213 protein-coding genes and 2 pseudogenes (2 of these 215 cut by a window edge) are annotated in these 228,102 nt (G+C 70.0%); 118 read left to right on the top strand and 97 right to left on the bottom strand.

The window, feature by feature from the left end:
- The 6 genes in view from M3Q35_RS47235 to M3Q35_RS47260 are tightly spaced (at most 14 nt apart) and all read left to right on the top strand, a layout consistent with a single transcriptional unit that may run on beyond the window.
- Positions 1–1,299 carry the 3' portion of a class I adenylate-forming enzyme family protein gene (locus M3Q35_RS47235; protein WP_273939170.1) on the top strand. It extends 93 nt beyond the left edge of the window, so the window shows 1,299 of its 1,392 coding nt (coding positions 94–1,392); its start codon lies off the left edge, out of view; it ends in the stop codon at positions 1,297–1,299.
- A gap of 14 nt (positions 1,300–1,313) precedes the next feature.
- Positions 1,314–1,592, top strand: a complete 279-nt coding sequence (locus M3Q35_RS47240; protein WP_273939171.1) for an acyl carrier protein — start codon at positions 1,314–1,316, stop codon at positions 1,590–1,592.
- Entirely contained in the window at positions 1,589–1,834 is a 246-nt protein-coding gene (locus tag M3Q35_RS47245) for a phosphopantetheine-binding protein (protein WP_273939174.1), read from the top strand. Before M3Q35_RS47240 ends, M3Q35_RS47245 begins: the two co-directional genes overlap by 4 nt.
- Positions 1,831–2,949, top strand: a complete 1,119-nt coding sequence (locus M3Q35_RS47250) for a beta-ketoacyl-[acyl-carrier-protein] synthase family protein (protein ID WP_273939175.1) — start codon at positions 1,831–1,833, stop codon at positions 2,947–2,949. The genes M3Q35_RS47245 and M3Q35_RS47250 overlap by 4 nt, the downstream gene beginning before the upstream one ends.
- Entirely contained in the window at positions 2,946–3,446 is a 501-nt protein-coding gene (locus tag M3Q35_RS47255) for a hypothetical protein (RefSeq protein WP_273939177.1), read from the top strand. Before M3Q35_RS47250 ends, M3Q35_RS47255 begins: the two co-directional genes overlap by 4 nt.
- Positions 3,443–5,107, top strand: coding sequence for a class I adenylate-forming enzyme family protein (locus M3Q35_RS47260; RefSeq protein ID WP_273939178.1), 1,665 nt, complete (start codon positions 3,443–3,445; stop codon positions 5,105–5,107). The genes M3Q35_RS47255 and M3Q35_RS47260 overlap by 4 nt, the downstream gene beginning before the upstream one ends.
- Before the next feature lie 75 nt (positions 5,108–5,182).
- On the opposite strand, the gene M3Q35_RS47265 is transcribed toward M3Q35_RS47260, so the two are convergent.
- Positions 5,183–5,428, bottom strand: a complete 246-nt coding sequence (locus tag M3Q35_RS47265; RefSeq protein ID WP_273939180.1) for a hypothetical protein — start codon at positions 5,426–5,428, stop codon at positions 5,183–5,185.
- Between the two features lie 170 nt (positions 5,429–5,598).
- Between M3Q35_RS47265 and M3Q35_RS47270 the strand changes: the two genes are divergently transcribed.
- From M3Q35_RS47270 to M3Q35_RS47285, 4 genes are all read left to right on the top strand, one after another.
- A complete protein-coding gene (locus M3Q35_RS47270; RefSeq protein ID WP_273939181.1) occupies positions 5,599–6,537 on the top strand; it encodes an NAD-dependent epimerase/dehydratase family protein in 939 nt (312 codons plus the stop codon).
- The gene (locus M3Q35_RS47275; protein WP_273939182.1) at positions 6,534–8,402 is read left to right on the top strand and encodes an FAD/NAD(P)-binding protein; all 1,869 of its coding nucleotides are present in this window, start codon (positions 6,534–6,536) and stop codon (positions 8,400–8,402) included. The genes M3Q35_RS47270 and M3Q35_RS47275 overlap by 4 nt, the downstream gene beginning before the upstream one ends.
- Positions 8,399–9,739 carry a 3-carboxy-cis,cis-muconate cycloisomerase gene (gene pcaB, locus M3Q35_RS47280; protein WP_273939183.1) on the top strand — a complete coding sequence of 447 codons (1,341 nt, stop codon included), beginning with the start codon at positions 8,399–8,401 and terminating at the stop codon, positions 9,737–9,739. Before M3Q35_RS47275 ends, pcaB begins: the two co-directional genes overlap by 4 nt.
- 131 nt (positions 9,740–9,870) lie before the next feature.
- On the top strand, positions 9,871–13,911 hold the full coding sequence (locus M3Q35_RS47285) for a carboxypeptidase regulatory-like domain-containing protein (protein ID WP_273939184.1): 4,041 nt from the start codon (positions 9,871–9,873) through the stop codon (positions 13,909–13,911).
- A gap of 48 nt (positions 13,912–13,959) precedes the next feature.
- Here the strand turns inward: M3Q35_RS47285 and M3Q35_RS47290 are convergent, their stop codons facing one another.
- Together M3Q35_RS47290 and M3Q35_RS47295 are read right to left on the bottom strand one after the other, a co-directional pair.
- The gene (locus tag M3Q35_RS47290; RefSeq protein ID WP_273939185.1) at positions 13,960–14,760 is read right to left on the bottom strand and encodes a lysozyme; all 801 of its coding nucleotides are present in this window, start codon (positions 14,758–14,760) and stop codon (positions 13,960–13,962) included.
- A gap of 548 nt (positions 14,761–15,308) precedes the next feature.
- Positions 15,309–19,301: a discoidin domain-containing protein gene (locus M3Q35_RS47295; RefSeq protein ID WP_273939186.1), complete on the bottom strand. Its 3,993-nt coding sequence runs from the start codon at positions 19,299–19,301 to the stop codon at positions 15,309–15,311.
- A 208-nt stretch (positions 19,302–19,509) separates the two neighbouring features.
- Between M3Q35_RS47295 and M3Q35_RS47300 the strand changes: the two genes are divergently transcribed.
- Positions 19,510–20,406 carry a patatin-like phospholipase family protein gene (locus tag M3Q35_RS47300; RefSeq protein ID WP_273939187.1) on the top strand — a complete coding sequence of 299 codons (897 nt, stop codon included), beginning with the start codon at positions 19,510–19,512 and terminating at the stop codon, positions 20,404–20,406.
- Between the two features lie 4 nt (positions 20,407–20,410).
- On the opposite strand, the gene M3Q35_RS47305 is transcribed toward M3Q35_RS47300, so the two are convergent.
- Both M3Q35_RS47305 and M3Q35_RS47310 read right to left on the bottom strand, forming a co-directional pair.
- Positions 20,411–21,244, bottom strand: coding sequence for an alkaline phosphatase family protein (locus tag M3Q35_RS47305; protein WP_273939188.1), 834 nt, complete (start codon positions 21,242–21,244; stop codon positions 20,411–20,413).
- Positions 21,245–22,321: 1,077 nt separating this feature from the next.
- Positions 22,322–24,151 (bottom strand): AfsR/SARP family transcriptional regulator, encoded by a 1,830-nt coding sequence (locus tag M3Q35_RS47310; RefSeq protein WP_273939189.1) that lies wholly within the window; start codon positions 24,149–24,151, stop codon positions 22,322–22,324.
- 151 nt (positions 24,152–24,302) lie between these two features.
- On the opposite strand from M3Q35_RS47310, the gene M3Q35_RS47315 reads away from it, so the two are divergent.
- Positions 24,303–24,866 carry a hypothetical protein gene (locus M3Q35_RS47315; protein WP_273939190.1) on the top strand — a complete coding sequence of 188 codons (564 nt, stop codon included), beginning with the start codon at positions 24,303–24,305 and terminating at the stop codon, positions 24,864–24,866.
- A 46-nt stretch (positions 24,867–24,912) separates the two neighbouring features.
- On the opposite strand, the gene M3Q35_RS47320 is transcribed toward M3Q35_RS47315, so the two are convergent.
- Genes M3Q35_RS47320 through M3Q35_RS47330 form a run of 3 tightly spaced genes read right to left on the bottom strand, consistent with a single transcriptional unit; the run spans position 24,913 to position 28,926 of the window.
- Positions 24,913–26,736: an ArnT family glycosyltransferase gene (locus M3Q35_RS47320; RefSeq protein ID WP_273939191.1), complete on the bottom strand. Its 1,824-nt coding sequence runs from the start codon at positions 26,734–26,736 to the stop codon at positions 24,913–24,915.
- Positions 26,737–26,777: 41 nt separating this feature from the next.
- Positions 26,778–28,223, bottom strand: a complete 1,446-nt coding sequence (locus M3Q35_RS47325; RefSeq protein WP_273939192.1) for a sensor histidine kinase — start codon at positions 28,221–28,223, stop codon at positions 26,778–26,780.
- On the bottom strand, positions 28,201–28,926 hold the full coding sequence (locus M3Q35_RS47330) for a response regulator transcription factor (RefSeq protein WP_273939193.1): 726 nt from the start codon (positions 28,924–28,926) through the stop codon (positions 28,201–28,203). Before M3Q35_RS47330 ends, M3Q35_RS47325 begins: the two co-directional genes overlap by 23 nt.
- 148 nt (positions 28,927–29,074) lie before the next feature.
- Between M3Q35_RS47330 and M3Q35_RS47335 the strand changes: the two genes are divergently transcribed.
- Positions 29,075–29,659 (top strand): hypothetical protein, encoded by a 585-nt coding sequence (locus M3Q35_RS47335; RefSeq protein ID WP_273939194.1) that lies wholly within the window; start codon positions 29,075–29,077, stop codon positions 29,657–29,659.
- 170 nt (positions 29,660–29,829) lie between these two features.
- Here M3Q35_RS47335 and M3Q35_RS47340 read toward each other — a convergent pair whose 3' ends face one another.
- Positions 29,830–31,320, bottom strand: a complete 1,491-nt coding sequence (locus tag M3Q35_RS47340) for a DUF7405 family protein (protein ID WP_273939195.1) — start codon at positions 31,318–31,320, stop codon at positions 29,830–29,832.
- Between the two features lie 259 nt (positions 31,321–31,579).
- Between M3Q35_RS47340 and M3Q35_RS47345 the strand changes: the two genes are divergently transcribed.
- The 4 genes from M3Q35_RS47345 to M3Q35_RS47360 all read left to right on the top strand — a co-directional run bounded on the left by M3Q35_RS47345 (position 31,580) and on the right by M3Q35_RS47360 (position 35,271).
- Positions 31,580–32,164 carry a maleylpyruvate isomerase mycothiol-dependent enzyme family protein gene (locus M3Q35_RS47345; protein WP_273939196.1) on the top strand — a complete coding sequence of 195 codons (585 nt, stop codon included), beginning with the start codon at positions 31,580–31,582 and terminating at the stop codon, positions 32,162–32,164.
- 96 nt (positions 32,165–32,260) lie between these two features.
- Positions 32,261–33,469 carry an FGGY family carbohydrate kinase gene (locus M3Q35_RS47350; protein ID WP_273939198.1) on the top strand — a complete coding sequence of 403 codons (1,209 nt, stop codon included), beginning with the start codon at positions 32,261–32,263 and terminating at the stop codon, positions 33,467–33,469.
- A 53-nt stretch (positions 33,470–33,522) separates the two neighbouring features.
- Positions 33,523–34,008 carry a GtrA family protein gene (locus M3Q35_RS47355; protein ID WP_273939199.1) on the top strand — a complete coding sequence of 162 codons (486 nt, stop codon included), beginning with the start codon at positions 33,523–33,525 and terminating at the stop codon, positions 34,006–34,008.
- 78 nt (positions 34,009–34,086) lie between these two features.
- Entirely contained in the window at positions 34,087–35,271 is a 1,185-nt protein-coding gene (locus M3Q35_RS47360) for an alginate lyase family protein (protein WP_273939200.1), read from the top strand.
- A gap of 190 nt (positions 35,272–35,461) precedes the next feature.
- On the opposite strand, the gene M3Q35_RS47365 is transcribed toward M3Q35_RS47360, so the two are convergent.
- Positions 35,462–35,980, bottom strand: coding sequence for a hypothetical protein (locus tag M3Q35_RS47365; RefSeq protein ID WP_273939201.1), 519 nt, complete (start codon positions 35,978–35,980; stop codon positions 35,462–35,464).
- Positions 35,981–36,095: 115 nt separating this feature from the next.
- On the opposite strand from M3Q35_RS47365, the gene M3Q35_RS47370 reads away from it, so the two are divergent.
- Together M3Q35_RS47370 and M3Q35_RS47375 are read left to right on the top strand one after the other, a co-directional pair.
- The gene (locus M3Q35_RS47370; RefSeq protein WP_273939202.1) at positions 36,096–36,845 is read left to right on the top strand and encodes a class I SAM-dependent methyltransferase; all 750 of its coding nucleotides are present in this window, start codon (positions 36,096–36,098) and stop codon (positions 36,843–36,845) included.
- Positions 36,846–36,880: 35 nt separating this feature from the next.
- The gene (locus M3Q35_RS47375) at positions 36,881–37,759 is read left to right on the top strand and encodes a DUF4037 domain-containing protein (RefSeq protein ID WP_273939203.1); all 879 of its coding nucleotides are present in this window, start codon (positions 36,881–36,883) and stop codon (positions 37,757–37,759) included.
- On the opposite strand, the gene M3Q35_RS47380 is transcribed toward M3Q35_RS47375, so the two are convergent.
- The 4 genes from M3Q35_RS47380 to M3Q35_RS47395 all read right to left on the bottom strand — a co-directional run bounded on the left by M3Q35_RS47380 (position 37,756) and on the right by M3Q35_RS47395 (position 40,469).
- Positions 37,756–38,640, bottom strand: a complete 885-nt coding sequence (locus M3Q35_RS47380; protein ID WP_273939204.1) for a DUF2339 domain-containing protein — start codon at positions 38,638–38,640, stop codon at positions 37,756–37,758. The genes M3Q35_RS47375 and M3Q35_RS47380 overlap by 4 nt on opposite strands.
- Entirely contained in the window at positions 38,637–39,542 is a 906-nt protein-coding gene (locus M3Q35_RS47385) for a sensor histidine kinase (protein ID WP_273939206.1), read from the bottom strand. Before M3Q35_RS47385 ends, M3Q35_RS47380 begins: the two co-directional genes overlap by 4 nt.
- A 21-nt stretch (positions 39,543–39,563) precedes the next feature.
- Complete coding sequence (locus tag M3Q35_RS47390; protein ID WP_273939207.1) at positions 39,564–39,965, bottom strand: DUF6292 family protein; 402 nt, start codon at positions 39,963–39,965, stop codon at positions 39,564–39,566.
- 75 nt (positions 39,966–40,040) lie between these two features.
- The gene (locus tag M3Q35_RS47395; RefSeq protein WP_273939208.1) at positions 40,041–40,469 is read right to left on the bottom strand and encodes an ATP-binding protein; all 429 of its coding nucleotides are present in this window, start codon (positions 40,467–40,469) and stop codon (positions 40,041–40,043) included.
- A 121-nt stretch (positions 40,470–40,590) separates the two neighbouring features.
- On the opposite strand from M3Q35_RS47395, the gene M3Q35_RS47400 reads away from it, so the two are divergent.
- A complete protein-coding gene (locus M3Q35_RS47400; protein ID WP_273939209.1) occupies positions 40,591–40,857 on the top strand; it encodes a DUF3040 domain-containing protein in 267 nt (88 codons plus the stop codon).
- On the opposite strand, the gene M3Q35_RS47405 is transcribed toward M3Q35_RS47400, so the two are convergent.
- Complete coding sequence (locus M3Q35_RS47405; protein WP_273939210.1) at positions 40,854–41,291, bottom strand: YdeI/OmpD-associated family protein; 438 nt, start codon at positions 41,289–41,291, stop codon at positions 40,854–40,856. The two genes, M3Q35_RS47400 and M3Q35_RS47405, sit on opposite strands and share 4 nt — an antisense overlap.
- 18 nt (positions 41,292–41,309) lie before the next feature.
- Between M3Q35_RS47405 and M3Q35_RS47410 the strand changes: the two genes are divergently transcribed.
- Positions 41,310–41,483, top strand: a complete 174-nt coding sequence (locus tag M3Q35_RS47410) for a hypothetical protein (protein WP_273939211.1) — start codon at positions 41,310–41,312, stop codon at positions 41,481–41,483.
- 91 nt (positions 41,484–41,574) lie between these two features.
- Positions 41,575–42,354, top strand: a complete 780-nt coding sequence (locus tag M3Q35_RS47415; RefSeq protein WP_273939212.1) for a maleylpyruvate isomerase family mycothiol-dependent enzyme — start codon at positions 41,575–41,577, stop codon at positions 42,352–42,354.
- A 74-nt stretch (positions 42,355–42,428) separates the two neighbouring features.
- Here the strand turns inward: M3Q35_RS47415 and M3Q35_RS47420 are convergent, their stop codons facing one another.
- A complete protein-coding gene (locus tag M3Q35_RS47420) occupies positions 42,429–43,385 on the bottom strand; it encodes a helix-turn-helix domain-containing protein (RefSeq protein WP_273939213.1) in 957 nt (318 codons plus the stop codon).
- Between the two features lie 155 nt (positions 43,386–43,540).
- Between M3Q35_RS47420 and M3Q35_RS47425 the strand changes: the two genes are divergently transcribed.
- The 11 genes from M3Q35_RS47425 (at position 43,541) to M3Q35_RS47475 (ending at position 57,740) form a co-directional block, all read left to right on the top strand.
- A complete protein-coding gene (locus M3Q35_RS47425) occupies positions 43,541–44,629 on the top strand; it encodes a mandelate racemase/muconate lactonizing enzyme family protein (protein WP_273939214.1) in 1,089 nt (362 codons plus the stop codon).
- Positions 44,630–44,682: 53 nt separating this feature from the next.
- Complete coding sequence (locus M3Q35_RS47430) at positions 44,683–46,746, top strand: fibronectin type III domain-containing protein (protein ID WP_273939215.1); 2,064 nt, start codon at positions 44,683–44,685, stop codon at positions 46,744–46,746.
- A gap of 28 nt (positions 46,747–46,774) precedes the next feature.
- Complete coding sequence (locus M3Q35_RS47435) at positions 46,775–47,725, top strand: carbohydrate ABC transporter permease (RefSeq protein WP_273939216.1); 951 nt, start codon at positions 46,775–46,777, stop codon at positions 47,723–47,725.
- A 14-nt stretch (positions 47,726–47,739) separates the two neighbouring features.
- Positions 47,740–48,636 (top strand): carbohydrate ABC transporter permease, encoded by an 897-nt coding sequence (locus M3Q35_RS47440; protein WP_273939217.1) that lies wholly within the window; start codon positions 47,740–47,742, stop codon positions 48,634–48,636.
- A gap of 25 nt (positions 48,637–48,661) precedes the next feature.
- Complete coding sequence (locus M3Q35_RS47445) at positions 48,662–50,992, top strand: glycosyl hydrolase family 95 catalytic domain-containing protein (protein ID WP_273944740.1); 2,331 nt, start codon at positions 48,662–48,664, stop codon at positions 50,990–50,992.
- Positions 50,986–51,960, top strand: a complete 975-nt coding sequence (locus M3Q35_RS47450) for an acetylxylan esterase (RefSeq protein WP_273939218.1) — start codon at positions 50,986–50,988, stop codon at positions 51,958–51,960. Before M3Q35_RS47445 ends, M3Q35_RS47450 begins: the two co-directional genes overlap by 7 nt.
- The gene (locus M3Q35_RS47455; RefSeq protein WP_273939219.1) at positions 51,960–53,324 is read left to right on the top strand and encodes an ABC transporter substrate-binding protein; all 1,365 of its coding nucleotides are present in this window, start codon (positions 51,960–51,962) and stop codon (positions 53,322–53,324) included. The genes M3Q35_RS47450 and M3Q35_RS47455 overlap by 1 nt, the downstream gene beginning before the upstream one ends.
- Before the next feature lie 25 nt (positions 53,325–53,349).
- Positions 53,350–54,597, top strand: a complete 1,248-nt coding sequence (locus tag M3Q35_RS47460) for an alpha-galactosidase (RefSeq protein WP_273939220.1) — start codon at positions 53,350–53,352, stop codon at positions 54,595–54,597.
- Complete coding sequence (locus M3Q35_RS47465; protein WP_273939221.1) at positions 54,534–55,463, top strand: alpha-galactosidase; 930 nt, start codon at positions 54,534–54,536, stop codon at positions 55,461–55,463. Before M3Q35_RS47460 ends, M3Q35_RS47465 begins: the two co-directional genes overlap by 64 nt.
- Before the next feature lie 55 nt (positions 55,464–55,518).
- The gene (locus M3Q35_RS47470) at positions 55,519–56,205 is read left to right on the top strand and encodes a GntR family transcriptional regulator (RefSeq protein ID WP_273939222.1); all 687 of its coding nucleotides are present in this window, start codon (positions 55,519–55,521) and stop codon (positions 56,203–56,205) included.
- A gap of 86 nt (positions 56,206–56,291) precedes the next feature.
- Entirely contained in the window at positions 56,292–57,740 is a 1,449-nt protein-coding gene (locus M3Q35_RS47475; protein WP_273939224.1) for an aldehyde dehydrogenase family protein, read from the top strand.
- An 11-nt stretch (positions 57,741–57,751) separates the two neighbouring features.
- Here the strand turns inward: M3Q35_RS47475 and trpC are convergent.
- Positions 57,752–58,530 (bottom strand): annotated as a pseudogene (trpC, locus tag M3Q35_RS47480) (indole-3-glycerol phosphate synthase TrpC).
- Positions 58,531–58,646: 116 nt separating this feature from the next.
- On the opposite strand from trpC, the gene M3Q35_RS47485 reads away from it, so the two are divergent.
- On the top strand, positions 58,647–59,207 hold the full coding sequence (locus M3Q35_RS47485) for a TetR/AcrR family transcriptional regulator (RefSeq protein ID WP_273939225.1): 561 nt from the start codon (positions 58,647–58,649) through the stop codon (positions 59,205–59,207).
- A gap of 1 nt (position 59,208) precedes the next feature.
- Here the strand turns inward: M3Q35_RS47485 and M3Q35_RS47490 are convergent, their stop codons facing one another.
- The gene (locus M3Q35_RS47490) at positions 59,209–60,309 is read right to left on the bottom strand and encodes a M20/M25/M40 family metallo-hydrolase (protein ID WP_273939226.1); all 1,101 of its coding nucleotides are present in this window, start codon (positions 60,307–60,309) and stop codon (positions 59,209–59,211) included.
- Positions 60,306–61,325 (bottom strand): pyridoxal-phosphate dependent enzyme, encoded by a 1,020-nt coding sequence (locus M3Q35_RS47495; RefSeq protein ID WP_273939228.1) that lies wholly within the window; start codon positions 61,323–61,325, stop codon positions 60,306–60,308. The genes M3Q35_RS47490 and M3Q35_RS47495 overlap by 4 nt, the downstream gene beginning before the upstream one ends.
- An 83-nt stretch (positions 61,326–61,408) precedes the next feature.
- On the opposite strand from M3Q35_RS47495, the gene M3Q35_RS47500 reads away from it, so the two are divergent.
- Entirely contained in the window at positions 61,409–62,296 is an 888-nt protein-coding gene (locus M3Q35_RS47500) for a LysR family transcriptional regulator (RefSeq protein ID WP_273939230.1), read from the top strand.
- Here the strand turns inward: M3Q35_RS47500 and M3Q35_RS47505 are convergent.
- The 8 genes from M3Q35_RS47505 to M3Q35_RS47540 all read right to left on the bottom strand — a co-directional run bounded on the left by M3Q35_RS47505 (position 62,263) and on the right by M3Q35_RS47540 (position 68,186).
- Positions 62,263–62,883 carry an L-threonylcarbamoyladenylate synthase gene (locus tag M3Q35_RS47505; protein WP_273939231.1) on the bottom strand — a complete coding sequence of 207 codons (621 nt, stop codon included), beginning with the start codon at positions 62,881–62,883 and terminating at the stop codon, positions 62,263–62,265. The two genes, M3Q35_RS47500 and M3Q35_RS47505, sit on opposite strands and share 34 nt — an antisense overlap.
- Before the next feature lie 10 nt (positions 62,884–62,893).
- A complete protein-coding gene (locus M3Q35_RS47510; protein WP_273939232.1) occupies positions 62,894–63,937 on the bottom strand; it encodes a cytochrome P450 in 1,044 nt (347 codons plus the stop codon).
- Between the two features lie 20 nt (positions 63,938–63,957).
- The gene (locus tag M3Q35_RS47515) at positions 63,958–64,608 is read right to left on the bottom strand and encodes a helix-turn-helix transcriptional regulator (protein WP_273939233.1); all 651 of its coding nucleotides are present in this window, start codon (positions 64,606–64,608) and stop codon (positions 63,958–63,960) included.
- Positions 64,609–64,612: 4 nt separating this feature from the next.
- Positions 64,613–65,218 carry a TetR/AcrR family transcriptional regulator gene (locus M3Q35_RS47520; RefSeq protein ID WP_273939234.1) on the bottom strand — a complete coding sequence of 202 codons (606 nt, stop codon included), beginning with the start codon at positions 65,216–65,218 and terminating at the stop codon, positions 64,613–64,615.
- The gene (locus M3Q35_RS47525) at positions 65,215–66,330 is read right to left on the bottom strand and encodes a glycosyltransferase (protein ID WP_273939235.1); all 1,116 of its coding nucleotides are present in this window, start codon (positions 66,328–66,330) and stop codon (positions 65,215–65,217) included. The genes M3Q35_RS47520 and M3Q35_RS47525 overlap by 4 nt, the downstream gene beginning before the upstream one ends.
- Positions 66,331–66,584: 254 nt before the next feature.
- Positions 66,585–67,439, bottom strand: coding sequence for a helix-turn-helix domain-containing protein (locus tag M3Q35_RS47530; RefSeq protein ID WP_273939236.1), 855 nt, complete (start codon positions 67,437–67,439; stop codon positions 66,585–66,587).
- On the bottom strand, positions 67,375–67,974 hold the full coding sequence (locus M3Q35_RS47535; RefSeq protein ID WP_273939237.1) for a DUF6879 family protein: 600 nt from the start codon (positions 67,972–67,974) through the stop codon (positions 67,375–67,377). The genes M3Q35_RS47530 and M3Q35_RS47535 overlap by 65 nt, the downstream gene beginning before the upstream one ends.
- Positions 67,971–68,186, bottom strand: coding sequence for a hypothetical protein (locus M3Q35_RS47540; protein ID WP_273939238.1), 216 nt, complete (start codon positions 68,184–68,186; stop codon positions 67,971–67,973). The genes M3Q35_RS47535 and M3Q35_RS47540 overlap by 4 nt, the downstream gene beginning before the upstream one ends.
- Positions 68,187–68,435: 249 nt before the next feature.
- Here M3Q35_RS47540 and M3Q35_RS47545 point away from each other — a divergent pair, with 249 nt between their 5' ends.
- The 15 genes from M3Q35_RS47545 to kstD all read left to right on the top strand — a co-directional run bounded on the left by M3Q35_RS47545 (position 68,436) and on the right by kstD (position 81,029).
- Positions 68,436–68,804 carry a hypothetical protein gene (locus M3Q35_RS47545; RefSeq protein ID WP_273939239.1) on the top strand — a complete coding sequence of 123 codons (369 nt, stop codon included), beginning with the start codon at positions 68,436–68,438 and terminating at the stop codon, positions 68,802–68,804.
- Positions 68,801–69,007: a hypothetical protein gene (locus M3Q35_RS47550; RefSeq protein WP_273939240.1), complete on the top strand. Its 207-nt coding sequence runs from the start codon at positions 68,801–68,803 to the stop codon at positions 69,005–69,007. Before M3Q35_RS47545 ends, M3Q35_RS47550 begins: the two co-directional genes overlap by 4 nt.
- A gap of 619 nt (positions 69,008–69,626) precedes the next feature.
- On the top strand, positions 69,627–69,965 hold the full coding sequence (locus M3Q35_RS47555) for a hypothetical protein (RefSeq protein WP_273939241.1): 339 nt from the start codon (positions 69,627–69,629) through the stop codon (positions 69,963–69,965).
- A complete protein-coding gene (locus tag M3Q35_RS47560; protein WP_273939242.1) occupies positions 69,941–70,381 on the top strand; it encodes an ArsR/SmtB family transcription factor in 441 nt (146 codons plus the stop codon). Before M3Q35_RS47555 ends, M3Q35_RS47560 begins: the two co-directional genes overlap by 25 nt.
- Positions 70,382–70,465: 84 nt before the next feature.
- On the top strand, positions 70,466–70,966 hold the full coding sequence (locus tag M3Q35_RS47565; protein ID WP_273939243.1) for a hypothetical protein: 501 nt from the start codon (positions 70,466–70,468) through the stop codon (positions 70,964–70,966).
- A 38-nt stretch (positions 70,967–71,004) separates the two neighbouring features.
- Positions 71,005–71,514 carry a winged helix-turn-helix transcriptional regulator gene (locus tag M3Q35_RS47570; protein ID WP_273939245.1) on the top strand — a complete coding sequence of 170 codons (510 nt, stop codon included), beginning with the start codon at positions 71,005–71,007 and terminating at the stop codon, positions 71,512–71,514.
- A gap of 32 nt (positions 71,515–71,546) precedes the next feature.
- The gene (locus M3Q35_RS47575) at positions 71,547–72,056 is read left to right on the top strand and encodes an SRPBCC family protein (RefSeq protein WP_273939246.1); all 510 of its coding nucleotides are present in this window, start codon (positions 71,547–71,549) and stop codon (positions 72,054–72,056) included.
- Positions 72,056–73,096 carry an LLM class flavin-dependent oxidoreductase gene (locus tag M3Q35_RS47580; protein ID WP_273939247.1) on the top strand — a complete coding sequence of 347 codons (1,041 nt, stop codon included), beginning with the start codon at positions 72,056–72,058 and terminating at the stop codon, positions 73,094–73,096. The genes M3Q35_RS47575 and M3Q35_RS47580 overlap by 1 nt, the downstream gene beginning before the upstream one ends.
- A gap of 143 nt (positions 73,097–73,239) precedes the next feature.
- Positions 73,240–74,349, top strand: a complete 1,110-nt coding sequence (locus M3Q35_RS47585; RefSeq protein ID WP_273939249.1) for an ROK family transcriptional regulator — start codon at positions 73,240–73,242, stop codon at positions 74,347–74,349.
- Between the two features lie 59 nt (positions 74,350–74,408).
- Entirely contained in the window at positions 74,409–75,725 is a 1,317-nt protein-coding gene (locus M3Q35_RS47590) for an LLM class flavin-dependent oxidoreductase (protein ID WP_273939250.1), read from the top strand.
- Positions 75,722–76,705 (top strand): ABC transporter substrate-binding protein, encoded by a 984-nt coding sequence (locus M3Q35_RS47595; protein ID WP_273939251.1) that lies wholly within the window; start codon positions 75,722–75,724, stop codon positions 76,703–76,705. Before M3Q35_RS47590 ends, M3Q35_RS47595 begins: the two co-directional genes overlap by 4 nt.
- Positions 76,702–77,475: an ABC transporter ATP-binding protein gene (locus M3Q35_RS47600; protein ID WP_273939252.1), complete on the top strand. Its 774-nt coding sequence runs from the start codon at positions 76,702–76,704 to the stop codon at positions 77,473–77,475. Before M3Q35_RS47595 ends, M3Q35_RS47600 begins: the two co-directional genes overlap by 4 nt.
- A complete protein-coding gene (locus M3Q35_RS47605) occupies positions 77,472–78,284 on the top strand; it encodes an ABC transporter permease (RefSeq protein WP_273939253.1) in 813 nt (270 codons plus the stop codon). The genes M3Q35_RS47600 and M3Q35_RS47605 overlap by 4 nt, the downstream gene beginning before the upstream one ends.
- Positions 78,281–79,171 carry a TauD/TfdA dioxygenase family protein gene (locus M3Q35_RS47610; RefSeq protein ID WP_273939254.1) on the top strand — a complete coding sequence of 297 codons (891 nt, stop codon included), beginning with the start codon at positions 78,281–78,283 and terminating at the stop codon, positions 79,169–79,171. Before M3Q35_RS47605 ends, M3Q35_RS47610 begins: the two co-directional genes overlap by 4 nt.
- A 106-nt stretch (positions 79,172–79,277) precedes the next feature.
- Positions 79,278–81,029, top strand: a complete 1,752-nt coding sequence (kstD, locus tag M3Q35_RS47615; protein ID WP_273939255.1) for a 3-oxosteroid 1-dehydrogenase — start codon at positions 79,278–79,280, stop codon at positions 81,027–81,029.
- Positions 81,030–81,370: 341 nt separating this feature from the next.
- Here the strand turns inward: kstD and M3Q35_RS47620 are convergent, their stop codons facing one another.
- From M3Q35_RS47620 to M3Q35_RS47630, 3 genes are all read right to left on the bottom strand, one after another.
- Positions 81,371–82,471 carry an HNH endonuclease signature motif containing protein gene (locus tag M3Q35_RS47620; protein ID WP_273939256.1) on the bottom strand — a complete coding sequence of 367 codons (1,101 nt, stop codon included), beginning with the start codon at positions 82,469–82,471 and terminating at the stop codon, positions 81,371–81,373.
- 270 nt (positions 82,472–82,741) lie between these two features.
- On the bottom strand, positions 82,742–83,623 hold the full coding sequence (locus M3Q35_RS47625) for a GNAT family N-acetyltransferase (protein WP_273939257.1): 882 nt from the start codon (positions 83,621–83,623) through the stop codon (positions 82,742–82,744).
- A gap of 10 nt (positions 83,624–83,633) precedes the next feature.
- On the bottom strand, positions 83,634–84,020 hold the full coding sequence (locus M3Q35_RS47630; protein ID WP_273939259.1) for a hypothetical protein: 387 nt from the start codon (positions 84,018–84,020) through the stop codon (positions 83,634–83,636).
- 36 nt (positions 84,021–84,056) lie between these two features.
- Between M3Q35_RS47630 and M3Q35_RS47635 the strand changes: the two genes are divergently transcribed.
- On the top strand, positions 84,057–85,424 hold the full coding sequence (locus tag M3Q35_RS47635; protein ID WP_273939260.1) for a phenylacetate--CoA ligase family protein: 1,368 nt from the start codon (positions 84,057–84,059) through the stop codon (positions 85,422–85,424).
- Here the strand turns inward: M3Q35_RS47635 and M3Q35_RS47640 are convergent.
- Genes M3Q35_RS47640 through M3Q35_RS47660 form a run of 5 tightly spaced genes read right to left on the bottom strand, consistent with a single transcriptional unit; the run spans position 85,404 to position 90,009 of the window.
- A complete protein-coding gene (locus tag M3Q35_RS47640) occupies positions 85,404–86,639 on the bottom strand; it encodes a TetR/AcrR family transcriptional regulator (RefSeq protein WP_273939261.1) in 1,236 nt (411 codons plus the stop codon). The genes M3Q35_RS47635 and M3Q35_RS47640 overlap by 21 nt on opposite strands.
- Positions 86,640–86,693: 54 nt before the next feature.
- Positions 86,694–87,590, bottom strand: a complete 897-nt coding sequence (locus M3Q35_RS47645; RefSeq protein ID WP_273939262.1) for a catalase family peroxidase — start codon at positions 87,588–87,590, stop codon at positions 86,694–86,696.
- Positions 87,587–88,354, bottom strand: a complete 768-nt coding sequence (locus tag M3Q35_RS47650; protein ID WP_273939263.1) for an alpha/beta fold hydrolase — start codon at positions 88,352–88,354, stop codon at positions 87,587–87,589. The genes M3Q35_RS47645 and M3Q35_RS47650 overlap by 4 nt, the downstream gene beginning before the upstream one ends.
- A 47-nt stretch (positions 88,355–88,401) precedes the next feature.
- Positions 88,402–89,016: a DUF899 domain-containing protein gene (locus tag M3Q35_RS47655; protein ID WP_273939264.1), complete on the bottom strand. Its 615-nt coding sequence runs from the start codon at positions 89,014–89,016 to the stop codon at positions 88,402–88,404.
- Positions 89,017–89,070: 54 nt separating this feature from the next.
- Positions 89,071–90,009: an Lrp/AsnC family transcriptional regulator gene (locus M3Q35_RS47660; protein ID WP_273939265.1), complete on the bottom strand. Its 939-nt coding sequence runs from the start codon at positions 90,007–90,009 to the stop codon at positions 89,071–89,073.
- A gap of 86 nt (positions 90,010–90,095) precedes the next feature.
- Here M3Q35_RS47660 and M3Q35_RS47665 point away from each other — a divergent pair, with 86 nt between their 5' ends.
- Positions 90,096–90,887 (top strand): class I SAM-dependent methyltransferase, encoded by a 792-nt coding sequence (locus tag M3Q35_RS47665; protein WP_273939266.1) that lies wholly within the window; start codon positions 90,096–90,098, stop codon positions 90,885–90,887.
- Here the strand turns inward: M3Q35_RS47665 and M3Q35_RS47670 are convergent.
- The gene (locus M3Q35_RS47670; RefSeq protein ID WP_273939267.1) at positions 90,874–91,710 is read right to left on the bottom strand and encodes a transglutaminase-like domain-containing protein; all 837 of its coding nucleotides are present in this window, start codon (positions 91,708–91,710) and stop codon (positions 90,874–90,876) included. The genes M3Q35_RS47665 and M3Q35_RS47670 overlap by 14 nt on opposite strands.
- A 40-nt stretch (positions 91,711–91,750) precedes the next feature.
- Between M3Q35_RS47670 and M3Q35_RS47675 the strand changes: the two genes are divergently transcribed.
- Complete coding sequence (locus M3Q35_RS47675) at positions 91,751–92,149, top strand: nuclear transport factor 2 family protein (protein ID WP_273939269.1); 399 nt, start codon at positions 91,751–91,753, stop codon at positions 92,147–92,149.
- Here the strand turns inward: M3Q35_RS47675 and M3Q35_RS47680 are convergent.
- Both M3Q35_RS47680 and M3Q35_RS47685 read right to left on the bottom strand, forming a co-directional pair.
- Positions 92,136–93,212, bottom strand: coding sequence for a hypothetical protein (locus tag M3Q35_RS47680; RefSeq protein WP_273939270.1), 1,077 nt, complete (start codon positions 93,210–93,212; stop codon positions 92,136–92,138). The genes M3Q35_RS47675 and M3Q35_RS47680 overlap by 14 nt on opposite strands.
- Before the next feature lie 37 nt (positions 93,213–93,249).
- Positions 93,250–94,233 carry an aldo/keto reductase gene (locus tag M3Q35_RS47685; RefSeq protein WP_273939271.1) on the bottom strand — a complete coding sequence of 328 codons (984 nt, stop codon included), beginning with the start codon at positions 94,231–94,233 and terminating at the stop codon, positions 93,250–93,252.
- Between the two features lie 141 nt (positions 94,234–94,374).
- Between M3Q35_RS47685 and M3Q35_RS47690 the strand changes: the two genes are divergently transcribed.
- Positions 94,375–96,159 carry an elongation factor G gene (locus tag M3Q35_RS47690; RefSeq protein WP_273944741.1) on the top strand — a complete coding sequence of 595 codons (1,785 nt, stop codon included), beginning with the start codon at positions 94,375–94,377 and terminating at the stop codon, positions 96,157–96,159.
- Here M3Q35_RS47690 and M3Q35_RS47695 read toward each other — a convergent pair.
- Together M3Q35_RS47695 and M3Q35_RS47700 are read right to left on the bottom strand one after the other, a co-directional pair.
- Entirely contained in the window at positions 96,135–96,992 is an 858-nt protein-coding gene (locus M3Q35_RS47695; protein ID WP_273939272.1) for a MarR family winged helix-turn-helix transcriptional regulator, read from the bottom strand. The two genes, M3Q35_RS47690 and M3Q35_RS47695, sit on opposite strands and share 25 nt — an antisense overlap.
- Before the next feature lie 10 nt (positions 96,993–97,002).
- Positions 97,003–99,639, bottom strand: coding sequence for an AfsR/SARP family transcriptional regulator (locus M3Q35_RS47700; RefSeq protein ID WP_273939273.1), 2,637 nt, complete (start codon positions 99,637–99,639; stop codon positions 97,003–97,005).
- A gap of 162 nt (positions 99,640–99,801) precedes the next feature.
- Here M3Q35_RS47700 and M3Q35_RS47705 point away from each other — a divergent pair, with 162 nt between their 5' ends.
- The 4 genes from M3Q35_RS47705 to M3Q35_RS47720 are packed head-to-tail and all read left to right on the top strand — an operon-like array spanning position 99,802 to position 102,681.
- Entirely contained in the window at positions 99,802–101,124 is a 1,323-nt protein-coding gene (locus M3Q35_RS47705; RefSeq protein ID WP_273939274.1) for a GH25 family lysozyme, read from the top strand.
- Between the two features lie 11 nt (positions 101,125–101,135).
- A complete protein-coding gene (locus M3Q35_RS47710; RefSeq protein ID WP_273939275.1) occupies positions 101,136–101,510 on the top strand; it encodes a hypothetical protein in 375 nt (124 codons plus the stop codon).
- Between the two features lie 17 nt (positions 101,511–101,527).
- Positions 101,528–101,929, top strand: coding sequence for a hypothetical protein (locus M3Q35_RS47715; RefSeq protein ID WP_273939277.1), 402 nt, complete (start codon positions 101,528–101,530; stop codon positions 101,927–101,929).
- A gap of 11 nt (positions 101,930–101,940) precedes the next feature.
- Entirely contained in the window at positions 101,941–102,681 is a 741-nt protein-coding gene (locus tag M3Q35_RS47720; protein ID WP_273939278.1) for a D-Ala-D-Ala carboxypeptidase family metallohydrolase, read from the top strand.
- Positions 102,682–102,692: 11 nt separating this feature from the next.
- On the opposite strand, the gene M3Q35_RS47725 is transcribed toward M3Q35_RS47720, so the two are convergent.
- A complete protein-coding gene (locus tag M3Q35_RS47725) occupies positions 102,693–103,646 on the bottom strand; it encodes a helix-turn-helix domain-containing protein (RefSeq protein WP_273939279.1) in 954 nt (317 codons plus the stop codon).
- A gap of 100 nt (positions 103,647–103,746) precedes the next feature.
- Here M3Q35_RS47725 and M3Q35_RS47730 point away from each other — a divergent pair, with 100 nt between their 5' ends.
- Positions 103,747–104,466: an alpha/beta hydrolase gene (locus tag M3Q35_RS47730; RefSeq protein WP_273939280.1), complete on the top strand. Its 720-nt coding sequence runs from the start codon at positions 103,747–103,749 to the stop codon at positions 104,464–104,466.
- On the opposite strand, the gene M3Q35_RS47735 is transcribed toward M3Q35_RS47730, so the two are convergent.
- The 8 genes from M3Q35_RS47735 to M3Q35_RS47770 form a co-directional block, all read right to left on the bottom strand.
- Entirely contained in the window at positions 104,449–104,811 is a 363-nt protein-coding gene (locus tag M3Q35_RS47735) for a hypothetical protein (protein ID WP_273939281.1), read from the bottom strand. The genes M3Q35_RS47730 and M3Q35_RS47735 overlap by 18 nt on opposite strands.
- 13 nt (positions 104,812–104,824) lie before the next feature.
- The gene (locus M3Q35_RS47740) at positions 104,825–105,394 is read right to left on the bottom strand and encodes a DinB family protein (protein ID WP_273939282.1); all 570 of its coding nucleotides are present in this window, start codon (positions 105,392–105,394) and stop codon (positions 104,825–104,827) included.
- Positions 105,395–105,493: 99 nt separating this feature from the next.
- Positions 105,494–106,621: a pyridoxal phosphate-dependent aminotransferase gene (locus M3Q35_RS47745; RefSeq protein WP_273939283.1), complete on the bottom strand. Its 1,128-nt coding sequence runs from the start codon at positions 106,619–106,621 to the stop codon at positions 105,494–105,496.
- On the bottom strand, positions 106,605–107,228 hold the full coding sequence (locus M3Q35_RS47750) for a helix-turn-helix transcriptional regulator (protein WP_273944742.1): 624 nt from the start codon (positions 107,226–107,228) through the stop codon (positions 106,605–106,607). Before M3Q35_RS47750 ends, M3Q35_RS47745 begins: the two co-directional genes overlap by 17 nt.
- Positions 107,229–107,285: 57 nt before the next feature.
- Entirely contained in the window at positions 107,286–107,705 is a 420-nt protein-coding gene (locus M3Q35_RS47755) for an Hsp20/alpha crystallin family protein (RefSeq protein WP_273939284.1), read from the bottom strand.
- A 268-nt stretch (positions 107,706–107,973) separates the two neighbouring features.
- Complete coding sequence (locus tag M3Q35_RS47760) at positions 107,974–108,324, bottom strand: hypothetical protein (RefSeq protein ID WP_273939285.1); 351 nt, start codon at positions 108,322–108,324, stop codon at positions 107,974–107,976.
- A 61-nt stretch (positions 108,325–108,385) separates the two neighbouring features.
- Entirely contained in the window at positions 108,386–108,901 is a 516-nt protein-coding gene (locus M3Q35_RS47765) for a pyridoxamine 5'-phosphate oxidase family protein (RefSeq protein WP_273939286.1), read from the bottom strand.
- A gap of 41 nt (positions 108,902–108,942) precedes the next feature.
- Entirely contained in the window at positions 108,943–110,259 is a 1,317-nt protein-coding gene (locus M3Q35_RS47770; protein WP_273939288.1) for an amidohydrolase family protein, read from the bottom strand.
- A 181-nt stretch (positions 110,260–110,440) separates the two neighbouring features.
- On the opposite strand from M3Q35_RS47770, the gene M3Q35_RS47775 reads away from it, so the two are divergent.
- From M3Q35_RS47775 to M3Q35_RS47785, 3 genes are all read left to right on the top strand, one after another.
- Complete coding sequence (locus M3Q35_RS47775; RefSeq protein ID WP_273939289.1) at positions 110,441–111,121, top strand: VC0807 family protein; 681 nt, start codon at positions 110,441–110,443, stop codon at positions 111,119–111,121.
- Entirely contained in the window at positions 111,118–111,810 is a 693-nt protein-coding gene (locus tag M3Q35_RS47780) for an SDR family NAD(P)-dependent oxidoreductase (protein ID WP_273939291.1), read from the top strand. Before M3Q35_RS47775 ends, M3Q35_RS47780 begins: the two co-directional genes overlap by 4 nt.
- A gap of 61 nt (positions 111,811–111,871) precedes the next feature.
- Positions 111,872–113,056: an MFS transporter gene (locus tag M3Q35_RS47785; RefSeq protein ID WP_273939292.1), complete on the top strand. Its 1,185-nt coding sequence runs from the start codon at positions 111,872–111,874 to the stop codon at positions 113,054–113,056.
- Here M3Q35_RS47785 and M3Q35_RS47790 read toward each other — a convergent pair.
- On the bottom strand, positions 113,032–113,826 hold the full coding sequence (locus M3Q35_RS47790; RefSeq protein ID WP_273939293.1) for an SDR family NAD(P)-dependent oxidoreductase: 795 nt from the start codon (positions 113,824–113,826) through the stop codon (positions 113,032–113,034). The two genes, M3Q35_RS47785 and M3Q35_RS47790, sit on opposite strands and share 25 nt — an antisense overlap.
- Before the next feature lie 50 nt (positions 113,827–113,876).
- Positions 113,877–114,302 carry a GlcG/HbpS family heme-binding protein gene (locus M3Q35_RS47795; RefSeq protein ID WP_273939294.1) on the bottom strand — a complete coding sequence of 142 codons (426 nt, stop codon included), beginning with the start codon at positions 114,300–114,302 and terminating at the stop codon, positions 113,877–113,879.
- Positions 114,303–114,393: 91 nt separating this feature from the next.
- Here M3Q35_RS47795 and M3Q35_RS47800 point away from each other — a divergent pair, with 91 nt between their 5' ends.
- Positions 114,394–115,077 (top strand): DUF6193 family natural product biosynthesis protein, encoded by a 684-nt coding sequence (locus M3Q35_RS47800; protein WP_273939295.1) that lies wholly within the window; start codon positions 114,394–114,396, stop codon positions 115,075–115,077.
- On the opposite strand, the gene M3Q35_RS47805 is transcribed toward M3Q35_RS47800, so the two are convergent.
- From M3Q35_RS47805 to M3Q35_RS47815, 3 genes are all read right to left on the bottom strand, one after another.
- Positions 115,031–116,626 (bottom strand): ABC-F family ATP-binding cassette domain-containing protein, encoded by a 1,596-nt coding sequence (locus tag M3Q35_RS47805; protein ID WP_273939296.1) that lies wholly within the window; start codon positions 116,624–116,626, stop codon positions 115,031–115,033. The two genes, M3Q35_RS47800 and M3Q35_RS47805, sit on opposite strands and share 47 nt — an antisense overlap.
- Positions 116,627–116,814: 188 nt before the next feature.
- Positions 116,815–117,816 (bottom strand): LLM class flavin-dependent oxidoreductase, encoded by a 1,002-nt coding sequence (locus M3Q35_RS47810; RefSeq protein ID WP_273944743.1) that lies wholly within the window; start codon positions 117,814–117,816, stop codon positions 116,815–116,817.
- A gap of 46 nt (positions 117,817–117,862) precedes the next feature.
- Positions 117,863–118,435 carry a GNAT family N-acetyltransferase gene (locus M3Q35_RS47815; RefSeq protein WP_273939297.1) on the bottom strand — a complete coding sequence of 191 codons (573 nt, stop codon included), beginning with the start codon at positions 118,433–118,435 and terminating at the stop codon, positions 117,863–117,865.
- A gap of 236 nt (positions 118,436–118,671) precedes the next feature.
- On the opposite strand from M3Q35_RS47815, the gene M3Q35_RS47820 reads away from it, so the two are divergent.
- Entirely contained in the window at positions 118,672–119,295 is a 624-nt protein-coding gene (locus tag M3Q35_RS47820) for an ATP-grasp domain-containing protein (protein ID WP_273939298.1), read from the top strand.
- Here the strand turns inward: M3Q35_RS47820 and M3Q35_RS47825 are convergent.
- Together M3Q35_RS47825 and M3Q35_RS47830 are read right to left on the bottom strand one after the other, a co-directional pair.
- The gene (locus tag M3Q35_RS47825; RefSeq protein WP_273939299.1) at positions 119,288–120,001 is read right to left on the bottom strand and encodes a hypothetical protein; all 714 of its coding nucleotides are present in this window, start codon (positions 119,999–120,001) and stop codon (positions 119,288–119,290) included. The two genes, M3Q35_RS47820 and M3Q35_RS47825, sit on opposite strands and share 8 nt — an antisense overlap.
- A gap of 91 nt (positions 120,002–120,092) precedes the next feature.
- The gene (locus M3Q35_RS47830) at positions 120,093–121,250 is read right to left on the bottom strand and encodes a trans-sulfuration enzyme family protein (protein WP_273939300.1); all 1,158 of its coding nucleotides are present in this window, start codon (positions 121,248–121,250) and stop codon (positions 120,093–120,095) included.
- An 83-nt stretch (positions 121,251–121,333) separates the two neighbouring features.
- Here M3Q35_RS47830 and M3Q35_RS47835 point away from each other — a divergent pair, with 83 nt between their 5' ends.
- Both M3Q35_RS47835 and M3Q35_RS47840 read left to right on the top strand, forming a co-directional pair.
- Positions 121,334–121,798 carry an Lrp/AsnC family transcriptional regulator gene (locus M3Q35_RS47835; RefSeq protein ID WP_273939302.1) on the top strand — a complete coding sequence of 155 codons (465 nt, stop codon included), beginning with the start codon at positions 121,334–121,336 and terminating at the stop codon, positions 121,796–121,798.
- Positions 121,799–121,843: 45 nt separating this feature from the next.
- The gene (locus M3Q35_RS47840) at positions 121,844–122,620 is read left to right on the top strand and encodes an alpha/beta fold hydrolase (RefSeq protein ID WP_273939303.1); all 777 of its coding nucleotides are present in this window, start codon (positions 121,844–121,846) and stop codon (positions 122,618–122,620) included.
- A gap of 4 nt (positions 122,621–122,624) precedes the next feature.
- On the opposite strand, the gene argG is transcribed toward M3Q35_RS47840, so the two are convergent.
- A complete protein-coding gene (gene argG, locus M3Q35_RS47845) occupies positions 122,625–124,091 on the bottom strand; it encodes an argininosuccinate synthase (RefSeq protein ID WP_273939304.1) in 1,467 nt (488 codons plus the stop codon).
- 66 nt (positions 124,092–124,157) lie between these two features.
- Here argG and M3Q35_RS47850 point away from each other — a divergent pair, with 66 nt between their 5' ends.
- Positions 124,158–126,152 carry an ATP-binding protein gene (locus tag M3Q35_RS47850; RefSeq protein ID WP_273939305.1) on the top strand — a complete coding sequence of 665 codons (1,995 nt, stop codon included), beginning with the start codon at positions 124,158–124,160 and terminating at the stop codon, positions 126,150–126,152.
- Between the two features lie 68 nt (positions 126,153–126,220).
- Positions 126,221–127,006, top strand: coding sequence for a hypothetical protein (locus M3Q35_RS47855; RefSeq protein ID WP_273939306.1), 786 nt, complete (start codon positions 126,221–126,223; stop codon positions 127,004–127,006).
- A 114-nt stretch (positions 127,007–127,120) separates the two neighbouring features.
- On the opposite strand, the gene M3Q35_RS47860 is transcribed toward M3Q35_RS47855, so the two are convergent.
- Together M3Q35_RS47860 and M3Q35_RS47865 are read right to left on the bottom strand one after the other, a co-directional pair.
- On the bottom strand, positions 127,121–127,939 hold the full coding sequence (locus M3Q35_RS47860) for a hypothetical protein (protein WP_273939307.1): 819 nt from the start codon (positions 127,937–127,939) through the stop codon (positions 127,121–127,123).
- A 78-nt stretch (positions 127,940–128,017) separates the two neighbouring features.
- Positions 128,018–129,001, bottom strand: a complete 984-nt coding sequence (locus tag M3Q35_RS47865) for a LacI family DNA-binding transcriptional regulator (protein WP_273939308.1) — start codon at positions 128,999–129,001, stop codon at positions 128,018–128,020.
- Between the two features lie 188 nt (positions 129,002–129,189).
- On the opposite strand from M3Q35_RS47865, the gene M3Q35_RS47870 reads away from it, so the two are divergent.
- Positions 129,190–131,436 (top strand): glycoside hydrolase family 3 C-terminal domain-containing protein, encoded by a 2,247-nt coding sequence (locus M3Q35_RS47870; protein WP_273939309.1) that lies wholly within the window; start codon positions 129,190–129,192, stop codon positions 131,434–131,436.
- A 796-nt stretch (positions 131,437–132,232) separates the two neighbouring features.
- Here M3Q35_RS47870 and M3Q35_RS47875 read toward each other — a convergent pair.
- Together M3Q35_RS47875 and M3Q35_RS47880 are read right to left on the bottom strand one after the other, a co-directional pair.
- Complete coding sequence (locus M3Q35_RS47875) at positions 132,233–133,969, bottom strand: MOSC and FAD-binding oxidoreductase domain-containing protein (protein ID WP_273939310.1); 1,737 nt, start codon at positions 133,967–133,969, stop codon at positions 132,233–132,235.
- 14 nt (positions 133,970–133,983) lie between these two features.
- Complete coding sequence (locus M3Q35_RS47880; protein WP_273939311.1) at positions 133,984–134,478, bottom strand: CGNR zinc finger domain-containing protein; 495 nt, start codon at positions 134,476–134,478, stop codon at positions 133,984–133,986.
- 93 nt (positions 134,479–134,571) lie between these two features.
- On the opposite strand from M3Q35_RS47880, the gene M3Q35_RS47885 reads away from it, so the two are divergent.
- Genes M3Q35_RS47885 through M3Q35_RS47895 form a run of 3 tightly spaced genes read left to right on the top strand, consistent with a single transcriptional unit; the run spans position 134,572 to position 136,542 of the window.
- Complete coding sequence (locus tag M3Q35_RS47885) at positions 134,572–135,450, top strand: DUF427 domain-containing protein (RefSeq protein ID WP_273939313.1); 879 nt, start codon at positions 134,572–134,574, stop codon at positions 135,448–135,450.
- Between the two features lies 1 nt (position 135,451).
- Positions 135,452–136,114, top strand: coding sequence for an SDR family oxidoreductase (locus M3Q35_RS47890; RefSeq protein WP_273939315.1), 663 nt, complete (start codon positions 135,452–135,454; stop codon positions 136,112–136,114).
- Positions 136,115–136,125: 11 nt separating this feature from the next.
- The gene (locus tag M3Q35_RS47895; protein WP_273939316.1) at positions 136,126–136,542 is read left to right on the top strand and encodes a VOC family protein; all 417 of its coding nucleotides are present in this window, start codon (positions 136,126–136,128) and stop codon (positions 136,540–136,542) included.
- On the opposite strand, the gene M3Q35_RS47900 is transcribed toward M3Q35_RS47895, so the two are convergent.
- Both M3Q35_RS47900 and M3Q35_RS47905 read right to left on the bottom strand, forming a co-directional pair.
- On the bottom strand, positions 136,539–137,807 hold the full coding sequence (locus M3Q35_RS47900) for an epoxide hydrolase family protein (RefSeq protein ID WP_273939318.1): 1,269 nt from the start codon (positions 137,805–137,807) through the stop codon (positions 136,539–136,541). The two genes, M3Q35_RS47895 and M3Q35_RS47900, sit on opposite strands and share 4 nt — an antisense overlap.
- Before the next feature lie 148 nt (positions 137,808–137,955).
- Positions 137,956–138,804 carry a sigma-70 family RNA polymerase sigma factor gene (locus tag M3Q35_RS47905; protein ID WP_273939320.1) on the bottom strand — a complete coding sequence of 283 codons (849 nt, stop codon included), beginning with the start codon at positions 138,802–138,804 and terminating at the stop codon, positions 137,956–137,958.
- Between the two features lie 121 nt (positions 138,805–138,925).
- On the opposite strand from M3Q35_RS47905, the gene M3Q35_RS47910 reads away from it, so the two are divergent.
- Positions 138,926–139,153 carry a hypothetical protein gene (locus M3Q35_RS47910; protein WP_273939321.1) on the top strand — a complete coding sequence of 76 codons (228 nt, stop codon included), beginning with the start codon at positions 138,926–138,928 and terminating at the stop codon, positions 139,151–139,153.
- Positions 139,154–139,157: 4 nt separating this feature from the next.
- Here the strand turns inward: M3Q35_RS47910 and M3Q35_RS47915 are convergent, their stop codons facing one another.
- Both M3Q35_RS47915 and M3Q35_RS47920 read right to left on the bottom strand, forming a co-directional pair.
- The gene (locus M3Q35_RS47915; protein ID WP_273939322.1) at positions 139,158–141,176 is read right to left on the bottom strand and encodes a HEAT repeat domain-containing protein; all 2,019 of its coding nucleotides are present in this window, start codon (positions 141,174–141,176) and stop codon (positions 139,158–139,160) included.
- 9 nt (positions 141,177–141,185) lie between these two features.
- On the bottom strand, positions 141,186–141,689 hold the full coding sequence (locus M3Q35_RS47920) for an SRPBCC family protein (protein WP_273939323.1): 504 nt from the start codon (positions 141,687–141,689) through the stop codon (positions 141,186–141,188).
- Between the two features lie 78 nt (positions 141,690–141,767).
- Between M3Q35_RS47920 and M3Q35_RS47925 the strand changes: the two genes are divergently transcribed.
- From M3Q35_RS47925 to M3Q35_RS47935, 3 genes are all read left to right on the top strand, one after another.
- On the top strand, positions 141,768–142,286 hold the full coding sequence (locus tag M3Q35_RS47925) for a TetR/AcrR family transcriptional regulator (protein ID WP_273939324.1): 519 nt from the start codon (positions 141,768–141,770) through the stop codon (positions 142,284–142,286).
- 113 nt (positions 142,287–142,399) lie between these two features.
- Positions 142,400–142,876: a hypothetical protein gene (locus M3Q35_RS47930; RefSeq protein ID WP_273939325.1), complete on the top strand. Its 477-nt coding sequence runs from the start codon at positions 142,400–142,402 to the stop codon at positions 142,874–142,876.
- On the top strand, positions 142,873–143,229 hold the full coding sequence (locus M3Q35_RS47935; protein ID WP_273939326.1) for a hypothetical protein: 357 nt from the start codon (positions 142,873–142,875) through the stop codon (positions 143,227–143,229). Before M3Q35_RS47930 ends, M3Q35_RS47935 begins: the two co-directional genes overlap by 4 nt.
- Here M3Q35_RS47935 and M3Q35_RS47940 read toward each other — a convergent pair.
- The gene (locus M3Q35_RS47940; protein WP_273939327.1) at positions 143,207–144,178 is read right to left on the bottom strand and encodes a methyltransferase; all 972 of its coding nucleotides are present in this window, start codon (positions 144,176–144,178) and stop codon (positions 143,207–143,209) included. The two genes, M3Q35_RS47935 and M3Q35_RS47940, sit on opposite strands and share 23 nt — an antisense overlap.
- Positions 144,179–144,205: 27 nt before the next feature.
- Positions 144,206–144,535 carry an aldehyde dehydrogenase family protein gene (locus tag M3Q35_RS47945; protein WP_273939328.1) on the bottom strand — a complete coding sequence of 110 codons (330 nt, stop codon included), beginning with the start codon at positions 144,533–144,535 and terminating at the stop codon, positions 144,206–144,208.
- 125 nt (positions 144,536–144,660) lie between these two features.
- Here M3Q35_RS47945 and M3Q35_RS47950 point away from each other — a divergent pair, with 125 nt between their 5' ends.
- On the top strand, positions 144,661–144,906 hold the full coding sequence (locus M3Q35_RS47950; protein WP_273939329.1) for a hypothetical protein: 246 nt from the start codon (positions 144,661–144,663) through the stop codon (positions 144,904–144,906).
- Here M3Q35_RS47950 and M3Q35_RS47955 read toward each other — a convergent pair.
- Positions 144,893–145,279, bottom strand: a complete 387-nt coding sequence (locus tag M3Q35_RS47955) for a PPOX class F420-dependent oxidoreductase (RefSeq protein ID WP_273939331.1) — start codon at positions 145,277–145,279, stop codon at positions 144,893–144,895. The genes M3Q35_RS47950 and M3Q35_RS47955 overlap by 14 nt on opposite strands.
- A 211-nt stretch (positions 145,280–145,490) precedes the next feature.
- Here M3Q35_RS47955 and M3Q35_RS47960 point away from each other — a divergent pair, with 211 nt between their 5' ends.
- Positions 145,491–145,700, top strand: a complete 210-nt coding sequence (locus tag M3Q35_RS47960) for an antitoxin (RefSeq protein WP_273939332.1) — start codon at positions 145,491–145,493, stop codon at positions 145,698–145,700.
- Positions 145,701–145,771: 71 nt separating this feature from the next.
- Here M3Q35_RS47960 and M3Q35_RS47965 read toward each other — a convergent pair whose 3' ends face one another.
- Together M3Q35_RS47965 and M3Q35_RS47970 are read right to left on the bottom strand one after the other, a co-directional pair.
- Positions 145,772–146,965 (bottom strand): FAD-dependent monooxygenase, encoded by a 1,194-nt coding sequence (locus M3Q35_RS47965; protein WP_273939334.1) that lies wholly within the window; start codon positions 146,963–146,965, stop codon positions 145,772–145,774.
- A gap of 15 nt (positions 146,966–146,980) precedes the next feature.
- Positions 146,981–147,541, bottom strand: a complete 561-nt coding sequence (locus tag M3Q35_RS47970; RefSeq protein ID WP_273939335.1) for a TetR/AcrR family transcriptional regulator — start codon at positions 147,539–147,541, stop codon at positions 146,981–146,983.
- Between the two features lie 127 nt (positions 147,542–147,668).
- Here M3Q35_RS47970 and M3Q35_RS47975 point away from each other — a divergent pair, with 127 nt between their 5' ends.
- Both M3Q35_RS47975 and M3Q35_RS47980 read left to right on the top strand, forming a co-directional pair.
- Positions 147,669–148,283, top strand: a complete 615-nt coding sequence (locus tag M3Q35_RS47975; RefSeq protein ID WP_273939336.1) for a ClpP family protease — start codon at positions 147,669–147,671, stop codon at positions 148,281–148,283.
- On the top strand, positions 148,280–148,870 hold the full coding sequence (locus tag M3Q35_RS47980) for a ClpP family protease (RefSeq protein ID WP_273939337.1): 591 nt from the start codon (positions 148,280–148,282) through the stop codon (positions 148,868–148,870). Before M3Q35_RS47975 ends, M3Q35_RS47980 begins: the two co-directional genes overlap by 4 nt.
- Before the next feature lie 71 nt (positions 148,871–148,941).
- On the opposite strand, the gene M3Q35_RS47985 is transcribed toward M3Q35_RS47980, so the two are convergent.
- From M3Q35_RS47985 to M3Q35_RS48005, 5 genes are all read right to left on the bottom strand, one after another.
- A complete protein-coding gene (locus M3Q35_RS47985) occupies positions 148,942–149,247 on the bottom strand; it encodes a helix-turn-helix domain-containing protein (RefSeq protein ID WP_273939338.1) in 306 nt (101 codons plus the stop codon).
- A gap of 40 nt (positions 149,248–149,287) precedes the next feature.
- On the bottom strand, positions 149,288–149,845 hold the full coding sequence (locus M3Q35_RS47990) for a DinB family protein (RefSeq protein ID WP_273939340.1): 558 nt from the start codon (positions 149,843–149,845) through the stop codon (positions 149,288–149,290).
- Positions 149,846–149,855: 10 nt separating this feature from the next.
- A complete protein-coding gene (locus M3Q35_RS47995) occupies positions 149,856–150,521 on the bottom strand; it encodes an alpha/beta hydrolase (protein WP_273939342.1) in 666 nt (221 codons plus the stop codon).
- Positions 150,522–150,595: 74 nt separating this feature from the next.
- Positions 150,596–151,132 (bottom strand): DinB family protein, encoded by a 537-nt coding sequence (locus M3Q35_RS48000; RefSeq protein ID WP_273939343.1) that lies wholly within the window; start codon positions 151,130–151,132, stop codon positions 150,596–150,598.
- Between the two features lie 5 nt (positions 151,133–151,137).
- A complete protein-coding gene (locus tag M3Q35_RS48005) occupies positions 151,138–151,794 on the bottom strand; it encodes a TetR/AcrR family transcriptional regulator (RefSeq protein ID WP_273939344.1) in 657 nt (218 codons plus the stop codon).
- A gap of 93 nt (positions 151,795–151,887) precedes the next feature.
- On the opposite strand from M3Q35_RS48005, the gene M3Q35_RS48010 reads away from it, so the two are divergent.
- Together M3Q35_RS48010 and M3Q35_RS48015 are read left to right on the top strand one after the other, a co-directional pair.
- Positions 151,888–153,234, top strand: a complete 1,347-nt coding sequence (locus M3Q35_RS48010; protein ID WP_273939345.1) for an MFS transporter — start codon at positions 151,888–151,890, stop codon at positions 153,232–153,234.
- Positions 153,235–153,238: 4 nt separating this feature from the next.
- Positions 153,239–153,949, top strand: a complete 711-nt coding sequence (locus M3Q35_RS48015; protein WP_273939346.1) for an SDR family NAD(P)-dependent oxidoreductase — start codon at positions 153,239–153,241, stop codon at positions 153,947–153,949.
- Here the strand turns inward: M3Q35_RS48015 and M3Q35_RS48020 are convergent.
- Positions 153,946–154,833 carry a helix-turn-helix transcriptional regulator gene (locus M3Q35_RS48020; protein ID WP_273939347.1) on the bottom strand — a complete coding sequence of 296 codons (888 nt, stop codon included), beginning with the start codon at positions 154,831–154,833 and terminating at the stop codon, positions 153,946–153,948. The genes M3Q35_RS48015 and M3Q35_RS48020 overlap by 4 nt on opposite strands.
- A 73-nt stretch (positions 154,834–154,906) precedes the next feature.
- Between M3Q35_RS48020 and M3Q35_RS48025 the strand changes: the two genes are divergently transcribed.
- From M3Q35_RS48025 to M3Q35_RS48035, 3 genes are read left to right on the top strand one after another with little or no spacing between them, the layout of a single operon-like run.
- The gene (locus M3Q35_RS48025; RefSeq protein WP_273939348.1) at positions 154,907–155,554 is read left to right on the top strand and encodes a class I SAM-dependent methyltransferase; all 648 of its coding nucleotides are present in this window, start codon (positions 154,907–154,909) and stop codon (positions 155,552–155,554) included.
- 1 nt (position 155,555) lies between these two features.
- Positions 155,556–156,164 carry a phosphatase PAP2 family protein gene (locus tag M3Q35_RS48030; protein WP_273939349.1) on the top strand — a complete coding sequence of 203 codons (609 nt, stop codon included), beginning with the start codon at positions 155,556–155,558 and terminating at the stop codon, positions 156,162–156,164.
- A 58-nt stretch (positions 156,165–156,222) separates the two neighbouring features.
- Entirely contained in the window at positions 156,223–156,444 is a 222-nt protein-coding gene (locus tag M3Q35_RS48035) for a DUF7489 domain-containing protein (protein WP_273939350.1), read from the top strand.
- On the opposite strand, the gene M3Q35_RS48040 is transcribed toward M3Q35_RS48035, so the two are convergent.
- Positions 156,410–157,072 carry a TetR/AcrR family transcriptional regulator gene (locus tag M3Q35_RS48040; RefSeq protein WP_273939351.1) on the bottom strand — a complete coding sequence of 221 codons (663 nt, stop codon included), beginning with the start codon at positions 157,070–157,072 and terminating at the stop codon, positions 156,410–156,412. The genes M3Q35_RS48035 and M3Q35_RS48040 overlap by 35 nt on opposite strands.
- Positions 157,073–157,175: 103 nt before the next feature.
- On the opposite strand from M3Q35_RS48040, the gene M3Q35_RS48045 reads away from it, so the two are divergent.
- The 6 genes from M3Q35_RS48045 to M3Q35_RS48070 all read left to right on the top strand — a co-directional run bounded on the left by M3Q35_RS48045 (position 157,176) and on the right by M3Q35_RS48070 (position 164,012).
- Positions 157,176–157,859, top strand: a complete 684-nt coding sequence (locus M3Q35_RS48045) for a DUF2306 domain-containing protein (protein WP_273939352.1) — start codon at positions 157,176–157,178, stop codon at positions 157,857–157,859.
- 114 nt (positions 157,860–157,973) lie between these two features.
- Positions 157,974–158,570 carry a DUF4232 domain-containing protein gene (locus M3Q35_RS48050; RefSeq protein WP_273939353.1) on the top strand — a complete coding sequence of 199 codons (597 nt, stop codon included), beginning with the start codon at positions 157,974–157,976 and terminating at the stop codon, positions 158,568–158,570.
- A gap of 97 nt (positions 158,571–158,667) precedes the next feature.
- A complete protein-coding gene (locus M3Q35_RS48055; protein ID WP_273939354.1) occupies positions 158,668–159,792 on the top strand; it encodes a hypothetical protein in 1,125 nt (374 codons plus the stop codon).
- 48 nt (positions 159,793–159,840) lie between these two features.
- The gene (locus M3Q35_RS48060) at positions 159,841–161,046 is read left to right on the top strand and encodes an AAA family ATPase (RefSeq protein ID WP_273939356.1); all 1,206 of its coding nucleotides are present in this window, start codon (positions 159,841–159,843) and stop codon (positions 161,044–161,046) included.
- A 2-nt stretch (positions 161,047–161,048) separates the two neighbouring features.
- Positions 161,049–162,239 (top strand): vWA domain-containing protein, encoded by a 1,191-nt coding sequence (locus tag M3Q35_RS48065; RefSeq protein ID WP_273944744.1) that lies wholly within the window; start codon positions 161,049–161,051, stop codon positions 162,237–162,239.
- Between the two features lie 144 nt (positions 162,240–162,383).
- Positions 162,384–164,012, top strand: a complete 1,629-nt coding sequence (locus M3Q35_RS48070; protein WP_273939357.1) for a M4 family metallopeptidase — start codon at positions 162,384–162,386, stop codon at positions 164,010–164,012.
- A gap of 43 nt (positions 164,013–164,055) precedes the next feature.
- Here M3Q35_RS48070 and M3Q35_RS48075 read toward each other — a convergent pair whose 3' ends face one another.
- Entirely contained in the window at positions 164,056–164,724 is a 669-nt protein-coding gene (locus tag M3Q35_RS48075) for a GntR family transcriptional regulator (protein WP_273939358.1), read from the bottom strand.
- Between the two features lie 88 nt (positions 164,725–164,812).
- On the opposite strand from M3Q35_RS48075, the gene M3Q35_RS48080 reads away from it, so the two are divergent.
- A complete protein-coding gene (locus M3Q35_RS48080; protein ID WP_273939359.1) occupies positions 164,813–165,541 on the top strand; it encodes an SDR family NAD(P)-dependent oxidoreductase in 729 nt (242 codons plus the stop codon).
- A gap of 94 nt (positions 165,542–165,635) precedes the next feature.
- Positions 165,636–166,424: a tetratricopeptide repeat protein gene (locus M3Q35_RS48085; RefSeq protein WP_273939360.1), complete on the top strand. Its 789-nt coding sequence runs from the start codon at positions 165,636–165,638 to the stop codon at positions 166,422–166,424.
- 67 nt (positions 166,425–166,491) lie between these two features.
- Here M3Q35_RS48085 and M3Q35_RS48090 read toward each other — a convergent pair whose 3' ends face one another.
- From M3Q35_RS48090 to M3Q35_RS48115, 6 genes are all read right to left on the bottom strand, one after another.
- Positions 166,492–167,244, bottom strand: a complete 753-nt coding sequence (locus M3Q35_RS48090) for a class I SAM-dependent methyltransferase (protein WP_273939361.1) — start codon at positions 167,242–167,244, stop codon at positions 166,492–166,494.
- A gap of 134 nt (positions 167,245–167,378) precedes the next feature.
- Positions 167,379–167,948 (bottom strand): RICIN domain-containing protein, encoded by a 570-nt coding sequence (locus tag M3Q35_RS48095; RefSeq protein WP_273939362.1) that lies wholly within the window; start codon positions 167,946–167,948, stop codon positions 167,379–167,381.
- 201 nt (positions 167,949–168,149) lie between these two features.
- Complete coding sequence (locus tag M3Q35_RS48100) at positions 168,150–170,312, bottom strand: ATP-binding protein (protein ID WP_273939363.1); 2,163 nt, start codon at positions 170,310–170,312, stop codon at positions 168,150–168,152.
- A 9-nt stretch (positions 170,313–170,321) separates the two neighbouring features.
- Positions 170,322–171,962, bottom strand: coding sequence for a copper resistance CopC/CopD family protein (locus tag M3Q35_RS48105; RefSeq protein ID WP_273939364.1), 1,641 nt, complete (start codon positions 171,960–171,962; stop codon positions 170,322–170,324).
- Positions 171,959–173,098, bottom strand: coding sequence for an acyl-CoA dehydrogenase family protein (locus M3Q35_RS48110; RefSeq protein ID WP_273939366.1), 1,140 nt, complete (start codon positions 173,096–173,098; stop codon positions 171,959–171,961). The genes M3Q35_RS48105 and M3Q35_RS48110 overlap by 4 nt, the downstream gene beginning before the upstream one ends.
- Before the next feature lie 8 nt (positions 173,099–173,106).
- Positions 173,107–174,495 (bottom strand): shikimate dehydrogenase family protein, encoded by a 1,389-nt coding sequence (locus tag M3Q35_RS48115; protein ID WP_273939367.1) that lies wholly within the window; start codon positions 174,493–174,495, stop codon positions 173,107–173,109.
- Between the two features lie 29 nt (positions 174,496–174,524).
- Between M3Q35_RS48115 and M3Q35_RS48120 the strand changes: the two genes are divergently transcribed.
- Entirely contained in the window at positions 174,525–175,214 is a 690-nt protein-coding gene (locus M3Q35_RS48120; protein WP_273939368.1) for a nitroreductase, read from the top strand.
- Here M3Q35_RS48120 and M3Q35_RS48125 read toward each other — a convergent pair.
- Positions 175,184–176,662: an arsenate reductase/protein-tyrosine-phosphatase family protein gene (locus tag M3Q35_RS48125; RefSeq protein WP_273939369.1), complete on the bottom strand. Its 1,479-nt coding sequence runs from the start codon at positions 176,660–176,662 to the stop codon at positions 175,184–175,186. The genes M3Q35_RS48120 and M3Q35_RS48125 overlap by 31 nt on opposite strands.
- A 309-nt stretch (positions 176,663–176,971) precedes the next feature.
- Here M3Q35_RS48125 and M3Q35_RS48130 point away from each other — a divergent pair, with 309 nt between their 5' ends.
- Genes M3Q35_RS48130 through M3Q35_RS48170 form a run of 9 tightly spaced genes read left to right on the top strand, consistent with a single transcriptional unit; the run spans position 176,972 to position 185,102 of the window.
- Positions 176,972–177,379 (top strand): hypothetical protein, encoded by a 408-nt coding sequence (locus M3Q35_RS48130; RefSeq protein ID WP_273939370.1) that lies wholly within the window; start codon positions 176,972–176,974, stop codon positions 177,377–177,379.
- Positions 177,376–177,738, top strand: coding sequence for a hypothetical protein (locus M3Q35_RS48135; protein WP_273939371.1), 363 nt, complete (start codon positions 177,376–177,378; stop codon positions 177,736–177,738). The genes M3Q35_RS48130 and M3Q35_RS48135 overlap by 4 nt, the downstream gene beginning before the upstream one ends.
- A gap of 14 nt (positions 177,739–177,752) precedes the next feature.
- Positions 177,753–178,835: an LLM class flavin-dependent oxidoreductase gene (locus M3Q35_RS48140; RefSeq protein ID WP_273939373.1), complete on the top strand. Its 1,083-nt coding sequence runs from the start codon at positions 177,753–177,755 to the stop codon at positions 178,833–178,835.
- A 5-nt stretch (positions 178,836–178,840) separates the two neighbouring features.
- Positions 178,841–180,028 carry a nucleotide disphospho-sugar-binding domain-containing protein gene (locus M3Q35_RS48145; RefSeq protein WP_273939374.1) on the top strand — a complete coding sequence of 396 codons (1,188 nt, stop codon included), beginning with the start codon at positions 178,841–178,843 and terminating at the stop codon, positions 180,026–180,028.
- Between the two features lie 13 nt (positions 180,029–180,041).
- A complete protein-coding gene (locus tag M3Q35_RS48150; protein WP_273939376.1) occupies positions 180,042–181,235 on the top strand; it encodes a nucleotide disphospho-sugar-binding domain-containing protein in 1,194 nt (397 codons plus the stop codon).
- 5 nt (positions 181,236–181,240) lie between these two features.
- Positions 181,241–182,422 carry a DegT/DnrJ/EryC1/StrS family aminotransferase gene (locus tag M3Q35_RS48155; RefSeq protein WP_273939377.1) on the top strand — a complete coding sequence of 394 codons (1,182 nt, stop codon included), beginning with the start codon at positions 181,241–181,243 and terminating at the stop codon, positions 182,420–182,422.
- A complete protein-coding gene (locus tag M3Q35_RS48160) occupies positions 182,334–183,563 on the top strand; it encodes a nucleotide disphospho-sugar-binding domain-containing protein (protein WP_273939379.1) in 1,230 nt (409 codons plus the stop codon). Before M3Q35_RS48155 ends, M3Q35_RS48160 begins: the two co-directional genes overlap by 89 nt.
- The gene (locus M3Q35_RS48165; RefSeq protein ID WP_273939380.1) at positions 183,560–184,336 is read left to right on the top strand and encodes a class I SAM-dependent methyltransferase; all 777 of its coding nucleotides are present in this window, start codon (positions 183,560–183,562) and stop codon (positions 184,334–184,336) included. The genes M3Q35_RS48160 and M3Q35_RS48165 overlap by 4 nt, the downstream gene beginning before the upstream one ends.
- On the top strand, positions 184,326–185,102 hold the full coding sequence (locus tag M3Q35_RS48170; protein ID WP_273939381.1) for a class I SAM-dependent DNA methyltransferase: 777 nt from the start codon (positions 184,326–184,328) through the stop codon (positions 185,100–185,102). Before M3Q35_RS48165 ends, M3Q35_RS48170 begins: the two co-directional genes overlap by 11 nt.
- Here the strand turns inward: M3Q35_RS48170 and M3Q35_RS48175 are convergent.
- Positions 185,061–186,248, bottom strand: a complete 1,188-nt coding sequence (locus M3Q35_RS48175; RefSeq protein WP_273939382.1) for an MFS transporter — start codon at positions 186,246–186,248, stop codon at positions 185,061–185,063. The two genes, M3Q35_RS48170 and M3Q35_RS48175, sit on opposite strands and share 42 nt — an antisense overlap.
- 120 nt (positions 186,249–186,368) lie before the next feature.
- Here M3Q35_RS48175 and M3Q35_RS48180 point away from each other — a divergent pair, with 120 nt between their 5' ends.
- The 5 genes and pseudogenes from M3Q35_RS48180 (at position 186,369) to M3Q35_RS48200 (ending at position 195,109) form a co-directional block, all read left to right on the top strand.
- Positions 186,369–186,908: a DUF4352 domain-containing protein gene (locus tag M3Q35_RS48180; RefSeq protein ID WP_273939383.1), complete on the top strand. Its 540-nt coding sequence runs from the start codon at positions 186,369–186,371 to the stop codon at positions 186,906–186,908.
- Between the two features lie 21 nt (positions 186,909–186,929).
- Positions 186,930–191,948 carry a cupredoxin domain-containing protein gene (locus tag M3Q35_RS48185; RefSeq protein WP_273939384.1) on the top strand — a complete coding sequence of 1,673 codons (5,019 nt, stop codon included), beginning with the start codon at positions 186,930–186,932 and terminating at the stop codon, positions 191,946–191,948.
- A gap of 48 nt (positions 191,949–191,996) precedes the next feature.
- Positions 191,997–192,628, top strand: a pseudogene (locus M3Q35_RS48190) (YcnI family copper-binding membrane protein).
- Between the two features lie 237 nt (positions 192,629–192,865).
- The gene (locus tag M3Q35_RS48195; protein ID WP_273939386.1) at positions 192,866–193,369 is read left to right on the top strand and encodes a hypothetical protein; all 504 of its coding nucleotides are present in this window, start codon (positions 192,866–192,868) and stop codon (positions 193,367–193,369) included.
- Positions 193,370–193,612: 243 nt separating this feature from the next.
- A complete protein-coding gene (locus M3Q35_RS48200) occupies positions 193,613–195,109 on the top strand; it encodes an arabinofuranosidase catalytic domain-containing protein (protein WP_273939387.1) in 1,497 nt (498 codons plus the stop codon).
- 43 nt (positions 195,110–195,152) lie between these two features.
- Here M3Q35_RS48200 and M3Q35_RS48205 read toward each other — a convergent pair whose 3' ends face one another.
- The 4 genes from M3Q35_RS48205 to M3Q35_RS48220 all read right to left on the bottom strand — a co-directional run bounded on the left by M3Q35_RS48205 (position 195,153) and on the right by M3Q35_RS48220 (position 199,533).
- Positions 195,153–196,523, bottom strand: a complete 1,371-nt coding sequence (locus tag M3Q35_RS48205; RefSeq protein WP_273939388.1) for a VWA domain-containing protein — start codon at positions 196,521–196,523, stop codon at positions 195,153–195,155.
- Positions 196,451–197,419, bottom strand: coding sequence for a VIT domain-containing protein (locus M3Q35_RS48210; RefSeq protein WP_273939389.1), 969 nt, complete (start codon positions 197,417–197,419; stop codon positions 196,451–196,453). Before M3Q35_RS48210 ends, M3Q35_RS48205 begins: the two co-directional genes overlap by 73 nt.
- Positions 197,420–197,421: 2 nt before the next feature.
- A complete protein-coding gene (locus M3Q35_RS48215) occupies positions 197,422–197,967 on the bottom strand; it encodes a helix-turn-helix domain-containing protein (protein WP_273939390.1) in 546 nt (181 codons plus the stop codon).
- A gap of 87 nt (positions 197,968–198,054) precedes the next feature.
- On the bottom strand, positions 198,055–199,533 hold the full coding sequence (locus tag M3Q35_RS48220; RefSeq protein WP_273939391.1) for a trypsin-like serine protease: 1,479 nt from the start codon (positions 199,531–199,533) through the stop codon (positions 198,055–198,057).
- Positions 199,534–199,970: 437 nt separating this feature from the next.
- Here M3Q35_RS48220 and M3Q35_RS48225 point away from each other — a divergent pair, with 437 nt between their 5' ends.
- The 6 genes from M3Q35_RS48225 to M3Q35_RS48250 all read left to right on the top strand — a co-directional run bounded on the left by M3Q35_RS48225 (position 199,971) and on the right by M3Q35_RS48250 (position 207,518).
- Entirely contained in the window at positions 199,971–200,408 is a 438-nt protein-coding gene (locus M3Q35_RS48225; RefSeq protein WP_273939392.1) for a hypothetical protein, read from the top strand.
- 14 nt (positions 200,409–200,422) lie between these two features.
- Positions 200,423–200,884, top strand: coding sequence for a hypothetical protein (locus tag M3Q35_RS48230; protein ID WP_273939393.1), 462 nt, complete (start codon positions 200,423–200,425; stop codon positions 200,882–200,884).
- A gap of 39 nt (positions 200,885–200,923) precedes the next feature.
- On the top strand, positions 200,924–201,778 hold the full coding sequence (locus M3Q35_RS48235) for a peptidoglycan-binding domain-containing protein (protein ID WP_273939394.1): 855 nt from the start codon (positions 200,924–200,926) through the stop codon (positions 201,776–201,778).
- A 45-nt stretch (positions 201,779–201,823) separates the two neighbouring features.
- On the top strand, positions 201,824–202,633 hold the full coding sequence (locus M3Q35_RS48240; protein WP_273939395.1) for a CHAP domain-containing protein: 810 nt from the start codon (positions 201,824–201,826) through the stop codon (positions 202,631–202,633).
- Positions 202,634–202,800: 167 nt separating this feature from the next.
- Positions 202,801–205,131, top strand: a complete 2,331-nt coding sequence (locus M3Q35_RS48245; RefSeq protein ID WP_273939397.1) for an ATP-binding protein — start codon at positions 202,801–202,803, stop codon at positions 205,129–205,131.
- A gap of 182 nt (positions 205,132–205,313) precedes the next feature.
- Entirely contained in the window at positions 205,314–207,518 is a 2,205-nt protein-coding gene (locus M3Q35_RS48250; RefSeq protein ID WP_273939399.1) for a TOMM precursor leader peptide-binding protein, read from the top strand.
- Between the two features lie 18 nt (positions 207,519–207,536).
- On the opposite strand, the gene M3Q35_RS48255 is transcribed toward M3Q35_RS48250, so the two are convergent.
- Positions 207,537–208,142, bottom strand: coding sequence for a response regulator transcription factor (locus tag M3Q35_RS48255; RefSeq protein WP_273939400.1), 606 nt, complete (start codon positions 208,140–208,142; stop codon positions 207,537–207,539).
- Positions 208,143–208,286: 144 nt separating this feature from the next.
- Here M3Q35_RS48255 and M3Q35_RS48260 point away from each other — a divergent pair, with 144 nt between their 5' ends.
- Positions 208,287–208,535 (top strand): hypothetical protein, encoded by a 249-nt coding sequence (locus tag M3Q35_RS48260; RefSeq protein WP_273939401.1) that lies wholly within the window; start codon positions 208,287–208,289, stop codon positions 208,533–208,535.
- 137 nt (positions 208,536–208,672) lie between these two features.
- A complete protein-coding gene (locus M3Q35_RS48265; protein WP_273939402.1) occupies positions 208,673–209,278 on the top strand; it encodes a response regulator transcription factor in 606 nt (201 codons plus the stop codon).
- Here the strand turns inward: M3Q35_RS48265 and M3Q35_RS48270 are convergent.
- The 4 genes from M3Q35_RS48270 to M3Q35_RS48285 form a co-directional block, all read right to left on the bottom strand.
- A complete protein-coding gene (locus tag M3Q35_RS48270) occupies positions 209,275–211,461 on the bottom strand; it encodes a sensor histidine kinase (protein WP_273939403.1) in 2,187 nt (728 codons plus the stop codon). The two genes, M3Q35_RS48265 and M3Q35_RS48270, sit on opposite strands and share 4 nt — an antisense overlap.
- Before the next feature lie 337 nt (positions 211,462–211,798).
- Positions 211,799–212,377 (bottom strand): dienelactone hydrolase family protein, encoded by a 579-nt coding sequence (locus M3Q35_RS48275; RefSeq protein WP_273939404.1) that lies wholly within the window; start codon positions 212,375–212,377, stop codon positions 211,799–211,801.
- 126 nt (positions 212,378–212,503) lie between these two features.
- The gene (locus tag M3Q35_RS48280) at positions 212,504–215,872 is read right to left on the bottom strand and encodes an AMP-binding protein (RefSeq protein WP_273939405.1); all 3,369 of its coding nucleotides are present in this window, start codon (positions 215,870–215,872) and stop codon (positions 212,504–212,506) included.
- Between the two features lie 80 nt (positions 215,873–215,952).
- A complete protein-coding gene (locus M3Q35_RS48285; protein ID WP_273939406.1) occupies positions 215,953–217,434 on the bottom strand; it encodes an MFS transporter in 1,482 nt (493 codons plus the stop codon).
- 197 nt (positions 217,435–217,631) lie between these two features.
- Here M3Q35_RS48285 and M3Q35_RS48290 point away from each other — a divergent pair, with 197 nt between their 5' ends.
- A complete protein-coding gene (locus M3Q35_RS48290) occupies positions 217,632–223,160 on the top strand; it encodes a non-ribosomal peptide synthetase (protein WP_273939407.1) in 5,529 nt (1,842 codons plus the stop codon).
- A gap of 25 nt (positions 223,161–223,185) precedes the next feature.
- On the top strand, positions 223,186–226,512 hold the full coding sequence (locus M3Q35_RS48295) for a non-ribosomal peptide synthetase (protein ID WP_273939408.1): 3,327 nt from the start codon (positions 223,186–223,188) through the stop codon (positions 226,510–226,512).
- Positions 226,513–226,659: 147 nt separating this feature from the next.
- Here the strand turns inward: M3Q35_RS48295 and aroF are convergent, their stop codons facing one another.
- A complete protein-coding gene (aroF, locus tag M3Q35_RS48300; RefSeq protein WP_273939409.1) occupies positions 226,660–227,739 on the bottom strand; it encodes a 3-deoxy-7-phosphoheptulonate synthase in 1,080 nt (359 codons plus the stop codon).
- Positions 227,736–228,102, bottom strand: partial view of an anthranilate synthase component II gene (locus tag M3Q35_RS48305; RefSeq protein ID WP_273939410.1) — the 3' portion only. It continues 263 nt past the right edge of the window; the window shows 367 of its 630 coding nt (coding positions 264–630); its start codon lies beyond the right edge, outside the window; it ends in the stop codon at positions 227,736–227,738. The genes aroF and M3Q35_RS48305 overlap by 4 nt, the downstream gene beginning before the upstream one ends.

Below are 228,102 nucleotides of genomic sequence, written 5' to 3' on the forward strand. Positions count from 1 at the left end.
GCGGTACGGCAGGAGGCGGCACTGTTCTCCTCGGCCGGGGTGCGCGAGGGCAGCACCGTGGCGTTGCAGATCCCACCCAGCTTCACCCAGATCGAAGTGCTGCTGGCGTTGTGGCAGCTCGGCGCGCAGGTGATGCTGGTCGACCATCGGCTCAAGCCGGCCGAGGTCGAGCAGCTGCGGGCGCTGTGCCGGCCGCAGCACGTGGTCCGGGCCGGCGCGGCCGGCTGGTCCCGGCTCAGCTTCCGGTCGCGCCACGAGCTCGTGACGGAGAAGCGCGCCGACGGCCTGCCGGCGAGCACCGACCACCGGCTGATCCAGTTCAGCTCCGGCTCCACCGGGCGGCCCAAGGTGGTCGGCCGCACCGAGGCGTCGATCACCGCCGAGATCCGCCGGTTCAACCAGCTCACCGGCATGCCGGCGCTGGGGGAGCGGGTGCTGCTGCTCAGTTCCACGGCGCACAGCTTCGGCCTGATCGCCGGGCTGCTGCACTCGCTGTACGCCGGTGTCGGCGTGGTGTTCGCGGCCAAGGTCGCCGCCAACGACATCCTTCGGGCCGCGGACGAGCACGAGGTCAGTGCGATCTTCGGGGTGCCGTTCCACTACGAACTCCTTGCCACCGCGGAGAATCCGCCGCTGCTGCCGTCGCTGCGGTGCGCGGTCTCCGGCGGCGAGCTGATGCCGCCGGCGGTGGCCGAGCGATTCCACGACGTGTACGGGGTTCGCGTCGGGGAGTCCTACGGCACCACCGAAACCGGTGTGATCGCCATGGACATCAGCGGGCGGCTGCGCCCGACGGTCGGCCCGGCCACCCCGGGCATCCTGCTGCGCATCCGTGACGGTGAGGTCGATGTGCAGCTGCCGACCACGCCGTACCTCACCGCGGACGGCCAGGACCGCTACGTCGACGGCTGGCTGCGCACCCGGGACCGGGGCGAGCTGACCGTGGACGGCACGGTCCGGCTGCTCGGCCGCGGTGACTCGCTGGTGGTCATCGGCGGTCTCAAGGTCGACCTGACCGAGATCGAGGACGTGCTGACCAAGCACGGCTCGGTGGCCGAAGCCGTGCTGGTGCACGGCGAAGTCATCGAGGCTTACGTGTCCACGGTGGACGTTTCGCTGGCGGCCGAGGATCTCGTCCGCTGGTGTGCCGACCACCTGGCCGACTACAAGGTGCCGAAGCTGGTGCGGGTGCTGCCCCGGCTGCCGAGGACCCCCAACGGCAAGCTCATTCGCGACCGCGGCTCGCTGCGGGCGGCGGCGCTGGTCGCCGGCCTGCCCGATCCGGCCCGATCTGCCTGAGAGGAAAGACAACCATGACCGCGTCCACAGTGGACGACGCACGCGTGCGGGAGTTCGTGCTGAGCACGCTGGCCGGCGAGATGAACGTGCCGATCGACCGGGACAGGATCACCGACGACAGCCCGATCGGCACCAGCGGCATCGACCTGGAGTCGCTCAGCCTGGTCGAGCTGACGCTGCGGCTGGAGCGCGAGTTCGAGGTGAAGATCCCGGACACCGACATCGAGGCCATCGGCGCCATGACGCTGGGGCAGCTGGCCGCCGACATCGTGCGGCGCAAGGCCGTCCAATGACCGAGCAGGACGTCCGCGAGCTGCTGGCCGACCCGCGGATCTTCCCGGACCTGCCGGCCGACCTGCCGGCCGACGCCGAGCTGGTGATCGACTCGATGGCCCTGGTGTGGCTGCTGCACCAGGTGAAGGCCCGCTTCGGGGTGGACGCCGATCCGGACGACGACGAGCTGGACGAGTTCACCTCGGTCGCCCGCATCACGGCATACCTGAACCGGGCCCCGAGGAAGGTCGAGACGGCATGACGGGCGGGGTCGTCGTCACCGGGTACGGTGTGTTCACGGCGTTCGGCTGGGGCGAGAAGGCGTTGCGGGACGGGGTGTTCACCGGCGCGCAGGTGTTCGCGCCGGCGCGCCGGTTCGACCCGACGCCGTTCCGGACGCCGATGACCGCCGCCGCGGCCGGCGACCCCGACCTGGTCGAGGTGCTCGGCGGCTGCGCCGACGACGCCGTGGACATGGCCGGCCTGCCGCCCGGCACCACGGTGGCGACACTGCTCGGCTCGGCCGGCGACTGGAAGTCGGTGACCCGGTTCTCGCGGGGCCTCGAGTTCTCGCCGGGGGCCGGCGTTCCCGGTGTGCTGGCCGGGATGGTGGCCGACCGGATCGGTTTCGACGGGCCACGGCTGGCGTTCACCAACGCCTGCGTGGCCTCGGCCTCCGCCCTGATCCACGGCTGGCGGTTGATCACCGCCGGCCGGCAGGAGGTGGCGCTGTGCGCCGGGGCGTACCTGGTCGAGGAGGAGAACATGGCCAAGTTCGACTCCGGCCGGGCGTTGTCCAAGGACGGCGCGATCCGACCGTTCTCCTTGGACCGCAGCGGTTTGCTGCTGGGTGACGGCGCGGCCGCGATCGTGCTGGAGTCCGAGGAGCACGCTCGGGGCCGCGGTGCTCAGGTGCTGGCCCGGATGACCGGCGTCGGCGTCGCCTCGGACGCCTTCCACATCGCCAAACCTCATCCCGAGGGCCGTGGCATCAACTCTGCCATCTCCCAGGCGTTTCGCCGCGCCGGAGTGTCCGGTGTGGACTATGTCAACGCCCACGGCACGGGCACCCCGGCTAATGACGGCGCGGAGACCAACGGTCTGCGCGCGGGGGTCGGCACAGACACCCCGATCAGCTCGACGAAGAGCACCACCGGGCACATGCTGGAGGCAGCCGGCGCGGTGGAGTTCGTGGTGTCGCTGCTGGCCTTGCTCGACGGCGTGATCCCGCCAACCGCCGGATATCGGGTTCCGGACCCGGCCTGCGACCTCGACTACGTGACCGAGGGCCCGCGCCGGGTTCCGCTGCAACGGGTTTTGTCCCTGAACGCCGCGTTCGGCGGCATGAACACCGCGATCCTGTTGGAGCAGCCGTGATCGCCGTCGCCAGTGCGGAACTGTCCGGGGCGCTGGAGCCGGTGCCCGGCTTCATCGAGTCCAACTTCAGTCCGCTCGTGTACCACGCGGCGGCGCAATGCCTGCACGGCCGGGAGTTCGACGGCTCCCGGCTGGCGGTCGTGGTGTGCAGCCTCATCGGCGATGCCTCCACGACCGGTCTGGCCAGCAAGCTGCTGGTCGAAGGCCAGGTGCACAACGCCATTCTGTTCATGCAGGCCACCGCCAACGCCGTGCTGGGCTACCTCAGCCGCGAGTTCGACCTGACCGGCCCGCTCCTCAGCATGTCCACAGTGGACGACGATCCGCTGGACACCGCCGAGCTGCTGCTGGCTGATCCTGAGCTGGACGCCGTGCTGCTGCTCACCGTCGAGCTGGCCGCCGACGAGCGCGCCGCGGCCGTGTACCGGCTGCTCGGCCGTACCCCACCGACCACCGACGGGGCGTCCGCGCTCCTGCTGGAAAGGGAACCGCAGTGATTTCCAAGGAAGAACGCGCCCGGATCGCGGCGGACACCGAGCTCGGCGCGGGCAACGTGCTGCACCGGATCAAGGAGTACGGCCGGCCGCTGGACGAGCCGGTGCTGTGGACCGACGGCACCTGGCAGGCCCCCGACGGGAGCCGCCCGACCGTGCTCACCCTCGGCCGGCTGTACGAGATCGTGGAGACCTACGCCGGTTTCTACGCCAGCAAGGGCATCAAGCCGCGGGACGTGGTCGGCGTGCTCACCGCGTCCAGCACCGAGTTCGCGATCAACTTCATGGCGGTCAACTCGCTGGGCGCGATCCCGTCCTTCACCAATGCCAAGCTGCGCCCGGAAATCGCCCGTGAGTACATCCGGCGACAGGGTGCCTCCGGCGCGGTCACCGACGCCGAGCGGCACGAAACCCTGGCGGGCGGTGAGCTGGGCTTCGTGATCACGTCGTCGGATGTCCGGCCGGAGCACCGGGATCACCTGCCGGCCACCGGTTGGCCGTACCGGCACGACAAGACCGACCCGATCATCATCTCGCACTCCTCCGGCACCACCGGCATGCCCAAGGCCGTGCCGCACACCCACGAAACCCTGCTCTACGCCCAGTTGCACCGGCTCAAGCTGTCGGTCGGCGGCTCGATGGGCCGGCTGCTGGTCGCGTTGCCGGGCAACCACAACGCCGCCATGTCGGTGATGATGTTCGGGCTGCTGCTGGGCTCGCCGGTGATGCTGCTGTCCAGCCAGCGCGGCGACGACGTTCTCGATGCCGTGCAGGAGTTCAAGCCCACCACGGTGTTCGGCTTCTCCGGCACGTACGCGCAGATGGCAACGGCCGATCTGTCCAAATGGGACACTTCAAGCATCGAGGCCTACTACAACACCGGCGACGCCGCCCACGAGGCGCACATCCGGGTGCTGGTCGGCCTGGGCAGCCACGAGGAGATCGGCCGCGACCTCAAGCCGCACCGGGTCCCCGGCTCGGTGTTCACCGACGGCCTCGGCTCGTCCGAGACCGGCTATTCCATCTTCCACAATGGACACCGGCCGGGCAGCACGTCCTTCGGCCGCTGCATCGGCAAGCCGATGAGCTTCGCCAAGGCCGCCGTGCTGTCCGAGGACGGCCGCCCGCTGCCGCCCGGCGAGGTCGGCCGGCTCGGCGTCAAGTCGCCGACGCTGACTCCCGGCTACTGGAACGACTCCATCACCTGGCACCGGCTGCGGCTGGGCGGCTACTGGCTCACCGGCGACCTGTCGTACCAGGACGCGGAGGGCAACTTCTACCACCTGGACCGGGCGCCCGACGCCATCCGCACCCGTGACGGCATCGTGTTCAGCACCCGTACCGAGGAACTGCTGCTGGCCAACCGGCCGGAGCTGGTCGACTGCACGGTCACCGCGATCGTCGAGGACGGCGTGCAGGCCGACTGGGACGGCGACGGCATCGGCGACGCGTACGTGTTGTTGCAGTTCGCGGGGGCCGAGGACCCGGCCGAGGACCTGACCACGTGGGTCAACGATGTGCTGGCGCAGCACGGGTTTCCCCCTGTCACCCGGGCGCTGCGGATGGACTACACGGACGTCTCGGTCGGCGTGACCGGTAAGGTGCTCAAGCGCGTGATGCGTGAACGGGCCAAGGAGCTCGTCGCGCGCGCCGAGGGGAAGTGACGTGACGGCGCCGATGGAGGTGTACCGGCTGTGGTGGCTGCACGACGCCCGCTGGTACCAGGGCGTGGCCAGCCGCTACGGCCAGGAAGCCGCCAACGAGATCAACGCCGAGGCCATGCGTTTCGTGGCCACCCGCGTGGGAAAGCAGGTCGCGCGGGCGCACGGTGAGCCGATCGCCGACGCGGATTCGGCGACCTTGGCCAAGCTGTACGAGCGCTGCGCCGACATCATGTTCCCGAACGAGCTGCGGGACGGCGGCGTGACGGCGCTCGACGACGAGCTGCTGGAGCTGACCATGCGGCAGAACTTCGCCGTGGTCATGGTCCGGATGGCCGGCTCGCTGGACGGATACCGGTGCCCGTGCACCGAGATCCACGCCGGCTGGTCGGACGGGCTCGGCGTGACGCTGACCGAGAACAGGGCGACGGGCTGCCTGCGGCACGGGGATCCCGCGTGCCGCCTGCTGATGCGCGTCGGAGGAGAAGCTGATCATGCGGGTGTTGCTGGCCGGTGCGACCGGGGTGATCGGGCGGGAGCTGCTTCCTTTGTTACGCAAGGCCGGTCACCACGTGACCGCCCTTGCGCGCGGTGCGTCCCACGACGTGGACGCGGATGCCGTGGTCGCCGCGGACCTGTTGGACGGGCCCGGCTTGACGGCTGCCGTCGTCGAGGCGCGACCGGAAGTCGTTGTGCACCAGGTCACTGCATTGCGGCCGGTCAGCGGCGACACCCGCTGGGAAGTCTTCGGACGGACCGCGCACGTGCGCCGCGTCGGCACGGCCAACCTGGTCGACGCGGCCCGTGCCGCCGGCGCACGGCGGATCGTGGCGCAGAGCATCGCTTTCGCCACCGCGCCGGTCGGCGATCCCGTGTTGGACGAGAATGCGCCACTGTACGTCAATGCACCCGATGCCACCTGGGCGCTGACCGTGCAAGCCGTTGCGGCGCTGGAAGACACGGTGCTCGGGGCTGGTGACCTGTCGCCGATCGTGTTGCGGTACGGCAGTTTGTACGGGCAGTACACCCTGTACGACGCGAGCGGAGCCATCGGGCAGGCCGTGCACCTCGGTCGGCTGCCGCTGGTCGGCGACGGGGCCGGGCTGACGTCGTTCGTGACCGTACGAGACGCGGCCCTGGCCACCGTGCTGGCCGTCGACCACCCCACCACCGGCGTGTTCAACATCGTCGACGACCGGCCGGCGGCGGCGCGCGACTGGCTGCCCGGCTACGCCGACCTGCTCGGCGCGCCGGAACCCAAGCGGATCCCGGTCGACCTGGGGGAGCGGCTGCTCGGCTGGTACGGGGCGTACCAGCAGACCCGCCAGCGCGGCGCGTCCAACGCCAAAGCCCGCCTCGAGCTTGCCTGGAGGCCCACCGTGCCAACCTGGGCCGACGGTCTCTGCCAAGCCCTGCCGGAGGTTGCACGGTGAGGATCTGCATCATCGGCGCCGGTCCGCGCGGCACATCTGTGCTGGAACGGATCATCGCCAACCGCGACGCGCCCGTCGAGGTGCATCTGATCGACCCCTTCCCGCCGGGGGCGGGCAGTGTGTGGCGGATCAGCCAGTCCGACACGCTGCTGATGAACACGGTCGCGTCCCAGGTCAGCCTGTACACGGACGACAGCGTGGAGCTGGCCGGCCCGATCGTGCCGGGGCCGTCGCTGTACGAGTGGGCCCGTTCGGTCACCGGTGACCAGCCGGCGCACGTCCGCGACGAGATCGCCGCGCTGGGGCCGGACACGTACCCGAGCCGGGCGTTGTACGGCTACTACCTGGAGTGGGTGTTCACCCAGTTGCTCGCGGCGGCCGGCGACGTGTCCGTGACGGTGCACCGCGGCACCGCCGTCGCCGTCGACGACCAGCCCGACGGCCGGCAGACCGTTCGGCTCAAGAACGGGTCCACAGTGGACGACGCCGACGCCGTGGTGCTGGCGCTGGGGCACGGTCCGGTGGTGCTCACCGACGAGGAGACCCGGCTGCGGGACTTCGCCGCCGAGCGCGGGCTGACCTACATCGCACCGAGCAACCCGGCCGACCTGGACCTGTCCCGGATCGAGCCGGGGGAGAAGGTTGCGCTGCGCGGGCTGGGCCTGAACTTCTTCGACTACCTGGCCCTGTTCACCGAGGGCCGCGGCGGCCGCTACGAGCGCACCGACGACGGGCTGGTCTACCGCCCGTCCGGCCTGGAGCCGGCCATGTACGCCGGCTCGCGGCGCGGCGTCCCGCACCACGCCCGCGGTGAGAACCAGAAGGGCCCGGTCGGCCGGCACACGCCGGTTTTCCTGACGCCGCAGGTCATCGAGCGGTTGCGGCGGTCCGGTCGGGTCCGGTTCATGCGCGACGTGTGGCCGTTGATCGACAAGGAGGCCCGTGCCGTCTACTACGCGACGCTGCTGGCCGACCGGCTCGGTCCCGACCAGGTCGCGGAGTTCGCCAAGCTGTACCAGGAAGTCCTGGTTGCCGACGGCGATGACGGCGAGCTGCTGGCCCGGTTCGGCGTGGCCGAGACGGAACGGTGGAGCTGGGAGCGGATCGCCAAGCCGTACGGCGAGAAGGCGTTCGCCGACCAGGCCGACTACCAGCGCTGGCTGCTCGGCTACCTGCGCTCCGACGCGCGCGAGGCCAAGCGCGGCAACGTGTCCAGCCCGTTGAAAGCCGCACTCGACACGCTGCGCGATCTGCGCAACGAGATTCGCATGGTCGTCGACCACGGCGGCATCACCGGCGGCTCCTATCGGGACGAGCTGGCCCGCTGGTACACCCCGTTCAACGCCTTCCTGTCCATCGGCCCGCCGCTGCGCCGCATCGAGGAGATGACCGCGCTGCTGGAGGCCGACGTGCTGCGCGTGCTCGGGCCCGGCGTCCGGGTGTCGCTCGGCGAGACCTTCCTGGTCGACGCCACGTCCGTGCCGGCCCCGCCGATCGCCGTCACCACGCTCATCGAGGCCCGCATCCCCGACGTGGATCTCAACCGCAGCGCCAATCCGCTGCTGCGGTACCTCAAGGCCACCGGCCAGTGCCGGCCGTTCCACATTCCGGACGAGGGCGCGGAGTCGTTCGAGAGCGGCGGTGTCGCCGTCACCGCGCGGCCGTACCACGTGATCGACGCCGCCGACCGGCCGCATCCCGCCCGGTTCGCCTACGGCGTGCCCACCGAGTACGTTCACTGGGTGACCGCCGCCGGCATCCGCCCGGGCGTCGGCTCGGTGACGCTGGAGGACTCCGACGCCATCGCGCGGGCCGCGCTGGCCGTGCGGACCGTGCCGCTGGCGGACGTTGGGAGGCTGGCGTGACCGGTGCCGACTCCGGGCTGCTGGCCCCGACCTGGGCCGGCACGCCGGTGGCCGGGGAGACCGACGACGAGGCGTGGCTGCGGGCCATGGTCGACGTCGAGGCGGCGCTGGCCCGGGCCCAGGCCCGACTCGGCATCGTGCCCGACAGCGCGGCCAAGGCCATCTCCGCGGTGTCGTCGTCGCAGCTCGACGTCGTCCAGCTGGCCGCCGACTCCCGTGGGGCCGCCAACCCCGTCGTCGCCTTCGTGCCGGCGCTGATGAAGCTGGTGCCGCCGGAGGTCGCCGAGTACGTGCACCGGGGCTCCACCAGCCAGGACATTCTGGACAGCGCGGCCATGCTGGTCGTGCAGCGGGTTCGGTCGCTGGTGCTGGCCGACCTCCGGCGCTGTGCCGACGCGCTGGCCCGGCTGGCCGTCGACCACCGCTCGACCTTGATCGCTGGGCGGACCCTGACGCAGCACGCGGTGCCCACGACGTTCGGGCTGAAGGCCGCCGGCTGGTTGACGCTCGTGCTGGACGCGATCGAGCGGCTCGAGGCGTTGGTGTTGCCGGCCGAGCTGGCCGGCGCGGCCGGCACCCTTGCCGCGTATGTCGAGTACGGTCGGCTGGCCGGTGTCGGCGGCGGTGTCGAGCTGATCGGCCCGTTCGCCGAGGAGCTGGGGCTGGCCGAGCCGGTCGGCCCGTGGCACACCGCCCGGACCCCGATTCTCGATGTGGGCCACGCCCTTCAGTTCGTCGCCGGCGCGCTCGGCAAGATCGCCGTTGACGTGCAGGTGTTGTCCCGTACGGAGATCGGCGAGGTCGCCGAGCCCGCCGCCGATGGACGAGGCGCTTCGTCGGCCATGCCGCAGAAGCGAAATCCGGTGCTGGCCACGTTGATCGTCACTGCCGCGCGGCAGGTGCCCGCGCAGGTGTCGGTGCTGGCCGCCAGCATGGTTGCCGAGGACGAGCGTCCCGGCGGGGCCTGGCATGCCGAGTGGCAGACCCTTCGCGAGGCGCTCCGCCTGGTCGGCGGCGCGGCGTTCACCGCAGCGGAGTTGTTGGCGGGCTTGGAGGTCTTCCCCGAGCGCATGGCGGCCAACCTGGCATTGACCGGCGGCGCGATCGTCAGCGAGCGGCTCAATGTCGCCCTGGCGCCGGTGTTGGGCAAGGCGGCGGCCAAGAAGGTGCTTGCCGAGGCGGCTCGTGAGGCCGCGGCCAACGGAACGTCCCTGCGCGCGGCCCTGGCCGGCCGCATCGAGGTCGAACTGCCCCTGGACGAGCTGTTGGATCCCGCGCGCTACCTCGGCGACGCCGCGGCGCTCGTGGACCGGGTGTTGGCGCGGTACCACAACTAGGCTGTTCGGCCCCTTTTTCTGTCAAGCATCAAAATCTTGCGGGAAGCCGTCCGTATCTTGTCCGGTTTTACGCCCCGGCAGGGTGCGAAGATCCAGATCGTTGGCCGCCACGCCAGCGAAAGGACACACAGTTGCCCGCACTACGAACAGTGCTCGCGGTGGTGGCGACGGCCGTTGCCGCTGCGCTGACTCCGGTCGCGGCAGTGGCCGCAGCGCCCGCGCCGCCGACACCGCAGGCCGCCGAGCACGTCTGTCCGCAGAAGCCGAGACCGGGCGAGTTCACCTGCTTCGCCCTCCAGCGTACGGATGTCAAGGGCGCGGCCGGGGTGCACGCCAACGCGGCGCCGTCCGGGTTCGGCCCGAGCGACCTGGGAAGCGCTTACAACCTGCCGTCACAGACGGCCGGCGACGGCCAGACCGTGGCCATCGTCGACGCCTACGACTACCCGGACGCCGAGCAGGAGCTGGCGATCTACCGCCAGCAGTACGGACTGCCGGCCTGCACCACGGCCAACGGCTGCTTCCGCAAGGTGGACCAGCGCGGCGGCACCGCCTACCCGGCGCCGAACTCGAGCTGGCAGCACGAGGAAGCCCTGGACCTGGACATGGTGTCCGCGGTCTGCCCTCGCTGCCACATCCTGCTCGTCGAGTCGGACGACGCGCTGGCCACCAACATGGGCGCGGCGGTCAACCAGGCCGTCGCCATGGGCGCGAAGTTCGTCTCCAACAGCTACGGCGGCGATGAGGACCCGGCCGACCCGCAGTTCGACAGCGCCTACTACGACCACCCCGGCGTGGTCATGACCGTCAGCTCCGGCGACTACGGCTACGGCGTGGAATTCCCGGCCTCGTCGCCGCACGTCACGGCGGTCGGCGGCACCACGTTGCAGCGTGACGGCAGCACCCGTGGCTGGACCGAGTCGGCGTGGAACCACGCCGGCAGCGGCTGCTCGGCGTACGAGGCGAAGCCGGCATTCCAGCACGATTCGGGCTGCGCCAGGCGAACCGTCGCCGACGTGTCGGCGGTCGCCGACCTGAACACGCCGGTCGCGGTGTACGTGCAGGGCAACTGGGTGGTGATGGGCGGCACCAGCGTGTCCGCGCCGATCATCGCCGGTGTCTACGCCCTCGCCGGCGCGCCGTCGGCCGGCTCCTACCCGAACACGTTTCCGTACAAGGACTCTCGGGCCCTGTATGACGTGTCGGGCGGGGCCAACGGCCAGTGCACGCCGGCCTACCTGTGCCAGGGCGGCGCGGGCTACGACGGCCCGACCGGCCTCGGCTCGCCCAACGGCATCGCCGCGTTCACCGCCGGCCCGACCGGTTCGGTGACCGGCACGGTCACCGACAACACCGGGAAAGCGCTGTCCGGGGCCCAGGTCAAGGTCGGTGATCTGTCGGCCAACACCGACGCCGCCGGGCACTTCACGCTGGACGTGCCGGCCGGTACCTACAACGCCACGGCCAGCAAGTTCGGCTACCAGGACGCGTCGGCAAGCGGGGTGGCGGTCGGCGACGGCCAGACCGTGACGGCGAACTTCACCCTCGCGGTCATCCCGACGACCACGATTTCCGGTGTGGTGCGGGACGGTTCCGGTCACGGCTGGCCACTTGCGGCGCAGGTGCAGGTCGCCGGGCAGCCGACGACGGTGACGCACACCGACCCGGTCAGCGGCCGCTACGTGCTGACCGTGCCGCAGGGGGCGGCCTACACCGTGCAGGTCGATCCGTCCTATCCCGGCTATCTCCAGGACGCCCAACAGGTCCAGGTCGGCAAGGGCGCCGCCGGGCACGACGTGGCGATCAAGGTCGACCCGGTGACCTGCGGAGCGCCGGGGTACGGCAACAAGTTCAGCGGAGCCACCCAGTCGTTCGACGGATCGTCCACACCGGACGGATGGACCGTCGGCAATGCTGTGCCCGGCGCTCGGCCGTGGGAGTTCGACAACCCCGGCCATCGCGACAACGCCACCGGCGGCAGCGGCAACTTCGCCATCACCGAGAGCAACCTCGATGGCAGCGACCAGGACACCATGCTGACCAGCCCGGTGTACGACCTCAGCACGGCCACCAACCCGACGCTGACCTTCGACACCGACTTCGAGGCCTACGGCGACCTGATGACCGCCACCGCTGAGTACACAGTGGACGGTGGCGCGACCTGGACGCCGGTGTGGCAGCAGAAGACCCAGAACGTCACCGGCAAGCAGGTGCTGCCGCTGCCGGGGGCGGTCGGCAAGTCGGCCGTGCAGGTGCGCTTCCATTACGTGGAGCGGTCTTTCGGGTTCTGGTGGGAGGTCGACGACGTGGTCGTCGGCGACCACTCCTGCACGTTGACGCCCGGCGGCATCGTCACCGGCCACGTCACCGACAAGGTCGCGTCGGTGCCCCTGGCCGGCGCTTCGGTGACCAGTGTCGACCAGCCCACGGACAAGACCGTGACCGGGGCAGATGGCAGCTACTGGTTCTTCTCTACGCAGACCGGCACGCATCCGATCAGCGGTGCTGCGACGAACTATGTGACGGCCACCAAGTCCACGGTTGTCACGCCGGACAGTGTGACACCACAGGACTTTGCGCTGGACTCCGCGCGGCTGACCGTGAACACCACGGCGATCAGCAAGAGTGTTGCCTGGCAAGGAAACACGACCGCCACGGTCAAGGTGACCAACACCGGCACCGCGCCGGCCGACGTCCGCCTCGACCCGCGGCCGGGCGGCTACACCCCGGCCGCGCAGGTTTCCGCGCCGCTACAGAAGGTCAAGGGAAACTTCAGCACCGGTCCGTTGCTGGGCAAGGCATTGACCGCCGCGCCCAAGGACGTCTCGCCGTCCGCGGCGTCGTGGTCGACCGTCGCCGACTACCCGACGAAGATCATGGACAACGCGGCCGTCGCGGTGAACGGCAAGATCTACTCGTTCACCGGGCTCAACGGCACCGAGCTGACCACCAAGAACTACGTCTACGACCAGGGCACCCAGGCCTGGTCGCCGATCGCCGACATTCCGGAGGCCCGTGAGAACCCGTTCGCGGTGGCCATCGGGACCAAGGTCTACGTCGGCGGCGGTTGGGGCGTCACCGGTCCGCCCAACGGCGACCTGGACATCTACGACACCGCCAGCAACACGTGGAGCACCGGCGCTCCGATGCCCACGGCCTACTCGGCCATGGGCAGCGCGGTCGTCGGCGGCAAGGTCTACGTGGTCGGTGGCTGTCTGCAAAGTTCTTGCGGGGTCACCGATGTGCAGGTGTACGACCCGGTCATGAACACCTGGTCGGCCGGGCCGTCGCTGCCGATGCCGTTGAGCTGGACCAACTGCGGCATCATCGCCGGCACGCTGTACTGCGCCGGCGGGGCCAGCGGCCTCGACCAGGTCAGCGCCGGCTTCGGGCTCAACGTCAAGACCGGCGTATGGTCACCCATCGCCAGTCTTCCGGTGTCGGTGTTCGCGGCGTCCAGTACCGTCGCGAATGGACAGTTGTTGGTGTCGGGCGGCATTCAGGACGGCAGCCTGACCAACGCCGGCTACGCCTACGATCCGTCCACCAACACGTGGAACCCGTTGCCCAACGCCAATACCGCGTTGTTCCGTGGTGGCAGCGCCTGCGGGTTCTACCGGATCGGCGGCTCGATCGGCGGCTTCAGCCCGAGCACGCAGGACCAGCTGTTGCCCGGTTACGACCAGTGCGGCGAGTACGTGTCGATCCCGTGGATGTCCGTCACGCCAACCGATCCCGTGACGATCGCACCCGGCAAGTCGGCCAGCTTCACCGTGAAGCTGGACGCCGCGTCGCTGGCACAACCCGGCGTGTACACGGCTTCGCTGGAGGTCGCCGCTGTTGTGCCGCACCCGCTCGCGGCGATTCCCGTCACCTTCACGGTGAAGCCGCCCGCGACCTGGGGCAAGATCACCGGCACGGTGACCAGCGTCGCCTGCAAGGGCGGCACGCCGCCGATTCCGGGCGCGACCGTGCAGATCGACACGTGGGCGGCGTCGTACACGCTCAAGACCGACGCCGGCGGCAACTACGTGCTGTGGCTGGACAACCGGAACAACCCGCTGACGCTGATCGTCGCGCGGGACGGCTGGCAGCCGCAGACCCGGCAGGTGAAGATCGCCAAGGGCAAGTCGGTGACCGCCGATTTCGCCCTGAAACCGGTGTCCTGCTAGGCTTTCGCTGAGGAAGGCCCCCGCTGCCGGCGGGGGCCTTCCCTTGCCTCAGGCCGTGTTGTTGGCCAGTGCCAGCAGGCGCGTCGCCGAGCCGTTGAACTGGTCCTGATCGCCCGGGAAGGTGCCGCTGTCGGCGAACTGCCAGAACGTCCAGGTCGCCCAGCCCGCCGGCAGAGTGCCCGGGCTGGAGCTGTAGCGGGCGATGAACAGCGGGTTGGTGGAGCTCAGGCCGCTCCAGTTGCCCGTGCACTTCGTCCACCAGTCCGTGGTGGTGTAGACCGTGGCCCAGCGGGTCGTCCTGGCGTGCAGTTCGTTGTTGAAGGCCGTGATCCAGCTGCGCATCGAGGCCTGGGTCAGGCCGTAGCACTGGTCGCCGCTGGGGGCGTATTCGATGTCCAGCATGGGCGGCAGGGTCTTGCCGTCCTTGGACCAGCCGCCGCCGTGCGCGACGAAGTAGTCCGCCTGGGCCGCGCCGCCGGACAGGTTCGGGCGGGCGAAGTGGTAGGCGCCGCGGATCAGGCCCGCGTTGTAGGAGCCGTTGTACTGGTGGGCGAAGGTCGGGTCGGTGTACGTCGTGCCTTCGGTTGCCTTGACGTAGGCGAACTTCGCGCCCTTCGAGGCCACCGAGGCCCAGTCCACGTTGCCTTGGTAGTGGCTGACGTCCAGGCCCGGCAGGCCGGCCAGCGGTGCGAACCCGCTGCGGCCCCCTCCCTCGTGCTTGGCCACCTCCGAGCCCGCCCAGTGCAGGGCCGGGTCGTCCGGGTTCGTTGCCGCGTTCGCGGTGGCAGTGGTGGCTGTCGTGATGAGTAGCAGGCCGGCCAGCACGCCGGCGATTCGACTGGTGCGCATCTGCGACTCCCCAGGTCCGGCGCGGCCGGCAGGGGTGTGCGGCCGCGTTGATCGCATCGTGGCCGATCAGCAACGGCATGGCCAGAGTTTCGGTGAATTAGTCACCTTTCGAGGAAGGTGATATCTACATGCTAGAGTGGCAGTATCACTCGCGAGCAGGGGAGGTGCCGTGGCCGAGCGCAAGGGCGTGCTGCTCAGGTTGGACCCCGCCGTCCACGACGCCCTGGCCCGTTGGGCCGCGGACGAGCTGCGCAGCACCAACGCCCAGATCGAGTTCCTGCTCCGCAAGGCCCTCGTCGATGCCGGCCGCATGCCCTCGGGCGTCGGCGGCATCCCCGAAGGGGCCGTCCGCCCAAAGACCAGACCTGAACCCCCGCGAGTCCCGGTCAGCGTCAGGGTGAGTTGCGCGTTTGGGGTGAACCCCCGCGAGTCACGCTCTCGGGCGCCGAGGCGAGTTCCGCCCTCGGGCATTACCCGGCGTGGTGCGTAGCTGGGTGGGCCCGAGGGCGGAACTCTCCTGCCCGAGAGCGTGACTCGCGTGGGCGGTGCTAGTTGCGGTTGACGGTGAACGTGCTGGTCGTGTTCCTGATGTCGATGAAGTTGTTGGACAGCTTCAGATTGGTGAACGTGGCCGAGCCGACGGCCGGGCCCTGGCCGGCTTCGGGGAGCTCGTTGGCCCAGATGCCGAAGCCGGACTTGGCGTTGTAGGCGTCGCCGGACTGCTGCGCGCCGCTGATGGACACGTTGGTCAGGACGGTGTCGGTGATGGGCTGCAACGGCGCCCCGCCGACGTAGTCGGTCTGGAACATGATGCCGCTGTAGGTCGGATTGACGATGTCGACATCGCTGACGCGAATGCCCTGGAACTTCTGGTTGGCGGAGAACATCCAGATGCCGGGGAAGGTCTGCGCGCCCCAGAAGTGGCCGCCGGCCCGGACGATGGAGACGTTCTGGATGGTGGTGGGATCGGGACCGAAGTCCTTCATGGGGTAGCCGAAGTTCAAGCTGCTCACGGTGATGCCGGCGTAGGTGAGCATGTCGGCCACGTACAGGTTGCGGAACGTGTTGTCCTCGCCGCCGTAGACGGCGAAGCCGGCGGCCCGCCAGGTGAGCACGGCGGTGAGGTTCTCGAACACGTTGCCGGTCTCGTTGCCGCCGCCGGCATCGGTGGCGGCGAACATCGCGAAGCTGTCGTCACCGGTCGACCGGGCCTCGTCGTTGACGATGTGGTTGTTGGAACTGCCGTTGGTCATGTTCACGCCATCGGCGAAGGTGTCCCGGATCCGCGAGTTGGAAATGGTGATGTTCTGGACGTTCTGGCCCCAGAACAGGCACATCTGGTGCTCGATCCAGATGTTGTCCAACGTGATGTTGGAGACGTTGGTCATGTTGAAGACCTTGCCCGGGCCGTCCTGCCGGCTGTTCCAGTTGCCGAAGAACGCCATGCCGGACACCTTGGAACCGTTGGCGCTGCTCTGGATGTCGATGCCGACGTCGGTGTTGGTCTGGCCGCTCGGCGACAGGAACCGGGTGTACCACGGCCCGGCGCCGACGACGGTGATCGCCTTGCCGTAGATGGTCATCTTGGAGCTGATCGAGTAGTCGCCGGTCGGCAGGTACACGCCGGTGAGCGTGGTGTCCTGGCGCACCTTGTCGAACGCGGCCTGCACGTCCTGCTGGGTGAAACCGGCGGGCACGGCGTAGTGCGCGGGATCCGGGTTCGCCTGTGCGGTGGCCAGTTCCAGGTTGATGAAGTCGATCGCGAAGTTGCCGGCGTTCGACGCGTCCTTCTGGAGCTTGATCTTGTGACCGGCCGGCACGGTGGTGCCGAGCAGCACGTTGGCCTCGTCGTAGATGTGCCGCGGCGCACCGGCACCGGGGTCGTTGCCGGGTGACGCCTCGGCGCCGTACAGCCACGCGTACTGCGAGGTCAGGCTGATCGGCTTGAGCAGAGTGCCGTCCACGTAGATGTCCAAAGTGGACGAAGTGCCGTCGGGGATGGAGAACCGGGTGACGAGGGTGTTGGTGGCCTCACGGGTGGTGAACTCGACCGAGGAGCCGGTGGAGTTCAGCGTGACGGCCTGCCGGCCGGACGCCTCGCCGGCGAGGTCGCCGATCGTCCGATTAGGACTGAGCACGGCCGCGCCGCCGCCGAGCACACCGGATTCCGCCTCGTACGAGTCGTACGGCATGTTGGCGCCGCGTCCCACGAACAGGCTGGACGTGCTGGTGTTGTTGCCCTGCTTGACCGGCAACTCGTTGGCGTCGTTGGCCACCGTCGTGGTGACGGTGTAGTTGCCGTTGGCCGCGGTCCAACTCCCGACATTCACCGGGCTGGCCGTCGCGCCGGCGTTGATCACACCGCTGACCGAGCCGGTCAGCGTCGCCACCGTGGAACCGTTGGAGGAGACCGTGACGGTGATGCCGTGCGCCCCACCAGCCGACGCGATGGTGCCCTGGTTCTTCACCGTCACCGAGAACTGCACCGGGTTGCCCGCCGACGGGTTGCTCGGCGTCCAGTTCGTGGTGGCCACCAGGTCGCTGCTCTGCACCGGTGTGACCACGAGCGCGGTCGGGTTGGTGTAGGAGTTGTTGGCCTCGTTCTGCTCGATGACCTTGTTGGACTCGTCCACCTTGGCGGTCAGCTGGTACGAGCCGGCGTCGCGGGTGCCGATGGACGCGGACACGGTGCTGGACGCGCCCGCGGCCAATGCGCCGACCGATGCGGTGCCGACCTTGGTGGTGCCGAGGTAGAAGTTGACGTCGGTCGCGCCGGCCGGCAGCGTACCGGCGTTCTTGACGGTGGCGCTGGCCGTGATCGAGTCGGTCTCGACCGGCGACGCCGGCGTCCACGACGACCCGGTGACGGTCAGGTCCGGGTTGGGCGCGGGCACGCCGAACACCTGGAACTCGGCCGCCTGACCGCCGCCCGCGCCGGAGTTCGCGGTGAACTTCAGCTGCACGTCGGCGACGCGCGCGGACACCGGGATGGTGACCGTGTTGCCGGAGGCCGGATCGAACGCGTACGACTTCGCGGCGACCAGGCTGGTGAAGCCGGTGGCGCTCTGCTCGCGGCCCAGCACCTCGATGGTCTGCGTGCGCGGACCCCAGATGCTGGCCGGGTTCAGCTTCACCACAACGGAACTGGTGTCCGCGTTGGACCCCAGCTGGGTGGTCAGCGTCTGCGGGTACGTGCCGCCGGCGCCCTCCCAGTAGGTGGTGACGTCGTTGTCGTTGGCGTTGGTGGCGACGAAGTTCAGCGTCGTCGAAGAGGCAGTGATCGGCTTGCCCACGGCCAGGTTCGTGCCGGGGTCGCCGGTGCCGCTGCCGGTCCGCGTAACGCTGTTGCTGTTACCCGACTGGTTGCCGGCGGCGTCGTGCGCCCGCACGAAGTACGTGACGGTCGCGGTGTCGGGCTGGCTGTCGGTGTAGGTCAGCGTGGTGCCGGAAACGCTGGTGCGCAACGAGTTGTTGGCGTAGACGTCGTAACCGGTGACGCCGACGTTGTCGGTCGAGGCGTTCCAGGTCAGCTTGATCTGCCCGGAAGCCGGCTGCGTGTAGGCCAGTGCGGAAGGCGCGGTCGGCGGCTGCGTGTCGCCGCTGCTCGGGCCGTACACCTCGAACTCCGAGACCTGACCGGCCGGCCATCCCGTGTTGCCGGTGATGTTCAGCCGCAGGTACCGGGTGGTGACCGGGGTGTAGTTGATCGTCACGGTGTTGTTGGACGCCGGGTCGAAGGTGTAGCCGGCGGACGCGACGAGCTGCGAGAAGGTGCTGCCGTCGGTGCTGCCCTGCACGGACAGCGTCTGGGTGCGCGCGCCCCAGTTCGCGGTCGGCAGCTTGAGCACGATCTGCGTGCTGCTCACCGACGCCCCGAGGTCGACCTGCAACCACTGCGGGAAGGCATTGTTGGTGCTCTCCCAGTAGGTGCCCTGGTTGCCGTCGTTGGCGTTGCCGGGCGCGTAGTTCTGCACGTAGCCGCTGGAGCTCATGGCCTTGCCGGCGGCCAGGTTGGTGGCGTCGACGGCGGCCGGCACGGCCTCGAGGTCGGACAGCTGGGCCTGCGAGCCGGCCGAGTTGTCGGTGATCTCGACGCGGAGGTAGCGCGTGAGCTGGGTGCCGAAGTCGACCCGGACCGTGTTGTCGGACTTGGGATCGAAGGTGTACTTCTTCGAGCCGGCCAGGGTGCTGTAGCCCTTGCCGTCATCGCTGCCTTGGACGGACAGCGTCTCGGTGCGGCTGGCCCAGCCGGCCGGCACCTTCATCACCACGCCGCCGATGCGGCTGATCTTGCCCAGGTCGACCTGCGCCCACTGCGGGAACGCGGAGCCGGAGCTCTGCCAGTACGAGTTCTGGTCGGCGTCGGCGATCTTGCTGGCCGGCTGACCGGTGGTGGCGCTGCTGGCCGTGACGGTCGGGGACGTCCCGGCGGGTAAGGCGGTGGTCGGCGCGCTCGCGGCGAGCGCGGGCCCGCCCATCGCGAGCAGGGCGAGACCGAGCAGCGCGGCTGCCAGTCTCGGCGCAGGTCGGGGTGCGCTCATCGAGTGGTCTACCTCTCGTCCGGCGGCAGGGGTGATGGCGAGAAGGCCGGTTCTTCCGGCTTGATGCCAGAAATTAACGGCACACTATTCAGTTTTTGCGTGACAGGACTCACAGCGTTACAGAAACGTGTCGACCTCGTCAACGGCCAGTTGAGGCCACGCGGGGCCGCTCCCGGCGGCCGGACGGGTGAGCTGGCACGATGCGGCGGTGGATCGGATCCTGTTGCCCGCCCCGGTCGGCTTCGTGCTCGGCGGCGGTGGCAGCCTCGGCGCGATCCAGGTCGGCATGCTGCGGGCGCTCGCCGAGCGCGGCATCGCCCCCGACCTGGTCACCGGCACGTCCGTGGGCTCGGTGAACGGCTCGCTGGTCGCACTCGACCCCGAGCACGCCGCCGACCGGCTCACCGAGATGTGGGCCGGGATGACGCGGGCGCGCGTGTTTCCCGGCGGGCCGTTGGCCCAGCTGCGCACGCTGCGCCGCGAGCGCACGTACCTGTTTCCCAACACCGGACTGGTCGACGTGCTGACCGAGGGTCTTGGCGGCGCAACGGACTTCGCCGAGCTGGCACTGCCGTTCGGGGCCGTCGCGGTCGACGCCGTGACCGGGCTGCCGGTGCTGATGACGTCCGGCGAGCTCGTGCCGGCCATCGTCGCGTCGGCGGCGATCCCGGGCATCTACCCGCCGGTGCGCCGGGAGGACCGGGTGCTCTACGACGGCGGCGTGCTGGCCAACGTGCCGATCCGGCAGGCGCTGGCCATGGGCGCGAAGTCGTTGGTGGTGCTGGATTGCACGTTCCCCGGGCACCTGCCCGAGGTGCCCGGCACGCTGGCCGAGACGCTGTTGTTCTGGGCCACGCTGGGCATGCGCAACCAGGCCGTGCTGGAGGCTGATCTTGCCGCCGGGGCCGTGCCCGTGGTGTATCTGCCGGGCGCACCCGTGCAGGCCGTCACGCCACTCGACTTCGGCCACACCGCCGACCTGATCGAGTCGTCCTACCTGGCGTCCAAGGACTTCCTTGCCGGCGTGGAGATCACCGGTCCCGGACTGTACGGCGGCCCGGCCGGCGCACCCGACGGGGTGGCCGAACCGGGCCGGCAGAGCTGAGCGGTCAGCCCCAGATGTCGGTGATCGGCGTGGCGTTGGCCGCCGCGCCGGCGTGGGGGAGGCCGTAGGCGTCCTCGATGGTGCGCAGGACGCTGTAGTGGTTGATCTTCTCGGTGTAGGTGCCGGTCTTCACGCCGGCGCCGGTGATGATGGTGGGGATGATGTTGGCGGTGGTGTTGTCGTCCTCGTCGAAGGTGAGCACGAAGACGGAGTTGTGCGTCTTGGCCCACTGGATGTAGGCGTCGAGGTGGGACTTGAGCCAGGTGTCGCCCTGCTTGACGGTGCCGTCGTGCATGTCGTCCTGGAGGTTGGGCACGACGAACGACACGGCGGGCAGCTTGGTGAAGTCGGTGGGGAACTTGGTGAAGCGCAGGTTGGCCGAAGCGGGCACGTCGGCGAAGTCGGACCACGGGTTGTGCTTGCGGGCGTAGGTGCCGGAGGTGCAACCGGTGTAGCCGTCGCTGGGCATGCTCTCCGAATAGCCGGCGAAACCGATACCGGCCGCCAACGCCTGGCCGCCGAGGTCGGCGGTGGTGAAGGCCTTCTTGGGACACGTGTCGTTGGTGACGCCCTGGGTGCTGCCGGAGAACAGCGCCAGGTAGTTGGGCTGGCTGGGGTGGGTCTCGGCGTGCGAGTTGGTGAAGTTGGCCCCGGACTTGGACAAACCGGTGATGTACGGCGCGTTGGCGTTGCCGACGATCTCACCCTGGGCGTGGTTCTCCTCGATCACGACGAGAATGTGGTCCGGGTGGGGGACGGCGGCCGCGGAAGCGGTACCGGGCAACAGGAAGGCCGCGGAGAGGGTGGCGGCGGAAACGAGCGGGATGAATCGGCGCATCGAACGCTCCTCGTAGTCGGCTTGCCGCGTACGGTAAGCGCGTTCCGCGCCGGCTGGGAACCGCCCGCTTTTCACAGACGGTCCCCAGCCCGTGAACGTGGGAGTCCACTGTGGACGAAGTGCGCCGGGTCCATGGCCGGCCGAGGAGTGCTCACGGCCAAGGCGACGGCTTGCCCCAAGGTCATGGCCCGCCCCTCGCCGAACAGCCGGTCGAACGTGTCCCGACCGAGCTCGGCGCCTGCTGTCCCGGCGGCCGGCCGGCGCGACCGCCGGACGTTGTCCGCGATCGTCGACGGCCCGCCGTGCTCCATGAGCCGGGCGGCCGCGCCGGCCAGCCGAGCGGACCGCTCCGGTTGGCCGGTGTTGGCCGCGGTGATGCTCAGTTGGTGCAACGCCCATGTCATGCCGGAACCGGAACCGGAGCCGAGCCGGCTCATGATCCGGACCGCCTCGCGGACCAGCCGCTCGGACCGTTGCCACTCACCGAGTTGGATCAACACGGAGCCGCGGTGGACCAGTGTGCTGGCCAGCCCCCAGGTCGCGCCGGCCTTGCGGACCTCGACCTCCAGCTCGGCCAGCGCCTGGTCGGCTTCCCTACGCTGGTCCAACACCATGGTCACCTGGGCCTGCACGGCCCGGGTGACCGCCGGCCGGCCGACCTGGCGCAGTGCTGCCTCCGCCTCGTCGAACAGCGCCTCGGCCAGTTCGTTGTCCGCCGCCGATCTCGCCACGTGGCCACGAAACAGCAGCGCCATCGCGAGCGTCGGGGGATCGGCGTCCAGTCGTGCGAGTCCGACGGCCTGGTCGGCAACGCGGATCGCGTGCTCGCTGTCGCCTCCGTGCGACGCGTAGCCGTAGACCGCGAGCACGCCGGCCCGCGCTCGGGGGCTGAGCGAGTCGTCGTTGCCGGCCAACACCTCATCGGCCCACTGCCGGTACTCCGCGACGTGGCCCACCATGATCCAGTACGTCGGAAGGTCCAGAATGGCCGCGCACCGGTCCAGTTCGCCCTGCTCGAGCCGCCAGCGCAGCGCTGCTCGCAGGTTGTCCCGCTCCCACCGCAGCCGGTCGAACCACTCATCGTGGTCCGGACCGCCTACGCCCTGGCGGGCTGCCGCGACGAAGGACTCGATGTGGACCGCGTGCCGCTCCTTGGCCTCGGTCAGGACGCCGGACGCCGCCGCTCGGGCGACGGCGAAGACCCGGACCGTTTCCAGCAGGGCGAAACGGGTGTCCGTGGTGCGGACGATCATGCTGGCATCCAGCAGCCCGCCGAGCAGCCGCCACGCGGTCGTCAGGTCGAGGCGGGCGACGGCGGCCGCCGCCGGCGCGGTCCAGCCGCCGGCGAACACCGATACGGCACACAGCATCGACTGCTCGTCGGCAGTCAGTAGGTCGTAGCTCCAGGCGATCGCCGCCCGCAGCGACCGGTGTCGGCCCGGTGCGTCGCGGGCCCCCGCCGCCCAGCAGGTCGTGCGACCGCTCCAGCTGGTGGAGCAACGCGGCCGGCGGCAGCAACCGGGTGCGGGCAGCGGCGAGTTCGATCCCCAGCGGGAGTCGGTCGACACAGCGGCAGATCGCGTCGACCACGGCCGGATCGTGGCCGACGCGGGCAGAGCCGGCCTGCCTCGCCCGTTCGTCGAACAGCTCGGCCGCGGAGCGGGAGTCCAGGGGCGTCACCGACCACACGTGCTCGCCGGTCAGCCGCAGTGGCGCACGGCTGGTGGCCAGCACCGTGAGCCCGGGCGCGACGTCCAGCAGCCACGCGATGTCCGGCCCGGCGTCCACCAGGTGTTCGACGTTGTCGATCAGCAGCAGCAGCAGTTTCCGGTCCCGCAGGCGCGCCCGTAGGGCGGTGCGAAGCTGAGCACCGTCGGTCTCCCTGATCGCCAGGCTGCTGGCGATGGTCGGCAGCACCAGGTTCGGGTCGTCCACCGGTGCCAGCGACACGACCACGACGCCGTCGGCGACGTGCTGCGCACACTGCCGGGCGGCCTCGGTGGCCAGCCGCGTCTTGCCGACGCCACCGGGTCCGGTCAATGTCAGCAGCCGCGCGTCGCCCGTCGTCAGCCGGTCGACGATTTCGGCCACGTCGTGGTCACGGCCGACCAGCCGGGTGCGCTGCGCCGGCACCGGTGTGCCGGGATCCGCACGGCGCGGTGCGACCGGGTCGAGGGCGCGGTCGTCGCGCAGGATGGCCAGCTCGAGTCGCCGGAGCTCGGCCCCGGGATCGATACCCAGTTCCTCGGCCAACAGGGCACGAGTGCGCTGTGCGGCGTCCAACGCTCGGCTGGTCTGACCGCTGCGGTGCAGCGCGAGCATCAGCTGGCCGATCAGCCGCTCCCTGGTCGGGTGGGCGTCGGCCACCGAGGTGAGCTCACCGAGGACCTGCTGATGGCCGCCCAGCCGGAGAATCCCGTCGAACCGGTCCTCCATGGCGGTCAGCCGGGTCTGCTCAAGGCCACCGCACAAGCGCTCGCGGACCTCCGAGGACGCGGTGTCGGCCAGCGCCGGTCCCGTCCACAGCAGCAATGCCTGGTCCAGCCGGGTCACCCGGGTCTGATCGTCGGTCGCCGCCCGGGCCTTGGCGACGCCGTCGACGAACCGGTGCACGTCGATCTGCCGCGGATCGGCTCGCAGCGCGTAGCCCACGCCGTCGGTGGAGATCGTCATGTCCGGGTCGCCGGCCAGTATCGAGCGGAGATTGGACACCAGCACGTGCACCGCGTGTGTGGCGCGGCGCGGCGGATCCGCCGGCCACAACCATTCGACCAGCCGCTGCAACGGCACCACCCGGTTCACGTCCCATGCCAGCACGGCGAGGACGAGACGCTGTTGGCGCGGCCCGAGGTTCACCACCGTGTCCCCGACCCGAGCCCGCACCGGTCCCAGCAACAGCAACTCCACGCACACCCCCATGTGAGCACTGGTCACTGACAGCAGCATGCCGGCCGCGGCTGATCGCTCAAACCGCGTTCCGACCGCGGGCTGACTTGGCTCTGAGTGCCAGCCGCGATGGTGACCAGGCAGGAACCGGACGATCGCTTGAGGAGTGGACGTGAAAATCAGGACCGTGTTTGCCCGAACGGGCCGCGCGATCGGGGTGGTTGCCGCGATGTTGGCCATCGTGGCCGGCGCCGCGGTGCCGGCGCAGGCCGCCACCCAGCAGTTCAGCGACGGCTTCGAGGGCGTTCCGTCGAGCCACTGGCAGGGCATCACCGAAGGGGACGGTGTCGCCGGTTTTGACATCAACCAGGGCCTTGCCCGGTCCGGGGCCAACGACGGCTGGCTCTACACGGGGACGGGCTACGCGGCCGAGCGGATCGCCGTGCCGGTCGGGGGCTGGCCCGACAAGCGTAACTGCAGCGCGCGGATCTACGCCGAGACGCTCAGCTACGCCGCCCAGGTCGGGTTGGAGATCTGGAGCCCCAACAACGGCTGGGTCAGGCTGACCGGCCTCACCGGCTGGATCACCCCCGGCAGCTACCAGGCGATCACCACCTTCCCGGTCGACCTCACCGGCCAGGACACCGTCTACATCCAGGCGATCTACGGCAACAACGGTGTCGTTCCGCAGTTCGTGCGGCTGGACGACGCGACCCTGACCTGCCTCTCCGCCTGATCCGTCGACCGGCCGGGGGTGTGCGGCCCGCACACCCCCGGCCGGTTCAGGACCGCAGGTCGTAGACGGTCGTGCCGCCGACGGTCTTGGCCTGGTAGTGGGCGGCGACCCAGGTGGCGATGTCGGAGGAGCCGCCGCCGAAGCCGCCACGACCGCCGCCGGCGACGTAGTAGCTGATCTTGCCTTCGGCCACGTACTGCTGGAACTGGGCCAAAGTGGGCGCCGGATCGCCGCCGTTGAAGCCGCCGATGGCCATCACGGACTTGCCGCTGGCCAGGGCGAGCGGGGCCGAGGACATGGAGCCGTCGGTGGCCGCGGCCCACTCGGTGGTGGTGGCCTTGAGCAGGCTGACCACCGTGGCATCGGCCTGGCCGGAGCCGCCGCCGAAGCCGCCCTGGGAGCTGCCGGCCGGACCGGAGACGGGGATGGAGCCGGTGTGCGGTGTAGCGGCGGTGGCGATGCTGAAAGAGCCCACGCCGATCATGCCGGCCACGGCGGCGACCACGATGAGACGGCGGAGTTGTTGCCCCTGCAACAGAATCAGCGCGGCGACGGCGATGCCGGCGACGAGCACGACCCAGCGCAGCCACGGCAGCCAGGACGAGTTCTCGGACAGCAGCACGAAGTCCCACACCCCGGTCACGGCGATCATGGCGGAAAGCCAGGCCCGCACGGCGAACGCCGCCCGCCCGCGCCACAGCTGGCGGCCGCCGATGGCGACCAGGGCGGCGATGGCCGGGGCCAGCGCGACCGAGTAGTACGGGTGAATGGTGCCGCTCATGAAGCTGAACACGAGCCCGGTCACCAGCAGCCAACCGCCCCACAGCAGCAAAGCGGCCCGGGTCTGGTCGGTACGGGGAGCGCGGCGCGTGAACCACAAGCCGGCGACGAGTGCGATCAGCGCGGCCGGCAGCAGCCACGAGATCTCGGTGCCGAAGGCCTGCCCGAACATGCGCGTGATGCCGGCGCTGCCGCCGAACGACAGGTTCCCGCCACCCCCGCCGCCACCGCCCGGCCCGCCGCCGCCCCCGTTGCCGGAACCGCCGAAGATCCGGCCGAGACCGTTGTACCCCAAGGCCAATTCCAGCAGGCTGTTGTTCGTCGAGCCGCCGATGTACGGCCGTGACGACGCCGGCCACAGGTCGACCAGCGCGATGTACCACCCGGCTGAGACGATCACCGCCACCAGCGCGCCGCCAAGGTGCAGCACCCGACGCCACATCGTGGTCGGCGCGGCCACGAGGTAGACGACACCGAACGCCGGCAGCACCAGGAAGCCCTGCAACATCTTGGTCAGGAAGGCGAAGCCGATGGCCACGCCGGCCAGCGCCAGCCACCGCCAACTGGCCTTCTCGGTGGCCCGCACCACGCAGTACGCGCCGGCGACCATCAACAGCACCAGCAACGCGTCCGGGTTGTCGAAACGGAACATCAGCACGGCCACCGGCGTCAACGCCAGCATGGCGCCGGCGGCGAGACCGGCGCCGGAGCCGAACCGCCGGCGCACGGCGGCGAACAGCAGCCAGACCGACAGCACGCCCTCGATCGCCTGCGGCGCAAGCAGACTCCACGAGCTGAAGCCGAAGATCCGGGCCGACAAGCCCATGATCCACAGCGATGCCGGCGGCTTGTCCACGGTGATGACGTTGCCCGGATCCAGCGACCCGAACAGCAGCGCCTCCCAGTTCTGGCTGCCGGCCAGCGCCGCCTGCGCGTAGAAGTCGTTGCCGTAGCCCGATGCGCTCAGGTTCCACAGGTACAGCGCGGCGGTGCCCAGCAGCAGCAGGACCAGCGCCGGCCGCTGCCAGCCCGGCCGTCCGGGCGCGTCGGCCGCCGGGGCGGCCGCGGGCCGGGTCATCGTCGAAGTCATGGCACCAGCCTCGGGGAAACCGCTGTGCCGCCTGTGTGGGATCACTGTGCGGCAGCTGTGAGCCGGACCGTGAACACGGTCCGGCCCGGCCGGCTGTCCAGCGCCACTTCTCCGCCGTGCGCGGTGACGATCGCCGCGACGATCGACAACCCGAGCCCGGTGCCGCCGGAGGCCCGCGATCGCGACCCGTCGCCACGCGCGAAGCGTTCGAACACTTCCGGTTGCAGCGCAACGGGAATCCCCGGCCCGTCATCGGCAACCGTGAGCACGACCTCGCCCGGAACGCCGTTCCCGATACCGGTCACCACGGTCGTGCCGGCCGGTGTGTGGGCGCGGGCGTTGCCGAGCAGATTGAGCAGAACCTGGTGCAGCGCTTGGGCATCGCCGAGCACGGCCACCGGCTCGCCGGGAATCTCCAGTTGCCACTTGTGATCCCGGCTCGTCACGCGGGCGTCGCTGACCGCGTCGACGACCAGTCGGGACAGGTCGACCGGTTCGGACGCCAGCGGCCGACCGGCGTCCAATCGGGCCAGCAGCAGCAATTCCTCGACCAGCGACGTCATCCGCGTGGACTCGGACTGGATGCGCCGCATGGCATGGGACACGTCCGGCGGCACGCGATCCGAGTACCGGCCGGCGAGTTCGGCGTAGCCGCGGATGGAGGCCAGCGGCGTCCGCAGCTCGTGGCTGGCGTCGGCGACGAACTGCCGTACCCGGGTCTCGCTCTCCTGACGCACGTTCAGCGCCGAGGCGACGTGCCCGAGCATCCGGTTCAGCGCCGCACCGACCTTGCCCACCTCGGTGCGCGGATCGGTGTCCTGGTCGGGAACCCGTACGGACAAAGCGACTTCGCCCCGGTCCAGCGGCAGCTCGCCGACCCGGGTGGCGGTCGCGGCCACCCGGTCCAGCGGCCGCAGCGCGGCCCGGATGATCACCGCGCCGGCCGTGGCCGCGACCACCAGGCCGGCCGCCGCGATGACCAGCAGCGCGATGTTGACGCTGTTCAGGGTGTGGTCGACCTGATCGAGCGGCAACCCGATCAGGTTGTCGCCGTTGGAGATCACCTGATAGTCGCCGAGATGGGGAACGCTGATGGTAACGGCTTGGCCGTTGGGCAGCACCGTGGCCAGGGTCGCCACCTGGTCGGGATCCAGCTGTTGCGGGCAGACGTTCTTGTCCAGCACCACCCCCAGGCCGTGGTTGACGCCGACCGCGCCCTGCCCCAGCCCGGGCGGCAACGCGAACGAGAGATCGTTGTTGGCGCAGTAGGGATTGTGGCCGCCGGGTCCGCCGGGGCTGTGCTGGCTGCGGTTGTAGGCGTCCTGGAGCTGCGCGTTCACCTGCGTGATCAGGGTCCGGCGGATGAACAGCTCGCCGGTCAGGCCGATCGCCAGCGACACCACGGTGAGCAGCAGCACCACCGCCACGACGAGCTTGCGTCGCAGCGTCCACTGTGGACGCCGGTCAGCCCGTCGGTCGGAGGACATAGCCGGCGCCGCGCATGGTGTGGATCATCGGCTCCCGACCGACGTCGATCTTCTTGCGAAGGTACGAGATGTACAGCTCGACGATGTTGGCCTGGCCGCCGAAGTCGTACTCCCACACCCGGTCAAGGATCTGCGCCTTGCTCAGCACCCGGCGCGGGTTGCGCATCAGGTAGCGCAGCAGCTCGAACTCGGTCGCGGTCAGCTGGATCTCCTGCCCGGCCCGGCGCACCTCGCGGCTGTCCTCGTCCAGCGTCAGCTCGCCGACCACGAGCTGCGAGCTGGTCGCCGAGGCCACCGAGCTGGACCGGCGCAGCAGCGACCGCACCCGCAGCACCAGCTCCTCCACGCTGAACGGCTTGGTCACGTAGTCGTCGCCGCCGACGGTCAGCCCGGCGATGCGGTCCTCGACGGCGTCCTTGGCCGTGAGGAACAGCACCGGCACCTCGGGCTGCTCCAGCCGCAGCCGGCGCAGCACCTCGAGGCCGTCCAGGTCGGGCAGCATGATGTCGAGCACGACGGCGTCCGGCCGGAACTGCTTGGCCTCGCGGACCGCGGTCACGCCGTCCGCGGCGCAGCGCACCGACCAGCCCTCGTAGCGCAGCGCCATGCTCACCAGCTCGGCCAGGGCCGTCTCGTCGTCCACCACGAGCACCCGCAGCTGGCTGCCGTCCGCGCGCCTGAGTTCGCCGTTCATGCGCTCCATCCTGTGACCGGCGTCTTTGCGTCCGCTGAGCGCTTCCTGTGTATCACCTGTGCGCCTTGCTCACAGGATGTGCGCACAGTGCGCACAGCTGGTGCACAGCCGCGGTGGCCAGGGTGGCAGTCACCAGCCCCCGATCAGGAGGACGACGATGGACACCCAACAGCCCGCCGAAGGCTCAGAGCCGGTCTGGGGTGCAGCGCCGCCGCAGCCGCCGACGGAACAGCCCAAGAAGTGGTCCGCCGGCAAGACCGCCGCCGTGGTCGCGGTCGCCGCCGTGGTGGCCGCGGGCGGCGGCTACGGCATCTCGAAGCTCGTCGGCACGGCCAGCGCGACCACCCAGGGCGGCCCCGGCGGCTTCGGGGCCGGTTCCGGCGGCGGCTTCGGCGGCGGCCGTGGTGGCGGCCCCGGCGGCATGGGCGGGCTGTTCTCCGCCCTGCACGGCGACTTCACGGTGCAGGACAACGGCAGCTACGTCACCGAGCGCCTGCAGACCGGCGAGATCACGGCGGTCAGCGCCACCTCGATCACGGCCAAGAGCGTCGACGGCTACACGCAGACTTACACGATCGATTCGTCCACGGTGGTCGACCAGGGCGACGAGCAGGTCAGCGCGCTGAAGACCGGCACGACGGTGACGATCATCGCCAAGCTGTCCGGCAGCACCGGCACGGCGACGTCGATCAGCGACCAGCAGGGCCGCGGCGGTGCACCCGGCCAGTCCCAGCAGGGCTAGCGAGCTCGGGGCGGAAGCCGGTCCCCCTCCCGGCTTCCGCCCCGCCCTTTTTCGCTACCTGAGTGGCTCATTTGGCCCTGCGGCCAAGTGAGCCACTCAGGTGCGTTCGGGTGCCCCACGTGAGTGGCTCATGTGACGCTGGTGGCCAAGTGAGCCACTCAGGTGGTGAATCAGACCAGCTCCACCAGCGGGAACGCGCGGTGGCGGCGGGGCGGCACCAGGTAGTTCTGCCGCCGGGTGGCCGTGATGAACCGCTCCAGCCCGTGGTCCTCCTCCTCAAGGTCGTACTTCTCCAGTAGGTCGACCGCCGACTGGTTCGCGCGCATAGTGGCGAAGAAGTCCGCGCTCGGGAAGAAGCCGGAGAACTGGAGCTTGGGGGTGTTGCGACCGGTGGTGGTGTCCATGGCGTCGAAGCCGGGGCCGTCGATCCGGATGTGGATCGGCCGGCCGTCGGAGGTGCGGGCGGACCGTTGGAGGGTGGACAGGTGACCCATGCGCTGGAACTGCTGGGCGCTCTGCTCGGCGTAGCCGGCCCCGTGGAACTGGTTGCGGATCATCGCGCCGCGCATGTCCAGCGTGGTCGGGCCGCCGCCGTTGTCGAACGGGTTGTCCGGGTTCTGCTCGACCGGCGCCGGCGAGTGGAACATGTACTGCACGCGTTCGTCGAACGGCTCCCTGGTGTCCGGGCCCTCGTCCGGGTTGCGCCCGTTGAGGTAGAACTGCTCCAGGTCCAGCAGCACGTGCGAGAGGTGCTGGATGGCGCCGTTGTCGAAATAGCAGCCGGCCGCGGCGTTGCTCAGGTGGATGCCGCCGCCGCCGACGAAGGTCACGTTCTGGGCCGGCGCGGCCGCGTCGGTCTGCTGGTCGGCGAAGCCCATCCACATCGGCGAGTCCGAGTTCACGAAGGACTGCCAGGCGAAGCCGGCGTTGGCCGCGACGTAGCGGGGCAGGCCGATCTGCACGAACATGGCCCGCGACGAGGTGATCTTCATGCCGGCGTCGAACCGCGGCGAGGCGATGCTGCGGCCGACCAGCTTGTTGCTGCCGGACAGCCAGGACACCACGTCGCCGACGAACGAAGGGTCGTCGCCGCGGATGGTGAACAGCAGATCGTTGCTCTCCAACCGAAGCGGGACGTTGAATTCCGGCCGGCGCAGTTCCAGCGCGTGCGCCCCCGGGGCCACGTCGGTGGGGGAGGCGACCGCGCGTTTCAACACGGGTTGGTTGCCGGACAACGTGCGCGGCATGTTCGCGTTGACCAGGCTCGCGGGCAGCCGGGCGAAGTAGTTGTCGCTGTAGGCAACGTGCGTGAAAACGCCGCCGGGCGCGTACGGGTAGTTGGCCTCGATGGTGCGCAGCGCCGATTCCATCCGCGACTGGTCCGTGCGGGACGGTGCCCGCGACAGGGTCGCCGTGAGGAAAACCGTGTGCACCGGCGGCATGCCGATCGGAATGCCGTCGTAGGTGACCGCGGGCGGCATGAACGGGCCGAGGTCGAACTGGATGTCCGGGAACGACTTCGTCGTGTCGGCCATGGCCAGCCGCTGCGGCACGATCGCGCCGTCCTGGAGCAATGCCAGGGTGCCGAGCGCGCCGGTGAACGCTCCCGCGGTGCGCAGCAGGGAACGCCTCGAGACGGGTTTACCTAGTATGGGCGCCATCGGCGTGGCCTGTGCCGCGGTGCGCGGGTTGGCCATCGGACAACGGGCGGGAGCGATTTCTTCTGGCACGGGAAAACCTCCGTGGAGGAGTGCGATAACACATACTTCCCGGTGGTGAAACAGGGCGGGAAATTGCACCCCGAGTGTACGCTCGCGGCAGTTGTCGACAAACGCCCGAAAGGCCCGTCGAATGCGTCCGTTCAGGCTGGCGGCAATTACTTAGGCACGTCGTCGTGAATACCTAGGTATTGTGGGTGTCATGCCCGTTACCGCCACCGACCTTGACGCCGCGACCGCTTCCGTCGTTGCCGCGCTCGAACCCGTTGTCGACCTGGACTGGTCCGCCGCGACCGGTACCGGCGCCCTGAATGCCTACCGCACGGCCGAGCACGTCGGCGACTGCCTGATGTCGTACGCGGCTCAGCTCAGTTCCCGTTCCACCGATGACTACGTCCGCTTCGAGGCCGCGTTGCTGACTGACGCCACCAACGCCCAGGCGCTGGAGTTCGTGGTCGCCGGCGCGGGCATGCTGGCCGGGGTTGTGCACCGGCTCGGCCCCGAGGTCCGCGGCTGGCATCCGTGGGGCGTCTCCGACCCGGAGGGCTTCGCCGGCATGGGCATCGTCGAGGTGCTTGTGCACGGCGAGGACATGTGCCGCGGGCTCGGCGTGACGCTCGAACCGCCGGCCGAGGTGTGCGCCCACGTGCTGGAAAGGATGTTTCCCGAGGTCACCGTGGACGCCGAGCCGTGGACGGCGCTGCTGTGGGCCACCGACCGCGTCGAGTTGCCGGGATTGCCGAACCAGGCAGGCTGGCGGTGGCGGGGCGCGCCGGTCGGCGATTGACCCGGACAGTTCGCCCACGGCTGTCAACTCGTCCACTACGCAGCGTAGAAGACCGCCATGATGGGCAGTGGGCGAGCGACTGCGGGAGGTGCGTCGATGGCGGCAGGTGCGGTCTTCGGGGTCGAGGTCGGCGCCGACTCGGTCCGGGTGGCCGTGCTCGGCGACGAGTTGGCCGTGCTCGACCACGTGCAGCTGCGCTACCCGCGCGGCACGCTCGACCCGTACGCCGCGCTGGACGTGGTGTTCGCGGCGATCGACCGCTGCGTGCAGCTGTGCGCGGCCAGACAGGTGCCGGTGCGCGGCATGGCGCTGGCCGGCTCCGGGGACACGCTCGTCGGCCTCGACGAGCTGGACCGGCCGATGACGCCCGTGTTCACCGGGCCGGACCCGCAGACCAGCGCGCTGGCCCGGCGGATCGGGCCGTCGCTGCGGCACGCCACCGGCGCCGCCCCGCACGGCGGGTCGCCGCTGGTCCGGCTGGCCTGGTTCGCCGAGCACGGGCCCGATCTGCTCACCAGGGTCGCCCGTTGGTGTGAACTCAAGGACTTTGTGCTGTCCCGGCTGACGGCTCGCGTGCTGTCCGACACCTCGTGCGCGTCGGCCGGCGGTCTGCTGGCCGTGGCCGAGCCGGAGTGGTCGGCCAAGGCGCTGGAGCTGGCCGGCATCGGTGCCGCCCAGCTGCCGCCGCTGGTCGACCCCACGGACCAGGTGCCGCTGGTCACCGAGGCGGCGCAGCTGTTGGCGCTGCCGGCGCTGCTGCCGCTGGTCGTCGGCGCGGCCGGGCTGCCGCTGGCGGCGCTGGGCATGGGCGTCACGGAGCCCGGCACGGCGGCGCTGTGGCTGGGCTCGCGGCTGGTGCTGGCGGTGCTGAGCCCGCAGCCCGTGGCCGACGAAGTGCTGTTCACGCAGCGGCTGGCCGACGGCGTGTGGGCCGTGGGCGTCGACCTGAGCGACGGCCACACACCGCCGGCCGTGCGCATCGACGGCCTCGGGCGGCTGCTCGTAGCCGCGGGGGAGGCGCTGACTGCTGCCGGCGCGCGGATCGACCGGGTGCGTGTGGATCCGGCGGTGCTGAAGGTGCCGATGGCGGCCGAGGTCGTCGCCGCGGCGCTGGGTGTGCCGGTGGAGATCGCCCCCGACGAGCCGCCGGCCGCCGTCGGGGCCGCGTTGCTGGCGGCGCGCACGCTGGGCCTGGCCGCCGGTATCGCCGAGGCCGCCCGCACCCGCCCCGCGGTACGCACGGTGGCGCCGGATCCGCAGCTCAGCGCGGCCGATGTGGAGCGGATGAGCGGGTCCAGTCGCTGAACCTTTGGAGAACCGCCGGCAACACCCGCGGCCGGCTTGGCAGTATGGAGGGCGTGCCCACTGAGACCATCACGCCCCGGAGGCTGACGCGCGCGGAGCGCATCGGCATCGCGCTCACCTCGTGGGCCAACCGACTGCCGCCGAAGCTGCGCTTCATCACGCCCGAGTTCGTGGGCTTCGCGATCCTCGGCACCTTCACGTTCCTGTTCGACATGGCCATGCTGGCCGCGCTGCTGCACTGGACCGCGCTGCCGTTCCAGGTCTGCGTCGGACTCGGCTATCTCACCGCCTTCGGCCTCAACTACGTGCTGAACCGGACCATGAACTTCCGTTCGCACGCGCCGGTCGGCGGCCAGCTGCTGCGATACGCGGTGGTGATGGCCCTCGATTTCGGGTTCACGCTTGAGGTCACGGAGTTGCTGCACGATGCCGGCCTGCCGGCCATGGTCGCGCGCGTCGCGACGGCCTGTTGTGTCGGCGTGTTCACATATGTGGGCGCCCGCTTCTGGGTTTTCCGGAAAGAGACCGTGCAAGATTGACACAAGTGGTCTGGACCTCTAAGACTGACATTCCCCTGCAAGTTCTCGGTCAGGCACCGCCGCCATCCGAGGAGTGTCATGTCGAAACGAGTGTCCACATCCCTGCTCGTGGTTCTCTCGGTGCTCGCATCGCTGCTGGTCGTCGGATCCGTCAGCCAGCAAGCGGGAGCGGCGCCGGCCGCATTCGTCCATCCCGGCGTGTTGGTCAGCCGTGCTCAACTCGACTACATCCGGTCCAGGGTCAATGCCGGCGCGCAGCCGCAGACCCAGGCGTACCAGGCGATGATGTCGGACGGGCTGCTGTCGCAGAGCCGCCAGCCGCATCCCCGCTCCGTGGTGGAATGCGGGCCGTATTCGCAGCCCAACTACGGCTGCACCGACGAGCGTCAGGACGCGCTCGCCGCCTACGGCAACGCATTGGCCTGGTACATCACGCAGAACGCCACGTACGCCAAGAAGGCGATCTCCCTGATGGACGCCTGGTCCGGGGTGATCACCAGTCACACCAACAGCAACGCCCCGCTGCAGACCGGCTGGGCCGGCTCGGCGTGGCCGCGCGCGGCGGAGATCATCCGCTACACCTACAGCGGCGGCTGGGCCAACATGGCCCGGTTCCAGACCATGCTGCGCAACGTGTACCTGCCGACGCTGCTCAAGGGCAGCAACAGCAACGGAAACTGGGAACTGACCATGATGGAGGCCGCGGTCGGCATCTCGGTCTTCCTCGACGACAAGGTGTCCTACGACAAGGCGATGGCCAAGTACATGCTGCGCGTGCCCGCGTACATCTACCTGACCACCGACGGCGCGCTGCCCAAGACCGTGCCCGGCGGGCCTTCGGGCCGGTCCGCGATCATCAGCTACTGGCAGGGCCAGAGCACCTTCGTCAACGGCCTGACCCAGGAGACCTGCCGCGACTTCGTGCACACCGGCTACGGCCTCGCGTCCGTCTCGGACGTCGCCGAGACCTCCCGGATCCAGGGCACCGACCTGTACACCGGGGACATCGGCACCCGGCTGCGCAACGCCCTCGGTTTCCAGGCCCAGTACGAGCTCGGTGCGGCCGTGCCGTCCTGGCTGTGCGGCGGCACGGTGAAGCGGGGCCTCGGCCCGGTGACCGAGGTCGGCTACAACGCCCTGGGCAACCGGCTGGGCAACGTCATGGCCAACACGAAGACGCTGGTCATGAACAACCGTCCGGCCGGCGACAACATCCTGTTCGTCGCGTGGGAAACCCTGACCCACGGCGACCAGCCCAACTAACCCCGGTCCCCCCACCTGAGTGGCTCATTTGGCTCTGGCAGCCAAGCGAGTCACTCAGGTGTGTTCGGGTGTCTCACGTGAGTGGCTCATTTGGCGCTGACAGCCAAGTGAGCCACTCAGGTGTGTTCGGGTGCCCCACGTGAGTGGCTCATTTGGCGTTGGGAGCCAAGTGAGCCACTCAGGTGGGGGTTCAGCCGATGGGCGCGGCGGGAGCCGGCGGGGCCGGGGCGCCACCCGGGGCGCCGACGGGCGCGGTCGGCGAGGTTGGCTCCGTCGGGCTGGTCGGTTTCGTCGGCTTGGTCGGCGGGGTGTTGCCGCCCAGCAGCTGCTGCAACAGCTGCTTGATCTGCTCGATCAGCTTCTGCACCATCTGCTTGATCGAGTCGAAGATGTCGTCCTTCTGCGTCAACGCCGTGCGCAGCTCGGCGTTCTGCTGCTCGGCCGCGGCCAGCGGGTCGGCGGCCGAGCGTGGCGCGACGCCACGGTCCAGATCCTGGTGCACGGCCGCGAGCACCGGCGCCAGGTCGTCGGCCGCGGACCGGACGGCGGCCGAGTCCCGGTTGCCGGCCGCGGTGTCCAACCGGGCCTTGAGCTGGCTGATCTGCTCGGCGTTCGTGTGATTGTCGGCCGGCGCGGCGTCGGCAACGGTGAAGCCGACGGCCGCGAGCACGGCGCCGGCCACCACGGCGGCGCAAAGCTGCTTGAACACGGTTGACCTCCCAGTGTCTGCTTCCCGCTGATCCGGATACCCGCTGACCGTCCACATCGGCCGAACACCACCCGATCGGGGAAAACGGCTTGCCCGGCCTGGGAGGCTGGCGGTCGTGGCCACTTTCGATGAGCTCGTCGCCGAGGGCGCGGCCGTGCCGGTCGACGGCTGGGACTTCTCCTGGTTCGAGGGCCGGGCGACCGAGCAGCGCCCGTCCTGGGGCTATGCCCGGCTGATCGCCGCCAGGATGGCGGACGTCCAGTCCGTTCTGGACGTTCAGACCGGCGGCGGCGAGGTCCTCAACACCGTCACGCAGCTGCCGCCGCGCACCGCCGTCACCGAGGGCTGGCCGCCCAGCCTGGCCGTGGCCCGCCGGCTGTTGGAGCCGCGTGGCGTCGAGGTCGTCGAGGCCGGCAACCTCGATCCACTGCCTTTCGCCGACGGCTCGTTCGAGCTCGTCGTCAGCCGCCATCCCACCGAGATCCGCTGGGACGAGATCGCCCGTGTGCTCGCGCCCGGCGGCACCTACCTGTCGCAGCAGGTCGGCTCCGGCTCCATGCACGAGGTCTCCGAGGCCTTTCTCGGACCGTTCGAGATGGACCGCTCCCGTGATCCGGACTTGGCCGCCGAGGAGGCTGAAGCGGCTGGTGTGGAGCTGGTGACGCTGAAGCCGGAGTCGCTGCGGGCCGAGTTCTTCGACATCGGGGCTGTGGTGCACTTCCTGCGCAAGGTGGTGTGGATCGTGCCTGGGTTCACTGTGGACGGTTACCTCCCGCAACTGCGCGCCTTGCACGAGCGCATCGAGTCCGAGGGGCCGTTCGTCGCGCACACGCAGCGTTTCCTCATCGAGGTCCGCAAGCCGTGAACGGCCTGGCCGAGTCCCGCGCATACTACGCGGAGGTGCTCAGGCCGCAGCTGGTCGGCCTTCCCCACGCCGCCGCCCGGATCGGCCATGGCTCCGAGGTGCTCGGCTTCGACACCGACCGGTCCCGTGATCACGACTGGGGTCCGTTCGTCCAGATCTTCGTGCCGGATCCCGCTTCGGTGCCGGTCGAGGCGTTCCGGCCGGGGGAGTGGCTGCACGGCCATCTCGGCTTCGACCCGTTGGCCGGCGTCACCTTGTTCGACTGGCTTGCCACCTCTTCCCAGGGCCTCGCCGAGGTCACCGCCGGCGCCGTCTTCCACGACGACCTCGGCGACCTCAATCGAGCCCGGTCCGCGTTGGCCTGGTACCCCGACGACATCTGGCGTTATCTGTTGGCCTGCCAGTGGAAACGCCTCAGCCAGGAGGAGGCTTTCGTCGGCCGCTGCGGCGAGGTCGACGACGACCTCGGCTCCGCCGTTGTTGCCGCACGGCAGGTTCGCGACGTCATGCGCCTGTGTTTCCTCATGTCCCGCCGCTATGCCCCGTACAGCAAGTGGTTCGGCAGCGCCTTCGCCCAGCTCCCTTGCGCCCCAACCCTTTCGCCGCTACTTCGCGGGGCCCTGGCCGCCACCGACCGGCACACCCGTGAGGACCACCTCGCCGCCGCCTATCGAACCGTGGCCGGCCTGCACAACGACCTCGGCCTCACCGAGCCCGTCGACCCCGCCACCCGGCCGTACCACTCGCGCCCCTACCAGGTCCTGCACGCCGAACGCTTCGCCGACGCCCTGTTCGCCACCATCACCGACCCCGAGATCCGCGCCCTTCCCTTGTACGGCAACGTCGACCAGGCCTTCGACAGCACTGACGCCCTGCGCTTCCGGGACAACGCCCGTGCCCTGTATCGAACCTAGGGCCGGTGGATGCGTAGGCCCAGGCCGCCGGCCAGGAGCAGGACGGCGCCGGCGATGAGCACCAGCACGGCCCCGTTGACGGCGCCGCCGGTCCAGTCCCAGATGGCCTCGGGCACGGCAATGGTCACGCCGAGCACTCCGCCGACCAGCAGGATGGGCATGCGGTCGGCGAGGTAGCAGCCGAAGCAGACGAGGGCGACGACCAGCGTGATGGAGTACTGGACGAAGGCGTGCTCGGGGAACTGCGCGCCGATCAGGGCGAGCGCGGCGGCGACACCGGCGGCGACGGCGCGGTGGCGGATGACGTCGAAGGAGACCAGCGCGCCCCAGATGGCGGCGACGAGCAGCAACCCGCCGCCGGTCCACGACGACGAGAAGCCGACTAGGTCGACGAGCCCGACAATCGTTGCGCCGCAAGCGATGCCGGCGACGGGCAGGGCGAACAGCGCGGGCCACGCGGCGTAGCCGACGACGGCGAGCACGAGCGCGGCGATACCGCCGGCCAACGACGGATGGGTGTCGAAAGCGACGGAACCGGCCAGACCGCCGGTCACGGCGCCGAGGGCCAGCAGCACACCGGTGACCCGGTTGCGCAGTGCGACGGCGGCGCCGATCAACACCACGGTCACGCCGACCAGCAGCCACACACGGCCGGCGTGCGAGAAGGAATCCCATGACGTGCCGACGACCAACGCGGCACCGGCCACCAACAACGCGCCGCCGACGTAGCCGATGACTTCGGCGATGCGACGGCGGATCGGGGTACTCGGCTCGGCATCGGACAGCGCGGTGCGTACGGCGTCGGCCTCCTGTTGCGAGAGCGTGCCGGCCAGCACCAACTCACCCAGTGCGCGTTCCTGACCGTGCGCGAGCTTCGTCATGCATCGCGGGTACCCGTTTTGGCCACGCGCAATCGCACAACGGTGCCGAAAGCGGCGGACGAACGGACCTGCACGAGATCGCACAGCTGGTTGACCATCCACATGCCGCGTCCACGGGGCTGGGCCAGCGTCGGACGGCGGCGGCCGACGAGCGGATCGGTGATCACGCCCTCGTCCCGCACCTCGCACACCAGGTCGTCGCCCTCGGTCCACAGCCGCGCCATACCGCCGCCACCGCCGTGGTCGACGCTGTTGACCATCACCTCGTGCACGGCCAGCGTGAACCGCTCGACGGCGTCGGCGTCAAGGCCGAACCGCCGCGCCTTGCCGGCGGCGTTCTCCCGCACGCCGGTCACGCTGTCCAGGTCGAAGCGCACGAAAGTGGTGGGGCCGAACGGTTCCGGCAGCGGCTGAGCCAGCGTGTCGCCGTCGTCGTAGCCGGGATTGGGCTCGCCGGCCCACCACGGGTGGTTGGCGCGGGCCCGGGACAGCACCGGCTCCGGCTGCGCCGCCGCGTACGGGCACAGCAGCCGCCAGTCGGTCGCGGTGAACGCCGTGTTGAGCAGGGCCTCATGCTGGTGGCACTCCGCGATCGCCGGCGCACCACGGTCCTCGTGTACCGGCTCGCCCACGCCGCGGCAGGGTCGGCCAGCGTTGCGGTCCACCAGGTCCCGCCACAGCGGGATCAGCCGCGCCGGATTGCGGCCGGCCTCGCCCATGTCCAGGAAACCGACCTTGCGGCCGTCCGGACCGAGCTCGTCACGGACGGCGTCCAGCCGGTTCGACGGGAGGATCACCAGCACGGCGGCGTCCTCGGCCAGTCCGGCGCGCACGAAACCGGTCACCCTGGTGACGTAGCCGTCCAAGCTGTCATAGCTGAAGGCACCGTGCCGGAACACCACCGCGCAACCGTATGCCTACGGTCAGGCCGTCACGAACTTGGCCAGCCGGTCGGCCAGCCGCTCGCGGGACTGGCAGCGCGGCGGGTCGGGCTGGCCCGGGCAGTTGCCCACCACGACTTCGTCGACGAAATGCCGGATCCGACCCGGCGTGGGCAGTGGGTCGGGGCCCAGGTAGCTCAGCACCACCGGGCCGTCGAGGGTGTCGATCTCCAACCCGATCGACCAGCCGTGGCGCTCGTCCCAGACCAGCATCAGGTCGTGCTCGACGAAGAGGGGGTGGCGGGTGGGCAGCGCGATGTAGGCCGAGGCCAGATCGCCCACCTCGTGGTACATCGCGTCCGCGGGGACGCCCAGCAGGCGCGCGACAGCCGCGACATATCTGCCGAGGCCCAGGGCCGCCTCGCTGTCAGGTGCGACGTTCATGGCTCGCCCCCCGTCCGTGCTAGGTCAATCGGGGATACCCGGGCGAGTGATAACCCAAACGTGATGTGACCCGGATCACATAAGGGGCATGGTGAAGGCCACCTCTGTGCCGTCCGACCTGCGGTTCAGGCTGACCTGAGCGGCCAGTGCCCGGATCAGGGCCAGCCCCCGCCCGCGGTCCCCGGGATCATCGGGTTGCTGTCGCCACGTTCCGTAGTCGCGGACCCGGCCGTGCACCGCGCCGGCCTCGTCCCGGGACAGCCACACGTCCACCGAACCCGGCTCACCGGCGCGGTAGCCGTGCTCGATCGCGTTGGCCGCGGCCTCGCCCACCACCAGTTGCAGGTCCTCGAGCAGCTCACCGGAAAGGCCGGCCGCGGCCGCCCAGTCCCGGACCACCTTGCGCATGCCGGCCAGCTCACCCGCCAGGCCGCTGAACCGCAGGGCCAGCGGGGCGGCGTTGGTCCGCACCCCGTCCACGTCCTCGCGTCTCGACCCGTTCACCTGACCTCCGGTGATCAGGCTATCCAGCCTCGCGTGACGCTGCCAGTGAACCGGGGGCACGCCGGGCCGGTATATGGGTGGGCAGTTCGCTTCCGGCGGGCAACGGATGAGTGGAGTCGGCATGCTCAGTCAGCACGAACGCCGTCAGCTGGACGCGATCGAGCGAGGTCTCGCCGCCCAGTACCCGGCGCTCGCCACCCGCCTGAGCGGCAGCGTGCTCGACCGCTACCGCTGGGCGCTGGAGGCGATGTGGGCCTTCGGCCTGTGCTGCTTCGCGCTCGGCATCGTCGTCAACAGCGGCGAGCTCGGCCTGTCCGGGCTGGCACTGCTGATCGCCGGCCTGCTGCTCCGTCACCGCAAGTACCTCTACAACCTGTTCAGCGGCTAGGACTTCAGCTTCTCCACCGTCTTGGTCACCCGGTTGGCCCGGGTCTCCGGCTTCTTCGCCTCCTCGATCCACCGCACGTACTCCTTGCGGTGAGTGAACGGCAGGCCGTCGAAGACCTTGCGCGCCGCCGGGTCGCTCGCCAGCGCCTCGGCCAGGTCGGCCGGCACCTCCACCTCACGCGGCGCCGTGTCGAGCATCAGCTCCACCTCGACCTCGTCGCCCGCGGCCACGCCGGCCGCCGTGCGGTTCTCGGCACTGAGCGGGATCAGGAACTGGCCGCCGCGCACCGCCACCGTGCTCCGGTACGTGTGGCCGCCGATCGTCACGTGCACCTTGGGCTGCCGGCCCGCGTCGAGCGCCTCGACGACCTCCGCCGGCACCACCAGGCCCGTCGCGGTCTTGCCGCCCAGCAGCACCGTCGTCCGGAATCGCATGCCGGCAGTATGAACCGCATGACCGTCTTCACGCCGCCGGAACGCGCCCTGCACGTGCGTTCCAGCATCGAACGCGGGCGTTCCTGGCAGGCCGAACACATGCTCGGCGGCCTCCGCAACGCCGTGCTGTCCCTCATCTGCCCGCGCCATGGCGTGCCCGCTGTGCAGGGACGAAGTCTGCATCTCGGCTGATGTTCGGAAAATCCGGCGGGGGCGTGTCGATCCTCGTTACGGTCGTTCGACGCGTGGTCGAAGGCACCCCGGCTACCTGAAGGACGATCCCATGAGCGAGTTGACCGCGGCACGCATCCGGCGAGCGATCGTCGACCACACCCGGCTCCTGGCGGAATCGGCCGCTGCGGCCGGGCCCGACGCGGCTGTGCCGACCGCCCCGAAGTGGACCGTCACCGACTTGGTCACGCACGTGGGCCAGACGCAGAACTGGGTCGCGGAGATCATCGAGCGGCGCATCACCGATCCCACCAAGCTGCCGGCGGAGCTGGCCGTGCTTCCCGCCGACCCGGGTGACTGGCCGGCGTGGTTGGCGGAGTCGGCGCAGCGGGTCGCGGATGCGTGTTCCGACGAAGCGCTCGAAGCGCCGGTGTTCAATGCCGCAGGTGATGAGCGGTCCGGGGCGCAGTTCTGGATGTCCAGCATGCTCAACGAGGCCGTCGTGCACGGGTTCGACGCAGCCGCCGCAGCGGGCCGACCGGTCGACATCGAGGCCGACGTCGCGGCCGCGCTCATCACCAACCACTTCACGATGCTCACCTCGCCTACATGGGCGATGCAGCGGCCCGACTCCGCGCAGGCCATCCGGGGAACCGGGCAGACCCTGCAGTGGTCGGCCACGGACGGTGCCGGCGCGTGGTTCGTCGAACGGCAGCCCGAAGGGGCGACGTGGCAGCCCGCAACTCAGCCGGCCGACGTGACGGTCACCGGCCCGGCCGGATCACTGCTGCTGGCCTTGACCCGACGACTCCCGCTCACCGACCTCAGCATCGACGGCGACACCCACCTCGCCCAGCACTGGCTCGACAACACCGCCCACGTCAGCGGCTGAGCCGAGCTCAGAAATGTCACATGCGCGTCATACTTGCCTCCCTGAGGCACGTCCGGACCGCATGTGCCAAGAAGTCAGCGGGCCAGGTTGAGGCGTTGCTCGCGGGTGTCGGTGGGGGTGCAGCCGAAGCGGGCCTTGTACTGGCGGGAGAAGTGGGCGATGTCCGTGATGCCCCACTTCGCGCAGATCGCGCCGATCATCAGGTCGGGGCGGGCCAGCAGGTCGGCGTGACAGCCGTCGAGGCGGCGGTTCTTGATGTGCGTCGACACGGTCTCGCCGCGCTGCTGGAACACGCGGTGCAAGGTGCGCACGGAGATGTGGTGAGCCGCGGCGATGCGTTCGACGGAGAGCTCGGGATCGCCGAGCCAGCTGTCGATGTAGGCGCTGATCTGGGCTTCCAACGCCGGGGAGACGGGCTGGGCCCGGCGGGAGAGGGTGCCGACGAGCAGGTCGGACACGGCCTCGGAGGCGGCGGCGAGGCCGGCGGGGTCGAGGCCGGAGGCGACCTTCATGGTGGCCAGGATGTGCTGCACGAGCAGCTCGCCGACGCCCTCGACGGCCAACGTGGTGCCGATCAGGCGGCTGATGCCGGGGATCTGGCTCTCCAGCCGCGCGGTATCGACGTACACGGTGAGCAGCCGGTTCTGGGTGGAGTGCCGCGCCTCCAACGGGTTCACGGTGGAGCACAGCGCGGCCCGGCCGGGCTTGAGCAGTAGCTCGGCGCCGCGGTGGCGCAGCCGGGTGGTGCCGTCGACGCACACGCACAGATAGGTCAAGCCGTTGGGGGACAGACGGATCAGTGACTCGGTCCGCTCGATGTGGGCCCCGGAGCCCTGATACGTCCAGTCGAAGGTGGTCACGCCGCCGATCAGCAGCCGGGTGACGGTCCGATAGCCGCTGCCGGGACGGCCGAGCGTGCCGGCGTACTGGAGGCTCTGCCCGCCGACGGGGAGCGCGAATGTCTGGCGGGGACCGGTCTTCTCGACGACACCCTCGTCTACCCGGTGGTGGAAGGCGGCTGCCGGCGGCATGGCGCGAGTGTACGCGCGCACCGATCTTGGGCTCCCGACACGGGCCGGTAACGGCTGAACGACGACCCATTGACACCCGCGTTAATCCAAGTCAAGAATCACGTACCACCGATCGTATAGGATCCATGAAGACCGAACCCGATGGAGGGCGAGGCGTGGCCAGAGTCAGCGGGGCCGAGGCGTTCCTGGTCGACCTGGAAGTCGAGCAGGTCCGCACGGACGCGGTGCAGGCCTTCCTGTCCCAGGAGACGGTCTTCGTCGAGCTGACCACGGACGACGGCAACACCGGCCTCGGCTACACCTACACGATCGGCACCGGCGGCACGGCCGTGCTGGCCCTGCTCCGCGACCACCTGCTGCCCCGCCTGATCGGCGCCGACGCGACCCGGATCGAAGCGGTCTGGCACGACCTGTTCGCCTCGACCAGGGCGACCACGGTCGGCGCGATCACCTCGCTGGCCCTGGCGGCGATCGACACCGCGCTATGGGACCTGCGCTGCCTGCGTGCGGGCCAGCCGCTGTGGCGGGTCGCAGGCGGTTTCCAGCAGCAAGTTCCGTTGTACGACACCGAAACGGGCTGGCTGCACCTCACGACCGACGAGTTGGTGGCCGGTGCGCTCAAGGCCCAGAACGCGGGCTGGCAGGGCATCAAGGTCAAGGTGGGCAAGCCCAGCGGGGCCGAGGACGCGGCCCGGCTGCACGCCGTGCGCGACGCGGTCGGCCCGCACTTCCCGGTCATGGTCGACGCCAACCAGTCGATGACGCTGGCCGAGGCGCTGCGCCGGGCCGACCGGTTCGCGCCGCTGGGCCTGACCTGGCTGGAGGAGCCGCTGCCGGCCGATGACGTGGCCGCGCACGAACGGTTGGCCCACGCCACCAACATCCCGATCGCGGTCGGCGAGTCGCTGTACTCGGTGGCCCAGTTCCGCGAGTACCTCCAGCGCGGCGCGGCCTCGGTCGTGCAGGTGGACGTGGCCCGGATCGGCGGCATCACGCCGTGGCTCAAGGTCGCGCACCTCGCCGAGACGTTCAACGCGGAGGTCTGTCCGCACTTCTTGATGGAGCTGCACGTGAGCCTCGCCGCCGCGGTGCCGAACGGCCGGTTCGTCGAGCACATCCCGCAGCTGCGGGCCGTCACCACTGGGGAAATGTCCGTTGTGGACGGTCATGCCGTCGCTCCGGACACGCCGGGACTGGGCATCGCCTGGGACCGGGACGCCATGGACGACCTTCGGGTCGCCTGACAACAGTGTCCTCATTGGACAGTCAGCAACGGTGCGACTGAGATGGAGTTTCGATGAGTCGGAGAACGACGCGGCTGCTGACCGCGGCAGCCGCGGCCCTGCTGGCGATCACGGTGGTGCAGGTGCCACTGGCCGACGCGGCCGCCGATGCCAAGGCGCCGGCCAAGGCTGACAGCGCGGCCACGCCCTACATGGGCTGGAGCAGCTGGAGCCTGGAGTCCACGAACTACCCGGGCGTCAACCCGACCGGCCCGGCCAGTTGGCTCAACGAGGCCAACGTGATCAAGCAGACCGACGTGGTCGCCGCCAAGCTCAAGTCGCACGGCTACAACTACGTCAACGTGGACGCCGGCTGGCTCGGCGGCTTCGACGGCAACGCCCGCCCGCTGGCCAACGCCACCACCTTCCCGCACGGCATGAAGTACCTCGGTGACTACATCCACCGCAAGGGTCTCAAGTTCGGCGCCTACCTGGCCGTCGGCCTCGACATCCGGGCCTACAACAACGGCAACTCGCCGATCGCCGGCGCCGGCGGCTGCTTCACCCGCAACCTGGTCTACTCCGACCTGCGCACCACCAACGGCTGGAACAGCTCCTACAAGATCGACTTCAGCAACCCGTGCTCGCAGGCCTACATCAACTCCATCGCCACCGAGCTGGCCGGCTGGGGCGTCGACTTCCTGAAGCTGGACGGCGTCGGCCCCGGCTCCTTCCAGGGCGGCGCCAACTACGACAACACCTCCGACGTGAAGGCCTGGAACACCGCGCTGGCCAAGACCGGCCGCAAGATCCAGTTCGTCATCTCGTGGGGCCTGAGCCACCGCCAGGCCGACATCTGGAAGGCCAACTCCAACGGCGCCCGCGTCGAGACCGACGTCGAGTGCTACTGCGACACCATCGTCACCTGGAACAACTCGGTGAAGCAGCGCTTCACCGACGTGGTGCAGTGGATCCCGGACAGCGGCCCCGGCTACTGGAACAACCTGGACTCGCTGGACGTGGGCAACGGCCAGATGGACGGCATCTCCGAGGCCGAGCGCCAGACCTACATGACGCTGTGGGCGATCGAGGCCGCCCCGCTGTACGCCGGCGACGACCTGACCAAGCTGGATGCGTACGGTCTTTCCCTGCTGACCAACGACGAGGTCATCGCGGTCGACCAGGCCGGTATCGCGGCCAAGCCGGTGGACCAGTCCAGCCAGCAGCAGGTCTGGTACGCCCGGCAGAAGGACGGCAGCTACACCGTCGCCCTGTTCAACCTCGGTGACAGCACCGCGACCGTGACCGCGAACCTGGCCCAGCTGGGCATCAACGGCACCGCCAAGGTTCGGGACCTGTGGAGCCACAAGGACCTCACGTCGGCCAACGGCACCGTCTCGGCGTCGCTGCCCACGCACGGCTCGCAGCTGCTGAAGATCACGCCCAACGCCAAGGACAACGCGCCCAACCCGCCCGGCAACCTGCACGCCGTCGCGGCCACCGGCACCACCGCCGCCGGCAACAGCGTGACCCTGTCCTGGGACGCCTCGTACAGCGGCAGCACGGCGGCCAAGAGCTACGAGGTCTACAACGGCACCAACCGCCTGCTGACCACCGCCGGCACCTCGGTGACCGTGGCCAGCCTTGCCCCGTCGAGCACGTTCGACTTCAACGTGGTGGCGGTGACCAAGGACGGCAAGAAGTCCTTGCCCAGCAACCACCTCAACGTGTCCACGGCGGACAAGAACGGCTCGATCAACTATGAGGGCGAGGCCGCGGTCAACATCGTCTCCGGCGGTGCGTCGATCAACGGCTGCGGCCCGTGCTCGGGCGGCAAGAAGGTCGGCAACCTCGGCGGCACCGGGCACCTGACGTTCCCCAACGTCTGGGCGCCCAAGGACGGCACCTACCTGATGACGGTGTCCTATGTGGACGGTGACTCCGGCCGCACCGCGCAGGTGACGGTGAACGGCGTCGCGTTCCGGCTGCCGATGGCCGGCAGCAACGACAACGACTGGGACACGCCGCAGACCGTGGTCGTCCCGATCACGCTGAAGTCCGGTGGCAGCAACGTGGTCGAGTTCAACGGCCCGACGCCGAACGACTACGTGGCCGACATCGACAAGATCACCATCTGAGCCATCCGGGTCTGAAAGGGGACATGCCGTGGTGACCGCGACACAGGAAACGACGACACTGCCGGTGGCGCCGGTCGCCACGGCACGTCGCCGCCGGACAAGGCCGGGCAGCAGGCGGGGACACCTGCCGCTGGCCCTGCTGCTGATCGCACCGGCCGTCATCGGCTTCGCGGTGTTCTTCGCCTACCCGACGGTGCAGGGCATCTACTACAGCTTCACCGACTTCCACGTGCTCAGCGCGCCCAACTGGGTCGGGCTGGACAACTTCAAGCAGCTGCTGGCCGACGACGTCTTCTGGCACTCGCTGTGGGTGACCGTCTACTTCGTACTGTTGTCCGTGGTCTTCGGCATCCTGATCTCGCTGGTCACCGCGGTGATCATGCACCGGCTGACCAGGTCGACGCTGATCCGTGGCATCGTGCTGCTGCCGTTCCTGATCTCGGGTGTGGTCGCGGCCATGACCTGGTCCTGGATGCTCGACCCGGGGCTGGGCATCGTCAACTCGTTCCTGACCAAGCTCCTCGGCCACCCGGTGCTGTTCTTCGGCGACAGCGCGCTGGCGGTGCCGTCGCTGGCCGCGATCAGCGTGTGGAAGTCCATGGGATACAACGCGATTCTCATCTTCGCCGGCCTTCAGACCATTCCGGCCACCATCTACGAGGCCGGCCGCATCGACGGGGCCAGCGAGCTCCAGATGTTCCGCCGGCTCACCGTGCCGCTGCTGCGCAACATCCTGGTGATGGTGGTGATCCTGACCGTCATCGGCTCCTTCCAGGTGTTCGACATCGTGCAGGTCACCACCAAGGGCGGCCCGCAGAACGCGTCGCTGGTGCTCCAGATGTACATCTACAACAAGGCGTTCAGCCAGTTCGACTTCGGTTACGCGGCAACGATGTCGCTGGCCCTGTTCGCGATGCTGATCGCGATCACCTTCACCCAGCTCAAGATGACCCGCGCCGGCGAGTCCGACCTCAACTGAGAGGAGTTGCCGCCGTGGCGACCCGTTCCGTCACCGCCCGACCCTCGGTCGGTCGGGTGCTGGCCTGGATCTACCTGGCCGTGATCGTGCTGATCACGCTGTTCCCGTTCTACTGGATCCTGCGCACCGCGCTGTCCAACAACTTCGCCCTGCACACCGACGCCGGCTCCCTGCTCCCCGTGGACTTCACGCTCGGCGCGTTCAAGCGGGCGCTCGGGTTGGCCACGGTGGCCGAGGCGCAGGCCGAGGGCGGCTCCGGCGCGTCCCTGAACACCGCGCTGTACCTGCGAAACTCGGTGATCTACGCCGGCGTGCAGACCGCGCTGGTGGTGTTCTGCTCGGCCACCGCCGCCTATGCCTTCTCCCGGCTGCGCTGGCGCGGACGCGAGGTCGTGTTCTCGATCCTGTTGTGCGCCTTGATGGTGCCGGCGATCTTCACCCTGATCCCGAACTTCGTCACGGTGAAGAACCTGGGCCTGACCAACAGCTTCGCCGGCATGATCCTGCCCGGCGCGTTCTTCTCCGCGTTCAACATCTTCTTCCTGCGGCAGTTCATGCTCGGCCTGTCCAGCGAGGTCGAGGAGGCGGCGACCATCGACGGCGCCGGCCCGCTGCGGGTGTTCTTCCGGATCGTGCTGCCGATGTGCGCGGCGCCGATCGCCACGCTGTGCCTGCTGACGTTCATCAACACCTGGAACGACTATTTCTGGCCGCTGATGGTGACCAGCGACGAGAGCGTGCGGCCGCTGACCCTGGCGCTGGCGGTGTTCAAGCAGGCCTCGCCCAACACGGCCGTCGACTGGGCCGGCCTGATGGCGGCCACGTTGATCGCCGCGCTGCCGATGCTGCTGCTGTTCGTGGTGTTCGGCCGGCGCATCGTCAACTCCATCGGCTTCACCGGGATCAAGTGATGAGACACGACGATTTGGTGCTGTCCTGGCCGCGCCCGGCGGGGAGTGGATCGAGGCGGCGCCGGTGGGCAACGGCCGGCTCGGCGCCATGGTGTTCGGTGGCCCGGGACGAACCCGCTTGCAGATCAACGATTCCACGGTGTGGTCCGGCACGCCGCACGGTCCGGCCGACAGTCTGGCCGACGTGCTGGCCACCGGCGCTGGTCCGGCGCGGCTCGACGAGGTGCGCCGCGCCATCCGGGCCGGCGACTACCGGACCGCGGACCTGCTGCTGATGTCGTTCGAGGGCCCGTACAGCCAGGAGTTCCTGCCGTTCGCGGACCTCTGGCTGACGCTGGGCGAGGGCAGCCTGCACACCAGGACCCTCAACCTGGACAACGGTGTCGCGCACGAGTTCCTGACCGTCGACGGCCATGAGGTGGAGCGCTCGGTCTGGGCCAGCCACCCGGCCGGCGTGCTCTGCGTCAGCATCACCGGGCGTACGGATGTCAAGCTGGAGCTCGACTCCCCGCTGCACACGGTCCACAAGCTCTTTCGGAGCAACGGTTTCGAGCTTGGAGTGGAGATCCCGGTCGACGGTGCTCCGCAGCACGAGCCGGAAGTCAAGGAACCGCTGCGCTACGCCGTCGGCGCGCTTGACGACTATGACCCGTTCGGCGCGCTGGTCGTCCGGATCGACACCGACGGCCATGTGTCCACCACGGCCAGCAAGCTGACGGTCACCGGCTCGACCCGCACGCTGCTCGTGCTCGCCACTTCGACCGCGGCTCGGGACTTCTGGGACGGCCGCGCGCCGAGGACCCGCACCGAGCACCTGAACGCCGCCGCTGAAGCGGCCTCCGTCGCGTTGGCCAAGGGCGCCGAAACCTTGCTGCGCGAACACGACGCCGACCTGCGAGCGTTGCTGGGCGGCACCTCGCTGCGTATCGGCCGTCAGGTCAACGGCCCGATCGCCGCCGAAGACGTACTCTCCGGACGGGACGAACAGCTCACCGCGACCGTGATGTTCCAATACGGCCGGTACCTGCTGGCCTCGTCCTCCCGCCCGGGCAGCGGCCCACCGGCCAACCTCCAGGGCGTGTGGAACGACGAGCTGCGGCCGGCCTGGTCGTCCAACTACACGGTCAACATCAACACCCAGATGAACTACTGGCCGGCCGAGGTGACCGGGCTGGCCGAATGCCACCTGCCGCTCATCGACCTGCTGGACAAGCTGGCAGCCAACGGATCCGAGGTCGCGCAACACCTCTACGGCGCGCGCGGCTGGGTCACCCACCACAACACCGACATGTGGGGCTGGGCGCTGCCGGTCGGCATGGGCCACGGCGCGCCGTCGTGGGCGATCTGGCAGATGGGCGGCGCGTGGCTAGTCCACCACGCCTGGGACCACTACGAATTCACCGGCGATATCGACTTCCTGCGCGACCGGGCTTGGCCATTGCTGCGGGGCTGCGCCGAATTCTGCCTCGACTGGCTGGTGGAGGGCGACGGCTGGCTGGACACCATCCCGTCCACCTCGCCGGAGAACTGGTTCCTGGTCGACGGCACCCCGCAGTCGCTGTCCTGGTCGTCCACAATGGACATCGCGTTGATCCGGTCCGTGTTCACCCGCTGCCTGGACACGGCCCGGCTGGCCGGCCTCGACGACCCGGTGCTGGCCGAGATCGAGAAGGCGCTGCCGCGGTTGCGGCCCATAGCCGTCGCCGAGGGCGGCTGGATCCAGGAGTGGGTCGAGGACGTGCCGGAGGAAGACCCCAAGCACCGGCACATGTCTCCGCTGGTGTCGGTGTATCCGTTGGGGCAGATCGATTCCGAGGCGACGCCGGAGCTGGCCGAGGCGGCGGTGAACTTGATGGACCGCCGCGGCAACGGAGCCATGGGCTGGTCGTGGGCGTGGAAGATCGCGCTGCGGGCCCGGCTCGGCGACGGCGAGACCGCCCGGTCGCTGCTGCTGGAGGCCACCCGGCCGCTGGGCTTCGACTGGGATGTCAACGCCCCGACCGACGGCTCGCAGTGGGGCGGCCTGCTGCCGAATCTGTTCAGCTCGCACCCGCCGTTCCAGATCGACGGCAACTACGGCTTCCCGGCCGGCATCGCGGAAATGCTGGTACAGAGCCACAACGACGTGATCCGCGTGCTGCCGGCACTGCCAGCCAGCTGGCCCAGCGGCGCGCTGACCGGCGTGCGCTGCCGGGGCGGCGTGGCCGCCGACATCACCTGGCGGGACGGATCCCTGGCCGCACTGAGCATTCGCCGGCTGAGCGGCGATCCACTGCGGACGGTCAAGGTCGCATTCCTCGGCAGGCGCGAGGAGTTCACGCTCGCGGTCGGCGAGGAGAGGCGGCTGGCGTGCTAGAGGTGTGGGAATACCGCAGCGCCTACAAGGAACCGGAAGACTTCGACGACTTCTGGACCTCGACCTTGGCGCAGGCCCGGCAGTTTCCCCTTGACGTCAAGGTGACGCCGGTCGAGACCCACCTGGTCACGGTCGACGTGTTCGACGTGACGTACCCGGGTTTCGGCGGCCACCCGATCCGCGCCTGGCTGCGACTGCCCAAACAACGCAACGGAAAGCTGCCGGCAGTAGTGCAATTTCACGGCTACTCCAGCGGTCGTGGCGCGGCGGTCGAAGACCTCCTGTGGTCGTCGGCCGGCTACGCCCACCTGTTCATGGACGTGCGTGGGCAGGGCGGCGACTGGGCCGGCGGCGACACGCCCGACCCGGTCGGCAGCGGCCCGGCCTACCCGGGTTTTCTCACCCGTGGCATCGAGAACCGCGACGAGTACTTCTACCGCCGCGTTTACACCGACGCCGTGCGGGCCGTGGACACCTTGCGGCACTTCGACTTCGTCGACCCGGAACGGGTCGCGGTGATCGGCAACAGCCAGGGCGCCGGCATCGCGCTGGCCACCGCCGGGCTGGTGCCGGACATCGCCGCGGGTCACTTTCAGGCCCCGTTCCTGGCCGATATCCAGCAGTCGACCCGCACGGTGCGCACCTTTCCGTACGAGGAGATCACCAAGTATCTGGCCATCCACCGGAACAGCGTGGACCGGGTGTGGCGGACGCTGGCCTACTTCGACGCCATCGCCTTCGCCCGCCGGGCACAGGCGCCGGCGTGGTTCTCGGCCGGCCAGCTCGACGATGTCGTGCCGGCGCAAGCGGTTTTCGGCGCCTACCACGAGTACTGGGGACCCAAGCAGCTCCGGCTGTGGGAGCACAACGGACACGAGGCAGGTGGCGCCGAGGACCTGGCGATCGCCCTGTCCGCGTTCGCCGAGCTCCTGCACCCGGGCCGTCCCACCGAAACGAGGAATAGCTGATGATGAAAAAGCTGCTCGCGGCCGCGCTGGCGTCCGCGTCCGTCGTCGCCCTGTCGGCCTGCGGCAGCAGTTCGGGTTCCGGCTCGGCCTCCGGCACGGTCAACTGGTGGACCTGGGACGACAAGCAGGCCGCCGCCTACCAGTCGTGCGCGACCGCCTTCGAGAAGGCCAATCCCGGCGTCACCGTGAAGATCTCGCAGTACGCGGTCGACGACTACTTCACCAAGCTGACCGCCGGCTTCGTGGCCGGCACCGCGCCGGACGCGTTCCAGAACTCGGTGCAGTTCTTCCAGGCCTACGCCTCGCAGCACCAGCTGCTGCCACTGGACGATCTGATCACCAAGACCAACTTCGACCTGAAGAAGTTCTCGGTCGGCACCGGCGCCTGGAAGTTCACCGACGGCAAGCAGTACGCGCTGCCACTGGACTGGGCCGCCGCGGCGATCTTCTACAACACCGACGCGATCACGAAGGCCGGCTACACGGCCAAGGACGTCGAGAACCTGAACTGGAACCCGGACAACGGCGGCACCTTCGACAAGATGGTGGCCCACCTGACCGTTGACGCCGCCGGCAAGCGCGGTGACGAGGCCGGCTTCGACAAGAACCACGTCGCCACCTACGGCATGGGCCAGTTGGCGGCCAAGGACTTCATCGGCCAGACCACCTGGAACTCCTTCCTGGCCACCACCGGCTGGCGGCAGGGCGACAAGCCGCAGTGGCCGACCAAGTTCAACTACGACGACCCGAACTTCGTGAAGACCATGAAGTACATCAAGTCGCTGACCGACCGCGGCTTCGCGCCGAAGATCAACTCGTTCAGCGCTGGCGGCGGCACCGCCACCATCAGCGACGTGGACCTGATGGGCACCAACAAGATCGCCATGGAGACCGCGGGCTCGTGGGAGGCGGCGACCTTCGCCAAGCTGCCCGGCGTCAAGGTTGGCATTGCACCGACCGTGCTCGGCCCGGACGGCAAGACCCGGTCGGATCTGTCCAACTCCAACGGCAACAACATCTGGGCCGGCACCAAGAACCCCGACCTGACCTGGAAATGGGTCTCGTACATGGGTTCCGAGGAGTGCCAGGCGACGGCCGGCGCCTCCGGTTCGTTCTTCCCGTCCATCCCGGCGGCGATGGACTCGGCCGCCGCCGCGGTGGCCAAGCAGGGCGTCGACCTGTCCGTGTTCACCAAGGCGCTCAAGGACGGCACGCTCTACGGCGCGCCGGCCTACGCCAACGGCGCCGACCTCCAGCAGACGCTGGAGCCGCTGTTCGAGGGCTACTTCAGCGGCAGCCGCGGGGACGACGTGTTCCCCGAGATGACGCAGAAGGCCAAGGACATCCTCAACAAGCAGAACTGATTCACACTGACAAGGGGTGACGTGCATGGGCCGGTTCGCTCAGCTTCGCGCGGCGGGCACGGGATTCGTGGTCGACCTGGCCGCGACGCCCGTCCCGGTGGTCGTGCACTGGGGTCGCGACCTCGGCGAGCTGGACGAGACAGGTCTGGCGGCGCTGGCCTTCGTCGGCGAACCGGCCGTGCTCAACAACTCCGTGGACGTGCCACGCCGGTGTTCGGTGTGGCCCACGGAGTTCGAGGGCTGGGCCGGCACGCCGGCGCTGGAAGGCCACCGCGGCGGCATCGCCACCACGCCACGGCCACGGCTGGTCGAGCACTCGCTGGCCGACAACCGGCTGGAGCTCGTGCTGGCCGACGAGATCACCGGCCTGCGCATCACCTTGACGTACACCATGGACAGCAGCGGTGTGCTGTCCGCACAGGCAACGCTGGCTGCCCCAGAAGCAATTGATGCAGAGCCCTATGAGGTCGCCAGCGTCTCCATCCTGCTGCCGTTGCCGAGCCAGGCCGTCGAGGTCCTGGACTTCACCGGGAAGTGGTGCCGCGAGCGGTCGCCGCAGCGGACCCGGCTCGGCCACGGCGCGCACGTCCGGGAGTCGCGGCGTGGCAAGCCCGGGCAGGATTCGCCGTTCCTGATGACGGTCGGTGCGCCCGGCTTCTCCTTCGGAGACGGCGAAGTGTGGGCCCTGCACGTGGCGTGGAGCGGTGATCAGCGCTACGTGGTCGAGCAGCTGCCGGAGACGCCGCCGGTGCTGGGCGGCGGTGAGCTGCTGCGGGCGGGCGAACTCCGACTTGGTGGCGGTGAACGCTACGAAACCCCGATCTCGTACTTCGCCTGGTCCGATGAGGGCCTGGACGGCCTGGCCGCCCGGTTCCACGCCTTGCAGCGCAAGCGGCCCCGCTCCCCGAGGCCGCTTGTTCTCAACACGTGGGAAGCGGTCTACTTCAACCACGACCTGGACCGGCTGCTGGCGCTGGCCGACGCGGCGGCCAAGGTCGGCGTCGAACGGGTCGTGCTGGACGACGGCTGGTTCCGGGGTCGCCGTGCCGACAACGCCGGGCTCGGCGACTGGCAGGTCGACAAAACCGTGTGGCCGCAGGGGCTTACGCCGTTCGTCGAGCACGTCAAAGGCCTCGGCATGCAATTCGGCCTGTGGTTCGAGCCGGAGATGGTCAACCTCGACTCCGACCTCGCCCGGCAGCACCCGGAGTGGGTGCTGGGCGTGCCGGGGAGCCTGGTCCGCCGTCACGCAACCAGTACGTCGTCGACCTGACCAATCCCGAGGCGTGGACGTACCTGCTGACCTCGATCGACGCCCTGGTCGCCGAGTACGGCATCGACTACATCAAGTGGGATCACAACCGCGACCTGCACGAGGCCGTCGACCACACCGGCCGGCCGGTCGTGCACAACCAGACCCTCGCGCTGTACCGGCTGATCGACGAGCTCAAGGTCCGGCACCCCGGCCTGGAGATCGAGTCCTGCGCCAGCGGCGGCGGCCGGGTCGACCTGGGCATCCTGACCCGTACCGACCGGGTGTGGGCCTCGGACTGCAACGACCCCGTTGAGCGGCAGTCGATCCAGCGCTGGACCGGGCAGCTGCTGCCGCCCGAGCTGATCGGCTCGCACGTGGGCCCGGAACGTAGCCATACGACCGGACGGCGCACCGACGACTCGTTCCGTCTGGCCACCGCGCTGTTCGGCCACGCCGGCATCGAGCAGGACCTGACCGCGTGCTCACCTGCGGAGATCGACAAGCTGACGGCCTGGGCGGCGATGTACAAGGAGCTGCGGCCGCTACTGCATTCGGGTCGGGTGGTGCGGGCCGAGCTGCCCGACGACGGACTTTTTTCCACGGTGTCATTTCTAATGAGCATGGATTGTTCAGCCTCGCCCGGATTTCCACCTCGCCTGCGGGACAATCGTGGCGGGTCCGGCTGCCCGGTCTGTCGCGGGCGCGCGACTACCGGCTGCGGATCCGAGCCGAGCTCGGCCTGCCGTCAATGCGCCAGGTCAGGGCCCCGGAATGGGTCACGGCGGCGATCGACGGCTGGGTGCGGGCGCCGGGTTCGGTGCTCGTGGACGCGGGTGTGGCGATGCCGACCCTCGATCCCGGCCAGGCGTTACTGTTGGAGGTAATCGTCGATCGTGCATGATCCACCACAGATCCGGTACGCTATTCGGGGAGGATGTGGTGCGGGTGAATACCAATGGTGGTGGTCCGCGCCTGTCGGCGCTCAAGGGCCGGCAGGTGCTCGCGGACGGCGTCTACGAGCAGATCCGGACGCTGATCATGAACGACGGCATCGCGCCCGGCGACCGGGTCAACATCGACGAGGTGGCGCGGGAGCTCGACGTGTCGGGCACGCCAGTGCGGGAAGCGTTGGCGCGACTGGAGTCCGAGGGGCTGGTCGTGCGCCTGCCGCTGCGCGGCTACCGGGTCACCGAGCTGCTGACCCGGGACGAGGTCGAGGACATGTACGGCCTGCGGCTGCTGCTCGAGCCGCCGAGCGCGGCCAAGGCGGCGTCGGTCATGACCGATCGCTGGGCCGCCGCCCTCCAGGCCGAGATGGCCAGCTGCCCGGTCGCGCCGGACGACGACAGCTATGAGGACTACAAGGCGCTGTCCGCCCACGACCAGCGGTTGCACCAGTTGATCCTGCACATCGCCGGCAACGAGGCGGTGGAGGCGGCGTTCGAACGCACGCACTGCCACCTGCACTTCTTCCGGTTGACGTACAACCAGACCTCGGGCGTCGCCGCGCTGGCCGAGCACCGCGAGATCGTGGACGCGATGATCGCCGGCAAGCCCGCGCAGGCCCGCAAGGCGATGATCGGCCACCTGGAGACGGCGCGGGACCGGCTGCTGGTCAAGATGTGACCGTCGGCGCATGGCCGTCATGCTTTGTTCGCATACTGTCGAACATCCGTTGACCGTGGGTTCGCCGCGCCGCCATCGTGGTCGGCATGACCGAATACCGCCACTACCGCAACGGGATCTGGGCTGAGCACTCCTCGACTTTCGAGGTGCGCGAGCCGTATTCAGGCACCCTGTTCGCCCGGGTCGCCGCGTGTGGCCGGGCCGATGCCAAGGCTGCCGTCGACGCGGCCGCCGCCGCTTTCGACTCGTGGGCCGCGCTTGGGCCGGCGGCCAAGGCCGCGTTGTTCCTGCGAGCCGCCGAGATCGTCGAGGCCCGCCGCGAGGAGATCGCCGACCTGCTGGCCCGTGAGACCGGTTCCGGCAGCTACTTCGCCAACTTCCAGCAGAACCTGGTCAAGCAGACCCTGTTGCAGGCCGCGCAATGGGTGTACCAGCCGGCCGGCGAGGTGCTGCACTCCGACCATCCCGGCACGCATTCGACCGTGGTCCGGCGGCCGCTCGGCGTTGTTGCCAGCTTCACGCCGTGGAACGGGGCGAACATCCTGTCGTGGCGGGCCGTGTTGCAGCCGTTGGCCGCCGGCAACACCGTGGTCGTCAAGCCGTCCGAACTGGCCCCGGTGTCGGCCGGCCTGATCGTCGCCGAGATCTGCGAGGCGGCCGGTTTTCCGCCTGGCGTGGTCAATGTCGTCACGCACGCGCCCGGCGAGGCCGCACCCATCGCCGACGAGTTCTTCGAGAACCCCGATGTGCGCTGCATCAACTTCATCGGCAGCGTGCAGACCGCCCGCATGCTGTCCGAGCGGGCCGGGCGGGCGTTGAAGCGGACCGTGATGGAGCTCGGCGGCTACAACCCGATGATCGTGCTCGACGACGTCGACCTCGACTACGCCGTGCGCTGCGCCACCTTCAGTGCTTTCTTCCACCAGGGCCAGATCTGCATGAACGCCCGCAAGATCTACGTACAGCGCGGCATTTTCGACCAGTTCCTCGAGCGTTTCGTCGCCAAGACACGGGACTTGAAGCTCGGCAACCCCGCCGACCCGTCGACCGTGATCGGCCCCTTGATCACCGACGCCGCCGTGCAGTCCGTCCACTCCCGCGTCACCGAGGCCCTCGCCGCCGGCGCGAAAGCGCTTACCGGAGCCGCTTTCGACGGCAAGATCTACGAGCCCACCATCCTGGTCGACGTCCCCGACTCCTGCGCAGTGTCCACAGTGGAGACTTTCGGGCCCGTGGTCATCGTGCAGCCGGTCGACACCGCCGAGGAGGCCGTCGAGCAGATCAACCGCTCGCTCTACGGGCTCACCTCGTCCATCCTCACCGGCAACACCTATCGCGGCTTCGAGCTCGCCGCCAAGGTCAAGGCCGGTGCCGTGCACGTCAACATCCCCACCATCGACGAGGAGGTCCAGGCCCCCATCGGCGGCGTCCGCGACAGCGGTTGGGGCCGCACCGGCACCTACTCCTTGTCCGACTTCACCGACCTGGTCTGGGTGAACGTCGAGAGCGGCCAGCGCGACCTGCCCATCGGCTGAACTCGTCAGCCTTAGACCGCGCGGAATTTGGTGATCGAGTCGCGGGGGTCGCCGGACTTCACCAGCGCCTCGCCGACCAGGACGACGTCGGCGCCGTCGCGGCGGTAGGCGGCGACGTCCTCGGGGCCGGCGACGCCGGACTCGGCGACGCGGACGGCGCCGGCGGGGATGAGGGGGAGAGCTTGGCGAACACCGAGTTGTCGACCTGGAGCGTGGTCAGGTCACGGGCGTTGACGCCGATGACCTCGGCGCCGACCTCGGCGGCACGGGCGATCTCGGCCTCGGTGTGGGTCTCGACCAGCGGCGTGAGGCCGAGCTCGCGGGCCAGCCCGTGCAGCTCGGCCAGTAGACCGCCCTCCAGTGAGACGACCATCAGGAGCGCGAGGTCGGCGCCGTGCGCACGGGCCTCCCACAGCTGGTACGGCGTGACGATGAAGTCCTTGCGCAGCAACGGAACCGCCACCTCGGCCCGAACGGCGTCGAGGTCCGCCAGCGAACCGCCGAAGCGGCGGCGCTCGGTCAGCACGCTGATCGCGGCGGCGCCGCCCGCGGCGTACTCGGCGGCCAGCTTCGCCGGGTCCGGGATGTCGGCCAGCGCGCCCTTGCTGGGGCTGCGGCGCTTGACCTCGGCGATGATCGACACGCCGTCGGCGCGGAACCCGGGCAGCGGGTCGAGCGCGGGCGGCGTGTCGGCCACCCTGGCCTTCAGCTCGGCCAGCGGGACCTCGCGCTGGCGGGCCGCCAGGTCCTCGAGCACGCCGTCCACGATTCCGTCGAGCACCGTCGTCATGCCGTGCAGCCTATCGGTTGACGCGTGCGATCGGGCTTATCTAAACTGAACGTACAGTTCACTTAGGGCGGCGGCGTGATCTCTCTGACCAACGAGGAGTTCGCGGCGGTCGCCCCGTGAATCCGCGCAGTGTCCGCGCGCACAACGACGTGCTTGCGGCCACCATCGCGCTGCTCGACGAGGGCGGCCTGCCGGCAGCCACCGTCGACGCCATCAGTGCCCGTTCCGGCGTGTCCAAGGCCACCATCTACAAGCACTGGCCCAACCGCACCGCCGTCGCCGCCGAGGCCTTCGGCCGGCGGATGGCCGACGCCATGCCGTTGCCCGACACCGGGAACGCCCGTGACGACCTCGCCGAGCAGGTCCGACGAGTCAGCGCCTTCTACGCCGGCCGGCACGGCCTGGTCTTCGCCCAGCTCCTCGCCGCCACCGTCGCCGACCCCGAGGCGGCCCCCTTCTTCCGCCAGTTCTTCCTCGACGGCCGTCGGCAGGCCGTCGCCGTGCTGTGGGACCGGGCGTTGGCTCGCGGCGAGGTCAAGTCCTCGGTGACCGTCGAGACCGCCATCGACCTGCTGTTCGGCCCGTTGATCTTCCGCCTGCTGACCGGCCATGCCCCGCTGACCGTCGCCGAAGCCGACGCCATCGCGGCCGCCGCGCTCACCGGGTTGTTGGCGTAGATCAGCGGCAGAAGCGCAGGGCCGCAGCGGTGAGCGTCTCGGCGCAGCGGATCGTGTCCGAGATGCTGACCCACTCGACGGCGGCATGGGCGCCGTCGCCGGCCGGTCCGAAAAGGACGGTCGGGATGCCGGCGGCCGAGATGAACGCGGAGTCGGCCCAGTAGCTGACGCCGGCGATCTCGGCCCCGCTGACCTCGGCCAGCACGGCGACGATGGCGCTGTCGTCGGCGGTCTCGAACGGCTCCCGCGACATGGTGGTGCGGGAATCCGCCACCAGGGAAGAGTCTTCGGCCTGGCAGGCGGCCAGCAGCTCGGCGACACCGCGTTCGACGTCGGCCACGGACTCGCCGGGCAGGGTCCGCCGCTCGATGGTGAGCACGCAGCGGTCGGGCACGGTGGATTCCTCACGGCCGCCGGTGATCAGCGAAGCGTGCAGGGTGCCGGGGCCGAGCCGGGGATGCTGACGGCCACGCAGCGCGTCGTTGAGCCGGTCGAGGGCGACCAGCACGGGGCCGGTGCGCATGATCGCGTCCACGCCGAGGTGCGGTCGGGAACCGTGCGCGGCCTGGCCGACGACCTCGATCTCCGTCCAGACGAAACCCTTGTGCGCCACGGCAACAGTCGACTCCGTCGGCTCGCACACGATCGCAGCGTCGGCGCTGAGCGCGGTGAGTACCTCCTGTACGCCGAGGCTGGCGTACTCCTCGTCGGCCACGCAGGCGACGACGACCTCGCCGGCCAACGTGTCCACATTGGCGTCACGACAGGCGACCAAGGCGGCGGCCAGCCCGGCCTTCATGTCGTACGCGCCGCGGCCGTAGAGGCGATCGCCGTCTACATAGGACTCTTTGGAGTCGCCGAAGCCAACGGTGTCCAGGTGGCCGCATAACATCAGCCGCTTGCCGGGGCCGCCACGCGTCGTCCGGACGATCACGCTCGGCCGGCCGGGAGTGCCCTCCAATATCTCGACGTCCAAGCCCGCGTCGAGGGCCCATGCGGCGACGAAGTCGGCGATCTCCCGCTCGCCGGCCGCGCCCGGCACCAGCGACGGGTTGACGGAGTCGATGTCCACCAACCGCTTCAGCAACTCGTCGACGGTCACGCGTGGCGTCCTTCCGTGCTGATCAAGACGATGATGCCGTCGGACGGGATGTCCAGGACGGGTCGGACGGCGCGGACACCGGCCAACGTGGCCGCGCCGCACGGGCCGGCGTTCACGCCGAGAGTAGCCAGGTCGGCAACCGCCTGCTCGGTGTCCTCGTCGGTCACCGCGACGGCGGCGTCGAGACCGGCGAGCAGGTCGGGAAATGCTGTGCTGGATGGAGTTCCGCAGTTCAGTCCGGCCATCACGGTGGCCGAGGTGTCGATCGACACCAGCTCGCCGGCGTCCAAACTGGACAGTACGCAGGCCGCCCTGGTCGGCTCGACGCCGAGCAGCGACACGTCGCCGGGAGTGCTGCGATAGTGCCGAACCGCCGCCTGGGCCAGGGATCCGACGCCCATCGGCACCGCGACCAGCGCGGGCGAGACGTCGATCTCCCGGAACAGCGTGGAATACCCGTCGACGATGGCCGCCGGGATGTCCTCGTAGCCGTCCCATGCCGTGTCCTGCACCAGAATTCCGTCGGCCGCCGCGGCAATGCGACAGGCCTCGTCGTACGAAGCCTCGACGCGCACGACTTCAGCGCCCTCGCCCGTGATCGCGTCCACGGCGGGCTGCCCGACGGCCGCCGGCACGAACACCATGGCGGAAATCCCCAGCAGGCGGGCGAAATGCGCCACCGCCCGGCCGTGGTTGCCGTCGGTCGCGGTGGTCAGCCGGATCGTGCGGCCGGCGACGTACGCGCGCAGCCCGTCGAGGGTGTCAGGCCCGTCGGGCCCGACCAAGGCGTGCCGGATGCCCCAGGCCGCACCCAGCACCTTGAACGCCGGCAGCCCCAGCCGCGCGGACTCGTCCTTCACCAGCACCTGGGCCACGCCCAGCTCGGCCGCCAGCTTCGGCACGTCGATCAGCGGCGTCGGCGCGTAGCCCGGCAGGCCCTGGTGGAAGGCCCACGGGCTCGTCGTCGGCGCCGGGCAGCGCCACCGGCGGGCTTCCGGTCGTCGGTAGACGGTCATAGGACCAGTCTGCGGGCCGTGACCGTGAAGGAAAAGAGCACATTTTTGGCGATGACAGTCCATATTCTCTTACCATTGGTGGCATGCTCGACTTGCACCGGCTGCGTCTGCTCAAGGAGCTGCACACCCGCGGCACCCTCGCCGCTGTCGCGGCCGCGCTCGGTTACAGCAGCTCAGCGGTGTCGCAGCAGCTCGCGCTGCTGGAGAAGGAGGCCGGTGCGCCGTTGCTGGAACGGGTCGGCCGCGGCGTGCGGCTCACCCCGCAGGCGCTGATCCTGGTCGGCCACGCCGAGGCCGTGCTCGACCGGCTGGAGCAGGCCGAGGCCGAGATCGAGGCGTCCTTGACCGCCCCGACCGGCGTCGTTCGACTGGCCGCGTTCCAGACCGCGATGCTCTCGCTGATGCCACCACTGTTGGAGTTGCTTGCGCGGGACGCACCGAAACTGAGACTTGATGCCGTCCAGCTGGAGCCCGACCGGGCGCTGTCGCTGCTGACCGCCGGCGGCTGCGACCTGGTGCTGGCCGAGGAGTACCCCGGCTACCCGCTGCCTCGGCTGCCCGGGTTCGATCGCCTGGACCTCGGCCCCGACGCCATGCGTCTGGCCGTGCCGCCGTCGTTGACCGGCCGCGGCCTGGCCCAGCTGGCCGACCAGCGCTGGATCCTCGAACCGGCCGACACCGAGAGCGGCCGCTGGGCCCGGGCGCTGTGCCGCTCGGCCGGTTTCGAGCCGGACGTGGCCTTCGACTCCACGGACATCGTCACGCACATCCGCCTGGTCGAGACCGGCAACGCCGTGGCGATCCTGCCCGACCTGGTCTGGGCCGACGGCCCGCCGCCGGGGGACGAGCTGGGCCACCGCCGGATCTACACGTGCGCACGGGAGGGCACCCGCCAGCGGCCGGGAATCGTGGCGGTGCGGGCCGGTCTGCGCCGGGTCTACTCGAACCGGGTCGGGTCGCCGGCGCCGTAGCGGACGATCTCCGGCGTGCCGTCCGAGAAGTCGATCACGGTGGTGGGCTCGGTGCCGCAGTCGCCGGAGTCGATCACCGCGTCCACGGTGTGGTCGAGCAGCTCCTTGATCTCCCAGCCCTGGGTCAGCGGCTCCTCCTGGTCGGGCAGCAGCAGCGTGCTGGACACCAGCGGCTCGCCCAGCTCGGCCAGCAGGGTCTGGGTGACCACGTGCTCGGGGATGCGCACGCCGACCGTCTTCTTCTTCGGGTGCATCAGCCGGCGCGGCACCTCCTTGGTCGCCGGCAGGATGAACGTGTAGCTGCCCGGCGTGCTGGCCTTGATCGCCCGGAACACCGCGTTGTCCACGATCACCAGCTGCCCGAGCTGCGCGAAGTCGCGGCAGACCAGCGTGAAGTGGTGCCGGTCGTCGAGGTGGCGGATGGACCGGATGCGGTCGAGGCCCTCGCGGTTGCCGAGCTGGCAGCCGAGCGCGAAGCACGAGTCCGTCGGGTAGGCGATCAGCCCGTCCTCGCGCAGAATGTCGATCACCTGGCCGATGGACCGCTTCTGCGGATTCGCCGGATGCACGTCGAAGTACCTGGCCATGGCGACGATCCTAGGTGGGCACCGCCGAGTCGCGCTCAGCGGACCACACCAGGCGCAGCGCGAGCACGTCCGTCCCGACCGGACTGCGCCGCGTGACCAGGTCTTCCACGGTCCAGGGGCCGGGAAACCGGGCCAGCATGGCGGTCAGCGCGACGGTGACCTGGCGGCGGGCGAGGTGCGCGCCGAGGCAGAAGTGGATGCCGTGGCCGAAGGACAGGTGCGGGTTGGGGGAGCGGGCGGTGTCGAACCCATCAGGGTCCGGGAACACGGCCGGGTCGCGGTTGGCGGCGGCCATGGAGACGACGATCCGTTGGCCCTTCTCGAAAGTCTCGCCGCCGAGCATGCCGGCGCGTGTGCTGAACCGGTCGGTTCCGCCGGCTGGAGGCATTAGCCTGAGCACTTCCTCGATCGTGGACGATACGAGCGCCGGATCCTGGCGCAGCGCGGCCAGTGCTGATCGGTTCTCGGCCAGGCACAGCACCATGTTGACCAGCAGTGTCTTCGTCGTCTCGTGGCCGTTGATCAGCAGCAGCCCCGCGAGGTTGACGATCTCGTCGGTGGTGAGACCGCTTTCCCGCAGCCCGGCGACGATGCCGTCGGTCGCCGGCACGGTGCGCAGGTACTCGCGCAGCTCCGTGACGGCTTGCTCGAAGGCCGGCCGGGCCTCGGGCTGGCCGAAGAACGTGGTGATCGCGTCGGTCCAGCGCACGAAATCGGCTTCGTCGGCCACACCGAGCAGTGCGGCCAAGGTGGCGAGCGGCAGCGGATGGGCGAACTCGGTGATGAAGTCCGACGCCGGCGTCAGCCGGTCCAGCAGGCCGGCGGCGCGGGCCTCGATGGCCGGGGTCAGGGCGTCGACCGTTCTTGGCGTGAAGGCGCGGCTGACCATGCGCCGCAGCTCGTGGTGCCGGGGCGGGTCCATGGCCGACATGCTGTGCAGCACCGGGTTGTCACGGTGCGGTATTTCGCTTGCGCTGTAACGGATCTCGTCGGACGAGAACAGATCGTGGGTAGTGAGCACCTCGTCGACGAGGGCGTGGCTTCGGACGAACATGGTTCAGCAGTCTGGCCGGTTCAGGCCGATCGGGATTGGAGAAAACGGCCATGCAGCGCGGCCGGTGACTGACCCGTGGCGGCCCGGAACTCGGCGATCAGGTGTGGCTGGTCGTAGAAGCCGCACTGCTGCGCGATGTCCGCCCATGGCGGCTTCGCGTTGGCCGCGGCCAGGGTCAGCGCGGCGTGCAGGCGAACGACCCGCCCGTATGCCTTGGGACGCAGGCCAACGGCGACCGAGAACCGCCGTCGTAGCTGCCGCTCCGACAGACCAACTGCCGCGGCGAGATCATCAATTCGCGCCGCCGGGTCGTCATGCAGGATGTCGACGGCCCGCTGAACGGCAAAGTCGTTGTCACGTAGGGAGAACCGACTGAGGAAGTCGAACGCCGACTTCGTGCGGGACTGTGCGGACCCGGGGTCGATCTGGCCGAAAGGCATGCCGCCCAACGGAACTTCATCGGCGGCCAGCCCGAGCGACCGGCAAGCTCCAGGCCGGAGACGCAGTCCGACCAGACCGCCCGGCGGCAGCGGTCCCGACCGGACGCTGACTTCGGGGCCGGCGAGCCACAGTGATCCGTCGGCGAACACCAGCAGGTCGACCGCCGGGTACGGCAGTGGCAGGGGTGCTGAATCGATCCAGCACCCCGCTACCAGAGCGTTCCCCGACACACGGTCAGCCTAGGGCGGCCAGTGCCTGCCGTGCGAGCCAGTTTTCGGCGTCGTCCCAGGTCCAGCCGTTGTCCCTGACCAGCGAGCGCCAGGCGTGAAAGCCGAAGTAGAACCACAGCAGGTCGGCCGTGCCCCCGACGTCCTCGACAAATCCCTTGCCCCGCAGCACCTTCGCCGTGTCCAGCAGCCGCTCCCGGTATTCCCCGGTGGCCAGCGCCCACAGCTGCGCCGCGTTCTCGTGCACCGGCATCGCGGCGAAGATGATGTCCACCGCCTGGGCCTGCGACTCGTTGCCCAGTCGCGTGCCGCGGGCCAGCAGGCCCAGCGCCGCCGGCAGGTCTTCGGCGAGCCGGATCGCCTCCACCGTCGCGTCGCCCCCCGAGTCCTTGATCGCCTCGGACAGCACCTCGTCGAGGATGTCGGACTTGCTGCCCGCGCTCGAGTACACCGTCTGCTGCGCGACGCCGGCCGCGCGGGCGATGTCGGCCACCGTGACGCGGGCGTATCCGTTGGTGGCGAACAACTCCGCCGCCGCGCGCAGGATGTCCCGCCGGGTCTCGGCGGCGTCCTGCTCGCGACGCGGGGAGTGGTAGCGGCGGCCGGTCGTCACCGGGCGGCCGACCTCAGTTCCGCGGCGACCTCGGCGGGCGTGGGCATGGCGGCGATCTCCTTCGCGAGCGAGGCCGCGGCTTCGCGGTAGCGGAACTCGCCCACCACTGTACGGACCGCGTCCGCGACCTTGGCCGGCGTCCCCTCCGGCACCGTGACACCAGCCCCGGACGCCGCGATTTGCGCGGCGTTGAAGGAGTTGTCCGCGCCGGCCGGCACCACGACCATCGGGATCCCGCGTGACAGCGTGCCCAGCATCGTGCCGGCGCCGCCGTGCGTGAGCACCACGTCGACACCTTTCAGCAGCGCGTCCAGCGCCGTGAATCCCACGAAGTGCACCCGGCTCGGGTCCACGTCGTACTGTGACGGATCCGTGGCCAGGCCCAGCGTCGCGACGATGTCGACGTCCAATGTGGACAGCTCTTGGAGCAGTGGCGTCAGTGTTTCCGGTTGGTTGAACCACGTTCCGAACGTCACCAGCACGCGGGGGCGCGACGAGGTGTTCGCCGGCACCTCCGTGCCGCCGCCGCGGTGCGCCTCCGGGCGCAGTGCCCGCCAGCCCTCCGGGTGCGGCCAGCCTTCGGCCTGCAGCGACGGTGGGCAGGGGTCGAGGAACCAGGTGTCCTTGGGGTTGGCCAGGTTTCGCGCCGCGTGGGCCGCTTTCGCCTGGTTGTCCAGCGCGTCGAGCAGGAACTGCGGGACCGCCGGGCCGAGCGCCATCGTCGCCATCGGCACGTTCCGGTCCGCCGCCACCAGTGGGCCCAGGTAGTCGAAGCGTTCGCGGACCACCAGGTCCGGCCGGAACGCCGCGCCCGCCGCCAGCGCCGCTTCCGCGCCCAGCTCGATCCGGACGTCCACGAAGAACGCCGCGATCCCTTGCGGCGTCGGGTTCGTGAACGGGTTGACCCCCGTGCGCTTGATCGTCTCCGCACCCAGCACGTCCGGCATCGGTCCCGCCGCGTGCAGCGGGATGCCCTCTTCCTTCAGCACCCCCGCCACGCCTTCACCCGTCATGAACGCCACTTCGTCGCCTTGCGCCTTCAGGGCGCGGGCCAGCGGCAGCAGCGGCAGCAGGTGGCCGTGCTGAGGAATGCTCGACAGCAGAACTCGCATATTCGTTAGATTACACATCTGATGAATAGATGGCCCGCTTGGTGACCGTCGCGCTCCATCTCCTGCCCGATCGGTCAGCCGTCGACGTAGAGGAACGTGAACCCCTTGCGCCGCTCGGGCGTCGTGTCTGGGTCCTGTGCCCGCGCCGCGCGCTTGACGCCTTCCGCTTGTCCATGGGGTTCCCTAGGTCTTCGTCCCCCGGCGATCTTCGCGGCTTCACCGGGTGCCTGGTCGTCGTGGCTGGGACAGGCCACTCAGTTGCGGTCGGCCTGGCGACGTTCCGTCAGCCTGGTCAAGATCCGCCGAGCCGCGTCGCCGGTCACTGCGACCGAGCGCATCGCGTCGGCCATCTTCACGTAGAGCGCGACGTCGTCCGGCTCGGTGCGCGTGAGCTCCGTGTCGACGACCTCAACCAGCACCTGGCCGTCGATGATCCAGAACGCGTTCGTCGGCACCACCGGCAGCCTGGTGCCGAGCGGGATGATCCCCAGCGTCACCGACGGCAACCCGAGTACCGCCAACAGTCGGTCCACCTGGGCGGCCATCACCTCCGGCGGGCAGACCGGGTACAGCAACGCCGCCTCAGTCATCACCAACTCGATCGCCTTCGATCGGTCGTACAGGATCCGCTGGCGTTCCATCCGGGCCTGGACCGACTCGTCCACGTCGGGCGGCGAGTCGAAGAACGCGGCGTTCGTCGCGAACACGTGCGCCGCGTACTCGGCCGTCTGTACCAAGCCCGGCACCACCATGAGTTCGAACGCCCGGATGTGTGCCGCTGCTGCTTCGATCGATGCCGCGTGGTCCTGCCGCGGTTTGTTCCCGGCGCGCAACTGCCGCTTCCAGCTGGCAGCAGCCAACCGCAACTCCAGCAACTCGCCCCGCAGTTCCGCCGCCATCGGCTCGGGTGCGTTGACCGCGCCGAGCCACGCAGTCAGGTCCGAGTCGGTGGCTGGTTGAGCGCCGGTCTCGAGGCGCGACACGCGCCACTGCGGCCACGCCAGATGCGCGGCGAACGCCGTCCCGGTGAGGAAACCGGCGTGCTCACGGAGCTGGCGGAGGCGTTCGCCGAACCGCGCCCGCTTCTTGTCCAGGTCGCTGCTGCTCACGTGCTCCTCGGGCTGGATGCATCTCGCGGTACTGCCAGTACGGCACCGCGTGCGTCCACGCGATGTCCCGCCAGGCCTGGTGCTGGGCAACCGTACCCGGATCGGTGATCATCTCGCCGCCGACGAACCCGGACGCGTCGAAATGCATCTGGACGAGCTGGGTGTTGTCGAACAGCCAGAAGTCATGGTCCGGCAGCCCCAGCGCCGCGGCCTGGTCCGCGGTGACGATCCGGATGTCCTCGCCGGCCTCGACGTTGGCCGGTGTGACGTTCTCCTGCCAGCGCAGGTATTCCGTCGGCGGTTCCGGGTAGAGCCGGACCCGCTGGAACAGGCGGCCGTCGGCGGTCGCGGCGCGGATGTCGTCCAGCCAGTCCGCCATCCACGCAAGATCGTCTGGTTTGCCGCGTCGCCACATCTCCAGCGGTTCTAGCTCGTACGGCTCGTGGTAGCTGGCCTGGGCCTCCCACCGCCACGCCGTGTGCTGGAACGTGGCGAACAGACGCTCGAACTCCGCGCCGGTGATCAGGTTCGTCACTCGGTGCCTTTCGGTGCGAACTGGAGCAGGTCGGCGGGGATCTCCACGACGGTTTCGTCGTCGGCGAGTCCGGCGTAGGTCTCGCGGATGGTGGTCATCGCCTCAGGGTCGGTGACGATCTTGCCCTGGACGATGTAGGTGCCACGGTCGGTGGCGTACAGGGTGGGGCACTGGCCCTTGCTGGACGTGGTGCCGAGGAACGTGATCTTCACGGTGTCTCCTTTGTCGATGCGGCTCACATGCATGGTTCGCGCATAGATGGCGCATCGTCAACCAAGCGATCAGGGCACCGGAGTGGCCAGTGCGGCTTCGGCGCGTGACGACGTGCGCCCATTCGAGTGGTTATGCGCCATCTATGCGTGCTATGCGTTGAAGATGCATGCAATGCTGTGCGAGTGGTCCAGCCCCGATGCTCACGGTGGTGGCCGGAGCTGGCGCTGTTTACGACGGAGGAGATCCCCATGACATCCCGGCCCGACCGGATCTTCATGACGTGGCTCACGAGTATGGACAGGGTCGATCATGCGGTCACCGATGAGGAGTTCCACGACAACCGGCCCGAGCCGGAGGCCGTGTGCGGCGACGTGATCACGCTCGCGCCAATGGAAACCCCGTCCGGCCCGCGCTGTGTCCGGTGTGCCGCGTTCCTGACGGCGCGCGAGTCGTTTCGCGACGTGGGGCAGCGCCTCGATCCGCACCAGCCGCCGTCTTGGCTGGAGCGCCTGCTCCATCTGAATGTCCCGACTTCGGCCTCGCAGAGCCCGCGCGCACTCGTTCGGGACGGACGGTTCCCGCCTCCGGTGGATACGCCGGCCGGCGGGCGACCGTGACGGCCGCCGGCCGGGCCGAGCAGCAACAGCGAGCGGACCGAGCGTTGGTGCATTTCCACTTCGCCATGGCGTTCCTGTCCGCCGGTGATGTGTCCGGCGCGGATGACTACCTGAAGGACGTCCGGCAGCGGGATGGGCAAGAGATGTACCAGTCGGTGATGGACATGATTGCCGCGCACACGAATACACCGATCGAACGGTGACCGTAGCCCAACGTCCTCGGCGTACCCGACCGGGAGTTGCGGGCCCGCAAGGTCCCCGTGCGTCTTGCGTCCTGAAGCTGAAGGAGGATGGGTACCGGCGGGCTGCCGGGCGCGCGGCGCGGGCACCAAAACGCAGACACGGTGCGTCCTCAGTCCGCGCAATGTCGAGCGCGAACGGCGATGGCAGGCACCGTGGTGTCGAGCGCGCGGGGCGGGCACCCGGCTGGACCACCTCGCACTGCCGTGACGGGCAGCCCCCGAATCAATCCAACCAGATCAACATGGGAAGGCCGGGTCGGCGAGGGGGACGAAGATCGCTCCGGAGCGGCGTTCGGGCTTCGGGGGCTAGGCTGGAAACGGGGGCCTGCTCAGCGCTGTTGATCTAGCTCGGGGGTGCGCGGGTGATCGAGCTGGTGGTGGGGGCGAAGGACCTGGCGCGGGTGCGGTTCGGACGGTCGGCGCTGGAAGAGGTGACGTTCAGCCTCGGGGTGCTGGCGGGCCGAAAAGGGCGGCGCTGCACGGACCCTGGATCAAGGCGGCGAAGGCGGGGCTGGCGGGGGAGGATCTGAGCCTGCTGAATGCCCTGACGGCGAAAGGCAACTACTACCCGGGATTCCTGGTGCCGCCGCCGCGAGAAACGGACGGCGCGTTCGAGGACGAGGTGGAGCGGGTCAGGGAGACGAGCGCGGAAGAGGTTCGGCGGGAACTGGATCTGTGCTGGCCGGAGGATCTGCCGAGCCGGCTGCGGCCGCTGTACGACAACCCGCCGCGACATCTGGCGGAACTGGCGGAAGTGCTGACGACGTACTGGCACAAGGCGATCGAGCCGGCGTGGCCGAGGATCAAAGCGCTGTACGACGCGGATCTGGCGCACCGGTCGGCGGCGCTGACCAAGGGGGCCTGGACCGGCTGTTCCAAGAGCTGCACCCGCAGGTGGAGTACGCGGACGATCGGCTGAAGCTGCATCTGGCGGCGCACAGTGCGAGCGTGAGAACAGCGGGGGCGGGGGTGCTGCTGATCCCGAGTGTGTTCATCTGGCCAAGGATCGCGGTCTTCGACACGGACGACTACCAACCGGCCATCGCGTTTCCGGTCCGAGGGGTGGGCACGGTGTGGAGCGACGGGCCGCCACGGGAAACGGTGACGCCGCTGGCCGGACTGGTGGGCCGAAGCCGGGCGACATTGCTGGTACTGCTGGAACTTCCCCGCTCGACGACGCAACTGGCGCAAACGCTGGGCGTCACGGCGGCCACGGTGAGCGAACACCTGGCGGTGCTCAAACGCAGCAACCTGGTGCGCTCGCGCCGCGACGGACGCTCCGTCCTGTACGAACGGACGACGCTGGGCAGCCGGCTGCTGATCGACCACAGCTGACCATTAGGCCACGGCCTAATGGTCGCGGCGGCGTGGACCGTTAGCTCACGATGGGTTCTCCGGCAAGGGAAGCAGGGGAGAACCATGCGAAAGCTGACCACGTGCGTTGCCGCTGCGGCGGCGGGGGCCCTGCTGGCGGTGTCGGCGTCGACGGCGAGGGCCGCCGACGCCGACGGCTGGCAGCGGACGCACACCGACCCGTTCGAATTCGCGGCGGGTGCCCTCTGCCCGTTCGGGCTGAAGGGAGACATCCTGTACGACAACGAGTTCACCCGCTCCTACCAGAGCGGCGCGACGAGAATCGAGGAGTTCACGGGGCCGCTCGGCATCAGATTCGGCAACGTGGCGACCGGCAGGACGATCGACCGCGACGTCACCGGCTTCATCCGCGTGCTGCACCAACCGGACGGCAGCCGCGAGTTCGATCTGTGGGGCAACAGCGTCGCCCCGATCTTCCCGGGCACCGGCCAAGCCGGCGACTACGTCACGCACGGGCACTTCGTGCTCGTGGTGCACGCGGACAAGTCGCGTGAGTACACGGTCCGCCAAGGCACCAGCGAAGACGTCTGCAAGACCCTCGCTTAGCTGCTGGGTCTCATTGCTGGACCGACTAGCATGAGCCCATGAGACGGACCTCGTTCGCGCACTGGCCGTGCTCGGTCGCCCGCACCATGGACCTGCTCGGCGACTGGTGGACGCCGCTGGTCCTGCGCGAGTCGTTCTACGGCATCCGCCGCTTCGACGAGTTCCAGCAGGCACTGGGCATCGCCCGCAACACCCTCGTCGACCGGCTCCGGCGGCTGGTCGACGAGGGCCTGATGGAGAAGGTGCCCTACCAGTCCGAACCGGTCCGGCACGACTACGTGCTGACGGAGAAGGGGCGCGACTTCTGGCCGGTGCTCGCCGCGATGATGGCCTGGGGCGACCGCTGGCTGGCCGAGGAAGCCGGCCCGCCGATCACGCTGCATCACGACAAGTGCGGCCACGACACCCAGGCCGAGGTGGTGTGCGCGCACTGCAAGGAGCCGCTGGCGGCCGACGAGGTGCGGCACCGGATGGGTCCCGGCTACCCGGAGAAGCTGGCCAAGCGCCCGGACGTCGTCCAGCGATTCGCCGCGCAAAACGCCCGTTGAAATGCTGAGTCTATCTAAGAGACCATCCACTCATGGAGTGGACCGGAGCGCGGTACGCCGACAAGCCGACGGTGCAGGTGCGGACCTGGATCGACGGTCCGCCGGAGCGGGTGTGGGCGGTGGTCGCCGACGTCTCGCTGATGCCGGAGATGAGTCCCGAGCTCCAGTCGGTCACGTGGTGTGACGGCGCGGCCGGGCCGGCGCTGGGCGCGCGGTTCGTCGGCGCCAGCAAGCACGATGCGCTGGGGGAGTGGGCCACCACCTCGCAGATCGTCGAGTTCGAGCCGCCGCGCGTGTTCGGCTGGGCGGTGCAGGACCCGGACAACCCGACGGCGCTGTGGCGGTTCACGCTGACGCCGCGCGACGGCGGCACCGAGCTGACCCAATGGATGCAGATGGGCCCGGCGCGCTCCGGTCTGTCGCACGCGATCGACCGGATGCCGGACAAGGAACAGAAGATCGTCTTCGTCCGGCTGCGCGAGTTCGAGAACGCCATCACCGGCACGCTGGCCCAGATCAAGCAGCGGGTGGAGAACTCCTGATGCGGACCGCGACGACGATCGAGGCGTCCACCGACTGGGCGACCACGCTGGATTTCGTGCTGGAAGCGGAAAAGCTCGGCCTCGACACCTGCTGGGTGGCCGAGGCGTGGGGCTCGGACGCGCCATCGGTGCTGGGCTATCTCGCCGCCCGTACGGACCGGATTCGGCTCGGCTCGGGCATTATCCAGCTCGGCACGCGTACGCCCGTGGCCATCGCGCAGGCCGCGCTCACGCTGGCCCAACTGTCGGACGGCCGGTTCGCGTTGGGGCTGGGTGCTTCCGGACCGCAGGTGGTGCAAGGGCTGCACGGCGTGCCGTTCGACCGGCCGCTCAGCCGGATGCGCGAGACCGTGCAGGTCATCCGCGAGGTGTTCGCCGGCGAGAAGATCTCCCTCAGCGGCAAGCACTTCACCATTCCGCTGCCGGGCGAGGGTATCCGGCCGATGCGGCTGTCCATAGCCCCGAACCCGGACATCCTCATCTATCTGGCCACGCTGTCGCCGAAGATGCTGGAGCTGACCGGCGAGATCGCCGACGGCTGGCTCGGCACCAGCTTCGTGCCCGAGGGCTCGGCCGCCTACTTCACCCACCTCGACGCCGGCCTGGCCCGCTCCGGCCGCACCCGCCGCGATCTCGACGTCTGCCAAGGCGCCGAGGTGTCGTTCGCGCCGGACGAGGATGCCTTGCGGGCCATGGTCGCCGGCCGCAAGAAGGAGCTGGCGTTCAGCCTCGGCGGCATGGGTTCGGCCAGCGTCAACTTCTACAACGACGCCTACAGCCGGCAGGGCTGGGCCGAGGTCGCCGCCGAGGTGCGGGAACGTTGGCAGGCCGGCGATCGCGACGGCGCCACCGAACGAGTCACGGACGACATGGTGCTGGCCACGACGCTGATCGGCACCGAGCCGATGGTGCGCGAACGGCTGAAGGTGTGGCGGGACGCCGGCGTCGACCTGGTCCGGATGTACCCGGCCGGCGACACCCTGGGCGTCAAGCTGGACAACCTCGGCCGGGCCCTGGACATGGTCCGCACCCTGACCTGACGACCCACGTGAGTCCCGCCCAGCGTCACACCGAATGTGTGAAACGGATTCAACAGTTCGGTATGACTGTGGGCGGGACTCACGGGGTTCCCAAGGCTTGGTACGCACTTGGCATTGGGGCCTTGCGGTGTGACGATCGGGTCATGTCCGGTGCCCCCGCCACCGTGCTGCGCGCCGTGCTCCGGCACGGGCCGGTCGCGCGCAGCACGATCGCCCGGCTGACCGGCCTGAGCCCGGCCGGCGTGTCCCGGCACTGCGGCAGCCTGGCCGACCGCGGCCTGCTCACCGAGACCGACGAGCCGGTGTCCCGCAACGGAATGGGCCGCCCGCACGTGCCGGTGGACATCGACACCGGCCGGCACACGGTCTGCGGCGTGCACATCGCGCACGCCCACGTCACGCTGTCGCTGCTCGACCTACGCGGCAATGTCCTTGTTCAGCAACAGATCCCGCACGTCGACCCGGACCAGCACGCCGTGCTGCGGGCGATCACCGATGTCCTGCCCGGGTTTCTCGCCGGCCGGACACCGTTGGCGATCGGCGTGGCGGCCGGCGGCTGGGTCGACACCGACAACGGCGTGATCGTCGAGCACACATCGTTGGGCTGGCGCAACGTTCCGGTGCGAGAAATCCTTGCCGGTGCCACTGGACTGCCCGTGCACACGGACAGCCACGCCCGCGCGCTGGTCCAGGCGGAGCAGCTGTTCGGGGAGATCCGGTCCCGCGAGTCGGCGCTGCATCTGTTCGTGGGCAACGTCGTCGACGCGGCGATCGTCACCGGTGGCGCGACCCACCGCGGCCCCCGATCGGCCGCCGGTGACGTCGCCCATCTGCCGCTCGGCGACTCGGACGTGCAGTGCCTGCTCGGGCACCGCGGCTGCTTCGAGGCCACGGTGTCCGACGATGCCTGGGCCCGTCGTGTCGCCGGCGTGACCATGCCGGAACTCCTTGCCGGACAACAGGATTCAACGCCGTTCGTGGAACGCGCCCGGCTGGTCGGCCGGGCCGCCGCGCTGCTGTACGACGTCGTCAACCCGGAGGTGCTGGTCGTCACCGAGCTCGGCGTGATCACTTTCCCGGAGTGCCTGGCGGCGCTGCGCGAGGAGATCGCCGCCCGGTCCCGGCTGTGCGCGGCGCCGGAACACACCGTGCTGCCCAGCAGCTTCGCCGCCGACACGGTGCTGGCCGTGGCCGGCGGCGCGGTCGCCCTGGGCGTGCTCTACACCGATCCGCTGTCCCACACAGTGGGTTGACATATTTTCAGCCGACGCAATGTTGACCGTGCCGACGCGCGGTTCACATCATTGCAGCCATGTTGCACCTCAACGCATTCCTGATGGGCGTAGGACATCACGAAGCCGCGTGGCGGCACCCGAGAACCGACCCCTCGCTCGTCAATGACGTGCGACATTTCCAGAACCTGGCCACAATCGCCGAAAGGGGCGCATTCGACTCCGTGTTCCTGGCCGACGGTGTGCAGATCTGGGGCGACGTCCAGCACACCGCCGCCGGCAAGTTCGAGCCGATCACGCTGCTCACCGCGATGGCCGCGGCGACCACGCACGTCGGCCTCATCGCCACCGCCTCGACCAGCTACACCGAGCCGTACAACCTGGCCCGGCTGTTCTCCTCGCTCGACCACATCAGCGGCGGCCGCGCCGGCTGGAACATCGTCACCTCGGCCGGCGACCGGGCCGCGCAGAACTTCAACCGGGACGCCGTCGCCGATCACGCCGAGCGCTACGAGCGGGCCGACGAGTTCCTGGACGTGGTCACCGCGCTGTGGGACAGCTGGGACGACGACGCGCTGGTCGTCGACCCGGCCAGCGGCGTGTTCGCCGACCCGGACAAGGTGCACGAGATCAACCATCGCGGCCGGTTCTACCAGGTCAGAGGCCCGCTGAACGCGGTGCGCAGCCCGCAGGGGCGACCGCTGCTGGTGCAGGCCGGCTCGTCGGAGGACGGCAAGGCGTTCGCCGCCCGGCACGCCGAGGCGGTGTTCACCGCGCAGCAGACCTTCGAGGAGGGGCAGGCCTTCTACCGGGACCTGAAGTCGCGGCTCGCGGCCAACGACCGGCTGCCCGACGAGCTCAAGGTGCTGCCCGGCATCGTGCCGGTGCTCGGGTCGACCGAGGCCGAGGCGCGGCGGCTGTCCGACGAGCTGGACGAGCTGATCGTGCCGGTCCGCGCGGTGCGGCAGCTGTCCGAGCTGATCGGCGTCGACCTCAACGACCACCCGCTGGACGCGCCGCTGCCGCCCCTGCCGCCGGTCACGCACATCAACGGCGCGAAGAGCCGGTTCGAGCTGGTCCGAGACCTGGCCGAGCGGGACAAGTTGACGTTGCGGCAACTCATCGGCCGGCTCGGCGGCGGCCGTGGACACCAGGTCATCGCCGGCACGCCCGTGCAGATCGCCGACCACATTCAGCGCTGGCACGAGGGTGGCGCCGCCGACGGATTCAACGTGATGCCGCCGCTGTTGCCGTCCGGGCTGGAGGAATTCGTCGACCACGTCATTCCGGAACTGCGCAGGCGCGGTTTGTTCCGTACCGGTTACAGTGCCGACACATTGCGCGGCCACTACGGTCTCGCCCGGCCGGTCGGCCGTTTCGAACGGATTTCCCGATGAAGCGAAGAGCATTTCTCGCGTTGGCCGGCGCGGCCGCGGTCAGCACGGCCTGCGGCACCGCCAGCGGCAGCGGCAGCGGCACGAAGACGCTGCGCTACCAGGGCAGCGCCGGCGCGGTCACGCTGCCCGAGCTCGCCGCCGACCTGGGCTACCTGGGCGACGTCACGCTGGACTGGGTCGGCAACACGATCAGCGGACCGCAGGACATCCAGTCCGCCGCCACCGGCCAGACCGACTTCGGCGGCGCGTTCAACGGGGCCGTGGTCAAACTGGCCGCGGCCGGCGCGCCGATCAAGGCGGTGGTCGGCTACTACGGCTCCGACGACCGTGCCTACAACGGCTTCTACGTCCAGGAGAACAGTCCGATCCGGTCGGCCGCCGACCTGGCCGGCAAGAAGATCGGCATGAACACGCTGGGCGCGCACAGCGAGGCCATGCTGGACATCTACCTGCAACGGGCCGGCGTGGACCCGAAGAAGACCGAGCCGCTGGTGGTGCCGCCGGTCAACACCGAGCAGTCGTTGCGGCAGAGCCAGATCGACGTCGCCGTGCTCGGCGGCATCCTGCGGGACAAGGCCTTGCAGACCGGCGGCATCCGCAAGCTGTTCACCGACTTCGAGCTCCTCGGCCCGTTCACCGCCGGCACCTACGTCTTCACCGACCGCTTCATCAAGCAGAACCCGGACACCGTGCGGACCTTCGTCACCGGTGTCGGCAAGGCCATCGAGTGGAGCCGCAGCACGCCGACCGCGCAGGTCGTGGACCGGATGACGCGGATCGTGGCCAAGCGCAAGCGCAACGAGGACGGGTCGGCGCTGAAGTTCTGGAAGTCGTGGGGTGTGGCCGAGAAGGGTGGCCGGGTGTCCGAGCACGAGCTGTCCATGTGGGTGGACTGGCTGGCCGGGCGCGGCGAGCTGGCGAACAAAAAGGTGGACATATCGTCCTTGTACACCAACGAGTTCAACGGGGTGGGGCCGTGATCAGCCTGCGCGGCGTGACCAAGGACTTCGGCGACTTCACCGCGCTGGACGGCGTCGACCTGGACGTGGCGGCCGGCGAGTTCGTGGTGCTGGTCGGGCCGAGCGGCTGCGGCAAGTCCACCCTGCTCGACTTGCTGGCCGGCCTGACCACGCCGACCAGCGGCCAACTTCTGTTGCACGGCAAGCCGATCGACGGCCCCGGCCTTGATCGGGGCGTCGTGTTCCAGCAGTACGCCCTGTTGCCCTGGCGGACCGCGCTGGGCAACGTCGAGTTCGGCCTGGAGGCCACCGGGGTGCCGCGGCGGCAACGGGTCGCGCTGGCCCGTGAGTTCCTGGACCTGGTGGGGCTCAACGGGTTCGAGGACCGGCACCCGCACGAGCTGTCCGGTGGCATGCGGCAGCGGGTGGCGATCGCGCGCAGCCTGGCCTACGACCCCGAGGTACTGCTGATGGACGAGCCGTTCGCGGCGCTCGACGCGCAGACCCGGGAGTCGTTGCAGGACGAGCTGTTGCGGATCTGGCAGCGTACCGGCAAGACGATCGTGTTCATCACGCACGGCATCGACGAGGCTGTCTACTTGGGACAGACGGTCGCCGTGCTGACCTCGCGGCCGGGCCGGGTCAAGCGGACCGTTCGGATCGACCTGGGCAACCGCAGTGAGGTGCGGGACCTGCGCTCCAGCACGGAGTTCGGGCGGTACCGGCACGAGATCTGGGAGCTGCTGCACGACGAGGTGGCCCGGGCGCAGCGCTTGGAGGTGGCGCGATGAGCACGGTCGAGCTTGCTATTCCATTGGCGCGCAGGGCAACCCTCGGCCTGGGCTTCCTACGTAAGATCCTCTACCGGTCGGCCGCGATCATCGCCCTGTTGGCCGTCTGGGAGGCCGCCCCACGACTCGGGCTGGTGGACTCCACGTTCCTGCCGCCGTTCTCCGAGGTCATGGTGGCGTGGTGGCAGCTGTTGGCCGACGGTCAGCTGCTGGACAACACGGTGGCCAGCCTGGGCCGTTCGCTGACCGGATTCGGCTTGGCGGTCGCCGTGGCCGTGCCGCTCGGGCTGCTCATCGGCTGGTACCGCCCGGTGGCCGAGCTGCTCGGGCCGCTGCTCGAGGTGTTCCGCAACACCGCCGCGCTGGCCCTGCTGCCGGTTTTCGTGCTGCTGCTGGGCATCGGCGAGACGTCGAAAGTGTCGATCGTGCTGTACGCCTGCGTGTGGCCGATCCTGCTGAACACCATCAGCGCTGTCCGCACTGTCGACCCGACCCTGCTGAAACTGGCCCGCTCGCTGGATTTGTCGCCGCTGCGGCTGTTCCAGAAGGTGATCCTGCCGGCGGCCGCGCCGACCGTGTTCACCGGCATCCGGCTGGCCGGCGCGGTGTCCATTCTCGTGCTGGTGGCGGCCGAGATGGTCGGGGCCAAGGCCGGCCTCGGCTACCTGGTCAACGCCGCGCAGTTCAACTTCGCGATCCCGCAGATGTACGCGGGCATCGTGACCATCTCGGTCATCGGGGTGGTGTTCAACCAGCTCCTGGTCGCACTGGAACGACGGTTCACGTCCTGGCGAAGGGAAAAGTCATGACCGCGACAACGGGATTCGAGGTGCGCCGGGTCGGCGGCCGGATCGGGGCCGAGATCGTCGGCGTCGACCTCGCCGCCGGCATCGAGCCGGCCATCGTCACCGAGATCAACGCCGCCCTGGTCGAGCACAAGGTGTTGTTCTTCCGTGAGCAGCACCTCGACGACGCCGGCCAGACCCGGTTCGCCTCGCTGTTCGGCGAGCTGACCGGCGCGCATCCGACCGTGCCGTCCGTGGACGGGCAGCCGCACGTGCTGGCCGTGAACGGGGAGGAGGGCGTGCGGGCCAACCGCTGGCACACCGATGTCACCTTCGTGCGCACGCCGCCCAAGGCCAGCACGCTGCGGGCGCTCGTGGTACCGCCGTACGGTGGGAACACCTTGGTGGCCAACGCGGTCGCCGCGTACAACGATCTGCCGACTCCGCTGCGGGAGTTCGCCGACAAGTTGTGGGCCGTGCACACCAACGACTACGACTACGCCGATCCGCCGGTCAACTCCGTGGCGGCCGAACGCCGCAAGGTGTTCACGTCACGCAAGTACCGCACCGCCCATCCGGTGGTGCGGGTGCATCCCGAGTCGGGCGAGCGGGGCCTGTTCATCGGCGGCTTCGCGCAGCGCATCGTCGGGCTCAACGCCTCCGAGTCGCACGACATCCTGCGCCTGCTCCAGTCTTACGTGACGCGGCCGGAGAACGTCGCCCGCTGGCGTTGGTCGCCCGGTGACGTGATCTTCTTCGACAACCGCAGCACGCAGCACTACGCCCCGGACGACTACGGGGACCTGCCGCGGCTGCTGCACCGCGTGACCCTGGCCGGCGACGTGCCGGTCGGTGTCGACGGGGCGCAGAGCTACGTGCTCGAGGGCGATGAGGCGGAGCACTACACGTAACCGTTGTCCGCCAGGGACAATCGGGAAGTCCGCCGTTCGGCGGGTCGCCAGGGGCGGGATTTTCGGGATCATGGCTGGGCCCGTCAACGACGATGGAGGCCCCGCCATGCCCGATTCCCTGTCCCGCCGCCAGGTACTGCGTGGCTCGGGTCTTGCTGTCGCAACCACCCTGTTGAGCAACTTTCCCGCCGGGGCAAGCAGTGTGCCCGTGCTCGGCGAGTACGACGTGGTCATCGTCGGCTCCGGCGCCTCCGGCATGACCGCCGCGCTGACCGCCGCCAAGCGCGGGCTCAGTTGCGTCGTCGTGGAGAAGGCCCCGACCTTCGGCGGGTCGGCCGCCCGGTCCGGGGCCGGGATCTGGATCCCCAACAATCCGGTGGTGTTGGCCGCCGGCGTGCCCGACACGTACGCCAAGGGGGCACAGTACCTGGCCGCCGTTGTCGGCAACGGCTCGTCGCCGGCGCGGCAGAAGGCGTTTCTGGACAACGGCCCCGCGATGATCTCGTTCGTGTTGGCCAACAGTCCGCTGCGGTTCCGGTTCATGGACGGCTACAGCGATTACTATCCCGAGCTGCCCGGCGGCATGCCCAACGGCCGGTCCATCGAGCCCGACATGTTCGACGGCAACCTGCTCGGCGCCGAGCTCGCGCATCTCAATCCGTCGTACCTTGCCGTGCCGGCCGGGCTGGTCGTCTTCAGTTCCGAGTACAAGTGGCTCAACCTGGCCGCTGTCAACGGAAAGGGCCTTGCGGTGTCCGCCGGCTGCCTCGCCCGTGGCACCGCCGCCGCGGCCGCCGGCCAGAAGCCCTTGACCATGGGCCAGGCCCTCGCCGCCGGGCTTCGCGCCGGGTTGCTCGCCGCCAACGTTCCCGTCTGGCTCAACACCCCGCTCGTCGACCTGAACATCGAAGGCGACCGTGTCACCGGCGTTGTCGTGTCCAGCAACGGCGTTCCCGGCCTGGTCCGGGCCCGCCGCGGCGTGATCATCGGTTCCGGCGGCTTCGAGCACAACGCCGAGATGCGGGTGCGGTACCAGCGTCAACCCATCACCACCTATTGGTCCGTCGGAGCCAAGGAGAACACCGGCGACGGCATCCAGGCCGGCATCCGCGCCGGCGCCGACCTGGGTCTCATGGACGATTCTTGGTGGGGCCCAGCCATTCCGCTGCCCGACGAGCCCTACTTCTGCCTGGCCGAGCGCACCCTGCCCGGCAGCATCCTGATCAACCAGGCCGGTCAGCGTTTCGTCAACGAGGCCGCCCTGTACAGCGATGTCGTGCATGTCATGTACGACAAGAACCCCTCCGCGCCCGACATTCCCGCGTGGTTGATCACCGACCAGAACTACCGCAACCGCTACCTGTTCCGCGATGTCCTGCCCGCCCTCGGCCTTCCCGACGCGTGGTACCAGTCCGGCCAGGTCTTCAACGCCTGGTCCATCGAGGACCTCGCCGCGAAGATCAACGTCCCGGCTGCCGCCCTCCGCACCACCGTCAACCGCTTCAACGGCTTCGCCTTCAGCGGCGTGGATTCGGACTTCGGCCGTGGCCGCAGCGCTTACGACCACTACTACACCGACCCCGCCGTGATCCCCAACTCCTGCCTCGCTCCCCTGTGGGAGGCCCCCTTCTACGCCTTCAAGATCGTCCCCGGCGACCTGGGCACCAAGGGCGGCCTGGTCACCGACGCCCGTGCCCGCGTCCTGCGCCCCGACGGCTCCGTCATCCCCGGCCTGTGGGCCGCCGGCAACGCCAGCGCCGCCGTGATGGGCCGGAGCTACGCCGGCGCCGGCTCGACCATCGGCCCCGCGATGACTTTCGGCTACGTGGCAGGCAATGACGTCGCCGGAGTGGCCTGAGGAGTCGCGACGAGTGGAGTGGGTGGGGCGTTGGTGCCCATGGTGACAGCCATCGGTGTACCGCCGTAGGTTGGCAGTGCGGAGGATGGTGGAGGGAGCAGGGGCTAAGGACCACCGCATGCCCATCGGGAAGCAGGACCCCCACTCAACGCAAGCGAGCCAACGAACGCAACCAGCGGACTGGACCCCCACTTGACGCGCCCACGGTGCCAAGGGGCAAGGCCGCGACGGCCCCGTAGTCTGTCCACCCGTGGTCTAGCCGTCGTGGCCGCGGCAGCGGCGCCGCCAGGCCCGTGACCCTCGCTTGCCGACACCTGGTGCTCGAAAGCTTGGAGAGCTCCCTAGAACGGGGGTTCTTCAACAGGTTCGGGCTTAGTCGTGTAGGTCAGCCCCCACCGCGTCTCCAGCGTCGTCGTGCCATCGTCCGCGATGGTCACCTTCGCCTTGGTCGCGTGCTTATACCGATGATGCTTTCGATCCAACGGCCCGAGGTTGGTACCGGTCGACTTGCCTTCGGGCCAGGCGGTGGCGTGGTCGATGTCGCAGGATCGTGAGGGATGGGAGCAGCAGGGCATCACGCACGTGCGGTGTCGGGTGCGGATGAACCGGTCGACATCGGCCTTCGGCCGGTAGATGTCGGGGCTGTATTCCAGGAGCTGGCCGGCTTTGTCGGTGAGGAGACGGTGGAAGATCGTGCCGGGGTGGGACATGAGTTCCCGGACAACCGGCGCGGGGAGGAGTTGGCCGGTGTCCAGTTGGCCGGGGCGCTCGTCCACACCGAGCAAGGCGGTGATCGGCACAGTCACCTGAATCAACGGCTTCAAACCAGCGGTCTTGGGGTCTTCCAGGATTAACCCGGCCATGACATCCGCACGGACCTCGTCGATGGTGCGCCCGTTTTTGGTTTCCTGTTGGGCGATCCGATCGATCTTGGTGTACATGGCCTGGGCGATCTCGGCGGGTTGTTGGCAGGCCAGGGTGGCCATGCTGTCTTCTTCGTCGTAGATGATGACTTTGCGGTTGCGGCGGGCTTCTTCCCGTTTGAGGAAGTGCAGGGCGGGGTCGGCGCGTTGGAGTCGGCCCAGCGACGAGCGGCGGAGTTGTTGCGGGGTCCGGCCGGCGGCGGTCGCCAGGGTGGCGCTCACCACCCGTTGGGCGAGCTCTTCGGGATAGAACCGCGTCGGATCGACGATGGCGTGGGCGGAGCGTTCGCTGATGATGCCGGCGGCCATGGCGTCGATGACGTCGGGGAAGTAGGTCTCGACGCGGGTGGCCCAGTCGACGTAGTCCTCGGCGTTGGAGGGCGAGAGCTGTAAGGCCAGGGCGAGGTCGGTGGCGACGTATTCGTCGGTGGCGATCTCGGCGGTGAGGCGGAGTTGCTCGGCGTCGAGCGCTCGTTTCTGGTGCTCGATCTCGATGATACGAGCGACTTTCCTGTCCATACCAGCAATTCTACGCCCGCCCAAAGATCGACTCGACGTGTGACTATCGCTCGATAGAGTGAGAATTCCTTGGCGGGCAATGACTTTCGGTCACGAAAGCTGTGAGTGGAGAAAACTGTTGTGGCGCAGGGGTTATGAAGCGGAGGGGATGGTGTGGGGGAGGGGGTGTGAGCAGCGGGCCGGTGAGGGGATGGGAGGTGCTTGTGGTGTGGGTATGCCGGTGGAGATGCTGTGGCGCAGGGGAAGGAACGCTGCATGGCGGGTGAGTGGCTAGCGGAGGTGTGTGGCGGGGCGGACCTCCCAGGTCGCAGTCAGGGGTCGGTAGCCGCAGCGGTGCCAGAAGGGGGCGGCCAAGGCGTTCATGCCCAGGTAGTGCAGCAACACGGCCGAGAAGCCGGCGGCGTCGAGGTCGGCGTGGACCTGTCGCACCAAAGACGTGCCGGCGGAGGAACCACGGAACTGGGGCAGGACAAAGAGATCCGAGAGATAGGCGACACGGTCGAAGGAGCTGAGGCGCGAAGCCCAAGGGGTGGCGGCAGGGTCTAGCACGGTGAGGAAGCCGGCGGGGACGTTGTCGACCAGGGCCAGCCAGGACCAAGGGCGACGACCATCCGAATACTTGGCTCGAATGAGTGAAGCGGTGTTGGACCGCAAGGTCATCTGACCGAGGACCTGGTTCCACCGGACCAACTCCACCTCCATGGCGACCAGGGAGGAAAGATCCGCGTCAGTGGCCTGTCGAACGGTTACAGCCGGACCACCGGGCGACTCCTGGCCGGCAACGCGAATGGCCAGCACGGAAAGGGGCGCGAGGCCGTGGGACAACAGGGTGGGCACGACGACAGCATCGCGAGAAGGCCACGTGATCGAGGCGGCGGAATCGGGGGAAGACACGACGGGGGGCCAACGGGACAGCAGGGCGTCCAACGACCCGGCGGGATCGCCGACACCGACGTGAGCGGTGAGGACGTGGCGCTCGGTGGGGTTCCACGTGTGGTCGAGGGTCGCCGGATCGGCGGCGACCACCCGGGCAACGGCGGTGCCGCCGGGAACGTCCCAGCGAACACCGTCCGAAGGAAGAGCAACCCCCAAAGGCAGCAAGGGATCCAAGCGGCGCAGACGGGAGAAGTGCTGATCCGAGAGAGGGTCCACGACACTGAAGCTACGGGATGCGGAGCCCGGCACGGCGTAATGCTTCCTCAACGCGCAGCCGTTCGATCTCCTTGTCCATGCCCTCGGGGAACTCGTCGAGCCGCTGCGGCACCTCCAAGGCGCGGCAGGCCTGCCGCAACAAATCGTCATAGGCCTGGCGGGCGGCGTACCGACGCAGCGCGGGGGTGCCGGGCTCGAACTCGAGCAGGGTGCGGTGCACGTGCCGCAGGCGCTGGGCGAGGAACTGGATGGACGGGCCGGAGGGGGTACGGCGGCGGCGCAGGCGGCGTAAGAAGTCGTAGACGTCGGGCAGCGACAGCAGCAGCCAGCAGAAGGCCGCCGGCACCATCGTCAACACGAGGTACACCAGCAGGTAACCAACGGTCGTGCCGGCCACAGCTCATGGTAGTGCCGCCAGGGTAGGGTCGGCGGGGTGAACGACGAGCCGATGGCGCTGTTCCATGAGGTGGCGGCGACGGTGCCGGCGTACCGGAAGTTCCTGGCCGAGCGCGGCGTGGATCCGGCGGCGGTGACCGAATTCGCCCGACTGCCGATGCTGGACAAGAATTCCTATCATCGGAAGTATCCGCTGCCGGAAATGTGCCGGCACGGCCGCCTGGACGGCTGCGACATGGTGGCGGTGTCCTCGGGCTCCAGCGGCGAGCCGACGATCTGGCCCCGGTCGGCCCAGGACGAGCAGCACATCACCGACCGGTTCGAGCAGATCTTCCGGGACGGCTTCGACGCCTCCCACAAGTCCACCCTGGCGGTGATCTGTTTTCCGCTCGGCACCTGGGTCGGCGGGCTGTTCACGCTGGCCTGCGTACGGCATCTGGCGGCCCGGGGCTACCGCATCACCTGTGTCGCCCCGGGCAACAACAAGGCGGAGATCCTCCGGGTCATCCCGGAGCTGGCCGGGTACTTCGACCAGACGGTGCTGCTGGGCTACCCGCCCTTCGTCAAGGACGTGATCGACTCCGGCGAACACTGGGATCGCCACAGCATCAAGCTGGTGCTGGCCGGCGAGGTGTTCAGCGAGGAGTGGCGGGACCTCGTCTCGCAGCGGGCCAGCATCGAGGACCCGATCAACCACGTGGCCTCGCTGTACGGCACGGCCGACGCGGGCGTGCTGGGCAACGAGACGGCGCTGTCGGTGAGCATCCGGCGGTTTCTGGCCGGCCGCCCGGACCTGGCCCGGGAGCTGTTCGGCGACTCGAGGCTGCCGACGCTCGTCCAGTACGACCCCAAGAGCCGGTATTTCGAGACGCACGAAGGAACGCTGCTGTTCAGCGGGGACAACGGAATCCCGCTGATCCGGTACCACATCGCCGACGAGGGCGGCATCGTCGCCCACGACGCGATGCTGGAATTCTGCCGGGCCAACGGCTTCCAGCCGCCCCAAGGCGACGACCTGCCGTTCGTCTTCGTGTTCGGGCGTTCCCTGTTCACGGTGTCGTTCTTCGGCGCCAACGTGTACCCGGAGAACGTCACGGTCGGCCTCGAGCAGCCGGGCATCAGCGACTTCGTCACCGGCAAGTTCGTGCTGGAGGCGGTGGAGGACGACAACCGGGACCGCCGGCTCAGGATCACGGTCGAACTGGCCAAGGACAAGACCGGCGATCCACAAGCAGTAGCCACCGCGATCCGAGACCAGCTACGAAGGCTGAACAGCGAGTTCGCGCACTATGTGCCCACGGAGCGGCAGCTGCCCGAGGTGGAGCTGCGGCCGGCCGGCGACCCCGAGTACTTCCCGGTCGGCGTGAAGCACCGCTACACGCGCTCAGGCGTGCAGCGGCTGTGACGCCGAGGCCAGGATGAGGTCCAGCCCGAACCGGAACCGGGTCTCGTACTCGTCGTCGGCCAGGTGCGGCAGCACCAGCGCCAGCGACGGGAAACGCCCGGTTCCGGCGACCTGGTCGGCCAGCGCGCCCGGGGTGCCCTGCTCCTCCTGCACCAGCCCCAACGTGAAGTAGATGATGGTCCAACAGGTCCACGCCGCCGCCGGCGCGGGCAGGCCGCCGTCCAGCAGCGCGGCGACCAAGGTGTCGGCGGCGGCCAGGGTGGCCGGTTCGGCGCCGAAAGTGCTGGCCACCAGCCGTCCGCCGTCACGGTGCGAGAGCAGGGCCCGGCGGTAGCGGTGCGCGAGCGCGCTGACCCGTTCCCGCCAGTCCTCGGGCAGCCCGTCCAGGTCGATCTCGGCCAGCACCGCGTCGGCCATCAGATCGTGCAGCCGGGCCTTGGTCTTCACGTGCCAGGACACGGTGTTCAGCCGCACGCCGATCCGCGCGGCCACCGCCCGCAGTGTCACGGCGTCGAAACCGGACTCGTCCAGCAGCTCCAGCGCGGTCCGCACGATCACGTCCAGCTGCGACGGGGATTGCATGCCCCGCAACGGCGGCCGCGAGCCGGCCCGGCGCATCCGGTCCAAGGCAAGCGAATCACGGTCCCGCTGCACCGGCGCGGGCAGCGCACTGGGCCGGTCCCGCGCGACCCGCAGGCCGTCCAACAGGAAACCGACAGCCCGCTGGTGCAAATCGCCCGCCGCCTGCACGGACAGCGCCAGCGGCATCAGGTCGGACGGCTCGAAGTCGGCCCGCAGCTGCCCGGCCTCCTTGGCCCGCCGGACCAGCACCGCGACGTGCTCGCCGATGCGGCGCCGGCCGGCCTCGACCAGATCGACCAGCCCGGTGGGGGCACAGCCGAGAATCTCCGTGTACGAGCCGGTGAGCAGCTCGTGCCAGCCCTTGTCGGCGGCGATGTCGACGGCCATGCGCTCCAGGAAGGCCGCGACCCCGGTCCACGGCTCGGCCGCCGCGGCGGCCAGCCGGGCCAGCTCCTCGGCCTCCGCGACCCGCGTCGCATACACCCCGTGCACCAGGTCGTCCTTGCTCGCGAACCACCGGTACACCGTGGCCACGCCGACGTCGGCCTGCTTGGCGACGTCGGCGAGGGTGGCCGACAGGCCCTGCGTCGCGAACACCTCGGCCGCGGCGTCCAGGATGCGGGTATCGCGCATGGGCCCAGCGTACCGCAGGTTGGTCACTCCACAGTGGACAACTACTGGGGACAGCTACGCGCCGGCGGCCCGGCGGCGGTGTCCCTCCGCGTACGCCTGCTTGCGATACGCCAGCACGGGGTCGTCGGACAGCTCGATGCCGTCGGTCAACCGGGTCGGGTCGAACACCGAACGGTCCCAGAACTCCTGGTCCGCCACCGGTTTCACGATCTCCAGCGTGCCGGCGTCGATCTCCGGCCGGTCGGCCGGCCAGGCCTGCGTGGGATCGTTGGTCGGGTCCTCGGGGCCGGCGAACTGCACGCGTAGGCTGAACGTCACCGGAAGTCGGTCCTCCAGCTCGTCCAACAGGTGCCCCGGCGGCCACTCGGCGGTGTCCTCGGCCGTCAGGTGGCGCAGCGAAGCCGGTTCCCAGCGGTACCGGACGAATCGGCGCACGCCGTCCGGGCCGACCCACACGAACGCGTGCTGGGCCCAGAACCGGATGGTGGCGTAGCTTTCCGGCACGGGAATGGTCGCCGCCTCCTGGAAGGCGTGCGTGGACTCGGGGTTCGCGGTGATGAACGCGATCACCGCGTCGGCCCGTTCGGTGCTGCCGCTGGGCTTGTCGGTCAGCGCCCTGGTCATGTCCAGGAACTTGGCCGGCGTCGACGCCATGAACACCGGCACGTTGAGCGACACCAGGTCCGTTTCCGGTGACAGGAACTTCACGGACATGCCACGCACCGCGGCCCCGCCGTCGGGTTGGCTTGGATCGCCGGCGGTGTTGGAGTAACGCACGATCGCCGGTGTCGGTGAGCCCTGCAAGTGCACGGCGGTCGTGTACGCGGCGGCCGCGCCGGACGGGGTGAACACGGCGTCGTAGCAGCGGCCGAGGGCGTGGGCCCGGCGGAAACCGGGGTGCCGCCCGGACATCCGCTCCATCGCGTCGACAACGGTCACGGGGTCGGTCAACGTAGCGCTCCGAGGATCAGGCCGGCGACCAGCTCGGGCTTCTCGTTGGGCAGGAACCAACTCGTGCCCGGCACGGTCACGACCGTGGTGGTGGGACAGGCGGTCAGGATGCGGCGTTCGGCCGCGGTGAGCCCGCCGTCGCCGCGTTCGGCGTGCACGACCCAGGCCGGCACGCCCGTCTCACACAGCCGCGATGCGACGGACCCGTGTCCACGAAGGTAGTCCAGGTACGCCCGGATCAGCCGCCGGAGTTCGCCGGGACTGTTCTTCCGCACCTCGTTTCCGAGCACGTTTCGCCGTTCCGGCGGCAGTTGTGCGGCATTGAGCGCCACATCGGTGAATTCCAGCATGAACCGGTACGGCAGCGTGCCCAGCACCATGGCCAGCCGGTCGAGCACGCGCAGCGTCAGCATCTCGTCGGAAACGGAGAAACTGGGCCCCAGCAGGATGAGAGGGCCGGTGAAACCCTCGGCCGCGGCCATCTCCAACGCCACGTTCGCGCCCATGCTGTAGCCAGCAACCACCGAACATCCGTGCTCGGTGGCCAGTTTGGCCGCTTCGTGCGCGCACGCCTCGACGCTCGGGTCACGAGGCGGCGGCGAGCCACCATGCCCGGGCAGCGTGGCGGCCACCAGCTTCAGCCCGGCCAATTCCGGCCGTGCCGCGATTTCGGCGTAGAACTCGGCGGTGATGAGCCCGCCCGACAGCAGCAACACGGAGTCGACCGCGTCGTGCGGGCCGTGCACCCGAATGTCCCATTCCATGGCGTCCCCCAGTTGACGCCATGGTAGTTCGTCCACCCGGGACGGGGTCAGTACCTGTCGTGGTGACGTAGCCAGTTCATGTTGTCGCCGCGACCGGACGGAGTGAGGTCCAGATAGTTGTCCATGGTGTGGAGCACGTCGGTGCTCTCACCGAAGGCCGAGTAGGTGTGGTACACGGTGTCGCCGTCGCGCAGGAACACGCTGACCCCGCCCTGCTCCATGTTGTCCTGCGTGGCCTGGAAGTCGGTGTTGAAGTCGGTGTCGTGCGAGGAGTACCAGGGGAAGGTCCAGCCCATGCGCTCGCGGAACGGCAGGATCTGCTCGATCGTGGCGCGGGACATCAGGACCAGCGAGGTGTCGCGGACGTGCAGGTGTGACAGGTGGCCGATGTTGTCGACCAGGTACGAGCACCATTTGCAGCCCTGCGGCCAGCTCGGGTCGAACATGAAGTGGTAGACGATGAGCTGGCGGCGGCCGTCGAACAGGTCCAGCAGGCCGGCCTCGCCGTCCGCGCCCCGGAAGACGTACGGCTTGTCCACGCGCTTCACCGGCAGCTGCCGGCGGGCCGTGCGGACGGCTTCCCGCGCGGCTTCCAGCTCCTGCTCGCGGACCTCCAGCTCCTTGCGCGCGGCCAGCCACTCCTCGGGCTCGACAACGTTCATCACGTGCTCCTCTCGTAGCGCTACGAGAGACAGTCGGAGCCGATTCGCGATTCTCTACACGATCCGGCCGGCGTATTTCACCTGGCGTCCCATCGGGGAGGTGTCGACCTGGAGCACGCCCGGCAGGCCGCCGATCCGGTCGGCCAGGTAGTCGTAGAGCTCGTCGAGGTCGTGCACCACGACGAAGGCGACGATGTTGGTGGCCCCGGTGGTGGCGGCGGCGAATGCCACCTCCACGTGGCTGGCAAGCGTTTGCGCGATGGCGTTGAGCGCGGCCGGCTGCACGGTCAGCCAGATGATCACCTGGCAGGCGTAGCCGAACAGGGTGGGGTCGATGTCGATGTCGAAGTACAGGACGCCGGCCGCCAGCAGCTCGGCCAGCCGGCGCCGGACCGTCGACTCCGACCATCCGGTCACCGCGGCCAGCCGGGGGTAGGTGGTGCGGCCGTCGATGCCCAGCGCGCCGGCCAGCGCCCAGTCCGCCGCTGTCAGCTCGCCGACCGGACCGGCGGTCGTCACGGCCGGCTGGATCGCGGCTATTTGTTCCGACGTGAGCGTGGACAGCCGGCCCGGCCAGCCGCCGACGCCGGCCAGGCCGCGGATCATGCAGTGCGCGGTCAGGCCGTTGATCCGGGGCGTGCGGGCGAGGCGCTCCAGCAGCAGGTAGTCGTCGCCCGTTCGGATACGGGTGATGCAGGTGATCTCCGTGCCGCCGGACAGGATGCCGACCCAGCTCGTGTCGTCGCGGCGGGACAGGGCCGTGGCCACGGTGGACGCGGCGTCGGGGGCGCAGTGGATGCGCACCATCCAGTCCACGTGGCCGGTGTGGGCGGCGTCGACCACGCCGACGACGCGCAGGCCGGCGTCGTGGAGCTGGCGGTAGCGGTGCGCGATCGTGCGGTCGGAGCAGCCCAGCACCGTCGCGATCCGGCTGAACGGGGCGCGGCCGTCCACGCCGAGCGCGTGCACGAGCTGTCGGTCGAGTGAATCCACCAGAACAGGCTAGTCCAACTTCGGATTCCGTCAGACTAACCAGTTTCAATGGCCCATCGCGCCTGGTCGGAGGCATGCTCGGATCCATGGAACTTGACCAGGTGGCCCAGACCGGGCGGCTCACCGCGGCCATGCGGGCCCGCGAATCGCTGCGGCCCGACGCCCTTTTCCACGACCCGTACGCCGAGCGGCTGGCCGGCGGGGCCGGCGACGACCTGCTCGCCGAGTTCGGCGACAACTCCACCATCTCCGTGCGCACCAAGTGGCTGGACGACCAGCTCACCGCCATCGGGCCCGAGCAGCTGGTGATCGTCGCCGCCGGCATGGACGCCCGGGCCTGGCGGCTCGATGTGCTGCGCGACACCGACCTGTTCGAGCTGGACCGGCCGGAGGTGCTGCGGCTCAAGGAAGAGCTCATCGCCGAGCCGGCTCGATCCCGCCGCCACCCGGTCGGCGTCGACCTCGCCGCCGACTGGCCGCCCGCGCTGCTCGCCGCCGGCTTCGACCCGTCACGGCCGACCGTGTGGACCGTCGAGGGGCTCACCCAGTACCTGCCGGCGGACGCCGTGCACCGGCTCGTCGACCACATCACCAAGCTGTCCGCCCCCGGCAGTCACCTGCTCATCGACGTCGTCGGACAGTCCCTTTTGGACAGTGCGCCGATGAAGCCGATGCTCGACCGGTTCGCCGAGATGGGCAGCGCCTGGCAGTTCGGCACCGACGAGCCCGAGAAGCTGTTGGCCGACTGGACGTGCGAGGTCTCGCTGTTCGACGCCGTCGGCAATTCGTATGGGCGGTGGGGGTATCCCGAGGTGCCGCGGGGCACACCCGGCGTCGGGCACGGCTACCTGGTGCACGCCGTCCTCAGTGGAGGGTGACCTCGGTCCAATCACCGGTGTCGGGATTACGGGACCGGATCGTCGTCGGCACGTGCAGGTCCGGTTCGGCGAAGGCGTCGACCGGGTCGATACCGGCGACACGGTCGGCCCGGACGGCGTCTGATCCGTTGACCACGGGGTCGAGGCCCATGCCGCCCCAGATGTCCCACAGCAGCATCTCGTGCTTGTTCATCGCGGCGATGTCGAGGGCGAGGTTGTGCCGCGCGTAGGGGAGACCCCGCAGGAACGGCTCGGCGATGTCAGGCGCGACGGCGACGGTAGAGGGATCCACTGCCCCGGAGCGCAGGGCCCGCCAGGCTTCGGCCCCGACCAGGAAGCTTGACCGGGGCACGTCGAGCACATCGACCGAGTCCAGAGACGCGAAGTCGGGATCGACGAGCCGCCACCGAGAACCGTCCCACAGCTCGGCGACCACGTGGTCGAGGTGCCAGCCGGGCACCAGGTAGCCGGCGAAGCCGACGCGGCCGCGGGCGGGGATCCCGTGGTGGCGCAGCAGCGTGACGTAGAGCAGGGTGGAGTCCCGGCAGCAGCCGAGAATCTGGTCGGTGGGGCGGCGTGGGCTGCCCGAAAGGGTGGGATCGAGCTCCCGGAGCCGGCCGAGCATGGCCTCGGCGTAGCGGAGATCGATCTCGGCCCGCCGGGCCGGGGCGAAGCCGTGGTCGAGGGGGTCGCCGTGGGCCCGGTAGTGGAAGACCAGGCCGGACGCGATGTCCCGCAACGCGGCGAAGTCGGCGGGTGTGCCGGCCAGCCAGTCGGCGTGCCGGCCGGGATCGGAGAAACGGCTCTGCGTCGCGTAGTCCACCACCCAGGTCTACGCCCTGACACCGTGTCACAGTCAAGGAATGACGACCAACAAGGACCGGCTCCGCGACGTGTACACGGCGGTCTCGGCCGGCGACCCGCAGCCGCTGCTGGCGGCGCTGGCCGACGACGTGGAGTGGACGATCATCGGCAGCACCAGGCTGTCGGGCACGTTCCGCGGCAAGCAGGAGGTGCTGGACGGGCTGTTACGGCCGTTGGCCTCGCGGCTGGCCGGCCCGATCCGGTTCACGTTCGACCGGTTCATCGCGGACGGCGACGACGTGGTGATGCTGGCGACGGCCGAGGCGATGGCGGTGACCGGAAAGCCCTACAACAACACGTACTGCATCGTGGCGACGTTCGAGGACGGCAGGATCCGCCGGATGACCGACTACGTGGACACGGAGCTGATCACGGCGGCATTGTTCACCAGTCCCTGACGGCCTCGATGCCGGCGTGCAGGCTTTCCAACGCCCACGGCTCGACGAGAGGGGAAAGGGCGTCGAGAAGGTCCTCGGCGTCGGCGGTGTCGAGGAACGGGGTGCGGCTGTTGAGCTGGTTGAAGGCCTCGGCGTACGCACGGCCGATCCGGTCGAACTCCTCGGCCGAGGAGGCGGCGAGCACGGCCCGGCGGGCGGTTTTGTAGGCGGCGACGGCCTTCTTGTACCGGGCGGCGCTGATGTGCGGCCGGCCGTCCCAGTCCCGCAACGGGTTGTCGAGGTTCTCGGCGACCCACTCGGGCTTGCGGGCGGCATGGATGTCCAGGTAGACGCCCTGGGGCGCCTCGGGTTTCCAGGCCGAGCGGACGGCGGCGGCGTACTCGGCGGGGATGCCGTCGAGGCTGATCAACTCCAGCGATGGCAGCCGTGCCGGCAGCGGGCAGTCGGCGGCGGTCATGCCGTACAGGTCGGAGATTTCCAGCCGGCGCAACGTGGTCAGCTCGTTGAGCCGCTCGGCGTTGATCAACGAGCCAAGCCGACCAACGAGCGCCAGATCGGTGAGTCGCGGGAACATGCCGACCAGCCGGCCGCAGTCGAACTCGGCGATGTCGGTGATCCGCACGTCGGTCAGCGCCGGATCGGCGACCAGGTCCGAGGCCGGAAACGAAGCAGCCCACGGGCAGTCGTCGTCCTCGATGCCGTTGTCCCAGGCCCGTTGCGCCCGCAGCTGCAACCCGATCAGCCAGTACCCGCCGTACGTCCGCGACGGCTCGTCGTGCAGCAGCGGAGCATTGCCGAGGATCTTGAACTGGCGCGGCAGCACCCACGGCTGGTTGCAGTACGACAGCTCGTTGTCCCACGCGTGATGGGTGCGCACGAGCGGCCGCAGTGCCACGTCGGCAAGGTCGCAAGGCTCCGGCCCCGACCAGTCGAGCTCCAGCACGCCGGCGTACCGGCCATCGAGGGTGATGATCTGCGCCGCCGTCCACTCGCCGAGGTACGGCGAGTGGACGGCGACGACGTCACCGGGCGCTAGCGGTCGGGGCGGCGAACTGGAAGCCATGCCGTCGACCCTAGCCGCCCACACCGACACAAACCGGTCACCAGCGGTCGTGCACCTGCGGCCGGATCCGACGGTCGTAGAGCTCGGCGATCGCCTTGAGCGTGTCGGCGTCCAGCTCGGGCCCGTCGGCCGCGCCGGCGTTGGCCTTGGCCTGCTCGACGTTGCGCGCGCCGGGGATGACGGTGCTGACGCCGGGCTGCTGGATGATCCAGCGCAGCGCGGCCTGCGCCGGGGTGGTGCCGGCCGGGATCAAAGCCGCGAACTCGCGGGCCGCCTCCACGCCGTTGTCGTAGTCCACGCCGGAGAAGGTCTCGCCGACGTCGAACGCCTCGCCACGGCGGTTGTAGTTGCGGTGGTCGTCGGCGCTGAACACGGAGTCGTGCGTGTAGCGCCCGGACAGCAGGCCGGACGCCAACGGAACCCGGGCGATGATGCCGACACCGGCGTCCGCGGCGGCCGGCAGCACGCGCTCCAGCGGCTTGAGGCGGAAGGCGTTGAGGATGATCTGCACGCTGGCCACGTGCTCCCGTGCGATCGCCGTCAGTGCCTCATCGACAGTTTCGACGCTCACGCCGTACGACGCGATCCGGCCCTCGTCGACCATCGTGTCCAGCGCGTCGAAGACCCGGTCGGTCGAGTACGTGACGGTCGGCGGGCAGTGCAGCTGGACCAGGTCCAGCGTGTCGACGCCGAGGTTGGCCCGCGACCGGTCGTTCCAGGCGCGGAAGTTGTCCAGGTTGTAGCGCTCGACCTCCTGCGGCTCGCGGCGGCCCATCTTGGTCGCCACGAACACCCCGGAATCCGGGCGCTCACGCAGGAACCGGCCGATCAGCTGCTCGCTGCGGCCGTCGCCGTAGACGTCGGCGGTGTCGAAGAAGGTGACCCCGGCCTCGACGGACGACTCCAGCACGGCCAGCGCGTCCCGCTCGTCGACCGAGCCCCAGTCCGCGCCCAGCTGCCACGTGCCCAGCCCGACCACGGACACCGCACGGCCGGTGCGGCCCAATACCCGTTGCTCCATGCGGCGAGCTTAATTCGGGTGCGGCGGGCGCGCGTCGCCTGCTACCGTCCGGCCGATCCGCGACCTGGGAGGTTCCGTGCGCCGAGTGACGACAGGCCCCATCCGCCTTCGTTCGCTCGTCTTCAGGGAACCACTTTGCGGATGCTCAATCTCGGCGTCGTCGCGCACGTCGACGCCGGCAAGACCAGTCTGACCGAACGCCTGCTGTTCGACTCCGGGGCGATCGACCGCCTCGGTTCGGTCGACGGCGGCGACACCACCACCGACGGCATGGCGCTGGAGCGCCGCCGCGGCATCACGATCCGCTCGGCCGTCGCCGCGTTCACGCTGGCCGACCGCCAGGTGCACCTCATCGACACGCCCGGGCACACCGACTTCGTGGCCGAGGTCGAGCGGGCGCTGGGCGTGCTGGACGGCGCGATCCTGGTGTTGTCGGCCGTGGAAGGTGTGCAGGCCCACACCCGGGTGCTGATGCGGACTCTGCGTGCGGCCGGCGTGCCGACGATCCTGTTCGTGAACAAGATCGACCGGCCGGGCGCGCGGTACGAGGACCTGCTCGCCGACATCCGCCGTTGGCTCACGCCGGCCGCGATCCCGGTGAACTTCCCGGTCGAGCTGGGTACGAAGTCGGCCGACGCGATCGACCGGGCCCCGGATCTGGCCTGGGCCGAAGTGCTGGCCGAACGCAGCGACGATGCCCTGAGGTCCTATGTGGACGGACCAGACCCGGTGCTGCTGAAAGAGGAACTGCGCGTCCAGGCCCGGCAGGGGCTGGTGTACCCGGTGCTGTTCGGTTCGGCGGTCACCGGTGCCGGCATTTCGGCCCTGCGCAAGGCGATCGTCGACCTGCTGCCGTCGGTCGATCCGGACGTGCCGGGCGAGTTGGACGGTGTGGTGTTCGCGGTGGAGCACAACGGCGGCCGCACGGCGGTGGCCCGCCTGTTCGCCGGCTCGTTGGCCACACGGGACCGGATCGACGGCGTCGGTGTCGCGACCGACGTGCGGGACGCGCGAGGCGAGCGAATCCGGGTGCGGGCCGGCGGTATCGCCCGTATCGCCGGCCTGCCTGGCCTGCGCATCGGCGACCGGCTCGGCACGAACGCTGTGAAGACCGGTCCACGATTGCGCCGGCCGACGCTGGAAACCGTGGTGACAGCGGCAGCCCCGGCAAGGCTGTTCGACGGGCTGAGCCGGCTGGCCGACCAGGATCCGCTGATCGACGTGCGACGCGGCCCGAGCCCCGGCAGCCTCGTCGTCTCACTGCACGGCGACGTGCAGCGGGAGGTGATCGCGGCCCGGCTGGCCGAGGAATTCGGTGTGGTGGCGGAGTTCTCCGCGCCGCGGGTGGCGTGCGTCGAACGCCTCAAAGGCGTCGGGCAGGCCGTGACGTACCTGGGGGAGACGCTGCACGTCGCCACCATCGGCCTGCGCGTCGAGCCCGGCGACAGCGTGTTCCGGCTGGAGGCCGAACGCGGATCGCTGCCGGCGGCATTCATCACTGCCATCGAAGAGACTGTGCATGCGACGCTACGCCAGGGCCTGCACGGCTGGCCGGTCATCGAGTGCACGGTCACGTTGACCCACACCGGCTATGAAAGCCCGGTCAGCGTCGCGGCCGACTTCCGTGGGCTGACGCCGCTGGTTCTGACGGAAGCGTTGCGCCGCGCGGAAACCGTGGTCTGCGAGCCGCTGGAGGAAGTCGAACTGGAAGTCCCCGAGTCGTCCATGACGGCAGTGCTTTCGACATTGACGCGGCACGGCGGCCTGCCGCGGACGCCATTGGCGCGCAACGGATCCGTGACGATCACGGCCGTGCTGCCGACGGCCCGGCTCCGGGAGTTCCAACGCCTGCTGCCCGGGCTGACCGGCGGCGAGGGGGTGCTGACGGCGAACTTCGCCGGCTACAGCTCCTTGCGGAACCAGTGATGGGCGTGCGGTTCGGCGTTGAACGGCGGCACCTCGACGAACCCGGCCGACCGGTACAGCGCGATGGCCTCGGTCAGCGAGCGGTTGGTCTCCAGCCGCATCGCGGTCGCACCTCGTTGCCGGGAAAGGGATTCCGCCTCGACCAGCAGTCGCCGGCCCAGACCGAGGCCGCGAGTCGAGGCGTGGATCCACATACGCTTGACCTCGCACACGCCGGGTTCCGGCTCATACAACGCCAGGCAGCCGACGGCTTCCTCGCCGAGTCGGGCCAGCAACACGACGTCCACCACCGGGTCGAGCACGGCGGCGCGGGAGAAGCCGTCCTCGAACAGCACGGTGATGTCCTCGAAGTACGCCTCGAAACACGCCTGCACATCGGGATGGGCCGGGTCGACGGCCTCGATCTCGACCGCGCCGGCCCGCATCAGCCGCGACACCTCGGCCATCGCGGCGACCAGGCGCTGCTGCTGACGTTCGGTCAACGGGGCGAGGATGGCCGCCGCCGCGTCGTCGCTGCGGCGGTCGAGGTCCTCGCGCTCCTTCCGGCCCACGGCCGTCAGCCGGGCCACGCGCACCCGGCGGTCGGCATCGTCGGCCGTCACGGTGACCAGGCCGTCGGCCTCCAACGCGCGCAGCAGCCGGCTCAGGTAGCCGGAGTCCAGCCCGAGCGCGGCACGCAGCGTGCGCACGTCGCGGCCGTCGCCGATCTCCCACAGCAGCCGAGCCTCGCCCAGCGGCCGGGCGCCGCCCATGTAGTGGTCGTTGAGCGCGCCGATCCGCTGCGTCACCGTGCGGTTGAAGCCACGGACCGCCGCCACCAAGCTCGGATCCATATCTCTGACCTTAGTCAGATAAAGTCGATCGCGCCAGCTTGGCCCGGATCGTCGCGGCCTGGTCGTGGCGGTGCTGGAGCAGGCACCGCCGCATCGCCTCCCGCCAGCACTCGGCCGCCCCGGCCGGGTCACCCACCGCCTGCCGCACGTCGCCGAGCTCGTCGAGGATCCACACCAGGTGGAAGTCGATGCCGCTGCTGGCGTACATGTCCCGGGCCGTCTCGTACATCGGCAGCGCCTCCGCCGCCCGGCCGCCGCGGAACAGGGCGCGGGCGATGTCACCGACCACGATGGCCTCGCTGTCGGTGTCGCCGTGCTCGCGGAAGACGGCCAGCGCCTGCTCGAGGTACTCGAGGCCGGCCTCGTGCTCGTCCAGCTGCACCAGGATCTCGCCGACCTGGCAGCGCGCCTGCGCCGCCAGCACCGTCACGTCGAGCCGCGCCAGGATCGCCAGGCTCTGCTCGGCGTGCGGCAGCGCCTCGCGGTAGCGGCGGGAATTGTGCAGCGCGTGGGCCAGTGCGCTGTGCGCGATGGCGATGTTCAACTCGGAACCGCTGCGCTCCATCAACTCCAGCGCGTGCCGCAGCGGCGGCAGGGCCTCGTCGTAGCGGGACAGCTGGGCGGTGGCGGTGCCGAGGCTGCGATACGCCTGCGCCAGCGCGGCCGTGTGGTCGAGGGCCTCGGCCGCCGAGATCGCCAGCCGCCACGCGTCGAGGCTGTCCTGCACGTAGCTGGCGCGCCAGCGCATGGGCGCCGCGTACCAGGCCAGCTGCCACACGTGCTCGTGCAGACCCAGCTCCGCGGCGAGGCGTCCGGCGGCTGCGGCGCACGCGTGCTCGGCGCGGAACCACTCCCACGGGTCGTCGTGCGCCACCTCCGAGACCAGCGGCAGCGCCGGCGCGCCACGGTGCGGGAACAGCGCCCGATCCACGGCGTACATGCCGTGCGTGTAGTACGTGACCAGCCGGGTCAGCGCTGCGTCACGGTCGCTCATGAACTGCTCGGCGGCGTACAGGCGGATCAGGTCGTGCATGCGATAGCGGCCGGGGACGTGCTGCTGCACCAGCGAAACCCGTTCCAGCGCGCGGAGCGGCCGGCGGGCGTTCCCGTCGATCAGCGCATCGGCCGCGGCCTTGCTGATGTCCAGGCCGGGGACGTGCCCGAGCAGCGCGAACAGCTGCGCCTCCGGCGGCTTGAGCGTGTCGGCCGAGGCCGACAGCGCGGCCCGCAGGCTGGCCAGCTCGTCGTCCTCGTCGAGGGCGTTGAGCCCGGCCTCCCGAAGCTCGTCGGCCAGCGCCGCGAGCGGGAACTCCGGGTAGGACTGCGCACGGCCGGCCACGATGCTCAGCGCCAGCGGCAAGCCGGCGCAGCGCTCCACCAGCTCTGTCACGGCGTCGGGCTCAGCGGCCACGCGGTCCGCGCCGATCCGTGCGGCCAACAGCGCCCGCGCGGCCTCCGGCGGCAGCGTGTCCACGGCGAGATAGCGCGCCCCGTGGGTCGTGATGAGGCCGGTCAGCTGGTCGCGGCTGGTCACGATCACCGTGGACGATCCGCCCGGCAGCAGGGGCACCACCTGTGCCGAGTCGGCGGCGTTGTCGAGCAGCACCAGCATCCGACGATCGGCCAGCAGGCTCCGGTACAGCGCGGCCTGCGACTCGACCTCGCCGGGCACGGCCGAGGACGCCACGCCCAGGCCCTCCAGGAAGCCGCGCAGCACCCGCTCCGCGCTCACGGGCCGTCCGGACGGGTCGAAGCCGCGTAGGTTGACGTACAGCTGCCCGTCGGGGAAGCGGTGTGCGTCGCGGTGGGCCCAATGCAGCGCCAGCCAGGTCTTGCCGATGCCGCCGGCGCCGGAAACGACGACCACGCCGCCGGTCTCGTCCAGCCGGGCCAGCTCGGCCGTCCGGCCGACGAAGTCGCGCGGCGGGCTCAGCAGCTGCTGCGGCACAGGGCCCTGCGACGGCATTTCACCGTGCAGAATGCGCTGGTACTGGTCCTGAAGCTCCGGCCTCGGGTCCACGCCCAGCTCCTCGGCCAGTTGCCGGCGCAGTCGCTCGTACTGCTGCAACGCGTCGGCCTGCCGGCCGATAGCGGCCAGCGCCCGCATCAGCTGGCCGGTCAGGCGCTCGTCCAGCGGGTGGTCCCCGGCCACCGAGGTCAGCCAGGGCAGCGCTTCCGCGTAGCGGCCGCCGGCGAAGTGCTCGTCGGCCAGATCCAGCACGGCGACGAACGCCTCGTCGGCCAGCTTCGCGCGCAGCCTGGACGCCCACGGCGTCGACAGGCCGCCCAGCGGCTCGTCGTGCCAGAGCTCCAGCGCCTTGCCGTAGCGGCCGGCCTCGATGTGCGCACGGAACTCGACGATGTCGACCGTCAGGGGATCGGCCACCAGCCGCTGGCCGCCGCGGACCCGTTCGATGGTGACGTCGGGTAGCGCCTGCCGCAGCCGTGTCAGGTAGGAGGCGAGCGTGCCACGCGCCGACGCCGGCGGCTCGTCACCCCACACACGGTCCACGAGCTGGTCCGTGGACACGGCCTCGTTCACGTCGACCAGCAGCGCGGCCAACACGCTGCGCTGCCGCACCGGCCCCACGTCCACCGGCTCTCCGTCGACCGTGACCTGGATGTCGCCGAGCAGCTGGAACCGCACCGCGTAACCCTAGCGCGTCCCACCACCGTCCCACCGGCCGTCTGTCCACGCAGGTCAGCGGCCGTTGGGACGTATCAGCCTCCCAACGGTCTGTGCCGCCGCCGGCCGTGATGCCAGCGTTCGGGCCGCCGGGAGTCCCCGGCCTTTCACCGCGGGGGAGAGATGGTCATCAAGGCACTCCTGGCCGGATTGATGCTGACGGCGGCGACAACGGGTGCGGCTGTGGGGGTCGCACCCGCTGGCGCCGCCGTCTGCGGACACAGCACCGCGCAGACCTCCATCAAGCAGGGCGCCACCGGCGCCGAGGTGGAGGAAGCGCAGTGTCAGCTCAACCTCGCCACCAAGGCGAGCCGCTACACCCCGATCGCCGCCGACGGCACGTTCGGGCCCGGCACGGAGGCCCGCGTGCGGGTGTTCCAGCAGTGCGCCGGCCTCAGCGTCGACGGCGTCGTCGGCCCCAACACGTGGGCGGCGCTCGGCACGTGGGCCACCCACGTGCACAAGTGCTCGACCACCGGCACGGCCACGGCGGCGCAGGCCGTCGTGTGCGGGCACAGCACAGCGCAGCCGACGCTGAAGCAGGGCGCCTCGGGCGCGGACGTGCTGGAGGCGCAGTGCCGCCTCAACCTGGCCATGGAGCCCGGGCACTACCCACTGCTGACGATCGACGGCAACTTCGGTGGCGGCACGCAGGACCGTGTCGAGGACTTCCAGCGCTGCACCGGCCTGAGCGCTGACGGCGTGCTGGGGCCGAACACGTGGGCCAAGCTGGCCGACTGGTCGTCACGCAACCTGTACTGCACGCCGCACAAGCCCAGCGGCTACGCCATCGACGGCATCGACACCGCCAAGTACCAGCACCCCGGCGGAGCTGCGATCAACTGGGCGGCGGTGCGGGCCTCGGGCGTCGAGTTCGCCACCGTGAAGGCCACGCGCGGCACCAACGTGACCGACGACTTCCTGGCCACCGACCTGCCGGCCGCGCGCAACGCGGGCCTGGACGTCGCGCCGTACCACTACTACACCGCCAGCGCCCCCGACACCGGCGCCGCGCAGGCCGACCGCTTCATCGCCGCCGTGCGCGCCACCGGCTACACCGGGCAGCGCGCCGGCGACCTGCCGCCCGTCTTCGACTTCGAGCGTGCGGACGACGGCACCGGCCGCTGCCCGGTCTACGGCACCGTGGCCGACGCCAAGGCGTGGCTGGACAAGGTGCAGGCCGCGTTCGGCAAGAAGCCGATCATCTACACGCAGAAGGCCGTGCTGGACGACTGCTACGGCGCCACCACGGCGTTCGGCGGCTATCCCATGCAGCTGGCCGACTACCGCAGCTCCATCACGGCCCCGCCGCTGCCCGCCGGCTCGTCGACGTGGCTGATGTGGCAGTACACCGACGCCGCGATCCCGGACGGCCTGTCGGCGCCGTCCACCGGCGACGTCTTCAACGGCACCCAGGCGGACCTGGACCGCCTGGCCAACAAGTGAGGAGAGCGGCCGTGCGGCTCGACGTACTGGTACTGAGCGCCGTGCTGGCGGCGTCGACCGCGGTGGCCCTGCCGGCGGCGGCGTCGGCCACCACCTGCTACGGCGGCGCCGTCACCAAGCACTACGGCGACGGGGCGTATTTCGGCCCCTACACCGCATCCAGCCGCTGCACGGACATCAACCTGCGGCTGACCGCCGGCACCAGCGACTGGGTGGACGCCTGCGTGGTGTTCATCGATCACGGCAGCCAGTGCAACCGGTGGACGAGAGTCCCGAAAGGTCCCTGGCGCACCATCGCCACCGACGTGCTCGACGGCACACACTTCGAGGTGATCGTCGGCGTGCCGTTGGAAGGCGACGACGCCACCGTACAGATCGCCTTCTGAGGAACGGAGTCCTCGTCATGATCCGCAGACTGCTGCCGGCGCTGCTCGCCGTGCCGTTTCTGCTCGGGCTGACCGCGCTGCCGGCGTCCGCGTCCACCGCGGCCACCAGCTGCTACGGCGGCGCGATCTCCCTGACGTACCACTACTCCACGGCCGCGGTGGAGTACGGGACCTACACCACGTCGTCCCGCTGCAAGGACATCAACATGCGGCTCACCACCGACAACGGCACGTTCCTCGACGCCTGCGTGGTATTCGTGGACCACACCACGTTGTGCAACAACGACAACGCCTACCAGACCATGGGCCCGCCGTGGCTGACGGTGGCCACCGACGTCAAGGACGGCACCCACTTCAAGCTCCGCGTGCACGCCTACGACATCGACTCGCAGCTGGTCCACTTCCAGCTGGCCTTCTGAAAGGGACGACGATGACCTTCTCCATGAGCCGCCGGGCGATGCTGCGGGGCGCGCTGGTCGTCGGCGCCGGCGCGGTGCTCGCGCCGACGCTGCTGGCCGGCACCGCGCAGGCGTACACCTGGTCGCGCACGCTCAAGCAGGGCATGTCCGGGGCCGACGTGACCGAGCTCCAGATCCGGGTGGCCGGCTGGGCCGCCGACCACGCCAGCCAGAGCCGGGTCGGCATCGACGGCGACTTCGGGCCGGGCACCGACGCCGCGGTCAAGCGCTTCCAGGCCGCCTACGGGCTGCTGGTCGACGGTGAGGTCGGCGCCAACACGCAGGCCAAGCTCAACGCCCTCGAGCAGTCGGACGGCTCGACGACGCACTTCAACTGGAGCGACTTCACCGACCGCGTCAGCGGCACCTTCAACGACGGCAAGGTGAGCGCCGCCGCCGCGAAGGAGAACGCGCGCCGCCTCATGTACAAGCTGGAGGCGCTGCGCAAGAAGCTCGGCGACAAGCCGATCACCGTGAACTCCGGCTTCCGCTCCATCCAGCACAACAAGGACATCGGCGGGGCCAGCGACAGCATGCACCTGTACGGCAACGCCGCCGACCTCGACGTGCCGGGCGTGTCCAACAAGACCGTCTACCAGCACGCCGAGACCTGCGGCTTCTCCGGGCTGGAGACGTGGAACACCGACCACCAGCACGTGGACAGCCGGGCCGACCTCGGCCGCGCGTGGTGGTGGCAGGACGGCACCATCTGAGGGCTCGGCGCTCACCTCGACGGGTTCGTGGTCGAGGTGAGCGCCGCCTGGCAGGACGGCCAGTCGTGGAAGTCGTGCTGCACCGCCCACAACCGGTGCGCCGTCTCGATGTTCCAGGCCGGGTCGAACGCCTTCAGCGGCGTGCCGCCCTGCTGTTGGAGACGGAGGTCGGACAGCTGGAAGACGCCCCAGTTGCGGCTGCCGTTGGTGTTGGGCAACACGTAGAGCGGATCCAGAAAGGACGCACAGCGCGCGATGGCCACCGCCGTGTCCGGGTCCTCGGTGAACACCTCGCGGATCTTCCGTTCCACCCGCTGCGGGTCCCACGTCGCCATGGACACCGTGCCGCCACGCAGCGCCTGCCTGGTCGCCTGGTCGACGACGCCCTTGGCCGGCAGGCCGGCCAGCACCTGGAAGGCCGTGACCTTGCGCAGTGTCTCCGGGCCGAAGTCACTGTCCACCGAGATCTTGGTGTTGGCCTTCTGGAGCAGGGTCTGCACCTCGTTCACGCAGTCGTCGTGCTCGCCCATGCTCACCGTCTGGCAGCCCGGGTCGGTGGCCGCGGCCGGCCCGCGCGTCACCCAGACCAGGCCGCCGGCCAGCAGCACCACCGCCGCCACCGCGACACCGGCATACCAGGATGTGAGCCATTTTCGCGCTTTCCGCGGCGGCGGTGGCTCGTCGACCGCCGGCGGCTCCGGCGGCGGTGGCGTGTCCCGCTCGGCGTCGGCCAGCGCCCACAACTGGTGCAGCTCCCGCAGTTCCTCCGCGCTGGCCCCGCACACCTTGGCGAACGTGTGCACCACGCGGTAGTCCGGCGGCACGCTCAGGCCCGAGCAGTACCGGTGCAGGCTCGACCCGCTTGCCCCGGACTGCTTGCCCAACCGGTCGAATCCCTTGCCGCTGCGCTCCTTCAGCATTCGTAGGTGCGCGGCGAACTTGTCCGTCTGCGTCGAGGCGATCACGGTCCGACCCCCAGCTGGTCCGCGGCTGATGAGGGGCAAGTTAGCACCGCGACGCCGCCGGGAACGTGACTTTCTTCCCTTGTTCGAAAGGCGGGGCCGGATGGGCTACACCACCGACACCACGTACGACGGGATCCGTGAGCGCGAGTTCACCGTCCGCGACATTCCCGGCGTGCTGTGGACGCCCGTACCGGCCGGCGAGCACCCGCCGCTGGTCCTGTTAGGACACGGCGGTGGTCTGGACCGGAAGTCCCCTCCTATGACCGGACGGGCCCGCCTGCTCGTGGCCGCCGGCCTCGCCGCCGTGTGCATCGACGCCCCCGGCCACGGCTCTCGGCCGCGCACCGCCGAGGACTCGCGGGACATCCTCCTCATGCGTCAGGCCCGGGCGGCGGGGTCGTCACTTGCGCCCCTCGTGGTCCGCTACAACAGCCGTCTGGCCGAGCGGGCCGTGCCCGAATGGCAGTTGACCATCGACGCCCTGGCCGACGAGGAATTCGGTCCCATCGGCTACGCCGGCGTGGCCTTGGGCACCGCCATCGGCGTCCCCCTCGCCGCCGTCGAGTCCCGCATCACCGCCGCCGCCTTCGGCCTCTGCTGGCCCGACAACCTGTTGGCCCCCGCCCGTCAGATCACCGTGCCGGTCCAGTACGCCATGCAGTGGGACGACGAGCTCATCTCCCGTCACGCCGCCCTCGCCCTGTTCGACGCCTTCGGCTCGGCCGAGAAGTCCTTGCACGCCAACCCCGGCCGGCACGGTGACTTCCCTGCGCACGAGGTCGAGAGCAGCGTCCGCTTCCTGCTACGGCACCTGAGGTAGCCAGCGCTGCGCGGCCTCGGCGGTGTCGTCGGCCTTGCTGTTGAAGGCGATGGTCGCGGTCGGGGCGAGCCGGTGCACGAGGTTGACGACGCGTTCGAACAACGGCAGCAAAGGCTCGTGCTTGCGGATGCCGCCGCCGATCACGACGCAGTCGTATTCCTTGCGGCGCAAGGCTTCCTCGACGGCCTCTTCGGGATGGTCGTCCGGCGCGACCAGGCACATGTCGGCGTCGATGCCTAGTTCGGCGAATCGGGCCTCGCCGCGGGCGATCGCCGCGAGAACCGGCTCGGGGTCCCAACCCTCGAGCCGTGCCGGATCGAGCCCGATCACCAGCACCCGTGCCATGGCCGGCAGCGTACTAGCGATGGGTGTCGGCGGCGGCCTGAATGCCGGCGACGTACCGCTGCCAGTACTCGGCATCGCCCATCTCGGCCTGGTCGTTGCCGCCGCGGCCGTCGAGCAGCTCCCGCACGATGTCGGCGTGACCGGCGTGCTGGGCGGTGTCGGTCAGCGTCCGCACCAGCACGTGGCCGAGGGTGGTGTCCCGCTTGCCCTCGGCCCACCACGACACGGTGGCCGGGGCGTCGAGGCCGAGCTGCTCGATGGACTCGTCGCTGTGCTGCCAGGCCCGTCTGTACAGGGCGATCAGCTCTTCCCGGCTCTCCTCGGCGGTGGCCCACATGTCGGCCCCGTCCCACACGGATTCGTCCTCGTACCAAGGAATCGTGACCGGGACCGGCCGGCCGACGCTGTCGCCGAGATAGCCGAACTCCACGCCGAGCACGTGCTTGACCAGCCCGAGCAGGTTGGTGCCGGTCGGCGTCAGGGGCCGGCGGATGTCGTACTCGCTCAGGCCGTCCAGCGCCGACACCAGCCGGTCGCGGGACTGCTGGAGGTAGCGGTGGAGGTCGGCGGCCATATCGCTCATGGGTTCGAACCTAGCCCAGAATCTCCTACACCGCACCGGAAACGGCGGCAGCTCGTTCTTGCGTGCACCAGCCGGATCTTTCGCAGCTGCGGACGACCCTCACCGCTTGGCCAGCCAGTCGCCCCAGCGCTCCAACGCCTCCTCGGGCCCGATCCGCCCGACGCCGACCCGGAACCGGTCCGTCGGCGTGGCGGTCAGGTCGGAGCGGTAGATGCTCGACGGCAACAGGAGAACGCCCACCTCCTGCACGAGATCGGCACACATCGCCTCGGCCCCGTCCGCGCCGAGGTAGCGCGGGAAGCACACGCAGCCGCCCTGCGGCCGTTCCCACTCGAACAGGTCGGGCCGGCGGGCGAAGAACTCCTCGAACAGCGGCAGATTCGTTGCCACGATGCCCTTGTTCCGTTCCAGCAACCGATCCCGTGCGCGCAGGCCGATCAGTGCCAGCACCTCACTCGGCGCCGAGTTGCAGATGGACGTGTAGTGCTTGGCCCGTTCCAACCGATCGAGCAGGCTCCGGTCGCGGCAGGCCAGCCAGCCGATCCGCAGCCCCGGCAGCCCGTAAGCCTTCGACATGACGTTCAGCGACAACGCGGCAGGGGAGAGGTCGGCGGCTTGCGGGAGCGACGGCCGGTCCAGCTCAAGACCCCGGTACACCTCGTCGCTGAACAGCGTGATGTTCCGTTCGGCGCACAGGTCGACCAGCCGCCGCCAGGCCGTATCGTCCGGCACCGCGCCCGTCGGGTTGTTCGGGAAGTTCACCGAGACCAGGCGCGTGTTGGGCTTGATCGCCGCCTCGACGACGTCCACGTCCAGCGCCCAGTTGTCGTCCTCGCGCAGCGCGACGCCCGTGACTTCGGTCAGTGCCAACGGAAGCGTCTCCGCGGCCTGGTAGTTCGGCGTGAGCACCACGGCGTGGTCGCCCGGCCCGAGCAGGACCTGCATCGCCAGGTAGATGGCCTCTTCCGCGCCGGCGAAACACAGCACGTCCTCGGGTTCGATGGTGTCGTACGTCGCCGCGATCTCCTCGCGCAACGCCGGCAGCCCACGGGTCTCCGTGTAGCCCAGCGTCAACGATTCCCAGCGCCGACGGCCGTCGGCGTCGGCCATGGCCAGCAGTTCGGCCAGCGGCATGCTCTGCGCGTCCGACGCCGTGAGGTGGTAGCGGGCGGTGAACTCCCACGTCGAGAAGTACGTCTCCAGCCGGAAGTCAGGCAGGGTCGGCATCGGCGGGCTCCTTGCGGGTCAGCGCGAGCAGTTGGTAGACGGCCGACCGGGAGATGCCCATCGCCCGTGCCACCGTGGGCACGGACCGCCGCTGGTCGAAGACGCCGCCGGCATCCAGTGCGGTGATGAGCTCCAGCCGCTGGTCCTTGGACAAACCGTCCACGGTAGTGCCGTGATCACGGACGAACGTGGCCACCGTCTCGTTGAGCCGCTCCGTCCAGTCGCGCGCGAACAGCGCCTCGGGCTGGACCGTCACCGGCGCGGCGAACGCCGCCAGGATGCGGGCTGCCGCGTCGAACGCGGATCGGTCCACGTTCACGCACAGCACCGCTTCCGGGCGGCCTTCGTCGTCGCGGATCACCGCGCTCACACTGGAGAGTCGCCGCCCGTCGGGCAGCGACTTGGGGTACGGGCCGTAGACGTCCGTGCCGACCGGGTCGAGCTCGTCCAGCTCGCCCAGCAGCGACGGATCGCCCACGGTCCGCTTCGACAGCGGGTTCCAGATGGCGATCACCGAGTCCGTGGCCGGGTCGTGCAGCACCACCTCGGCATGCGGTGAGAGCAGGCGGGCGATCGCCTCGCACACCGGGGCCAGCCGGTCAGCCATCGTGGACACGCTGTGGACACTACCTCCGCTGTGGACAAACTGTCCACAGCACCTGGGTCAGCCCTCGATCTGCGGTGCCGCGCCCGCCGTCACCGCGATCTTGCGGGACTGGGCCTTCTCCACCACCGGCACGCGCAGGGTCAGCACACCCGCGTCGTAACTGGCCTGGATGCCGTCACGGTCGAGCGCCTCGCCGAGCACCACCCGGCGGGCGAACGTCCCGGTCGGCCGCTCCGCCACCTGCCAGCGGACCTCTTCGTCCTTGCTGGCCGGCCGCTCCGCCTTGACCGTCAGCACGTTGCGCTCGACGTTCACGTCGATCGACTCCGGCGAGACGCCCGGCAGGTCGAACGTGACCACGAACTCGTCGCCCTTGCGGAACGCGTCCATCGGAATCGCCGCCGCGCGCACCCTGGTGGCGCCCGCGCCGAACATCAGCCGCTCCAGCTCGCGGAACGGATCCGTGCGCACCAACATCGCGCGCCCCTCTCTTCGGTCCCTCGCGGCCCCTTGCCGCTCACGACCTTGACAACGATCGACTCAATCTTTTGATTCCCGACCCGCTCAGAAATTTTTGGCCAGGTGTTGTCGAGGCACTGACCTGCGGCAACGCTTCGCCACCCGGTGGCGAGTGTCTGGCTCGACCAGAGGCCGGTGGGCACCCTGGTGCGCCCGGGCGACGATGGCGTCGTCACCCGGGCGTACCGGCCGGTGGTGGCCGTCAGCGGTCACATCTGAACGCGGCCTACTTGTCGGGGTGCTCCCGCTGGCAGGTGTCGAACTTGTCCTGGTCCGCGGCCAATTCCTTGGCGTCGGCGTCGACCAGCGCCTTGACCTCGGCCTCGTCCTTCTCAGCCGCGGCGAGCTCGGCCTTCTTGGCGTCGGCGGCGGCCGACGTGCCCGCCTCGGTCACCTCGAGCTGTAACCGCGTCGTCTTGAGCGTGGCGTCCAGAGCCTCGGTGGCTGCGAGGTCGTCGCGCTCCTGCATGTGCTTCAACGTCGCCAGCTCGGCCATGCACGGCGTGGGCTCAGGCACCAGTGGACTGCACGCCGTCGTCACGACGACACCGGCGAAAAGCGCAGCGAGCAGCGTCAACCGCATCAGGATCCCCCCTGAAAACACCATCAAGGGGACGAATTCTACGCAGACCGGGCGGTCAGAAGTCCCAGCGGGTGGCGCCGTAGGGCTCGGCACCGGCGACGCCGATGGCCCGGGTCAAGGTGAGGCGGTAGAGGTGCCACGGAGCGGGACCGGCGCTGGGGGCCATGAACGAAGCGTTGAAACCGCCATTCTCCACGACGGCCGGCCAACCGCCGCTGCGGTAGACGGCGGCGATGCGCTCCAAGGTGTCGGGGTCGTCGACGCGGTGGGCGGAGCCCTCCATGGTGAGGTCGATGCCGCGCAGGCGCACCGACACGCTGCACGCGGGATTGGCGGCCAGGTTGCGGGACCGGCGCGTGCCGGCCCCGCCGACGAAGTACAAGGCGTCGTCCACCCAGATGGCGCCGACGCCGGCGGAGTGCGGCCGGCCGTCGGGGCGCACGGTGCCGACGAAAAACGTCAGGTCGCTGCCGGGAGTGTCGGTGGCCAGCAGGTCGCGGGGACGGCTCCACGGCAGCTCGGCGTGGCCGTCACGGTCGAGGTTGCGGGTCGAGATCGGCTCGTTCGTCATACCTCAGTGTCGAACGAGCCGACCTCGAATCGACACCGGAATCACACAATCAGGCCGCCGAGGATGACGGACCGGATCGCACGGGTGTTGGCGATGTCGTCCAGCGGGTTGGCGTCGAGCAGCACCAGGTCGGCGGCGAAGCCGGGGGCGATGGCGCCGAAGCGGTCGGCGACGCCGAGGAAGCGGGCGGGGGAGGTGGTGGCGGCGCGGAGGGCGTCGAGCGGGCCGAGGCCGGCAGTTGCCAGCAGTGCCAGCTCGTCGTGCAGGCTGTGCCCGGGGACGAAGGTGTCGGTGCCGGCGAGCAGGGGGATACCGGCGCGGTGGAGCTCGCGGACAAGGTGCCGGCTGTGCTGGAAAACGGCCTGCTCACGCTCCTTGGTCGCGTCGTCCGGGGTCCACGAGCCGACGCGTTCCCACGCCGGCCGCAGCATCGGCTCGATGTCCGGCAGGTACGGCGTGAGCGGGAAGTCCGGTGTGCCGACGGTGGCTTTGGCCTGAAGCACGGCCAGCGTCGGCACGTGCCAGGTGTCGTGGTCGAGGAAGACCTGGCCCAGCTCGGCCAGCCGGACCGGGTCGTGGGTGGTGGCGGCGCGATGATTGAGCTGTGACAGGCGGTCGAACATCACGGCCGGGTTGCTAGGGTCCAATATGGACAGTTCGCGGCGGATTTTCGCTTCGTCCGTCGACGTTCCCAACGCGAGGCCGTCGAGGTGCTCGATGCTGCGCTGGCCGGACCGGGCCGCCGTCGCGATCGGCACCTCGAACGGGACGTGACCGGCGAAGGGAATTCCCGCGGCCACGCAGGCTTCGGCGATCGCGGCGTAGGCGACGGCCGGCAGCTGCGAATACACCTTGACGAACTCGGCCTTGTCGGCCACGCACTGCGCGACCGCCGCCCGGCCTCCGTCGGCGTCGGCCACCGCGATCGACCCCGGCCGGCTCGGCCGCGGGCCGTCCACGATCGGGCTGGCGAACACCATTCTCGGCGCGGCCCAATCGCCTGCGCGTAAACGACTTCGCCACTGCTCGTGGATCGGCGCACCGCCCATGTGCCGAAGGCCGGTCACGCCGTCGGCGAGAAACGTGGGCAGCGTCGTCTCGTCGAACGTGTGCACGTGCATGTCCCACAACCCCGGCACCGCAACGGATCCCGCGCCGTCGAGCACATCGGCGTCGGCCGCGAGGCTCGCGCCGACCTTGGTCACACGACCGTCCTCGATCAGGACGTCCTGGTGGGTGGTCACGGTCCCGCCGGCCGGATCGAGCACGGCGACATCGGTGACGAGCAGCGGAGTGCCGGCCCGGAATCCGGCCAACTCGGGCAGCGCATACGAAGCTTGGGCATGAAAACCTGTCATGCCCTCCCAGAATAACATGCGGTCCGACGGCGGAGATCGAGGGTCGGCACCGGGACCAAGGGTGCCAACGCGAGCGCAGATCCCTCACGTCAGTGCCAGGGTGCGGGGTGGAGTTAAGTGCACCTTGAAGACGGCAGCCAGGTGCATTCCGCCGGCGCGCCGGCCCGAATAGCTTGGGGACATGGCAATCGCAGCAGAGACGCAGCCCCGCACCGCCGACCCGCGCCGGGCGGTCATCATCAACCTCGCGATCAACCTGGTCGCACCCCTGGGCCTGTTCTACGGCCTGCGCGCGGCCGGCGTGGACCAATGGCTGGCCCTGATGCTCGGCGCGATCCCACCGACGGCGCACGCGATCCACGGCGTGGTGGTCCGGCGAAAGATCGACGCGCTGGCCCTGTTCACGCTGTCGATTCTCGGCCTGAGCGTGGCGACGTCGTTCGTCACCGGCAGCCCGCGTTTCCTGCTGGCCAGGGACGGCTGGATGACCGCGGTCGCCGGCGTCTGGATCCTGGCCACGCTGTGGCGGACGCCGTTCCTGCAACAGTTCCTGATGTCCATGACCACCGGCGAGACGCGCGAGCGGTTCACGCTCAGCTGGCGGGACTCGCCGACCTACCGTCACGTGCTGCGGATGGCCACCGTGATGTGGGGCGTCGGCCTGCTGGGCGACTCGGTCGTCCGGGTCGTGCTGGCCTACGCGCTGCCGGTGGACCAGGTGCCGCTGATCAACACGCTCCAGTACCTCGTCGTGTACTTCGCGCTGGAGATCGCCACCCGGCTCTATCTGCGGCGAAAGTCCGTGGCCGCCAAGGTGTTGGCCGAGTCGGGCCAGGTGATGATGAAGGGGAGGAAGAAATGACGGTCGTGTTGGTGACCGGCGGTGCCAGCGGCATCGGCGCCGCGGTCGCCCGGCGCTTCGCCGGCAACGGCGCGCAGGTCGTGATCGCCGACGTGAACCCGCTGGGGGCTGAGGTCGCCGCCGAGATCGGCGGTTTGTTCGTGCCGACCGACGTTTCCGCGGTGGAGGACAACGACAATGTCGTTGCCGCCGCGCGGGAGGCCTTCGGTGGGCTGGACGTCGTGCACCTCAACGCCGGCATCGGGGCCGGTGGCACCGACTTCGACCTCGACGCCTACCGCCGGATCATGGCCGTCAACCTCGACGGCACCATGTTCGGCATCCGCGCCGCCGTCCGCGGCGGGGCCCGGGCCATCGTCGTCACGTCCAGCCTCGCCGGCATCTCGCCGGCCACCTTCGACCCCGTCTACTCCGCCAGCAAGCACGCCATCATCGGCCTCGTGCGGTCGTTCCAGATCCCGGACGTCACCATCAACGCGGTCTGTCCCGGTTTCATCGACACGCCCATGGTTGCCGGCTTCCGGGATCGACTGCTGGAACACGGCCTGGCCGTCGCTTCCCCGGACGAGGTCGCCGCCGCAGTCGAGCAGATCGTGGCCGGCGGCGAAAGCAACCAGGCCTGGGAAGTCCAGGCCGGCCGACCGCCCGCCGTGGTCCAGTTCCCGACCGTGGAACTCAGCCAGCGCTAACGGCTGTGGAGATGTTGTGCACGTTCCGGGTGTGCGGTCGGACCGCTGTTAGCTTGGCGGCATGGGGGCACTGCTGATCGCGTTGGGCATCGACAACTTCGGGTCCGGCCTCTTCCTCCCTTTGTCCGTGCTGTACGGGATCCAGGTGGTCGGCCTGCCGGTGGCGGTGGCCGGTGTCGTCGTCACCGTCGGCAAGCTCGTCGGCGTCGCGTCGCCGGTGCTGGCCGGGCGGCTGGTCGACCGGTTCGGGCCGCGGCAGGTGGTAATCGGGTCGCAGGTGCTGCAAGCCGCCGGAGCGGCGGTGTACCTGCTGGCCACGAACGCCGTGCTGGTGCTGGTGGCGTCGGCGCTGCTGGCAGCCGGGCAGCAGGCCTTCTACAGCTCGGTGTTCGGGCTCATCGCCGACACGGCGCGGGACGGCAGCAAGGACTCGGCCTTCGCCCGGGTCGGTCAGGTGCGCGGGGTGTGCTTCGGCCTGGGTGGGCTGGCGGTGGCCGGTCTGGCCAGTGCCGGGCCGGTTGGCTACCAGGTGGCGGTGGCCCTGAACGGCGTGACCTTCCTGGTCGCGGCGGCCGTGCTCGCCGTGTTCCTGCACGTGCCGCACGTCCGGCCGGGGCCGGACGGCGACGCCGTGAGCGTGCTGCGCAACCGGCCGTACCTGGCGTTGATCGTGGTGGTGTCGTTGGCCGGTCTGCCGGTCGACGTCTTCCTCGACGGCGCTTCGGTGTACGTGACCGAGGTGCTGCACGGGCCGGCGTGGATCCCCGGGGTGATGATCACCGCCTTGACGGTCAGCGGCATGGTGCTCACCACGGTCGTGGTGCGGTGGACCCGAACCCTGTGGCGCACCACCGCCATGCGGATCGGGACCGGTCTCTGCGGGATCTGGGCGTTGGCCAGCCTCGCTGCGGTGGTCGTCCCGGCCGCTTGGCTGCCCGTCTACCTGTTGTGTTCGGTTGCGGTGCTCAGCGCCGGCACCCTCATCGGCAACCGCGCCAACGCTTTGGCCGAGGCCGCCGCACCACGAGCGACCCGGGGCCGACACCTGGCGGCGTTCCAGTACGCCTTCACCGCCGCCGGCATCGTCTCCCCGGCCGTCGTCGCCCTGTTCGCCATCGGCCCTTGGCTTCCCTGGCTCGTCACCGCCGCGGCCGCCGCCATTGCCGTGGCCGCAATGCCTTACCTGGCAAGGAGTCTGCCACGTGATGCGGTGCGCGGCGACTACGGCAGGATCGCGTCCACGTAGCCGCCGTCGACACGCAGGGCGCCGCCGGTGGTGGCGGAGGACAGCGGGGAAGCAAGGTACACCACCATGTTGGCGATCTCCTCGGGCTCGATCAGGCGCTGGATCAGCGACTGCGGGCGGTGCTCGCGCATGAACTGGCGCTGGGCCTCATCCCACGGCAGGTCCTTGTCCACCAGCTGGTAGACGAAGTCCTCGACGCCGCCGGTGTGGGTGGGGCCGGCGATCACCGAGTTGACCGTGACGCCGGTGCCGGCGGCGTGCTTGGCGAAGCCGCGGGACACGGCCAGCAGGGAGGTCTTGGTCATGCCGTAGTGGATCATCTCGGCCGGCGTGACGATGGCGGAGTCGCTGGCGATGTACTGGATCCGGCCCCAGCCGCACTCGGTCATGGCGGGTAGGTAGGCGCGGGTCAGCCGCACCGCCGACAGCACGTTGACCTCGAAGTAGCGCCGCCACTCGTCGTCGCTGATCTCCAACGGCGACTCGGCGCCGAAGATGCCGAGGTTGTTGACCAGCACGTCCACGGTCGGCACTGCGGCCAGCACCTGGGCGGTGCCGTCCTCGGTGGACACGTCGCCGGCCGCCGCCGTGAACCGCCCGTCCGGCACCTGCTCGCGCAGCGCGTCGATGGCCGCCGTGACGCCGTCCGGCTTGCGCCCGTTGACGGCGACCGAGGCGCCGGCCCGGGCCAGCCCGGCGGCGATGGCCTGGCCGATGCCCTGGGTCGACCCGGTGACCAGGGCGACCTTGCCGGTGAGGTCGAGTCGCATGTGAGGGGATCTCCTGTTCTGGTCGTCGTTAAACGTCAAGCCTGCGGCCGTCAGCTCGCCAGCGCGAGCGCAGCGGCGGCCGCGGTGGCGACCTGGTGGTCTTGCTCCGGCGCGCCGCCGCCGACCCCGATCGCGCCGATCAGCACGCCGTCACGGCGCAGCGGCACGCCGCCGGCGATGAACAGCAGTGGCCGGTCCAGGGCCGTCGGCAGGCTGTGGAACGGGCCGTCCGGCTTGACCGCGTCCACGACATCCGCCGTCGCCGCATCCAGCTGCACGGCCGTGTAGGCCTTCCGAGTGCTGGTCTCGCCCGAGATCAGCAGTGCGTCCTGGTCCCGCACGAAGCCAAGCAGGTGACCGCCGCGGTCGAGCACCGTGACACTCACGTTGATGCCGGTCGCCGTCGCCTCCTTCTGGGCCACGGCCAGCAGGTCGCGCAGCTCGTCGTTGCTCAGGTCGACAGGGTGGTGAGTCATGGTAGGAAGCGTACACAATAGTTGCAGACGCTGTCTAATGGCGTTGGCAACAGACTTGCGGTGAGCCGCGACACGGTTACCTTGGGATGGCGTGATCGACATCCACGGCCTGCGGGCCGCGCTCGAGCAGGCCTGCCCCGATTGCGAGATCGACGCCCATGACTGGCCGGGCGGTCCGGCGGTGGTGCTGCGTCGGGGCGACCGGGCTGCGGAAGTGTTCTGGCACCGGGAGAAGTCGGTGTTCCGGGTCCGCTACTCGTGGCCGAGAATGTTCATGAATCGGGTGCATTGGACCGATCTCGCCGAGGCCGCCGGCTCGGCTGCGACCTGGCTCAGTGGGGCCACGCCACGGGAATTCGCCGCCGCGTGGCCGTTCGCCGACTTCGTCGCCGTCGCGGACGCGTTCGAGAGCGGCGACCGCATCGAATACCGGTGGCAGGTCTACCGTGCGCATCTCCGGGACCATCGCGAGTTCATCGAGGTAGCGCTGACCGAGCCCAGGCTGCGGTGCATGTTCCCGTTCACCTCGATGTGGTGGATGTCCTTCCGCCCCACCGCCGACGAGTTCCGCGTGCCGGGACCGTGGGTGCGGGCGGTGGGCAACGGCCGGTTCACGGTGGTGCCACAGGATCGCCGGATCGAGCCCGAGATCGACTACGGGCCGGCCGAGGCGGTCCAGGTATGTGTCGTGGAAATGGACCGCCTCGGCGTGCCGCGACCCGAGGACCTCACACCTCGGTCAGAACTCCGTCCGCCAGCTGGATCCGACGGGTGATGCCGATGTCGGCCAGGAAGCGTTCGTCGTGGCTGACCACGACGAACGCGCCCTGATACGAGTTCAACGCGCCGGTGAGCTGCTCGACGCTGGCCAGGTCGAGGTTGTTGGTGGGCTCGTCGAGCAGCAGCAGATGCGGTGCGGGCTCGGCGCACAGGACGCACAACAAGGTGGCCCGAAGGCGTTCGCCGCCGGACAGCACCCGCACCGGCAGCTGGGACCGTTCGGCACGGAAAAGGAAGCGTGCCAACAGGTTCATCATGTCGGAGGTGGGCAGGGCGGGGGCGAACGCCCGCAGGTTGTCGGCGGTGGACCGGTCCAGGTCGAGCAGGTCCAACCGTTGCGACAGGTAGGCGACGCGACCGTCGGCCCGGGTGAGCATGCCCTGCTCGGGCTCATCCAGGCCGGCGATGAGACGCATCAAGGTCGATTTGCCGACGCCGTTCGCGCCGAGCAGGGCGATCCGCTCGGGACCACGGATCGACAGGCCGACGCCGTCGCCGGCGAACAGCTCCCGTACCCGCAGGTGCTCGCCGTGGAAAACGGTGCGGCCGGCCGGAACCGTGGTGTCGGGCAGCGACAGGGAGATCGTCTTGTCGTCCCGCAGCGACCGCTCGGCCTCGTCCAGCCGAGCCTTGGCGCTTTCCACCCGCTGGCCGTGCATGTCGTTGGCCTTGCCGGCGGCCGACTGGGCCTTCTGCTTGATCAGCCCGAGCGCGATCCGCGGGATGTCGCTGCCGGACCGGGCCCCGGCGCTGGCCCGCCGCGCCGCCTTCTCCCGTGCCTGCTGCATCTCCCGCTTCTCCCGCTTGAGGTCCTGCTCGGCGTTGCGGATGTTCTTCTCCGCCACCTCACGGGCCGCCTTGATCGACGCCTGGTACTCGGCGAACGAGCCGCCGTGCAGGGCGATCTCGCCGCGGTCCAGCTCGGCCACCCGGTCGGCCAGGTCGAGCAGCTCGCGGTCGTGGCTGACCAGCAGCAGGCAGCCCTTCCAGTCCTGGAGCACGGTGTGCAGCCGCCGCCGGCCGTCCCGGTCCAGGTTGTTGGTCGGCTCGTCCAGCAGCAGCACGTCCGGCTGCTTGAGCAGTTGCGCGGCCAGCCCGATGGAGATCACCTGGCCGCCGCTGAGCGTGCCGATCGGGCGGTCGAGCCCGATGTCGCCGAGGCCGAGCCGGTCCAGCTCGGCCCGGGCCCGCTCCTCGACGTCCCAGTCGTTGCCGACGACGGTGAAGTGCTGCTCGCTCGCGTCGCCGCCCTCGATGGCCCGGATCGCCGCCACGACCGGGGCGATCTCCAGCACCTCGGCGACCGTCGGCTCGCCGGTCAGCGGCAGCGCCTGCGGCAGGTAGCCCAGCACGCCGTCCACGGTGATCGTGCCGGAGCGGGGGGACAGGTCGCCGGCGATCAGCTTGAGCAGCGTGCTCTTGCCGGCCCCGTTCGGCGCGACCAGGGCCGTCCGGCCGGCGCCGACGGCGAACGACAGGTCGTCGAACACCGGGGTGCCGTCCGGCCAGGAGAAGGACAGGTTGGAGCAGACGATTTTCGGCATGGGAGGTCTCCACCACGAAACGGGTGCCGCACGGGCGACCCGGCAGACGAACAGGTGTGAGGGCACGACCGGGCGCGGCGTCACGGAAACGCCGGTGTCGCGGGGCCGGTATCAGCCCTCGATGTCGTCCTCGACCACCATCACGGCGGTTACTCCCTGTTGCGTGGTGCGCTGCCGATCCCAGCCTATCAGCCGGCCGTCCAGCCGAGGGCCGGACCGAGTTTTGTGGCCATATCCGTGAGAATCTGGATGTAGTCGGCGTGCCCGAAGGTGAACGGCAGCGCGAACGCCACCTCCTCGACCTCGCGGAACGCCGCGTTGGCGTGCAGCTGCTCGGCGATCTGGTCCGAGGTGCCGACGATGTCCTTGGCGAACAGCAGCCCACGCGGCCCGAACGGCGTGCCGAAGCGGGTGGCCCGCGCGGCCGCGTACTCCTCGTAACGGGCCCGCTGGTCGGCGGTGGCGCTGTCGGTCGGGATGACCACGAAGCCGTGCGAGACCCGGCCCTCCGGGTTGAACTTCCGGTACGTGCGGATCAGGCCGAGCTGGATCTCGTCGAAGTCGGTGCTGGTCTCGGTGGCCGTGACCACGTTGCTGGTCAGGAAGTTCATCCCGGTCTCGCCGGCCCACTGCGCCGAGCGGGCACTGCCGCCGCCGTACCACATGCGGTCGATCAGGCCGGGGGAATGCGGCTGCACGCGCGGCGAGAACTGCTCGATGCCCTCCTGGCCGCTGAACCTCGACACCGTGTCGCCGCGCACGCCGGCCAGCAGACGTTCGACTCGCTGGTAGCTGAAGTCCTCCACGCCGTGCGTGTCCGGGTAGAGCGCGTCCTTGACGTCGTCGTAGTGCATCGGCGGGCCGACGCTGACGCCCGGGTTGAGCCGGCCGCCGGACAGCACGTCCACCGTGGCCAGGTCTTCGGCCAGGCGCAGCGGGTTCTCCCAGCCCAGCGGGATCACCGCGGTGCCGAGCTGGATGCGGCTGGTCCGCTGCGTCGCCGCGGCGAGGAAGGCGACCGGGGAGGAGATGCCGAACTGGAGGTGCCGGTGCCGCACCCAGGCGCTGTCCAGGCCGAGCTGCTCGCCCAGCTGGATGATCTCCAGCGTGGCCTCGTGCCCCGCGCGCGGGTCGGCCTCGTCGAACAGGCCGATGGTCAGGAAACCGAGCTTGCGCAGCGGCACGGGGATCCTCCAGAGGTCGTCCTGATCCCCAGTCTCCCAGTTAGTTGAGAGTTCAGCAATCTGATGTGACGCAGGCGTGCAGGTGCATGTCGTGCCACCCGTCCGCGTGCTTCGCCTCGCTGCGCTTCGTGCCTTCCAGCGCGAAACCCGCCCCCGTCGCCACCCGGCAGGACGCCTCGTTCCGCGTCGAGTGCATCACCTCGATCCGGTGCAGGCCCAGCTCGCCGAACGCCCACGCCGACATCGCCGTCAGCGCCCGCCTGGCCGTGCGACGGCCCCTCGCCTCCGGCAGCACCCAGTACGACACCTCGGCCAGGCCCTCTTGCAGGTCGATCGTGCGCAGGCTGATCTGGCCGGCGACCTTGTCGTCCTCGGTGACCGCCCAGCCCGCCCCCGTCTCCTGGCACCACCGCCGCTCCCAGTTCTCGATCCAGGCGCGGGCTTCGTCGTCGGTCATCGTCCGGGCATGCCAGCGCTGGATCCCCGGGTCCGCGTACGCCCCCAGCACCGTCGCGTGGTCCTCGGCCCGCCACGGCCTGAGCACCAGGCCCTCCGCGTGGATCTCCGGCTGCGGCTGCGATGCGAGCGTGCCGACCGGCAACGCTGGCGTGACAAGAGAAGGCACGCCCGCGACCTTACGGCGCAAAACCGTTGGAGCGGAAACGGGATTGTGAGCCACCATCGCCCCATGACGTTGATCGTGCCGGCCAACCCGCTCCGCCCGCGCCGGGCGGACGAGCACTTCTCGGCCGAGGCCGCCGCTGCGCGCGCCGCCGGTATCGACGTTGTGCTGGTCGACCACGACCGGCTGTCCCGGGCGACACCTCGGTGGCGGTCGACGGTGCCGTCTATCGCGGTTGGATGCTGCGCAGCGAGCATTACGCGCTGCTCACCGGCCTGCGGACCAGCGCCGCCCAGTACCGCCAGGCCCACGAGCTGCCCGGCTGGTACGCCGCCCTCGCCACGGTCACGCCGGAAACCGTGTGGACAACAGGCTTTTCCCGTGAGGACTTCGACCGTGCGCGGGCCACGCTGGCCGCCGGGCCGGCCGTGCTCCGGGACTACACCAAGTCCATGAAGCACTACTGGCACGAGGCCGCGTTCATCCCCGACCTGGCCGACGCCGACACCGCCTGGGCCGTCGCCGCCCGTTTCCTGGAGCTGCGCGACGACGAGCGGACCGGCGGCTTCGTGCTGCGCCGGTTCGAGGACTTCGCCGGCCCCGAGTTGCGCACCTGGTGGGTCGACGGCGAGTGCCGCATCATCGGCCCGCACCCCGACCTGCCGCCCGAAACCGTTGTCCCACAACCGGATCTCGCCGAGATCGAGCCGCTGGTCGCCAAGCTCGGCCTGCCGTTCGTGACGGTCGACGTCGTGCAGCGGGCCGATGCCGCGTGGCGGGTGGTGGAGCTCGGCGACGGGCAGGTCAGCGACCGGCCGGCGGCCGTCTCTCCGGAGGAGATGATCGCGGCGTTGTTCAGCTGACGCGGTGGATGCCGGCGATGTTCTCGGCCAGCAGGTCGTCGTGGGTGATGGCGAAATCGCCGTTGGACAGCGGCCCGTGGAAGACATCGCCGATGACGGCGTCGGGCAGGAACTGCCGCACCTTGTGGCGCATGCCGGGGGAGTAGTCGACGGCCCAGCCCCAGTCGGGACCCCCGGCGTCGGTGCCGAAGGCGACGCGGTGATCGACCTGGACGGGGACGTCGAACGAGGGAACGCCGCCGCTGTGGCAGTCGAGGGCCGGCGCGACGAGAAGGTCGGGCTCGGTGGGGGAGTACCAGAGCAGCAAGGGCTTGGCCCGCTGGGCCTCGGCGTTGTCGAAGCAGCACAACAACATCGAGTGCCGCGGATAGTGGTCGGCGTAGAAGGCCAGCAGGTCGGGGTCGAGGTGGGGACGCTTGTGCGGCGCGACCTGGTGCAGGGCGGACGGCAGCAGAGTGGCGTCGGTAGCCAACACCATGGTGTAGATGTCGTGCTCGAACACCTGGACGTCGACCTCGGCGCTCATGTACGCCAGCGCGCCGTCGGCGGACACCGGCTCGCAGGCGCGGCCGATGCGGTCGAGGAAGTCGACGTCCCGGCCGACGGGCACGAGGTTGTCGGGAGTCATGTCGACCGCGGGCAGGTGCAGCAGCATGGCGTTGGGACCGGCGGCCAGATTGACGGCCGTGTTCTGGTACCCAAGCACATGTAAGACCCTAAGTGTCGGATGGGTCTTACGACCGACGTAGAGGGTCGTACCGTTGAAGTCGGCGAGGGCCGCAGAGACACACACGGCGTCAGACGGTAGCGGCCAAAGCGGCTTCCACGTCGGCAATGAGCGCCTCGGGGTCCTCGATGCCGCAGGAGAGGCGGATCATGCCGTCGTCGATACGGGCGGCGACGCGCTCCGTCGGGGTGAGGGAGAAGTGGGAGGAGTTGAACGGGGTGCTGACCAGGGTTTCCACGCCGCCGAGGCTGGTGGCTTCGGAGGCGACGGTGAGCCGGCGCATGGCGGCGAGGGCACGGGAATCGCCGCCGCGGACCGTGAAGGCGACCATGGCGCCGCGGCGGTCGGGGCGCATGACCCGGGCGGCGATGTCGCCGGCGGGGTAGCGGACGGAGACGACCTCGGGGTTGGCGGCGAGGCGGGTGGCCAGCTGGGACGCGGTGGCGCAGGAGCGTTCCAGGCGCAGGGAGAACGTCTGAATGCCGCGCCACACCAGGAAAGCCGCGTGCGGGTCGAGGCAGCCGCCGAAGGTGATCACCCGCTTCTGCACCTCGGTGACGGTGTCGGCGGCACCGAGCACCACGCCGGCGATGACATCGGAGTGCCCGCTGAGGAACTTGGTCGCCGAGTGCACGACGACGTCGGCCCCGTGGCGCAACGGGTTCACCGTGTAGGGGGTGGCGAAGGTGTTGTCCACCACCAGTGACGCGCCGCCGGCGTGGGCCAGTTCGGCCAGCGACGGCAGGTCGGTGAGGTCGAGCTGGGGGTTGGACAGCGTTTCGGCGTAGACGACGGCTGTCGGCGCGGCGGCGATGGCCTCGGCCCAGGCGCCGATATCGGTGGCATCGACCATGGCCACCTCGACGCCCAGCGCCGGCAGGTCCCGCACGAGCAGGTCCCGGGTGTCGCCGTAGACCTGACGGGCGGCGACGATGCGGCGGGGCTGGGCGGTGGTCAGCAGGGTGAGCAGCGTGGTGGCGATGGCGGCCATGCCGGAGGACGTCATCAACGCGGCCTCGGCGCCCTCCAACGCGGCGATCTCGGCGGCGGTGGCGTCGACGGTGGGGTTGGCGAAGCGGCTGTACCAGTGCTCGCGCAGCCCGCCCTCCTGGATGTCCTTGTACGCCAAGTCGTCCAGGTAGAACGTGGCCGACTGGTAGATGGGCGGCACCACCGGGCGGGTGCGGGCGAGGTATCCGGCGGACTTGGCGGGCCTGGCGTCGCTCATACGGTGGACGTTACGGGCCACGAGAGCGGATTTGGTGGCGTCCTGCGCCACGAAACCCACGATCGGTAGCGGATAATACGGTGATGGACGCTATTGACCGGACTATCCTCGGTGAGCTGATCCGGGACGGGCGGCTGAGCTACCGGGACCTGGCGGCGCGGATCCGGCTGAGCCCGACGGCCACCGCCGAGCGGGTGCGGCGGCTGAGCGAAGCCGGTGTGATCGCGGGGGTGCATGCGGAGCTCGATCTGGGTGCCCTCGGGCGGCCGCTGAAGGCGTTCATCGATGTCCGCCTGCGGCCGGGGCCGGATCATGGCGAGCTCGAAGCGGGGCTGCTGGCGCTGCCGGCGGTGCTGTCGGGGGCGCACGTGACCGGCCGCTGGGACTACACCCTCACGGTCGCCTGCCGTGACGTGGCGGAATTGGATGAACTGGTCATGGCCCTGCCCCGAGACCACGGCGTCATCGAAACCGACACCCGAGTGCAACTGAGGGAACTCCGAGGTTCGGGTGTCGAAGCTCTCGTCCGGCTGGTGGAGACGAAATGATTCGGTAATGGACTCGGCCGCGAAAGCGGGGCTACGTTCGAGGTCATGATCGATCGTCGCACGTTCACGACACTGCTGGCCACCGGAACAGCGGCGGCGGCACTCGGCGCGGGAACTGCCGATGCCACGCCCCGCGCGACCGGCAATGTGGTTCTGGTGCACGGTGCCTATGCCGACGGTTCGTGCTGGGCGAAGGTGATTCCGCTGCTGCAGAACATGGGCCTGACCGTGACGTCAGTGCAGAACCCGCTGACCTCGCTGGCCGACGACGTCGCCGCCACGAAAAGGGCCCTCGACCGGCAGGACGGCCCGACGGTCCTGGTCGGCCACTCCTACGGCGGCGCGGTGATCACCGAGGCCGGCGACCACCCGCTGGTCAGCAACCTGGTCTACCTGTCGGCCCGGGCCCCGTCGGAAGGGGAGGACTACGCGGCGCTGGCCGGGCAATTCCCGACCCCGCCGGCGAATGCCGGAATCGTTTACCAAAACGGCTTCGGCGGCCTCACCGAAACGGCATTCCTCAACGACTTCGCGAACGGCGTGCCGACAAAAGAAGCCAAGGTGCTCTATGCCGCCCAAGGGCGAATCGCGCAGACCCTGTTCGCCGGCCGGACCACGGTCGCGGCTTGGCGGACAAAGCCGTCGCGTTATCTCGTCACGACCAATGACCGCACCACGTCACCGCAATTGCAGCGCTTTGTCGCGAAGCGGATGAACGCGGTCACGAGCGAGCTGCCGACCGGGCACCTGTCGTTCGTGGTGCGCCCGGACGCAATAGCCCGGCTGATCGTGCGGGCTGTGCACGATCAGCCGGGCCACTGAACGATCAGTCCGTGCCGGACTCGATGGCCGCGAGGTCGAGCAGCTCGTCCTCCTCGGCCACGCTGAGCGCGGACGCCTCGCCGCGGGCGGCGATGGCCTCGGCCCCACCCTCGGCCATGGCGCCGATCAGGCCGGTCGTCGCCGCCTGGGCCACGCCGACCAGCGCCGCCGGGTGCGAGTTGCCGACCATGCCGAGGCCGGCGTACTGCTCCAGCTTGGCCCGGGAGTCGGCGATGTCCAGGTTGCGCATGGTGAGCTGGCCGATCCGGTCCACCGGGCCGAACGCGGCGTCCTCGGTGCGCTCCATGGACAGCTTGTCCGGGTGGTAGCTGAAGGACGGGCCGGTGGTGTCGAGGATCGAGTAGTCCTCACCCCGCCGCAGCCGCAGCGTGACCTCGCCGGTGATGGCCATGCCGACCCAGCGCTGCAGCGACTCGCGCAGCATCAGCGACTGCGGGTCCAACCAGCGGCCCTCGTACATCAGCCGGCCGAGGCGGCGGCCCTCGTTGTGGTAGCTGGCCACCGTGTCCTCGTTGTGGATGGCGTTGACCAGCCGCTCGTACGCGGCGTGCAGCAGGGCCATGCCCGGGGCCTCGTAGATGCCACGGCTCTTGGCCTCGATGATCCGGTTCTCGATCTGGTCGGACATGCCGAGGCCGTGCCGGCCGCCGATGGCGTTGGCCTCCAGCACCAGGTCGACCGCGCTGCCGAACTCCTTGCCGTTGATCGTCACCGGCCGGCCCCGCTCGAAGCCGATGGTCACGTCCTCGGGCGCGATCTCCACCGCCGGGTCCCAGAACCGCACGCCCATGATCGGGTCGACGATCTCGATGCCGGTGTCGAGGTGCTCCAGCGACTTGGCCTCGTGGGTGGCGCCCCAGATGTTGGCGTCGGTGGAGTAGGCCTTCTCGGTGCTGTCCCGGTAGGGCAGGCCGTGCGCGACCAGCCACTCGGACATCTCCTTGCGGCCGCCGAGCTCGGTGACGAAGTCGGCGTCCAGCCACGGCTTGTAGATCCGCAGCGACGGGTTGGCCAGCAGGCCGTAGCGGTAGAACCGCTCGATGTCGTTGCCCTTGAACGTGGAGCCGTCGCCCCAGATCTGCACGTCGTCCTCGAGCATGGCCCGCACCAGCAGGGTGCCGGTGACGGCGCGGCCCAGCGGCGTGGTGTTGAAGTAGGCCCGGCCACCGGAGCGGATGTGGAACGCGCCGCAGGACAGCGCGGCCAGCCCCTCCTCGACCAGGGCGGCCTTGCAGTCAACGGCCCGGGCGATCTCGGCGCCGTACTGGTGGGCACGAGTCGGCACACCCGAGATGTCGGGCTCGTCGTACTGGCCGATGTCAGCGGTGTAGGTGCACGGGACGGCACCCTTCTCGCGCATCCACGCGACCGCTACCGAGGTGTCGAGGCCGCCGGAGAAGGCGATCCCGACACGTTCGCCGACAGGGAGGGAAGTGAGCACCTTGGACACGCTGAGAAATATACACGCCGATGCATGATCATGCAACGCGGTAGGGTCGACGGCCGGGAGGGGATCATGCGGAACAAGGTCACCGGCTCGCCGTCGGCGCCGTTCGTGCAGGCCGGAGTGGTCAACGGCAACATCGTCTTCGAGGCGGAGCCGGCCCCGGTGCCGCGCCAGCTGCCGCCCGTGCCCGCCTGGTTCATCAGCCGTGACGCCGAGCTGGCCGCGCTGGACACGGCCGTCGCCGAGGCCGACGGGCCGGCGCTGGCGCTGATCGTTGGGGCCGGCGGCATGGGCAAGACCTGGCTGGCGGTGTGGTGGGCCCACCACAACCTCGCCCTGTTCCCGGACGGCCAGGTCTTCGTCGACCTGCGCGGGGTCGCCCCGGCCGGCCAGTTCCTGCCGCCGGCGGCGGTGCTGCGCTGCGTGCTGGATGCGCTGGGGGTGCCGGCGCCGGCGGTGCCGGTGGATTTCCAGGCCCAGGTCGGCCGGTTCCGCAGCCTGGTCGCCGGCCGGCGCATGCTGTTCCTGTTCGACGACGTGCGCGACGCCGATCACGTGCGGGCCGCGCTGCCGTCGACCGCCGGCTGCGTGACGCTGGTGACCAGCCGGAACCGGCTTGACTCGCTGGACGCCTCGGTGCGGATCGGGATGCGGGAGTTCAGCGCCGACGAGAGCGCCGAGATGTTCGCCCGGCGGTGGGGACGTGACCGGTTGGACGCCGAGCCGGCGGCGGTGCGGAGCCTGGTCGCCGACTGCGCCGGGCTGCCGCTGGCGTTGGGGATCGCCGCCAGTTGGGTGGCCGCGCATCGGGAGTTCCCCATCGAGGTGTTCGCCCGTGAGCTCCGGGACGCCCGGCTACCGACGCTGGACGGGGTGGAGCCGGTGCTTTCCTCCTCCTACCACGCCCTTTCGGCCGAGCAGGCCGCTGTGTTCGCGCTGCTCGGACTGTTGCCCGGCGCCCACACGGGCATCGAGGCGATTGCCGCACTCACGGCAGTGCCGGTGCGGCCGGTTCTCCGCGCGTTGCAACGGGTTTCGCTCATCGACGAGTGTGCACCCGGCCGCTGGCAGCTGCACGACCTGGTCCGGCTGTACGCCTTGTCGCGGCTGGATGACCATGAGGAGGCGCTGGACCGACTTGTCGGTTACTACGTGCGGACCGGGTTCGCCGCCGATCGGGTGCTCGATCCGCGCCGGGCGGCCATCGACGTCTCCTCGGACGTCCGGTTCGAGGACCGTGCGGCAGCGGTGGCCTGGTTCGAGGCCGAACATGGCTGCCTGCTGGCGTTGCAGCGGTTCGTGGCCGAGCGCGGACGGCAGGTCGACGCCTGGCGGCTGGCCTGGGTGATGCACAGTTTCCACTGGCAGCAGGGGCTGGTGCGGGACCAGGCCGGCACGTGGCGCGTGGCCTTGCGTGACCGTTTGGACGATTCGTCGGCAGCCCTGGCGCGACGGCTGTTAGGGTCCGCGCTCGTGCGGACGGGGGCGGTCGAGGACGCGTTGGTGTTGCTGGGCGAGGCTTTGACGCTGTACCAGGGGGACAGCTGGGGCGAGGCGCATACCCATCGGTCGCTGGCCCGAGGCTGGCATGCGGCCGGAGACGTGCCGCGTGCTCTGGCGCATGCGACCATGGCCACCACGTTGTATCGGTCGGTGGACTCGCCGGTCGACGTGGCCGACGCGCTGGAGCTTCAGGGTCGTTACGAGACCGAGCTCGGTCGGCTGGCCGAAGCGAGGGAAGCCGCCGAGGCGGCGCTGGATCTCTATCGCCGCAACGGAAATATCGAGGGCGAGGCGACCGCGTTGGACGGGCTCGGGCACATCGAGCAGCGGTCCGGACGGCCCGAGGTGGCCGTCCAACACTACGAGCGGGCCCTGGCGCTGTTCGACGGCCGGCACGCCTACCACCTGGCCGAGACCTTCGACCGGCTGGCCGAATGCCGTGCCTCGCTGGGCGATACCGAGCATGCCCGGCCGGCGTGGGAAGCAGCCCTGGCCCTGTACGAGAGTCAGCAGCGCGACGCCGATGTCGACCGTGTTCGGGCCCGGCTGGACAAGCGGTGATCACCGCCGCCTGCTTTCCCACACCAGACCTGGCCTTACGCTCGCGCGATCCGGCGGAGTCGACAAGGGTGCGTGCCTTCGCTGCCGAGCAGGCCATCGCCGCCGAGGCTGCTCGAAGACGGCTTGAGTCCACTATGGACGTTCATGCCCTGCGGGCTCTGTATGCCGACCTGATTCGCTGGCGATACGAACTCGCCTCAAGGGCTCCGGGTCGGATAGGGCAGGGGCTTCCCCTTGACGCCAGCCGTTTCGTGACGCCGCTGGCCGAAGGTGGTCCGAACTACGACCGCCTCGGCTATACCGGCCGACTCCGTCACGGCGCGGAGTGGGATCCAGCGACCCGGACTTTCCGCGGCGGCGTGGAGACTCCGGCGCATCGCATCATGCTCCACTATGGACAGGCAGTGCACGAGCGCTTCGCCCGTGAGGGCAACAGCGGCGACGTCCTGCTCAATCCCGTTGTCCTGCCCGACGGTCGCACGATCACCGGCAACCGCCTGGTTCGCGGCGCGGCGGCGGCCCGCATCGGCGATGCGCTGATAGCCCGGCTGGCCCGTCGCGGCAAGGACACCAGCCAGGTCGAGACCGGCGGTGACCCGTGCTACGCCGTCACTGCCGACGACTCCGCGCGGGAGCTGATGTTCACCAGTGCCCTGGAACTCCTGGCCGACAAGGGGGATTGGCCGGCCGCGCAGTACCTGCTGTTCCAGTCCCCGCAGATGAAGAAGGGTAGCGACGCCGTCACGCGGGTCTTCCTGGTCGCCGTCGGCGCGGTCCTGTCAGGACGTCCGCCGGAGCTGGCCCAGGACATCGACCTGCGTTGTGCCGTGTTGGGCCAGCAAGAACTCCGGTGAGCCGCGGAGCATCCAGCCCGACCTGGTACGCGGGCCGGTGCTCGCGGCGATCACCAGCGCCGGCACGGTGTCACCGTGCCGGCGCTGGTCCTCAGCGGCTGCCTGTCCCCGAGATCAGCCGTTGAGCGTGCAGGCCGCCAGGGCGTCAAGACCGGCCGGCTTGGACCCGGTCACCCGGCCGATGTCGATGGCGATCCGGTCCAGCACCGCGATCCGCTTGTCCTTCAGCGGCCCGAGAATGGCGTTGTTGATGAAGTTCGGCCCGCCCTGGCCCCGCGAGGTGATGAGCCGGTTGTTCGCCTCGGCGATCTCCTTGTTCAGGTTGGCCAGCTCGGCGGTCACGCCGGCCTGCGCGGCGGCCGGCACCGCCGGCAGCTTGTCCTGCACCGACGGGCAGTTGACGGTCGGCGCCGCACCTCCCGCGGCACCTCCCGCCGAGCTCTGCGCCGAGGTCGTCACCGGGGCCGGGGTTCCGGCGCCGCCCGAACCGCCGGAACCCCCAGAACCGCCGGATCCGCCAAGGCTGCACGGCGCGAGGGCGTCCAGGCCCGTCGGTTTGGCGGCGTGCCGGCCGATCGAGATGGCGATGCGGTCGATGGTCGATATCCGCTTGTCCTTCAGCGGCCCGAGAATGGCGTTGTTCACGAAGTTCGGCCCGCCCTGGCCCTTCGTCGTGATCAGCCGTTTGTTGGCCTCGGCGATCTGGGTGTCCAGCAGGGCCAGGTTCCGCGTCACCTCGGCCTGCGATGCGGCCGGAATGGCCGGCAGCTTGTCCTTGACCGACGGGCAGACGATCGTGGCCGCCGCCGTGGCGGCGTTGGCGGAGCCGTCGTGAGTGGCCACGACCACCGCGCCGCCGAGCACGGCGGCCGCCCCGAGCGCTACTGCCGCGACCCGGAACTTCCGCGGAACCGCCGCGTAACTCATCCTCATTGATCCGCTCCTGTCGCTGTCGACCACGCCCCGATCCCGTCTACGTGGCCGGAAACGACTCCGGTTCAAGGGTTTCGGTTATTCGACTGATTCGACGGTTCGGTCCACAGTAGACGTGCTCGCCCGCACGGCCAGCCGGGGCGGCAGCAGGCGGATCTCCGGGGCCGCCGAGCCGTCCAACCGGTCGACGACCATCTCCACGGCGAGCTCGCCGAGCTGCGCGGCCGGCACCTCGACGGTGGTCAGGGTGCAGGGATCGCCGCCGTGCGGGCCGACCGCGATCACGGAGATGTCCTGCGGCACAACGAGTCCGCGCCGGCCGAGGTCCTGCATCACCGGCGTGACGGCGGCCTCGTTCTGGATCACCACCGCGGTGACGCCGTCGCCGAGGAGCCGGTCGAGGCACAAGCCGTCATAGGCACTGAACACGGCACGAACTCCGCGGCGGGTCGAACTGTCGAAAAACCCTTGGCGAAACCGGTTTGCGTTGCTGACACCACGTGCGTGGACGGCGGCGGCCGGCCCGATGAGCCCGATCCGCTGGTGCCCGAGATCGGCCAGATGGTCGATGCAGAGCATGGCGGCCGCCGCGAAATCCAGGTCCAGACAGGTGATCGCGTTGGGGTGATCCGGCACGCCGAGTAGAACTGTCGGCCGGTCAAGCGCGGTGAGCATCGGCACCCGGTCGTCGGTGGCGGTCACGTCGAGGGCGATCACGCCGTCGGCCAGCGAGCCGATGACCGCGTCGCGTAGTTCGCCGGGATCGCCGTCCTTGGTCAGCAGCAACAGGTCCAGCCCGTGCGCGCGGGCGGCGATGGTGGCCGCCGCGGTGAACCGCATGATCGTCGGCGTGTCGATGCCGGGCCGCTGCGGGGCCAGCAGTGCGAGCAGGTCGCTGCGGCCGACCGGTTCGGTGGCCCGCGGCCGGTAGCCGAGCAGTCGGATCTGCTGCTGCACCCGTCTTCGGGTCGCGGCCGACACGGTCCGTTTTCCGCTGATCACATAGGACACCGTGCTCGGCGCCACCCCGGCGGCCCGCGCGACGTCGTGAATGGTCGCCACGGCCAGAAGTTAGTTGACGTTTCATTTAATCGCAAGCATGATCGCCTCGAAACTGTCGAACCGCCTGATCTTCCTGTGGGACAACGGAAAATGGTTCAGACCAGCGGCTTGACCGGTCGCCGCCGGGGTGGTTGGGTGAGTTCCCGCGACTGCGAAGCCGAAGGTCGCTCGGTTGTTCGAGAGGTCCCATGGCTCTGCGCGACCTGGTCCGGCCGCCGATCGACACACCCGTGCCGACCGTTGCGCCGCTACGGCTGGGCGCGACCTGGAACCCCGAACTGGCCCGGCGCGTCGGCGCCGCCTTCGGCGACCGCCATGCGGGCCAGGTCGTCGGCGTCCAACTGGACCAGGCACTCCGCGATCCCCGGCTGGGCCGCAACGAGCTCGGCTACGCCGAGGACCCGCTGCTCGCGGCCCGGCTGGCCGCCGCCCACCTGTTCGGCATGAGCGGCGGCTGCACGCCGGTGATCACCGACTTCGACGAGGTGGCCTGCTTCGGCGGCCGGTACGGCTTCAGCGCGCGGGCGCTCAACGAACGGGAACTACCGGTCTACCGAGCGGTGTTCGAGATCGGCGGGGCGCGCGGCCTGGTGCTGCCGCGGCACATGTTCGACGACTCGCCGATGATGACCCGGCTGCTGATCGAGGAGGGCATCCGCCCGTGGAGCGACGGCTGTGCGCCGGTGCTCACCACCGGCGGCCCAGTCGTGCCGGCGATGCGGGCCGGTGCCGACGGCTTTGTCGGCCATGTCTTGGACGAACTCGTGGCAGCGGAGGCCGACGGCAGCATCACGGCGGCGGAGATCGACGCGGCCACGGCTCGGCTCGACGCGCTGTTCGGCCGGACGGGCGTGGCCTCCGGTCGTGATCACGACGGGCTGGAGCTCGCCGTGGCCCGCGAGGCCGTGGTGCTGCTGCGCAACGACGGCCTGCTGCCGCTGCTCGTCGGCCCCGGAATACGGGTCGCCATCGTGCATCCGGGCGGTTCGTGTGGTCTGCCGGCTGCGGTCGAGCGTCTGGTCACCGCGGCCGGCGGGACCGTGACCGTGACCGGTGGCTACGACCGGGTGCGGCTGCGCGAGGCCGACAGCCGCCGCTGCCTGGTCGCCGTCGGTGATGAGCTCGAGCTGGCCGTGCCGAGCGGCGGCAACGATGTCTTCGACGCCATCGAGTGGTCTCGGCACGTGTTCGAGCTGCGCAACAATGTTTGCCGCCAGGCGATGGATGTGGTGCCGGCGAACGACGGCACGGTCTCGCTGCGTCATGTCCGCAATGGACAGACAATGACGCTGGAGAACATGCTGTGGGAGCCGGTCTCCGACGGTGCCGCCGACTCGGCCGCGGCGGCCGCGGCGGCGGACGTGGTGCTCATGGTGGTCGGCAACGACCCGGAAGACCGTCGCGACCGGGAGAACCTGTTGCTGCCGGCGCAACAGGAGCGCACGCTGCGGGCCGTGCGGGCGGCCAACCCGAACACGGTGTTGGCCGTGCTGAGCAGCCACCCGTACGCGCTGGACTGGGCCGAAGCCAACGTCGGCGGCATCCTGTGGAGCACGAGGGGAGAACAGAGCGACGTCGCCATGGCCGATGTGCTTTTCGGCGTGCGCTCACCGGCCGGCCGACTGCCGCAGACCTGGTACCGCGCCATGGACACCGCGTTCGACACGTACCTGGACCAGCAGGGCGAGCCGCTGTTCCCGTTCGGCCACGGCCTGAGCTACACCACCTTCCGCTACGACCGGCCGGTGCTCAGCAGCCGAGACCTCGCGGCCGACGGCCGGATCACGGTGTCGGTCCGCGTGCACAACACCGGCTTCCGCGACGGTGACGAGGTCGTGCAGCTCTACACCCGGCAGCTCACGTCCCGCGTGCGCCAACCGGTCCGGCAGTTGCGGCACTTCACCCGAATCACCGTGCCGGCAAGGACTTCGCGGACCGTCACGTTCGCGCTGACCGCCGACGACGTGTCGTTCTTCGACGTCACGAGCCAGGCCTGGGTGCTGGAGACGGCCACCCACGAGGTCCTGGTCGGCGGCCAGACGGCGCGGTTCGGCACCACCGGCCGGGACATCCCGATCCGGCCGCTGGCCGGCGCGTCGCTGCTGTGCACCAGGGCCGACGAGACCGCCGGCATGGTGCTGGTCGACGGCCCGGCGATGGCCGCGACCGGGCAGCGGTCGTGGCTGGCCTTCCGTGGCTGCGACCCGGCCGGCTGTCGCACGTGGAGCCTGGAGGCGGTCAATCCCACGCGGGTGCCGCTGTATGTCGGCCTGCACCTGGACGACCCGAAGGGCCCGCTGATCGGCGTGCTGGCCGTGCCGCCGGGCGCGGGCACGCACACCGCGCCGATCACCGGTGAAGCGCCAGGGATCCGTGACGTGTTCGCGGTGTTCACCCAGCCGGGGGTAAGGGCCGGTCGTCTGATGTTCGGCTGACCCTTTCCGCCGCGTCCCGCGTACTCATCACCGTGAGGCAACGACGACGCGATCTGACCGAACCGGTGACGGTCATCGGCGTCGCGGTCGCTGCCCTGGTCGCGGTGGTTTTCGTGATCCAGAGCGTGGACACGGGCGAGGTGAGCGCCGCGCAACAGCAGCCCGCGCCACCGCCTCCGACGACGACGACAACGGCTTTGCCGCCCCCTCCGCCGCCGGTGACGACGAGCACCGGGCTGCCGGCGAACATCCAGCTCGCGACGGCCGTGTTCGACCTGCGCGACAACGTACTGGTGAGCCAGTCGAACGAGAACCGGCAGTTCGCGGCCGAGTCGCTGACCAAGCTGCTGATCGCCACCGACCTGGCCGCGGCCGGCCGGCTGACCGGCGACAACCTGCCCCGGGTCCAGCGCATGCTGTCGACCAGCGACGACACCACGGCCAACCAGCTGTGGACGGCCGACGGCGGCCCGCAGATCGTCACCCGCGCGATCCGGTCCATGGGGCTCAGGGCGACGACGCCGCCGCGTGACCCGGGCCGGTGGGGCGACATGACCACGACCGCGGCCGACGTGGTCCGCATCTACCAGTACATCGTCAAGAAAATGCCGGCCGGGCAACGGAATGTGCTGCTCAACGACCTCGCCACCACGCCACGCGCGGCCGACGGCACCAACCAGGACTTCGGCATCACGGCGGCGCTGCCCGACGGCGAGTGGTGGGCCAAGCAGGCGTGGGCCTGCTGCCGTCCGGAGTGGGACGTGCACACCACCGGCGTCGTCGGCGAGGATCACCGTTATGTCGTGGTGGCGCTGAGCCAGCAGCCGCTGGCCCCCGGTTTCGGCGGCGCGACCAAGGTCATCACGACCGTGGCCAAGAACCTGGTGGCCGGCTTAGAGATCCAGCACCAGGTCGTCGGCGGGGCGTGAGCAGCACACCAGCGCCTGGCCCGCTGCCGGCGGCTCAAGGGTTCCGGGCGGTATCGGACTTCGCCGGACAGCACGGGTGTCACGCACGTGTGGCAGACGCCGGTGCGGCAGGACCAGCGGGTCGGCACGTCGCAGGCTTCGGCGATCTCCAGCAGATTGTCGAAGTCCTCACGCCACGGGACGGTGATACCGCTGCGGGCGAAGGTGATCCGCGGTCCCGTGCCGGGTTCGCCGGCCGGCTGGTGCGGCGTTGTCGTTGCTGCGCCGACGATGCCGGGGTTGATCGACGGCAGCGCGCCGAACAGTTCCGTGTGGACATCGGTGATGCCGATTTCCTTCAGTGCCACCGTCATGTCGTCCTTGAAGCCGGCCGGGCCGCACAGGTAGGCAGATGTGTTGGCGGGTAGGTTCAACGCTGAGATTGCCCTGGCGTTCAGGCGATTTCCGGCGGATGTGTAGTAGACGTGCTCGTGGGCATTGAGATCGGCCAGCCGCTCGTGGGCTTCGTCGGCGAAGGCGTGTTCGGCGGCGGATCGGGCGGTGTGCAGCCACCACACCTCGCGCCGACTTCCCTTGAGGGCGCGCAACATTGCCAGCACGGGCGTGATGCCGACGCCAGCCGACAGTAGTACCACCGGGGAGTCGCTGTCCTGCAACGTGAAATCGCCGCGTGGCGCGGCGACGTCGAGTGTGTCGCCTTCGTGCAGCTTGGTGTGCAGGAAGGTGCTCACGGCACCGTCGCGTTTGACGCTGATCCGGTACTCAGCGTCGCTCGCCGCCGACAGCGAGTAGCTCCGCACCTGAGCATCGGCCCGTACCGTCAAGTACTGGCCCGGCAACGGCTTGGGAAGCTTTACACCGTCCGATGTGGACAGATAGATGGACGCGATGGTCGTGCTCTCCGGCACGATCCGCGACACCCGCAGCGCCCGGAAACCCAGCCAGGCCTCGACCACGGATTCCTTGGCCTGCAACAGATCTCGGAACGAACCCTGCCAGCCGGGGCTCAGCGCCGGGATGTCAACGGCCTTGCGCAGCTGTACGACATCGCGATGCGGCAGGTACAGCAGGGCATCGATGTCGGCTACGCTCAGCTCGTGCCGGCCGACGGCCGTGCGCATGATCTCGTCGCCGGCGCGCACCTCGCCCTCGCGGATCACCCGGAAGTAGAAGCCGGGCCGGTGCCGGGCGACCAGCAGCGACGGCATCTCCGGCTCGTTGAGCCGCATCGCGACCCGGAAGCAGGTCACACGGGGCTGCGTGACCTCGAACTCGGCGTCGCCGATGCGGTACCGGTCGCCGATGTGCACCTCGTCGTCCAGTAGCCCGTCCACGGTGAAGTTCTCGCCGAAGTTGCCGTACTCCAGGTCGTCCCGGCCGAGCTGATCGCGCCAGTAGTCGTAGGACTGCCGCTGGTAGACCATGACGGCCCGCTGCTCGCCGCCGTGGCCGCCGAGGTCGCCCTGGCCGTCGCCGTCGATGTTGAGCGTGCGGGCCATCCGCGGGCCCTCGACCGGGTTCTTGAAGATGCCGGTGTGCACGGTCCGGCCCTGCCAGGGCACGTCCTTGGGCAGTCCGACGTTCAGTGACAGCAGGCGAGCCACGGTGGTCCCCTTCCTCAGCCCTGGCGGCTGCGCTGGTAGTGCCGGCGGGCCTTCATCCGGTTGCCGCACACGGCCATCGAGCACCAGCGGGCGCTGTTCGGCTTGCTGTGGTCGATCAGGAACAGCCGGCACTCCGGGTTGGCGCACGGGCGCAGCCGGCCCGGGCTGTCGGTGCGCAGCTTGTCCCAGGCCAGCACGGCCCGTGCGGCGGCGGTCCGGCCCGCCGGCAGGTCGGCGTCCCACGCGATGCCCTCATCGGTCAGTGACGCACGGTAGGCGATGCCGTCGACGAACGGGCGTAGGGCTTGGGGCGTCGTATGCCCGCGAACAACGTCTTGAAGAGCGTTTCGTGCCTCAATCAGTGCTCGCCACTCGTCACTTGTTGCGTGTTGGCCGTGTTCTACCAGCCAATCATTGCCCGCTTCGGCGTCGGCCAGGACATCGCGCTGCGTGCCCTCGACGACCGGCGTGGTGTTCAGCAGGTCCAGCAGCAGGGTCTCGTCCGTCATCTCTAACCTCCAATCTCGCCCTTGACAGGTTATATCAGACCATGCTCAACTCTAACCTGTCAAGTTGAGTTTAACAGTTAGAGAGGCGGAGTCATGGGGTTGGCATGGCAGCAAGGGCCGCTGGGCGGCAAGGCGGTCGGGCAGTTCCTGACGCCCGAGCCGCTGCCCGAGCGGCTGCTGTTCGCGGAGCCGCTGCGCCGGCGGATGCGGGTGCAGCTCGGGGGTACCGTCGGGCTGGCGGGTGGGAAAGAAAAACACTGGGTGGCTGACAGCGAGGATGTCGTGCTGTTGCACGAGCCGGGGCGTTACCCGGTGGCGTACTTCCCGTTGTCCGATGTGGCGGAAGGTGTCCTGGAGCTGGAGACCAGGACGACCAAGCACAAGGATCTCGGGGCCACCGCGTGGTTTTCGGTGAACGGCACCGCGCATGCGGCGTGGCAGTTCAGCGAGCTGCCGGCCCACGCGGCGATCCTGCGGGACCGGGTCGCCTTCGCGTGGCGGGCCATGGATGCCTTCTATGAGGAGGACGAGCGGATCGTCGGGCACGCCGCCGACATGTACCACCGGGTCGACATCCGCAAGACCTCGCGGCATCTTGTTGTGCGCGAAGGTGATCGTGTGGTTGCCGACACGCATCACCCGCTGGCGCTGTACGAATCCGGCTTCGCCCCGCGGTGGTACGTGCCGCGTGAGGACATCGATCTGGCGGCGCTGACGCCGGTCGAGGGCGAGACCTTCTGCCCGTACAAGGGTTTGGCCAGCTACTACGACATCGGCACGCGGCGTCGCGCCGCCTGGGGCTACGCCGAGGCGTGGCCGGAGGTCGGGGCCGTGTCCGGCTGGATCTCGTTCGAGCCGGACGTCGTGGACGTCTGGCTGGACGGCCGGAAGCTGTCCCTGGAGCCCGGGCAAACCGTTGTCCCGCACGGCATCGACCGTGGCCTTGACCCGGAAGAACTGAAGGGGAACTGACATGTCGCTGGAGAACCGCACCGTGCTGGTGATCGGCCGCAGCAGCGGCATCGCCCGGGCCGTCGTCGCCGCCGCTACGGCAGCTGGGGCAAAGGTTGTTGTTGCCGGACGGGATGAAGTCGATGTGGCCGACGAGGCCAGCATTGCCGCGCTGGCCTCGCGGCTCGGCCGTGTCGACCACGTCGTGTCGACCGCATCGGCCCGGGCTCGGGGATCGGTCGAGACCCTGACGCCGGAGGCCGTGCTGGCTTCGTTCACCGTCAAGGCGATCGCGCCGATCTTCCTGGCCAAGCACTTCGCGCCGATGATGCCGCCCGACGGCTCGTTCGTGTTCCTGTCCGGCGCTTCCGCGCGCAAGGCGATGCCCGGCATGCTCGCCGTCGGCGGTACGAATGCCGCCCTCGACGCCCTTGTGCGTGGCCTGGCCGTTGAGCTCGCGCCGCTTCGCGTCAACGCCGTGTCGCCCGGCACCATCGACACCGGGGCCTACGACGCGCTCGGCGACGCCGCCAAGGCCGACCTGTTCGCCGCCCGCTCGGCCACGAATCCGGTCCGTCGCATCGGCGCCGCCGAAGACATCGCCCGTGCCGTCTTGTTCGCACTCGACTCCACCTTCATGACCGGCGTCTCGCTGGCCGTCGACGGTGGCGAACCTCTCGTCTGAAGGAGTTCGTGATGGATTTCCGCCTCGAGGTGCTCACCCTGCCGGTCACGGATGTGGACCGTGCCCTGCGGTTCTATGTGGACGGTGTCGGCTTCGTTCTGGACGTCGACTACCAGCCCAATCCCGGTTTTCGCGTCGTGCAGCTCACGCCGCCCGGCTCCGCCGCCTCCGTCCAATTCGGACTCGGGCTGACGGGCGCGGAGCCGGGCTCGGCGCGGGCCAACTACCTTGCAGTGGAGGATATCGAGGCCGCCTATACCGCGCTTGCCGCTCGCGGCGTGCCGGTGTCGGCGGTGCGCCACAAGGCTTCCGCCGACTGGCAGGGCGACTTCGTCCCGGGTGTCGACCCGGAGCGCCGTCCGTACGCCAGCTTCCTCGACTTCGCCGATCCGGACGGCAACACCTGGATCGTCCAGGAAAAGCCTTAGTGGCGCAGGAAGCGGAACGCGGCACGGACCTCCGAGGTGAACAGCGCCGGCTCCTCCCAGGCGGCGAAGTGGCCGCCCCGGTCAACCTTGTTGTAGTACACCAGATTGTGGTACGCACGCTCGGCCCAGCTGCGGGGCACCTGGTAGATCTCGCCCGGGAACACCGTGATCGCGGCCGGCACATCGATGCTCACGGCGTTGAAGTTGTTGGCGTTGTTCTCGTAGTACAGCTGGGAAGCCGAGTTCGCGGTGCCGGTCAGCCAGTACAGGCTGATGTCGTCGAGCATCTCGTCCCGGGTCAGCGAGCGCTCGGGCACGCCGCCGCTGTAGGTCCAGTCGGCGAACTTGTCGTACATCCACGCGGCCAGGCCGACCGGCGAGTCGGCCAGGCTGTAGCCCAGGGTCTGCGGGCGGGTGACCATCATGCCGGCATAGCCGGAACCCCTGGTGTACAAGGCGTTCATCTTGGTGAAGGCGGCCAGCTCGTCCGGGGCCAGGCCGGCCGGCGGCGGGTCGCCGGCCTGGAGAATGCGGGCGATCTCCGGTGGGACCGTGGCCGGCATGTTGACGTGGATGCCGAGCAGGCCCGGCGGCTTCTGCTTGGCCAGCACGTCCGAGACCACCGAACCCCAGTCGCCGCCCTGCGACACGTAGTGCTGGTAGCCAAGGCGGGCCATCAGGGTCTGCCAGGCGCGGGCCATGCGGTCGGGGTTCCAGCCCGTGCCGGTCGGCTTGCCGGAGAAGCCGTAACCCGGCATCGACGGGATCACCAGGTGGAACGCGTCGGCCGCGCTGCCACCGTGTTTCGTCGGATCGGTCAGCGGGCCGATCACCTTCAGCATCTCCAGGATCGATCCCGGCCAGCCGTGCGTGATGATCATCGGCAGCGCGTCGGCGTGCGGGGAGCGGACGTGCAGGAAGTGGATGTCCAGGCCGTCGATCGTGGTGATGAACTGCGGCAGGGCGTTCAGCTTCGCTTCCAGCTTGCGCCAGTCGTACCTGGTCTGCCAGTACTGGACCAGCGACCGCATCGCGTCCAGTTGGACACCTTGGTCCCGGTCCGTGACCGTCTCCCGTGACGGCCACTTCGTCATCGCCAGGCGCTTGTGCAGATCATCCAGGTCGCGCTGCGGCACGTTCACCCGGAACCGTCTGATCGCGCCGTTCCTGTCCTCGGCCGCCGGTGCCGGCGTCGCGGCCAGGCCGGTGACCGCCGCCGCTCCTGCCGACGCGGCAAGGAAAGTGCGCCGTGAATGCTCGGACATGACCGCCTCCCACCGTGGTGTCGATGGGCTCGACGCTAGGGGAGCAACGGTCACGTTGACCGGATCCTGTGCGGGGATGCCGTCGCGGACAGCACTTTCACCCGGCCGCGCCCACGCTTCACGCCAGGCGCGGCGCGGGCGGTCCGGTTCACTCCGCCGGCGGCAGCTCCAGCGCCTTCAGCCGCTCCGGGTCGGCCAGGATGTTGATCTCCACGATCCGGTCGCCCCGTACCGTCGGGCAGAACACCGCGCGCGGCTTGCCGCCGATCATCGGCACCACGCCCGCCGCCCCGTTGATCACCACGTGCCGGGCCCCCGCCGCACCGCGGGCGAACAGCAGCGCCTGGCTCGCCACCTTTTCGGCGCCCCGTACCAGCTTCGACACTCCCTTGTCGCCGAAGTCCACCCTCAGCACCACGTCCGGGTCCAGGACCGCGACGAGTGCTTCGAAGTCCCCTTCCCTCGACGCCGCGATGAAGGCGTCCACCACCTCCCGCTGCGCCGGCAGATCCCCGTCCGGGCTCGCCGCCCCTCGCACCCTCCTCCTCGCCCGGCTGGCCAGCTGCGTCGCGTTCGCCGTAGTGCGTTGCACGATCCGCCCGATCTCGTCGAACGGCACCCCGAACATGTCGTGCAGCACGAACGCCAGCCGCTCCGCCGGCGTCAGCTGCTCCAGCACCACCAGCATCGCCAGTCCCACCGAGTCCGCCAGCACCGCCTCTTCCGCCGGATCCGTCTTGATGATCGGGTCCGGCACGTGGGTCTCCAGCGGCTCTTCCCGGCGGACCTTCCTGGCCCTGAGCATGTCCAGGCACACCCGGCTCACCACCGTCGTCAGCCAGCCGCCCAGGTTCTGCACCTCACCGGCCCCCGCCAGCCGCAGCCACGCCTCCTGCACCGCGTCCTCGGCATCCGCGACCGACCCCAGCATCCGGTACGCCACCGCCCGCAGATGGTCCCGATGCCCCTCGAACCGCTCCGCCAGAAACTCGTCCATACCCTTATGACGTTTCCGGTCGAGGTTTCATGACAGCCATTTTCGATGAGGTCTGGCCCGGGGACCTTGATGCCGTCGCAGGTGACCAGAGATCGACCGGCAGGTCCGGCGCATCGACGCCGTGAACTGGTTCTGGCTCGACCGCCCCGACGGCACCTACGTCCAGGTCGGCCTCGGCCTCGGCCCCGACGCCCCCGACGGCCACTATTCCCTCGAACACCGTGACGGTGCCACCGAGCGGCACGTCCGCGTCTTCGTCACCGACCTCGACGTCGTCGCCGCCGCCTTCCGCGCCTTCGCCTCCGGCGACGAGACCTGGCGGTCCGCCCATACGTGGACCGAGGTCTGACCGGTCAGGCTAGCCTGGAGACAACCGCCCGGCCCACGCGCTGCAACTCCTCATCGCTGTCGATGTGCCGGTAGCGGCCGCGCTGGGGAAGGGCCAGTTGGGTGAGCAGGTCCGGCAGGGCGGGCGTGGCGGCAGGGCCCATCCGGTCCAGACAGGCGACGACGAAATTGCCGGTCGACGGGTTCTGTGACCAGGCCTGGAGCAGCGTGTCCAGCACGGTCTGGTCGCGGGTGATCGCCCACAGCGCGGACGCGGCGTGGATACGGACCCAGTCGTAGTCGTGCGCCAGCAGCGCCCGCAGTCGGGGTACCGCCGCAACGGCCGCCGGTCCGATCTCGGCGAACACGTCCGCTGCGGTCGTGAGCTTGGAGGTGTGGTGGTCGTCGTGGAGGAGGCTGTACAGCAACGGCACGACCTCGTCGACATCGCGGCCGATCGCCCACAGCGTCGCGATGGCATCAGCCCTCGCTTGATCACCGCCGGCGAGCGTACGAACCAGGTCCAGCCCGGACCGTGCCGCGGGGCCGAACCGGGCGAGCGCGACCAGGGCACTGCTCATGCTCGACGAGTCGTCCTGCTCGGACGCTGATCGCAGGGTGTCGACCAGCGCCGGCACCGCCGTCGGGTCACCGAGCTCCGCCAGCGCCCGCATGATGCCGCTGGCGCCCCAGTGCAGGTGCTGTGCGGTGAGGTCGATGCCGGCCAGCTGGTGAATCAACCTCGGCACCAACTGGTCCGCCGCGGCGGTGAGTCGGCCGGCGACCCCGACCGCCCGCCAATCGTCGACACCGTCGTCCAAGGCCAGCAGCAGGCTCGGCAGTGCCCGCACGTCGCCGAGGCCGGCCAAGGTCCTTGCCGCCTCCTGGCAGGCCCGGCGCAGGTCGGCACGCGGTGCGGCCCAGCCCTGCGGCCCGTGCTGTGCGACGTAAGCCGCCAGCGCCTCCCTGGCCGGCTCCGCGATCGAGTAGCACTGCTGGAGTGCGGTCGCTGCCCCGGCGGCGAGCTCTTCCGCACCGACACCGAGCTGCTCGCCCAGCAGCGCGATCAGCGCCGAGTGGTCGCCACGCAAGGCCGTCATCATCTTGGCGCACAACGGGATCCCGTCCAGGCGAGTGCCGAGGTCGGGACTGCGCAGCTGTGCGGTGAGCAATGCGGCCCGTTCCGAGACCCGCCCGTCAAGCGCCTCATGGAGTGCCTGGAGCGGACCCGTCGTCCAGGCGTGGACAACGTTCGATCGTTGCATGTCGGCGAAAGCCGCCGGGACGAACGGCGGCACCCCGTCCACCGGGGCGACCGGGGGCTCCGGTTCCGACGGCACCCAGGACGGCGTCATTTCCGCCATCAGCTGGATCGTGGTCGGGACCAGGTCCTTGTCGATCCGATCCGGCGCGCAACGAACCCGCTGGACCACGGCCGCGAGCCGAACCTCGGCCGCAACATCGAGGTTGACGGCCAGCGCCGCGAGCCAGGCAGCGGTCTGTTCGGCCAGGCCGGGCACGCGTAGCGCCTGCTCGCCCATCGCTTCCACGGCCACCAGCTGCTCCGGTCCCGGTGCTGCGGCCGTGAAGCGATCGCGCAACGGTTCGAAGTTGTCGGCGAACAACGCCAGTCCCGGCAACGCGGCGCGGCGTACGCGCTCATCGTCATCAGACACCAAGTCGACGAACGCTTTCGCCCTCGCCCGCATCACCGTGCGGGCGCCGGCGAAATCCACTTCACCGGCATAGTTTTCGTCACCGTTCTCGATCGCGGAGGTGCCGATGCTGACCAGCAGGTCGACGATCGCCGCGCGGTCCGGGGTCGCCGCGTCGGCCGCCAGCTCGTACAGGAACGGCAGGCTCGCCGTCGTGGACGGCATCACGGTGCCTTGGTGCAGGACCGCGCTGTAGTACCGGCTGAGTGCACTGTCCCGGGTGTCCGCGTCTGGTGACCGCATCGCCAGCAGTAGCTCGGGCACCTCCTCGGCCGTGCCGTACGAGTGGTTCATCGACGACCAGTCGATCTCGTGCAGTCCCTCGAACACAGTTGGGGACTATGCCGGATCCGGTGTGCCGTCGGCGTGATCCACCGTGACGTAGCCGCGGCGGACGGTGCGGTCGAGGATGCCGAGGGTGGCGCGCAGGGACTTCTGGTCGATGACGGGGAAGATGCCGAGCTTGCGCCAGTCGTCGTTGATGTCGGACCAGTCGTAGTACGAGGTGACGAGGGTGCCGTCGGCGGTGGGGGAGAGGCGGTAGCCGAAGACGTGGCCGATGCCGGGGCGGATGGTGCCGAGGATGGTCCACGCGATCTCGGCGGAGGGCGAGAAGGCGGTGATGGTGACGGTGACGTCGTAGCGGCCCATGGGCAGGTCGCCGAGCCCCTCGCGGTCCATGTGCACGAGGAACTGGGAGCCGACGGCGGTGACGCGAGGCCCCTCGGCGTCCATGAGCATGCCGGAAGCGTCGATGGCGACGTGGCCCTGGGGATCGGTGAGCACGGCGAAGATGGCTTCGGGCGGGGCGGAGATGGTGCGGCTGACCTCGATGCGGTCCATGACGGCCTCCCTATCTTGTCGGTGACTAGATTGGGTGACGGGGATGCATCTTGTCAATGGCTAGATTAGGGTGGGGGCGTGACCGACAGCTATCACCACGGGGACCTGCGCCGGCAGGTGTTGACGGCGGCGGCGGAGGTGATCGCGGAGCACGGGGTGGCGGCGGTGAGCCTGCGGGATCTGGCCCGCCAGGCGGGGGTGTCGCACGCGGCGCCGGCGCATCACTTCGGCAACAAGACGGGACTGCTGACGGCGCTGGCGGCGGAAGGCTTCGAACGGCTGGCCGACGAGCTGGGGGCGGCGGACGGGCTGCGGGAGATGGGGGTGGCCTACGTCCGGTTCGCGCTGGAACATCCGGCCCATTTCCGGGTGATGTTCGATTCCGACCTGCTCGACGCGGACAACCCGGATCTGGTGGCGGCACGGGCGAATACGCGGCAGAGGCTGAGGGCGGGAGTGGGGGACCGGCCCGAGCAGGCGTTGGCGGCGTGGTCGCTGGCGCACGGGTTTGCCACGCTTCGCTTGGGGGGCAACGTAATCGGCGACGACGCGGCGGAGATCTTCCGCGGCATCGCGGCGACGGTGTTCCAGGGCTGAATGCGACGCACCGCACATTCGGGATGTGCGGCCCAAGAAGGACCTCTACCCTGGGAAAAAGCTCGCGACGGGGGAGGTTCGCGATGTTTCGCCACCGCTACCACATTCTGGTGATGAGCAAGGACAACGGGCGTCCGTTCGGACTGGTCCGGGTGCGCAAGGGGCAGCCGCCGACCGCGGGCATGGACTACTACACGCCGGACAAGGGCTGGCAGCACCTGAAGTGGCCGTCGGCGATCAAGCTGACCGGTCCGCGCCGCAGCACGCAGCCGATCTCGGTGTGGCGGGTCCGCGGCGCCAAACGGTCGGTGGCCCGCCGGGAGAAGAACTTCGAGTACCACTACTACGTTGTCGTGACGGACCGCCGTCCGAAGGACGATCCGTACGCGCTGATCCGCCGGTGGGTGCCGGAAACGGGGCCGGGCCGCGACCAGGAGTTCACGCCGAAGCTGGACTGGGAGCACACGCTGATCCTCGACGACATCGGCCGGGACAAACTGGACGGCGAGTCGGAACGGATCACCGAGGAGGAGGCGCAGCGGTACGTCGAGCTGTTCACCCGCCGCTACCAGGAAAGAGGGGCCCAGTGACGGAATATCGGTACTTCCTGGTGATGACCTTCGGCAAGTGGCGGCGCAAGCGCCCGTCGGCGCTGGTGCGGCGGTGGGGGCCGGTTCCCCTCGAACAGGAGCAGTGGTTCGCCGCGCCCAAGGGGTGGGCGCCGGCGGACGGCATCTGGGCCACCTTCGACCGGGTGGAACACGTGGAGAAGCCGATCACCGAGCAGCAGGCGGCGCGGTACGAGGCGTACTTCACCCGGAGTTTCCGCCGGCTGCAACGGAGGTTCCAGGGGCCGAACCCGGCGGCGCCGGACTCGCTGTTCCCGCCGGACATGGTGTTCCAGATTAGGGACTGCACCATCACGGTGTCGAAGGAAGACTGAACTCCAGCGCGGTGCGGCCCTCGGAGACGGGGGTCGTGCCGCGCAACACGAGCCCGCACTCGGAAGCCAACGACGTGACCTGGTCGACGGTTCGTTCACGGCCGCCGAAACACATGAGCATGAACAGGTCCATGGCGGTGCCGGCGTGCCCGATCAACGGCTCGATGACGACGATGGTGCCGTCAACCCCGGCGGCGTCGCGGCAGCGGGACAAGATGGTGCGGCAGTGTGAGTCGTCCCAGTCGTGCAGGATGTCCGACAGCACATAGGCATCGGCCCCGGCGGGCAGTGGATCGAAGAAGCTGCCGACTACGGCGGTGCCGCGATCCGCAATGCCGGCGGCGGCGAAGCGGGCCAGGGCCGGGGCGGTCGTCGGTGCGAGGTCGACGACGGTGCCGCGAACGCCAGGGTGGGCCGACAAGATGGCGCACAACAGGTTGCCGTCGCCGCCACCGGCATCGACGACGGAAGTGAAGCGGCCCCAAGGGAAACTGGCGGCGATCTGACCGGCATGGTCGACGAACCGCCACGCCATCTGGGCATCGAAGGACTGACGCAGCGACGGCTGGGCGTCCAGGTCGGCCCAGAACTCGCGGCCGTAGCGGTGGGTGTAGGCGGACGCGCCGGTGGTGATCGTGTGCAGCAGTTCCACGAAGGCCAGGTCCGCGCGTCCGCCGGCCCGGTTGATGTCCAGCAGGGGCTTGACATCGCTCAGCTGAGAGCCGAGAGAAGTCGGCCGGTACCGCGAATCGTCCAGCGTGAAGACGCCGATCGTGACGAGATGGTCGAGCAACCGCCGCAGGATCGGCGCGGAGGCGCCGGTGTCGGCGGCGAGCTGGTCGGCCGTGGCGCCATCAGCGGCGTGTTCGGCCAGGTTCAGAGTCGCGGCCACCCGGATGGCCATGGGAGTGGCCAGATCGGCCATGGACATGATCGACGGCAGACCCATGACATCGAGGCTACCCGGCCGGGCAACTCAATAAGACAGGCCCGACTGCTGCTCCTGCACGGTAAACCAGCGCCACTCGGTGAACTCCTCGACGTTGGCCACGCCGCCGAACCGGCCGCCGGTGCCGGACGACCCGGTGCCGCCGAGCGGGATGTGCGGCTCGTCGTTGATGGTCTGGTCCCCGACGTGCACCATGCCGGTCCGCAGCCGCCCGGCGACGGCCAGCCCCCGCGCCGCGGATCCGGTGTAGATGCCGGCGGTGAGGCCGTATTCGGTGCGGTTGGCCAACTCGACGGCCTCGTCCTCGGTGAGCACGGTCGGCCGGTAGAACGGCGCGGCGGTCTCCCCGCCGGCCACCGCCCGCGCCCCCGGCGGCCACGGTGGCGTCGACGATGTCGGCCACCTTGGCCAGCTGGCACCCGTTGGGGATGGGTCCGATGTGGACGGACGGGCCGTTCGTCGGTTTCTCAGAGGAGATGCCGATGGCGCGGCGGTACTTCCGGTCCTGCTGGGGGATCACCCCGCCGGCGCCGGTCGTGACCATTGCCGACATCCGGTCGGTCGTCTCACTGGTCGAGACGGGCCTGCTGTCGGTGGTGCCCGGTTTCATGGCCCGCCCGTGCTCAATGCGAAACCACCTGGCCTGCGTGCGCGGCCGGCAGAACCGGCCGCACATCGCCGCCGCCCTCGAGCACCTGCTCGCGGGCGCTCCCGCTACTGGTGGCTGACCGCCGTCGGCGCGATGACCAGGATCACCCGGTCCGCCGCGTCCGGCGGCGCGCCGCGGTTCACGCCGTAGCGTTCGGCCAGCGTCACGAAGAAGGCCGCGGTCGGGTCCTTCTCGATCTCGACCACCGTGCCGCGCACCTCGAGGTAGCGGAACGGTGAGTCGGGGTCGCTGACCGCGATCGACACGTGCGGGTCGAACTCCACGTTGCGGTACTTCTGTCGTTTGGTGGTGTGCGTGAGCCGGATGTGCTGGCCGTCCCACTGGAACCACATCGGGTTCACCTGGATGGAGCCGTCGGGACGGCGCGTCCCGAAGTGGCCGTACAGCGGCCGTTCCAGCAGGTCCTGGTGCGATTCGGGCACCACTGTCATGGGTTGCTTCCTCCCTGGGTTGCTGCTCTCGACCCTAGGGCAGTGCCCGGGCCCGGGCCATCAAGTCCCGGTCGAAACCCATCGGGAGTTTTTGCCGGTGGGCCCGGCCTGGTCAGACGCGGCCGCGTCTCACCCGAATCGGGGAGGCGGTGTTTGGGCCGGATCGGTCAGGGCAGCCTCTCGGTGCACAACCGTCCACACTGGAGGCGAGATGGCTCTCTCGGACAAGTTCAACGAGCTGAAGGACAAGGCCAAGGACGCGGTCGGCCAGCACGGCGACAAGGTCGACGACGGCGTCGACAAGGCCGGCCAGTTCGTCGACGAGAAGACCGGCAACAAGCACTCCGACCAGATCAACCAGGGCGCGGACAAGGCCAAGGAAGGCCTGCGCAACTGGGGTGGCGGCGAGCAGCAGCAATGACCCATGCCGGGCTGGGCCGGCCGGTGACGGCCGGCTCGGCCCCGCCGTCCTGACCGCGCGTGGCCTCGGGGTCAGGCGGTGATGCCTGGCATGTCGGACCGCGCGTCCCGCATGTTCCTGATCAGTGCGGTGGACTTGCCGGCCAGCGCCCCGGCGACGAAGCGGTTGACCAGCGGCAGCCGCGCGGCCTTGAGCGCCACGTGACGGATCCGCAGCTGGGTGCGGGACTCGGGCAGGAACCAGCGGGCCCCGGCCCGGCCGGTGTGCTGCTTCTCCTCGGCGATCGGCCGCCACAGCCGTTCGTACTCGGCGATGGCCGCCTCGACGGGCTGCTCGGCCAGCTGGTGGGCCAGCACGTAAGCGCCGGCGATGCCCAGTGAAGCGCCCTGGCCGGCCAGCAGGGAGACGGCGTAGCAGGCGTCGCCGACCAGCACCACGCGTCCCTTGCCCCAGCGGGGCAACTCGATCTGCGCCACCTGGTCGTAGTAGATCTCGGCCGACGGCGGGCAGCGGTCCAGCGCCGCGGGCACGACCCAGCCCAGCCCGCGATACGCCTCCTGCACGGCCGCGCGCACATCGGCCGGTTGCGTCGGATCCGGCGTGCGGTGCACGGCGAACGCCGCGACCCGGCCGTCGCGCAGGGCGTAGAACCCCATCTGCCGGCCGACGGTGTCGGTGAGGCAGAACCGGTTGTCGATCGACGCATGGATTTCGGGGGCGTCGAACTGGAACGCCGCGGTGTGGAAACCGAGGTAGCGCAACGGAATCTCGCCGAACAGCAGGCGGCGCACGGTGGAATGGATGCCGTCCGCGCCGACGAGAAGGTCGGCCTCGATCTCGCCGCCGTCCATCCCGACGCGGACCCCGTCGCCGTGATCATCGACGGCGGTCACCGTTGTGCCGAAACGGAAATCGACCGCCGACGGCAGGTTCTCCCGCAGCACACGCTCCAGATCGGGCCGCATGATGCTGAGCAGCCGGCCTTGAATCGCCCGGGCGAACTGGGTGTACTGCACGCTGCCGCGCTTCCGGCCGTGCTCGTCGAGCAGACTGGCTTCGTCCACTGTGTACGCGACGTCCTTGATCGCCGGCAGCAGTCCCATCGCCTCGGCGGCGTCGTACCCGGTGCCGAAAAAATCGATCATGTAGCCCTGCGAACGCGGGCCGGGCGCCCGCTCCAGCAGCACGACTTCGTTGCCCAGTGCGGACATCCGGTTCGCGAGGGTCAACCCCGCGATGCCGGCGCCGCAGATCACCACCTTCATCGGTCCTCCTTCGCCTCAGGTCAGGAGCCGGTGCAGGACGGCCCTCACCGCCTCGAGGTTCGGCTGCGCGCCCAGCCCGCGATGCAGCAGCAGCCCGTCGATCGAGGCCACCAGCACCGCCGCGGTCGCCTCGGCCTCGGGCACGCCGCGCTCGCTCAGCCACCGGCCGAACCGGCTGCGGAAGCCGTCGACCACGGCGGCGATCTCCTCGCGCAGCCGCTCGTCGCGGGTGGCCGTCAGGTACGCCTCGATGAACAACAGCGACAGCGGATCGGTGCCGCTGTAGTCGTTCAGCGAGGCCAACATCAGGTCCACCGCTTCGGCCGGCGTGCCGGCGGCGCCGAGAAAACCGTCCAGCTCGGCCAACATCTGCCGCATCACGCCGACAACGGCCTCGTTCAGCAGCGCCGGCAGCGACGCGAAGTGGTAGTGCACGACGCTGGGCGTCACCCCGGCCCGTTCGGCTAACACCCGTGTGCTTACGGCCGTCCAGCCCCGCTCCGGAATCAGTTCCACCGCCGCCGACAACAGTCGTTGTCGAACCTCGCGCCCGCGTTCCGCCGCCGGAGAGGTCACCGCGCTCCTCGTGTAGGTCAGTCGTCCTGTACGACTGCCCTACACGCTAGCACGGTTCCGCCGCGGGCGGATCTGCTCACAGCAGCACCGGCCGTGACCGGGCCGGAAACCCCGGCATTGTCGGGGCATGGCAAACGACGACAGGCCGCCGCAGTTCGACCACCGGCTCCGCGAACGGTTCTTCAGCCAGCGGGTGCTGATCCTCGACGGCGTGCTGGACGACGACAACGGACTGATGCTGGCGACCCAGATGCTGTCGCTGGCGAGCGAGGACCCGCGCAAGGACATCGCGCTGTGGATCCACTCGCCCGGCGGCTCGGTCCCGTCCATGCTGGCGATCCGCGACGTGATGCGGCTGGTGCCGTGCGATGTCGCGACCCTGGCCATCGGGTTGGCGTGCAGCGCCGGGCAGTTCCTGCTCTCCGCCGGCACGCCCGGCAAGCGCTTCGCCCTGCCGCACGCCCGGATCCTGATGCACCAGGGCTCGGCCGGCATCGGCGGCTCGGCCGTCGAGGTCGAGGTGCAGGCCGACGACCTGCGCTACACCAGGGACACCGTGCTCGGCTGTGTCGCCGAGGACACCGGCCAGCCGATCGAGCGGATCTTCGCCGACTCGCTGCACGACCGGTGGTTCACCACCGACCAGGCCCGCGAGTACGGCTTCATCGACCACGTCGTCGCGGACCTCGGCCAGGTCGTGCCGGTCCGCACCCACTCGATGGGACTGGGGGCTTCGGCATGAGCACGTACACGATTCCCAATGTGATCACGCGGGTCGCCGGCGGCGAGCGGATCATGGACGTCTACTCGCACCTGTTGTCGGAGCGCATCGTCTACCTCGGCACCGGCATCGACGCCGGGGTGGCCAACGCGCTGATCGCCCAGTTGTTGTTCCTGGAGGCGGAAAACCCCAACCAGGAGATCGACCTGTACATCAACTCCGAGGGTGGCGACCCGTCGGCGATGCTGGCCCTGTACGACACCATGCGCTTCATCAAGTCGCCGGTCGCGACCACGTGTGTCGGGCAGGCCGTCGCCGCCGCGGCGGTGCTGCTGGCCGCCGGCGCCGAGGGGCGGCGGGCCGTGCTGCCGCACTCCCGGGTGGTGCTGCACCAGCCGGCGGCGCAGGGCCGTGGCACCATTCCCGACCTGATCCTGCAGGCCGACGAGGTCGTTCGGGTCCGAACGCAGCTGGAGAACATCCTGTCCCGGCACACCGGTCACGACGTCGACCAGCTGCGGCACGACACCGACCGCGACCGGGTGTTCGACGCCGAGGGCGCGGTCGCCTACGGGTTGGCCGACATGGTGCGGGCGGAGAAGGTCTAACGGCCCCAAACGTTATGCAGGGAAGGACGCCTTACCTGCATCCAGCGCGGGTAAGGCGTCCTTCCCTGCACTCAGGCGGCCATCAGCGTAGGGCCGGTCGGGCGGCGGAGTTTGCGCACGTCACCGGCGATCTCGATGAGCAGCGTGGACAGCTCGATGCCGAGAGCGCCGGTGACCGCCGCGATCATCTCGCTCGAGGGCTCCTTGCGGCCGCGTTCGATCTCCGACAGGTACTGCGGCGAGATGCCGGCGCGCTCCGCCGTGTCGACCAGGCGTTCGCCCTGTTCCTCCCGGGCCGCGCGCAGGCTGCGGCCCAGCACCTCGCGCCACAGCGGGGCGGGCTCGTGCTTGCGGGGGAACTGGAGGATGTCCGCCATGACGCCATCGTGGCAGTCATCCGCCCGTTCCGTACCTCGCTTACGCTGCCGGCGAACGCCACTGGTAGAGGTCGCGCAGCAGCGCGATCTCCGCGCCGTGGTGCAGGAGTTCGCGGTTGATGTGCAGCACCAGACGGGCCATCGAGCTGTCCGCGAACGGCCCTTCGGCCGGTCCGCACGGCTCGCTCAGGTCCGCTTTGCGCACGCCGTCCAGCCAGGCCTGGTAATTGTCGTCCAGCTGCTTGAGCGCCGTAGTCGCGTCGCCCGGGTAGTCGTGGCTCTGGTAATCCATCGCCGGGCCACCGAAATGCGACGCCACCCGCATGCCGAACACGCCCACGACCAGATGCCCGATACGCCAGGCGATCGTCGTCACCGGCGCCGGTTCCGGCTGCGGAAACTCGAAGTCGATCACCCAATCCCCGCTGCCCGCAGCGATTTTTGTCGTGCTCGTGCCGCGAGGCCGCACGTTCCACGCCCCGGCCACCGGCTCCCAGCGATACTCGTCGTCGGTCAACCCGTCCAGCCTCGGCCGCAACTGATTGGTCCAGTGCCAGTCCACCTGGTCGACGAGCAACTCCGTCCAGTTCAGCTCCATGCCGCCGAGGCTAGCCGGGGTCGCGGACAGCTGCTGTCCTCGATTCGAGCAGGATGCGCACCAACTCGTCGGGCCGCGACAGGAACGGGGAATGCCCGGCGGACAGGCGTTCCACGCGGGAAGACCGCTGGGACATGGCTTCCTGGGCGAACACCGGGATGGCGTTGTCCTTGTCGCACAAGACATACGTGCTGGGCACGGTTTTCCACGCGGCGGCGGCGAGTGGCTCGGTGAAGGAGGCGTAGCTCTGCGGACGGAGCCGGGCGACAGCGTCGGCGGAATCGGGTATGTCGTTGAAGAAAACCTCGGCGGGAGTCAGCGGGGTGACGAAGTCGCCGTCGACCTTCCACCAAGATGGAGGTTGCCCGCCGATGGCGCCGAGCACGGAATCGCCCTCGTCCAACTGGAAAGCGGCGACGTAGACGATGTGGTCCACGCCGGCAGCGGCCTCGGTGACGGGCTGGCCGCCGTAGGAATGGGCGACGACGGTGACCGGTCCGTCCAGCGAGTCGATGGCCGCGCGCACAGCCCGAGCGTCGTCGTGCAGGCCGGCTGGTGTGCCGGCGCTGGGCAGATCGACGGTCCGCACGGCCGCGCCCGAGGCGGCGAGGCGAGAAGCGACCTGCTCCCAGCACCACGAGCCGTGCCACGCGCCATGCACCAGCAGAAAAGTCATGGGTCCCTCCCGGGCCGACCGAACGATGACGCTCATCCCAGACGGCTTGGTGCCGTCCGGCCACGCGGTTTCCGTTAGACGGAAGACGGATCCAGCACGAGATAGCCGTCCAGCCGGCCGACGCGGTCGGTGTCGGGATCGGGCGGCAGGGCGTGGCCGAGGTCCTGCGCCCGAACCTCGCCGATCCACTGGTCGTGCTGGTACTCGTGGTTGATCAAGGCGATGAGCAGCGGCCCGGCAACGATCGCCAGCTGGGCAGGCGCGCCGACGCGGCCGCCGGCGATGTCGCCGATACGCGCGTGCACCCGCGACGCGACGGTGTCGCGGAAGGCGGTGAGGCGCTCGACGGTCGGCAGCACGCCGCGGAACTTCTCCGGGTTGGCGGAGTCCATGATCCCGTCCAGCTCGGGATCGGGGCTGGGCTCGGCGGCGGTCAGGTTGCGCACCATGAAATGGGCGACGTGGGCCTGGTGCCCGAGGTGCCAGCCGATGGCGCTGGAGTTCTCGTGCGGCCGCCAGACGATCTCGTCCGGGCTGAGGTCCCGCCACAGCGCGTCGGTGTAGGCCCGAGCCCGGTCGTACTCCCGGAGCAGCTGGTCGATCTCGTACATCGGGGTCACCACAGGTTGCCGATGATCAGGTTCACGGTGAAGTCGAAGCGCTCGTGCCCGCGGCCCGAAGTCAGCGCGGCGGCGTGCTCGCGGGTGAGCGGGAAGCTGTCCGGCAGGGCCGCGAACTGCTCGATGAGCTCGTCGTGGCTGAGCAGCCAGTCGTCGCCCTGGTGTTTTTGCCGCTGCTGCACGAGCGAGCGCTCCAAGGTGTAGGCGCTGACGTACAGGGAGAGGGCGTCCCGCACCCAGCCGGCGGTACGCGGCGGCATGCCGCCGGCCAGCAGGATGGCCAGGATGCCCTCGCCGACCCGAAGCGTCTCGAGATGGGTGGAGACCACGGCCAGCGCGGCCCGGGAGACGCCGGGATAAGCCAGATACCGGTCCCGGATCTGGCTGTACACGGTCAGAATCTGCTCGCGCCAGCGCGCGGGATCGGGCTCGGGCAGCCGGATCTCGCCGTACAGCCGGGCGATGAGCAGATCGTCGAGGTCCTCCTTGTTGACGATGTGCGCGTACAGCGAGGACGGCCCGGTGTCGAGCACGGCGGCGACCCGGCGAATGGTCAGCGCCTCGTAGCCCTCGGTGGCGATGACCTGTAGCGCGGCGTCGGTGATGCGGTCCGTGGTGATCGGCGGCTTGCGCGGGGCCTTGGAGACGGGCATGACACCAGCCTACCTTGACACGAACAAAGTTCGCCGCGTAGAACTTAGTTCGTGAGTATCGAACTAAGTTCGTCCTGACGGACCCGGCCCTGGGTGGTGCTGGTCGTCGTGGTCGTCGCCGAGCTGATGGACCTGATCGACACCAGCGTGGCCAACCTGGCCGGCCCGTCCATCCGCGCCGACCTCGGCGGCGGCGAGATGACCTTGCAGTGGGTGCTGTCGGCCTACACCGCCGCCTTCGCCATCGGCCTGATCACCTCCGGCCGCCTCGGCGACCTGCTCGGCCGTCGCCGCCTGTTCCTGCTCGGCCTGACCGGCTTCACCCTCGCCTCGCTGGCCTGCGGCCTCGCACCCGGCGTCGGCCTGCTGATCGGCGCCCGCGTGCTCCAGGGCCTGTTCGGCTCGGTGCTGATCCCGCAGGGCATGGCCCTGGTGAAGATCGTCTTCCCGCCGCACCAGCTGCGCCGCGCCTTCATGCCGGTCGGCCCGATCATGGGCCTGGCCACCGTGGCCGGCCCGATCCTGGCCGGCTGGCTGCTGCACCTCGACCTGTTCGGCAGCCGGTGGCGGTCGATCTTCCTGATCAACATCCCGTTCGGCCTCGTCGCGCTGGCCCTGGCCTTGTTCACGCTGCCCCGGCAGGCCGGCGAGGACCGCACGGCCCGTCTCGACGTTCGCGGCGTCGTCCTGCTGACCGCGGGCTCGGCGCTGCTCATCGTGCCGCTGATCCAGGGCCGTGAGCTCGGTTGGCCGTTGTGGACCTACGTGATGATCGCCGCCGGTCTGGTCGCGTTCGGCCTGTTCATGGTGTCCGAACGCCGCAGCAGCCACCCGGTCATCACCCGCTCGCTGTTCGGCAAGCGCAGTTTCGTGGTCGGCCTGCTGATCGTCGCCGGCTTCTACGCCGCTCTGAGCGCTTTTGTGCTGGTCGTCAACCTGCTGCTGCAATCCGGCCTCGGCTGGACGCCGCTGGACACCGGCTTCGCGCTGATCCCGTGGGCCGCTGGCACGGCCGTCGCCACCCTGCTGTCCGGCGCGGTGCTGGCCGAGAAGCTCGGTCGCTCGAGCCTGCATCTCGGCCTGGCCATCGCCATTGTCGGCCTGCTCGGACTGTGGTGGACCGTCGCGCACAACGGTTGGCTGGCCCCGGCCCTCTTCGTCACGGGTTTCGGCACCGGCCTGTTGTTCATTCCGCTGTTCGACTTCATCCTCGGCGACGCCACCCTGAAGAGGTCGGAACCGGCGCCGGCGTCCTCAACGCCGCCCAGCAGTTCGCCGGCGCCGTCGGCGTTGCCGCGCTGGGCACGGTGTTCTTCGCCCGTGTCGGATCGGCCGGCTACTTCGCCGCCGCCGAGCTCGTGTTCGCCATCACCGCCGGCGTCTTCGCGCTGGCCCTGCTGCTGGTCGGACTGCTGCCCAAGCACGCCAAGTAAGGAGTAACGCCATGACCGTTAGTTTGATCACCGGGGTCAGCCGCGTCCACGGCCTCGGCTTCGCCGTTGCCACTCAGCTCGCCGAGTTGGGCCATCACGTGGTCCTCACCGCTCGCGACGTCTCACAGGCCGAGCCCCTTGCCGCCGCACTGCGGCAGGCCGGCCACACCGCCACCGCGCTGCGTCTGGACCTTGTGGACCCGAACAGCATGACCGCAGCCGCCGCCTCCCTCGACCGGCTCGACGTGCTGATCAACAACGCCAGTTTTCCCGTCGACTTCACGGCTTTGTCCGCCCTGGACGCCGACATCGACGCCGTCCGCAGTGCTCTCGACGTCGACGTGCTCGGCCCGTGGCGGCTGGTCCAGACCCTGTTGCCGCTGCTCCGAGGCTCCTCGGCCGCCCGCATCGTCAACGTTTCCAGCGTCTCTGCCCTGCAGATCTCCGCCGGCCTCGACCTCGGCGCCAGCCTGCGCGCCCCGGCCCATTCCTTTGCCAAGCACACTCTCAACGTGCTGACCGAGGTGCTCGCGCATGCCCTGCGGGACACCGCCATCCTCGTCAACGGCGTCGATCCCGGCGCGACCGCCACCCATCCCGAGCGCGGCGACGACACTGACGACCGATCCGCCGCCGAGAGCGCCCGCGGCATCGTGTGGGCCGCGACGCTGCCGGCCGGCGGCCCCACCGGCGGCCTGTTCCGCGACGGCGTGCCCTGCTAGGACGCCCGACGCCAATCCCTTGGTGTCACACCATTGTTAGCGCGAAACACCCGGGTGAAGTAGCCGGCGTCCGGTAGCCCGACCCGGCGGGCGATCTCGCCGATCGGCAGGTCGGTCTCGGCCAGCAGCCGACGGGCTTTGATCATTCGGTGCTCGGTGATCCAGTCCACGACGGTGCGCCCGGTCCGCCGCCGCACGACAGTGGTGAGATGGCCCGGCGTCAGGCCCACGCTCTCGGCGACGTCCCGCAGCGACAGCGGCTCGGTGAACCGGCGCTGGATGACGTCGAACACCTCGGCCAGCATGGTTTCGTTGCTGCGGCGCAGATCCCCGACCACATCGGTGGCCAGCCGGGCCACGTCGACCAGCAGCAGCGTGAGGTGGGCCAGCGCGGCCTGCTGGTAGCCGTCGGCGCGGTCGGCCAGCTCCCGTTCGATGCCGGCGATGGCCGCGGTCCACGCCGGCTGCCGGTCCGGCGGCACATGCAGTCGGAGCAGTCCGCCGCGGATCCCGTGCAGGAAAGGGAAAAGCAGCGGATGCGCCCGCCAGGACGCCTGACCGTCGCCGGCCAGCGCGGCCGGGTCGAAGTACAGTGCGGACGCCGCGCCGAGCCCGGCCGCGCGCGTCGGGTCGATCACCGCGCCGGCCGCCACCACGTACGCGTCGCCGTCGGCGGCCGGGGTCGGCGGCACGCCCACCTCCAGCTCGCCGGCCCGCTCGATGTAGATCAGCACCGGGAAGTCGTGGATGTGCTGCCGGAAGTCGCCGGTCTGGTGCATCGCGTCCATGCGCAGCACCGACACCGGCGGCACGCCCGGCGTGGTCCGGTAGCTGTAGACCGGTACCCCGGTGCGGTACCGGACCGCCCTGGCCATGTCGGTCATGAGCCGAAGATAGTCCTACTTTCGCCAACAATCGACCCGGCATCCTTGGCTGTCAGAGGATCACCATGGAGGCATGACAGAACATCGTCCCTATGTGCCGGCCGCCGGCCGCGACGCCCTCCTGCCGTACTACGACGTGTTCACCAGGCTGCTCGGCGCGGCCCGCGTGCACGGGGCCCTGATCGACCAGGCCGAGCTGGCCGCCGGGCAGCGGGTGCTGGAGATCGGCTGCGGCACCGGCAATCTGACCATTCGGGCCAAGCGGACGCATCCTTCGGTCGAGCTCGTCGGGTCCGACCCCGATCCGCTGGCCCTGGCCCGGGCCGAGCGCAAAGCCCGTGGCCTCGACGGAATCCGCTTCGAACGCGGGTACGGTCAGGACCTGCCCTACGCCGACGACAGCTTCGACCGGGTGCTGTCGGCGCTGATGTTCCACCACCTCGACCGCGACACCAAGATCGCCACGGCGACCGAGGTGCTGCGGGTGTTGCGACCCGGCGGCCGGCTGCACCTGGTCGACTTCGCCGGGCACGCCCATGGGGCGCACGGTTTCCTGACCCGGCGTATGGTGAAGTCCGGCAACCTGGCCGGCAATCACGACGACGGCATCGCCAAGGTGTTGAGCGCGGCCGGTTTCGACTGCGACAAGACCCTGACGCGTCAACACCCCGTGCTGGGCGCCATCACCTACTACCGGGCGGTGCGTCCAGTAGGTTGCTGACATGGTGTTGCTGCTGGTCCTCCTGGTGGCCAGTGTTGTCGTCACGGTGGCTGTCGCGGCGTCCTTCGGCCCCGTGCTGGCCGTCGACCGCGTCGTCGCCGACGGCCTGCACGCCCTCGCCCTGAGCCATCACGGGTTCGTGACCGCGGCGCAGGTCTGGACGGACGTGTTTCAGCCGTGGACGTTCCGGGCAATCCTCATCTTTCTTGCCCTCTGGCTGCTGGCTCGACGTCGGCCCTGGACAGCCGTCTGGATCCTGGCCACCACGGCACTGGCCGGCATTCTCGACAGCGGGCTGAAGGTCCTGATCGGCCGTGACCGTCCACACTGGATAGACCCGGTGTCGCACGCCGTCGGCGGCTCGTTCCCGTCCGGGCACTCGCTGACCTCGGCCATGGCGTGCGCCGTCCTGTTGCGCCTGGCCTGGCCGCTGGTGACCCGCCGCTGGGTCTGGTCCGTGGTGGCCGTTGCGGTGCCTTTCATCACCGGATTCACCCGCGTGTTCCTCGGCGTGCACTACGTCAGCGACGTGATCGGCGGCTGGCTGATCGCCGCCGCGCTGGTGGCCGCGATGACGCTGGTTGATGTCCGCCATCAACCGAACGGTTGATGGCGGTTTCGCCGGCTGGTCGAGTCGCGGGGGAGCGGCGGACCCGGAGACTTGGGGCATGTTCACATCGCGAAAGCCCAGTTCGGACGAGGCGTGGGAAGGCGTGGTCGTCGACCGGTCGCGCGGCCTGACCGACGGCTCGAACCTGTACCGCTATCTCACCGTGCGGTTGTCGACCGGCGAGACCAGGAAGATCCGCGTCGACCGCGGCCTGTGGGACTCGGTGGCCGAGGGCGACGGGATCGTCAAGACCGCGGGCTCGGAGCCGACGAAGAGGTGAGGTGGGCCAGCGCGGCGATGACGCGTTCGGCGATGTCCGGCGGCCACGGAAAGGCGACGGTCACCGCCCGCTGGTGGGCCAGCCCGTGCAGGCCCAACCACAAGGCGACGGAGTCGGCCTCGATGTTGGTGACCTGGGAGATGCCGGCGGCGACGCAGTCGCGCAGCCCGTCGGTCAGCAGTCGCATGCAGCCGTCGCCCAGGGTCTCGACGTCCTGCACCGTCACGGAGGTGTCGCCCAGCGAGGGCATCCAGGCGCCGCCGAACATGGTTCGGTAGCGCTCGGGATGCTCCCGCGCGTAGTGCAGGTAGGCATAACAGCAGGCATACAGCCGCCGCCGGGGATCGTCGTCCCCGGCGGCGGCTGTCGCGTCGCGCAGGCACGTCTCCAGCTCTCCGAAGGCCCGCTGCACCACGGCCAGCATGATCGCCGGCTGGTCGGGGAAGTGCCGATAGATCGAGGGCGCCGCGATGCCGACCCGGCGGGCCACCGAACGTAGCGAGACGGCGCTTTCGCTCCCGGTCTCGTCCAGCAGTTCCACCGCCGCATCGACGATGTCGTCGCGCAGGCGGGCGCCCTCGCCGCGGCGGTTGCGGGGTCGGGTGCTGGCAGTCGCCTCGTCGGCCATGGCCGTGAGCTTACACGTGGAAACTTATCGGTGTGAGGTGTTGCGCGAGTAAGGTTACGGTCGTAACCTTACGGCCGTAATCGCCGCTCACCCGGGAGTTCACATGTCCACTGCCACGCTGTCGCCGACCGCTCGCCGCCGCTGGTGGTGGTTTCTCTGGAGCCTGCTGGCCGTGCTGGCGGCCGGCATCGCCGCCTACTTCGTGACCCCGTACGTGCTCGGCCGCTCCACCATCCCGATCGACCGCGCGATCGTCGGCTACTACACGAGCCTGGTCGTGCACGCCGTGCCCGCCGGGCTGACGCTCGTCCTCGGGCCATGGCAGTTCGTGCCCCGGTTGCGGGCCCGCTTCCCTCGGCTGCACCGGATCACCGGGCGGGTCTACCTGATCTCGGTTCTCGGAGCCGCGGCCGCCGCCTCGTACGCGACTGTGGTCACGCCCAGCGGATTTCCGTTGCAGGTCGCGTTCTCCGTGCTGATCGTGGCCTGGCTGTACACCGCCTACCAGGGCTATCGCACGATCCGGCGAGGCGATGTGCGGCAGCACCGGATCTGGATGATCCGCAACTACACCCTGACCTTCGCCGCCGTCACCCTGCGCCTCTACCTCATGCTCGGCACGGCGCTGATGCCGGTGATCCCGGCCCTCCAGTTCCGTGACGTCTACACCGCGAGCGCCTGGCTCTCCCTGCTGGGCAACGTCCTCGTCGCCGAGTACTTCATCGTCCAGCGCACCCGCGCCGGTCGGCCGCGCGACACCCGTGCCGCGGTTGCCCAGCCGGCGTGACCGGTCGTCGTGGGCAGCGGCGTTGCCCGTTCGACCGGAACCGGCGTCGGCGATCAACCTGTGCCGGGCCCACGCGTCTACCTTGCAAGGACTCCACGAACCTGGAAGGTGCGCATGACTCGGATTCGGACGATCCTCGGCGCCGCCGCACTGGCGGCGACCGCGGCGATGGTGACCGGCTGCGGCGTTTCCAGCGCGACGGGGGCGGCGACGAACACCAGCGCCACCAGCACGGCATCTCAGGTCGCGGCCGGTGCGCCGGCGCGGAACGCCGGCAACGTCCAGGGCAAGATCGGCGCGGAGCTGGTCCACCAGCAGGCGCCCGGCTCGGAAATCCTTGTCGTCACGAACAAGGGCACCGGGCCGCTGACCGTGGACGGCTGGCCGACGCTGAGCTTCCTCAACGCCGCCAACGGTTCCCTGGCGGTTCCGGTGCAGAGGGTTAGCCAGCCCGGCGCGGCCACCAGGACCACCATCCAGCCCGGGCAGTCGGCTTTCGCCGGCGTGAAGCTGATCTTCGGCGACAAGGGCGACAACGACACCTACGTGGCCACCACCACGAACCTCACCATCCCGGGCGCGCCGACCACCGTGGTCAGCCTGATCGGCGACGACGGCCACGCGGCCGAGTACCCCGAGCTGGCCCTGAAGTCGGTGCAGGCGGGCACCTTCCAGCCGTCGATGCAGGGAGTCAGCCCGGACGCCTGGTGAGATACCCCTTCCGATCAGGCCCGCGGATCTTGTACTCTCGCCGCGATGGCTACCTACGTGAGCAGATCGGGGTCCCGTTCGCCAAAGGTGAGTGCTGATGCACCCTTTGACCGCGAACGAGGATTCCCGCCTCCTTTTCTGGGCGCGCGTGCGCAAGTCCGCCGTGCCGCCGTTGATGATCGAGTCGGCGACCGCCCGCCGGATGACCGGCGACTGGGCCGGGGCCTGCGCGGCCGCGCACGTCGACGTGGACCTGTGGCTCGGGGACCTCGACCGGAAGCTCGCCGCCAAGGTACGCGCCGATCTCCGTCACCTGGCTCCTGACCTGCTGCGCTGGCATTTTCCGCGGGTGACCGATGGCCTGTTGCGGCCGGGTCTCACCGTTTCCCTTGCCCGGTACGGCACTGCGCGGCACCTGGTGGCCCGCACGCCGCCGGCCTGGGCGGCCGCGGGCGGGCGGATCAGCCTCGCGCTGTGGGACCCGTCCCGGCCACGAGCCGGGGCGGGCGGACACCCACATCCCCATCCCGACCGGCGTTTTCGCCTCGATCTGCACCGCCACCTGTGGGATGCGCGCCGGGCCGGTGAGCTGGGGGAGCGGTCCGGGGCCAGGCACTGGCTCGCCGGCAGCTGTGCGTCGCATCGATGGCGGGCCGAGGCCGAGTTGATGCTCCGCGCGGAGGGTCGCACGGACGACGTCGTCACCGTGCGGCTCAGCGCACAGCACCAGCTGACGCTGAATCCCGCCACCGGTGAGATCGCGCCCGGCCGTGCCGGTCCGGTGCTGCCGGACGCCGCGATCTGGGTGCCGCCCGACCTGGAATTGTTGCGCAGTGGGCTGATCAACGCCGACCGGCTGCATCCGCTGGTCGCGTCGGCCCTAGTGCCGGATCATCGGCCGCTCCACTCGGCCCGGCCGCCGGACGGCCCGCGCCTCATCCAGTGTTGCGGTGTCACGCATCGAATCGCCTTGGTGGACGGGAAACTCGTCCCGTTGGACCACGATCCCGACGAGATTCGCCGCGAGGAACTGCTGATCGCGTTGGGCGGCACCTCTTCTCCCTGCCTGCAAGCGATTCAGAGCCCTGAGGAACAGGCGGAGACAGCCGCGCGCCAGCTGGCGCACGGGCTGTACCGCGCCGGTCTCGCCGGCTTCGCGGTGCATCCACCCGCTCGTGTCCGCACTTCTCGCGCCCGTCCGCGCCACGCGTCCTCTCGCTGACCTCACCGCGCCTCGCGCGGTCCTGACTCGACCCCAAGGTGACCAAACATGCCTATTGCCATGGAAAATCCGGCGTTGGACGCCGCCGCCGACCTGCTGGCCCTGCTGCACGACACCACCACCGAACCGCGCGCGGACAGCCAGCTGGAAGCCTTGACGCTGGCCGTCTCCGCCGATCTGCCGGTGCTGCTGTGGGGTGAGCCGGGCATCGGCAAGACCGCGGCGCTGAACCATCTCGCCGACTCCCTCGACCTGCCGCTGACCACGGTGATCGCCAGCGTGCACGAGCCGTCCGACTTCTCGGGGTTGCCGGTGGTCGGCGACGATCCCGCCGTGCAGGGCGTGCCGATGGCCCCGCCGGACTGGGCCGTGCAACTGGTTCGGGCCGGCCAGGGGTTGCTGTTCCTGGACGAGTTGTCCACCGCGCCACCGGCCGTTCAGGCCGCGCTGCTGCGCCTCGTGCTCGAACGCCGCGTCGGCACCCTGCGACTGCCGCCGGGCGTGCGGATCGTCGCCGCCGCCAATCCACGTTCGTCCGCGGCCGACGGTTGGGAGCTCAGTCCGCCCTTGGCTAATCGCTTTGTCCATCTACAGTGGACATACGATCACGACGTGGTGGTGCGAGGCCTGGGTGGAACCTGGCCGCGGGCGGCGCTGCCGCGGCTGGATCCGCGGCGGCTGCACGACTCCGTGGCCTTCGCCCGCAGAGCCGTGTGCGAACTTCTGGCCGCCCGCCCTGGACTCGTGCATCAACTGCCGAAGAACGAAACCCGCCGCGGCGGGGCATGGCCGTCGCCGCGGAGCTGGGAGATGACGTTGCGGCTGATTGCTTTCGCCACCGCGGCCGACACCACCCGCGACGTGTTGTCCATGCTGGTGCGGGGCGCCGTCGGCGACGGTCCGGGCCTGGAGTTGTTGGCCAGCATGGATCGGATGGACCTGCCGGACCCGGAGACGCTGCTCGCCGACCCGGCGTCGGCCGTCCTGCCCGAGCGCGGTGACCTTCGCCAGACCGTGCTCGACGGCGTGGTGGCGGCCGTGCGCAAGCGGCCCGATCAGTCCCGTTGGGACGCGGCGTGGGCTTTGTTGGTGCTGGCACTGGAAACCGGCGCGCCGGACCTGGTCGTCGTGCCGGCGACCACCCTGGCCGCGCTGCGCCGTGACGACTGGCAGGTCCCGGCGGCGATCGAGCGGTTGGCCGGTGTGGTGTCGTTGTCGCAGCGTGCCGACCGAGCCGTTGGTGGTCCCAAGTGACCATGGATGAGGAGAAGCTCTTCGCCGCGCGGCTGCACGCCGTCCGGTGTCGGCCGTACCTGGCGACCGCGTTGTTCGCGTTGCACCCGGTGGAATCACAGCATGTGCCCACGATGGCCGTGGACGAACACTGGCGCTGTTACGTCTCACCGCGTTTCGTAGACAGTATGCCGTTGGCCATGCTGGCTGGGGTGTGGGTGCACGAGGTGTCGCACCTGTTGCGCGACCATCACGGGCGCGGCGACCGGTACGCGGCCGAGCACGAGCTGACCGGGCCGGGCGAGCGGCTGCGGATGAACATCGCCGCCGACTGCGAGATCAACGACGACGTGTTCGGCCACGGACTGCCGCGCCCCAAGGGTTCCGTCCACCCGAGAGACCTCAAGCTGCCCAGCGGCCTGCTGATGGAGGAATACCTCGGCCAGTTCACGCTCGGGCCGTGGACCGACGACTGGGCCTGGCTGGAATGCGGCAGCGGGGCCGACGGTCTGGTGCGGCCGTGGGATCTGGGCCCGGACGGCGCGCACGGACTCAGCGAGCACGAGCGGGACGCCATCCGATTCCTTGTGGCACAAGGCATCAAGGGCAACCCCGGCGACGTGCCGGAGGGCTGGCAGCGGTGGGCCGAGGAGGCGTTCCATCCGCCGCAGCCGTGGCGGGAGCTGCTGGGCGCGGCACTTCGCTCGGCCATTTCCGGTGCCGGCGAGGATTACACCTACGGTCGGCCCGCGCGCCGATCGGCCAGCCTGCCCGGCGTTGTCCTGCCCAGCCTGCGCCGCCGGCCGCCCCGGGTGTACGTCATCGTCGACACCTCCGGGTCGGTGAGCGACGCCGAGTTGGGCAGCGCCATCCTCGAGATCGCCGCGATCACTCGTGCGCTCGGCGGTCGGCGTGATCATGTCTCCGTGCTGTCCTGCGACGCCGCCGTCCACGTCACCGGTCCGCTGTGCCAGGCTGAGGGAATCCCGTTGATCGGTGGCGGCGGCACGGATCTGCGCGCTGGGTTCGACACTGCCCTGCGCGGCCGCCCGGACGCCATCGTGGCCCTGACCGACGGGCAGACGCCGTGGCCGGTGGCGCGACCGTCGTGCCGCACGGTGGTCGGCTTGTTCAACCGGCCGCGCCGACCGGAAGACTCCGACTACGTGCCCGATCAGCCGCCGGCCTGGGCGAAGGTGGTCACGGTCGGCTGATTTCCGGCACATCCGACAAACCGTGGCAACCCGCCGTTCGGCGGGTGCGAGACCGACTTTCTGCCCTAAAAGGATTGTCGACGGTCGCTCAGGATTTCCGCACGGGTCACACCAGCTGACCTCCCTGCGGAAGGTTCCACCCATATGTTCTCCAGCAGAGCAGCCGTCGTCGCGGCGGCGTTGGCCGCGTCCTCGCTCATCGCGGGCGGGCTCGCCGACGCCACCACGACGTCCGCGCCGAGCGACCAGGTCAGCACGGACGGCGCGGGACGGGTCATCGCGGTCGAGCCGGGCACCCCGGTCGCCGCGCCCAACGGCGCCAGCACGGCGTCGGCGGCGCAGGCCCACACCGCGAAGTTGGCTCAGCAGTTCGGGTTGTCGGTCGGCGAACTGGTGCTTTCGGACGTTCGGCAGCTGCCCGGCGGCAGCGTGGCCCGCCTCCAGCAGAAGATCAACGGCGTGCCGGTGTTCGGCGCCCAGGTCGTCCAGGATCTGGACGCCTCCGGCGCGCTGCTGGCCGCGGTCGGCAAGACCTCGCAGCGCAGCACCGGCGCGTTCCCGGCTGTCGGTGCCACCGCGCAGGCCAAGGCCAGCACCGCGGCCGTCGCCGCCGTCGCGGCGAAGGACAGCACGGCCAAGGGTTTGCGTGCCGACGCCGTCCAGAACTACTGGTACGACTCGAGCCTGGCCACCGACGGCGCCCCGGCCGCGGCCGTGCCGGCCTACTTCGTGCCGGTGCACGGGGCCGACCCCGAGGACAAGTGGACGGTCGTCGTCGGCGCCGAGAGCAGCAAGGTGCTGACCGTTTGGGGCGAAACGAAGCACGCTGTCAACCGCGTGGTGTGCGACGCCAACCGTAAGATCGTCGACCTCGACGTCGCCACCGAGGCTGACATCCGCTGCGGCGCGGGCCTGGCCTTCGGCCCGACCCGCAGCGAGGGCCAGGCGGCCGTCGCCACCGCCGACGTCAACAAGGTCTATGACTACTTCGGTGCGGCGCAGTCGTTCTACAGCAAGTACACCGGCTACGACCTGACTGCCAACATCGGCGCGAACTTCAATGACGGCAAGGGCAAGGCCCTGCGCGGCACCGTGCGGATGTGCGAGATCAGCACCGGGCGTGACGGCCTGCGTCACCAGCAGTGCCCGTGGGCCAACGCTTTCTGGGACGGCGAGCAGATGGCCTTCGGTGAAGGCGTCACCACGATGGACATTACCGGCCACGAGCTCACCCATGGCGTCACCCAGCACACCTCGGCCCTGGCCGGCGGCTACGCGGCGGCGATCAACGAGGGCATGTCCGACGTGTTCGGCAAGTTCATCGCGCTGAAGTCCAACGACCCCAACGCCGCCGGCGCCAACCGCTGGCTGCTCGGCGCCGGCTCGTCGCTGGGCCAGGTGCGGGACATGAAGACCCCGGCCAACTCCGGCGAGGGCCCCGGCCCGGACCGCGTCAACGGCCAGTACTGGGTCGGGCCCGATGGTGAGGAGCACACCGACGCCGGCGTCGTGGGCAAGGTCGACTACCTGATCACCGACGGCGACACCTTCAACGGGCAGACCATCCGCGGCATCGGCGAGGACAAGGCGATCGCGCTGTGGTGGAAGGTGGAGAACCTGCTCCGCTCCACCGCCACGTTCAAGGACCTCGGCAACGCGCTGAACACCGCGTGCACCACCAACGCGCGGGCCAAGGTCGCCGGCACCACGACCTCCGACTGCACCCAGGTCGCCAAGGCCGTGAAGGCGACGCAGCTGAACCAGAACGCCTGATTGTTGCTTTTCGAGGCGCGGCCACCGCTTTGGTGGCCGCGCCTCATTCTCGTGCGGCGACGATGAGCGTGGTCGTCAGCTCGATGTGGTCGGCCAGCGCCGCGACCGCCGCGTCGGCGTCGCCGTCGATCGTGTACTGGAGGATCGTCGCGTGTTCCTGGGCCGGGTCGCGCGCCGCGTCCGTGGCATCGATCGCTTCCGACCAGCGCCGGTACAGGCAGGCGCTGGTGCGCAGCGCCGTGGCTATTGCATACAGTCTGCGGCTTTCGCAGCCGGCCAGCAGGGCGTCGTGGAAGTCCGTGTGGGCTGCTTCCCACTCCGGCGTGACCCGGGTCGGGTCTTCTTCGTTGCGGCGTTGCGTGTTGGCCAGCGTGAAGTGGGCCGCGACCAGCCGGGCACGCCACGCCATGTCGCCGCGTTCGATGCCTCGGCGTAGGGCCAGGCCTTCGATGTCCATGCGGGTTCGGGTCAGGTCGAGCAGGTCTTCGACCGAGATCGGCGTGACCTGGAAGCCCACCTGTGGGCTGGCCAGCACCAGGCCCTGCTCGGCCAGCCGGCTCAGCACTTCGCGGAGCAGGCCCACGCTGACGTCGTAGACCTGGCACAGCGGGGCGAACTTCAGCCGCTCGCCCGGGGCGAAGCGGCCGCCGAGGATGTCGGTTCGCAGCCGGTCGAGCACCTCGTCCGTGCGGGTCTTCGCGCTGGTGGGCATGGTCCGCAGCCTATATGACTTCGACATCGTCGTGGAATTTCGAACATCTCTTGACACCTCGAAGGTCCGCCATCGAGACTTCTCGCCCATGACCACCACTCAGCGCCGTGTTGTCGTGACCGGCGGCGGCACCGGCATCGGCGCCGCCGCGGCCGGGTTGTTCGCCGAGGCTGGCTACGACGTCACCATCACCGGCCGCCGGCCCGACGTCTTGGCCGCCACCGCTGCCCGCCTCGGCGTTTCCCACGTCGCTTTCGACGCCGCCGATCCCCTTGCCGTGCAGGCATCTTTGGACCGCTTACCGTCTTCCGTCGATGTCTTGGTCAACAACGCCGGCGGCAACACCGACCGCCGCCGCCCCGCCCCCGTCGACCTCGCCGGCATCGCCGACGCCTGGCGGGCCAACTTCGCCGCCAACGTCCTGACCACGGTCCTCGTCACCGAGGCCCTCAAGCCCCTCCTGTCCGACAACGCCCGTGTCGTCACCGTCGGCTCCATCGCCGCCAAGCAGGGCTCCGGCTCTTACGGTGCCGCCAAGGCCGCCCTCGAGGCGTGGAACGTCGACCTCGCCCGTTCCCTCGGCCCTCGCGGCATCACCGCCAACCTTGTCGCCCCCGGCGTCACCCTCGACACCGAGTTCTTCGCCGGCACCGTCACCCCCGACTGGGTCGCCTCCCGCGTCTCCACCGCCTTCAACCGCCGCCCCGCCACCCCCGCCGAGATCGCCTCCACCATCTTCTTCCTCGCCCGCCCCGACTCCGCCCACCTCACCGGTCAGGTAATCCACGTCAACGGCGGCGCTTACACTGCCCGCTGACTTCCTTCGTCGCCAGCACGTCTTCTCCACCCATGGCTGGCGACGTTGGCGCGATATCATCGGTTTCGCGCTGTTCACAGAGACAAGAGGGGCCGTGGAATCCGAGCAGGACCTTATGGCTGGCGCGAAAGAGGCAGCGCGCGAACTCTTGGCGACCAATGCGACTGGTGCGCGAGTCGACTCGCGGGACGTACGTCGGGTCAAGGTCAGCCTGTCCGACCCGGCCCGTCATGGCGACTTGGATGCGCAGAACCTGCTTGGTGCGCTTGAACTTGAGATCGAGCGCAAGCCGAAGAGGGCCCGGCAGTGGTTCGAAATGTCGGCGGCCGCTGGGGACGCGGCGGGTCAGCGGAGCCTGGGACATCTCTATTCGAACGGCCTTGGCGTGAAGGCCGATGAGGCCCGGGCGGCGGAGCTCTTTCGTACGGCCGCGGCCGGTGGTGATTCGTTTGCCCAGTACAACCTGGCCGTAGTGAATGTGCGGGCGGAAGGTGCGTACTGCACGTACGACGAGACTCTGAAGCTGCTGGAATCGGCGGCAAGCGGCGGGGTGGTCGAGGCGGCAGCGAAGCTGGGAGACCTGCTGGCGCAGGTGGATCGCGACACGGAGGCGCTCGACTGGTACGTCCGAGCGGCAGCTGCCGGCCACGTCGGAGCGATGAACGCGGCTGCCTCCTGGTTTCGGGACGGGACGGCCGGAGACCCGGATGCGGTGCAGGCCGTGCGCTGGTTCTTGTCGATGCTCAACCAGGGCAACGGTGACGGGATACACGAGGCAATCGAGGCAGCTCGGGGGATGGCGCCGGATGAGATACGGAAGGCGGCGTTGCTTGCCGGTCGGCCAGGCGACGCCGACGCCATAATCGCCACGATCTTCTCGTAGGCGCATCGCATCCGTGGCGATTGGCGCGTAAAAGTCCGGCTCCCGTGTAGGAGCCGGACCGACGCGGTCAGGGCTTGCGCAGCAACAGGAAGACGCTGGGGCCGAAGAAGGTGTGGGCGAGCATGCGCTGGCTGGCGACCTCGGCGGCGAGGTGGACGCGGTGGGACAGGACCTTCTTCAGGGTGGTGCTGCGCAGGTTGGAGACGGAGAGCATCTGCTCGGTGCGCAGGCCGGCGCGGGAGAGCTGCTCGATGACGGTGTGGGGATTGTGGTTGACGAAGGCGATCTCGTCGTCGTGGCGGTTCTCGGGGGAGCGGATGTCGACGGGCAGGTGGGGAATTCGCTGACCCTTCAAGAGATAACGCACGCGGTTGCGGGCGTGGGCGAGGTTGGCGACCTCGATCACGGCGGTGCCGCCGGGGCGTAGCACGCGGGAGATCTCGGCGAACTCGGTGCTGGGCTCGGGAATGTGGTGCATGACCCGGATCATCGTCACGAGATCGAGCGCGGCGTCGTCGAAGGCCAAGGCGTCGGCCTGCATCTGGCGGTGCTCGATGCGGGGATGGTCGGCCAAGAACGTGGCGGCGATGTCCAACTGCCGGCTGCTGGGCTCGGCCAACGTCACGCGCTCGGCGAACTCCTGCAGCAGCACGCAAAGCCGGCCGTAGCCGCCACCGATGTCGGCGGCGTGGTCGAAGTGCTGGCCCTGCAGCAGCCGGCGGATCGCGGCCTGCTCGGCGGCGTTCTCGTAGTCACGGCCGTCCCAGTAGCGCAGATAGTCATGGGCCGGAGCGTCGTAGAAATCGGCTCGCTTGCTCACTTTATTCCCCCTCGCCGGGTGTGGCTCTTAGACGCGTGCCCGTCGGGGAGGATGCCCGGCTTGACCGAACCGTTACCGATGCCGGAAGAACGCAGGCCCACCCCGGGCGGGGTGGGCCTGCGGACAACGGGGTGTCAGCCGGGGTACTCGGGGTTGAAGCGCTCGTTGGTGAAGTCGTAGCAGGGGTTCTGCACGAAACGGCGGTAGTTGCTGGAGTTGAGACCGTCGACGGACAGGCACATGCCGCTGTTCACGTTCTGGAACGAGGCGGTGCCGCCGTTGTAGTCCCAGTCCATCCGCCACTGCTGGTTGACGCCGATCTGGCAGGTGTACTGCACGATGGGGTTGCCCTGGACGACGCTGTAGTTCAGGTCGTCGAGGCACTTGCCGGTGGCGACGTTCTGCAGCCAGAACACGTTGGGCTGGCCGTTGACCTGCCCGAGCCGCCAGGCCTGGTTGTTGCGGAATGTGCAGGTGTACTGGTCGACCGGCGCGAAGTTGTCGAGACGACCCGGATCGACCTGCATGCACTTGATGTCGAGGCCGGTGGTGCCGCTGTTGGACCACAGGAACACCACGTCACCGCTCACCGGCGGCGGAATGACGTTGTCGGCGAACGCGGGGGTGACGCCGGTGAGGGCCAGCGCGGCGGCGACGAGCGGCACCAGCAGCAGGCGGGGGAAAACGGCATGGGGATTCCTCAAGAGATACGAATGCGGGCCCGGCGAACAGTAGAGATCGTGATACCCGGACTCCAGGACGAACCGGCGGAAAAGCCGGCGGAAATCAGATCGGGAGGGCGGGGTGGTGGTGGATGGGGTCCAGGTCCGGCCCGGGCGGCAGAAGCGCTCGGACCGGCGGACCGGGTGGGGGCGAGGGTGGGCGGCGCGGCCGGATGAGGGCAGTCAGGCCAGTTGCGCCAGGTGTTCGCGAATGCGGACCTGGTCCGGGAGGCCGAGAGGGTAGGTCAAGGCCTCCTCGAACAAGGGTGAAGCGTCGGGGGAGCCGGTGGCGGCGGCGGTGAGGCCGAGGGCCAACAGGGCGAGGCCGGTGGCCTGGGCGTGCTCGACGCGGCGGGCGAGGGCCAGGGCACGGTGGGCGGTGGAGCGGGCGTCGGACCACAGCGTCAGACCGGCCTGGGCTTGGGCGAGAAGGGCCAAGGTGAAGGCCTCGGAGCCGGGCTCGCCGAGGGCGGCGAAGGTGGCGGCGGACTCGGCCAGCAAAGCGGCGGCGGCAAGGTGATCGCCGGTGTCATTGCGGACGGCGCCGAGGTTGAGCTGGGCGACGGCGATGCCGCGCCGGTCGCCGAGCTCGCGTTTACGGGCGAGGGCGGCGGAGTGGTAGCGGATGGCCTCGGGGTAAGCGCCGCGGTCGTGGGCCAAGGCGCCGAGGTTGTTGAGGGCAATGGTCTCGCGGCGGGCGTCGCCGGCCATGCGGGCCTGAGAAAGCACGCCGGTGTACGCGGCGGCGGCCTCCTCGTAACGGCCGGCGAACTTGTGGGCGTTGCCGATCAAGGTCAACGTCGCGGCCTGGCCTTCGGGGTCGGCGTCGAAAGAGGCAGAGAGTGCCAACGCCAACGCGGCGTCGGGGTCGCCGCTCTCGTTGGCCAAGATGGCAGCCCCGAGCAAGGCCCAGGACTGGGCACCGCCGGCGACGGCGGCCGCCGCGGTGAGCATCCGACGGCCCTCGGCGAACCGGCCCCGCGCCACATAATGGCTGGTCAAGGCGCGAATGGTGGCTACGGAAAGCAGACCGGGCGCGGCGTCGACTGCATACTGTATGGCGGCTCGTACGTTCTCCAGCTCGTCGGCCAGCCGCGGATCGCTGTCACGGACCAGACGCAGGAAATGCGAGGCGTGTGCATGCCGATCGGCAGCAGAAGTGAGCTGGTCCTCCACGACCTCACGAATGGTGTCGAGCATGCCGATCCGGGTGCCGCCGGCCCGATCCACGACGGTGATCAGGCTGTGCGCGGCCAAAGTCGTCAAAGACAGCGGTGGTGCACCGAGAACGGCCTCGACGTCGACCGGATCGGCCCCACCGGCGAACGCGCCGAGCAGCCCGAACAGTTGCCGATCGAGATCGGTGAGCCCACGCGTGCTCCACTCGACGGTCCGACGGAGGCTGACGTGACGGTCGGCCAGGTCGACGGTGTCGCCATGCAGACTGCGGACCTGGGCCAGTACCTGGGCCGGCGACTGGGTACGGAGTCGAGCCGCCGCCAACTCCAACGCCAGCGGCAAACCGTCCAACCGCCGACACAACGCGGCGACAGCAGCGGCATTGTCCGATGTGAGCGCGAACCCGGGTCGAACCGCGGCGGCGCGCTCGACCAGAAGCTGAACCGCCGCACTGGAATCCAGTTCGGCATCGCCGTCCGGAATGGACAGTGGAGCTAACGGCCACAGGTGCTCGCCCCGTAACCGCAACGGTGACCGGCTGGTCGCCAACACGGTCAGCCGTGGACACGAAGCCAGCAGCGTGGCGACGGTCCCAGCTGCGGCGGCCACGTGCTCGAAGCTGTCCAGCACCAGCAGCCAACGTCCGTCACCGATCAACGCTGCCGGCGAAGGCGTACGCAGCGACTCGGCCAGCGCCTGGGGGACGTCGTCGGGATGCCGCAACGGGCTCAGGTCGAGGCCGTGCACGGAATCGAACCGCGCCGCCCGCCAGCCGACCTCCAGTGCCAGCCGGGTTTTGCCGACCCCTCCGGTGCCGGTGATTGTCACCAGCCGGGAATCCGCAATGAGCCGGAGCACCGCCGTCAGGTCGGCGGCCCGGCCGACGATCGACGTGACCGGGGCTGGCAAAGCTGGGCGAACGGGCGTGTGCTTACGGGTGTTAGGTGGAGGCGCGGAGCGGGCGGACCGAGTGAACGCCTCCTGCTCCTCCGCGGTCAGACCCAGCGCGCCGCCGAGCGCGCGGAGCGTCTCGCGCTGCGGCCGCCGCGTGGCGCCGCGCTCGATCTCGCCGATCGCCCGCACGCTGATCCCGCTCTGCTCAGCCAACTGTTCCTGCGACAGGCCGCGACTGCTGCGCAGTCCTGCCAACATCTCGGCGAGCGACATCCGCACAAACTAGTGCACCCGCACATCGGCCTGCACCGTCGACTCGTCGAAACCGGTGGTGCGCACGGTGACGTCCAGTCGCCACAGGCCGGCGTTGGGAATGGTCATCTGCTGGGCGACGTACTGGCCGGCGCTGGTCCGGACCAACGGCACGGGCACCGAGCCGACCCCGCCGGACGGCAGGGACAGCGTCACGGTCACCTCGGGCACGTCCCGGTTGACACCACGGTCGTCCCGCACGTTGATCGCGACCTGGTTGTCCCCGGCGACCGCCGGATCGACCCAGACCTGGACGTCGCCGCCGCTCGACAACCCGAGGGATCCCAGGTAGGGCCCGGTCTGCGCGGCGACGGTGGTGGGACGAACCGTGGTGTCGGCCGGCGACGTCGAGACCAGTGCGGCGGTCAACCCGAGTACCACCAAGGCGATCGCGGTCTCGCCCCCGACCGACCACCGCAGCCGCGACACCGCGAGCCGATGCGCCGCGGCCTCGGCCCGGGTCGGTCGGGTGCTGACAGCCAGCACTCGTACCAACGATCTTGACGCTGCGGCAACGCACAGCAGGAGGCCGAAGGTGGCCAGCTTGAACAGCAACAGCCGGACATAGCCGGAGCCGTCGAGCGCCGCCGACAGGTTGACGTCCCGTAACGCCATGACCACACCGGATCCGGCCAGTACGACAACCGAAACCGTTGCGACAAAGGAGAAACGGCGAGCAGCGCTGAACACCTCGGGCCGAGCGCCGACCAGCACACAACCGGCGAGCACAGCCAAGCCGCCCAACCACACCGACATCGCCAGCAGGTGCAGTGAGTCCGCAGCCAGTGCGAGCCCCCAGCCGTCGCCGACGCCGTCGTGCCCGGCCCCGCTCCACGTGACCGCCAACACGGCCCCGGCGGCGAGCACCAAAACCGGCTGGGAAGGGAGGAAACGCAGGGCTATCAACGCTCCGAGCCGAATCACCAGCAGCACACCGAACGTCGTACCGAGGGTGTCGCCGAGCAGCGCCGGATCGACAGCGCTGAACAGCGAGGTGCCGGCGACGTTCGCGCCTTGCAGCAAAAGGGATCCAACCGCGGAGCCGATAGCGGTCCACCACGCGATACGCCGCACCAGCAGCACCCGGCCGTCGCCGCGACCCGCCGGCCAGCAGTAGGCGACGAAAAACGCACTGCCGACCAGCAACGCGATGCTGAGGTACGAAAGCCAGCGCGCCAGCCAGAACACCATGCCCACCAATGGGTCTGCGCCGGCCTGTGCGCCGGCATCCACCACCGGCGCGGCACGGGCAGCGCCGACGCTGAACACCAACGCCCCGTGCACCGGGTGGGAGTCCGCCGACACCACGCGCCACGTCACCGAATACGCGCCGTCCCGCAAGCCGGGTAACGACATCCGCAGCGTGTCCGAACCGCCGGCGACGGCGGCGACGGAGCCTACGGACCGCCCCTGATCGTCCAGCACCGTGAAGCCGTCGCGCGCCGGGGTTATCGCTTCACTGAAGCGGAAAACCACCTCCTTCGGGGCCACGGACAGATGCTCGCCGTTGGCCGGCGTTGTGCTGATCAACGTCGCGTGCGCGGAGGCGGGGGCAGCCGTGAACACGAGCCAGCCGATCGCCACGACGGCGACCACGAGCGCCCGCGTCATCGCCGACCGAACGACACGTCGTGCTCACGGCCGAGCGCCGCCTTCCCCACGGTGGCGAGCAACCGGTCGTCATTGTCGTGCCGCACATAGAAAGTCAGGTCGCGCATGATCCGCTCCACCGGCGACGGCCGGATCAGGCTTCGGGCCCCGCACACTCGGACGCAGTTGTCCAGCACGGCCAGTGCGAGGTGCTCGACGGCGTGCCGAGCTCGGACGCCGGCAACGCGCGCCTCGTCGACCTGCCACGCGTCCCACAAAGCGGCGACATGGCGCAGCCACAGCTCCGCTGACTCCACGGCGACCGAGATCGCGCCGATTCGGTGCTGCACATAGGGATCGTCGTCCTTGCCGGACCGCAGCACCGAATTCGTCGCGTAGTCGGCCAAAGCGTCGGCCGCGCCGAGGAAGCTCGCCGCGTAGTGCGGCAGGAACGCGGCCTGCCAATGCTGCGTCAGGTATGCCCCGGGCGGGCCGATCTGGTTGGCGTCGGGGATGAACGTGTCGTCGAACTCCACGACATGGCTGGCCGTGGCCCGCATGCCGACCGGATCCCACCACGAATTGTCCACCCGCACCGAGGAATCGCAGAGATCGCAGGCCAGCATCAGCACGGTGTCGTCGGAGCCGGCATGCCGTGCCCCGCCCGGACCGGCCGGATCGACCAGCAGGATGGCCCAGTCCGCGCCGGTCGCGCTGGTGGCGAAACCCTTGCGGCCCCTGACCTTCCAGCCGCCGTCGACCCTGGTCACGGTGGTGCCCAGCGGCCGGGGCTCGCCGCTCCACGCCACCCACTTGTGGCCGCGGTGCACGATGCCGTCGAACCAGCGCTCCCGTTGTTCCGGCGTGCCCAGGGCGTCGATGAGCAGCAACGAGTTGGCGTGCCCCTCCCAGCACCGGGCCAGCGCGAGGTCGGCTGCGGCGATCTTGCGGGTCATGGCCCACAACGTGTAGGTGTCGCCGCAGCGCGGTCCGAGCCCGAGGCCGCCGTGCTCGGGCGGCACGGTCGGCGCGTGCAGGCCGGTCGCGAACAGGTCGTCGAAATCGGCGGCCGGAAAGGCGGCCGACCGGTCGTACTCGTCGGCTCGGGCGGCGAACTGCTTGGTCAGGGTGTCCAAAAGGGACAGTGGGTCGGTCATGGCAGGGGTCACTCCTCGCGACGGTCGGTGCGCAGGGCGGCCGCGGCGACGGGCGGCATCTGGTGTCCGGTCATCAGCCGGAACTGGCGCGCGACCTCGACGACGAGGACGTCCCAACCGTCCACGACGGTCAGTCCACGACGCCGCCCGGCGGCGGTGAGCGCGGTCTCCCGCGACCCGTAGGTGAGGTCGACCAGTATCGAACCGGGACGCATTGCCTTGACCTCGAACGGAAGTTCGTCACGCACTGTCGTCGCGTGCACCACGAGGTCGTAGTGCCGGGCATCGAATCGGTGCAGGGGAACGAAGTCGAGCCCGAGCAGGGCGGCAGCCCGCGCGCCGCGGTCGCCGTCCCGGTTGACCATGGTCGGGAACAGGCCGGCGTGCAGCAGCCCGATGGCCGCGCCTCGGCCCGCGCCGCCACAGCCGACGACTGCGGCCCGCCGGCCGGCCAAGCGAATGCCCTTCAACGGCCGGAGGACACCGACCGGATCCGTGCAGAAGGCCCGCCAGCCGCGAGATCCGTGGACGAGCAGGTTCGCGCCGTCGGCCCGGGCCGCGTCGACACTGGCCGAGTCGGCCAGCCGCACGGCCTCGGTCTTGTGCGGCGACACCACCGTCAGGCCGGTGAACGTGTCCTTGATGGACTCGAACCGAGGCTCGAACCGGGGTGTGGTCATCGGCACGAAGAACGCCGGCAGGCCGAGCTCGTGATAGGCCGCGTTGTGTAGTCGGGGTGACAAAGAGCGGCTGACGTCCGTGCCGACGATGCCGAAGAGCATCTCGACGGCGTGCAGCCGGGGAAACCGGTAGTCGTGCAGCAACTGCGCCAGGCCGGGCATGCCGTCGGGCCCGGCTTCCCCGAAACGGCAGAACGCGACCCGGGCGCCGAGTCGTGGGGCCAGCAGTCGGCTCCACATGCCGGCCGGTCCGGTCTCGTACGCCGTGACATCGCCACGGCCGAGCTTTCGCAGCATCCGCAACGGATCGGCGGTCTCCACCACATGCAACCGCGCGCCGATGCCGAGGCCGGCCTGGCCACGCCAGAGAATCTGCCGGCGGTGCGGGGGAACCGCGTCGAGCATCCCCGCGGTGAGGTCGGTTTCGGCCTCCAACTCCACCACGTCGTAACGGCGTGCGGCGTGCAGCAGCCGGCGGTGTCGATCATCAACACCGCCGGCGTGCCGGCCGCCGGCCGCCGAGCTGCGCAGGCTGTAGATCAGCGAGGCGGCAGTGGAATCCTTGAGGACAAAGGGATCGAGATCGCCGACGAGATCGGCGCGGACCTGGATCCCGGCCACCGCGTCGGGCAGCCGGGACAGGTCGCCCGGCGGGTCGGTGAGGCAGGCCACCACCGAACAGGTGTCGGGGGCGGCCATCGTTCGGGGGCTGGACATCGCCATCACAACCCCGACAATTCGGTGCCATGGAAGCATTCGCGGCAATCGAAGCCCGACAGTGCAAGCGTGCCTACCTCGACCAGCCGGTGCCGGCGTCGCTGCTCGCGCGGGTTCTGCGGGCCGCGGCCTACGCGCCGTCCACCCGCAACGGCCAGCCGTGGCGGGTCGAAGTGGCGGCCGGCGAATGCCGACGGCAGCTGGCTGCGCGGCTGCTCACCGAGTTCGAGCGACAAGGGCCGAAGCCGGACTACCCGAACAGGATGGCAGCCGACGACCCGGCGATCGCCGCACGGGCCGCCGACGCGAACAGGGGAGTGTTGCTGGCCAAGGGATATCGTTTCCCGGACACAGCGGCCCGGCGGGAACACCTGCGGGACAACATGAACTTCTACGGCGCCCCGGTCGAGCTGATCTTCCATCTGGCCGCCGAAGCGCCGCCCGGCTGGTTCCTGGAAACCGGGTTCTTCGTCCAGAACGTGATGCTGGGGCTGGTGGCGGCCGGCCTCGGCAGCTGCCCGCAGTTCAGCGTGGCCGGATATCCCGACGCCATCAGGGAAGTGCTCGGGCTCGGCCCCGACCGGATCATCGTGTGCGGCCTCGCGGTCGGCTACCCGGACGAGTCGGCCGCGGTCAACGGCTACCGGCCGGACCGGGCCGAGCTCGACGAGTATGTGCGGTGGCATGGTCAAACACCCCTGGCCACGGCGACCGGATGACGGTCAAGCCACTCCGTCACCCGCAGCCGCACCAGCGCCTGGATGCGCCCGGCGCTGTCGGCGACGGAGTCGTGGTCCGGCTCCGGCACATCGCCGTCCGGGTCGAGGCAGACGACCCGGACGGCCATCGCCGGAACGAGAGCCACCACCGCGTCCCGCTGGGCCGAGGTGAGACAGAAGACGACTTCGCTCGCGGCGCACATCGCCGGCGTCACCGGACGGGCGGCGTGCCGTGGCGGCGGAATTCCCAGCCCGGCAAGGGCTTCGACCGCCACCGGTCCAAGAGGGGCGCCCGGCCGTGACACCGAAACGCCGGCACACAGCACGCGCCAGGCGCCGCGCCGAAGCTCCTGGCGGGCGATGGCGGCGGCCATCGGCGAGCGAACAGTGTTGCCACCGCAGACGAAAAGCATGACCCGCCGCGACAGCGGCCACCCCTGCCGGTGCAGTGCCAGCATGGTCGGGTAGCTGAGCACCAACGCCGCGACCACGACGATCACCGCGGCGATCACCTGCGCGGCGCTGGGCGGGGCGACGCCGAACACCGCCCGCAGCCCCCACGACGCGGCGACGCCGGCCAGCAGGCTGGAGCAGACGTGCACCGGCACGCAGAACGAGTACTCCCGGCGGTCGAGGAAGATCAGCGTGGTGAACACGAACAGGCCCTCGTAGAGCACGCCGACGCCGAATGCCGGCAGCGCCGCCGGTGTCGCCAGGAACGAGGTGAAACCCACGCGCAACGCTTCGCCGGCCGACCCGATCCCGAGCAGCGCCGGAATACCGAGCAGGATCACCAGGAACACCGGGGTGGTCATGTGCTCTTCGACGAAATACCGCCGGTCTTCGGTCAGCACGCCGCCCTTCACGTGCCGGCTCATCACCAGGAACCGCCCGGTGTAGCCGAGCGCGTAAGCGGCGAGGCTGAGCACGGCCGCCAGTGTCAATCGGTAGTTGTCCACGTCCCGCAGCGCGATCACCGCGGACAACAGGCTCAGCGCGACGGCGATCCCGGAATAGAGTCGAATCCTTCTGCGCCGCACCACGTCCACGGCCGGCGAGATGACCAGTGTGGAAATGCGCATCAACACCAGCATGAGCAGGATGGACACGCCGGGAAAGGTGAAGTTCAGCGTCGTCGAGCCGACGATCAGCGCCATCCACAGCGCCGACCACGCCGTCTCCGGGCCCGGCCACGGCACCGCGAGGCCGCCGAGCCGGCGCCGCCGCGCGTGCTTCCACCAGCGCAACAGGGTCAGCGTCACCGGCATCGCGACCAGCGTGCCGAGCGCCGCGGCGGGCAGCAGCACCAGTCCGCCGACCGGGCCGCCGGTCGCCGGCAGCAGTCCGCCGGACAGGGCCTTGGCCAGCGCGCTGTACGGGGTGTACCACAGGAAATAGCCGATCCCGAGTCCGAGCATGCCGAGACTCGCGTACCGTACTCGGGCCATTCTTTCCTCCCTTGAAAGCGAAACGGAAAGAGCCCTGACAACGATGACCCTCTCGTTGGCGGCCGAGTATGGCAGGATCGTAGTTACGTCAGCAACAAAGCTGTAAGGTATTACCTAGGTGATTGTTCACGGTTGTCCTGCGACAACGTCCCGCCGGTCGGCCGTTCGGCGCAGAGTGTGCCGACCATGGCAGCAGCGGACGATCCTATTGGTCACGCCCTACTAGGAAGAAAACGCCATACCGGCCGGGCGAGACCTGTCCATAAGCTTTCGATCACCGAGTCGCCCCTGAATTAGCGAAGGTGGGCCATGGAAGTCGCCGATCACGTGTGCGCCGCCGACCTGCGGGAAAGGGATTCCCGGCGGCAGCCGCTGGACGTGGCGCCGCTGCTCGGCGTCTGGCATGCCACCGACCGGGACAACCCGGGCGTGGTGCGGCTCGAGCTCGGCCGGCGCGACACCGGACTGGTGGTGCGCTGCTTCGGGGCCGACGAGCCGGAGCCGCTGGACTGGGAGGAGGCGGCGGCGACCGGCTTCGGCTCGTCGGTCGGGGCCACCGAGGCGATGGCCTTCACCGCGCGCTACGACTTCGGCTTCCTCGACGTGACCCTGGCCGCGTACGCCAAGCAGGGCATTCTCGTGCTCGACACGTTCACCGTGTTCAAGGACGGCAGCGGCCGTGCCGACTACTTCACCCGCGAGTTCTTTCACCGATGAACCGGCACATCCGCGCGCTCGACCGCGCCGAAGACCGCGCCGAAGTCCTTGCCGCCCAACCGGTCGACGTCGATCCGCTGCTCGGCGCCTGGGTGAACTACGACATCGACGCCGCCGGCCCGCACCGGCTGTGGATCAGCCGCCGGGGCGCCAGGTTGGTCGTCTCCACCCCGCAGCTGTCCGATGTGGACGGTTCGGCGTTCACGGCCGGCGTCACCGAGACCAGGGCGGTCGGTTTCCTGGCCTACGCCGACGGGATGCTGCTGGCCGCCTACCTCAACAAGCGCCTGCTCGTCGTGGACTCCTACACCCGCGGCCCGGCCGACACCTTCCGCCGCGACCACTTCTACCCCCTCTGATCGAGGTGACGGCGATGCGACGCAGGCCCATCCGGTTCCACTGGAGCATCCCCGGCAGCGGCGCGCACAGCGCGACCCGGGGCGGCGAGGACCGCGCCGCCGTCAACCCGGTCGCCGACCTCGACGCGCAGCTGGAGCTGTGCCGGATCGCCGATGCCGGCGGCATCGACCAGCTGCTGCTGCCGATCGGCTTCCACCGCGCCGACCCGATCACGCTGGCCACCCATTTCGCCGCGCACACCAAGCGGGTCAAGTACATGGTCGCGGTGCGGCCGGGCATCCAGTCGCCGACCTACCTCGTGCAGCAGGTGAACACGGTGTCGGTGGTGACCGGCGGGCGGATCAGCATCAACGTGGTCGCCGGCTACTCGTCCCAGGAACTGCGCTCCTACGGCGATTTCCGCACGCACGACGAGCGGTTCCGACACAGCGACGAGTTCTGGTCGGTGTGCACGGCGTTGTGGCGCAGCCGGGAGCCCGTCGACTTCCACGGCGAGTTCGTGCGGGTGGAGGGCGCGCGGATCAACACCCCGTTCACGGCCGCCGAACGGGTCCGGCCCGAGCTCTACTTCGGTGGCAGCTCGGGCCTGGCGTCCGACCTCGCGATCAAGCACGGCGACGCGCTGCTTCGGCTGGGGGGCACCCCGGACGAGGTGGCGGGGCGCATCGGCGGGGTGCTCGCGGCTGGTCGCGAGGTCGGACTGCTGTTCTCCGTGGTGTCAAGACCGACCAGACGGGAGGCCGTGGACGCGGCCATGGCATTGATCGACCTGGCCGGCGAGCAGGCCAAGGCGGTGCAGGACCGATTCCGCAAGGAGAGCGCGGAATCCGTCGGCTTCGCCACGACATATGGCCTGGGGGAAGGGGATGCGCACTGGCCGCGCCCGTACCTGTGGACCGGCGCGATCCCGTTCCTCGGCCCGCTGTCGCTGGCCCTGGTCGGCACGCCGGACGAGATCGCCGCCGCGCTGCTGGCCTACCGCGACGTCGGCGTGACCCAGTTCCTGTTCCACGGCCGGCCGGACATCGAGAGCCTGCCCCATTTCTGCCAGGAGATTCTGCCCCGGGTGCGGGAACGCGAAGCGGCCGGCGGGTGACGGCGATGCGCGTGCTGTTCGTCGCCACCGGCGCCCTTCCGCACCTGTTTCCGTTGGTGCCACTGGCTTGGGCCTGTCGTGCCGCCGGCCACGAGGTCCGGCTGGCCAGCACGGCCGCCGTGGCCGATGAGCTGGTACGGACCGGTCTGCCGGCGGTCGTCCTCGCCGCCGCGCCCGACCCACGGCTGGCCGAGGTCCGGCAACGGCTGATCCCGTTGATCCACACGCAGCCGCCGTGGCCGCCGGACTGGGCCACCCACGTGCAGCTGCTGGCCGAGGCGCAGCGGGAATACCTGCGGCTGCTGGGAACCGCGCTCGCCCTCGGCGCCGACGCCATGCTGGACGATTTGGTCTTCTTTGCCCAGCAGTGGAAACCCGACATCGTCGTGCACGACGCGATCAGCTACGCCGGCGAGGTCGTCGCGCAGAAGCTCGGAATCCCCAACGTCCGCCACAATTTCGGCGTCGCAACGCAACCACCGCTGTACGCCGGCATTCCCGAATACCACGACCTGTTCAACCGACACCACACAGCCGTCCGAACCGAGCCCACCGCCACGGTCGATGTCACGCCGCCGACCATGCGCCTGCTCGACCAGCCGGTGATCAGCGAGAGATACGTGCCGTACAACGGATCCGGCGTCGTGCCGACGCCGGAGGGCGGCCGGCCCAGGGTGTGCGTGACATGGGGGCACACCTCGGCCCGGGCGCTGGGTGCGGCCGCAGCCGCACCGTACCTGCTGGCCATCGAAGCGATGGCCGGCATCGACGCACAACTGGTGATCGTCACGACAACAGCGCAGCTCAAGGCTTTGCCGGAGCTGGAATCGACGGTCTGGACGGCCCCGGACACGCCGTTGCACCTGGTCCTGCCGCACTGCGATCTCCTGGTGCACCAAGGCGGCGACGGCACGACGCTCACCGCGGCCTCGCTCGGCGTGCCGCAGCTGGCCATCACCCGCAAGCCCGACGCGGAGATCGTCGGGGCCCGGATCGCCGCCTGCGGCATTGGCAAACACCTGTACTACCAGGAGATTCGGGACGGTGATGGCGTGTCGACAGTGCAGCGGGCCGTGGCCGAGCTGCTGGAGGACCGCGCGCGTCTGACCGCCGCCGGCGCGCTGCGGGCGGAGATCGAACAGCAGCCGCCGCCCGCCGCGATCGAACCCGAGCTCGCGGCCCTGGCCGGCTGAACCGGAGGAGACCATGCGCGTCCTGTTCACCGCCGTCGCCGGCCGGCCGCACCTGTTTCCGCTGGTGCCGCTGGCCTGGGCCTGCCGCGCCGCCGGCCACGAGGTCCGGCTGGCCAGCGCGCCGTCGGCGGCGGAGATCATCGTCCACACCGGACTCCCGGCGGTGATCGTCGGTTCCGGGCCACGGCAGAGCGCGCAGGACCGCACCAATCTCGTCCGGGCCGTGTACGGGCAGCCCCCGTGGCCGCGCGACTGGCCGGCCATGCTGTCCCGGCTCGACGACGGGCAGCGGGCGTTGCTGGCTCGGCTCGGGCGCTACCTGGTCACCGCTTCGGACGCGATGACGGACGGCCTGATCTCCTTTGCCCAGCAATGGAGACCCGATGTGATCGTGCACGACGCGATCACCTACGCCGGCGAGGTCACCGCGCGGAAACTGGGCGTCCCCAACATCAAGCACAACTTCGGCACCGCCGCCCAGCCGCCGTTCCACACCGTCCCGGAGTACAAGGAGCTCTTCCGCAAGCGCCGCACCACACCACGGGCGCCGACCGCGATCATCGAACCCACCCCGCCGACCATGCGGTTCCCGATGGTCCTGGAACCGGTGCTGGACATGCGTTACGTGCCGTACAACGGTTCCGGCGTCGTGCCGCGCTGGCTCACCACGCCGCCCCGCCGCCCGCGGGTCTGCGTGACCTGGGGCTACACCGCCCCGGACGTGCTCGGCGCGGCGGCGGCCGACCCGTATCGGCTGGTCATCGATGCCCTGGCGTCGCTCGACGTGGACGTGGTGGTGGTGACGACCGCCGACCAGCTGGACCGGTTCGGGGCGTTGCCCCCACGGGCTCGTGCCGCGCCATCGGCGCCGCTGCATCTCGTGCTACCGCATTGCGACGCCATCGTGCAGCAGGGCGGCGACGGCACGACCCTCACCGCCGCCGCGGCCGGGCTCCCACAGCTGGCCATCACCGCCAAGCCGGACGCGGAGATCGCCCCGGACCGGCTCAGAGCCGTCGGCGCCGGCATTCACCTGTACCACCAGGAACTTCGGGTCGATCCGCACCAGGAGGACACGATCCGGGAAGCGGTTTCCACGCTGTTGACGGACCCGCCGATCATCGACGCCGCGGCCCGGCTGCGCGCCGAGATCGGGCGCATGCCCGCGCCGGCCGACCTGGTCGCGACGATCGAGAAATCGAGGTGACGGCCATGGCCGACGACATCGTGCTGGTGAAACCGGTCATGCCGGCCGCCGACCAGGTGGCGCGGGCCGTCAGGACGGTGTTCGACAGCGGCGTGATCACGAACGACGGGCCACGGGTCCGGGCGTTCGAGCAGCAGCTGTCGGCCCGGCTGGGCAGCGACGACTTGGCGGTCTGCGCCAGCGGCACCACCGCGATCCAGCTGGCCTGCGGCGCGCTGAGGCTGACCGGCGAGGTCATCGTGCCGGCGGCGGCCTTCCCCGCCGTCTGGCAGGCCGTGCTCCGGGCCGGGGCGAAGCCGGTCGGCGTCGACATCGAGCCGCGCTACCTCACCCTCGACCCGAGAGCGGTCGAGGCGGCGATCACGCCGGCGACGTGCGCGATCTTGGCCGTCCACACCTTCGGCTGCCCGGCGGACATCGACGAGCTGACCAGGATCGCCGCCCGGGCCGATGTTCCGCTGGTGTTCGACGCGGCGACCTGCTGGGGCATCGGCTACCGGGGCCGTCCGCTGCTGTCGTACGGCGATGTCGCGACGCTGAGCCTGCACGCGATGAAGCTGACCCATTCGGTCGAGGGCGGCGCGGTGGTGGGCAACGGCCTGCGCGTCGCCGACTGGATCCGGCGGCTGCGCAACTTCGGCATCGGTGGGGAAGGGGCTTTGGCCCAGGGCACCAACGCCCGGATGAGCGAGTTGCACGCGGCGATCGGCGAGGTGGTGCTGGCCGAGTCCGACGCCGAGATCACCCGGCGCGTGCAGGTCCGACGCTGGTATGAAGACGGACTGCATACAGTCGACTGGTTGACAGTCGGCGCGTTCCGGCCGGAGGCCGGACCGAACGTCGCGGCGATGCCGATCATGCTCAACGCCGATGCCCCGGTCGACGCGACCACGCTCTGCCAGGAACTGCACCAGCGCCGCATCCACGCCCGCGCCTACTTCACCGGCTACTACCGGCCGAGCTCGCTGCGGCTGGCCGGCGCCATCCCGGTCGCCCACGACATCGCCAACCGCCTGGTCTGCCTGCCGTTCTGGGGTCGGCTCACCGAACAGCACATCGCCCGCGTGATCGACGCGCTCACCGAGATAGGACGCCACCATGCGCCTGCTGTTCACCTCGCTGGCCACGCCGCAGCACCTGTATCCCCTGGTGCCGTTGGCCTGGGCGGCCCGCGCGGCCGGCCATGAGGTGGTGTTCGCCGGCACGCCGGCCATCGCCGCCGCGGCCGTCCACACCGGACTCCCGGTCGCGGTCGTCGGCACGGACCGGCCACCGAACTCCTTGACCGGGCCTGGGACAACGGCCGCGACGTACGGGCACGACCGGTTTCCGCCGGACTGGCCACTGCGGCCGCACCGGCTGACGGCCGGCCAACGGGCGCTGTTGGATCAGCTGGGCCGTAATTCCGCCGCCGCGGCCGACGCCATGACCGGCGAGCTGATCGCGTTCGCCCGGGCCTGGCGACCGGACGTGATCGTGCACGACACGGCCAGCTTCGCCGGGCCGGTCGCGGCGGCCGTGCTCGGCCTGCCCAACGTCCGGCACCTGACCGGCGTCGGGTTGCGGCCGATGGAACGCAAGGCCGGCAGCTGGGATCCGCTGTCGGAGTACGCCGCGTTGTTCGACCGGCACAACGTGCCGCCGAGACTGCCGCCGACCCTGACCATCGATCCGTCGCCACGCAGCCTGCGGTTGCCGGTGGACGGACTGTGCCTTGAGCAAAGGTTCGTGCCGTACAACGGGGCCGGGACGCAGCCGCACTGGCTGCTCGCGCCGCGCAAACGGCCGCGGGTGTGCGTGTCCTGGGGCTACAGCGTGTTGAGCGCGGCGCTGGCCCTCGGCCGCGAGGCGATCATGCCGTGCCTGGCGACGATCACCGGTCTCGTCGAGCTGGACGTCGAGGTCGTGTTGCTGGCCACGGCCCGTCATCTGATGCTGCTCGGGGGGTTGCCACCGGCCGTGCGGGTGGTGGAGTCCACGCCACTGCATCTCGTGCTGGCCGACTGCGACCTGATCGTGCACCAGGCCGGCGATGGCACCGCGCTGACCGCGGCCGCGCTCGGCGTGCCCCAGCTGACGGTGACCAGCAAGCCGGATCCGGCGCTGACCTCTGACCGACTGGCCGCCGTCGGGGCGGCGATCCACCTGGCGTACCGGGACGTCGCCGCCGATCCCCAGCCGCGCAAGCTCATCGCCGACGCGGCGGAGAAGATGCTGGCCGACTCCTCCTACCGCGCCGCCGCCGCCCGGCTGCGGCGGGAGATGGACGGCCAACCCGCGCCGGCCCAGGTGGTGCCGGTGCTCGGCCGACTGCTGGAGCGATCGTGAACGAGCAGACGTTCGGCGACCTGCATGCCGGCCACTACGACCTGCTGCACCCGGCCAAGGACTACGCCGCCGAGGTGGACCAGATCCGGACCGTGTTGGACGAGGACGCCCAGTCGGTGATCGATCTCGGCTGTGGCACCGGCCGACATCTGGACCTGTTGGCCGAAGACGGTTTCCGGGTGTTCGGCGTGGACCGGTCGCCGTCGATGGTCGAGCAGGCCGGGAAACGCCTGGCCCGGCACGGTGATCGGGCCGAGGTCCGGACGGCCGACCTGATCAGCTTCACCGCGCCGGCCCGGTTCGATGCCGCGATCATGATGTACTCGCTGCTCGGCTACCAAGTGTCCAATGTGGATACTCTGGCCGCGTTGGCCTCGGCGCGACGACAGCTGCGGCCGGGCGGCGTGCTGGTGTTCGACCTGTTGGACGCCACCGCAGTGCTCGGTTCGGCTTGTCCGCCCGATGGCCTCGCCGTGCGTGATGACGGCGGGGAACGGCTGCTGTGCGCGCATTCGACCGTGGTCAACGTGGCCGAGCAGGTGCTGGACCTTCGGTTGCGAATGTGGCTGCTGCACGGGGACTTCATCGTCGACCGGTCCGACGAGCTGCACCGGATCCGGCTGTTCCTCGACGCGGAGCTCGCGTTGCTGCTGCGTGCCGCCGGCTTCGAGCCGCTGGGCTCGGCGCCGCTGGCCGGAGCGCACTCGCCGGACTGGTTCCGGCTGGTGTCGGCCAGACGAATCGAGTACGGAGGAGGCCACCGTGGACCATGACATCTTCGGGCCGCTGCACGCGGGCTGGTACGACCGCTGGCACGAGCACAAGGACTATCCGGCGGAAGTGGCCCAGATCGAGGAGATTCTGCTCAAGGAGGTGCTGGACAAGGAAGGGCCGGCGCCGTCGGTGATCGACCTCGGCTGCGGCACCGCCCGGCACCTGGAGCGGCTGGCCGCGGCCGGCCACGAGGTCCTGGGCGTGGACCGGTCGCCGGTGATGGTGGAGCAGTCCAAGGCCCGGCTGGCCCGCTACGGCGACCGGGCGAGCGTGGTCCAGTCGGATCTGCTCGACGTCACGGTCGACCGCCCGTTCGACGCCGCGATCATGATGTTTTCCGTGCTGGGCTACCAAACCGGCAACGACGAGCTGCTGGCAGCGCTGGCGACCGTGCACCGCGCGGTCCGTCCCGGCGGGCTGTTCGTCTTCGACATCCTTGACGCCACAGTGGTGTTGCGGGAAGGGCCCAAGGGTGGGGTCACGGTCGTGCACGACGGTGATCACCACCTGCTGCGGGCCACCACCGGAAAGCTGTTTCCGCAGGAGCAGGTCTACGAGTTGGGCATGCAGCTGTGGCTGATGTGCGGCAATCGGGTGCTCGACTGCGTCAAGGAGTCGCACCGCCTGCGCTACTTCCTGCGCCGCGAGCTCGACCTGGCCCTGGGCATGACCGGCTTCCGCACGCTGGGCAGCGCGCCGCTGGCCGGCGGCCAGTCCGGGCCGTCACGGGAGTGGAGCCGACTGGTGTGGGCCCGGCGCATCTGACCGCACCGGCAGCACGGCCAGCGCCGCGATCACGGCCAGCGCGATTGCCGTGCCGGACAACAGAAAGACGGTGGCGGGCGGGAAAAACCCGGTGGCCAGGCCGCCGAGCCCGAGCGCGCCCATGCCGGCCGTGCGCAGCAGGCCGTTCAACGCCGCCTGCACCCGCCCCACTACCGGTTTGGGCGCTCGCAACATGATCAGCGTCGTGGCGGCGACGTTCACCACACCGGCCCCGACGCCGGCGCACGCGTAGCAGATGAACACCTCGGCCAGATTGCCGGCCAGGCCGACGCCGACCAGGCCGGCGGCCATGCCGACGGATGCCGACACGACGGTGAGCAACGCTCGCGCCGGCGTGGCGATGCCGCCGGAGAGCACCGTGCCGACCAGCGCGCCGCCGTTGAACACCGCGGTCAGCAGGCCGAACGCCGTGGTGCTAGCACCGAAACTGTCCCGCACCAGGAAAACCTCGGCCACGGACACGCCTTCGCCGATCAGGATCAGCACCACCAACAGTCCGACGATCACCGTGATCGGCCGGTCCGTGGTCAGCACGGTGAACCCGCCGTGCCACCGCGTCCGGCCGCCGGTCGGCACCGGCTGTCCAGCCCGGATCGTCAAGCAGATGCTTGCCAGCGCAAGGAAAGTGACCGCGTCGGCCCACAGCGGAACGGTCGCACCGCCGGTCAGCCCGGTCAGCATTCCGCCCATCGGCGGACCGGCGAGCACGGCGACCATGTTGGCCCCCTGTTGCATGCTGGTTGCCGCCGCGAATCGTGGTGGGGGCACCGATCGGACCAACACCGTGACAAATGCCGGGCCGGTTACGGCCGACGCAGTGGCGTTCAGTGCGACCAATGCCAGCAGCAGCACGGGATCGTGCACGGCAGCCAGCAGCGCGCACAGAAAAGCCTGCCACAGGCTGCTGATCGCGATCAGCAGCCGGCCGTCGACGGTGTCGGCCAGCCAGCCGGCCAACGGCGCGGCCAACGCGAGCGGCACCGTGCCGGCGGCCAGCAGGCTTGCCACCGCCCAACTGTCCGCACCTTCGTCGTGCAGCCGCAGCAACAACGCGACCACCGCGACTTCGCTGCCCATTGTGGACAGCGCACGGCCCGCGGTCAGCAGCACAAGGTCTCGTCGCATCGCGTGCCCTACTCAGGTAGCAACCGGCTACTTAGGCAGTTCCACTCATTTCCCGTGGCACACAAGCACTGGCAGATTCACAGCAACACGACAGTACGCCGTGTCGCCGGAGGAGCACAGATGAAAGTTCCGCCGAAAGCTCGGATTGCCGGCCTGCTCGTCATGACGGCGGCGCTGGCCGCCGCGGCGATCGGCGTCTCGGCCATGGTCGGCCCGGCCGGCCCGGCGGAGTCCAGCGCGAGGGTCGGCGGCCTGACGGCCAGCGTCGGCGACACCGGCTGGCTCGGCATGGACCACGACATGTCGACCACGGCGTCCGGATACCAGATGCCGCCGGCGATGATGCCCGGCATGCCCGCCTCCGGCGACGACCGGCTGTCCGTCGCCGTCACGGTCGTGAACACCGGCACGGACACCGTCACCTTCCACCCGGCCACCGAGTTCACCCTGCACGCCGGCCCGGCCGCGACCGACGTCGCCGTGTACGGCGGGACTTTCGGTGAGCTGCCCCGGCTGGGCCCGGGCGCGGCGATCACCGGCACGCTGTTCTTCGACCTGCCGCCCGCCTCGCTCGACCGCACGGCCTGGCTGGACTGGAACCGTCCGGGAGGTGCCGCTCGACTGTCCATTCCGGACGCCGCCATGACCATGAACCATTAGCACACGGCGAAAGGAATCCCTATGAGATGGTCGCGTTCCACGGTCGCGGTGACGATCGCGATCGTGGTGAGTTTCTGGCGACATGTCGGCGACCTCGGGCCCGCGGCCATCGCGCTGGACGCGATGGCCTGTGTTCCCGTTGCCGCCGCGGCGGTGTGGCTGGCCGGACGGACCGCGCCCCTACTCGGCCTGTCCGGCGATCGCGCGTTGACCAGGATCGCGACGGCGGCCCTGGTCTCGCTGCTGTTCGTGCCCGCCTTCCTGCCGTTGGCGATCGCGCTGCCGACGCTCGACCTCTTGGTCGGTGCGGCCGCGCCACAGTCCCTTGTGGACCTGTCGGCAGCCGCCCGCGCGGCGGCGGCCGCGCAACCAGTCGCCCTGCTGGCTGCGCTGGTCGCGATTCACGTGTTTGCCGAGCCGTCCGCCATGGAGCCGGTGCGGCGCAGCCGCGGCTGGCCGGTGGTGATCACGTCGATCGCCTCGGTCCTGGCGCTGGTCACGTTGCAACTGGTGTCGCTGCCGGCCCAGGCCACCGCGGCCGAGCCGACCGGCTCGGCCGGAAGCTGTGACACCGCGCCGAAACGGGTGTATACCGTCTACGCCATCAATGTCGACATCACCGTCGACCGGTTCGGCGACCACGACCCGTTCGGCTTCATGTACGTGCTTGCGGCCGATCTCAACGCGGTCCGTGCGCAGGAAGCCGCGCTGCAGAAGGCAGCGGCGGTCGGCGCCGATCCCACCACCGGCGCCAAGGTGTCCAACGGCCTGGACGAAGATCCCATCCAACCACTGGTGCTGCGCGCACGGCTCGGCGAGTGCGTGCAGATCACGTTGACCAACAAGCTGACTGTCGCCCCGCGCACCGGACCCGGCTTCGGGACGCCGTTCGTGACGACCCAACCCGGCGGCGTGCCGTCGGTGTCGGTCGACATGGCCGGCGTCTCCTACAACGCCGCGGCCGGCGCCGGGGGACAGGCGGTGGGCAACAACCCGACCAGCGTGATGGTGCCGCCCGGCGGTTCCCACACCTATCAGTACTACCTCGACCCGCTGATCGGCGAGGGCGCGAAGGTGTTCCACAGCGGCGGTGACGCGACCCAGCTGACCGCGCACGGTCTGTTCGGCGCGCTGATCGCCGAGCCGGCCGGCTCGACCTGGCTGGACCCGGACACCGGTGTGGATCGCACCACCGACGCCACCTTCAACAGTTTCGCCGCGATCATCAAGCCGGGCAGCGGGACCACGTTCCGCGAGTTCGCGATCATGTACCACGAGATCGGCGACGAGATGTTCAACCTGCGCCGACCGCCCCGTGAGGACGGCGGCGACACCAACTGCTTCGACGACCCGGACGGCCTCGGCGCGCCACTGCCGATGCTGGACGAGGGCGGCATCGACAACTGCGGCACGGACACCGCCGACTACCGGCCGGGCAGCCGGGCGCTGAACTACCGCAGCGAGCCGTTCTTCCGCCGGCAGGAGTTGTTGGTGCAGAAGAAAGGGGCCGACGACAGCACGCTGCCGGCCAGCGAGTCGCTGATGTACTCCTCCTACACCAACGGTGATCCGGCCACCCCGATGCCGCGCTCCTACCTCGGCGAGCCGACCAAGACGCGGCTGATCGACGCCGGTTTCGAGCAGCTGCACGTGCACCACCTGCACGGTGGTGGCGACCGGTGGCCGCAGAACCCCGGTGCGCAGGCGAGCAACTTCGCCGGTGGGCTGGAGAAGACGCCGCCGAACGACACGGCGTCGATCAACCTCGACTCGCAGAGCATCGGCCCGGGCGAGACCTACAACCTGGAGCACGAGTGCGGGGCCGGCGGCTGCCAGCAGGCGGTGGGCGACTTCCTGTACCACTGCCACATCGCCCAGCACTACATCGCCGGCATGTGGGGCATCTGGCGGGTGTTCGACACCAGGCAGGCCAACCTGGCCCCGCTGCCCGGCCGCACCGCGCCGCCGACCGCGGTCACCTCGCAGTCCCTGCTGGGGCTGACCATCGCTGGTAAGACCGTGGTGCCACGGTCGGGGCTGAACAACCCGGCGACGCAGATCGCCGTGGAGGATCTCGTGGAGAACGAGATCCCGCCGCAGGGCGCGCGGTTGGGCGACACCGACGCGACCGTGTGGGACTGGCAGAAGGCCGGCACCCTGTCGGCCCCGCTGTACCTCGGCGAACCCGAGGACACGCTGGTGTGGCCGAACTATGCGTCGTCGACACCGGGCCAGCGCAAGGCGATCCTGTTCAATCCGCTCAACGGCCGACCGGCCTATCCTTTGATGGCACCGCATCTGGGTGAGCGGCCGCCGTTCTCGCCGGCCGGGCACTCGGGTACGCCGTACCTGGGCAACACCGCGTCGTCGACGAGACCGGACGGTCTGTGTCCGGCCAACGCCCCGGTGCGTACGTACAACGTGACCGCGATCAGCACGCCCATCAAGGAAACCGCCCGTGAGACCGACCAGCACGGCGAGATCTATGTGCTGAACCAGGACAAGTCGGCGGTGCTCGGCGGCACCAAGTCGGCCGACCCGCTGGTGATCCGGTCCAACGTCGGCGACTGCGTGGCCATCACGCTGTCCAGCGAACTGGACCCGGCGGTGCAGCCCAAGGTGAACATGCACACCCACTTCGTGCAGTTCGACCCGCAGGGCTCGGACGGCGTGATCACCGGCTACAACTACGAGCAGTCGATCTACGCCGACCAGGACGAGGGTCGCACCAGCACCGCGTCCACCGGTGGTAACGCCAGTGGCGTTACGGTCTCCAACACGACCAACCTGCGGCCGGGCATCTTCATCGGCGTCGGGGTCGGCCGTACCGACATCGAGGTCCGCAAGATCACCTCGATCGTCGGCGCGCGGCTGAACTTCGACGTGCCGCTGGCCCAGCCGCACGCCGCCGGCGAGCCGGTCAGCGTGGAGTTCACCCAGTACCGCTGGTACTCCGATGTGGACAGTGGAACGGTGTTCTGGCACGACCACGTCAACGGCATCAAGTCATGGGCCCACGGGCTGTTCGGCGCGCACATCATCGAGCCGGCCGGTTCCACCTACCACGACCCGAATACCGGCGCGCTGATCCAGAGCGGCACCATGGCCGACATCTACACCACCAGCCCGGTCGGCGTCGGCGTGAAGAGCGCGTTCCGGGAATTCGCCGTGTTCCTCGGCAACGGGCGGCAAGGACGCCCGGAACTGTCCAATCCGGACCTTCCCGGCCCGCAGAACCGCAACGCGGGACAGGAGTGCGAGGAGGGCTCCATCAACCTGAGAGCGGCACCGCTCGGTGAGCGAACACCACCGGGCGCGACACCGGAGAACCCGGCGACGACGCAACAACGCCAGGAGTTCAACGGGGCCGTCTGCCGCAACGCCTACAGCAACGTCAACGACGGCAACGGAACCGACACGGCCGCGGCCACTGTGACCACGGTGGACCCGTACGTGTTCTCGTCGGTGAAGTACGGTGATCCGCAGACGCCGCTGTTGCAGGCGTACGTCGGCGATCCCGTGGTGCTGCGCACCGTCGGCACCAACGATCGTGACGAAGCCCTTCGTATCCAAGGAGAACGGTTCCGCCGGGAGCGGTTCAACGGCGACGGCGAGCTCGTCGACGCGGCCACCACCGGCATCTCCGAGCGCTTCGACTACGTGCTCGACGGCGGCGCCGGCGGGCCGGCCGGCATGCCCGGCGACTATCTGTACTACAGCACGAGGAATTTCGCGGTGGAGAGCGGCGCCTGGGGCATCTTCCGGGTCCGCGACCACGTCGACCCCAGCCTGAAACCGCTGCCGGACCGCCCTGTTCCGCCCAGCGGCCAAGGATTCCCCGTGTTGAAGGCGGCGACCGGCGACACCCAGGCGACGCCGGGACCCAACCCGCCGTCGACCGGCGCGACCACGAGCAGGAGTCCCTGTCCGTCCGGCGCGCCGACCCGGTCGTACGACGTGTCGATCTTCGCAACGACACTGCCGACCGCGCCGACCGCCGACACCAACGGAATCGTCTACTCGCTCACGTCGGACATGACGAACATCCAGTCCGGGCGAAGGAAAGTCGAGCCGCTGGTGCTGCGGGCCAACCAGGGTGACTGTGTGCAGATCACCCTGCGCAACCAGATTCCGGCCGGGTCGGCGTACGGCGGCAGTCGCGCCGGGTTCGACCTGGGCAAGCTGCTGGGCAACCCGCAACTGTCCGGTGGCGCGGCGGTCGGGCTCAACCCCGACACCACGGTGGCCGCCGGCAAGTCCGCCAACTACCAGTTCTACGCGGACAAGCAGCTCGGCACGTCCATCTTCCAGGACCTGGGCAGCGTCGCCGCCTTGCGGCACGGCGCGTACGGCATGCTCATCGTCGAGCCTTCCGGGTCGACGTGGTGCGACAGCGTGACCAACGCGCCGCTCACCTCGACGGCCACCAGCACGCAGGCGATCATCCGGTCGCCCGGCGGCGACTTCCGGGAGTTCGCCCTGTCCATGGGCACCACGGACCAGCAGTACGCGCGCAGCATCGTGCCGTACCAGGACGTGGTGGCCGGGGCCGGCGTGAACAGCGTGTTCGCCGGCAACCAGCCGGTGGCCGACCTGGGGCACAGCAACATCAACTACGCCAGCACGCCGCTGACCACGCGGATGGGCAAGTCGGCCGACTACGGCGGCGCCTTCGGTTCGGCCGAGTACGGCGATCCGGCGACGCCCGTGCTGACCGCGCGGGCCGGCGATCCCGTGGTGCTGCGGGTCGGGCTCGGTGCGTCCGATCAGTTCAGCACCTTCGGCATCGGCGGGCACGAGTTCCCGCAGGAGCCGCAGATGTGGAACGGCACCAGCGACCGGCGCTCCCAGCTGTTGACCGCCCGGTCGCTCACCGCCGGCGAGACCATGGAGGTCGAGCTGGTCGGCGGGGCCGGTGGGCCGCAGCACTACACCGGCGACTACCTGTACGGCGACAACCGACAGCCGTTCACCGAGGCCGGCATGTGGGGCATCCTCCGGGTCCTGCCCGCGTCCGCCGCCGGTCCGGCGAGCATCTAGGGAGGTGAGCCCATGTCCCGGCTTCGTAACGCCCTGGCCGTTACGGTGATGTTCCTGCTGGCCACGGCGGTTCCGGCCAGCGCGCACGTCACCGTGCATTCCGATGACGCCGTCCAGGGCGGCTATGGGCAGCTCGCCTTCCGCGTGCCGACCGAGAGCGACACCGCCGCCACCACCGGGCTCCAGGTGGCGTTCCCGGCCGATCACCGGTTGGCCTTCGTCGCCGTCCGGCCGCATGCCGGCTGGACCTACAAGGTGGTCAAGTCCGCGGTCCGCCCGCCGCTCGTCGACGACGACGGCAACCAGGTCGCCGAGGCCGTCAGCGAGATCGACTGGACGGCCACCGGGCCGGACAGCGCGATCAGGCCGGGGAGTACGACGAGTTCCTGGTCGAGGCCGGCCCGCTGCCCAAGGTCGACCGCCTGGAGTTCCGGGTGGTGCAGACCTACAGCGACGGCTCGGTCGTGCGGTGGATCGACCCCGGGCAGTCGGAGCACCCCGCTCCCGCCCTGTCCATCACGGCCGGGTCCGTCACGGCCCCCGCCGTGCAGCCGGTCGCCGCCAGCGCCGCCAGTCCGCCGTGGGCCTTGGGCGCGGCCACCGCCGCCGTGCTCATCGCCGCCGGTTCCGTCGCCCTCGCCTGGCGACGCACCAGCCGCCGGGCCCGGCCCACCGAATGAAACCGTACGGGCGTCGCGTCTTCGACGCGGCGCCCGTACGCCATGTTTCGACTGTCCTCTAAAGGGATTACCCCGATCGTCGGTGCTATGCCCAACGGTGGTTGGAATTCTTGACGCGTGACCGTGGCCGCTCTACGTTGTTGATCGTCGTGTCGGAGGGGGCGGCCGTCGACCGGGGGGCGTTTCACCTTGTCGCGTCTTGCCTTGAGTAGAGCGAACAGGAGTGGATCGCCGATCATGAGAGTCATCACCCGAGTGCTGCTCACCGCGGGAGTCGTGGCAACGGTGGCGGGGCTGTCCGTCGGCGCGAGTGTGGCCGGCCGGCAGTCGGCGCAGGACGACAGCGGGATGTCGTCGACCGTCGAAGACTTCAGCTACCCGGGCGCGGACAAGGTCCTGGCCGACCGGGGGATCAAGCTGATCAGCGGCGACGGCCACCTGATGCTGGTGGACTGCGTCAACGTGAACGGCCTGATCGAGGTGCGCTCGCTCAACAGCTCGGGCGATCACGGCAGCGACCCGGGCCACTACTGCTTCCGCGTGTCGGGCACGACCGGCGACCTGAAGCTGCAACTGGCCGATGCCTACCAGGTCAAGGGCGACAGCCACGCGGTGCAGGCGACCGTGACGGTCGACGGTCAGAGCAACACGGTCAACGTGGCCAAGAACGGCTGGACGGGCGTCGGTGTCGGTGCGGGTTCCGACGCCGCGACGCTGCTCGAGCTGAAGGCCACGCCCTGAGTCCAGGTGTCACCGCACGACCGCAGCCGCGTCCGGCCTGGACGCGGCTGTGGTCGTTTTGCGCGCGATTTCCGCAAGTTTGCGGGTCGAATTACTTCGGACATTGGTCAAAGTCGACATCAATGACCGAGAGATTGCCTTGACTTAGATCTAAAGTCGGTCGAACATGAGCGCCAGGGGAAGGCTCCCTGCCGCCACGGAGCGCCGTCCCGATGACTCCCGACAATGACGACGGAGGTTGTCGTGCACGCCCTGCCCACGTTCCGACGACGCCTGTTCGTGCTGCTGTTGGCGCTGGTCCTGCCGGTTTTCGGCCTGGCGACCACGCAGACCGCCGCCGCGGCGACCCAGAAGACCTGCGACCTCTACGCCTCCGGCGGCACGCCGTGCGCGGCGGCCTACAGCACCACGCGAGCACTGTTCGCGTCCTACAACGGCCCGCTGTACCAGATCCAGCGCGCCTCGGACCACGGCACGCTAAACATCGGCCTGCGCTCGGCCGGCGGTGTCGTCAACTCCGCGCCGCAGGTTTCCTTCTGTAGCGGCACGTCCTGCACCATCACCCAGCTCTACGACCAGACGTCCAACGCCAACCACATGCCGATCTCTCCGGGGTCGGCGTGTTCGGGCTGCTCGGGCGCGCTGCACGGCCCCGGCCCGAACGGCGCGGACATCGGCGCCGACGCGATGGCGCTGCCGGTGACGGTCAGCGGCCAGCCGGCGTACGGCGTGCTGGTCAACAACATCGGCACCGGCTACCGCAACAACGCCGTCCGCAACGTGCCGACCGGCGCGCAGCCCGAGGGCATGTACATGGTGACGTCGTCCAATCTCACCAGCGGCTCCTGCTGTTTCGACTTCGGCTCGGCCGAGACCGACGACTCCGACGACGGCAACTCGACCATGAACGCGATCTACTACGGCTCCGCGTGCTGGGTCGGCGGCTGCACCGGCCCGGGCCCGTGGGTCGGCGGCGATCTCGAGAACGGCATGTACTTCAGCGACAACGGCCGGAACCCGACGAACATCCAGAGCGAGACCGGCATGTTCGTGACGGCGTGGGAGAAGAACAACGGCACCACCAACTTCACCCTCAAGTTCGGCAACGGCCAGTCCGGCGGGCTGACGACCTCGTACTCCGGCGCGCTGCCCAACGGCTACAACCCGATGAAGGTGCAGCCCTCCATCGAGTTGGGCACCGGCGGCGACAACAGCCCGCTGGGCAAGGGCGAGTTCTTCGAGGGCGCCGTCACGACCGGTTTTCCCTCTGACGCCACGGAAAACGCCGTGCAGGCCGATCTCGTCGCGGCCGGCTACGCCAACAACAACACCACCTTCCACCGCAGCACGTCAGTGGTGAGCTTCCGGGCGCACGCCAACGGGAAGTACGTCGATGCGTCGAACAACACCACCTCGCTGATCGCCGACGCCACCTCGATCGGCACGGCCGAGATCTTCGACATGTTCACCGACACCGACGGCACGATCGGCCTGCGGGCCCACTCCGACAACAACTGGGTCACCGCGGAGAACAACGGCGCCGCGCCGCTGATCGCCAACCGCGGCGGTCCCGGCCCGTGGGAGACGTTCTACCTGCTGCACAACCCGGACGGCAGCGTAAGCTTACGGGCGTACAACAACCAGCACCTGGTGACGGCGGAGAACGCCGGGGCGTCGTCGTTGATCGCCAATCGCACGGCGGTCGGCCCGTGGGAAGAGTTCGACCTCATCACGCACTGACGCCGAGGCGGGCCCGGCGCTGTGCGCCGGGCCCGCCTCGCGGTCACCGCTTCCAGAAGGACGGCCGTTGCCCCGCCAGGGCTTCCAGCACCTCGACCGCCCGCTGCCACAGGTCGTCGAGATCGGTCGGCTGAGCCAACTCCGCCGCCAGCGCGCGCAGCTTCCGCACCGCCGTCTCGGACAACCCGGCCGCTCGGAAACCGTCGAGCCGCCGCTCGATGTCCTCGGCCAGCGTGGCGAGATGGGCCAACCGCTCGGCCTCGGGGCGGGTGGCGAGCCGGCCGAGCTGCTTCAGCACGACCGTCAGATATCGCGCCACAGTTGACGGCAACGGGGCTTCCGGGGCGCTTCGCCGCGACCGCTTGGCCATCATCGGCGCTGCGGCCATCGCCGGTGCCGGCGGCGGTGCGAACCCACCCGCCACGGCGAATCCACCCGGCGCGGCGAATCCGGCTGGTGCTGCGCCGAATCCACCAGCGGCCCAGCCGTGCGGCAGCTCGACCGGCTGGAGCACCTGGTGCAGCTGGCCGCTTTCGTTGACCACGCGGGGATCCACCGCGACGAACGCCGTGAACCGCGACAGCACGTGGAACCGCAGCGACACGTCGACGATCTCGCGCTCGAGCTCCGCCTGGCCGCTGTCCTGGATGACGTAACGGTCCTCCAGGTCCCGGATCCGGGCTCGGGCCCAGCTCGCCGGCAGGCTGTCGTTGTCGCTCGGCACGGCGGAAACCGTTGTCCGCCAATCACGTCCCTCGACCAGCACCGCGCCGTCGCCGTCGCCGGTGTACCGGCCGCTGATCACGACCGGCGCGCCGGCGAACAGATCGGGCAGCCGAGCCGGCGTGAGGCTGTCCTCGTCCACCTGGAGTCCGGCCGACCGTACGGCCAGGTCGGTGACCAGCGGCGTGCCGATCCGGTGGTGGATGTGCCGCATGGCCTCGTCCAGCCGGTCCTCGGACTCCACCAGCTCGCAGCGGCCGCCGGTCACGGTGGCCAGGCGGCGCAGGAACGCCGCGTTGACCGCGGTGTCGATGCCGATCGTATGCACTCGGATCGAGCCGAGCGACTGGAGAATCTGGTCCTCGTTGCCGACCTGGCCGTCGGTGACCAGCACCAGCACGCGCTCGCGGCTCTCGTCCTCGGACAGCGCTGTCGTGGCCAGCTGTAACGCCGGCAGCATGTCGGTGCCGCCACGGGACTCCAAAGTGGACAGATGCCGAACGGTGCGGAACTTGTTGCGGTCAGTGGCATCCACCAGCCCCGGCGGCAACTCCGGTGGGGTCTCCACACTGTTGTCGAAGGCCAGCACGGTGAACCGGTCGGCCGGCGTCAAAGTGTCTACGATCCGTGCAGCCGCGCGCCGGGCCGCGGCCATCTTCCAGCCGTGCATGCTGCCCGACCGGTCCAGCACCAGCGCCACGTCGCGGGGACGCGGGGAGCGCTGGTCACCGGCGGCAGCACGGTGAGCAGGAACGTGCCGCCCTCTGCGTCCGGCCGCGTCGCCAGCGACGTCGTCACCGCCGTCTCGTCGCCAAGCTTGAGGCGCAGCACGAAATCGCGGTCGAGCCGCTCGCCGGGCGTCACCCGAAGCCGTTGCGCCCCACCGTCGACCGGCTCGTTGACGACCGGCAGTGTGGAGCTGACGTCGGTCAGCGGCAGCCCGGCCGGGTCGATGTCGACGAGCACGGAAAGCCTTACCGGGTTGGGAAAACCGGGCAGCAGCACCGGTGGGCTGATCCTCGACGCGTCGGGCACGGCATCGGTGTCGAGCGCCCTGCCGTCGCCGACCTGCGCGCCGGACAGCGGCGTGCCCGGGATGTAGCGGGGCGCCACCACGAGCGGGAAGCGGAACGTCGCTTCGCCGTCCTCGTACGGCAACTGGCCGGCCAGACCGAGCCGCACCGTGACCCGCTCGCCCGGCATGATGTTGCCGACGCGCATGGTGAACACGCCCGGCCGCTCCTCCTCGGCGATCGACGCGCGCTTGCCTTCGTGCACCGCCTGGTCGTAGTCGGCCCGGGCCTCGCCACGCTCCTTGAGGATGCCCTCGATCACCCGGCCGTCCGCCTCCATACGCAGCGACGTCACCGCCGCGCGGTCGGGCAGCGGGAAGATGTACGTCGCCTCGAGCGGCTCGTCGAACGGGTTGCGAAACCCTTGCGCCAGCTCGGTTCGCGCGGTCAGACCGGTGATCGTCGCGGTCAGGTCGATCTCGTCCAGCGGCAGGTTGCCGCGCTCGGTGTGCAGTACCGCGATGCCGGCGTCCTCGGTCGGCCGGTTGTCGTCCTTCGTCAGATGCACGCGCACGGTCATCCCTCTCGGTCAGCGCTCGGGTCCAACCCGAGCCGGCGCAACGTGTCCAGCAGGGGCGCGGCCGCCGCCTCGATCACGGCCAGTTCTTCGTCGTCGGGCACGTGGTTCGCCGCGCCCAGCAGCACGGTCACGTTGGCGCCCAGCCTGATCCCCGGCACCACCACGGCTTTCTTCGGCGCCGCAGGCCTTGCCGCCCAGAACTTCTCGCGCGCCGGCACCTTCTCCGGCACCCGGGCGATCTCCGTCAGCGTTGCCTCCGGGGCGCCCAGCAGCCGCTCCTGCACCTCGGCCAGCGTGAGTCCGTCGGCCTGAAGTCGTTTGATGGCCACGATCTGGAGCAGGTGCCGGCGTCCGTACAGCGCCGTCCGGCCGTGCATGCCCGCCGGCCGGTCCAGCAGCCCGATCGTGGTGTACCAGCGGATCGTCCGCCGGTCCGGCACCTCCCTGACGCGTCCGTTGGTCTGGCCCGGGTAGCCGGCCGCCAACGCCTCGGCCACGCCGGCCGAGAGCTCGTCGATCGTCCACAACCCGTCGTCTCGCACGTATCGATACTGACACTGTCATATGACAGTGTCAACGTTATGAGACGAAAAAGGCCCCGCCCAAGTCGGACGGGGCCTTTTCGCTGGTCAGGCCAGGGTGAGGGCTTCCTGGGTCACGCTGCCACCGCTGTCGATGACGGTGGGGCCGGTCGCCGTGCCGTCCGCGTGCTCGACGGTCTGGCTGACGTTGCCGCCGGAGATGGTCGTGACGTAGACGTCGCCGTTGCCGAGCGCGATCGCCGCCACCGAGGAGGCGTTGCGGGCGACCTCGGGCAGGCGCTGCACAGTGCCGTCCGGCTTGTACACGTTGTGCCACACGACGCCGGTGGCGAGCGGGAACACATGGTCATCACCGGTGGGGAGCCACACGTAGGCGGCCGAGGTGACACCGGTGTCGAGCGCGTGCGCGCCGATCCACGTGCCGGGGCCCGTGCACTCACCACAGTGATTCGAGTTCTCGGTGTTCTTGGACAGGGTTCCGTCGGAGACGGTGACCAGCGTCCCCGAACCGTCGGACCAGCTGGTCGAGGTGAGCGCCTGCACGTTCGAGGCGACGGCGTCGAGGCGCTGCCAGGTGCCGTCGGTCTTGAGGATGTTGTGCCACACGACGCCGTTCATGGCGAGCGGGAACACGTGCAGGTCGCCGTCGGTGTCGGCCCCCAGGGTCACCGCGGCGATGCCGTTGTCGATGACGGTTGGCGCGGTCCAGGTCCCGTCACGGTGCCCGAACCGCAGCGACAGGGCCTGGTTGCTGATCGTGGCCAGGGCGATGTCGCCGTTGGCCATCGTGCCCGATGCGACGTACGAGACATTGGTGGCGATGGCGTCGAGGTGCTGCCAGACGGTGCCGTGCGCCGGGAGGACGTTGTGCCACACCACACCGGCCGCCAGCGGGAACAGGTGCAGGTCGCGGTCGCGATAGGTGTCGCGGGTCTGCGCGATCCACGGGGCGAGGTCGTCAACCCGGGTGTCGCTGATGCCCTGACGGGTCTCGGTGCTGCCGAGGCAGCCGTGCTGGAACGACAGGTGGGTGATCGCCACCAGCTGACCGCTCGTGTCACGGATTGCCGGCCCGCCGGCGTCACCCTTGCAGGCATCGACGCCGGTCGAACTGCTCAGCGGCAGCAACGCGCCGGTCGCCGCCCCAGCGGTGAACGGTGCGACGCGGGGCTGGTCCGGCACCCAGTCGGTGGTGGTGCGCCCGAAGCCGGCGACCTGAAGGGTCTCGCCGGTGACGGGGCCGGTCGCGGCCAGCGGGACCGGCGTGATGGCGACCGGGTTGTCCAGCTTGGCCAGCACGACATCCCGGTCGGCGTGCTGCACCAGCCAGGTCACGTGCTGTACCTGTGCGCCGCCCGCGAACGTGACCGTGATCGGGGCCGACGGCTTGCCCGGTGCGGCGCTCGGGAAGCACGCACTGGCCGTGATGACCCACTGCGGGTCGATCAATGCACCCGAGCAGCCGGCGGTGCCGTTGGTCAACCGGGCCACGTATCCGTAGGTGCCGGCCGCCGGCGTCGTCCCGCCCGAGACCGCGTCCGCGGTCACGGTGGTCCCGGCGGCCACGACTGCTCCGACCGTCACAACGGCCAAAGCCAAACGGCTTATTCTCATCATGCACATCCCCCTTTGGTGCGACGTGCTGTCGCACCCTTGATTAGATCGTCGACCCGTATATCCACCGCTACGGAACGGGCGGTGATGTGCATCACAAATTATCGGCGTTTCCGCTGGTGGGGGCCGGTGTCGACCGGCTGGCAAGCATTTCGAACCTGTTCTAAAAAGGCTGGTCATCGCAATGCGTGGAATGAGCCCGTTCGAATAGCGGGAAGCCTGAGTCGAGTGGTCCGAAACGTGCTGTCGGCACGCACCGCCTCGGTGGCACCCGTCGCGGACCTGACCCCGTAACGACGGGTCAACGTCTAGCTGCCGTCATAGTCCCGACCGGCCGGCGCGGACAGGATTTGGGGCAACGCCAAGACGCAGAAACGAAGGCAGACACCATGTCCAGCATCGCCAAGATCGCCGCCGCCGCGGCCCTCGCCGTGCCTGTGCTCGTCGGCACCGCGGGAACCGCGCAGGCCTCAACGCCGGCCGGCTGCTCCAGCGTCACCCAGATCGGCAGCACCGCGACCTTCAGCTCCGGCGGCCAGACCATGGCCTCGGTGAAGCAGTACAAGGGCTGCAACAAGAACTACGCCTACCTGTACGTGTGGCAGGGCTACCGCAACACCCACAGCAGCTGGGACGTGTGCGCGACCGTCCTGTCCAACTCGCACGACATCGAGGACGTCAGCTGCGGCGCCACCCAGAACCCCGTCGAGGTCTGGTCCTTCGGCGCCGCGACCTTGTCGAAGTGCACGCAGGCCATGGGATGGAAGGGCGAAGGTCCGTTCCCCGACCCGGGTGACCCGGTCGCCAAGACCGACACCCGCTGCTGACCGAGGAGCCTCGCATGCATCGCTCGCTTTCGCGCGTCGCCACCGGACTGGCCGCGCTCGCCCTCACCGTGACCCCGGTCGTCGCGACGGCCGTGCCGGCCGCCGCCGCGACCGGCCACTGCTCCGACGCGTACCAGGTGGGCAGCACCAAGGTCGTGCCCGACGAGCACGGCCAGTCGGCGATGTCGATCAAGCAGTACTGGTCGCCGCGCTGCCAGGAGAACTACGCGTACGCCTACGTCTGGCAGCAGTTCCGCGACAGCCACCCCGGCAGCTGGACCATCTCGGTCGGCGAGATCTGGGTCAAGTCGCCCGGCGTCGAGACGAACCCGGTCGCCGACACCGCCGTCAACACCCGGCAGGCCGAGCTGTGGTCGCCCGGCTTCTACGGCGCCGGCCGGTGCACCTACGCCACCGCCGCCCTGTTCTGGGGCAACTACGACGCCGACGGCAACACCGACAAGCGGTGTGGCTGACCCGCTGATCCTCTTCCCGCACAAGGAAAGAAACTCCTCATGAGCACAATCAAGAGGGCAACGGGGCTGCTCGCCGCCGTCGCCACCGCGCTGGGCTGCCTGGCGCTGACCGCGGCGTCGGCGTCGGCCGTGACGTCGACGGCCACCGCGCTGCCCGTCGTCGACATGGAGGCCACCGTGCTGGCCGCCCAGATCGACCCGCGGCGCGCCGACAACACGCTGACCCCGGGCGCCAAGGACTCCGTGCTGGCCGTGGAGCGGGCGCTCCAGGCGCGCGGTCTGCTGGACGCCAAGTGGGTCGACGGCTACTTCGGCACCACCACCATCTCGGCGTACGCGGCCTTCCAGCGTTCGCTCGGCTACACCGGCCTTGCCGCCAACGGGCTGCCCGGCACGACTTCGCTGACCAAGCTCGGCGAGGGCCGTTACACGGTCACCAAGGTGATCGGTCCCGGCTCGAAGATCCAGCGTGACGGCTACACCATCAACACCCGCACCCAGGCGATGCTCACCGAGGCCGAGCACCTGCTGGGCCGCACGCTCAAGCTGGACCAGGGCTCGTACAACCCCGGTGGCGACCCGACCTCGGCCGGTACCCACGACGGCGGCGGCGTCGTCGACATCAACGTCGACGGCATGTCCGCCACCACCAAGACCGCCGTCGCCAAGGCGTTGCGCCAGGTCGGCTTCGCCGCCTGGGTCCGCAACCCCACCCAGGGCGACTGGCCGTGGCACATCCACGCCGCGGCGATCAGCGACACCGACCTGTCCACGCAGGCGCAGAACCAGGTCGGCGACTACTACCTCGGCTTCAACGGCCTGGCCAACCACGGTGCGGACGACGGTCCCCGGATCGCCATCCACACCTGGGAGGACTACCAGCGCACGCACTGACCTTCAGCTTCGGGGATGACGACACCGTTCGACAAAGGGGAAACCGTGAAGATCGCACGTATGATGCTCGCCGCCGTCGGCGCCGCCGCAATGGCCGTGGTCGCCCTCGGGGCGCCCGCCTCCGCCGCCTCCCGTGACGGCGTCTGCGACAGTGGTGAGTTCTGCCTCTACTACAACAGCGACCAGGCCGGCTCGGTCTCCGACTTCACCGGCTCGATCAGCGACCTCGGCGCCACCCAGCCGAGCTGCTACGAGTTCAAGAGCGCCGGCAACGGCCAGGGCGTGTGCGTCAAGAACAACGCCGCGTCGGTGTGGAACCGCAGCTCGCAGACCGTGGTGGTGTACTTCAACAGCGACTTCGGCGGGGCCAGCCAGTCCTTCGCGCCCGGCGTCAAGGCCAACCTCAACGCCACGCTGAAGAACAACGAGGCCAGCTTCCAGTTCGGCACCAGCGGTGGTGGCGGCGCGCAGACCCCGCGTGACGACTACGACCACAACGCCCGCGGCTTCGCCCAGGACAACTGCACCGCGTTCGCGGCCTACCGCATCGCCAGCCGGCTCGGCGTGCCCAGCTTCAGCAACTCCTGGCACGGTGTGACCTGGGGCGACGCCGGCCACTGGGACGACGCGGCCCGCGCCGCCGGCGTGACCGTCAACAACACGCCGTCGGTCGGCGCCATCGCCGTCAACGACGTGCACAAGGTGGGCCACGTCGCCTACGTGAACAAGGTCTACTCGGACGGCTCGTTCGACGTCGAGGAGTACAACTGGAACAACACGCTGGCCTACGGCACCCGCTCTCACGTGCACCTGAGCAGCGCGCAGGCCGACTTCCAGCACATGCTGCACTTCTGATCGAACAGTGATCGCCCTCGGGGCGCCGGTGCCTCCCCTCGCACCGGCGCCCCCTCGGCATGCCCTCCTACTTTCGGCGAACCGGTTGAAACCGGCGCGGCCGCTGACCGACAATGCTCGGACTGGCTCGTGCCGTCGCGGCGGCTGACCGTTTCCAGGGGGAGGAAATGGGCGGTAATGCCTTCGGCGAGTTCCTGCGCGAGTGCCGGCTGTCGCTCGGCTGGTCGCAGGACGAGCTGGCCGGCCGGTCCGGAGTGTCGGCCCGGTCGATCAGCGTGTTGGAGTCGGGGCGCCGACTGCCCCGGCTCTCCTCGGTCGGCCTGCTGGCCGACGCCCTCGGACTCGATCCGCGCCGCCGCGAACAGCTGCTGGCGGCGGCGCGCAATGCCGTCGCCCCGCTCACCCAGGAGCCGGTCGCCACGGAACCGGTCTCGGTGCCGAGCGGCGCGGTGCCGCGGCAGCTGCCCGGCGCGGTGGCCGGTTTCACCGGCCGGGCGGCCCAGCTCAAAGAGCTCACCAGCCTGCTCGACCGCGACGACACCGTGGTGATCTCCACGATCAACGGCACCGCGGGCGCCGGCAAGACCGCGCTGGCCGTGCACTGGTCGCACCAGGTCGCGGAGCGGTTTCCCGACGGGCAGCTCTACGTCAACCTCCGTGGTTTCGACCCCAGCGGCCTGCCGGTCCAGCCGGCCGAGGCGATCCGGGGTTTCCTCGACGCGCTCGGCGTGCCGGCCGGGCGGATCCCGGCCGGGCTGGCCGAGCAGGCGGCGCTGTACCGGTCCCAGCTCGCCGACCGGCGGATCCTCGTGGTGCTGGACAACGCCCGTGACACCAGCCAGGTCCGGCCGCTGCTGCCGGGTTCGTCCCGGTGCCTGACCGTGATCACCAGCCGTGACCATCTCGGCGGCTTGATCGTCAGCGAAGGCGCCCATGCCGTGCCGCTGGACCTGATGTCCACCGGCGAGGCCTATGACCTGCTGGCCAACCGGTTGGGGCCGGAGCGGCTGGCCGGCGAGCCGCAGGCCGTCAGCGACCTGATCGAGCTGTGCGCCCATCTGCCGCTGGCGCTGAGCATCGTCGCCGCGCGCGCCACCCTCAGCCCCACCCTGTCGATGGCCGAGCTGGTCCGGCAGCTGCGTGATGTCCGCGATCGGTTGCGCGCCTTGGACATCGGGGACACCAGCGTCAACCTCGAAGCGGTGTTCTCCTGGTCGTATCGGACGTTGAGCGATGCGGCCGCGCGGATGTTCCGTCTGTTGGGCCTGCATCCCGGGCCCGACATCTCGGTGTCCGCCGCCGCCAGTCTGGCCGGCAGCCCGCCCGGCGAGACGCGGGCGGTGCTGGCTGAGCTGGTCAAGACGCAGTTGCTCACCGAGCCCAGCACCGGCCGGTTCACGTACCACGACCTGCTGCGGGCCTACTCCGCCGACCGCGCGCGTCAGGAGGAGCCCGAGCCCGAGCGCCTGGCCGCCCTGCGCCGCATGCTCGACCACTACCTGCACACCGCGCATGCCGCGACGCTGCTGCTCAACCCGCCCAACGACCGGCTGTCCCTGACCGGGCCCGAGGCCGGGGTGTGCGTCGACGAGCTGGCCGACGACGAGCAGGCCCGGCAGTGGTTCACCGTCGAGCGTCCCGTGTTCCCCGCGGCCATCGACCGTGCCGCCGACGCCGGCCTCGACTCCCACGCGTGGCAACTCGCTTGGAGCGTCACCATTTTCTGCATCCGGGCCGGGCATTGGGCGCAGATGGTCACCACCCAGCTCGTCGCCATCGCCGCCGCCGAGCGCGCCGGCGAACCGCACGGCCAGGCCTGGTCCTTGCGTGAGTTGGGCCGGGCCTACATCCGACTCGGTCGTTACCCCGAGGCCCAGGACACGCTGGAGCGCGCCCTCGAGTTGGACGAGCGGCTCGGCGACCCCAGCGGTCAGGCCCGCACGCACAACAACCTCGGCATCGTCTGCTCCGCCCAGGGCGACCACTCCACCGCCCTGGAGCACGGCAAGTCCGCCTACGCCTTGTTCCGCTCCGCCGGCAACCGCGTCGGTCAGGCCGAGGCCCTCAACTCGATCGGCTGGGCTTATTCCCAGCTCGGCCAGCACACCGAGGCTTTGCGCTACTGCGAGCAGGCCCTCGACCTGCACCGCGCCGTCGGCAGCCGTCACGGCGAGGCCGACACCTGGGACAGCCTCGGCTACGCGCATCACCATCTCGGCGCCTACGCACAGGCCGTCACCTGCTACCACAACGCGTTGGCCCTTTTCGAGAAGCTCAGCGCCCGTCATCCCCAGGCCGACACCCTCATCCGCCTCGGCGACGCCCACCAGGCCGCCGGCGACCTCCCGGCCGCCCACCTCGCGTGGCAGCGGGCGCTCCCCATCCTCGACGACCTCCACCACCCCGACGCCGCCGCCCTGCGCTCCCGGCTCTCCGACCTCAACACGTCCTTGCAGGTCTTCCGCTACCTCCGCACCATCACCCCCGACCCGGCCTAGCGAACATCGGCGTCGACGGGCGGGCGCTGTCCGATGTGGACAGCCCGGACCGGTCGGCGGCGGCCCTGCTGCTGGTGCGACGCACGAGGGTATGCGTTTTGCATGGGGGCAGGGGTGCGGCGCGCACTGGTTTCGGAGTGATCCCGCGCGCAGGATTCTGGGCACTGCTGGGAGGGGGTCCCATGACCAGGTTTCTCGACTTCAAGCGGCACCTGCGGGTGGAGACGGACGCGGCGGGGGCGGCGTACCTGTTCTCCGAGCAGGAGGTCATCGCCATGCGGGGGGCGAGGATCGTGGAGCTGGCGGCGCTGATCGACGGCACTCGGGACTACGCGGCGGTGCTGCGCGACCGTCCGGCGGACATGTCGGTGGCGGAGCTCAACAGCCTGCTGGCGGGCATGGTGAACGCGGGTGTGGTGACGCTGCGCTCGCTGCCGGCGGTGGATGGCGACGCACGGGCGTACTGGGACGCGTGCGGTGTGGAGGACCCCGCCCTGACCGACGGCGTGGCGCTGATCGACCTCAGGGAGGACGGGCGGTCCGCGCCGGTGCGGCAGGCGCTGGAGGACGCGGGCATCGGCACGGCCGGCACCAGCCTGTCGGTCGTGCTGTGCGACGACTACCTCGACCCGCGCCTGGCCGTGATCGACAAAGACCACCGGGCGGCGGGACGGCCGTGGCTGCTGGCGAAGCCGAGCGGCGCCCAGGTGTGGGTGGGGCCGTTCTTCGAGCCGGGACGCACGGCGTGCTGGCACTGCCTTGAGCACCGCCTGTGGGGCAACCGGCATGCGGAGGCGTGCGTGCAGGCGGCACTGGGCCGGGTCGGCCCGGCGCGCCGGCCGACGCCGGGACTGCCGGCGCTGGCGGCCGCGGCGGCGCACCTGATCTCGCTGGAGGTGACGAAGTGGCTGGTTGGCCACCGTTACCCCGGCCAGCAGCAGGTCTGGTCGCTCAACTCCTTCGACCTGCGCGGCAAACAGCACGAGGTCCGCCGCCGCCCGCAGTGCGCGTACTGCGGCGACCCCGGGATGATGGCGCTGCGCACGGCGCGGCCGGTGCGACTGCGGCCGGCCCCGAAGGCGAGCAGCGCGGGCGGCGGCCACCGGACGTCGACACCGGCGGAAGTGCTCGACCGCTACCGGCATCTGGTCAGCCCGATCACCGGCGTGGTCAAGGAAATCACCCGCGACAACCGCGGACCGGCCTTCGTCAACGCGTACCGTTCGGGCCCGAACGTTGTCCGGGCCAGGACCAGCCTCGGCACGCTGCGGGCGAGCCTGCGCGGCGAGAACGGGGGCAAGGGGGCGACGGCGGTGGACGCGGAGGTCGGCGCGCTGTGCGAGGCGGTGGAGCGCCACAGCGGCAACTTCCACGGCGACGAGCTGCGCATCCGTGGGTCGCTGCGCTCGCTCGGCGGGGGAGCGGTGCACCCCAACGACTGCATGCTCTACGACGTGCGGCAGTACGACAACCGGCGCGCCTGGAACGCGGAACACGCGGCGTTCCAACACGTCTGCGAGCCGTTCGACGTCGATGCCGTCCGGGACTGGACCCCGGTGTGGTCGCTGGCCAACGGCCGCAGGCGGCTGCTGCCGACCGCGATGCTCTACTACGGCGCACCCGACAAGACCGGGTCCGTGCGGCCGGACTCGAACGGCAACGCGGCCGGCAGCAGCCGGGAAGACGCTGTGCTGCAAGGCTTGCTGGAGCTGATCGAACGGGACGCCGTCGCCATCTGGTGGTACAACCGGCTGCCGTCGCCGGGCGTGGACCTGGCCGCCTTCGGCGACCCGTGGCTGACCGAGATGGCCGAGCAGTACCGCCGGATCGGCCGCGAGATGTGGGTGCTGGACGTGACCTCGGACCTCGGCGTGCCGGTGATGGTGGCGGTGTCCCGGCGTGTCTCGGAGCCGGGGGAGCGGGTGATGTTCGGTTTCGGCGCGCACCTCGATCCGCGCACGGCCCTGCGCCGCGCGGTGAGCGAGCTGAATCAGATGCTGCCGTCCGTGCTCGACGAGGACCACACGGACAGCGATCCGGACGCGGAACGATGGCTGCGCACGGCAACCGTGGCCGAGCACCCGTACCTGCTGCCGACCGGTGGGACCCGGATCCCCGCCGACTATCCCTACGCCGGCCGCGACGACATCCGTGACGATGTCGCGGAACTGGTCGACCTGTTGGCGCGGCACGACCTGGACACGTTGGTGCTGGACCAGACCCGCCCGGACCTCGGCCTGCCGGTGGTCAAGGTCGTGGTGCCGGGCCTGCGGCCGTTCTGGGCCCGATTCGCCCCCGGTCGGCTGTTCGACGTGCCGGTGCGGCTGGGCCGGCTCGCCGCGCCGACGGCCTACGCCGACCTCAACCCGTGCCCGATGTTCCTGTAGCTCCCGATGTTCCGGTAGCTACAGCCAGGCCGAGTCGGTCGCGATGCGGATCGCGTCCACCCGGTTGCGGGCGTTGACCTTGGTGACGACGGTGCCGAGGTAGTTGCGCACGGTCCCCTGCGACAGGAACAGCTCGGCGGCGATGTCGGCGACGGTGGCCCCGCGCGCGGCCAGCCGCAGGATCTCGATCTCCCGCGGCGTCAGCGGGCACTCCGCGGTCTCCCACGCCGACAGCGCCAGCTCGCTGTCGATGACCCGGCGGCCGACGGCGACCTGGCGCACCGCGTTGGCCAGTTTGTCCGACGGCGCGTCCTTCAGCATGAATCCGGTGACCTTGGCGTCCAATGCGCGGCGCACCGTTCCCGGCCGGCCGAGGCTGGTGAGAATGAGCGTGCGGCACTCCGGCAGATGCTGGTTCAGTTCCGCGGCCGCGGTAAGGCCGTCCTTACCGGGCAGATCGATGTCGATGACGGCCACATGGGGGCGGTGTTCCCGGGCCTGCGGAAGTATCTGGTCACCGGAGGCGACCTCGGCGACGACGTCGATATCGGATTCCAGGTTGAGCAGCGCGACCAGGGCCCCGCGGACCATGTTCATGTCCTCCGCGAGAAGCACTCGGATCATCACTGGCCCCCCTGTGATACAGATCATGCCCGTCGCCAGTGTACGCGGTTGACGGCGAAAACTACAGGTAGGAGGCAAGGGTTTACGGCGGATGTCATACCGGGCTCGGGCCGGTCGGCGCATTTGAAAGGCACATGGGCCCCGGTGTGCGTCGCACTGGCCACAGTGCGCGACATATTGGAACATTTTGTTGTCAAGCCGATTCCAAGAAGTCCGGGGGCCACGATGAACGTCACTCTTTCCGACACCATGACCGCCTTCCTTGCCGAGATCGGTGCCGGTGTCGGCACGACCGGGGAACTGCTCGTCGACCGTTTTGACTACCAAGCGAATCCGTTCGATTCCGCTGCGCGATCGACGTTCACGATCACGGACGTCGAATGGGGGCTTTAATTCCGCCGATTCGTCCAGTGACCGGCCTTCGACCGCCCCGGGAGTGCGGTCGAAGGCCGGTTCGCGTGTGCGGCGCCGGCCGCCGCCCCGGCGGTCGGTACCGTTGAGCCGGGGCGGGCACGGAAAGGCAACACGCGATGATCAAGGTCCTGGTGGCCGAGGACATGCACATCGTCCGCGGCGCGCTGGTCGCACTGCTGCGGCTCGAGTCCGACATCGAGGTGGTCGCCGAGTGCGCCACCGGCGACGAGATCCTGCCCGCCGCGGTCGCCTCCGCCCCGGACGTCGCCGTGATCGACATCGACCTGCCCCGCAAGGACGGCCTGACCGCGGCCGCCGAGATCCGGGAGCGGCTGCCCAGCTGCCGCACACTCATCCTGACCAGCATGGGCAGCCCCGGCACGCTGCGCAGGGCGCTGTCGGCGCGGGTCAACGGCTTCCTGCTCAAGGACGCGCCGGCGGACCGGCTGGCCAACGCCATCCGCGGCGTCGTCGCCGGCCGCCGCATGATCGACGGCGAGCTGGCCCTGGCCGCCTGGGACAGCGCGGACTGCCCGCTGACCGCCCGCGAGCTCGAGGTGCTCCAGCTGGCCGCGGACGGCGCCGAGCTGGCGGAGATCGCCACCCGGCTGTTCCTCTCGGCCGGGACGGTGCGCAACTACCTGCGGTCCATCGTCACGAAACTGGGCGCGCGCAACCGGATCGACGCAATCCGGATCGCCAGGGAGTCCGGCTGCCTCTAGGCCCGAACCACCGCGCGCAGGTGGAACCGGCCGTCGTCGGCCAGCCCCGCGGTGAGCTGCCCGCCGAGCATGCCGACCCGGTCGGACAGGTTGCGGATGCCGCCGCTGGGTGAGGTGTTCTCGGGCCGCAGGCCGTCGACGCCGTCGTTGACGATCTCGAGGCTCACCTGGTCGCCGGTCCGTCGCACATCGATGTCGCAGTGCTCGACCTTGCTGTGCCGCAACACGTTCGTCACGCCCTCGCGCAGCACCACCGCGAACACCGTGCCCACCTGTGCCGGCAGGTCCCCGTACTCCAGCAGCATGCGCACACTGACCCCGGCCGCGGTCAGCACCGCTTCGGCCGACTGGGACTCGGTGTCCAGCGACAGCTCCCGGAAACCGCTCGCCACCGTGCGCACGTCGCCGAGCGCCTGCCGGGCCAGTGAGAGGATCTCGCGGAGCTCGTTGGCCGCGACGGCGCGGTCGACGGCGAGCAGCCGGTCGGCCAGCTCCGTCTTGAGCGTGATCGCGGACAGGCTCAGGCCGAGCAGGTCGTGCAGGTCGCGGGCGAACCGCAGCCGCTCCTCGGCGACGGCGACCGCCGCCAGCCGCAGGCGGGTCTGGTCCAGCTCGGTCGCCAGCAGCGCCAGCCACGTGACACCGAACGCGATGAAGCCGGTGTTCACCGTGGCCAGCACGTTGAACGGCATGTCGGTGATGTCGGCGGTGAAGCCGGCGTGCACGATGGCGACGCTGGCCACCACGGCCGCCGACACCAGCCAGCCGGCCACCGGCGGCAGCACGAGCAGCGCGTCGCACAGCAGCAGGCCGGGGATGCTCACCCAGTCCTGCCGCAGTTCGAGCAGCGGCAGGTAGACCAGGCACGCCTGCACGGCCAGCAGCACGAGCGCCCGCCGCTTGCGCAGCCGCGCGGTGGCGCGGCTGAAGAACGACAGCTGGAGCACCAGCAGCGCGGCCAGGAAACCCAGCGTCAGCAGGATCTTCCCGACGTCGGCGGTCAGGTACAGCACGTGCACGCCGGCCGCCAGGCCGAAACCGATCAGCACCAGGTACATGCCCGCGGTCGCCAGCCGGCCGCCGACCGGGGAGGCGGCGGCGATGGTGTTCTTCTTGTCCGGCACGGCCAGATGGGCGGGCAGCCGCACCTGCAACCGGTAGCGGCCGCCGTCCTGCGGCGCCGCCGCCAGCGTGCCGCCGAGCGCGGTGACCTGAGCGGTCAGCGTGCGCAGCCCGGTGCCATCCCCTTCAGGCTCCTGGTCCGCGTTGTCGTTGACGATGTCCAGCTCGATGGTGTCGCCGTCCTGCTTCACGGAGATCCAGCAGTGCGCGGCATCGCTGTGCCTGAGCACGTTGGTCACGCCCTCGCGCAGCGCGCTCGCGAGCACGGTCCGCACCTGGGCCGGCAGCAGCCGCTGGTCGAGGTTGAGCCGCAGGTCCACATCGGAGTCGGCGAGCATGGACCGGGCGGCCTGGAATTCCTGCTCCAGCGACAGCTCCCGGTACCCGCGGGCGACCGCGCGCACGTCGGCCAGCGCCCGCCGGGCGGTGTCGGTGATGTCGGCGAGCTCCTGGCGGGCCCGCTCCGGCGCCCCGGCGAGCAGGCGCAGCGCCAGCTCACCCTTGAGCGCGATGGCCGACAGGCTCAGGCCGATCAGGTCGTGCAGGTCGCGGGCGAACTGGAGGCGTTCCTCGGCGACCGCGCCGCGGGCGACCGCGGTGCGGGCCGTGTGCAGCTCGCTGACCAGCCGGGCCAGCCTGGTCAGCAGGAAGACGGTGAGTCCGCCCAGTGCGGTGGACAGCGTGTTGTACACGTTGTCGAGGAGCGTGCCGCCGAACCCGGCCTCGATCGGCCAGGTGCTCGCGGTGACGATCGCGAAGGCCAGCCGGCCGGCGGTCGGCGGCAGCACCAGCAGCGCGGTGCCGGCGGAGAAGGCCAGCATGCCGATCCAGGCCACGCCGAACGGCAGCAGCGGCAGGTAGACCAGCGCGGCCTGCGGCAGCAGCAGCCAGCGGCTCAGCGCCGAGTCGAGCCGCGTCGTGGTGCGCCCGAAATGGGCCAGCTGCATGCCCAGCAGCGCGATCGCGGCGAGGCCGTAGACGGCGACACCGCCGGCCGTGACCGGGGTCTTGAGCAGGTCGGGCAGGCCGAGCAGGGCGAAGCAGGCGAACTCGACGGACACGACCAGGTTGGCCAGGCGCCGGCCTTGGCGCGTCTGCCGGGCAGGACCGAGTTCCCGGGGCGGCTCCGCCCCGGGTCTTCGTTGCCACCGGTCAATCCTGAACCACCGGAACATGGCCCCCCAGACCCGGTCTGATCGGCTGTCCCGAACTCGAGGCAGGGAGCACAAGGTCCGGTGAAAGTGGAATATAGCTGACCAAACGGTTCGAGCACGCCGACGCGCGGCCGAAAATGGTGACCGTTGCGCCGGTGGCGGCGCCGATTCAAGGGTTGCGACCGGATCCGGACACGGGTCGACGCCCCGCGGTGCGGCGCCGCGGGGCATCGACGGTGGCGGGTTACAGCGTGTCGACGAAGGCCAGCGTGCGCTGCCACAGCAGCCGGGCCGACTCCTCGTGGTACTCGGGCTGGCCCGGGTCGGCGAACAGGTGGCCGGTGATCGGGTACTCGAACAGCTCGAACGCCGCGCCGGAGGCGCGCACGCTGGCCGACAGACTCTCCACCGCGCCGGGTTGCCGCCACGGGTCGTCCTTGGCGTAGTGCACCTGCACCGGCACCGCGGACGGCCAGGCCGGCACGGCGAGCATCTCCAGCGGCAGCGCCGCGTGCATCAGCACGGCCCCGATCACGCCGGGCCGGGTGGCCGCGACGAACTCGGCCGACACGCCGCCGTTGGAGAACCCGGCGCAGACCAGCCGGTCCGACAGGTCCTGGGTGGCCCGCGTGGTGCGGGCGATCATCTCCGGCACGCCGATCTCCTGGTAGCGGGCCAGCGCGGTGTCCATGTCGTCGAACACCTCGCCCTCGTACAGGTCGGGCGTGTGGACGGTGTGCCCGCCGGCGCGGAGCTCGTCGGCCGCGCTCAGCACGCCGGGCAGCAGCCCGAGCACGGAATGGAACAGCACGATTTCAGCCATGGGATATTTCTACCAATGGAATAGTGGTTGACATAGCCCGGCTCACCTCAAAGAGTGGGTTCTGTATTGGTATGGAAATTATTTCGGGCAGGCCGAACAGAACGAGCCGCCGACGCGTCGCGGATTTCAGTCGGCGAACCGGGACAGACGGTGGGCGAACGCGTCGGCGAGCACCTCCCTCTCCTCGGCGGGACCCGTCCAGTGCACGTGCGCGCCGTCGCCGACGGCGACGACCCGCACGTCGATCGAGGCATACGAGGTCCAGGAGGCCAGCGCGGCCGGCACACCGGCCGACGGCGGCCGGTCGACGAGCATGGTGGCGAGCACCGTCGTGTCGGCGGCGGCCGCCGGCGGCTTCACGGTCGGATCCTGTCCGTACAGCTCCAGCACGCGGTCGGTGAAGCTGCCCGCCGCCGGGTCGACGGTGACCGGCAGCACCGACGTGAAGCAGCCGATGATCCGGTCGACGTCCTGGTGCACCCGTGCGCGCTGGAAGAGGCGGCGGACCAGGCGATGCCCGGCCGGCAGCACGTCGGCCAGCGCGGTCGTGAGCACCGCGCTCGGCGGCACGCCGATGATCGCCGCGTGCTCGCACAGGGCCGCCCACGTGGTCGGGTCCACCCGGTGGGAGCGGGCGGTGCGCGGGCGCGGCGTCGCTTCGCCGTACTCGACGTGGTCCGGTGAGGACAGGTCCTCCCACTGCGCGAACGAGTCCAGCGTGTAGTCCCGGAAGGTGATCGCCGGCAGCGGGATCGCGGCGTCGGGATCGGCGTAGCGGGCGGCCAGTTCGGGCAGCAGCAGCCGGTGCGCGCTGTCCGCGTCGACGACGACCCGGTGCAGCAGCAAGGTGATCCGGCCGTCGGCGGTGGCGTGCACGCGGTGCGGCGGCGCGTCGTACGGGCCGACACCGCCGACCGCGGAACCGTCGAAGACCGGCTCCGACACGGCGGTTCCGACGATCTGCGTGCCGTCCCGGCGGACGGTGGTGCGCAGCGCGTCGTGCGCCGCCACGAGCCCCCGCCACGCGGCCCGGAACCGGCCCGGGTCGAAGTCGGCGATCCGCCACCCGTACCGGTCGACGCCGTCGGTGCTGTCCCGTACGGAGGTGGCGAGCGCGAGTTGCCCGTGCGTCAAGGAAAACGGCTTCAGCCGGCCGACCGCGTCATGCACGGTGGGCAGGCCCAGCCGCGCGACCAGCACGGCGATGTCGGCGATGGTCGGGCGGCGCATCAGCTCGGCCAGCCCGATCAGCACCTCCTGCTTCTGCCACAGCACATCCAGCAGCCGGACGGCCAGGATGGAGTCGCCGCCGAGCTCGAAGAAGTCGTCGTACACGCCGATCTGCTCCAGATCCAGCAGATCCGCCCACAGGTCGGCGAGGAACTGCTCGACCGCGTCCCTGGGGGCCACGTAGGCCACGCCCAGGTCGGGCCGCCGCCGTGACGGCGCGGGCAGCGCGGCCCGGTCCACCGTGCCGTCGGGGCACAGCGGAATCGGCGTCAGCATGAACGTCGACGGCACCAGATGGGCCGGCAGCAGCTGGGCCAGCGCCCGACGGAGTTCGTACGCGCGGGTCGGCGCCGAGGGGGCGGGCTCGACGTACGCGACGAGCCGGCGTTGTCCGTCCGCGTCCTCGCGGGCCACGACCGCGCAGCGCCGCACGCCCGGCTGCGCCGCCAGCACGGCCTCGACGTCGCCGAGCCGCCCGCGCCGGCCTCGCACCTTGACCTCGTCGTCGGTGCGGCCGGTCACCTCGACCAGCCCGTACTCCCACAGCCGCGCCAGGTCACCGGTCCGGTACAGCACCGGATACGGGTCGCCGGCCATCGGGTTGGGCAGGAACTTCGCGCTGGTGTCCACCGGCCGGTTCAGATACCCGGCCGACAGGCTCTCCCCGGACACGCACAGCTCGCCGAGCACGCCCGGCGGCACCGGGCGCAGGTTCCGGTCCAGCACGTACATCCGGACGTTGGGCACCGGCCGTCCGACCGGCGGCACCAGCGCGCCGCGCTGGTCGGTGGACAGGTCGGCGGCCATCGCGGTCAGGTCGCAGGTGGCGACGACGTTGGCCTCGCTGGAGCCGTACACGTTCAGCACGTCGAACGGCAGCCGCGGCGACGGCCAGGTCCGCACCCGCTCGCCGGCGATCCGCATCGACGTCAGCGCGCAGTCGTCGGGCCACTCCAGCGACCACAGCCGTTCGCCCATCGCGGTCAGCTGGAGCGTGTGCGTGATCCGCCGGGACAGCAGCCAGTCGCGCAGCGCCTCCGGGGAGGCGGCGGTCGCCGCGTCGGGGATGTGCACCGGGGCCCCGGAGGCCAGCACGGGAAAGCAGTCCACCTCGACCATGCCCAGCGCGGCCGAGCACAGCCAGCTGCCGCGGGAACCGGCGGTGATGGCGCATTCCTGACGCAGCACGTGGATCGTGTTCCGCATCGGTCCCTGGCGCAGCAGCACGGCCTTCGGCTCGCCGGTCGAACCGGACGTGTAGACGAGATGCCCCACCGATTCCGCGGTGATCACGCCGCGTGGGTTGACCGCGGGCCGCTCGCGCCAGGCGTCGTCGTCCAGGTCGACCACGGTCGGGCCGGCCGGCAGCCGCCCGGCGAACTGGTCGCCGGTGATCACGACCTGGGCGCCGGAATCCAGCAGCAGCAAGGAAAGCCGCTCAGCGGGCCAGTCCGGCGCGAGCAGCACGGCGGCGCCGCCGGCCTTGAACACGGCCAGCTGCGCGAGCAGGCTCGGCGCCCCGCGCTCGAACAGCAGCGCGACCCGGTCGCCGTCACGGACGTCAAGGGCGCGCAGGTGGGTGGCCAGTCGGTTGGCCGACGAGTCCAGCTCGCCGAAGGTGGTGGTGGCGCCGGCGTCGACCACCGCGGGCGCGTCCGGAGTGGTCAGGGCGACGGCCTCGACCAGTTCGTGGAAGAACTGCGGCGGCACCGGTTCGGCGGTGTCGTTCCAGGTGTGCAGCACGTGGTCGCGGTCGTCCGCGCCGAGCAGCGAGATGTCCCCGACCAACCGGTCGCCGCCGGCCCGCAGCAGGAGCCGCAGGTGTCGCGCCAGCCGGTCGACGGTCACGTCGTCGAACAGCCCGTGGTCCACGATCAGCGTCGGGGTCGGGCCGGAGACGTCCAGGGCGAGATCGGCGCCGCACAGCTCGCCGGTGTCGGTGACGACCGTTCGGCACGCGTCGCCGTAGGGACCGGCCGCCGTGCGCAGCGCCGAATCCACCACCGAGGACACGGAATCGTCGGCACGGACCGAGACCCGCAGCGTCACCGGATCCCCGACGAGGCAGCCGATCAGCAGCTCGTGAGCGCCGGTGTAGCGGTGCAGCAGCATCGCCAGCGCCGCGACACCGGCCGCGACCGGCCGGCCGGTCGACGGCTCGACGGACAGCGCCCGGCGGACCGGGATGGCGGTCCGCCGCCGGGCCGGCGCCCGGTCGACGGGCAGCGCCCCGGTCACCTGCTCCTGGCTGATGGCTCGCCGCATGACACGACCCCCGTTGTCGTCAATGGGTGCCCGGTGCGCTCCCGAGGGGGAAGGAAAGCGCACCGGGCACGGTGTCACGGTCAGGCGACCGCGACGGCAGGATTCGGCTTGTTCCGCTTGACCAGCACCGCCGCGGAGAGCGCGCCGACGGCCAGCACGATCGACGCCACCAGGAACGCGACCTGGTAGCCGCTGGTCGCCGCCGCCGCGGCGGAGTGACCGCCGGCCAGCGCGCCGGACTCGATGCTCAGCGCGATCGCGACGATCACGGTCAGGCCGAGCGCCTGCCCCATCTGCTGCACGGTGGTCAGCACGCCGGAGCCGAGGCCGGCGTCCTCCATGGACACGTCCTGCAGCGCCGCGGCCTGTAGCGCCGGCCCGGTGATGCCGCCGCCGAGGCCGATCAGCACCGAGGCGGGCAGGATGCTCGTCCAGTACGTGCCGTCCACCGTGATGTACGACAGCATCAGCGTGCCCGCCGCACTGATCAGCATGCCGACGATGATCGCGTTGCGCGGCCCGACCTTGGGCAGCAGATTCATCGTCAGCATCATGCCGGCCAGCACGAACACACAGAACGGCAGCCACGCGAGGCCGCTCTGCAACGGGTTGAAGCCGAGCACCTGCTGCATGTACAGCACTGCCAGGAAGAACATCGCCGCGGACGCGCTGGCCTGGAAGATCAGCGCGATGTTGCCGGTCGCCCTGGTGCGGTTGGCGAAGAAGCGCAGCGGCACCAACGGGTTGCTCGACTTCGCCTGCACGATGACGAACAGCACCAGCGCCGCCACCCCGATGATCAGCGGGGTCAGCGTCGAGCCGGCCCCCCAGCCGTCGGTCGACGCGGTCAGCAGGCCCTGGATCACGGCGATCAGGCCACCGGTCACCAGCACCGCGCTGATCAGGTCGGGCCGCTTGCCGGACATCTTGCTCTCCGTGAGCAGCTTCGGGCCGAAGATCAGCGGGATCAGCGCCAGCGGGATGTTCACCAGGAACACCAGGCGCCAGCTGACCAGGTCGGTCAGCACGCCGGACAGCACGACACCGGTCGCGGAGCCCAGACCGGCCAGGCCTCCCCAGATGCCGAACGCCTTCGCCCGCTCAGCGGGGTTGGTGAACAGCAGTGCGACCAGCGCCATGGCGGCCGGTGCCGCGATTGCCTCGGCGATGCCCTGCGCGAACCGGCCGACGATCAGCACGGCCGGGCTCCAGGCCACCGCCGCGGTCAGCGACGCGACCGCGAACAACCCCGCGCCGGACAGGAACAGCTTGCGCCGGCCGAGCAGATCGGCCAGCCGGCCGCCGGCCAGCAGCAGGCCGCCCGCGGCCAGCAGGTAGCCGTTGACCACCCAGGTCAGACCGCCGGCGGTGAAGCCGAGGTCGTGCTGGATGGCCGGCAGGGCCACGTTGACGATCGTGGCGTCGAGGAAGATGATGAACTGCACGAACGCAAGGACCATGAGCGCTCGCCAGCGCCGCGGATCCGGGGTGGGCGTGGTCGAGGCGTCCTGGAAGTTCACCTCCCGCGCCTCCGCCGTCTTGGGCGTTTCGACATTGGTCATGGCCGTGTGACTCCCATCGGTCTCGGAGCGCTCCCGATGTGACACGGGAACTGATGGTGATGCGAAAGCTACGGAGCGTCGGTTATGCGCGGGTTCCGAGATCCCCGCGTGACCGACGGCGGCATTGCCGCGCCGTAACCCCTGGCTAACCCCCTCTTCCTAGGTTGACGCCGATGTGCGACTAGGAGGGGAAAGCTGTGGACGATTCCGTTTCGTGGGAACAGCAGACGGTCGGCGCCGGCCTGCCTCGTGCCCGCCGGCGCGGCGCGACCGGAGCGGTGTCGTACCGCACCGTGTCCGTGCGGGCGGCGACGACCGGGCTGGCGCGGGTCGTCGAGGCGGCCGTGGTCCTGCTGCACAGATACACCGGTGAGACCGACGTCGTGCTCGGCTGCGGCCGCGACGGCGCGCTCACGCCCGTCCGCGTGGCGGTGCGCGCCGACCAGCCGGTGACCGAGCTGGAGATCCCGGCGCTGCCCGAGGACGCCGACCTGATCGCGGTGCAGGGCGACACCCTGCGCATCACGGTGACCGTCGTTGGCATCACGCTCACCGCGCGCGCGGACGTGTTCGACAGCGCCGCGGTGCGGATGTACGCCAGGCACCTGGGCAACGTGCTGGCCGCGTCGCGCGAGGCCACCGTGGAGACGGTTCCGTTGCTGGACGAGGCCGAGACGGAACTCGCCCTGAACGGCTGGAACGACACCGCCGCCCCACTGGACCAGGAGTTCTTCCACGAGGCGGTGGCGCGGATCGCGCAGGAGCGGCCGGACGCCACCGCGATCGTGCACGGCGACCAGCGCGTCACCTTCGGCCAGTTGGACAGCTGGGCCAACAGCATGGCCCGCTACCTGGCCGCCGAGGGGCTGACCGTCGGCGGCCGCGTCGGTGTCTGCTTCGAACGCGGTGTGGCCAGTGTCGTCACCCAGCTCGCCGCCTTCCGGCTGGGCGCGACCGCCGTGCTGCTCGACCCCGAATACCCCCGCGACCGGCTGACCTACATGCTGGCCGACGCCGAGGTCGTCGCGGTCGTCACGCGGACCGGCCTGGAGGACAAGGTCGCCAACGCGCCCAAGACCGTGTTGTACGACGTGGCCCGGTGGGCGAACGCCGCCGACACCGCCGTGAGCATCCCGGTCACCGGCGACGACGTCTGCCACATCGCGTACACCTCCGGCTCCACCGGTGTGCCCAAGGCCGTCACGCTGCGGCACGGACCGATGCGTTCCCTCATCCACGCCCTGATCGACGAGTGCGGCATCGACGGCGACTCCCGTGGCACCTGGCTTTCCTCGCCCGGCTTCGGCCTCGTCGAGGTGGACCCGTTCCCGGTGCTCGCCGCCGGCGGCGCGGTGCACATCCCCGACGAGGAGACCGTCGCCTCGCCCACCCGCCTGCGCGAGTGGCTGCTGTCCGAGCAGATCACCCACAGCCTGCTGCTGACCGCGATGGCCGAGCGGCTGTGGACCATGGACTGGCCGGCCGACACGCCGCTGCGCACCATGCGGGTCGCCGGTGAGCGCGTCCGCTCGTGGCCGTCCGGCGCCCTGCCCTTCGACGTCATCAACGTCTACGGCGCGGCCGAGGTCGCGGTGGTGTCCACCGCCAACCTCAGCGCCATCGCCCGTCGCCTCGACGGCGAGCAGCTGGCCGAGCTGCTGCCGCCGGTCGGCAAGCCGATCACCAACGTGCGGACCTACGTCTTCGACTCGAAGCTCCGGCCGGTGCCGGTCGGCGTGCTGGGCGAGCTGTACGTCTCCGGCGCGTACCTACAGCCGTCCTACCTCAAGGCCCGCAACGGCGGCCCGCTCAAGTTCGTCTACAACCCGGTCGACGGCGACCCGAACGCGATCCTCTACCGCACCGGGGACGTGGCCCGGTACTGGCCGGACGGCCAGGTCGAGATCGTCGGCCGCACCGACAGCGAGGTGAAGGTCCGGGGCTACCGCGTGCACCTCGGCGAGATCGAGAGCCTGATCGCCGCGCAGCCCGGGGTCCGGCAGACCGCCGTGCTGGCCCGCGAGGACGACGGCGAGGTGCGCCTGGTCGCCTACATCGAGCCCGACCCGGGCGCGCCGGCGCAGGTGCGCGAGGTGCGCCGCGTGCTGCGGGACAAGCTGCCCAAGTACATGCGGCCCGCCGCGTACGTGGTCGGCGACCTGCCGACCACGGCCAACGGCAAGATCGACCGCGACAAGCTGCCGGCGCCCCCGCCGTCGCGTCCGGAGCTGGACACCGCCTTCGTCGAGCCCCGCGACGAGCAGGAGCGGGTGATCGCCGAGATCTGGCGGTCGGTGCTCGGCCTCGACGAGATCGGCGTGCTCGACGACTTCTTCGAGCTCGGCGGCGACTCGCTGCGCGCCGTCCGGGTGGTCGACGCGTTGCGGGACAACGGTTTCCAGGTCGAGCTGAACGACCTGCTGTCGGCGTCGAGCGTGGCCGCGGTGTCCAGGGTGGTGGAGCGCACGGCGCTGGAGCGGTCCGCGCCGACGACGTACCCGGTGCTCACCCACGACGCCGCCAGCCGGTTCGAACCGCATCCGCTGAACCAGAGCCAGCAGGCGCTGTGGATCGGCCGCGGCGACGCGATGGACTTCGGCGACGTCGGCTGCCACGGCTACTTCGAGTACGAGCACCCGAATCTGGACGTGGAGCGGTTCCGCCGGGCCTGGCAGGCCCTGCTCTACCGGCACGACCAGCTGCGCATGATCGTGCTGCCGACCGGTGAACAGCTTGTGCTGAGCGAACTTCCCGGCGACGGACTGACCGTCGTGGACCTCAGCGGGCACACCCCCGAGGAGGCCGAGCGGCTGGTCACCGAGACCCGCGAGTTCATGTCGCACCACGTGACGCCGAGCGACACCTGGCCGCTCAACGACATCCGCCTGACCCGCCTGCCCGGCGGCCGCACCCGGCTCCACTTCGGACTGGACATGCTGGTCACCGATGCGTGGAGCATCTACCAGGTCATCTTCCCCGACCTGATCGACCTGTACGAGACCGACGCCCCGCTGGCCCCGCTGGAGATCACCTTCCGGGACTACGAGGCCGGCAAGGCCGCCGTGCAGGCCGACTCCGTGGAGTACGAGCGGGCCAAGCAGTACTGGCTGGGCCGGCTGCCGACGCTGCCGGCCGCGCCGGACCTGCCGATGGTGCACAACCCGCGCACCAAGCCCAAGTTCGACCGGCGGGAACACGCGCTGTCGCCGCAGCGCTGGCAGCAGCTCACCGCGCGGGCCAAGGAAGGCGGCGTCACCCAGTCCACCGTGCTGATGGCGGTGTTCGCCGAGGTGCTGCGCACCTGGGCGAAGAACGAGCGGTTCACGGTGAACTTCCCGATCTCCGACCGGATGCCGCTGCACCCGCAGGTCGATCAGCTGATCGGCGACTTCACCAACACCATGCTGGTGGCGGTGGAGAAGGTCGACGGCACGTTCGCCGAGCGGGCCCGGGACATCCAGGAGCAGCTGTGGCGCGACCTGGCCCACCGGCACTACAACGGCGTCGACGTGCTGCGGGAGCTGGCCCGGCGGGACGGCGGCTCGCTGCGGCCGGCCATGCCGATCGTGGTCACCAGCCTGCTCGGGCACCCGGCCCGCCGGCAGACCAGCTCGTTCGGCGCCGAGACGTACGGCATCTCGCAGACCCCGCAGGTCACCCTGGACTTCCAGATCCGGGAGATCGCCGGCGTGCTGCACATGAAGTGGGACTTCCTCGACTCGCTGTTCCCCGACGGCATGATCGACGCGATGTTCGACGCCTACACCGGGCTGCTGGACCGGCTGGTCGACGACCCGGTGGCGTGGCGGCAGGAGCGGTTCGACCTGATCCCGCCGGCCCAGCGTGAGCAGTGGGAGCGGGTCAACGACACCGCCACCGAGGTGCCGTACGTGCTGATGCACGAGGTGGTCGCGGAGATCGCGGTCAAGAACCCGGACGCGCCGGCGGTGATCGCCACCGACCGGACCGTCAGCTACGGCGAACTGCACTCGCGGGCCAACCAGATCGGCCGCCGGCTGCGCGAGCTCGGCGCCCGGCCGAACGCGCTGGTCGCGATCGTGATGGACCGCGGCTGGGAGCAACTCGTTGCCGTGTACGGCATTCTGACCGCCGGCTCGGGCTATCTGCCACTGGACGCGACGGCTCCCATGGATCGCCGGCACGCGCTGCTCGAGAACGGCGAGATCGAGATCGTGCTGACCCAGCGGCACATCGCCGAGCGCGACCCGTGGCCCGACGGCGTCCGGGTTCTGGTGGTGGACCGCGACTTCGACGACGTCGACGACTCGCCGCTGCCGTCGGCGCAGGAGCCGACCGACCTCGCATACGTCATCTACACGTCCGGCTCGACCGGCATGCCCAAGGGCGTGATGGTCGACCACCGGGCCGCCGCCAACCACGTGTACGACATCAACAAGCGCTTCGGCATCGGCCCGTCCGATCGCGGCATCATGACCGCAGGCCTGCATTTCGACATGTCGATCTACGACGTGTTCGGCATCCCGACCGCAGGCGGCGCGCTGGTGCTGCCGGCGCCGTCGAGCAGCCCCGACCCGGACCACTGGGCGGACCTGGTGCGCGAGCACAAGGTGACGATCTGGGGCGCGGTGCCGGCGCTGATCGAGACGGTGGTGACCCGGATCGAGACCACCGGCGGCGCACCGCTGGACAGCCTGCGCTACCAGGTGCTCGCCGGCGACTGGATCCCGCTGACGCTGCCCGACCGGCTGCGCGCCGTCGCGCCGAACGTGGCGGTGATCGGCTCCGGCGGCCCGACCGAGACGATCAACTGGTCGATCATCTTCGAGATCGGCGAGATCGACAAGGACTGGGTCTCCATCCCGTACGGCCGCCCGCTGAACAACCAGCGCTACCACATCCTCGACGAGCACCGCAGGCCACGGCCGCAGTGGGCCACCGGCGAGATGGTCGTGGGCAGCCCGATCGGCCTGGCCCAGGGCTACTGGCGGGACCCGGAGCGCACGGCGGCCAAGTTCTTCCGGCTGCCGGGCACCGGCGAGCGGGTGTACGCCACCGGCGACCTCGGCCGGCTGCTGCCCGACGGCAACATCGAGATCCTCGGCCGGGACGACTTCCAGGTGAAGATCAACGGCTACCGCGTCGAGCTCGGCGAGATCGAGTCGACGCTGGCCCGGCACCCGGCCGTGGACGCGGCCGTGGTCGTCGCGCCGGCCTCGGCCGGCGGCGGGCGGCGGCTGACCGCGTTCGTGGTGCCTTCCAGCGAGCTGGAGGTGGCCGACCTGACGGCGTTCCTGTCCGAGCGGCTGCCGAGCTACCTGGTGCCGGCGGACATCCGGCTGCTCGACGAGCTGCCGTTGACCCGCAACGTGAAGGTGGACCGGCTGGCGCTGACCGCGTTGGCCGAACGGCACGAGGTCGACGCCGTCGACGACGGGGAGGCGACGCCGCTGGAGCAGGTCGTCGCCGAGTTCTACGCGCTGGTGCTGGAACTGGAGGAAGTCGGGCTGGACAGCAACTTCTTCCAGTTCGGCGGGGACTCGCTGCGCGGCACCCGGCTGGCCGGCCAGCTCACCGAGGTGCTCGGCGTGGACGTCGGCCTGCGGGCGGTGCTGACCAGGACGACCCCGCGCGAGCTGAGCGCGGCGATTGTGGCGGAACCGGAGACCGGTCCGCTGGCCACCGCCATGGCGGTGGCGCTGATGGAGCTGTCGGACGGCGTGCTGGCTGACTCGGACGCGGCCTGAGCCGCGGCATGGAAAGGAACCTGTCGTGAGCAAAGCGTTGGCGCGTCTGACCGCGCTCAGTCCCCAACAGCGGGCCGAGGTGCTCGCCCGCGCCCGGGAGAAGGTCAGCGCCGGCCCGCGGGACGAGGCGGCGGCGCTGGTCGCGGTGCCGCGGGACGGCCGGCCCCTGCCGGCGTCCTACGTGCAGGAGCAGTTCTGGTTCATGGACCGGATGCAGCCGGGACTGCCCACCTACAACGCCCCGTTCTCGTTCCGGATCACCGGCCCGGTCGACGTCGACGCGCTGGCCGGCGCGCTGACCGAGATCACCGCCCGGCACGAGGTGCTGCGCACCCGGCTGGTGCTGGACAACGACCGCCTGGTGCAGCAGATCGTGCCGGCGTCCCGGGCGCGGACCCTGCTGGAGCGGGTGGACCTGACCGGGGCGACCGAGGAAGCCTTGCAGGACAAGGCTTTCGAGCTGGTGCGGACGGCGTTCGACCTGGACAACGGGTCGCTCGTGCGCACCGTGCTGGTCACCCGGTCGGAGACCGACCACCTGCTGGTCTGGGTCGGCCATCACTCCATTGTGGACGGACTGTCGTTCGGCGTGCTGGCCGAGGAACTGGCCGCGCTGTACGAGCCGGTGCGCACCGGGCAGCCGTCCGGCCTGCCACCGGTCGAGATCCAGTTCGCCGACTTCGCCGTGTGGCAAAGAGAAAACCTGGTCGGGCGCCGGGCCGATCTCGTCTCGTACTGGCGGCAGACGCTGGCCGGCGCGGTCGACCTCGACCTGCCGGTGGACCTGCCGCGGCCGCCCAAGCAGACCTACGACGGCGCCACCCAGTGGTTCACCGTGCCGGCCGGCGTGACCGCGTCGCTGCGGGAGCTCAGCCGGGGCGCCGGGCACACCCTGTTCATGACACTGCTGGCCGCGTACTACGTGCTGCTCGGCAAGCACAGCGGCCAGGAGGACGTCACCGTCGGCGTGCCGGTCTCCGGTCGGGGGCGGGCCGAGACCCAGACGATGATCGGCGCGTTCCTGAACACCATCCCGCTGCGCGCCGACCTGTCCGGCGACCCGACCTGCCGGGAGTTCCTGACCCAGGTCGCCGGCGTCACGCTCGACGGCTTCGCCCACCAGGACCTGCCGTTCGGGCAGCTGGTCGAGGAGCTCGTCGAGCTGCGCGACCCGAGTCGCAATCCCGTGTACCAGGCCATGTTCGGCTTCGGCAACACACCGGTCAGCGAGACCGAGATGCCGTTGGGCGACGGCGTGGTCATGGTGCCGCGCGGCGTCGCCAACGGCACCGCCCGGGTCGAGTTCGAGATCGTGCTGGAGGAGGTCGGCGACGAGCTCGTCGGGCGCCTGGAGTACAACACCGCGTTGTTCTCGGCCGAGACCGCCCGCCGGATGGCCGGCCGGTACCAGCAGGTGCTCGGTGGCTTCGCCGCCGACCTCGACCAGCGGCTGTCCGAGCTGCCACTGGTGACCGCCGACGAACTCGCCACCATCGAGCGGTGGAACGACACCGCCGCCGAATATCCGCTGGATTCCGCGCTACACGAGCTGATCAGCGCGCAGGCCGGTCGCACGCCCGATGCGGTGGCCGTGCGCTGCGCGGCCGGCTCGCTGACCTACCGTGAGCTGGACGAGGCCGCCAGCCGGCTGGCGAACCTGTTGTGGTCCAACGGAACCGAGCCCGGCGAGCTCATCGGTGTGTGCCTCGACCGGTCGTCGCAGGCGCTGGTCGCGCTGCTCGGTGTGTTGAAGGCCGGCGCCGCGTACGTGCCGCTCGACCCGACGTATCCGGTGGCCCGGCTGGAGTACATGCTGTCCGACACCGGCCTGCGCACGCTCGTGACGTCCGGCGGCCAGACGCTGCCGTTCGAGGCGCCGTCCGTGACCGTGATCGACACCGTCGACGCGGCCGGCTTCGACGCCGAGCCGCTGAACCTGCCCGGTGACACCGCCTACGTGATCTACACGTCGGGCTCGACCGGCCGCCCCAAGGGCGTGGTCATCGAGCACCGCTCCGCGGTGAACCTGTTCTACAGCATGCAGGAGCGGATTTCCCTCACGCCGGGGGATGTGCAGCTGACCGTCACGTCCCCGTCGTTCGACATGGCCGTGCCCGAGCTGCTGATGCCGCTGGTGTTCGGCGCGAGCGTCTATGTCGCGCCGAAGGAGGCCGCCGCCGACGGCGGCCGGCTCCTGTCGCTGCTCGTCGAGAGCCGCACCACGGTCCTCCAGGCGACGCCGACCACCTGGCAGCTGCTGGTCGACGCCGGCCTCGGCCGGGGCCAACTTCGCTTGGCCCTGTGCACTTCCGAGGCCATGCCGGCCGCCGTCGCCGGCGCGTTGTTCGACCGGGTGCCGGCCGTGTGGAACCTCTACGGCCCGACCGAGGCGACCGTTTTCGCCACCATGCACCAGATCGTCGCCGAGGACGGCCACTCCGCGCCGCCGATCGGCACGCCGCTGGGCAACACCACCCTGCACGTGCTGGACCGCTACCAGCGCACCACGCCGATCGGCGCCGTCGGCGAACTCCACATCGGCGGCGCCGGCCTGGCCCGCGAGTACCTCGGCCGCGCCAAGCTCACCGGCGAGCGCTTCGTCAGCCTCGACGGCGCCCGCGTCTACCGCACCGGAGACCTGGTCCGCCAGCGTCCCGACGGCACCGTCGAGTACTGCGGCCGTATCGACAACCAGATCAAGCTGCGCGGTTTCCGCATCGAGCTCGGCGAGATCGAGACCGTGGCCGCCGACCACCCGGGCATTCGCCGGGCCCTGGCCGCCCTGGTCGCCTTCGGCCGCGACGACCAGCGCATCGTCTGCTACCTCACCCCGGCCGACGGCGTCGTTCCGCCGACGGCCGAGGAGCTCCGCGAGCACGCCGGCGGCCGGCTGCCGTCCTACATGGTGCCGGCCCACTTCGTCGTCGTCGACGAATTCCCCCTGACCCCCAACGGAAAGGTCGACCGTGCCGCCCTCACCCGGCTGCCCGTCGGCGGCCCCACCTCCGTCGGCGAGCCGCCGCGCGGTCCCCTCGAGCACACGCTGGCCGACATCTGGTCCGACCTGCTCGGTGTGCCGGCCGTCGGCCGCGACGACGACTTCTTCGGCCTTGGCGGCCATTCCCTGCTGGCCATCCAGGCCATCGGCCGCATACGGGAGCGTTGCGCCGTCGCGCTGACCGTCGACATCGTCTTCGACAAGCCCACCGTCGCCCGCCTCGCCGTCGCGGTGGAGGAGCGCCAGGCCGAGGCCCGTGAGCTCCTGCTCGCCTGCCTGGCCCGCGTCGAGGGCATGTCCGAGTCCGCGGTGACCGCCATGCTCAGCGAGCTGGAGACCACCGTCCAGCAGTAGCCGCAGTGCCGAGAGCCCGGGCCCGCACGAAGGGCCCGGGCTTTCGTGTGTGGCGGCTCGGGCGGCGGCAGCGCCGGACAGCGCCGGACAGCGACAGCGCGAGGCCCCGTGTGCTTCGAGCACACGGGGCCTCGTCAACCACCGGCCTCAGCTGGCCTTCTGGGTCACCTCCTGTCCGTACAGCACGGCCGCCTGTCGCTGCGGGGCCGGCGAGTTCAGCACGAGCCGGCGATCCGCCGAGGCCACCGCGAAGCGGAGCCGGCGCATCAGGTCCGGCAGCTGTTCGACCGGAAGTGCTTGTGCCCCATCACACTTGGCCACCGACGGGTCGCAGTGCGACTCCACGATGATGCCGTCCGCCCCACAGGCCGCCGCCGCGAGAGCCAGCGGGATCACCCGGCCGCTGGCCCCGGCCGCGTGGCTGGGGTCGACGATCACCGGCAGGTGCGTCCGCTCCCGCAGCACGGTCAGGGCCGCGACGTCCAGGGTGAACCGGTAGCTCGACTCGAACGTCCTGATGCCCCGCTCGCACAGCACGACCTGCTCGTTGCCGCCGTCGAGCAGGTACTCGGCGGCCATCAGGGTCTCGTCGATGGTCGCGGCCAGCCCCCGCTTGAGCAGCACCGGCACGCGGGTGCTGCCGATCTCGCGCAACAGGCTGTAGTTCTGCATGTTCCGGGCCCCGACCTGCAACATGTCCACGGACTCGGCCAGCAGCGGCAGGTCACGCAGGTCCATGATCTCGGTGACGAACGGCAGCCCGGTGGCCTCGCGGGCCTCCAGCGCCAGCGACAGGCCGTCACGGCCGAGCCCCTGGAACGCGTACGGCGACGTCCGGGGCTTGAACACGCCGCCCCGCAACGCATGCGCCCCGCTCGCCCGCACGGCCATGGACGTCCGCATCATCTGGTCCGGCGTCTCCACCGAGCACGGCCCGGCGATCACGGTGAAGCCGTTCCCGCCGATCACCGACGAACCCAGCCGCACCTTGGACATGCCGTGCCGCGCGCCCAGCGCCGCCTTCGGATAGTCCGCGGTCAGCCCCTGCACGTGCACGACCTGGGGCAGCGCGCCGACCGCATCGCGGGCGGCGGCGGCCGAGGCCGAGGTGGACACCAGGGTGTCCGAGTGCACGTTCGGCGACTTGTCCACATCGGACAGTCGATCGACCACGTCGGACAGCTGATCCCGCGTGGTGTGTTCCTGCAACAGGATCACGGTGGTCACAAGTTCCTCCTTGCCAGCACGTCGACCGCGCCCGACCCGCGCCAGGACGGGAAGTCCACGCAGTTCGCCACGAAATTCCGCAACAGCCGCAGTCCGTCCTCGGTGCGGATGCTCTCCGGGTGGAACTGCACCGACTCGATGGGCAGCCATCGGTGCCGCAGCCCCATCACGTACCGGTCGTCGGTGGACCACGCGCTGATCTCCAGGCACGGCGGCACGGTGTTCTCCACCACCACCAGCGAGTGGTACCGGGTCGCGGAGAACTCCGGCGGCATGCCGCCGAAGACCCCGCTCCCGTCGTGCCGGACCTGGCTGGTCTTGCCGTGCATCAGGTGGCGCGCGGGAACCACCTGACCGCCGAAG

This window comes from Kutzneria chonburiensis (assembly GCF_028622115.1).
Classification (GTDB): domain Bacteria; phylum Actinomycetota; class Actinomycetes; order Mycobacteriales; family Pseudonocardiaceae; genus Kutzneria; species Kutzneria chonburiensis.

Bases quoted from the DNA above. Each gene is read 5' to 3' on its own strand.
- M3Q35_RS47240 (WP_273939171.1), top strand. From the start codon at position 1,314: ATGACCGCGTCCACAGTGGACGACGCACGCGTGCGGGAGTTCGTGCTG.
- M3Q35_RS47245 (WP_273939174.1), top strand. From the start codon at position 1,589: ATGACCGAGCAGGACGTCCGCGAGCTGCTGGCCGACCCGCGGATCTTC.
- M3Q35_RS47250 (WP_273939175.1), top strand. From the start codon at position 1,831: ATGACGGGCGGGGTCGTCGTCACCGGGTACGGTGTGTTCACGGCGTTC.
- M3Q35_RS47265 (WP_273939180.1), bottom strand. From the start codon at position 5,428: ATGACCACGGCGAAGTTCTGCCGCATGGTCAGCTCCAGCAGCTCGTCG.
- M3Q35_RS47270 (WP_273939181.1), top strand. From the start codon at position 5,599: ATGCGGGTGTTGCTGGCCGGTGCGACCGGGGTGATCGGGCGGGAGCTG.
- M3Q35_RS47290 (WP_273939185.1), bottom strand. From the start codon at position 14,760: ATGCGCACCAGTCGAATCGCCGGCGTGCTGGCCGGCCTGCTACTCATC.
- M3Q35_RS47295 (WP_273939186.1), bottom strand. From the start codon at position 19,301: ATGAGCGCACCCCGACCTGCGCCGAGACTGGCAGCCGCGCTGCTCGGT.
- M3Q35_RS47305 (WP_273939188.1), bottom strand. From the start codon at position 21,244: ATGCGCCGATTCATCCCGCTCGTTTCCGCCGCCACCCTCTCCGCGGCC.
- M3Q35_RS47320 (WP_273939191.1), bottom strand. From the start codon at position 26,736: ATGACTTCGACGATGACCCGGCCCGCGGCCGCCCCGGCGGCCGACGCG.
- M3Q35_RS47325 (WP_273939192.1), bottom strand. From the start codon at position 28,223: ATGTCCTCCGACCGACGGGCTGACCGGCGTCCACAGTGGACGCTGCGA.
- M3Q35_RS47330 (WP_273939193.1), bottom strand. From the start codon at position 28,926: ATGGAGCGCATGAACGGCGAACTCAGGCGCGCGGACGGCAGCCAGCTG.
- M3Q35_RS47335 (WP_273939194.1), top strand. From the start codon at position 29,075: ATGGACACCCAACAGCCCGCCGAAGGCTCAGAGCCGGTCTGGGGTGCA.
- M3Q35_RS47340 (WP_273939195.1), bottom strand. From the start codon at position 31,320: ATGGCGCCCATACTAGGTAAACCCGTCTCGAGGCGTTCCCTGCTGCGC.
- M3Q35_RS47345 (WP_273939196.1), top strand. From the start codon at position 31,580: ATGCCCGTTACCGCCACCGACCTTGACGCCGCGACCGCTTCCGTCGTT.
- M3Q35_RS47350 (WP_273939198.1), top strand. From the start codon at position 32,261: ATGGCGGCAGGTGCGGTCTTCGGGGTCGAGGTCGGCGCCGACTCGGTC.
- M3Q35_RS47360 (WP_273939200.1), top strand. From the start codon at position 34,087: ATGTCGAAACGAGTGTCCACATCCCTGCTCGTGGTTCTCTCGGTGCTC.
- M3Q35_RS47380 (WP_273939204.1), bottom strand. From the start codon at position 38,640: ATGACGAAGCTCGCGCACGGTCAGGAACGCGCACTGGGTGAGTTGGTG.
- M3Q35_RS47390 (WP_273939207.1), bottom strand. From the start codon at position 39,965: ATGAACGTCGCACCTGACAGCGAGGCGGCCCTGGGCCTCGGCAGATAT.
- M3Q35_RS47400 (WP_273939209.1), top strand. From the start codon at position 40,591: ATGCTCAGTCAGCACGAACGCCGTCAGCTGGACGCGATCGAGCGAGGT.
- M3Q35_RS47405 (WP_273939210.1), bottom strand. From the start codon at position 41,291: ATGCGATTCCGGACGACGGTGCTGCTGGGCGGCAAGACCGCGACGGGC.
- M3Q35_RS47410 (WP_273939211.1), top strand. From the start codon at position 41,310: ATGACCGTCTTCACGCCGCCGGAACGCGCCCTGCACGTGCGTTCCAGC.
- M3Q35_RS47415 (WP_273939212.1), top strand. From the start codon at position 41,575: ATGAGCGAGTTGACCGCGGCACGCATCCGGCGAGCGATCGTCGACCAC.
- M3Q35_RS47420 (WP_273939213.1), bottom strand. From the start codon at position 43,385: ATGCCGCCGGCAGCCGCCTTCCACCACCGGGTAGACGAGGGTGTCGTC.
- M3Q35_RS47430 (WP_273939215.1), top strand. From the start codon at position 44,683: ATGAGTCGGAGAACGACGCGGCTGCTGACCGCGGCAGCCGCGGCCCTG.
- M3Q35_RS47455 (WP_273939219.1), top strand. From the start codon at position 51,960: ATGATGAAAAAGCTGCTCGCGGCCGCGCTGGCGTCCGCGTCCGTCGTC.
- M3Q35_RS47460 (WP_273939220.1), top strand. From the start codon at position 53,350: ATGGGCCGGTTCGCTCAGCTTCGCGCGGCGGGCACGGGATTCGTGGTC.
- M3Q35_RS47475 (WP_273939224.1), top strand. From the start codon at position 56,292: ATGACCGAATACCGCCACTACCGCAACGGGATCTGGGCTGAGCACTCC.
- M3Q35_RS47495 (WP_273939228.1), bottom strand. From the start codon at position 61,325: ATGACCGTCTACCGACGACCGGAAGCCCGCCGGTGGCGCTGCCCGGCG.
- M3Q35_RS47500 (WP_273939230.1), top strand. From the start codon at position 61,409: ATGCTCGACTTGCACCGGCTGCGTCTGCTCAAGGAGCTGCACACCCGC.
- M3Q35_RS47505 (WP_273939231.1), bottom strand. From the start codon at position 62,883: ATGGCCAGGTACTTCGACGTGCATCCGGCGAATCCGCAGAAGCGGTCC.
- M3Q35_RS47510 (WP_273939232.1), bottom strand. From the start codon at position 63,937: ATGTTCGTCCGAAGCCACGCCCTCGTCGACGAGGTGCTCACTACCCAC.
- M3Q35_RS47525 (WP_273939235.1), bottom strand. From the start codon at position 66,330: ATGCGAGTTCTGCTGTCGAGCATTCCTCAGCACGGCCACCTGCTGCCG.
- M3Q35_RS47545 (WP_273939239.1), top strand. From the start codon at position 68,436: ATGACATCCCGGCCCGACCGGATCTTCATGACGTGGCTCACGAGTATG.
- M3Q35_RS47565 (WP_273939243.1), top strand. From the start codon at position 70,466: ATGCGAAAGCTGACCACGTGCGTTGCCGCTGCGGCGGCGGGGGCCCTG.
- M3Q35_RS47570 (WP_273939245.1), top strand. From the start codon at position 71,005: ATGAGACGGACCTCGTTCGCGCACTGGCCGTGCTCGGTCGCCCGCACC.
- M3Q35_RS47575 (WP_273939246.1), top strand. From the start codon at position 71,547: ATGGAGTGGACCGGAGCGCGGTACGCCGACAAGCCGACGGTGCAGGTG.
- M3Q35_RS47580 (WP_273939247.1), top strand. From the start codon at position 72,056: ATGCGGACCGCGACGACGATCGAGGCGTCCACCGACTGGGCGACCACG.
- M3Q35_RS47585 (WP_273939249.1), top strand. From the start codon at position 73,240: ATGTCCGGTGCCCCCGCCACCGTGCTGCGCGCCGTGCTCCGGCACGGG.
- M3Q35_RS47590 (WP_273939250.1), top strand. From the start codon at position 74,409: ATGTTGCACCTCAACGCATTCCTGATGGGCGTAGGACATCACGAAGCC.
- M3Q35_RS47595 (WP_273939251.1), top strand. From the start codon at position 75,722: ATGAAGCGAAGAGCATTTCTCGCGTTGGCCGGCGCGGCCGCGGTCAGC.
- M3Q35_RS47605 (WP_273939253.1), top strand. From the start codon at position 77,472: ATGAGCACGGTCGAGCTTGCTATTCCATTGGCGCGCAGGGCAACCCTC.
- M3Q35_RS47610 (WP_273939254.1), top strand. From the start codon at position 78,281: ATGACCGCGACAACGGGATTCGAGGTGCGCCGGGTCGGCGGCCGGATC.
- kstD (WP_273939255.1), top strand. From the start codon at position 79,278: ATGCCCGATTCCCTGTCCCGCCGCCAGGTACTGCGTGGCTCGGGTCTT.
- M3Q35_RS47620 (WP_273939256.1), bottom strand. From the start codon at position 82,471: ATGGACAGGAAAGTCGCTCGTATCATCGAGATCGAGCACCAGAAACGA.
- M3Q35_RS47640 (WP_273939261.1), bottom strand. From the start codon at position 86,639: ATGCGCGATACCCGCATCCTGGACGCCGCGGCCGAGGTGTTCGCGACG.
- M3Q35_RS47650 (WP_273939263.1), bottom strand. From the start codon at position 88,354: ATGGAATGGGACATTCGGGTGCACGGCCCGCACGACGCGGTCGACTCC.
- M3Q35_RS47655 (WP_273939264.1), bottom strand. From the start codon at position 89,016: ATGAACGTTGTCGAGCCCGAGGAGTGGCTGGCCGCGCGCAAGGAGCTG.
- M3Q35_RS47665 (WP_273939266.1), top strand. From the start codon at position 90,096: ATGGAACTTGACCAGGTGGCCCAGACCGGGCGGCTCACCGCGGCCATG.
- M3Q35_RS47675 (WP_273939269.1), top strand. From the start codon at position 91,751: ATGACGACCAACAAGGACCGGCTCCGCGACGTGTACACGGCGGTCTCG.
- M3Q35_RS47680 (WP_273939270.1), bottom strand. From the start codon at position 93,212: ATGGCTTCCAGTTCGCCGCCCCGACCGCTAGCGCCCGGTGACGTCGTC.
- M3Q35_RS47685 (WP_273939271.1), bottom strand. From the start codon at position 94,233: ATGGAGCAACGGGTATTGGGCCGCACCGGCCGTGCGGTGTCCGTGGTC.
- M3Q35_RS47690 (WP_273944741.1), top strand. From the start codon at position 94,375: ATGCTCAATCTCGGCGTCGTCGCGCACGTCGACGCCGGCAAGACCAGT.
- M3Q35_RS47695 (WP_273939272.1), bottom strand. From the start codon at position 96,992: ATGGATCCGAGCTTGGTGGCGGCGGTCCGTGGCTTCAACCGCACGGTG.
- M3Q35_RS47705 (WP_273939274.1), top strand. From the start codon at position 99,802: ATGGTCATCAAGGCACTCCTGGCCGGATTGATGCTGACGGCGGCGACA.
- M3Q35_RS47715 (WP_273939277.1), top strand. From the start codon at position 101,528: ATGATCCGCAGACTGCTGCCGGCGCTGCTCGCCGTGCCGTTTCTGCTC.
- M3Q35_RS47720 (WP_273939278.1), top strand. From the start codon at position 101,941: ATGACCTTCTCCATGAGCCGCCGGGCGATGCTGCGGGGCGCGCTGGTC.
- M3Q35_RS47730 (WP_273939280.1), top strand. From the start codon at position 103,747: ATGGGCTACACCACCGACACCACGTACGACGGGATCCGTGAGCGCGAG.
- M3Q35_RS47735 (WP_273939281.1), bottom strand. From the start codon at position 104,811: ATGGCACGGGTGCTGGTGATCGGGCTCGATCCGGCACGGCTCGAGGGT.
- M3Q35_RS47740 (WP_273939282.1), bottom strand. From the start codon at position 105,394: ATGAGCGATATGGCCGCCGACCTCCACCGCTACCTCCAGCAGTCCCGC.
- M3Q35_RS47745 (WP_273939283.1), bottom strand. From the start codon at position 106,621: ATGCCGACCCTGCCTGACTTCCGGCTGGAGACGTACTTCTCGACGTGG.
- M3Q35_RS47750 (WP_273944742.1), bottom strand. From the start codon at position 107,228: ATGGCTGACCGGCTGGCCCCGGTGTGCGAGGCGATCGCCCGCCTGCTC.
- M3Q35_RS47755 (WP_273939284.1), bottom strand. From the start codon at position 107,705: ATGTTGGTGCGCACGGATCCGTTCCGCGAGCTGGAGCGGCTGATGTTC.
- M3Q35_RS47765 (WP_273939286.1), bottom strand. From the start codon at position 108,901: ATGACGAACGAGCCGATCTCGACCCGCAACCTCGACCGTGACGGCCAC.
- M3Q35_RS47770 (WP_273939288.1), bottom strand. From the start codon at position 110,259: ATGACAGGTTTTCATGCCCAAGCTTCGTATGCGCTGCCCGAGTTGGCC.
- M3Q35_RS47775 (WP_273939289.1), top strand. From the start codon at position 110,441: ATGGCAATCGCAGCAGAGACGCAGCCCCGCACCGCCGACCCGCGCCGG.
- M3Q35_RS47780 (WP_273939291.1), top strand. From the start codon at position 111,118: ATGACGGTCGTGTTGGTGACCGGCGGTGCCAGCGGCATCGGCGCCGCG.
- M3Q35_RS47785 (WP_273939292.1), top strand. From the start codon at position 111,872: ATGGGGGCACTGCTGATCGCGTTGGGCATCGACAACTTCGGGTCCGGC.
- M3Q35_RS47790 (WP_273939293.1), bottom strand. From the start codon at position 113,826: ATGCGACTCGACCTCACCGGCAAGGTCGCCCTGGTCACCGGGTCGACC.
- M3Q35_RS47795 (WP_273939294.1), bottom strand. From the start codon at position 114,302: ATGACTCACCACCCTGTCGACCTGAGCAACGACGAGCTGCGCGACCTG.
- M3Q35_RS47805 (WP_273939296.1), bottom strand. From the start codon at position 116,626: ATGCCGAAAATCGTCTGCTCCAACCTGTCCTTCTCCTGGCCGGACGGC.
- M3Q35_RS47820 (WP_273939298.1), top strand. From the start codon at position 118,672: ATGCTGCGCAGCGAGCATTACGCGCTGCTCACCGGCCTGCGGACCAGC.
- M3Q35_RS47830 (WP_273939300.1), bottom strand. From the start codon at position 121,250: ATGAGCGACGCCAGGCCCGCCAAGTCCGCCGGATACCTCGCCCGCACC.
- M3Q35_RS47835 (WP_273939302.1), top strand. From the start codon at position 121,334: ATGGACGCTATTGACCGGACTATCCTCGGTGAGCTGATCCGGGACGGG.
- M3Q35_RS47840 (WP_273939303.1), top strand. From the start codon at position 121,844: ATGATCGATCGTCGCACGTTCACGACACTGCTGGCCACCGGAACAGCG.
- M3Q35_RS47850 (WP_273939305.1), top strand. From the start codon at position 124,158: ATGCGGAACAAGGTCACCGGCTCGCCGTCGGCGCCGTTCGTGCAGGCC.
- M3Q35_RS47860 (WP_273939307.1), bottom strand. From the start codon at position 127,939: ATGAGGATGAGTTACGCGGCGGTTCCGCGGAAGTTCCGGGTCGCGGCA.
- M3Q35_RS47870 (WP_273939309.1), top strand. From the start codon at position 129,190: ATGGCTCTGCGCGACCTGGTCCGGCCGCCGATCGACACACCCGTGCCG.
- M3Q35_RS47880 (WP_273939311.1), bottom strand. From the start codon at position 134,478: ATGACGGACGAGACCCTGCTGCTGGACCTGCTGAACACCACGCCGGTC.
- M3Q35_RS47885 (WP_273939313.1), top strand. From the start codon at position 134,572: ATGGGGTTGGCATGGCAGCAAGGGCCGCTGGGCGGCAAGGCGGTCGGG.
- M3Q35_RS47890 (WP_273939315.1), top strand. From the start codon at position 135,452: ATGTCGCTGGAGAACCGCACCGTGCTGGTGATCGGCCGCAGCAGCGGC.
- M3Q35_RS47895 (WP_273939316.1), top strand. From the start codon at position 136,126: ATGGATTTCCGCCTCGAGGTGCTCACCCTGCCGGTCACGGATGTGGAC.
- M3Q35_RS47900 (WP_273939318.1), bottom strand. From the start codon at position 137,807: ATGTCCGAGCATTCACGGCGCACTTTCCTTGCCGCGTCGGCAGGAGCG.
- M3Q35_RS47905 (WP_273939320.1), bottom strand. From the start codon at position 138,804: ATGGACGAGTTTCTGGCGGAGCGGTTCGAGGGGCATCGGGACCATCTG.
- M3Q35_RS47920 (WP_273939323.1), bottom strand. From the start codon at position 141,689: ATGGACCGCATCGAGGTCAGCCGCACCATCTCCGCCCCGCCCGAAGCC.
- M3Q35_RS47930 (WP_273939325.1), top strand. From the start codon at position 142,400: ATGAGCAAGGACAACGGGCGTCCGTTCGGACTGGTCCGGGTGCGCAAG.
- M3Q35_RS47940 (WP_273939327.1), bottom strand. From the start codon at position 144,178: ATGGGTCTGCCGTCGATCATGTCCATGGCCGATCTGGCCACTCCCATG.
- M3Q35_RS47950 (WP_273939329.1), top strand. From the start codon at position 144,661: ATGGCGCGGCGGTACTTCCGGTCCTGCTGGGGGATCACCCCGCCGGCG.
- M3Q35_RS47955 (WP_273939331.1), bottom strand. From the start codon at position 145,279: ATGACAGTGGTGCCCGAATCGCACCAGGACCTGCTGGAACGGCCGCTG.
- M3Q35_RS47960 (WP_273939332.1), top strand. From the start codon at position 145,491: ATGGCTCTCTCGGACAAGTTCAACGAGCTGAAGGACAAGGCCAAGGAC.
- M3Q35_RS47965 (WP_273939334.1), bottom strand. From the start codon at position 146,965: ATGAAGGTGGTGATCTGCGGCGCCGGCATCGCGGGGTTGACCCTCGCG.
- M3Q35_RS47975 (WP_273939336.1), top strand. From the start codon at position 147,669: ATGGCAAACGACGACAGGCCGCCGCAGTTCGACCACCGGCTCCGCGAA.
- M3Q35_RS47980 (WP_273939337.1), top strand. From the start codon at position 148,280: ATGAGCACGTACACGATTCCCAATGTGATCACGCGGGTCGCCGGCGGC.
- M3Q35_RS47985 (WP_273939338.1), bottom strand. From the start codon at position 149,247: ATGGCGGACATCCTCCAGTTCCCCCGCAAGCACGAGCCCGCCCCGCTG.
- M3Q35_RS47990 (WP_273939340.1), bottom strand. From the start codon at position 149,845: ATGGAGCTGAACTGGACGGAGTTGCTCGTCGACCAGGTGGACTGGCAC.
- M3Q35_RS47995 (WP_273939342.1), bottom strand. From the start codon at position 150,521: ATGACTTTTCTGCTGGTGCATGGCGCGTGGCACGGCTCGTGGTGCTGG.
- M3Q35_RS48000 (WP_273939343.1), bottom strand. From the start codon at position 151,132: ATGTACGAGATCGACCAGCTGCTCCGGGAGTACGACCGGGCTCGGGCC.
- M3Q35_RS48005 (WP_273939344.1), bottom strand. From the start codon at position 151,794: ATGCCCGTCTCCAAGGCCCCGCGCAAGCCGCCGATCACCACGGACCGC.
- M3Q35_RS48015 (WP_273939346.1), top strand. From the start codon at position 153,239: ATGACCGTTAGTTTGATCACCGGGGTCAGCCGCGTCCACGGCCTCGGC.
- M3Q35_RS48020 (WP_273939347.1), bottom strand. From the start codon at position 154,833: ATGACCGACATGGCCAGGGCGGTCCGGTACCGCACCGGGGTACCGGTC.
- M3Q35_RS48025 (WP_273939348.1), top strand. From the start codon at position 154,907: ATGACAGAACATCGTCCCTATGTGCCGGCCGCCGGCCGCGACGCCCTC.
- M3Q35_RS48030 (WP_273939349.1), top strand. From the start codon at position 155,556: ATGGTGTTGCTGCTGGTCCTCCTGGTGGCCAGTGTTGTCGTCACGGTG.
- M3Q35_RS48035 (WP_273939350.1), top strand. From the start codon at position 156,223: ATGTTCACATCGCGAAAGCCCAGTTCGGACGAGGCGTGGGAAGGCGTG.
- M3Q35_RS48040 (WP_273939351.1), bottom strand. From the start codon at position 157,072: ATGGCCGACGAGGCGACTGCCAGCACCCGACCCCGCAACCGCCGCGGC.
- M3Q35_RS48045 (WP_273939352.1), top strand. From the start codon at position 157,176: ATGTCCACTGCCACGCTGTCGCCGACCGCTCGCCGCCGCTGGTGGTGG.
- M3Q35_RS48050 (WP_273939353.1), top strand. From the start codon at position 157,974: ATGACTCGGATTCGGACGATCCTCGGCGCCGCCGCACTGGCGGCGACC.
- M3Q35_RS48055 (WP_273939354.1), top strand. From the start codon at position 158,668: ATGCACCCTTTGACCGCGAACGAGGATTCCCGCCTCCTTTTCTGGGCG.
- M3Q35_RS48060 (WP_273939356.1), top strand. From the start codon at position 159,841: ATGCCTATTGCCATGGAAAATCCGGCGTTGGACGCCGCCGCCGACCTG.
- M3Q35_RS48065 (WP_273944744.1), top strand. From the start codon at position 161,049: ATGGATGAGGAGAAGCTCTTCGCCGCGCGGCTGCACGCCGTCCGGTGT.
- M3Q35_RS48070 (WP_273939357.1), top strand. From the start codon at position 162,384: ATGTTCTCCAGCAGAGCAGCCGTCGTCGCGGCGGCGTTGGCCGCGTCC.
- M3Q35_RS48075 (WP_273939358.1), bottom strand. From the start codon at position 164,724: ATGCCCACCAGCGCGAAGACCCGCACGGACGAGGTGCTCGACCGGCTG.
- M3Q35_RS48080 (WP_273939359.1), top strand. From the start codon at position 164,813: ATGACCACCACTCAGCGCCGTGTTGTCGTGACCGGCGGCGGCACCGGC.
- M3Q35_RS48100 (WP_273939363.1), bottom strand. From the start codon at position 170,312: ATGTCGCTCGCCGAGATGTTGGCAGGACTGCGCAGCAGTCGCGGCCTG.
- M3Q35_RS48105 (WP_273939364.1), bottom strand. From the start codon at position 171,962: ATGACGCGGGCGCTCGTGGTCGCCGTCGTGGCGATCGGCTGGCTCGTG.
- M3Q35_RS48110 (WP_273939366.1), bottom strand. From the start codon at position 173,098: ATGACCGACCCACTGTCCCTTTTGGACACCCTGACCAAGCAGTTCGCC.
- M3Q35_RS48115 (WP_273939367.1), bottom strand. From the start codon at position 174,495: ATGTCCAGCCCCCGAACGATGGCCGCCCCCGACACCTGTTCGGTGGTG.
- M3Q35_RS48120 (WP_273939368.1), top strand. From the start codon at position 174,525: ATGGAAGCATTCGCGGCAATCGAAGCCCGACAGTGCAAGCGTGCCTAC.
- M3Q35_RS48125 (WP_273939369.1), bottom strand. From the start codon at position 176,662: ATGGCCCGAGTACGGTACGCGAGTCTCGGCATGCTCGGACTCGGGATC.
- M3Q35_RS48130 (WP_273939370.1), top strand. From the start codon at position 176,972: ATGGAAGTCGCCGATCACGTGTGCGCCGCCGACCTGCGGGAAAGGGAT.
- M3Q35_RS48135 (WP_273939371.1), top strand. From the start codon at position 177,376: ATGAACCGGCACATCCGCGCGCTCGACCGCGCCGAAGACCGCGCCGAA.
- M3Q35_RS48140 (WP_273939373.1), top strand. From the start codon at position 177,753: ATGCGACGCAGGCCCATCCGGTTCCACTGGAGCATCCCCGGCAGCGGC.
- M3Q35_RS48145 (WP_273939374.1), top strand. From the start codon at position 178,841: ATGCGCGTGCTGTTCGTCGCCACCGGCGCCCTTCCGCACCTGTTTCCG.
- M3Q35_RS48150 (WP_273939376.1), top strand. From the start codon at position 180,042: ATGCGCGTCCTGTTCACCGCCGTCGCCGGCCGGCCGCACCTGTTTCCG.
- M3Q35_RS48155 (WP_273939377.1), top strand. From the start codon at position 181,241: ATGGCCGACGACATCGTGCTGGTGAAACCGGTCATGCCGGCCGCCGAC.
- M3Q35_RS48160 (WP_273939379.1), top strand. From the start codon at position 182,334: ATGCGCCTGCTGTTCACCTCGCTGGCCACGCCGCAGCACCTGTATCCC.
- M3Q35_RS48175 (WP_273939382.1), bottom strand. From the start codon at position 186,248: ATGCGACGAGACCTTGTGCTGCTGACCGCGGGCCGTGCGCTGTCCACA.
- M3Q35_RS48180 (WP_273939383.1), top strand. From the start codon at position 186,369: ATGAAAGTTCCGCCGAAAGCTCGGATTGCCGGCCTGCTCGTCATGACG.
- M3Q35_RS48185 (WP_273939384.1), top strand. From the start codon at position 186,930: ATGAGATGGTCGCGTTCCACGGTCGCGGTGACGATCGCGATCGTGGTG.
- M3Q35_RS48195 (WP_273939386.1), top strand. From the start codon at position 192,866: ATGAGAGTCATCACCCGAGTGCTGCTCACCGCGGGAGTCGTGGCAACG.
- M3Q35_RS48225 (WP_273939392.1), top strand. From the start codon at position 199,971: ATGTCCAGCATCGCCAAGATCGCCGCCGCCGCGGCCCTCGCCGTGCCT.
- M3Q35_RS48230 (WP_273939393.1), top strand. From the start codon at position 200,423: ATGCATCGCTCGCTTTCGCGCGTCGCCACCGGACTGGCCGCGCTCGCC.
- M3Q35_RS48235 (WP_273939394.1), top strand. From the start codon at position 200,924: ATGAGCACAATCAAGAGGGCAACGGGGCTGCTCGCCGCCGTCGCCACC.
- M3Q35_RS48245 (WP_273939397.1), top strand. From the start codon at position 202,801: ATGGGCGGTAATGCCTTCGGCGAGTTCCTGCGCGAGTGCCGGCTGTCG.
- M3Q35_RS48250 (WP_273939399.1), top strand. From the start codon at position 205,314: ATGACCAGGTTTCTCGACTTCAAGCGGCACCTGCGGGTGGAGACGGAC.
- M3Q35_RS48255 (WP_273939400.1), bottom strand. From the start codon at position 208,142: ATGATCCGAGTGCTTCTCGCGGAGGACATGAACATGGTCCGCGGGGCC.
- M3Q35_RS48265 (WP_273939402.1), top strand. From the start codon at position 208,673: ATGATCAAGGTCCTGGTGGCCGAGGACATGCACATCGTCCGCGGCGCG.
- M3Q35_RS48275 (WP_273939404.1), bottom strand. From the start codon at position 212,377: ATGGCTGAAATCGTGCTGTTCCATTCCGTGCTCGGGCTGCTGCCCGGC.
- M3Q35_RS48280 (WP_273939405.1), bottom strand. From the start codon at position 215,872: ATGCGGCGAGCCATCAGCCAGGAGCAGGTGACCGGGGCGCTGCCCGTC.
- M3Q35_RS48285 (WP_273939406.1), bottom strand. From the start codon at position 217,434: ATGACCAATGTCGAAACGCCCAAGACGGCGGAGGCGCGGGAGGTGAAC.